At 53.8% G+C, this 230,686-nt stretch carries 195 protein-coding genes and 2 tRNA genes (2 of these 197 running past the window's edge); 104 read left to right on the top strand and 93 right to left on the bottom strand.

The genetic code is table 11. The annotated features are described in order from the left end of the window. The 7 genes from ACR3ZL_RS21405 to ACR3ZL_RS21375 form a co-directional block, all read right to left on the bottom strand. Positions 1–980: the 5' portion of an ABC transporter substrate-binding protein gene (locus ACR3ZL_RS21405; RefSeq protein WP_473651054.1), read on the bottom strand. Its footprint begins 223 nt before the window's first position; 980 of the gene's 1,203 nt are visible here — the first part of the coding sequence; the start codon lies at positions 978–980; its stop codon lies beyond the left edge, outside the window. 41 nt (positions 981–1,021) lie between these two features. After that, positions 1,022–3,463 (bottom strand): CHASE domain-containing protein, encoded by a 2,442-nt coding sequence (locus tag ACR3ZL_RS21400; RefSeq protein WP_473651055.1) that lies wholly within the window; start codon positions 3,461–3,463, stop codon positions 1,022–1,024. Then, positions 3,451–4,572 carry a hypothetical protein gene (locus ACR3ZL_RS21395; protein ID WP_486172951.1) on the bottom strand — a complete coding sequence of 374 codons (1,122 nt, stop codon included), beginning with the start codon at positions 4,570–4,572 and terminating at the stop codon, positions 3,451–3,453. Before ACR3ZL_RS21395 ends, ACR3ZL_RS21400 begins: the two co-directional genes overlap by 13 nt. 434 nt (positions 4,573–5,006) lie before the next feature. Beyond that, entirely contained in the window at positions 5,007–5,477 is a 471-nt protein-coding gene (locus tag ACR3ZL_RS21390) for a PA2169 family four-helix-bundle protein (protein ID WP_473651057.1), read from the bottom strand. Between the two features lie 49 nt (positions 5,478–5,526). Then, positions 5,527–5,694, bottom strand: coding sequence for a DUF1328 domain-containing protein (locus ACR3ZL_RS21385; RefSeq protein ID WP_473651058.1), 168 nt, complete (start codon positions 5,692–5,694; stop codon positions 5,527–5,529). Positions 5,695–5,923: 229 nt separating this feature from the next. Further along, positions 5,924–6,589: a GTP cyclohydrolase I FolE gene (gene folE / locus ACR3ZL_RS21380; protein ID WP_473651059.1), complete on the bottom strand. Its 666-nt coding sequence runs from the start codon at positions 6,587–6,589 to the stop codon at positions 5,924–5,926. 110 nt (positions 6,590–6,699) lie between these two features. Continuing rightward, positions 6,700–7,341 (bottom strand): hypothetical protein, encoded by a 642-nt coding sequence (locus ACR3ZL_RS21375; RefSeq protein ID WP_473651060.1) that lies wholly within the window; start codon positions 7,339–7,341, stop codon positions 6,700–6,702. Between the two features lie 82 nt (positions 7,342–7,423). Here ACR3ZL_RS21375 and ACR3ZL_RS21370 point away from each other — a divergent pair, with 82 nt between their 5' ends. Continuing rightward, entirely contained in the window at positions 7,424–7,963 is a 540-nt protein-coding gene (locus ACR3ZL_RS21370) for a hypothetical protein (protein ID WP_473651061.1), read from the top strand. On the opposite strand, the gene ACR3ZL_RS21365 is transcribed toward ACR3ZL_RS21370, so the two are convergent. Both ACR3ZL_RS21365 and ACR3ZL_RS21360 read right to left on the bottom strand, forming a co-directional pair. After that, positions 7,960–8,985, bottom strand: coding sequence for a type II secretion system F family protein (locus tag ACR3ZL_RS21365; protein ID WP_473651062.1), 1,026 nt, complete (start codon positions 8,983–8,985; stop codon positions 7,960–7,962). The genes ACR3ZL_RS21370 and ACR3ZL_RS21365 overlap by 4 nt on opposite strands. 11 nt (positions 8,986–8,996) lie before the next feature. After that, positions 8,997–9,809 (bottom strand): hypothetical protein, encoded by an 813-nt coding sequence (locus tag ACR3ZL_RS21360; protein WP_473651063.1) that lies wholly within the window; start codon positions 9,807–9,809, stop codon positions 8,997–8,999. 143 nt (positions 9,810–9,952) lie between these two features. Here ACR3ZL_RS21360 and ACR3ZL_RS21355 point away from each other — a divergent pair, with 143 nt between their 5' ends. The 3 genes from ACR3ZL_RS21355 to csrA all read left to right on the top strand — a co-directional run bounded on the left by ACR3ZL_RS21355 (position 9,953) and on the right by csrA (position 11,784). Then, positions 9,953–10,417, top strand: a complete 465-nt coding sequence (locus tag ACR3ZL_RS21355) for an FKBP-type peptidyl-prolyl cis-trans isomerase (protein WP_473651064.1) — start codon at positions 9,953–9,955, stop codon at positions 10,415–10,417. A gap of 220 nt (positions 10,418–10,637) precedes the next feature. Continuing rightward, positions 10,638–11,102, top strand: a complete 465-nt coding sequence (fliW, locus tag ACR3ZL_RS21350) for a flagellar assembly protein FliW (RefSeq protein ID WP_473651065.1) — start codon at positions 10,638–10,640, stop codon at positions 11,100–11,102. Positions 11,103–11,559: 457 nt separating this feature from the next. Beyond that, positions 11,560–11,784: a carbon storage regulator CsrA gene (gene csrA / locus ACR3ZL_RS21345; protein WP_007325270.1), complete on the top strand. Its 225-nt coding sequence runs from the start codon at positions 11,560–11,562 to the stop codon at positions 11,782–11,784. A gap of 159 nt (positions 11,785–11,943) precedes the next feature. On the opposite strand, the gene ACR3ZL_RS21340 is transcribed toward csrA, so the two are convergent. Then, entirely contained in the window at positions 11,944–15,114 is a 3,171-nt protein-coding gene (locus ACR3ZL_RS21340; protein WP_473653497.1) for an FAD-binding and (Fe-S)-binding domain-containing protein, read from the bottom strand. A gap of 75 nt (positions 15,115–15,189) precedes the next feature. Further along, entirely contained in the window at positions 15,190–17,040 is a 1,851-nt protein-coding gene (locus ACR3ZL_RS21335; protein WP_473651066.1) for a UDP-N-acetylmuramoyl-L-alanyl-D-glutamate--2,6-diaminopimelate ligase, read from the bottom strand. A 303-nt stretch (positions 17,041–17,343) separates the two neighbouring features. On the opposite strand from ACR3ZL_RS21335, the gene ACR3ZL_RS21330 reads away from it, so the two are divergent. Both ACR3ZL_RS21330 and ACR3ZL_RS21325 read left to right on the top strand, forming a co-directional pair. Continuing rightward, the gene (locus tag ACR3ZL_RS21330) at positions 17,344–17,853 is read left to right on the top strand and encodes a hemerythrin domain-containing protein (RefSeq protein ID WP_473651067.1); all 510 of its coding nucleotides are present in this window, start codon (positions 17,344–17,346) and stop codon (positions 17,851–17,853) included. 284 nt (positions 17,854–18,137) lie between these two features. Further along, on the top strand, positions 18,138–19,961 hold the full coding sequence (locus ACR3ZL_RS21325; protein WP_486172950.1) for a peptidylprolyl isomerase: 1,824 nt from the start codon (positions 18,138–18,140) through the stop codon (positions 19,959–19,961). A gap of 89 nt (positions 19,962–20,050) precedes the next feature. Here ACR3ZL_RS21325 and ACR3ZL_RS21320 read toward each other — a convergent pair whose 3' ends face one another. Together ACR3ZL_RS21320 and ACR3ZL_RS21315 are read right to left on the bottom strand one after the other, a co-directional pair. Further along, entirely contained in the window at positions 20,051–21,475 is a 1,425-nt protein-coding gene (locus tag ACR3ZL_RS21320) for a hypothetical protein (RefSeq protein ID WP_486172949.1), read from the bottom strand. A 45-nt stretch (positions 21,476–21,520) separates the two neighbouring features. Beyond that, positions 21,521–21,985, bottom strand: coding sequence for a DUF6384 family protein (locus tag ACR3ZL_RS21315; protein ID WP_473651071.1), 465 nt, complete (start codon positions 21,983–21,985; stop codon positions 21,521–21,523). A gap of 166 nt (positions 21,986–22,151) precedes the next feature. Between ACR3ZL_RS21315 and ACR3ZL_RS21310 the strand changes: the two genes are divergently transcribed. Beyond that, a complete protein-coding gene (locus tag ACR3ZL_RS21310) occupies positions 22,152–23,399 on the top strand; it encodes a cell surface protein (protein ID WP_486172948.1) in 1,248 nt (415 codons plus the stop codon). Positions 23,400–23,583: 184 nt separating this feature from the next. Here the strand turns inward: ACR3ZL_RS21310 and ACR3ZL_RS21305 are convergent, their stop codons facing one another. Beyond that, positions 23,584–24,294, bottom strand: coding sequence for a FadR/GntR family transcriptional regulator (locus tag ACR3ZL_RS21305; RefSeq protein WP_473651073.1), 711 nt, complete (start codon positions 24,292–24,294; stop codon positions 23,584–23,586). Positions 24,295–24,615: 321 nt separating this feature from the next. Here ACR3ZL_RS21305 and ACR3ZL_RS21300 point away from each other — a divergent pair, with 321 nt between their 5' ends. The 12 genes from ACR3ZL_RS21300 (at position 24,616) to ACR3ZL_RS21245 (ending at position 43,081) form a co-directional block, all read left to right on the top strand. Further along, the gene (locus ACR3ZL_RS21300; RefSeq protein WP_473651074.1) at positions 24,616–25,905 is read left to right on the top strand and encodes a DUF1559 family PulG-like putative transporter; all 1,290 of its coding nucleotides are present in this window, start codon (positions 24,616–24,618) and stop codon (positions 25,903–25,905) included. A gap of 436 nt (positions 25,906–26,341) precedes the next feature. Further along, entirely contained in the window at positions 26,342–27,694 is a 1,353-nt protein-coding gene (locus ACR3ZL_RS21295; RefSeq protein ID WP_473651075.1) for a mandelate racemase/muconate lactonizing enzyme family protein, read from the top strand. 100 nt (positions 27,695–27,794) lie between these two features. Then, positions 27,795–29,246, top strand: a complete 1,452-nt coding sequence (locus ACR3ZL_RS21290; protein WP_473651076.1) for an aldehyde dehydrogenase family protein — start codon at positions 27,795–27,797, stop codon at positions 29,244–29,246. Positions 29,247–29,445: 199 nt separating this feature from the next. Beyond that, positions 29,446–30,096 carry a bifunctional 4-hydroxy-2-oxoglutarate aldolase/2-dehydro-3-deoxy-phosphogluconate aldolase gene (locus ACR3ZL_RS21285; RefSeq protein WP_473651077.1) on the top strand — a complete coding sequence of 217 codons (651 nt, stop codon included), beginning with the start codon at positions 29,446–29,448 and terminating at the stop codon, positions 30,094–30,096. Positions 30,097–30,098: 2 nt separating this feature from the next. Continuing rightward, positions 30,099–31,190 (top strand): sugar kinase, encoded by a 1,092-nt coding sequence (locus ACR3ZL_RS21280; RefSeq protein WP_473651078.1) that lies wholly within the window; start codon positions 30,099–30,101, stop codon positions 31,188–31,190. Between the two features lie 175 nt (positions 31,191–31,365). After that, positions 31,366–32,826, top strand: a complete 1,461-nt coding sequence (locus ACR3ZL_RS21275) for a sulfatase-like hydrolase/transferase (RefSeq protein ID WP_486172947.1) — start codon at positions 31,366–31,368, stop codon at positions 32,824–32,826. 69 nt (positions 32,827–32,895) lie between these two features. Further along, on the top strand, positions 32,896–34,350 hold the full coding sequence (locus ACR3ZL_RS21270; protein WP_486172946.1) for a family 16 glycosylhydrolase: 1,455 nt from the start codon (positions 32,896–32,898) through the stop codon (positions 34,348–34,350). Between the two features lie 39 nt (positions 34,351–34,389). Beyond that, the gene (locus ACR3ZL_RS21265; RefSeq protein ID WP_473651082.1) at positions 34,390–35,604 is read left to right on the top strand and encodes a kappa-carrageenase; all 1,215 of its coding nucleotides are present in this window, start codon (positions 34,390–34,392) and stop codon (positions 35,602–35,604) included. Between the two features lie 83 nt (positions 35,605–35,687). Beyond that, positions 35,688–37,328: an MFS transporter gene (locus tag ACR3ZL_RS21260; RefSeq protein ID WP_473651083.1), complete on the top strand. Its 1,641-nt coding sequence runs from the start codon at positions 35,688–35,690 to the stop codon at positions 37,326–37,328. A 95-nt stretch (positions 37,329–37,423) separates the two neighbouring features. Continuing rightward, positions 37,424–39,376 carry a glycoside hydrolase family 127 protein gene (locus ACR3ZL_RS21255; protein ID WP_486172945.1) on the top strand — a complete coding sequence of 651 codons (1,953 nt, stop codon included), beginning with the start codon at positions 37,424–37,426 and terminating at the stop codon, positions 39,374–39,376. Positions 39,377–39,460: 84 nt separating this feature from the next. Then, positions 39,461–41,188, top strand: coding sequence for a sulfatase-like hydrolase/transferase (locus ACR3ZL_RS21250; RefSeq protein ID WP_486172944.1), 1,728 nt, complete (start codon positions 39,461–39,463; stop codon positions 41,186–41,188). A 261-nt stretch (positions 41,189–41,449) separates the two neighbouring features. Beyond that, positions 41,450–43,081: a sulfatase gene (locus tag ACR3ZL_RS21245; RefSeq protein ID WP_473651087.1), complete on the top strand. Its 1,632-nt coding sequence runs from the start codon at positions 41,450–41,452 to the stop codon at positions 43,079–43,081. A 184-nt stretch (positions 43,082–43,265) separates the two neighbouring features. Here ACR3ZL_RS21245 and ACR3ZL_RS21240 read toward each other — a convergent pair whose 3' ends face one another. From ACR3ZL_RS21240 to ACR3ZL_RS21230, 3 genes are all read right to left on the bottom strand, one after another. Then, positions 43,266–43,841 (bottom strand): YdeI/OmpD-associated family protein, encoded by a 576-nt coding sequence (locus ACR3ZL_RS21240; RefSeq protein ID WP_473651088.1) that lies wholly within the window; start codon positions 43,839–43,841, stop codon positions 43,266–43,268. Between the two features lie 77 nt (positions 43,842–43,918). Then, positions 43,919–45,076, bottom strand: coding sequence for an FG-GAP repeat domain-containing protein (locus ACR3ZL_RS21235; protein WP_473651089.1), 1,158 nt, complete (start codon positions 45,074–45,076; stop codon positions 43,919–43,921). A 331-nt stretch (positions 45,077–45,407) separates the two neighbouring features. Next, positions 45,408–45,977 carry an alpha-ketoglutarate-dependent dioxygenase AlkB family protein gene (locus ACR3ZL_RS21230; protein WP_473651090.1) on the bottom strand — a complete coding sequence of 190 codons (570 nt, stop codon included), beginning with the start codon at positions 45,975–45,977 and terminating at the stop codon, positions 45,408–45,410. 356 nt (positions 45,978–46,333) lie between these two features. On the opposite strand from ACR3ZL_RS21230, the gene ACR3ZL_RS21225 reads away from it, so the two are divergent. Further along, on the top strand, positions 46,334–47,332 hold the full coding sequence (locus ACR3ZL_RS21225) for a hypothetical protein (RefSeq protein ID WP_473651091.1): 999 nt from the start codon (positions 46,334–46,336) through the stop codon (positions 47,330–47,332). A gap of 99 nt (positions 47,333–47,431) precedes the next feature. Next, positions 47,432–48,649, top strand: coding sequence for a purple acid phosphatase family protein (locus ACR3ZL_RS21220; protein WP_473651092.1), 1,218 nt, complete (start codon positions 47,432–47,434; stop codon positions 48,647–48,649). 57 nt (positions 48,650–48,706) lie between these two features. Here ACR3ZL_RS21220 and ACR3ZL_RS21215 read toward each other — a convergent pair whose 3' ends face one another. The 3 genes from ACR3ZL_RS21215 to ACR3ZL_RS21205 all read right to left on the bottom strand — a co-directional run bounded on the left by ACR3ZL_RS21215 (position 48,707) and on the right by ACR3ZL_RS21205 (position 53,637). After that, positions 48,707–49,009 (bottom strand): zinc ribbon domain-containing protein, encoded by a 303-nt coding sequence (locus ACR3ZL_RS21215; RefSeq protein ID WP_473651093.1) that lies wholly within the window; start codon positions 49,007–49,009, stop codon positions 48,707–48,709. Between the two features lie 251 nt (positions 49,010–49,260). After that, complete coding sequence (locus tag ACR3ZL_RS21210; protein WP_473651094.1) at positions 49,261–50,835, bottom strand: proprotein convertase P-domain-containing protein; 1,575 nt, start codon at positions 50,833–50,835, stop codon at positions 49,261–49,263. 3 nt (positions 50,836–50,838) lie between these two features. After that, positions 50,839–53,637 carry a secretin N-terminal domain-containing protein gene (locus tag ACR3ZL_RS21205; protein WP_486172943.1) on the bottom strand — a complete coding sequence of 933 codons (2,799 nt, stop codon included), beginning with the start codon at positions 53,635–53,637 and terminating at the stop codon, positions 50,839–50,841. Positions 53,638–54,131: 494 nt separating this feature from the next. On the opposite strand from ACR3ZL_RS21205, the gene ACR3ZL_RS21200 reads away from it, so the two are divergent. Next, complete coding sequence (locus tag ACR3ZL_RS21200; protein WP_473651099.1) at positions 54,132–54,500, top strand: DUF2513 domain-containing protein; 369 nt, start codon at positions 54,132–54,134, stop codon at positions 54,498–54,500. 220 nt (positions 54,501–54,720) lie between these two features. Beyond that, positions 54,721–55,548, top strand: a complete 828-nt coding sequence (locus ACR3ZL_RS21195) for a CvfB family protein (RefSeq protein WP_473651100.1) — start codon at positions 54,721–54,723, stop codon at positions 55,546–55,548. Positions 55,549–55,768: 220 nt separating this feature from the next. Here ACR3ZL_RS21195 and ACR3ZL_RS21190 read toward each other — a convergent pair whose 3' ends face one another. Next, positions 55,769–56,941, bottom strand: coding sequence for a zinc-dependent alcohol dehydrogenase (locus ACR3ZL_RS21190; protein WP_473651101.1), 1,173 nt, complete (start codon positions 56,939–56,941; stop codon positions 55,769–55,771). A gap of 274 nt (positions 56,942–57,215) precedes the next feature. On the opposite strand from ACR3ZL_RS21190, the gene ACR3ZL_RS21185 reads away from it, so the two are divergent. Together ACR3ZL_RS21185 and ACR3ZL_RS21180 are read left to right on the top strand one after the other, a co-directional pair. Further along, complete coding sequence (locus tag ACR3ZL_RS21185; protein ID WP_473651102.1) at positions 57,216–57,557, top strand: hypothetical protein; 342 nt, start codon at positions 57,216–57,218, stop codon at positions 57,555–57,557. Between the two features lie 331 nt (positions 57,558–57,888). Beyond that, on the top strand, positions 57,889–58,911 hold the full coding sequence (locus tag ACR3ZL_RS21180; RefSeq protein ID WP_473651103.1) for an acyl-CoA desaturase: 1,023 nt from the start codon (positions 57,889–57,891) through the stop codon (positions 58,909–58,911). Between the two features lie 62 nt (positions 58,912–58,973). Here the strand turns inward: ACR3ZL_RS21180 and ACR3ZL_RS21175 are convergent, their stop codons facing one another. From ACR3ZL_RS21175 to ACR3ZL_RS21160, 4 genes are all read right to left on the bottom strand, one after another. Next, complete coding sequence (locus ACR3ZL_RS21175; protein ID WP_473651104.1) at positions 58,974–60,059, bottom strand: NHL repeat-containing protein; 1,086 nt, start codon at positions 60,057–60,059, stop codon at positions 58,974–58,976. A gap of 298 nt (positions 60,060–60,357) precedes the next feature. Beyond that, positions 60,358–61,119, bottom strand: a complete 762-nt coding sequence (locus tag ACR3ZL_RS21170; RefSeq protein WP_486172942.1) for an AraC family transcriptional regulator — start codon at positions 61,117–61,119, stop codon at positions 60,358–60,360. A 603-nt stretch (positions 61,120–61,722) separates the two neighbouring features. Then, entirely contained in the window at positions 61,723–63,618 is a 1,896-nt protein-coding gene (locus ACR3ZL_RS21165; protein WP_473651106.1) for a Xaa-Pro dipeptidyl-peptidase, read from the bottom strand. Positions 63,619–64,253: 635 nt separating this feature from the next. Beyond that, positions 64,254–65,369 carry a cis-3-hydroxy-L-proline dehydratase gene (locus ACR3ZL_RS21160; RefSeq protein WP_473651107.1) on the bottom strand — a complete coding sequence of 372 codons (1,116 nt, stop codon included), beginning with the start codon at positions 65,367–65,369 and terminating at the stop codon, positions 64,254–64,256. A 427-nt stretch (positions 65,370–65,796) separates the two neighbouring features. Here ACR3ZL_RS21160 and ACR3ZL_RS21155 point away from each other — a divergent pair, with 427 nt between their 5' ends. Continuing rightward, positions 65,797–66,984, top strand: coding sequence for a sialidase family protein (locus ACR3ZL_RS21155; protein WP_473651108.1), 1,188 nt, complete (start codon positions 65,797–65,799; stop codon positions 66,982–66,984). An 88-nt stretch (positions 66,985–67,072) separates the two neighbouring features. Here the strand turns inward: ACR3ZL_RS21155 and ACR3ZL_RS21150 are convergent, their stop codons facing one another. Continuing rightward, positions 67,073–68,041 carry a hypothetical protein gene (locus tag ACR3ZL_RS21150; RefSeq protein ID WP_473651109.1) on the bottom strand — a complete coding sequence of 323 codons (969 nt, stop codon included), beginning with the start codon at positions 68,039–68,041 and terminating at the stop codon, positions 67,073–67,075. Positions 68,042–68,152: 111 nt separating this feature from the next. After that, positions 68,153–68,608, bottom strand: coding sequence for a MarR family winged helix-turn-helix transcriptional regulator (locus ACR3ZL_RS21145; protein ID WP_473651110.1), 456 nt, complete (start codon positions 68,606–68,608; stop codon positions 68,153–68,155). 120 nt (positions 68,609–68,728) lie between these two features. Between ACR3ZL_RS21145 and ACR3ZL_RS21140 the strand changes: the two genes are divergently transcribed. After that, the gene (locus tag ACR3ZL_RS21140) at positions 68,729–69,295 is read left to right on the top strand and encodes an OsmC-related (seleno)protein (protein WP_473651111.1); all 567 of its coding nucleotides are present in this window, start codon (positions 68,729–68,731) and stop codon (positions 69,293–69,295) included. Between the two features lie 85 nt (positions 69,296–69,380). On the opposite strand, the gene ACR3ZL_RS21135 is transcribed toward ACR3ZL_RS21140, so the two are convergent. Together ACR3ZL_RS21135 and ACR3ZL_RS21130 are read right to left on the bottom strand one after the other, a co-directional pair. Continuing rightward, on the bottom strand, positions 69,381–70,802 hold the full coding sequence (locus ACR3ZL_RS21135) for a sulfatase-like hydrolase/transferase (RefSeq protein ID WP_486172941.1): 1,422 nt from the start codon (positions 70,800–70,802) through the stop codon (positions 69,381–69,383). Between the two features lie 42 nt (positions 70,803–70,844). After that, the gene (locus ACR3ZL_RS21130) at positions 70,845–71,978 is read right to left on the bottom strand and encodes an NHL repeat-containing protein (protein ID WP_473651114.1); all 1,134 of its coding nucleotides are present in this window, start codon (positions 71,976–71,978) and stop codon (positions 70,845–70,847) included. A 385-nt stretch (positions 71,979–72,363) separates the two neighbouring features. On the opposite strand from ACR3ZL_RS21130, the gene ACR3ZL_RS21125 reads away from it, so the two are divergent. From ACR3ZL_RS21125 to ACR3ZL_RS21115, 3 genes are all read left to right on the top strand, one after another. Further along, positions 72,364–73,755 (top strand): ATP-binding protein, encoded by a 1,392-nt coding sequence (locus tag ACR3ZL_RS21125; protein ID WP_473651115.1) that lies wholly within the window; start codon positions 72,364–72,366, stop codon positions 73,753–73,755. Next, positions 73,752–74,150, top strand: coding sequence for a response regulator (locus ACR3ZL_RS21120; RefSeq protein ID WP_473651116.1), 399 nt, complete (start codon positions 73,752–73,754; stop codon positions 74,148–74,150). The genes ACR3ZL_RS21125 and ACR3ZL_RS21120 overlap by 4 nt, the downstream gene beginning before the upstream one ends. Before the next feature lie 142 nt (positions 74,151–74,292). Continuing rightward, positions 74,293–75,207 (top strand): metallophosphoesterase, encoded by a 915-nt coding sequence (locus ACR3ZL_RS21115; RefSeq protein ID WP_473651117.1) that lies wholly within the window; start codon positions 74,293–74,295, stop codon positions 75,205–75,207. Positions 75,208–75,362: 155 nt separating this feature from the next. On the opposite strand, the gene ACR3ZL_RS21110 is transcribed toward ACR3ZL_RS21115, so the two are convergent. After that, positions 75,363–76,181 (bottom strand): hypothetical protein, encoded by an 819-nt coding sequence (locus tag ACR3ZL_RS21110; RefSeq protein WP_473651118.1) that lies wholly within the window; start codon positions 76,179–76,181, stop codon positions 75,363–75,365. 597 nt (positions 76,182–76,778) lie between these two features. Between ACR3ZL_RS21110 and ACR3ZL_RS21105 the strand changes: the two genes are divergently transcribed. The 8 genes from ACR3ZL_RS21105 to ACR3ZL_RS21070 all read left to right on the top strand — a co-directional run bounded on the left by ACR3ZL_RS21105 (position 76,779) and on the right by ACR3ZL_RS21070 (position 87,948). After that, on the top strand, positions 76,779–78,068 hold the full coding sequence (locus ACR3ZL_RS21105) for a DUF1559 family PulG-like putative transporter (RefSeq protein ID WP_473651119.1): 1,290 nt from the start codon (positions 76,779–76,781) through the stop codon (positions 78,066–78,068). A gap of 81 nt (positions 78,069–78,149) precedes the next feature. Continuing rightward, positions 78,150–78,329, top strand: a complete 180-nt coding sequence (locus tag ACR3ZL_RS21100; protein ID WP_473651120.1) for a hypothetical protein — start codon at positions 78,150–78,152, stop codon at positions 78,327–78,329. 288 nt (positions 78,330–78,617) lie between these two features. After that, positions 78,618–79,352, top strand: coding sequence for a PEP-CTERM sorting domain-containing protein (locus ACR3ZL_RS21095; protein ID WP_473651121.1), 735 nt, complete (start codon positions 78,618–78,620; stop codon positions 79,350–79,352). A gap of 356 nt (positions 79,353–79,708) precedes the next feature. Further along, positions 79,709–80,437: a tetratricopeptide repeat protein gene (locus ACR3ZL_RS21090; protein ID WP_473651122.1), complete on the top strand. Its 729-nt coding sequence runs from the start codon at positions 79,709–79,711 to the stop codon at positions 80,435–80,437. A 384-nt stretch (positions 80,438–80,821) separates the two neighbouring features. Continuing rightward, positions 80,822–81,859, top strand: a complete 1,038-nt coding sequence (locus tag ACR3ZL_RS21085) for a glycoside hydrolase family protein (protein ID WP_473651123.1) — start codon at positions 80,822–80,824, stop codon at positions 81,857–81,859. Between the two features lie 30 nt (positions 81,860–81,889). Beyond that, positions 81,890–82,531 (top strand): hypothetical protein, encoded by a 642-nt coding sequence (locus tag ACR3ZL_RS21080; protein WP_473651124.1) that lies wholly within the window; start codon positions 81,890–81,892, stop codon positions 82,529–82,531. Positions 82,532–83,369: 838 nt separating this feature from the next. Then, on the top strand, positions 83,370–86,312 hold the full coding sequence (locus tag ACR3ZL_RS21075; protein ID WP_486172940.1) for a DUF1592 domain-containing protein: 2,943 nt from the start codon (positions 83,370–83,372) through the stop codon (positions 86,310–86,312). A 178-nt stretch (positions 86,313–86,490) separates the two neighbouring features. After that, on the top strand, positions 86,491–87,948 hold the full coding sequence (locus ACR3ZL_RS21070; RefSeq protein WP_473651126.1) for a DUF1552 domain-containing protein: 1,458 nt from the start codon (positions 86,491–86,493) through the stop codon (positions 87,946–87,948). 294 nt (positions 87,949–88,242) lie between these two features. Here the strand turns inward: ACR3ZL_RS21070 and ACR3ZL_RS21065 are convergent, their stop codons facing one another. Continuing rightward, positions 88,243–89,259 carry a TlpA family protein disulfide reductase gene (locus ACR3ZL_RS21065; RefSeq protein WP_473651127.1) on the bottom strand — a complete coding sequence of 339 codons (1,017 nt, stop codon included), beginning with the start codon at positions 89,257–89,259 and terminating at the stop codon, positions 88,243–88,245. A gap of 837 nt (positions 89,260–90,096) precedes the next feature. On the opposite strand from ACR3ZL_RS21065, the gene ACR3ZL_RS21060 reads away from it, so the two are divergent. Next, complete coding sequence (locus tag ACR3ZL_RS21060) at positions 90,097–90,795, top strand: AIM24 family protein (RefSeq protein ID WP_473651128.1); 699 nt, start codon at positions 90,097–90,099, stop codon at positions 90,793–90,795. 76 nt (positions 90,796–90,871) lie between these two features. On the opposite strand, the gene ACR3ZL_RS21055 is transcribed toward ACR3ZL_RS21060, so the two are convergent. Continuing rightward, complete coding sequence (locus ACR3ZL_RS21055) at positions 90,872–91,039, bottom strand: DUF2256 domain-containing protein (RefSeq protein WP_473651129.1); 168 nt, start codon at positions 91,037–91,039, stop codon at positions 90,872–90,874. Between the two features lie 521 nt (positions 91,040–91,560). Between ACR3ZL_RS21055 and ACR3ZL_RS21050 the strand changes: the two genes are divergently transcribed. Further along, positions 91,561–92,070 (top strand): hypothetical protein, encoded by a 510-nt coding sequence (locus ACR3ZL_RS21050; protein WP_486172939.1) that lies wholly within the window; start codon positions 91,561–91,563, stop codon positions 92,068–92,070. A gap of 899 nt (positions 92,071–92,969) precedes the next feature. Next, positions 92,970–94,136, top strand: coding sequence for an aldo/keto reductase (locus ACR3ZL_RS21045; protein ID WP_473651131.1), 1,167 nt, complete (start codon positions 92,970–92,972; stop codon positions 94,134–94,136). A 777-nt stretch (positions 94,137–94,913) separates the two neighbouring features. On the opposite strand, the gene ACR3ZL_RS21040 is transcribed toward ACR3ZL_RS21045, so the two are convergent. Next, positions 94,914–94,987 (bottom strand) — tRNA-Arg (locus ACR3ZL_RS21040). Between the two features lie 127 nt (positions 94,988–95,114). Here ACR3ZL_RS21040 and ACR3ZL_RS21035 point away from each other — a divergent pair. After that, positions 95,115–96,431, top strand: a complete 1,317-nt coding sequence (locus ACR3ZL_RS21035; protein ID WP_473651132.1) for a lipid-A-disaccharide synthase — start codon at positions 95,115–95,117, stop codon at positions 96,429–96,431. A gap of 44 nt (positions 96,432–96,475) precedes the next feature. Continuing rightward, complete coding sequence (locus ACR3ZL_RS21030; protein ID WP_473651133.1) at positions 96,476–97,303, top strand: hypothetical protein; 828 nt, start codon at positions 96,476–96,478, stop codon at positions 97,301–97,303. 123 nt (positions 97,304–97,426) lie between these two features. Here the strand turns inward: ACR3ZL_RS21030 and ACR3ZL_RS21025 are convergent, their stop codons facing one another. Continuing rightward, positions 97,427–98,464 (bottom strand): galactitol-1-phosphate 5-dehydrogenase, encoded by a 1,038-nt coding sequence (locus ACR3ZL_RS21025; RefSeq protein ID WP_473651134.1) that lies wholly within the window; start codon positions 98,462–98,464, stop codon positions 97,427–97,429. A gap of 667 nt (positions 98,465–99,131) precedes the next feature. Between ACR3ZL_RS21025 and dnaG the strand changes: the two genes are divergently transcribed. The 3 genes from dnaG (at position 99,132) to ACR3ZL_RS21010 (ending at position 104,067) form a co-directional block, all read left to right on the top strand. Further along, positions 99,132–101,336, top strand: coding sequence for a DNA primase (gene dnaG, locus ACR3ZL_RS21020; protein WP_473651135.1), 2,205 nt, complete (start codon positions 99,132–99,134; stop codon positions 101,334–101,336). Between the two features lie 177 nt (positions 101,337–101,513). Then, positions 101,514–103,277 (top strand): sigma-70 family RNA polymerase sigma factor, encoded by a 1,764-nt coding sequence (locus tag ACR3ZL_RS21015; RefSeq protein WP_473651136.1) that lies wholly within the window; start codon positions 101,514–101,516, stop codon positions 103,275–103,277. Between the two features lie 717 nt (positions 103,278–103,994). After that, a tRNA-Gly gene (locus tag ACR3ZL_RS21010) sits at positions 103,995–104,067 on the top strand. A gap of 250 nt (positions 104,068–104,317) precedes the next feature. Here the strand turns inward: ACR3ZL_RS21010 and ACR3ZL_RS21005 are convergent. Continuing rightward, positions 104,318–104,899 carry an anthranilate synthase component II gene (locus ACR3ZL_RS21005; RefSeq protein ID WP_473651137.1) on the bottom strand — a complete coding sequence of 194 codons (582 nt, stop codon included), beginning with the start codon at positions 104,897–104,899 and terminating at the stop codon, positions 104,318–104,320. A gap of 332 nt (positions 104,900–105,231) precedes the next feature. On the opposite strand from ACR3ZL_RS21005, the gene ACR3ZL_RS21000 reads away from it, so the two are divergent. From ACR3ZL_RS21000 to ACR3ZL_RS20970, 7 genes are all read left to right on the top strand, one after another. Beyond that, a complete protein-coding gene (locus ACR3ZL_RS21000) occupies positions 105,232–105,771 on the top strand; it encodes a DUF2617 family protein (protein ID WP_473651138.1) in 540 nt (179 codons plus the stop codon). A gap of 13 nt (positions 105,772–105,784) precedes the next feature. Beyond that, positions 105,785–106,630, top strand: coding sequence for a HisA/HisF-related TIM barrel protein (locus ACR3ZL_RS20995; protein WP_473651139.1), 846 nt, complete (start codon positions 105,785–105,787; stop codon positions 106,628–106,630). A gap of 279 nt (positions 106,631–106,909) precedes the next feature. Next, positions 106,910–107,245 (top strand): prepilin-type N-terminal cleavage/methylation domain-containing protein, encoded by a 336-nt coding sequence (locus tag ACR3ZL_RS20990; RefSeq protein WP_473651140.1) that lies wholly within the window; start codon positions 106,910–106,912, stop codon positions 107,243–107,245. 210 nt (positions 107,246–107,455) lie between these two features. Beyond that, the gene (locus ACR3ZL_RS20985) at positions 107,456–107,938 is read left to right on the top strand and encodes a GspH/FimT family pseudopilin (RefSeq protein WP_473651141.1); all 483 of its coding nucleotides are present in this window, start codon (positions 107,456–107,458) and stop codon (positions 107,936–107,938) included. Next, entirely contained in the window at positions 107,935–108,384 is a 450-nt protein-coding gene (locus ACR3ZL_RS20980) for a hypothetical protein (RefSeq protein WP_473651142.1), read from the top strand. Before ACR3ZL_RS20985 ends, ACR3ZL_RS20980 begins: the two co-directional genes overlap by 4 nt. Before the next feature lie 23 nt (positions 108,385–108,407). Further along, positions 108,408–108,965 (top strand): type II secretion system protein, encoded by a 558-nt coding sequence (locus ACR3ZL_RS20975; RefSeq protein ID WP_486172938.1) that lies wholly within the window; start codon positions 108,408–108,410, stop codon positions 108,963–108,965. Beyond that, on the top strand, positions 108,962–109,390 hold the full coding sequence (locus ACR3ZL_RS20970; RefSeq protein WP_473651144.1) for a hypothetical protein: 429 nt from the start codon (positions 108,962–108,964) through the stop codon (positions 109,388–109,390). The genes ACR3ZL_RS20975 and ACR3ZL_RS20970 overlap by 4 nt, the downstream gene beginning before the upstream one ends. 274 nt (positions 109,391–109,664) lie before the next feature. Here the strand turns inward: ACR3ZL_RS20970 and ACR3ZL_RS20965 are convergent, their stop codons facing one another. Continuing rightward, positions 109,665–112,796: a CHAT domain-containing protein gene (locus ACR3ZL_RS20965; protein ID WP_486172937.1), complete on the bottom strand. Its 3,132-nt coding sequence runs from the start codon at positions 112,794–112,796 to the stop codon at positions 109,665–109,667. A 333-nt stretch (positions 112,797–113,129) separates the two neighbouring features. Here ACR3ZL_RS20965 and ACR3ZL_RS20960 point away from each other — a divergent pair, with 333 nt between their 5' ends. Further along, entirely contained in the window at positions 113,130–113,645 is a 516-nt protein-coding gene (locus ACR3ZL_RS20960) for a hypothetical protein (RefSeq protein WP_486172936.1), read from the top strand. Then, positions 113,642–115,156 carry a sodium/glutamate symporter gene (locus ACR3ZL_RS20955; RefSeq protein ID WP_473651147.1) on the top strand — a complete coding sequence of 505 codons (1,515 nt, stop codon included), beginning with the start codon at positions 113,642–113,644 and terminating at the stop codon, positions 115,154–115,156. Before ACR3ZL_RS20960 ends, ACR3ZL_RS20955 begins: the two co-directional genes overlap by 4 nt. Positions 115,157–115,217: 61 nt before the next feature. On the opposite strand, the gene ACR3ZL_RS20950 is transcribed toward ACR3ZL_RS20955, so the two are convergent. From ACR3ZL_RS20950 to ACR3ZL_RS20920, 7 genes are all read right to left on the bottom strand, one after another. Continuing rightward, the gene (locus ACR3ZL_RS20950; protein WP_486172935.1) at positions 115,218–116,708 is read right to left on the bottom strand and encodes a GMC family oxidoreductase; all 1,491 of its coding nucleotides are present in this window, start codon (positions 116,706–116,708) and stop codon (positions 115,218–115,220) included. Between the two features lie 17 nt (positions 116,709–116,725). Further along, positions 116,726–117,529 carry an MBL fold metallo-hydrolase gene (locus ACR3ZL_RS20945; RefSeq protein WP_473651149.1) on the bottom strand — a complete coding sequence of 268 codons (804 nt, stop codon included), beginning with the start codon at positions 117,527–117,529 and terminating at the stop codon, positions 116,726–116,728. 91 nt (positions 117,530–117,620) lie between these two features. Beyond that, the gene (gene mqnC, locus ACR3ZL_RS20940; protein WP_473651150.1) at positions 117,621–118,778 is read right to left on the bottom strand and encodes a cyclic dehypoxanthinyl futalosine synthase; all 1,158 of its coding nucleotides are present in this window, start codon (positions 118,776–118,778) and stop codon (positions 117,621–117,623) included. Next, positions 118,775–119,614: a menaquinone biosynthetic enzyme MqnA/MqnD family protein gene (locus ACR3ZL_RS20935; protein ID WP_486172934.1), complete on the bottom strand. Its 840-nt coding sequence runs from the start codon at positions 119,612–119,614 to the stop codon at positions 118,775–118,777. The genes mqnC and ACR3ZL_RS20935 overlap by 4 nt, the downstream gene beginning before the upstream one ends. A 174-nt stretch (positions 119,615–119,788) precedes the next feature. Beyond that, positions 119,789–120,487: a class I SAM-dependent methyltransferase gene (locus ACR3ZL_RS20930; protein ID WP_473651153.1), complete on the bottom strand. Its 699-nt coding sequence runs from the start codon at positions 120,485–120,487 to the stop codon at positions 119,789–119,791. Positions 120,488–120,554: 67 nt separating this feature from the next. Further along, positions 120,555–122,054, bottom strand: a complete 1,500-nt coding sequence (locus tag ACR3ZL_RS20925) for an undecaprenyl-phosphate glucose phosphotransferase (protein ID WP_473651154.1) — start codon at positions 122,052–122,054, stop codon at positions 120,555–120,557. Between the two features lie 260 nt (positions 122,055–122,314). Next, entirely contained in the window at positions 122,315–123,232 is a 918-nt protein-coding gene (locus tag ACR3ZL_RS20920) for a nicotinate-nucleotide diphosphorylase (RefSeq protein WP_473653500.1), read from the bottom strand. A gap of 131 nt (positions 123,233–123,363) precedes the next feature. Between ACR3ZL_RS20920 and ACR3ZL_RS20915 the strand changes: the two genes are divergently transcribed. The 5 genes from ACR3ZL_RS20915 to ispF all read left to right on the top strand — a co-directional run bounded on the left by ACR3ZL_RS20915 (position 123,364) and on the right by ispF (position 126,669). Beyond that, the gene (locus tag ACR3ZL_RS20915) at positions 123,364–123,903 is read left to right on the top strand and encodes a hypothetical protein (protein WP_473651155.1); all 540 of its coding nucleotides are present in this window, start codon (positions 123,364–123,366) and stop codon (positions 123,901–123,903) included. A 157-nt stretch (positions 123,904–124,060) separates the two neighbouring features. Continuing rightward, a complete protein-coding gene (locus ACR3ZL_RS20910) occupies positions 124,061–125,083 on the top strand; it encodes a hypothetical protein (protein ID WP_473653501.1) in 1,023 nt (340 codons plus the stop codon). Positions 125,084–125,615: 532 nt separating this feature from the next. Beyond that, positions 125,616–125,843, top strand: a complete 228-nt coding sequence (locus tag ACR3ZL_RS20905; RefSeq protein ID WP_473651156.1) for a Sec-independent protein translocase subunit TatA/TatB — start codon at positions 125,616–125,618, stop codon at positions 125,841–125,843. A gap of 2 nt (positions 125,844–125,845) precedes the next feature. After that, a complete protein-coding gene (locus ACR3ZL_RS20900; RefSeq protein ID WP_486172933.1) occupies positions 125,846–126,121 on the top strand; it encodes a Sec-independent protein translocase subunit TatA/TatB in 276 nt (91 codons plus the stop codon). Positions 126,122–126,165: 44 nt separating this feature from the next. Then, entirely contained in the window at positions 126,166–126,669 is a 504-nt protein-coding gene (ispF, locus tag ACR3ZL_RS20895; RefSeq protein ID WP_473651159.1) for a 2-C-methyl-D-erythritol 2,4-cyclodiphosphate synthase, read from the top strand. Here the strand turns inward: ispF and ACR3ZL_RS20890 are convergent. After that, a complete protein-coding gene (locus tag ACR3ZL_RS20890) occupies positions 126,666–127,103 on the bottom strand; it encodes an RrF2 family transcriptional regulator (protein WP_473651160.1) in 438 nt (145 codons plus the stop codon). The two genes, ispF and ACR3ZL_RS20890, sit on opposite strands and share 4 nt — an antisense overlap. A gap of 268 nt (positions 127,104–127,371) precedes the next feature. Between ACR3ZL_RS20890 and ACR3ZL_RS20885 the strand changes: the two genes are divergently transcribed. Both ACR3ZL_RS20885 and ACR3ZL_RS20880 read left to right on the top strand, forming a co-directional pair. Continuing rightward, positions 127,372–127,779, top strand: coding sequence for a Flp family type IVb pilin (locus tag ACR3ZL_RS20885; protein ID WP_473651161.1), 408 nt, complete (start codon positions 127,372–127,374; stop codon positions 127,777–127,779). A 53-nt stretch (positions 127,780–127,832) separates the two neighbouring features. Beyond that, positions 127,833–128,375 carry a hypothetical protein gene (locus ACR3ZL_RS20880; RefSeq protein ID WP_473651162.1) on the top strand — a complete coding sequence of 181 codons (543 nt, stop codon included), beginning with the start codon at positions 127,833–127,835 and terminating at the stop codon, positions 128,373–128,375. A 167-nt stretch (positions 128,376–128,542) separates the two neighbouring features. On the opposite strand, the gene ACR3ZL_RS20875 is transcribed toward ACR3ZL_RS20880, so the two are convergent. Further along, positions 128,543–130,273, bottom strand: coding sequence for a ferredoxin (locus tag ACR3ZL_RS20875; protein WP_473653502.1), 1,731 nt, complete (start codon positions 130,271–130,273; stop codon positions 128,543–128,545). Positions 130,274–130,897: 624 nt separating this feature from the next. On the opposite strand from ACR3ZL_RS20875, the gene ACR3ZL_RS20870 reads away from it, so the two are divergent. Next, a complete protein-coding gene (locus ACR3ZL_RS20870; RefSeq protein WP_473651163.1) occupies positions 130,898–132,169 on the top strand; it encodes a tetratricopeptide repeat protein in 1,272 nt (423 codons plus the stop codon). Between the two features lie 203 nt (positions 132,170–132,372). On the opposite strand, the gene ACR3ZL_RS20865 is transcribed toward ACR3ZL_RS20870, so the two are convergent. From ACR3ZL_RS20865 to ACR3ZL_RS20850, 4 genes are all read right to left on the bottom strand, one after another. Next, a complete protein-coding gene (locus ACR3ZL_RS20865) occupies positions 132,373–134,394 on the bottom strand; it encodes an ATP-dependent helicase (protein WP_473651164.1) in 2,022 nt (673 codons plus the stop codon). A 156-nt stretch (positions 134,395–134,550) separates the two neighbouring features. After that, complete coding sequence (rpmA, locus tag ACR3ZL_RS20860) at positions 134,551–134,796, bottom strand: 50S ribosomal protein L27 (RefSeq protein ID WP_473651165.1); 246 nt, start codon at positions 134,794–134,796, stop codon at positions 134,551–134,553. Between the two features lie 85 nt (positions 134,797–134,881). Continuing rightward, the gene (locus ACR3ZL_RS20855; protein WP_473651166.1) at positions 134,882–135,943 is read right to left on the bottom strand and encodes a hypothetical protein; all 1,062 of its coding nucleotides are present in this window, start codon (positions 135,941–135,943) and stop codon (positions 134,882–134,884) included. 192 nt (positions 135,944–136,135) lie between these two features. Beyond that, entirely contained in the window at positions 136,136–137,713 is a 1,578-nt protein-coding gene (locus ACR3ZL_RS20850) for a hypothetical protein (RefSeq protein ID WP_473651167.1), read from the bottom strand. An 823-nt stretch (positions 137,714–138,536) separates the two neighbouring features. On the opposite strand from ACR3ZL_RS20850, the gene ACR3ZL_RS20845 reads away from it, so the two are divergent. Continuing rightward, positions 138,537–140,210, top strand: coding sequence for a sigma-70 family RNA polymerase sigma factor (locus ACR3ZL_RS20845; RefSeq protein ID WP_473651168.1), 1,674 nt, complete (start codon positions 138,537–138,539; stop codon positions 140,208–140,210). 203 nt (positions 140,211–140,413) lie between these two features. Here ACR3ZL_RS20845 and ACR3ZL_RS20840 read toward each other — a convergent pair whose 3' ends face one another. Genes ACR3ZL_RS20840 through ACR3ZL_RS20825 form a run of 4 tightly spaced genes read right to left on the bottom strand, consistent with a single transcriptional unit; the run spans position 140,414 to position 144,832 of the window. Beyond that, on the bottom strand, positions 140,414–141,097 hold the full coding sequence (locus ACR3ZL_RS20840; RefSeq protein WP_473651169.1) for a GNAT family N-acetyltransferase: 684 nt from the start codon (positions 141,095–141,097) through the stop codon (positions 140,414–140,416). A 2-nt stretch (positions 141,098–141,099) separates the two neighbouring features. Continuing rightward, entirely contained in the window at positions 141,100–142,242 is a 1,143-nt protein-coding gene (locus tag ACR3ZL_RS20835) for a lysylphosphatidylglycerol synthase transmembrane domain-containing protein (RefSeq protein ID WP_473651170.1), read from the bottom strand. A 9-nt stretch (positions 142,243–142,251) separates the two neighbouring features. Then, on the bottom strand, positions 142,252–142,911 hold the full coding sequence (locus tag ACR3ZL_RS20830; RefSeq protein ID WP_473651171.1) for a hypothetical protein: 660 nt from the start codon (positions 142,909–142,911) through the stop codon (positions 142,252–142,254). Further along, positions 142,904–144,832: a cation:proton antiporter gene (locus ACR3ZL_RS20825; protein WP_486172932.1), complete on the bottom strand. Its 1,929-nt coding sequence runs from the start codon at positions 144,830–144,832 to the stop codon at positions 142,904–142,906. Before ACR3ZL_RS20825 ends, ACR3ZL_RS20830 begins: the two co-directional genes overlap by 8 nt. 329 nt (positions 144,833–145,161) lie before the next feature. Between ACR3ZL_RS20825 and ACR3ZL_RS20820 the strand changes: the two genes are divergently transcribed. From ACR3ZL_RS20820 to ACR3ZL_RS20805, 4 genes are all read left to right on the top strand, one after another. Then, a complete protein-coding gene (locus ACR3ZL_RS20820) occupies positions 145,162–146,253 on the top strand; it encodes a DUF1559 family PulG-like putative transporter (RefSeq protein ID WP_473651174.1) in 1,092 nt (363 codons plus the stop codon). Positions 146,254–146,452: 199 nt separating this feature from the next. Then, positions 146,453–146,953, top strand: a complete 501-nt coding sequence (locus ACR3ZL_RS20815; RefSeq protein ID WP_473651175.1) for a hypothetical protein — start codon at positions 146,453–146,455, stop codon at positions 146,951–146,953. A gap of 184 nt (positions 146,954–147,137) precedes the next feature. Further along, positions 147,138–148,460, top strand: a complete 1,323-nt coding sequence (locus tag ACR3ZL_RS20810; RefSeq protein WP_486172931.1) for a glycoside hydrolase family 117 protein — start codon at positions 147,138–147,140, stop codon at positions 148,458–148,460. Positions 148,461–148,513: 53 nt separating this feature from the next. Then, positions 148,514–149,158, top strand: a complete 645-nt coding sequence (locus tag ACR3ZL_RS20805; RefSeq protein ID WP_473651177.1) for a response regulator — start codon at positions 148,514–148,516, stop codon at positions 149,156–149,158. Between the two features lie 37 nt (positions 149,159–149,195). Here the strand turns inward: ACR3ZL_RS20805 and ACR3ZL_RS20800 are convergent, their stop codons facing one another. Further along, the gene (locus tag ACR3ZL_RS20800; protein ID WP_473651178.1) at positions 149,196–151,181 is read right to left on the bottom strand and encodes a beta-agarase; all 1,986 of its coding nucleotides are present in this window, start codon (positions 151,179–151,181) and stop codon (positions 149,196–149,198) included. A gap of 929 nt (positions 151,182–152,110) precedes the next feature. Here ACR3ZL_RS20800 and ACR3ZL_RS20795 point away from each other — a divergent pair. From ACR3ZL_RS20795 to ACR3ZL_RS20780, 4 genes are all read left to right on the top strand, one after another. Next, positions 152,111–152,581, top strand: coding sequence for a MarR family winged helix-turn-helix transcriptional regulator (locus ACR3ZL_RS20795; protein ID WP_473651179.1), 471 nt, complete (start codon positions 152,111–152,113; stop codon positions 152,579–152,581). Between the two features lie 146 nt (positions 152,582–152,727). Further along, positions 152,728–153,351 carry an FMN-dependent NADH-azoreductase gene (locus tag ACR3ZL_RS20790; protein WP_473651180.1) on the top strand — a complete coding sequence of 208 codons (624 nt, stop codon included), beginning with the start codon at positions 152,728–152,730 and terminating at the stop codon, positions 153,349–153,351. A gap of 199 nt (positions 153,352–153,550) precedes the next feature. Further along, positions 153,551–154,249, top strand: a complete 699-nt coding sequence (locus tag ACR3ZL_RS20785; protein WP_473651181.1) for a pirin family protein — start codon at positions 153,551–153,553, stop codon at positions 154,247–154,249. 135 nt (positions 154,250–154,384) lie between these two features. Then, positions 154,385–155,080, top strand: coding sequence for a DUF1003 domain-containing protein (locus tag ACR3ZL_RS20780; protein ID WP_473651182.1), 696 nt, complete (start codon positions 154,385–154,387; stop codon positions 155,078–155,080). Between the two features lie 150 nt (positions 155,081–155,230). Here ACR3ZL_RS20780 and ACR3ZL_RS20775 read toward each other — a convergent pair whose 3' ends face one another. Next, positions 155,231–155,515 carry a hypothetical protein gene (locus ACR3ZL_RS20775; RefSeq protein ID WP_486172930.1) on the bottom strand — a complete coding sequence of 95 codons (285 nt, stop codon included), beginning with the start codon at positions 155,513–155,515 and terminating at the stop codon, positions 155,231–155,233. A 513-nt stretch (positions 155,516–156,028) separates the two neighbouring features. Between ACR3ZL_RS20775 and pta the strand changes: the two genes are divergently transcribed. Both pta and ACR3ZL_RS20765 read left to right on the top strand, forming a co-directional pair. After that, complete coding sequence (gene pta / locus ACR3ZL_RS20770; protein ID WP_473651184.1) at positions 156,029–158,233, top strand: phosphate acetyltransferase; 2,205 nt, start codon at positions 156,029–156,031, stop codon at positions 158,231–158,233. Beyond that, the gene (locus tag ACR3ZL_RS20765) at positions 158,230–159,393 is read left to right on the top strand and encodes an acetate/propionate family kinase (protein ID WP_486172929.1); all 1,164 of its coding nucleotides are present in this window, start codon (positions 158,230–158,232) and stop codon (positions 159,391–159,393) included. Before pta ends, ACR3ZL_RS20765 begins: the two co-directional genes overlap by 4 nt. 38 nt (positions 159,394–159,431) lie before the next feature. Here ACR3ZL_RS20765 and ACR3ZL_RS20760 read toward each other — a convergent pair whose 3' ends face one another. After that, the gene (locus ACR3ZL_RS20760) at positions 159,432–160,217 is read right to left on the bottom strand and encodes a methyltransferase (protein WP_473651186.1); all 786 of its coding nucleotides are present in this window, start codon (positions 160,215–160,217) and stop codon (positions 159,432–159,434) included. Positions 160,218–160,616: 399 nt separating this feature from the next. Here ACR3ZL_RS20760 and ACR3ZL_RS20755 point away from each other — a divergent pair, with 399 nt between their 5' ends. Then, a complete protein-coding gene (locus tag ACR3ZL_RS20755; RefSeq protein WP_473651187.1) occupies positions 160,617–161,549 on the top strand; it encodes a hypothetical protein in 933 nt (310 codons plus the stop codon). A 45-nt stretch (positions 161,550–161,594) separates the two neighbouring features. Here ACR3ZL_RS20755 and ACR3ZL_RS20750 read toward each other — a convergent pair whose 3' ends face one another. Next, positions 161,595–162,824, bottom strand: a complete 1,230-nt coding sequence (locus ACR3ZL_RS20750; RefSeq protein WP_473651188.1) for an N-acetylglucosamine-6-phosphate deacetylase — start codon at positions 162,822–162,824, stop codon at positions 161,595–161,597. A gap of 566 nt (positions 162,825–163,390) precedes the next feature. Here ACR3ZL_RS20750 and ACR3ZL_RS20745 point away from each other — a divergent pair. Next, positions 163,391–165,946 carry an alpha/beta hydrolase-fold protein gene (locus ACR3ZL_RS20745; RefSeq protein WP_473651189.1) on the top strand — a complete coding sequence of 852 codons (2,556 nt, stop codon included), beginning with the start codon at positions 163,391–163,393 and terminating at the stop codon, positions 165,944–165,946. Positions 165,947–166,124: 178 nt separating this feature from the next. Then, positions 166,125–166,994 carry an MYG1 family protein gene (locus ACR3ZL_RS20740; protein WP_473651190.1) on the top strand — a complete coding sequence of 290 codons (870 nt, stop codon included), beginning with the start codon at positions 166,125–166,127 and terminating at the stop codon, positions 166,992–166,994. A gap of 25 nt (positions 166,995–167,019) precedes the next feature. Here the strand turns inward: ACR3ZL_RS20740 and ACR3ZL_RS20735 are convergent, their stop codons facing one another. After that, complete coding sequence (locus tag ACR3ZL_RS20735) at positions 167,020–167,571, bottom strand: REP-associated tyrosine transposase (protein ID WP_473651191.1); 552 nt, start codon at positions 167,569–167,571, stop codon at positions 167,020–167,022. Between the two features lie 157 nt (positions 167,572–167,728). Beyond that, positions 167,729–168,454: an FkbM family methyltransferase gene (locus tag ACR3ZL_RS20730; protein WP_473651192.1), complete on the bottom strand. Its 726-nt coding sequence runs from the start codon at positions 168,452–168,454 to the stop codon at positions 167,729–167,731. Between the two features lie 332 nt (positions 168,455–168,786). Between ACR3ZL_RS20730 and ACR3ZL_RS20725 the strand changes: the two genes are divergently transcribed. The 5 genes from ACR3ZL_RS20725 (at position 168,787) to ACR3ZL_RS20705 (ending at position 173,459) form a co-directional block, all read left to right on the top strand. Then, complete coding sequence (locus ACR3ZL_RS20725; protein WP_486172928.1) at positions 168,787–170,028, top strand: PQQ-binding-like beta-propeller repeat protein; 1,242 nt, start codon at positions 168,787–168,789, stop codon at positions 170,026–170,028. Positions 170,029–170,273: 245 nt separating this feature from the next. Beyond that, positions 170,274–170,612: a CsbD family protein gene (locus tag ACR3ZL_RS20720; protein ID WP_473651194.1), complete on the top strand. Its 339-nt coding sequence runs from the start codon at positions 170,274–170,276 to the stop codon at positions 170,610–170,612. A 121-nt stretch (positions 170,613–170,733) separates the two neighbouring features. Then, complete coding sequence (locus ACR3ZL_RS20715; RefSeq protein ID WP_473651195.1) at positions 170,734–171,312, top strand: PRC-barrel domain-containing protein; 579 nt, start codon at positions 170,734–170,736, stop codon at positions 171,310–171,312. Between the two features lie 291 nt (positions 171,313–171,603). Next, entirely contained in the window at positions 171,604–172,116 is a 513-nt protein-coding gene (locus ACR3ZL_RS20710; protein ID WP_473651196.1) for a carboxymuconolactone decarboxylase family protein, read from the top strand. Then, on the top strand, positions 172,113–173,459 hold the full coding sequence (locus ACR3ZL_RS20705) for a dihydrolipoyl dehydrogenase family protein (protein ID WP_473651197.1): 1,347 nt from the start codon (positions 172,113–172,115) through the stop codon (positions 173,457–173,459). The genes ACR3ZL_RS20710 and ACR3ZL_RS20705 overlap by 4 nt, the downstream gene beginning before the upstream one ends. 282 nt (positions 173,460–173,741) lie before the next feature. Here ACR3ZL_RS20705 and ACR3ZL_RS20700 read toward each other — a convergent pair whose 3' ends face one another. The 7 genes from ACR3ZL_RS20700 to ACR3ZL_RS20670 form a co-directional block, all read right to left on the bottom strand. Next, a complete protein-coding gene (locus ACR3ZL_RS20700; protein WP_473651198.1) occupies positions 173,742–174,323 on the bottom strand; it encodes a DUF1990 domain-containing protein in 582 nt (193 codons plus the stop codon). A 3-nt stretch (positions 174,324–174,326) separates the two neighbouring features. Next, positions 174,327–175,511 carry a c-type cytochrome gene (locus tag ACR3ZL_RS20695; RefSeq protein WP_473651199.1) on the bottom strand — a complete coding sequence of 395 codons (1,185 nt, stop codon included), beginning with the start codon at positions 175,509–175,511 and terminating at the stop codon, positions 174,327–174,329. Next, positions 175,508–176,188: a cytochrome c oxidase assembly protein gene (locus ACR3ZL_RS20690; protein WP_486173601.1), complete on the bottom strand. Its 681-nt coding sequence runs from the start codon at positions 176,186–176,188 to the stop codon at positions 175,508–175,510. The genes ACR3ZL_RS20695 and ACR3ZL_RS20690 overlap by 4 nt, the downstream gene beginning before the upstream one ends. After that, a complete protein-coding gene (locus ACR3ZL_RS20685; protein ID WP_473651200.1) occupies positions 176,188–176,628 on the bottom strand; it encodes a transmembrane prediction in 441 nt (146 codons plus the stop codon). Before ACR3ZL_RS20685 ends, ACR3ZL_RS20690 begins: the two co-directional genes overlap by 1 nt. Positions 176,629–176,633: 5 nt before the next feature. Continuing rightward, complete coding sequence (gene ctaD, locus ACR3ZL_RS20680; protein WP_473651201.1) at positions 176,634–179,117, bottom strand: cytochrome c oxidase subunit I; 2,484 nt, start codon at positions 179,115–179,117, stop codon at positions 176,634–176,636. 82 nt (positions 179,118–179,199) lie between these two features. Then, a complete protein-coding gene (coxB, locus tag ACR3ZL_RS20675) occupies positions 179,200–180,174 on the bottom strand; it encodes a cytochrome c oxidase subunit II (RefSeq protein ID WP_473651202.1) in 975 nt (324 codons plus the stop codon). Positions 180,175–180,304: 130 nt separating this feature from the next. Next, entirely contained in the window at positions 180,305–180,514 is a 210-nt protein-coding gene (locus ACR3ZL_RS20670) for a hypothetical protein (protein ID WP_473651203.1), read from the bottom strand. 309 nt (positions 180,515–180,823) lie between these two features. Here ACR3ZL_RS20670 and ACR3ZL_RS20665 point away from each other — a divergent pair, with 309 nt between their 5' ends. The 5 genes from ACR3ZL_RS20665 to ACR3ZL_RS20645 all read left to right on the top strand — a co-directional run bounded on the left by ACR3ZL_RS20665 (position 180,824) and on the right by ACR3ZL_RS20645 (position 185,344). Further along, positions 180,824–181,885, top strand: a complete 1,062-nt coding sequence (locus tag ACR3ZL_RS20665) for a sodium:calcium antiporter (RefSeq protein WP_473651204.1) — start codon at positions 180,824–180,826, stop codon at positions 181,883–181,885. A 163-nt stretch (positions 181,886–182,048) separates the two neighbouring features. Further along, on the top strand, positions 182,049–183,107 hold the full coding sequence (locus ACR3ZL_RS20660; RefSeq protein WP_473651205.1) for an NAD-dependent epimerase/dehydratase family protein: 1,059 nt from the start codon (positions 182,049–182,051) through the stop codon (positions 183,105–183,107). Then, entirely contained in the window at positions 183,104–183,715 is a 612-nt protein-coding gene (locus ACR3ZL_RS20655) for a vitamin K epoxide reductase family protein (RefSeq protein WP_473651206.1), read from the top strand. Before ACR3ZL_RS20660 ends, ACR3ZL_RS20655 begins: the two co-directional genes overlap by 4 nt. Then, positions 183,715–184,068: an SPW repeat protein gene (locus ACR3ZL_RS20650; RefSeq protein WP_473653503.1), complete on the top strand. Its 354-nt coding sequence runs from the start codon at positions 183,715–183,717 to the stop codon at positions 184,066–184,068. Before ACR3ZL_RS20655 ends, ACR3ZL_RS20650 begins: the two co-directional genes overlap by 1 nt. Before the next feature lie 64 nt (positions 184,069–184,132). Then, positions 184,133–185,344, top strand: a complete 1,212-nt coding sequence (locus tag ACR3ZL_RS20645) for a hypothetical protein (protein WP_486172927.1) — start codon at positions 184,133–184,135, stop codon at positions 185,342–185,344. A gap of 197 nt (positions 185,345–185,541) precedes the next feature. Here ACR3ZL_RS20645 and ACR3ZL_RS20640 read toward each other — a convergent pair whose 3' ends face one another. The 5 genes from ACR3ZL_RS20640 to ACR3ZL_RS20620 all read right to left on the bottom strand — a co-directional run bounded on the left by ACR3ZL_RS20640 (position 185,542) and on the right by ACR3ZL_RS20620 (position 189,758). After that, positions 185,542–186,957 carry a PDZ domain-containing protein gene (locus tag ACR3ZL_RS20640; protein ID WP_473651208.1) on the bottom strand — a complete coding sequence of 472 codons (1,416 nt, stop codon included), beginning with the start codon at positions 186,955–186,957 and terminating at the stop codon, positions 185,542–185,544. 438 nt (positions 186,958–187,395) lie between these two features. After that, on the bottom strand, positions 187,396–188,460 hold the full coding sequence (locus ACR3ZL_RS20635) for an endonuclease/exonuclease/phosphatase family protein (RefSeq protein WP_473651209.1): 1,065 nt from the start codon (positions 188,458–188,460) through the stop codon (positions 187,396–187,398). Between the two features lie 182 nt (positions 188,461–188,642). Beyond that, the gene (locus tag ACR3ZL_RS20630) at positions 188,643–188,825 is read right to left on the bottom strand and encodes a YqaE/Pmp3 family membrane protein (RefSeq protein ID WP_473651210.1); all 183 of its coding nucleotides are present in this window, start codon (positions 188,823–188,825) and stop codon (positions 188,643–188,645) included. A gap of 69 nt (positions 188,826–188,894) precedes the next feature. Continuing rightward, positions 188,895–189,392, bottom strand: a complete 498-nt coding sequence (locus tag ACR3ZL_RS20625; protein ID WP_473651211.1) for a DUF1269 domain-containing protein — start codon at positions 189,390–189,392, stop codon at positions 188,895–188,897. 15 nt (positions 189,393–189,407) lie between these two features. Then, complete coding sequence (locus ACR3ZL_RS20620; protein ID WP_473651212.1) at positions 189,408–189,758, bottom strand: hypothetical protein; 351 nt, start codon at positions 189,756–189,758, stop codon at positions 189,408–189,410. Positions 189,759–190,205: 447 nt separating this feature from the next. On the opposite strand from ACR3ZL_RS20620, the gene ACR3ZL_RS20615 reads away from it, so the two are divergent. Both ACR3ZL_RS20615 and ACR3ZL_RS20610 read left to right on the top strand, forming a co-directional pair. Next, positions 190,206–190,811, top strand: coding sequence for a DedA family protein (locus ACR3ZL_RS20615; RefSeq protein WP_473651213.1), 606 nt, complete (start codon positions 190,206–190,208; stop codon positions 190,809–190,811). Positions 190,812–190,965: 154 nt separating this feature from the next. Next, entirely contained in the window at positions 190,966–191,937 is a 972-nt protein-coding gene (locus tag ACR3ZL_RS20610) for an SHD1 domain-containing protein (RefSeq protein ID WP_473651214.1), read from the top strand. Positions 191,938–192,335: 398 nt separating this feature from the next. Here ACR3ZL_RS20610 and ACR3ZL_RS20605 read toward each other — a convergent pair whose 3' ends face one another. Beyond that, positions 192,336–193,655 (bottom strand): hypothetical protein, encoded by a 1,320-nt coding sequence (locus ACR3ZL_RS20605; protein WP_473651215.1) that lies wholly within the window; start codon positions 193,653–193,655, stop codon positions 192,336–192,338. Between the two features lie 329 nt (positions 193,656–193,984). On the opposite strand from ACR3ZL_RS20605, the gene ACR3ZL_RS20600 reads away from it, so the two are divergent. The 5 genes from ACR3ZL_RS20600 (at position 193,985) to ACR3ZL_RS20580 (ending at position 197,077) form a co-directional block, all read left to right on the top strand. After that, positions 193,985–194,176, top strand: coding sequence for a hypothetical protein (locus tag ACR3ZL_RS20600; RefSeq protein ID WP_473651216.1), 192 nt, complete (start codon positions 193,985–193,987; stop codon positions 194,174–194,176). A 52-nt stretch (positions 194,177–194,228) separates the two neighbouring features. Next, positions 194,229–194,480, top strand: coding sequence for an addiction module protein (locus tag ACR3ZL_RS20595; RefSeq protein ID WP_473651217.1), 252 nt, complete (start codon positions 194,229–194,231; stop codon positions 194,478–194,480). Continuing rightward, complete coding sequence (locus ACR3ZL_RS20590; RefSeq protein WP_473651218.1) at positions 194,455–194,640, top strand: hypothetical protein; 186 nt, start codon at positions 194,455–194,457, stop codon at positions 194,638–194,640. The genes ACR3ZL_RS20595 and ACR3ZL_RS20590 overlap by 26 nt, the downstream gene beginning before the upstream one ends. Positions 194,641–195,021: 381 nt before the next feature. Continuing rightward, positions 195,022–195,363, top strand: coding sequence for a hypothetical protein (locus tag ACR3ZL_RS20585; RefSeq protein WP_473651219.1), 342 nt, complete (start codon positions 195,022–195,024; stop codon positions 195,361–195,363). A 178-nt stretch (positions 195,364–195,541) separates the two neighbouring features. Beyond that, a complete protein-coding gene (locus tag ACR3ZL_RS20580) occupies positions 195,542–197,077 on the top strand; it encodes a hypothetical protein (protein ID WP_473651220.1) in 1,536 nt (511 codons plus the stop codon). Positions 197,078–197,199: 122 nt separating this feature from the next. On the opposite strand, the gene ACR3ZL_RS20575 is transcribed toward ACR3ZL_RS20580, so the two are convergent. From ACR3ZL_RS20575 to ACR3ZL_RS20550, 6 genes are all read right to left on the bottom strand, one after another. Further along, entirely contained in the window at positions 197,200–197,388 is a 189-nt protein-coding gene (locus ACR3ZL_RS20575; protein WP_473651221.1) for a hypothetical protein, read from the bottom strand. 20 nt (positions 197,389–197,408) lie between these two features. Then, a complete protein-coding gene (locus tag ACR3ZL_RS20570) occupies positions 197,409–198,398 on the bottom strand; it encodes a transposase (RefSeq protein ID WP_473651222.1) in 990 nt (329 codons plus the stop codon). A 329-nt stretch (positions 198,399–198,727) separates the two neighbouring features. Further along, positions 198,728–199,459 (bottom strand): DUF459 domain-containing protein, encoded by a 732-nt coding sequence (locus tag ACR3ZL_RS20565; protein WP_473651223.1) that lies wholly within the window; start codon positions 199,457–199,459, stop codon positions 198,728–198,730. Between the two features lie 31 nt (positions 199,460–199,490). Further along, positions 199,491–199,841, bottom strand: a complete 351-nt coding sequence (locus ACR3ZL_RS20560) for a hypothetical protein (RefSeq protein ID WP_473651224.1) — start codon at positions 199,839–199,841, stop codon at positions 199,491–199,493. A 342-nt stretch (positions 199,842–200,183) separates the two neighbouring features. Further along, positions 200,184–200,381, bottom strand: a complete 198-nt coding sequence (locus ACR3ZL_RS20555) for a hypothetical protein (RefSeq protein ID WP_473651225.1) — start codon at positions 200,379–200,381, stop codon at positions 200,184–200,186. Positions 200,382–201,267: 886 nt separating this feature from the next. After that, positions 201,268–201,513, bottom strand: a complete 246-nt coding sequence (locus ACR3ZL_RS20550) for a hypothetical protein (protein WP_473651226.1) — start codon at positions 201,511–201,513, stop codon at positions 201,268–201,270. A gap of 288 nt (positions 201,514–201,801) precedes the next feature. Between ACR3ZL_RS20550 and ACR3ZL_RS20545 the strand changes: the two genes are divergently transcribed. Continuing rightward, on the top strand, positions 201,802–202,026 hold the full coding sequence (locus tag ACR3ZL_RS20545; RefSeq protein WP_473651227.1) for a hypothetical protein: 225 nt from the start codon (positions 201,802–201,804) through the stop codon (positions 202,024–202,026). 492 nt (positions 202,027–202,518) lie between these two features. Here the strand turns inward: ACR3ZL_RS20545 and ACR3ZL_RS20540 are convergent, their stop codons facing one another. The 15 genes from ACR3ZL_RS20540 to ACR3ZL_RS20470 all read right to left on the bottom strand — a co-directional run bounded on the left by ACR3ZL_RS20540 (position 202,519) and on the right by ACR3ZL_RS20470 (position 223,758). Next, a complete protein-coding gene (locus tag ACR3ZL_RS20540) occupies positions 202,519–202,983 on the bottom strand; it encodes a hypothetical protein (RefSeq protein ID WP_473651228.1) in 465 nt (154 codons plus the stop codon). Beyond that, positions 202,968–203,276 (bottom strand): hypothetical protein, encoded by a 309-nt coding sequence (locus ACR3ZL_RS20535; protein WP_473651229.1) that lies wholly within the window; start codon positions 203,274–203,276, stop codon positions 202,968–202,970. Before ACR3ZL_RS20535 ends, ACR3ZL_RS20540 begins: the two co-directional genes overlap by 16 nt. Beyond that, entirely contained in the window at positions 203,276–204,244 is a 969-nt protein-coding gene (locus ACR3ZL_RS20530) for a hypothetical protein (RefSeq protein ID WP_473651230.1), read from the bottom strand. Before ACR3ZL_RS20530 ends, ACR3ZL_RS20535 begins: the two co-directional genes overlap by 1 nt. Before the next feature lie 134 nt (positions 204,245–204,378). Continuing rightward, positions 204,379–204,837 (bottom strand): membrane or secreted protein, encoded by a 459-nt coding sequence (locus ACR3ZL_RS20525; RefSeq protein WP_473651231.1) that lies wholly within the window; start codon positions 204,835–204,837, stop codon positions 204,379–204,381. Positions 204,838–205,068: 231 nt separating this feature from the next. Next, complete coding sequence (locus ACR3ZL_RS20520; protein WP_486172926.1) at positions 205,069–206,550, bottom strand: AAA family ATPase; 1,482 nt, start codon at positions 206,548–206,550, stop codon at positions 205,069–205,071. A gap of 83 nt (positions 206,551–206,633) precedes the next feature. Continuing rightward, positions 206,634–206,822, bottom strand: coding sequence for a DUF2997 domain-containing protein (locus ACR3ZL_RS20515; protein WP_473651232.1), 189 nt, complete (start codon positions 206,820–206,822; stop codon positions 206,634–206,636). Continuing rightward, a complete protein-coding gene (locus ACR3ZL_RS20510) occupies positions 206,819–207,187 on the bottom strand; it encodes a hypothetical protein (protein WP_473651233.1) in 369 nt (122 codons plus the stop codon). Before ACR3ZL_RS20510 ends, ACR3ZL_RS20515 begins: the two co-directional genes overlap by 4 nt. A 1,196-nt stretch (positions 207,188–208,383) precedes the next feature. Then, positions 208,384–209,349: an endonuclease VII domain-containing protein gene (locus ACR3ZL_RS20505; protein WP_473651234.1), complete on the bottom strand. Its 966-nt coding sequence runs from the start codon at positions 209,347–209,349 to the stop codon at positions 208,384–208,386. 56 nt (positions 209,350–209,405) lie between these two features. After that, the gene (gene brxL, locus ACR3ZL_RS20500; RefSeq protein ID WP_473651235.1) at positions 209,406–211,457 is read right to left on the bottom strand and encodes a protease Lon-related BREX system protein BrxL; all 2,052 of its coding nucleotides are present in this window, start codon (positions 211,455–211,457) and stop codon (positions 209,406–209,408) included. A gap of 16 nt (positions 211,458–211,473) precedes the next feature. Continuing rightward, positions 211,474–214,020 (bottom strand): PglZ domain-containing protein, encoded by a 2,547-nt coding sequence (locus tag ACR3ZL_RS20495; RefSeq protein WP_473651236.1) that lies wholly within the window; start codon positions 214,018–214,020, stop codon positions 211,474–211,476. Next, positions 214,020–218,270 carry an Eco57I restriction-modification methylase domain-containing protein gene (locus ACR3ZL_RS20490; protein WP_473651237.1) on the bottom strand — a complete coding sequence of 1,417 codons (4,251 nt, stop codon included), beginning with the start codon at positions 218,268–218,270 and terminating at the stop codon, positions 214,020–214,022. Before ACR3ZL_RS20490 ends, ACR3ZL_RS20495 begins: the two co-directional genes overlap by 1 nt. Positions 218,271–218,301: 31 nt before the next feature. Next, the gene (brxC, locus tag ACR3ZL_RS20485; RefSeq protein ID WP_473651238.1) at positions 218,302–221,844 is read right to left on the bottom strand and encodes a BREX system P-loop protein BrxC; all 3,543 of its coding nucleotides are present in this window, start codon (positions 221,842–221,844) and stop codon (positions 218,302–218,304) included. 14 nt (positions 221,845–221,858) lie between these two features. Next, the gene (locus ACR3ZL_RS20480) at positions 221,859–222,446 is read right to left on the bottom strand and encodes a BREX protein BrxB domain-containing protein (protein WP_486172925.1); all 588 of its coding nucleotides are present in this window, start codon (positions 222,444–222,446) and stop codon (positions 221,859–221,861) included. Continuing rightward, positions 222,443–223,219, bottom strand: a complete 777-nt coding sequence (locus ACR3ZL_RS20475) for a BrxA family protein (RefSeq protein ID WP_473651240.1) — start codon at positions 223,217–223,219, stop codon at positions 222,443–222,445. Before ACR3ZL_RS20475 ends, ACR3ZL_RS20480 begins: the two co-directional genes overlap by 4 nt. After that, positions 223,216–223,758, bottom strand: a complete 543-nt coding sequence (locus ACR3ZL_RS20470; protein WP_486173600.1) for a BrxE family protein — start codon at positions 223,756–223,758, stop codon at positions 223,216–223,218. The genes ACR3ZL_RS20475 and ACR3ZL_RS20470 overlap by 4 nt, the downstream gene beginning before the upstream one ends. 219 nt (positions 223,759–223,977) lie before the next feature. Here ACR3ZL_RS20470 and ACR3ZL_RS20465 point away from each other — a divergent pair, with 219 nt between their 5' ends. From ACR3ZL_RS20465 to ACR3ZL_RS20425, 9 genes are all read left to right on the top strand, one after another. Beyond that, complete coding sequence (locus ACR3ZL_RS20465) at positions 223,978–224,307, top strand: helix-turn-helix domain-containing protein (RefSeq protein WP_473651242.1); 330 nt, start codon at positions 223,978–223,980, stop codon at positions 224,305–224,307. 8 nt (positions 224,308–224,315) lie between these two features. Continuing rightward, positions 224,316–225,248 (top strand): nuclease-related domain-containing protein, encoded by a 933-nt coding sequence (locus ACR3ZL_RS20460; RefSeq protein WP_473651243.1) that lies wholly within the window; start codon positions 224,316–224,318, stop codon positions 225,246–225,248. Positions 225,249–225,258: 10 nt separating this feature from the next. Then, the gene (locus ACR3ZL_RS20455; RefSeq protein ID WP_473651244.1) at positions 225,259–225,573 is read left to right on the top strand and encodes a DUF6361 family protein; all 315 of its coding nucleotides are present in this window, start codon (positions 225,259–225,261) and stop codon (positions 225,571–225,573) included. A gap of 24 nt (positions 225,574–225,597) precedes the next feature. Continuing rightward, positions 225,598–226,110, top strand: coding sequence for a hypothetical protein (locus tag ACR3ZL_RS20450; RefSeq protein ID WP_473651245.1), 513 nt, complete (start codon positions 225,598–225,600; stop codon positions 226,108–226,110). 663 nt (positions 226,111–226,773) lie between these two features. Further along, a complete protein-coding gene (locus tag ACR3ZL_RS20445; protein ID WP_473651246.1) occupies positions 226,774–227,472 on the top strand; it encodes a hypothetical protein in 699 nt (232 codons plus the stop codon). Between the two features lie 669 nt (positions 227,473–228,141). Then, positions 228,142–228,399, top strand: a complete 258-nt coding sequence (locus ACR3ZL_RS20440; RefSeq protein WP_473651247.1) for a helix-turn-helix transcriptional regulator — start codon at positions 228,142–228,144, stop codon at positions 228,397–228,399. Between the two features lie 96 nt (positions 228,400–228,495). Beyond that, positions 228,496–228,942: a hypothetical protein gene (locus tag ACR3ZL_RS20435; RefSeq protein WP_473651248.1), complete on the top strand. Its 447-nt coding sequence runs from the start codon at positions 228,496–228,498 to the stop codon at positions 228,940–228,942. 210 nt (positions 228,943–229,152) lie between these two features. Continuing rightward, positions 229,153–230,211 carry a primase/helicase family protein gene (locus ACR3ZL_RS20430; protein ID WP_473651249.1) on the top strand — a complete coding sequence of 353 codons (1,059 nt, stop codon included), beginning with the start codon at positions 229,153–229,155 and terminating at the stop codon, positions 230,209–230,211. Continuing rightward, on the top strand, positions 230,208–230,686 hold the start of the coding sequence (locus ACR3ZL_RS20425; protein WP_473651250.1) for a hypothetical protein. 1,204 nt of this gene lie beyond the right edge of the window; the window shows 479 of its 1,683 coding nt (coding positions 1–479); it begins with the start codon at positions 230,208–230,210; its stop codon lies off the right edge, out of view. Before ACR3ZL_RS20430 ends, ACR3ZL_RS20425 begins: the two co-directional genes overlap by 4 nt.

The raw sequence follows: 230,686 nt of genomic DNA, 5'->3' as shown, positions 1-230,686 counted from the left end.
ACACGAGCGGCGATGTAGCCTTCCAAGGATCCAAAGCTGTGTTCGTTTTGTCCCCCGTCGTGTCGATCCATTGCTTGCCGGTATTGGATCGCAATAGGGACCGATGAATCTGGATGCGGTACGACCTGAGTGACGATCACCCCGGCGGAATCGGCACCGAGTGCTTTGGCAAGAGACAGCGATCCGACAAAAGAGACATTCAAAAACAAACCGTCATAATCCAATGCTCTGGCCAATCGAATGAACTTGGCACACGGCGCGTAGGTCCCCACCATGATGATGGCTTTGGGCTGCACCTCGTGTAACAGAATCTCGGCAAGTCCAATTTCGACAGACGATGTGTTTCGTTCGTAACGTCCGTGTGCGATTTCGTTGGTACTCTTGATTCCATGTGCTTTCAACGCTTCGACGCCGCCCATGAAACCGGCATCTCCATAGCCATCGCGTTGGGTAAAGAATGCGACTTCGGTTGGTTTTATCTTGGCATGTTCCATCAAAGCGTTCACCATTGCCGCGGTTTCTTCCGCGTAGCTAGCGCGATAGTTGATGACGTACCGGTCTGGTGGACTGCGCCGTAGTATGCCAGCACCGGTATAGGCACCGATGAAAGGGATGCGTGTTTCGTTGGCGATCGGGACTGCAGCGATCGCTGTGGGCGTTCCAACGTTCCCGATGATGCCGAGCACATCGTCTTGCTCAATCAATTGACGCATGTTGACGATCGTTTGACTTGGTTCGTATCCATCGTCACGAGCAACCAGACGGATGGGTCTTCCATGGATACCGCCATTTTGGTTGGCATCTTTGAAAGCAACTTCAATGCCGATTTTCATGTTAGTGCCAAGGTCGGCCGCTGGTCCTGAAAGCGCCGTGGACATGCCCATGACGATGTCAGACGTGTTTTCGGGTGGCTTCGCGATCGCTTGCTTTGAACCGACGGCGATTAGCGTGGCTAACAACGCGATAAGACAATAACGCATTGAAGGTCTTATTAGATAAATATGCATCAAACCATTTCCTTCTAAACGTGTTCCGGTTGATGATCAGCAAGTGATGACGTCGTGACTTGCGGGAACGCATTGTCGTTGACAGGCGGGCTGGGCGGAATCGTCATAGGTAGAACCAGCGAGAAGCATGCACCTATGCCTGACGAGTTGTTTTCGATACGTAGTTCGCCGCCGAGCGATCGAGCGGCGATTCCGCTGGAATGCAGTCCAAATCCGTGACCGTCGCTCTTCGTAGTGAATCCGAACTCCTGGATTCGCGGCAACACTTCGGGAGCGATCCCCGGTCCGTTGTCGCTGACGATAAAGTGAGTATTGTCGTCGGTTTGTTCGATCGAAAGTCGAACTGTCCGAGCCACCGTAGTCACCTCGCGAACCGCATCTTGAGCATTGCCGATTAGATTAACCAAGATCTGGAGAACCTTGGTGCGATCCGTCATGATCGGCGATGTGGTGTTGAAGTTCCTTTCGATCGCGATGTCGTATTCGGAGTGTCGTCCTAAATTGATGAGAGCCGCTTGGTTCATCAGTTCAGACGCTGATTCGTTCGAGATCACGATTGACGAGCTTGCTTGGTCTTGTTGGGAGCGGATGATATCGTTGGTGTGACGGATATGATCGCGAAGGTGATCCGTTTCTTCAGCGAGCTTCTCGTTGCTTTCCACCAATGCGGTCGCGACTTCGCTCATGAATTCGGGAAGTCGTTGCCCACGTTCGTCATGAGTTAAGTAGTTGCTAAGGTTTTCTCGGTGTTGGTTCATCATTCCGACTGCCCTGGACAACAGTGGGACTGGGCTGTCGCTCAACATTTCCGCAATCAAGTTGGACGATGTGTTAATTCCATTTAGGGAATTGCCAACGTTATGAAGCACACCAGAAGCCAGTTCAGCCATACCGGCTTTGTGAGAAGCGCTGACAAGTTGTCGATTCGTTTCGGCGAGTTCGTTTTCGAACGCGAGTCGTGATGTTTCGTCGCGAGCGATGACGATGAACCCATCATTGCCATCAACGGCGCCGATCGACATGCGACACGGGAATCGTGTTCCATCACTTCGGCGACAACGCAGCGAAATTTCGTCTGTATCGATCTGGGTTGGTTCGTCAGTTTGCTCTGCTGGATTCACAATCTCGGGGAAGGTAAGGTTGTCCAGGAACTGTTCCAAAGATACCCCGTGCAATGATTGGTTGTCGGTTGTCGTATCGGACGTCAGGAACATTCGGCTTGCAGCTTCGTTCGCCGCGATGACCTCGCCATCCGGAGTGACTGACAAAATGGCGTCGGTTGCGTTTTCCAGGATCGAACGAATACGTGATTCGCTTTCCTGAAACTCTTTGGTCATCTTCCGGGCCAAATCAAGGGCCGAAGACCGCTGACGGCCGATCGAAGAGATCACTACGAATAGCAAGACGTCGATGAGCAATCCAACCATGGCAACGGTGGGGCTGATCGATGAATCAACAGCGCTAAAGAACTCGGGTGTGGTGGCGAATCGAATCGTCCAGTCGCGCCCGGACACCGACAATTGACGTTGTGCGGTGAAGGCCGCTGTGTCATTGGTGTTCGCCTCTCGCTGGCTTCCATTACTGTCGTAGAGAATCGCTTCTTCGGAAGGTTCAGCCGTATCGAAAATTTGGAATGAGATATCAGAGATGCCATCGCCCAGAATGCCTGTCATCAGGTCTTCTAGTCGGAATGCGGCGTAGACCCACCCCTGCAAAGCATCAAGTCGGGATTGTTCGTCAAGAACTGGTTCACTGGTTTCGTAAAAAGGCAAATAGCAAAGCACCCCAGCCTGGACATCCTGATCTGTCTCTTGAACCAAAGTGATCTTTCCCGAAACCGTGGGCAGTCCAGTCCGCGCGGCACGGGTCATGGCTTCACGACGGGTCGCTTCGGAAAACATGTCGTATCCGAATGCCCGCTGATTACGCCAATCGAATGGTTCGATATAGACGATTGCGCTATAGAAATCGCGGTCGCCCTCGGGGTGGATGCGATAGTCGGGAAACCCTTCCAGTCGAATGGCATCTTCGTGCATTTGGATCTGTTCCTTAGGAACAACCCGCGATACTGCCGCCGCTTGAATCCCTGGGAAACGTTCTTGGATTTCGCAACGCTGCACGAACTGGTTCCACTCTTTGCGGCTGACGTTTTCACTTGCAGCAAAGAATGCCGTTCCGTCTCGAAGGACTTGTTCGTACTTCAGCATTCGTTCTTGAATATGGTTCTGTACCTCGGCGGTACGAAACTCAAACCTATCTCGATCGCGCCGCTCGACGTGACGGTTGGTCAGGTACCAAGCTAATCCAGTCAGTAGCAGCGAAATGCCCAAGATTCCCCAAGCCGTAGCCCGGTTGTGGAACAACTCGACACATCGGTCCAGCGTTGACGGACCTTCGGATTGAGAACTGCAATCTGATTGCGGATTTTTATCCGCCTTTTGCGTTACGCGTCGCATAGATCAGGCTCTTTGGGAAGGGACGCGGTGTCGCCCAGTTGGCAAATGGTTTTGATAGTTCGGTGGATCACTTCTAATTCACTCTGACGCGTTTTGTGTTCACTTAGTAGTTTTCGAGCAAGGTCATTCAGCATGTCTGGGAAATGTCGGCCTCGACGATCTTTAGTAAAAAAGTCGGCGAGATTGTTTTCGTGTTCGGCGAGCGTTTCGGCCGCTTTGACCAGGACACCAACTCGACTCTTGTTTGATTCTTGATGCAGCAGCGAAACCGAAATGCTGACCTGGTTAAGTAGTTCGCCTAGGTCGCCACTTATCTCGCACTGAGCGGAAAGCGTATCGGCGGCGAAAGTCGGTTCGTCGAGAACGGGGGCATCAAAGACGTCGCTGCCACGAGCAGATCGCCAATGTTGACGCGTGGTAGAGACATAAGAAGCCGACTGGGCCTTTGCGGTCCGCAGATCACTTTCCGCGGCGAAGAGTCTTTCTAAGTCTCGGCGTCCGGTCAGGCTTGTCATGGAGAAGAAGCCAGTTGCAATCACCAGCCAATTCAAGTGCTCAAGCCACTGATAAGGCAGAACAGTGCTCTGTCCGTACAGAGATTGCGGCCACACGAAGCTGCGTACCAGATAGTCAACGCCTGCGATTACGCTAGCGGTTAGCAAGACCTTGTAGTCTCGATAGAGCGATAGCAACGCCAGAGACGCAAAAATGCAAGCGTGGGCCACCGTGGCACCGCCGGAAAGGTGCACTAGCGTTGCAGCCCAAATGACTTGGGCTACCGCGAAGGTGTGCCGGATCTTTGCCTGACCCGCACTGCGAAACACAAGAAGCGTTGGAATGCAGAAAAACAAAACGCCAAAAATGAACGCACACCAAAGTGTGACGTTCAGTGTTCCGCTGCTACCCAGCCAAGTGTTTGGCGTAATGAACATCGCAACCACGACGATGCTTAACGCCTGGAATGCGGAAATGGCACAGAAAGCTCGATCAACTTTTGCGTAGATCCGTGACAACGACGCTGGGGTGTGCCCTAGCGGTTGGTTCTGCGGTTTCGTTTGAACTTTGTTATCGCGATCTGCCCATATGACCGGCTGACTTTCCATAGTCATGATTTGCCCCCAAATCGTTTGACTCATGCTTGTGGGCAAACTTTGCCCAGCCCCAATGAAACGTACATCACGAATAGTGGACAGGCTGAGAATATGCGGGCAGTTAAGCCATTAAGAAACGTCATGAAACATTGAGTGTCATGATGATGGTGCGCAAACGCCTAAGATGAACTAACCTACTGTCATCATTTGATCACACTTGCGTTATCAAACGTGAATTGCTTGAAAGGTTGTCCACCATCAAGCAAGGAAACTAGGTCAATTCCTACAATAAATGTCTGTGTTTGCGCTTTTGCGAAAAATTAGATGCGCGCACAAAAAAAGGCAGGTATCCGAAAGTGGATAACTGCCTTGAGATACTATTGATGGCCGTTTTCTCAAGCCAGCTAAGCTTTAGCTGACTGAAACGAAACCATCTTAGTATGTCGTAGGATCTACTTCTTGGCATACGCATCGCGCAGGTCACGGACCTTATCGTGCCCAGCTTTCACACGAGCATACTGTGCGGTCAGTACATCATTCATTGCGCTGCCAGCGGTGTCCTTGAGGACTTCTTCGTAGGCTTCCTTGATGTGGTCCTCGCCACGTTCGGCTTCAATAAGGATGACGTATGGGTCGCCACCGTTTAGTTTGCCGCGGATGTTAATCCAAATGCGGTGCGTTTTCGCCGCGACGCTTCCATCGTCCTCCGCTTCTTCGCCATTGAACTCAACGAATTGTTGAAGCTCGCTTGCCATTGCGGAACGCTCGTCACCGATTGCACGGAACAGCGTCGATAGCTTCGTGTCGTCCAACTCTTCGGCTGATTCATGAAACCCATTATAGGAATCGATGTTTGCACGAATTAGCTTTTGCAGCTTATTGATGGTTTCGGCGTTGAGATCGGTTTTTGTTTCAAGACTCATGATTGTCTCCCTTGTATTATTGATAGTTTAATTTTCGGAGATCGGCCAACTAGGCGATCGGTCCACGGCGTCCAAGTACGAGTCCGATAACGAACAGAACGAGGAACACGACGAACAAGATCTTGGCGATACTTGCAGCAGTACCGGCGATAACACCGAACCCGAGTACACCAGCGATCAACGCGATGACTAAAAACGTTAAAGCCCAACCCAGCATGGCAATCTCCTAAGTAGAAAAGTGGTTCGCGTAGTAGTGAACTTCACTTCTCACGCTCAAAGGAGAGGTATCGCAAGCGGTGTGCCAACTTGCAGAAACCGGACTGAATTGCTGCGGTAAACCGTGGATTACTGATCTGGAGACGAAACCAGTCGATCGGTTGAGCGTTCAACGTGCAGCATGGGCGTTTGCGAAGCAAACGCGGTAGCGTAATTCAGTTTGATATGAACTATGACGATTCTCGGTTGATTAGGCCCAAGACCTCGGCGCGGGATTTCGGGTCGGTCTTGAACGCTCCACGCATCGCGCTGGTCAGACAAAGGCTGCCGGGTTTGCGAATACCCCGCATCGTCATGCAACTGTGGGTCGACTCGACAACAACTGCCACACCGCGAGCGGACAATCGCTCCTCAATTAAGTTGGCGACGGTGTGGGTTAGGCGTTCTTGAACTTGGGGACGGCGAGCGACTTCTTCAACAACGCGGGCTAATTTGCTAAGGCCAACTACTTTGCCGCTAGGAAGATAAGCGATGTGTGCCTTGCCGGTGAAAGGCAATAGGTGATGTTCACACATGCTGCAAAAGCTAATGTCGCGGACCAGGACGATCTCGTCGTAATCCTCTTCGAAAACCTTGGCTAAGTGACGTCCCGGATCGGATTTGAGTCCGGCGAACATCTCTGCGTACATGCGAGCAACCCGCGCAGGTGTCTCCAGTAACCCGTCGCGTTGTGGATCCTCACCGACTGCTTTCAGGATCACCTTTACGGCCGATTCGATCGCTGCGAAGTCGACCGCATCGTTCTTAGGCTCGTTTTTGTCAACGAAAAAAGGCGTGGGAAGAGTCGCGGAACCTTCATTCGATGTGGCGTCAGCTTCTTTCGACGAAACAGTCATTCAATCATTTTCCTGGGATACTCGTGGGGTGAGTCCGCATTATAGGAGGCGGTCACGTTTTAGGGCATGCCTGAGGATCGTTACGTTTGGTCACCCCCCCCGCTAGCTGTCTATGTCAATAGTGGCAGGAGGAGTCCCAACAGGATTGATAAGACGACGATGGAGCCAAAGACAATCGCGATTGTCCAGACGAGCCAGTGCGTTTTGTATTTGATGTGGGGCGTAGCACGGACGACTTGCCGGTACGGTTCGGAGCAAACGTAGGCTCCTTTTTCCGAAAACAGAACTGATAGGAAGTAGCCATGAATGATCGTGCCGATTGGAAATCCAAGCAGCCCAAAGATGCTCAACACACCCGCCGTAATTCTCGCGCCATTGTTCAGCCGCCTCAACCCTCGTCCAAGCAACAGAAAGCCCGCCGTGAACGATCCGTATATTAGAAGCATCATGAGTGCTGCTCCGGTGGTGAGTTCGTCGTCTTTACCAAACAAAGCAGCTATGAAAACAGCGAAGGAGACAGCCAAGCCGAGCATGAATATGGAACAGCCAAAGTAATACAGCATACCCAGGGACCGCACCGTTGTTTCATGGCCGAGGTGTTGGTGGCGAATTTGATCTGGGCTTCCTGAAACGGTTGAGCCTGCATTGTAGGCTGACGCCGGGTTGCTATACCCAGTGGTTGGAGAATGGTAGGGATTAGTGGGCATCGCCGCGGCGGGCGCTGCTGCGTAGGGATTGGCCAGTGGCGCCATCGGTCGAACGGCGGGAGACGCGGCCGGACCAGTCGTGTTCACTTGGGGGAGATCATCAAAGTCAAAGTTGTTGTCGAGTCCCGTGCCCAGATCGGCTCCGAACCCGGAAGTCGCTGAATTGGAAGCGGTTGGCCGAGCTGAAGCGGGGCGTGGGTTGGATGGGCCGGCTGATTTCCCCGGTACTCGTAACTTTTGTTTGCATTCCGGACAGGATACTGTCCCACCAGCGGATGACTTTCGGACCGATAGCGTTCGGCCACAGGGGCAACGCATCTTCAGTACGTCTGGATTCGCGTTGGCTGCAGGACTGGTTGCCGGTCTTCTCGCCGCTGCGGAGGCGGTCGGTTTGGGAACGTTCGCGTTAGGTTGTGAACCCGAGTTTGCACCTGATCCCGATCGGGGTTGGGATGCAGCGGAATTGGGGGCCGCCGTTGTCCCGGGGACACGCAAGACAGTCGAGCAACTTGGGCACTTCACCTTCTTGCCGGCGGAAGACTTCATCACCGCCAATTCTTTCCCACAGCGACAGCGCAATCGCATCTTTTCAGAATTCAAAATCAATCCCCTGTCCGTTCTTGCCCCAATCTTGGCTTACTTATATTGCAGCCCTGAGATGAATTAGATGCCTTGCAGTGCATCATTGTACACACCGGCGATGTTCATCACGATGCGGAAGATGATGAAGATCAACGCGCCTGCGACACCCAGCCAAATTGTTCCAGTCGCGATGCCCGCGATCGTCTTCAATGCGGATTTAGCTCGTTGGTCATAATCGCGAGCCACGAAATCGATGGACTCCGCATCGGTCCCGGAAACTTCGGCGACCCCGACTTGGGTGAGGAATTCATCAGGAAATAGCGAGGTTGCGTGCAAGGCTTCGGTCAATGTGCCGCCAGCGCGAATGCTTTCTTCGGCGTCCTTGGCTCCGCTGCGATAGAAGTCACTGTCGGTGGCATCCAAGGCAAGTTTGATCCCAGCGATCGGGTTCAGTCCTGCGTCTAAGGCCAACGCCAGTGTCCATGTGAAACGAGACAGGGTGATCGTTTGAATGGCGGTGCCCAAGACGGGGATCTTGTAGAACACCGGAATCATGTTTTGGATGCCCCCAACGTTCTTCTGAAACGCAACGACGGCAGCGGTCAGCATCGCGAAGAACCCCGCGATGTACGCCCAGAAAATCAGCACACCCTGGGATCCTCGCAACCCCAGACCAAGCATGTCGGCCATTTCGCCGCCGGCTGATGGAGTGACGTTGCCCATGATCCAGATGAACAGCGATATGACGCCAATGCCGATAAACAACTGGATGCTGGGCCAAGTGATTGCGCGAAGGAAATCGTTCTTGAGGATCACTTGTTGTTCATAGTGCTCGGCCAACTTGAGCATGGTTCGTTCCAGTCGCCCGGTGACCTCGCCCACCCTCACCATGGATCGCATCAAAGGTGGAAAGAACTTGCTTTGTTGGTTCATTCCGTCAGCCAGCGAGGTACCTCGAGCGGCTTCCTCTCGTAGAAGTCTCATCGCCTCTCGCTGCTTGGGCGACCCGTGCTTGGCTTCGCTGTCGAGCAAACGCAATAGATCCGCGCCGGCTTGGTGTCCAATGCCGAACCGACGACAGAAATCACGAGCCGATTTCAAATTCATTCGACGACCGATCAACGGCGCGTCCTCGAACCGGAGGCAGGAAACGCAGCCTGGCCGTGTTGACGATCCAGCGTCGCAGCATCAGCAAGAGGTGGCACCTTATTGGAGCTCATTGCCGCGTGACGCGTTGCTGCGTGGACGGAATTCGGTTTGGCAGTCGGGAACCGGTGCGTGTATTCGCGAACGGCGTAGTCCAGCATGTTGTTAATACGTTGATGGTTGCTGTGTTGATAGACTGAAGTACTGGCTGGCTCGGAGCTCGAAGGCCGCTGCGATCGAAGGGATCGTTTCAGTTCCTCCAGACGTGCAATCGCAAGTTCGTAGGTAGCTTGGGCGGTCGAGGTCTTACCGGCTTCGAAGAGCGAGCGAGCATTGCGAACCAGCGAAATCACTTCTTGCGTCGGATCGATCGCCTTGCTGTCGTTGCCACGGGCACGATCCAGGCGTTCCGATCGAATCTTGTTACCGAGCGTGCGAGGGTCTTCACCCAGTATTTGGCGATCCATCTCATCCAAATCTAGGATCGTGACGGTGACCGAAGCGCCACCCGCGGTGGAAGTCCATCCTTGTCTGCTGCCAGGGGCGGACGGCAATCCAGGAATTCGTCTCGAGCTCGATCCGCTCGCATAGCTGGAGTTGCCGCCCAGAGACGCTGTGCCACGATCAGGAACCAAAACTCCACCGCGATACGAAAATTGGCGAACACTAGGCAACTGAACCACTTGGGCCCAACCCACCGTTCCGCACGCGACCAAAGATGCAAATGCCATCGCCGCTAAAAGGCTTGGCACGCGTCGATTCAGCGAGACGGGAAAAGTTTTCATCTGGCGTAGTCTATCCTATCTGGTTTGCGGTTACCATTTCCTGAGGTCAATTCCCTTTTCGGAAAACCGTTTCCATTTCACCACTCCTCACCCTCGAACGCTTCGCCGACCAGTTCGGATCCGGAGCACGAAAGGATTGATTGATGCAACGCTTGTTTGCCCAGACTGTTTTGTCCCTTTCCTTTTTACTTTGTCTTGGCAATCTAGGTTGTTCGCCGGCGGGGCGTAGCGGCGGACCGGGACCGGAAGATCCAGATGCACCGAAAGAGTTTACGACGACCGATTCGGGGTTGAAGTACCGAATTTTGAGACGAGGTAGCGGTGACGCGCCAAAACCGCAAAGCTTCGTTACCGTCGATTACGAGGGATGGCTGGACAGTGGTGCGGAGTTCGATAGTTCGTACAACCGCCGCCAGCCAACGAAGTTCAATCTTCAGAGCGTCGTTCCCGGTTGGACCGAAGGTTTGCAATTGGTCAAAGAGGGTGGCATGATCGAATTGGAAGTGCCGCCGGAATTGGGCTACGGTGCGATGGGAGCTCCTGGGTCGATCCCGCCCAACGCGACGCTGCATTTCAAAGTTGAGTTGCACGAAGTGCGTGGTGGCTGAGCGTGTTGGTGGCTCCGTTGGGCGCGGTCTGGTTCCTTATTGCAGGCGTCAGGTAAGTTTTTCCGATTATCCCGAACATTCGATTATCTCGGTCGCACGGATTATCCGATAACGAGGATGGCGAATCGGTCGAACGACTGAGCCTGCGTCAACTCGCATCATTTGCGGGCCCCGCGAACTAACCTTGACTGCCACGTTCATCGCGAATCGGAATCTAGCCATGCGAATCGATACCCATCGCTTCGGCACTTTGGAACTCAATGCCGACCAACTATTCCTGTTCCCACAGGGACTTGTCGGCATGGAAACGCTGCACCAATGGGCCTTGATTCCTGATCCTGACAACGAATCGGTCGCTTGGCTGCAATCGGCCGCACGGGGTGATCGCGCGTTGGCGGTGATCTGCCCACGAGCGTTTTTTCCCGACTATCGCGTTCACATCGGTCGTCGTGATCTGGCCAGTTTGCACCTGTCCAGCGGCGCGGAAGTCTACATCATGACGACTGTAGCCGGGCACGTTGGCAAATTAACCACGAACCTGCGAGCTCCTTTGTTGGTCAATCTTGACCGACGGCTAGGGTGTCAGGTCATCACCAACGATGATCGGCCTTTGCGACAACCGTTGCCAACGATCGTCGGTTCGGTCAAACAAGACATGCCAGTTTCACAAGTTCGCGCTGCTTAAGACTATGCGGTAGGCTTAAGACCACGCGGCAGGCTTCAGATCAGGCAGCGGGCTTGAAGATTTGGCTGCGGATTGCAGTGCTCTCTGTCTCTGCATGACTTTCCGTAACTGCAAAGGTTTCCGCGACTGCATTGTGTTTAGAAGCGGTGACATGGGTGGACAACCAGTCACCGACGGGCTCTTTCCCCGGCGACACACGATAAATCGTTCCACGGTGGCGAATCCGCACGACCGGTAAGTGCGGACCTTATGATCCCGGCTTGGATATATCCAGGCGCATGGTCGATCAATCTTCTTAGCGAGGCGAAACAACGGGTGTTGTTTCCAAAGCCAGACCTCGCATGATCGTTGCGATGGAATGCAAATCACGGCAAGGATTGCCGGCCCGATAGCATCAAGATTCCAACCAATTTGGTCCTAAAGATCTTCCCTCCTGATATACGAAGCCGAGGACATCATGCTCGTCCTATCCCGACACCGTGACGAAAGCATCATGATTGGTGATGACGTGGTGGTGACCATAGTGGACATACGCGGAGACAAAGTACGTCTCGGCATCGAAGCGCCCCAGGCGATTCCGGTTCACCGCCAAGAAGTCTACGATGCGATTCAGCGAGAAAATCGCCGTGCATCTCAGACCGGGGCTGGTGCGACCAAAGACGTCCGGCCGCCCCGCGATTGAATCCGCAATCGGTTCGAGTACGAGCGTATTGTTGAGCGTATCGCTTGCGAAAGATGGACTAGCCCAAGGCTGACCGTTCAACTCGCAAGCGTGTGAATTCGCGTGCCAGGTAAGATATCGGCACATGGGTTTGCCATCGCTTAGTTTAGCAATCGTTCGTTAGGTCCGCTCGCGTAATTCGGGGTGAGGCAATCGGCCATAAGCATGGGCCAGCAATTTCAGCGGATGGATCGCGTCGTAATCTCCACCATGCTGCATTTGCAATTTGCAGGCACTGCATTCGGTCGTCGGCGTAGCGTGGGTCGCTTTCCGAACGGCTGAAATCATGGGCCAACCGATTCGTAGGCTATTGCGATAGTTCTTTCGCTGCAGCCCCCATGTCCCAGCCATCCCGCTGCAACCTTTGTTGAGCACCTCGACTTCCATTTCGGGGATCAGACTCATCAATTTCGCAGCCGACATTTCCGAGTCCAGCACACGGCTGTGACAGGGTTGGTGGTAGAGCATGCGGTGTTTGATCGGCTCGAATTCCAGTGCCAAGCGTTTCTCGCGATGCAGCGACCACAGGTATTCACACGCTTCGTGCGAATGCTTGGCGACTAGGTGTGCATCCTCGTTGTCAAGCAAGTTGGGGTATTCGTGTTGCAAGCACAATGCCGCCGCCGGTTCAGTCGCTAACACGGTGTAGCCTTGGCGAACCGCATCGGCCAGGATCCGCACGTTTCGCTTTGCTACCCGTCGAGCTCCCTTTAGATCGCCAGCGGTGATCCGTGCCATCCCACTGAGAGCTTGTCCGGTGGGAACGTAAAATCCGATCCGGTTGTGTAGCAGGATTTCGGCCAACGCACGTCCGATTTCGGGGTCGTGGTAATTGGCAAAGTGATCGACGAAGTACACCACCTTCAGTCCACCGTGCGGTGATGCTTTGTGCCAACGTCGTCGCGTCGCGTATCGAACAAACGACTCGCTCGCCAATGCCGGCACCTGTCTTGCCGATGAGAACCCAAACAGCTTCTCGCCGAGCCAACGGACCACGCTGCGTCGCAACAAAAAGTTCGATAGCCAAGCGACGCGTGAAGCGACCGCTGCAACCACGTCGATTCGGCCGATCAACCAATCTGATAATGGCAAGCCATTGGTGGCAACGTATTGCGCCTTGATCTCGCCGACGACTTTGGGGATGTCGACCGACGCCGGACATTCCACTCGACAGGAATGACAATTGAAGCACAGGTCGGCGACCGCTTTGGCGCGTTCACCGGTCAATTCATCAACGGGCAACTCCCCGCTCAAGACGCCCCGCAACAGGTTGGCCTTGGCACGCGGTGAAGCTTCTTCGGCTGCACTGATGCGAAACATCGGGCACTGCCGCTCGCCTGGATTGTGTGAGCGGCACCGCGCGCAACCGTTGCAAGCTCGAGTTGCCTTTGTAATCGGGGCGCTACCAGGCCACTGTTGCAATACTTCCAATTGGGGCATTGGTTCGTGAGGCAATAGCGAAGACACCAATCGAGTCGTTCTCGGGGGTGTCGGTTCCACTGTCGCCGGCGCCGCTGTTGCTTGGTCCGCTTCGGCTGAATTGCTGGTCGGATCGACGTTTGGCGCGTTAAGATTTTGCTGGTTGTCGTCGGCCGCTGGAAGAATAGGATTGCTGGGCGAGGAGCCTTCGGAACGTCGCATCGGCAGCACGCTTCGGCCCGCGGCCACGATATCAATTGTTTGGTGGATTGGCCGCAGGTTCTCATCGGGCTTCTGGAAAATCGCACCGAACAGTTTGCCTGCGTTGAAGCGATGCTGTGGATCAAACAGTCGCTTGACTTGGCCCATCGCCGGCCACAAGTCACCAAACTGCAGCGGCATTAAATACGAGCGGCTTAAGCCAGCGGCGTGTTCGACACCGATTTGCCCACCTTGTTTCCAAACCACGTCGGCGATCGCTTCGCTGATCGGTCGAATCTTTTGACGATCGGTGATCTCACCCAGGTCCAACATCGGTCGGATGTGTAATTGTCCATGCCCCGCATGAGCGAAAACGGTGGCGGTGGTTTGAAAACGCTTTAACACGTCTTGAACCGCGACCAACATTTGCGGAAGCAACTCCGGGGGCGAGTATATGTCTTCCACGAACGGCAGCGGCAATGCTTGTCCGCGGACGCGATATTGCCGCTGAATCACTCGTCGAAACAATGCCCAAAATAGGTCTCGCTCGTCGTTGCGAATCGTATCGCGTGAAACAAAGGCTGCGTCGGGGCCGGTCGCCAGCGTTTGACGCATGATGCCCAAGCGGTGGTACAGATCGCCGAGAGATTCGCCTTGAATTTCGACCAACATGCCGGCTTCGGCTTCGCGAGGCACTAAGTCAGCAAATTGCCGCTCGCCTTCTCGTGCGATTTGCAGCATCCGGCGATCCATCACATCACACGCGATCGGACCGTGGCTTAGCGCGGACACCGCCGAACGCATCGCTGAATCCAAACGGTGGAAGAACAGCAGCACCACGCCGCGATGTGCCGGGATCATCTCGGTCCGCAACGTTGCGTCGACCATCACACCCAGAGTGCCCTGAGTTCCAGCGAAAAATTTCGCCAAATCGACCGTGCCGTCATCGCTGACGAAATCGTCTAACCGGTATCCGTTGCTGGCGGGTGATCGAAAAGGGGAAGATTCAAGCTGGCTGCTAAATTGACTGCGGATTTCCGTCAGGCCGCGAGCCACGCGATTTAGGAATTCACCGTCCTGGGCCGTTGTGGTGCCATCCGACTGAATCATGTATTCATCGGCCGCGTGCTGACTTAGTTCAGCCAACTGGCCACTCGCGTTAACGATACGAACCGATTCGATCGTATCCCGCGCCGATCCACTTCGTAGGTAATGGCTTCCCGACGCGTTCGTCGCGATGACACCCCCCATCGTTGTAATTGCTCGCGTCGCCGGATCGGGGCCGTACCAACGGCCATATTGGGCGAGCATCCGATTCACACTGGCGAGCGTCGCACCGCTCTGCACAACAACTCGAGTGCCCTCATCCAGCACCGTGACGCGACGCATGTGCGTTGACATGTCCAGCACGATCCCCGGCCCGAGCGACTCGCCCGCTACTCCACTGCCACTACCGCGTGGATGGACCGTCAGGTCTTGGTCGTTTGCGTAGGATACCGTCGCGGCAACATCCGCCGGTGAACGAGGACGCACGACCACTAATGGGCGAATCTGGTAGATGCTGGCGTCGGACGCGTACAACTGCAGTGATGTATTGTCACAAAGTACCTCTCCGTCGACTAAGCCGCGGAGGTCATCGTGCAATCGTTGCCGGTCGATTTCAGTTCGCATATGAGCCATTACGACTCAGGTAGCTACCTTTCGTCAAGACCAGGCATGCTTTGCAGACGTCGCTGGATGCTTTCCCTAAGCGTCGGGGTGGAAAAGCTTCAAGCTGGGTGCGGCGTCTTTCGTCGCTGCGGGTGGACTGACTTCTGTCGAAGGAATGCCACACATGGCTTCCTTCAGGCGTGCCAGATCGTTGCGTTGGGATTGGGGTGATGTGCGGTCCACTGCACCGACCACGACGACCGTGTCGTTAGCTCCGGCACCCTGGACCGCCCACTGAATGGCCCGCTCTTGGTCGGCGACCAGTCGCATTGCGGCACAATCCTGAACTCCATCCAGCACGCCGTGGCTGAGCGAAAGAAATTGTTCTTTCGACGCAGGGTGACAAGTCAGGACACAATGATCGGGCATCGTTTCAAGCAAGCGACCGTAAAGCATCAATGTCTCGGCGGTGTCATTCGCGTCCACCGCAAGGACACACCACAGTTTTGATTTGCGGTTGGTTTTGGGCTGGGTGCCCTTTGGCGTGAATGCCAGAATCGGCATCGCAGCCTCCGAACGTGCACCGGTTTGTTCGCGAATCGAACGCAATAGGAACGCGAGACGTTCCGGCGTTCCGGCAACATCCAAGATCATGTCAGGCTGCCGTTGCGAGGTATCCCAATCCGGGTTGGAAAACCGTTCGCATCGTCCAGGCACCTCGCGAAGTTGGCTAAGGGATTCGGCGATCTGCACAAGTGGATTGTGGGTAATCACGCCTACCGCTGCTGCAGCGGCTAGTGAAGTGGTGAACAGCCCTTGGCCCAGCATGGATTCCAGCAAAGCGGAGTTCATCTCGTGCGAAATCATTGCGGTCAAGCAGCCATCTTCATTGCTGACGGTTTGCAAGGACAAATCGGCAGGTGAGTTGACATCGTAGGTGAAAACATTCAATCCAGCTTCTTGTGCCGCTCGATTGACGGCTTCATCGCTAGCGGGAATCACCATGACTCCCTTTCGCGAGACACGCTCGATGGCGGCCTCCAGCGAAGTGGGACCAAAGTCATTGCGTCGTTCTGCTCGACCGACGACCACCAAAACATCAAATTGCACCGAATCGTAGCCACCGCTACGCAGTGCTTGATCGTTCAATTCAATGATCGAAACGGCGGCGCCCGCATCGGCAGCCTCTGTAAGTCGAACCAATAACGCTGCACCACTTGGACAAGCGTCTGGCGAAACTTCGGTACCGATCCCATCGCTATGCGCAAGGTCGGTTTCATAGGCGACGCGGCAGGGTGAGTCCCGCAGCACGGTTGCCATGCATAAAGCGGTAGTGGATTTACCGCTATCGCCAACGATGCCAACCATGATGAGCCGTTGGTCAGGGCGAGCTCCATGCTCGTCGGCAAGTTGGTTAGCGGTGATCTCTGCCAATGCGTGGTCGGTGTCGCCCACAATGCACTGTGGAAGCGGAGCCGGCAGGATTTGTTCCGTCAGAATTCCGGCCGCACCACGGGCGAGGGCCTGGGAGATCAACTCGTCTGGGCAATCTAGGCCGATTCGGTAGACCACGAGCTGGCCCGGAGTGCACGACTCAACCGATTCAGCGATCGATGAAAAAACGACGTTGTCGCCACCAAAGAAACGAGCTTTGGGAAGCAGTTCTTGCAGCGAGTGTTCCGACGTGTTTTCGGCGGCGTCGACCTCATCCGCCGCACTAATAGGCGTGTTGGGTGCGTTTGCTGGAAATGACGGCGTCGCTTTGGACGCTAGGGTGACCGCGTTAGTGTCATCCGATGAAGTGCCTTTGGGCAACCAAGCATTTCCGCCATCGGAAATCGTCGAGAACGAGGGATGACGAGTTCGCTGAGATTTTGCGAGGCAAAACGCCTCAGCGAAAAATTTCGAACTTGAAAATTCAACCGACCGACTGATGGGGTGGTGCATCTCGTCGCCTCCTTGCTGACGAAAAATGAAATATTGCCTAACCCACCCCGTCATCATTAGCGAACAATGAAATTGTTCGAGCTTGGGGCAATGGTTATGCGTTCACGGAAAATCCTTTCCCGTGGCAAAAACGCTTTCGCGAATTCGATAAGCGAATTGTTCCCATCTCAGCAAATGCGTCAAGGTCGAAAAGTGAGGGATCTTGCAATCCGATCGGACTTCGGCCCCACTGGCACTACGTTGGCGATCCAATTCAGCTATAATCACATAGTGACTCAACCACTCCACGGTAGGAACCATTCGATGTCTAGTTCACCCTCAACCACGGCTCGACTGACTGTCAACGCGGCCTTCTTGAAAGACATCAAGGACGATAACCGAGACTTGAAGATTTTGATGGATCGGCTGCGTCTGTTGACCAATCCGCGAGAAGCGGCCGCCAATCACTGGGCGGAATTGATCCAGTTGTTTGCTGATCTGCGTGACCAACTCGCTTTGCACTTCGGATTGGAAGAAGCTTACGGCTATCTGGATTTGTCGATCGACAACGACGCTCATCTTTCCGTTTGTGCGGAGACATTGCGGTCCGAGCATGCTGTTTTGTTCGAAGATGCAAGACACCTAGCCGAGGCTGCTGCGGATGCTTGTACGGGTGACCCGCCAATCGAAGGTGTCACGCCAGAAGTCACCACGGCGCAAGAAAAGGTGCTGGTTCGGCTAGACGCGTTCACCCGTCGTTTCAATGAGCATGAAGAAGCCGAATTGAAGCTGATTTTGGATGCCCTGGACGAAGATCTTGGTGTGGGCGATTGAAATAAGCAGGCGATCGACCTGTAAGGCGGTCATCCCAGCACGAGTGTGTTTGTACCTTCTCTTCGTACGAAATCGCGGGTTGCGGCTGAACGAATCCCATCGTCGCGATAGGTTCGAATCGGCACGCCGGCACACTGTGTCGGCACATGCGAATATTCGACTTGAGACAAACTTTCAATTTCCCTAGTGTTTGTCTCAGGTGACTCACCGCAAAGGATCGCGGTCGGTTTTTGCCCTCGCACCGCATCGGATTTCGCACCGCTCGGATAATGGAGTGTCCGCTCATGTCAGATACTGTTTCCCGCACAATTCAATCCCGCTGTCAGCCCACTTTCGTAGCGAATCGCTATCGAGTGCGTCAGACGCTGGTGTTTCTCGCCGCTCTTGCCGCCATCTCGATGGGGCTTTCGCAACTACAGGTCAGTGCGGCGGAATCTTCCGTCGTCGCGGTCGTTAACGCGGATCCAATTAGCCGCGACGCTCTCGCAGATGCTGTTTTGCAGCGGTATGGCACCGACGTGCTAGACAATCTTGTGAATCAACATTTGATTATGCAGGAGTGCAAGAAGAACGGCATCGACATCACGGCGGAAGAAGTTCGCGCCGAAGTGCTTCGCGTTGCTAAGAAGTTCGGCTTATCGCTGGAAAGCTATCTGCAATTGTTGCAGGAAGAACGCGATATCACTCCAGACCAATACAGCCGCGAAATCATCTGGCCCATGTTGGCTCTGCGAGCTCTCGTTGCCGATCAAGTGGAAGTCACTCAAGATGAGTTCAACCGAGCATTCCTTTCGCAGTTTGGTGAAGCGATCAAATGCCGGATGATCATGGTCAGTGACCCGTCCCAAGCCAACCAACTTCAATCGCAAGCTCAAGCCGATCCCAATAGCTTTGTTCGATTGGCAAAAGAATTCAGTGAAGACGAAACAAGTGCCAGCGTTGGCGGTTTGATTCCACCTATTCGTCGTTACATGGGCGATTCACGTTTGGAAGACGCTGCTTTTGCATTGAAAGACGGTGATGTTTCACCGGTGTTGCAAATCGGTGATCAGTGGATCTTCTTGCAAGCGGTTCGTCGTTTGCCAGCAAGTCACCCTAGCCCGCAAGCGTTGCCAGCGATCAAAGAACAGATCGCCGACCGAATTCGTGATGAGAAAATGAAGGTTGCCGCTGGTGAACTTTTCGAGAAGCTTCAAAAGCAATCCAAGGTCGTCAAGGTTCTTGGTGACGCAGAAGCGTCGCGACAATATCCAGGCGTTGCCGCTATTATCAATGGCCAGCAAATCTCAATTGCGTCCGTTGCTGACAAATGTATCAAGCGTCACGGCGAAGAAGTGCTCGAAGGCGAGATCAATCGCAAGCTGCTCAATCAAGCATTGAAGATGACTGGCAAAACGGTTAGCCAAGCTGACGTCGATCAAGAAATTACGCGTGCCGCCGTTAGCTATGGATACGTCCGCAGCGATGGTAAAGCGGACACCGAAGCTTGGATGGAAACCATTGTTTCGCAAGGCAAGTCGACCAAAGAGGTTTACATTCAGGATGCTGTTTGGCCCAGCGTTGCATTGAAGAAGCTTGTCGAGGATACCGTGCAGCTTAGCCAAGACGATTTACAAAAGGGTTTCGCGTCAGCGTTTGGCCCGCGAGCGGAAGTGTTGGCGATCGTTTTGTCTGATCAACGTACCGCCCAAAAGGTATGGGAGATGGCCCGCGACAACGCAAGTGAGGCGTTCTTTGGGCAACTCGCCGAGCAATACAGTATCGAACCGACTTCATCAAGCAACTTCGGTAAGGTGCCTCCGATCCGACAATATGGTGGTCAGCCCGCGATTGAAAAAGAAGCATTTGCTATGAAGCCAGGTGAACTGAGCGGCATTATCGCAACGGGCGACAAGTACATCGTCTTGCGTTGCCAAGGATTCACCGAACCGATCGTTTCTGACTTTGAAGCGGTTCGTGAAGAATTGGAGCGAGACCTGATCGAAAAGAAGATGAACCTCGCGATGGGCGTCAAATTCGACGAACTGAAACGCTCTGCTGAAATCGATAACTTCTTCTCGGCTAGCAAAGCCACTCCACGCGTCGCGACTCGGCCCGGCGGTCGCTAGGTTTGGAATATGGAACGCCGAGCAAGTTAAGCATTCGGCGCTCCATTCAAGACGCCGGGAAGTCAGCCGTTATTAAGCAAGGTTTGGGTTTACCAGCGTCGACGTGAACGCGTGCGGCCTCCCGCACGCCTAGCATGTTCACTCAAGGCTCCCGCCGCGGCGTGGGCCATTGCGTTGATCATCACCTGGGTCATCGGGTGAGTGGCCACTTGAGTGATGCGGTCCATGGTTGTTGGTCCCCAATTTTGGGCGCGCCGAATGGATTGCCAAAGATCGTCAACGTCCGCTGGGCTATGTGCTCGGTCCAGGTAGCCGGCGATATCCAAAGTATCCGAGAATTGGCTGTTGGCGCGGTCAAAGCCCGACGCACGAAAACGCTGAACAAGTCGGCCGATGGCTTCGTGGACCTGCTGCCCCATTTGAAGTTGATCTTGTTGGCGGGATGACGCCAACTCGGCCTGATCCATTTGCGATTCAACGCCTCGAAGAGAGGCAACGATTTGGTCGTCGGTGATTTCCGGCGTTCGGCGTGCTTCCTGTCGAAGTTGTTCGGATTCGGTCCGCGATAACATTCCGCGAAAGACGCTGATCGCTTCCCGGTAATAGTCGCATTGCGGATTTTCGAATTCGTTCAATTCGCTCTGGATGCTTTCGCACTTTTGCCCCGTCGCCGCCAACTGAATCAACGCTGACTTGCGTTCGTCATGCATCGCTTCGACTGCACGGATTTGGGCGAGCAAGCCAAACCGGTCGGACGCTTCATCCCGGTGTCGTTGCAGTTCGTCGAGGACGGTATCCAGCGCGAGACGATCTTCGGCGATGATCTTTCGCATCGTCTCAGGAGTGTTGGTCAGATAATCGTAGCTTCGCTTTGCTTCGCGGTAGTTAACCAGTTTCGCGATCCAGCGGTCCATGCTGCGGTTCAGGCCGCGATGCTTGTATTGCGACGTGTTGAACTTACGATCTTTTAGATAGGTAAAGAGCTTGTCTTCGTTGTACGCAGGTAGCTTTCGGGCGGCGTCTTGGCTGACTTCATCCAGGTTTGACTCCGCCCTTTCAAGTGCAACTTCCGCCATCGAGGCTCGCTGGGACAGGTCGACGAATTCGGCGTTTTCTTGCAGGTGCGTTTCGACCTGCTTAGCCACCTCGGCTTGCCGTTGTTCCGCTTCGTCCAATCGTTCGTTAAGTCGGTCGAGGTCCGCTTCCTGTCCGTGACGTATCGTGTTTTGGTCTTTCAGTTCCTCTTCGAGTTCATGGACCCGATGCTCTTTGCGAAGCAAAATTTCTCGCATTGTCGGACGGATCTCGGCCCAAGTCCGCTGGATCGACTCCGGTGTTAAGTCTGGTAGATAGTACTTCGCTAGTTTGGTTAGCGTATCACTGCGATCATCTTCCAGTCGTTCTCGTTGCGCGGCGACTTGGCTCAATTGAGCCCGCACCGATTCCAGCCGAGCGGCGGCCTGTTCGTACGCGGAAATGAGTTGTCGGTGAACATGAGGACCAGGAATCGGCATCGTCGCGACCAGAGAAGTACAGAAACAAGAATCAGCATCAAGAAACTAAAACAACATCCACGAACAAGCCGCGCCCACTGCGACGGCGGCCGCAGCTATGCGGTAACGATAAATCCAGCAATGTGCCATGAAGGTCTGGAAGCCTCGCTTGGGTGGATGATAGGTGTGCAGCCCTGCGAGGTATTGGTCGATCGCCGCATCGATCTCGGCTTCGGTTACGCGGTCGCCCGAAAGCTGGGCGGTTCGCATCAGCTTTTCACGCAGCCGAACACGCACCTCGTCGTGCCGAAACATTTCTTCCGCACTCTCACGTTGTTCTCGCATTTCGCGAGCGACGTCCATGACCCGCAAGGTTTCCGCGATCGTCATTTCCTCGCCCGGCATCTTCGTCTCCGAACGCCGACGACGGAGCTCGGCCGGTGATGCTGCCACCGGGGCCGATTGACCGGCGTTGGTCGGCGAGGGGGCTTGAGCGTGAGCGTTTGCCGAACCTGTCATCATTTGGATCATTAAGAAGAGTGTCGAACGAGGCGAGTTTCGCCGGTGAACCTCTTCAAAGATAACCGCCGATCGCCCGATATTCGATAGCCCCGCCTGATTGCTCGACCGAGGCCAAAGGCTTAACTTGATGAGTGTCCGTTTACGCGTCTTTTCACGTTTTCACGAGTTTTAGGCCATGAGCCAGCAAGCACAAGCCAACGCACCGGGTCCCGAGGAGTCGGCAAAGCAGTCCGCCCCGCCAAAACAACTTGATACGCGTTCGACCTCGATGCGAGACTACCTCGATCGGGCTCTCGATACACTGAAGAAGTTTGGGGGCGATAAGAATCAAGCCCCGCAAGAACTAATCACGTTGTTAGAAGACGTGAAGTATCTTGACGAAGGCAAAGTGCTGGCGATCGCCGAAGTGATCAAGCACATGAGTTCTTTCAACGCATTGGTCCGAGAGAACATCGAAAGTGTCCAGATTGGCAATCGCTACATGGACATCACCCAGATGTTTGATTCCATTCGCGAAGACAGCAAACGGCTGATCGCTCAACTCGATGATGGCAAAATCAGCGGTACCGAAAAGGTGGCTAACTGGTGGATGAAGATGCGCAGGGGAACACCAAGTGACCGGTTTGACGAGATCATTCAGGTTTACGGTTCGGTCGCGAAGGACACCAAGGACGCGCTCAAAACGGAAGAGCTGATTATGGACGCGTACATCGACTTTCGATTCGCGTTGAAGGAAGCCGAAGTCCTTGCCCGTGAATTGCTAGACACTCACTTGCCAATCTTGGAAGCAGCTAAAGATGGTTTGGCTGACGCGCAAAAAGCGTTGGATGATTATCAAGGCACGGACGAAGGCGGTAAGAGCCAACTGGAACTGCGACGCGATGAAGCTCGGCATAAGTTCGAGGAAGAGGACAAGACCTATCAACTGCTGAAGGACATCGCTGAAAATCTTGAGATTGGCTACGATGTCGGCGAAACGTTGATCACCAAGTTGAAACAAACTCACGATGTGAAAGAACGCGTTTTCCGCCGCGCCGTTACGTTCTTCACAACCAACGAGCACGTCTTCACAATCTTGGGCACGGTTTACACCAGCCAGCATGGTTTGCACGAAGTCACCCAGGCCACCGAGGCGATGAAAGAAGGTGTCAACAAGGGACTCGAAGACGTGGCAAGCCTAGGGCGTGAACTCGAACGAGCCGCTTTGAAGGCTGGTTACGGAAGCACGATCGATCCCGAGTCGGTGCAAAAATTGGTCGATTCCATCAGTGGCTTCCAAATCGAGTCGCTGCAGATGATCGCAGAACTTCGCAAGGAAAGCGAAGAAAGTACCAAGGCGATTCGTAAGAGTGTCGAAGAGGGCAAGAAGAAGTACCAAGAGACCCTTGGTCGCTACGCTCGCGGCGACTCCTTAGTTGGCTAAACGAAGCCATTCCTTCAACGACAACGATCAACGTTTATTGCAACGGCCAAATCATGTTCTCGATTGAACTGGTTTGGCCGTTTGCGTTTCAATTCGATCCTTGGCCATGTACTGGCAATGTACTGGACCTGGTAACAACTTCGCGTCCGCTTTCGCACAATCGCTGGTCGCTGTGATTCCCACGCTACTTTCGGTTAACCGCCTTCTGCACCCGGTCGGCCGCATCAGCGAGTAGCTCTACCATTGCGGACCTCGCCTGATTTGATTTTCGAGAACAGATCGCTTTGACTACCTTCTCGTGAGGCGGAAGCGAAGTTCGGTTATCAGCCGGCTGGCGGTTGGTCACCCGCAGGCTTGATTCCAGTGAAACGCTGATCACGTTAGCGACGGGAGAGAAGAACGGGTTCGCCGTTGCATGCAGGATCTCGGTGTGAAACTTCAAATCAGCATGCAAGAACGCCTCAACATTATCGGTGTTGTCAGCCATCTCTTGCCAAGCGTTCTGTATTTTCTGCAGGTCTTCATCGGATCCACGTTCAGCAGCCAACGCAGCGGCAGATGGTTCGATCGTTTTGCGAAATTCGGTCAAATAGAACAGCAGTTGTCCGTTGTCATCGGCTTGAGTTTGCCACTCAAGGACCTCGGGATCAAGGTAATTCCATGATCGTGCAGGCAGGACAATGGTGCCGCGTTTGGCTCGAGATTGGACCAAGCCTTTCGCGGCCAGAGACTTGATTGCCTCGCGAATGACGGTACGGCTGACACCCATTTTGTCGCAAAGAGCGACCTCCTGAGGCAGGGGGTCTCCAGGACTCCATTCACCGGCAAGAATCTTACATCCCAAATCGTAAACGACCTGACCGCAAAGGTTTCGCCGGGATCTCGTGTTTTCCATCGTATGACTATCGCATCAGGTGTGATTTTTGAGCGTTGCCCCGCGTTTTCTGGGGAGCGATGAGTAGACCGGTTTTCGCAACGCGCGGCAACCTTTCGACCCGACTTAGCGGCGATACGCTGCCGCTAGGCCTTTTCAGTGCCACTTAACTGAACGTTGTTGACATGTCCTCCAAAAGTAATATAATACTACCAAAAGAGGATTTGGCGGTGTTCGCTTTCTAGCGGGACTAAACAGACGCCTTTGGCAGAGTTTTGCCCTGCAGCCAAGTTCGACGCATTTACATGTTCGACGTGTGGAATTCTTGAAACGGGAGTTGATATGAAAGGTCTTTTTGAAAATGTTGACCGCGATAGTCGTCGTGGTTTCACTTTGGTCGAGCTTTTGGTCGTGATCGCGATCATCGGCGTGCTGGTTGGATTGTTGCTGCCGGCTGTTCAAGCAGCCCGTGAGGCGGCTCGCCGAATGAGTTGCAGTAACAACTTCAAGCAGATTGGTTTGTCGATCCACAATTACCACAGTGCGTACAAGCAATTGCCGACGCATAAGTCCGGTACCAGTGGATTTAATAGTGCGAAGGGGACCGCTGGGCCGGGAGCTTATGACTGGACCGATACTTCGCAAGGCACGGGGCCCAATGGCAACAATCAAGAGGAATTAAGTTTTCTGGTGGGGCTGACTCCGTTCTTGGAAGGTCAAGCATTGTGGGAGCAGATTTCCAATCCGAACGCTCCTGATAGCGATGGAAGCACGGGAACATGGCCCGCGATGGGCCCCACTCCATCGGATTCCGGTTCAGGCAATGGTGACTACGGTCCGTGGGCAACCGAAATTCCCACACTTCGTTGCCCCAGTGATCCCGGTGTAGGGCTTCCGGCATTTGGACGCACAAACTACGCCGCGTGTTTGGGGGACAGTCCCGCACGTGCATCATCGGGCGGAACACTGATCACGCTAGAACGCAACAGCAACGCAGCACAGTTCACTCGTGCGGGGCAACGTGGTGCTTTCGTACCTCGTCAAAAGATGGCCTTTCGGGACATTCTGGACGGACTCGCCAATACGATTGTGGCTGGCGAAATCGCTACGGATCTGGGCGACAATGATACTCGTACAAACCCGAAAACAGGTATGGGGACCGCAAAGCTTCCAAGTGAGGTTTCCAATGGAAATGATGCTACTCGTCCTCAGTTCTGGAACACTTCGGCGGTTAGCTTGGGATTGCCATCTGCGGAGCGACGTGGCTATCGCTGGGCCGATGGTAACCCGGTCTTTACGACAGTGGTTACGGTACTTCCACCCAACTCGGCATGTGGTCTTTGGGCCGCAACCGCTACGACCTCAGGGAACTACTACCTCGGCAGTCAAGAAAACTTTCAGTCACCGGGTTATCTGGCCCCGAGCAGCCGTCACCAAGGTGGGTGCCATGTGTTGATGGGGGATGGAGCGGTGAAGTTTGTTACCGACTCCATCGAAGCGGGCGAGTCCGGTCAACTGCCGGTGCAAAAGAACGGCAGTGGGAAACAAGCCCCGGGTGCGAAGAGTCCTTATGGGCTTTGGGGGGCACTCGGAACTCGTGGATCTAAAGAAGTGATTCAAGAAGAGTTGTAGCCTTGCAGGTCGCTTCAATGGCTGAGACTGCCGGCGGCAGGGTTTCTGCTATTTCAATTTTGGTGAAGTAGTAGCACCGTACGGTAGTCCCTTGTCTGAATGCTAAGAGGTCGGGCTTCTCTTCAAAAGCCCGGGTTCGTCCGCGACGGGGTGACTTCGGTGCAGTGTTTGGTTGCGATTTGATTGCCGGTGACAGTCGAAGATTGCGCTGGCGGGTAAGGATTCCGCTAGGGAGGTGAGACTCGAGCGAAGTGCTCAGGCCTGGTTGGTCAACTTGGCTGGCGAATTGTGCCGCTGCGATGTTCTCGCGGGCCTTGCACCGGTATCAGAAGCATGATCTTGCAAACGGTTCTTTTTGTATTACAATACGACCGCTTGGTGCGGGAATAATCGCGTCTGGCAGGTGGCTTATTGCAACTCTTTTCTAGGGTCCATCGTGGAAAACCAAAATCAGGATTTGTCAGCAACGCAGTTGCCGCTTTCCGTGGTCACGCCTCCGCGGGACGCTCGTTCGCTGGACCCGGTCCATGCTGTTGAGTCGCGGGTTGCCGGCAAATCAGGTCCACGTAGTGAGGCGAGTTCTCGTCATGCATCGAACTCTCCGCTGGCGTCGAGTTCAGTGAGCCCATCGGGATTGAAGATCCAGTGCATTCGAACGCATCACCTTCGGGATTATCTCGATGTCCCGTTCGGTTTTTCGCAATGGTACTACGACACACGCAATACGCTTTGGGTTGAGGTCGTTGCCGAAGATGGGACGACGGGATGGGGTGAATGCTACGGTCCATCGGAAGTTTATCAAGCAGCGATCAATAGCTTTTATGGACCGCGGTTATTGGGCGAAAATGCATTGCAAACTGACGTGGTGTGGCACCGCATGTGGCGAGCTTCGTTGGACTTTGCTCGTGGTGGCGTAATGATGGGGGCCATGTCGGGAATCGATATGGCATTGTGGGATCTCCGCGGCAAATCGCTTGGGCAATCGGTTTCCGAGTTGATGGGCGGTCGCTACGTGGATCAGGTCCCTTGTTACGCGACAGGCATGTACTTCAAGGAGATGCCCGAGTCCGATCTGATTGCGTCGATCGTTGAAGAGGCATCCAGTTACCAGGATCAGGGCTTTTCCGCTTTGAAGATCAAGGTTGGTAAGAACCCATCATTTGATGTGCGACAGGTTGAAGCGATCCGGAAGGCGTTGCCTGGCATGACGATGATGGCAGACTCCAATCATGCATATGATCTTCCCGAAGCGATCCGCATGGGACATGTACTCAGCGAGCATGATTTCCGCTGGTTTGAAGAGCCGCTGTCGCCAGAGTTCGTGGGGCAATTCCGGCAGTTGCAGGATAAAGTTGATTTACCGATCGCTACGGGGGAATGTGAGCAAACTCGATACGGGTACCAGCGGTTATTGGCATCCGGTGGAGTCCAGATTGCTCAGCCTGATTTGGCATATTGCGGTGGTCCGTCGGAAGCTCTGAAAATCCGCAACCTTGCATCATCAATGGGAATCAACGTGGTTCCACATTGCTGGGGCACGATGCTCAATCTTGCTGCGGCAACCCACTTTCTCGCTTCGGGTTATTTGGAACCAGGACGCAAGGAAGTCGCACCCGCGCTGCTAGAATACGACCGAACGCCAAATGCTTTGCGAGACAAGCTGTTTGATGTTCCAGTGTCAGTAAAGAATGGCGTCGCCGACGTGCCCACTGGTCCGGGACTGGGGGTCGTTGTTAATCGAGATGCCATGCAAGAGTATGTCGTTCAACAAACTGAAGTGAAGGCTTAGGTGAGTTTGCAGCAGTTGAACTTGCCCTCGGATTGCGGCTTCACCGCCTTGGTTGATCCACTCGAAATGCTTACCTCACTGCCGCGAGATACCGATTTTGATGACCGAAAGAAGCTTTTCCATGTTGATCAATGGCAAGTTGGTCCAGTCGCAGAAGTCGTTTGCGGTGACCAATCCGGCGACGGGTGAAGTCATCGCGGAAGTTCCCGAAATCGATGAGGCTTCCGTCGCACTGGCACTCGTGGCAGCTCGCGATGCTTTCACGACTTGGTCCAAAATGCCATTGTCTGAGCGTCAGCCAATCATTCTCCGGTATGCTGAATTGCTAGAAGAACACCGTGATGAGATCATCGATCTGTTGATCGCCGAGACCGGCAAGCCACTGGACAACGCCGAGTATGACTTCGGAATGTTGACAACTTGTTTGCGTTATTTTTGTGAGGAAGCTGCTCGGATTGACCAGCAAGTTATTCCTGATCCTGATGGCAAGTTTCTTAACTACACATTGCGTCAGCCATTGGGTGTTGTGGTCGGCTATCTAGCTTGGAACTTTCCGCTCTTGAACTTGGGTTATAAGCTTGGCCCAGTTCTGGCGTCGGGCTGCACTGCGATCGTTAAGCCTTCCCAATTGACTCCCTTGGCATCTTTGCGGTGTGCGGAATTACTTTCCGAGGCTGGGGTGCCTGACGGCGTGATCAATGTCTTTAGTGGAACGGACTACGATGTCACTGAACCGTTTTTAACCAGCGACATACCGGCTCTGTTCACCATGATCGGGTCAACGCGATCCGGTGTTGCTGCGATGAAGTCAGCTTGCACAACGGTGAAGCACTTTTCGGTCGAGCTAGGTGGAAACGCTCCCGTCGTGGTTTACGACGACGCCGATGTGAATGCAGCAGCGATAAGCGTCGTCGATCTTAAATTCGCCAACTCGGGGCAAGTTTGCGTTTCGCCAAACCGCTGTTTCGTTCACGAATCGGTCTATGAGCAGTTCCTGGAAGCGGCGACAAAGCATGCCGCCGGGATCGCACTGGGAGCCGGCCGGGGTGAAGGCCGTCGGATGGGGCCGGTACTAACCGAGGCTGCGCGTGACCGGATGTTGAATTTGGTTCAGTCCGCCGTCGACAGCGGAGCATCCGTTGTTTGTGGTGGGAAGATCCCAGTGGCTCATGAATTACCCGCGGCCCAGGCGAAAGGGTTCTTCTTGCAGCCCACAATTCTTCGTGACGTTGATCGCAAGATGGAGTTGTCGTGCGACGAGATTTTCGGTCCGATCTTGCCGGTTATCAAGTTCACCGATCGCGACGATGAAATCTCGCTTGCGAATGATACCGAATATGGACTGGCGGCTTACGTCTTTACGTCGAACCTCAGTCGTGGCTTGCGTGCCGCCGCGGATATTGAAGCTGGAAGCGTTTGTGTCAACGGAGTGCATTACGGCGTGCAGTTACCACACGGTGGACTGAAACAGAGCGGCGTAGGGAAGGATTGTTCCAAGTACAGCTTGCAAGAATATTTGACGCTCAAGCGAGTGTCCGTGGCGATGCAATAAAGGTTAAAATACGGGCGATCCCAGCCCCAGCGGTTCAAACTGGATTGTGTTTGCAGACATCCGGGTTTGTTTACCATCCTTGGGTGTCAGTGACGTCCGCATTGCCAGTTTGCATTTGCAGTTTGCATTGCCAGTTACATCGGCTGTCATATCTAAATTCCTTTGTCTTATTCGTTTTCATCCAAACGTGGAACGCACCATGTCTTTCCCTAGCGACATTCTTGACCGCCTTCGCAAAGCCGGAGTGGTCGCTGGTTTTTCTGTCGAGAAGGTAGAGCACGCTGTGCCTCTAGCCCAGGCTTTATTGAAGGGCGGCTTCGATACGATTGAGCTGATGCTTCGAACGCCAGCAGGAATGGACGCGGTCAAGGCGATTGTTGCTGACGTACCTGAAATGCTTGTGGGTGTGGGCACGATCCTGGATGCCGAAACGGTTAAAGAAGTGAGAGCGGCCGGAGCCGATTTCGGCGTCTCGCCGGGGCTCAACCCAAGTGTGGTTCGTGCTGCGCAGCAGGCTGGATTGCCGTTCGCACCCGGCATCGCAACACCATCGGACTTGGAATCCGCGATCGAGTTAGGTTGTCGGTTTGTTAAGTTCTTCCCCGCCGAAGCGTTGGGCGGCATCAAGTATTTGCGTAGCATGGCCGCTCCCTACCAGCACCTCAGTATCGAGTATTTTCCGTTGGGCGGCGTCAACGCAGAGAACATGCGGGCATATCTTGCTGAACCGAACGTGCCCACTGTAGGCGGTTCTTGGATCGTCGATCAAAAACTTGTCAACGCAGAAGATTGGGCCGGCATCACTTGCCGCGCTGCGGAAGTCATCACCCAACTGAAAGAGAATGATTGACCATGAGTGGAATCGTCGTCACGTTCGGAGAGATCATGGGCCGAATTGCGGCGCCGGAACACCTTCGTCTTCGCCAGTCTCGCCACTTTGATGTGACTTACGCTGGGGCGGAGGCTAGCGTTGCAGCATCGATCTGCAACTTTGGTGGGCAAGCTCGCTACGTCACCGCCCTTCCTAAGCACGCACTCGGCGATGCGACGATGGATTCCATTCGTGCGGTCGGGATCGATGCCCGGTACGTGTTGCGAACCGATCAGGGAAGGTTGGGGCTTTACTTTTTGGAAACGGGGGCCAACCAACGTCCAAGCAATGTGATCTACGATCGTGAAGATTCCGCGATCGCGATCACGACGGCTGACCGATACGACTGGAGTGGCATTTTTGACGGTGCCCAGTGGTTGCATCTCAGCGGGATCACGCCGGCTCTTTCGCGTAACGCCGCCGAGGCAACTCGTGTGGCGGCTCAGAAAGCGAAGGACGCTGGCGCGACAGTTTCGATCGACCTCAATTTCCGAGGGAAACTGTGGAAGTGGGATTCCTCCAAAACGGCTCGAGAACTTGCTCGAGCAACGATGAAGGAAATTTTGCCGCTGGTCGATGTCGTGATCGCAAACGAAGAAGATTGCCACGATGTTCTCGGCATCCAGGCTGGCGACACGGATGTTCATTCAGGGGCACTGGATACTTCACGCTATCCCGATGTCGCTAGGCAGGTCGTCAAGCAGTTCCCCAATGTCAGTAAGGTGGCGATCACGCTTCGTGAGAGTTTGTCGGCGTCCCACAACAATTGGGGAGCGATGCTTTATGACGCTGCATCGGACGCGCCTGTGATGGCGCCGCTGGGCGAAGATGGGAGTTACCAGCCCTACGAAATCAAGAATATCGTTGACCGGGTTGGTGGTGGTGACTCGTTCGCTGGTGGACTGATCTATGCATTGATCACGCCTGAGTTATGCGAGCCGCAAGCCGCGGTGAAATACGCCGTGGCAGCCTCCTGTCTAAAACATTCCATCAAGGGCGATTTCAATTACTCCACTCGTGGTGAAGTCGAGGCTCTCGTGGGCGGTTCTGCATCGGGACGGGTTGTCCGATAAGTGACAAGCGTTGCGGTTCCAGGTGCCGTAGACTGAACGGGAGAAAGGACGCCAGAGAAAATGATCATTGCGTCGATACTCAACCATTGACACCGGGTAGTCGTATTGTATGATGAATGGAAAGTGGGGGTTAGTTTACCCTGCGACAAGGCCGATCTACTCGAGGGTTTAAGCCGTGCGGTCCATTCGATTGTTAACCGTTGCAATTGGTTTACTGACCATCTCCGGCATCGTGGCTCCTTGGTGTATTCCAAGTTCGGTGGGCCCTTTGCATATTGCCGCGGCGGAAAAGCCAAACGTCGTGCTGTTGTTCGCTGATGACGCTGGCTACGGCGATTTCGGTTTTCATGGAAGTCATCACTTCCGAACGCCGCACTTGGATGCTTTGGCCGAATCAGGGGTTCGCCTTTCTCAGTTCTATGTAACGGGTGCAACTTGTGGCCCCTCGCGAGCAGGCATGCTGTCGGGCAAGTACCAGCAACGTTTCGGTTACGAAGAAATCAACGTGCCTGGAATTATGAGCGAGCATAGTAAGCTCCTTGGTGACGAGATGGGATTGCCAACGGACTTGCCAACCATGGGGGGCTATCTGAAGCAGCAAGGGTATCGCACTGCAATCTTTGGCAAATGGCACATGGGAGTCGCCGATCGTTATCATCCGCTCAAGCGTGGCTTTGATGAGTTCTACGGATTTCGGGGCGGAGCCAGGAATTTCTTTGCTTATGCAAATCCAAAGTCGACACCTCATGAAAACTGGATTGAGCGAAACTTTGAGCAATACCAAGAACACTCCGGTTACTTGACAAACGCTCTCGCTGACGAGGCATGCAGCTTCATCGAACGCAACAAAGAAGCTCCGTTCTTCGCTTATGTTTCATTCAATGCCGTGCACACACCAATGCAGGCTGACCCTCAAGACAAGGACACCTTCCCTGAGTTGGAAGGTGATCGGCGTACGGCCGCGCAGATGATGCTTTCAATGGATCGTGCATGCGGCCAAATCATCGACAAGCTTAGCGAGCTCGGATTGAGCGACAAAACAATCGTCGTCTTCACCAATGACAATGGTGGGCCGATGGATAAGAACGGTTCCAGTAACTATCCCTTCTCGGGCGTGAAGGGAACGCAACTGGAAGGCGGTCTGCGTGTTCCTGGCTTGATTGCTTGGCCCGGGAAGTTGCCGGCTGGGGCTGTCTACGATGAACCACTCAGTACTCTTGATCTGATTCCCACCTTCGTCGCTGCTGCCGGTGGCGATCCAACGGGTATCGAAGGGCTCGATGGCGTCGATCTGTTGCCATTTTTGCAGCGTGATCACAGAGACGATCTAAACAAAACGTTGCCACATCCCACTTTGCACTGGAAGATGGAAACTCGCGGTGCCATTCGGGATGGTGATTGGAAGCTGATTCGTTATCCCGATCGTCCGGCCGAATTGTTCGACATGTCACAAGACCCTGGCGAACAAAATGATTTGGCCGCTGCCAATCCAGAGGTTGTGAAGCGGTTGTTTCGAAAGCAATTCGAGTGGGAGCTGGAGTTGCAGCGTCCCCTATTCATGTTGCGGCGAGCGGAAGAAGGCTGGTCAGCTCGTCGTGCCGATCAGTTTCGCCAACCACCGGCGGCAGACTATTGAAGCCGTGATCGCCTGATTCGCTGTCTTGCAAATTGTTTCCAACGCTATCCCCTCAATTTCATCGCCGTAATGAACAGTCCGAATCGATATCTGATTGCCGCAATTGTTGTGGTTTTCTCGGTGCCATCTGAGATTGCATTTGCCGATAATTCCCAGACGTCCGGCAGTCCATCGCCCCCTGTCTACCCAGCGTCAGACCCGTCCAATTCGGGCGGCTGGGTTCTGCGGAATGATATCAGCGACGAGTTTGAAGGGAACAAAATTGACTCGTCCAAGTGGTTTGTCGAGGGCGAGAATGGTGAGTACTACATCTGGAAGGGGCGGGCGCCATCGCAATTTGCTCCGCACAACGTGATTGTCGAAGACGGCAAGTTGAAGATCCGATCCCAATGGGAACCCGACTTTGTATTCGCCAACGACGAGGGCCATGAGGGGAATACGTACCGTACTCATGATGGGAAAGACGTTCCTGTTACAACCGGCGCTGTCGTCAGTCGCAAGCGGTTCCTCAATGGCTACATGGAAGTCAAGTCAAAGGTAGGAGATTCGGCGATGACTGCCGCGTTTTGGGCTATCGGCTATGAATCGGAACTCGACATCTACGAACAGATGGGCAACCCCAAGGATGGCAATGACATCCAAGCCGATAGCACCAAGATGAGCGTACATGACTGGCAACCGCCGGCCCAACGCCCAACACGAAAGTTCGGGTACAAAAAGAAGCTTCCTTATCGCCTTGCTGACGACTTTCACATCTTCGGATGTGAATGGGGCGAGGACTATTTGAAATGCTTCATCGATGGTGAGCTTGTTTACGAAACCACCCAGGAAGCCGAGGGACGCAATTGGGTGTTAACCAATCCACTGGAAATTTGGTTCGACTCCGAAATCTTCGTTTGGCTTGGACTGCCGTCCAAGGAAGAACTGCCCACTGATTTCGAAATCGAATACATGCGAGTGTGGCAGAAGCCGCAAACCAACCTGCTCGATCGTGCCTTTTTCGGCTTCGAAGGGCCCATCTTGTTTCAGGAAAATGAACGCCCACTAAACTTGGTTCCTGAAAATTCGAAGGGAAACCAATACCAAAAATTTTGGCAGATCGATGAAGCCTCGGCGAAGCATTTCGCAATCGTTCGTCATGAGAAATTCGCTTCCGGGACACGCAGTCTGAGGTTCAGTTCTGAAGGTGAGCTCTCAACGGATGTTGCTTCGATTCAAGGTCCTGACGGTTCGATTGATTTAGCACCAGGTGACTATGAATTGAGCGTCAAAATTTGGATCGAACCCAACAGCACGCTGCGAAGCATACGGCTCTCACTCGCCGATCCATCGATTCATCTTCCGGACATCGACTTGACCGAGTGTGTGACAGGGAGGTGGGTATCGGTGACGCGCCAAATCAATCTGCCGAAAGGAACCGGCGACCAAGGTCGGTTGGCCGTGTCCATTGAGCATGATGATGAACTTGGTGGAAGCAGTCTTGTTTATCTCGATGACATCTCGATTTCCGAATCTGGTCTTTAACTGATGACTACTCCATAACCTTAGGATCTGCACACCTCAATGAAACACATCCTCACATTCGTTGCCCTCGTGGCATTTTCGCTTGTTCTATCGAACCCCACCTCGTTCGCCGCGGATCCTCAGCCCGTCGGGAATCTATTCGAACAAAGTCCGGGTGACTGGGAATTTGTGGCTGACCAATCCGATGAGTTCAACGTTGATCAGGTAGACACTAAAAAATGGAATGTCGACACCGAAGATTGGGGCACATGGAGTTGGGAACCCGAGAACACGTTTGCAAAAGAGGGAGCGTTGCATTTGCGGATGGTTCAAGAGGATCATCAACGCGGCAATACCAAGTTGGCGTATAAGTCCGGGATCGCCCGCCAGTATTTAACTGCCGTTTATGGGTACTTTGAAGCACGTGTGAAGGGCTGTGATTTGTTTCCGGGAGCTTCGCCTGCGTTCTGGTTGCACAGCAAAGGTCCCGAGAATCGGTATTCAGCCCGGGACGGTGAAACGGTGGCCTATTCCGAAATCGACATCATCGAACTTCAGCAATGCGAGTTCAATAAGGAAACGCAACAGCGCAATGGCGTCGACGTCATCGATTGCAACCTTCACGCAGTCCTAATTCGAGATGGCCAGCGGCAGTGGATCCGTCCGGGAACACATCCGGAAACCAATAAGAACGAATACCATGCTCCGTTCGATCCTCGGAAGGACTATCACGTATACGGGGTCGAAAACAATAAAGACTTTGTCGTCTGGTATGTCGATGGCAAAGAGGTCGCTCGTAAGCCAAATTTGTATTGGCATTTGCCTATGCACGTGACCCTGTCATTGGGATTGCGGTACCCATTTGAGACGTATCGAAATGGTGGCCGAGAAGCGGTTTTGGAAAAGACGACTCAAGAAGGATTTCCTACCGAGATGTTGGTCGACTACGTACGGGTTTGGCGCAACAACGACGTTATCGAAGAAACCAAGGCGACCACCGCGGGCAAGGCCGATTCCGGAGCGAAGAAGAAGCCTGGCGGCGTTGCAAAACCGGCGAAAAACAATGTAGCGGCGGGCGGTGGGAAGGCTGTTAATGGAATGAGCAAGGCCGAATTCGTCGCGATGGAAAAGGCGAAGTGGGAAAAGAATGGTTGGCCGTGGAATCAAGAAAAGGTGGAGTCCAATTTCAGCGAAATGGATGCTGACAATGACGGCGTCGCCTCGGGACAAGAACGTCAGAAATGGTTCCAGAAGAAGAAAGCGTCTTTGAATTAACCCATAGGATTCAAACCAGCTAAATTGAATTGAATTTGAAGTCGGTCTTCCGATAACGCCTCGTACCTATTCGTCAACTTGCCATGAAATCCTATCAGACGAACGCTTTGATTTACTCGACGATTGTCGCGATGGGAGGCTTTCTGTTTGGCTTGGATGCGGCGTTGATTTCCGGAACGATCGATTATCTGACCGCCGAGTTTCGTTTGACTCCCGAGCAGTTGGGTACGGTTGTTAGTGCACCCGCTTTGGGTGTGCTCGTTGCTTTGCCGTTTGCCGGATATATCTGCAATCAATTCGGTCGAAAAAAGGCGATTCTGTTGATCGCAGTACTTTATTTAGTCTCTGCGATCTGTTCGGCACTCGCCCCCAGTTACTGGATGCTCGTGTCGGCTCGTTTCTTGGGTGGTTTGGCATTCAGTTCGATTTCATTGGCGTCGATGTACATTGGTGAAATCGCACCACCGAAACTGCGAGGCAAGCTTGTTTCGATGACCCAGATCAATATCGTGATTGGATTGTCGGGGGCCTACTTCGTTAACTACCTGATCAATCACTGGGCGACATCAGAGGCGCCGTGGGTTGTCAATATGGGACTGGATACCCACACCTGGCGATGGATGTTGGGATCGGAAGTTCCTTTTGCGGTGATCTGGTTTGGTTTGTTGCTGTTCATTCCCGAAAGCCCATCTTGGTTGGTCTACAGGAATCGCGATAACGACGCCAAAAAAACATTGCTTAAGCTGATGCCGGCAGACGAAATCGATTCGCATGTCCAGGAAGTGCGAGAAAGCATTCACAAGAGTACTGATGACCATTCCATCATCGCTCAATTGCGAGAGATTTTTAGCAAACCGATGCGGCTGACATTTGTGATCGCGTTGACCATCGCAATCGCACAACAATCCACCGGCATCAATGCGGTTTTGTTTTATGCTCAAACGATTTTCAAGCAGTTGGGAATCGGATCCGATGCTGCTTTTGTGCAAGCGATTTGGGTCGGGCTGACGAGTATTGTCTTCACGGTCATGGGGTTGCTTCTAGTAGACCGTCTCGGACGACGACCGCTGATTATTTGGGGCATGGTTTGGATTATTGCCAGCCTTGGCATTTGTGCTTATGCGTTTAACAACGCTCGTTACGTTGTCAGCGATCACACTATCGCTGTGATGACTGAGTTAGATCAAGAGAACGCGGGAGATGATGCACCCAGCCAATCAAACGCCGACCCCAAAAGCCCCAATCATATTAGCCAGCTTGGTCCGTTGGTCGGTGTGCAACACACCAGTGATATCGAATTTAAAAACGCGATTCGGGATGCGTTAGGTCCCGAGGAAGCCAATAAACAAATGGGAGCCATTTTGGATGCCTCCATTCAAATCAATGCGAAGCTGGTTTTGTTCGGCATACTTAGCTTCATCGCTGCCTTTCACTTCTCGGTAGGCCCAGTAATGTGGGTTTTGTTCAGCGAGATATTCCCGGTCTCGGTTCGCGGTATCGCGATCCCGTTCTTCACGATCGTCACCAGTTTGACAAGCTGGCTGGTGCAATTCTTCTTTCCGCGACAACTCGAAAGCATGGGGATGACGGCGCTCTTCCTGTTCTATGCCGCCACCGTGTTGATCGGACTGGTGATTTTGTTCTTTGCGTTGAAGGAGACTAAGAATATGAGCATTGAGGAGATTCAAGTGGCGATGCGTACCAAAGAATCGCCCAGGACCTAAACACGCAGTCGCTCGCAAGAACTCAATCTGAAAACAGAATTCCTTTGTGCGTGCGAAGGATTCGACTCACCTGCATCCCTTTCACTCGCACCATCATGATTGACACCTCTCACAGTCCGCATGTCAAGCTAAAGAGTATTGGCATTGGCGATTGCACGTGGACGCAGGGCTTCTGGGCAGACAAGTTCAAACAATGCGAAGCGGTGATGGTGCCCCACATGGGCACACTGTTGAAAGGCGACATTGGCCACGGTTACAACAATTTTAAAATTGTCGCCGGTATGAAGACGGGCCAGCATGAGGGTTTCGCATGGCATGATGGAGACTTTTTCAAATGGATGGAGGCGGCTGTCTATGTCTATGCTGTCAATAAGGATCCCAAGATTGTGGATGAGCTAGATGAAATCATCGAGGTCATCGCTAAGGCACAAGAGGACGACGGGTATCTGCACACCCATATCCAAATCAATGGAATCGCTCACTTTTCCAATCGCAAATATCACGAAATGTATAATTGCGGGCACCTTTACACGGCGGCCTGCGTTCATCATCGCGCTACTGGCAATCAGAACTTCCTAGCGATCGCCATTAAAAACGCGGACTTGCTCTACAAGCTGTTTCAGCCTCAACCTAAAGAACTATGTCGGTTTGGATTCAACCAATCCCAGATCATGGGTTTGACCGAACTCTATCGCACTACCCGGGACCCACGTTATCTCGAGCTCGCTGAGATATTTATCAACAACCGTGGCAAGTCCGAAGTCGTTGAAGATGCTAGCACCGAAGGCTATCCGATCGGCGATATGGTCCAGGAACGGGTTCCACTACGCGAAGAAACAGAAGCCGTCGGCCATGCGGTGTTGGCGCTCTATTACTACGCCGGAGCGGCAGACGTGTACGCCGAAACCGGAGAGCAAGCGTTGTTGGATGCTCTTGAACGCTTATGGGACAATGTCGCTAATAAGAAGATGTACGTGACTGGCGCTGTCGGTCAGGCTCACTTTGGCGCTTCAACGCGTCGCGATAAAATCGAAGAAGGTTTTTTAGATGCGTATTTAATGCCGAATTCGACGGCCTATAACGAAACCTGCGCGAATATTGCCAATGCGATGTTCAACTATCGGTTGTTGGGAATCAAAGGGGATTCCAAGTACGCCGATATCATGGAATTGGTGGTTTTCAACAGTGCGTTGGTCGGCATTAGTGACGATGGGAAGCATTACTTCTATGCGAACCCATTGCGTTACAACCGTGGCCAGCGTGAGTATCAAGATAACCGCGACTGCACCGAATCGGCCAATCGCGAAGCCTACATCGAGTGTTTCTGTTGTCCGCCTAATCTGGTTCGGACGATTGCAAAATTGTCGGGTTGGGCATATTGCCGGACTGACAATGGAATCGCCGTCAACTTGTATGGTGGGAATCGTCTTGAAACGCAATTAGCTGACGGGTCGAGGATTGAGCTACGGCAAGAGTCTGGCTATCCGTGGGAGGGTGACGTCAAAATTATATTCGAATCTTGCAAGCAACAACCGTTCGAAGTTCTGTTGCGAATTCCTGGATGGGCCGATCGATGTTCCTTGTTGGTTAACGGTAAGGATGCGGATGTGGAAGCAAAACCAGGAGAGTTTGCATGCATTGAACGATCTTGGAATGCTGGGGACACGATCGAGCTTCAGTTTCCCATGGAGGCAAAGCTGATCCAGGGGCATCCTTTGATAGAAGAAGTACGTAACCAGACCGCGATCAAAGTGGGCCCTTTGGTTTACTGCATCGAGACTCCCGACCTTCCTGACGGCATTTCCACATTAGACGTCTACGTGGCAAGTGACATTCAGTTTCAAAAACAGAGCGACGCCGCGATTTTGGGTGGCGCTACGACACTTGTTGGAAACGCATTGGTGAAGGCTGACGAACGGACATCAATGTACAGTCCGCTGGTGCACCCCAAGTGGAAAGATATCCCGGTTCGATTCGTTCCTTATTATGCGTGGTCTAACCGAGGCGACGCTGAGATGACGGTTTGGTTACCGATCGTTTGGAAATAGTTGCCACCCGATTGCCCTGTGTAAAACAATCGTCGTGGTTCATCGCGACGTGTAGTCAAATTCCCCACAGAGACGGTTCATGTCATGAAAAGATCCTGGGTTACTGTATGCATGGTCGCGGCCGTGATCTCGACGATGGCCTGGCCAGCATTCGCTGAACCATCCGGTCGGCCCAATATTGTCGTCATCATGTGTGACGATCTGGGGTATTCCGATGTCGGATTCAGCGGTGCGCCGGACATCCGGACGCCACAATTGGATTCGCTTGCCAATGCCGGCACCATTTGCACATCGGGTTACGTCGCACATCCGTTTTGCGGCCCCAGTCGTATGGGCTTGATGTCGGGACGTTACCCGCACGCTTTCGGGGGTCAGTATAACTTGCCACCCGTTCATGCGGGGCTAGACGAATACAACAAGCTCGGTGTTCCTACGTCAGAAACATTGATTAGCACGGTCCTGCAAAAGGCAGGGTACTACACCGGGGCGATCGGAAAGTGGCATCTTGGTGAGGAAGCGGAATACCATCCCAACAAGCGTGGCTTTGATGATTTTTACGGATTCCTTGGCGGTGGGCACAACTACTTTCCTGAACAGTATGCCCCGGCATATGAACGTCAAGTGAAAGCCGGTAAGAAGCGAATCCAAGACTACCTGTTACCCCTGCAGCACAATGGCAAGGCGACCACAGAGGACGAATATTTGACCGACGCGTTGTCAAAGCAGGCCGTCCGTTTTATTGACGAAGCGACTGAGAAGGCGAAGCCATTTTTTCTCTACCTCGCCTATAACGCGCCGCACTCACCGATGGAAGCAAAACAAGAGGATCTGGATTCGTATTCGAATATCAAGAACAAGAAACGTCGCAATGTCGCTGGAATGGTTGCCGCAGTAGATCGTGGTGTTGGCTTGGTGACGGATTCGCTTAGAAAGAATGGGCATTTCGAAAACACGCTTGTCGCATTTTTGAGTGACAACGGCGGCAAGTCGGTGTTTGGCTCTTCCAATGCCCCGTTCCGTGGAGTGAAGGGCGATACCTGGGAAGGCGGTTTCCGCGTTCCGATGTTCTTCCATTGGCCCAATCACATTCCGGCGCAAAGGTATGACTATCCAGTGTCCGCGTTGGATTTCTATCCCACGTTTGCTGCGATGGCCGGTGCGGACATCCCAGCAGCGAAAAAGTTGGACGGCAAGAATGTTCTTCCAAGCCTTGCCGAGGGCTCTAATGCGAGGCAGAGCGACATGATCTATTCGATGCGGCACCGTGGCGGCTACACCGATGTCAGCGTTCGACAGGATGATTGGAAAGCGGTTCGATACGGTAACCAACCTTGGCGTCTTTTTAAGATTGTCGACGATTTGGGCGAATTGAATGACTTGGCTTTAAGCAATCCAGAACGGCTTGCGGAACTCGTCAAGTCGGCAGAGAAATGGAGCCAGACTCACCAGACGCCCCTGTTTTTCGATTCGGTCGGAGCACGCGATAAATGGAACGAAGCGAACATGCCCAACTTTGACCAGACGTTCGAAATCGTAACCGGTGCCCCCAAACTTCAGCCGTCCACTTTCATCACCGACAACGACGCCGCTGAAGTGGTTCCAGTCGCCATTCCCCAATCTGCTCCTCCAGGTATTCGATTGAAAAAGGGAGATAGCACGTTGGAGCATTTCGTGGAAATGGAGAAAGCCAAGTGGGCAAAGAATGGCTGGACCTGGGATCGAGCAAAGGTGGAAGCGTTATTCTCGAAAATCGACGTTGACCGCGATGGCATCGCTTCGGGGAAGGAAAAGAAGGCTCACTGGGCTAAGTAAAACGCCGGGAAAAGAAACTGTCAGGGTAAGTAGACTGATGCTTGCAAACCGTCGGAGCGAATGTCTGTTCTCAAAAGCGTTTGGCGGTTTGTTTCTTTGTCGCAATCACACTGCATAATTTTGAAGCCGTCTGACATTTGCGTTTTGAGGATTTCCGATGATGCCGACACTTCGGATTTCCGACGGGGCGACGTTGAGGAATGATGGCGATCCCCGCTCGCATGAATACCCATACACTGCATTTTTGAAGGATGAATGTTAATGAGATTGATTCCGCTCGTATGTGTCTTGTTTTTATTTGGGGCTTCAGCCAGTCAGGCTGCTGATCGGCCCAATATTTTATTCCTTGCAATCGATGACCTTCGCCCCGAACTGGGGTGTTACGGTTCCGAAATCGCAATCACACCCAATCTCGATAAGCTGGCATCCGACGGGCTGCTATTCAATCGAGCGTATTGCCAACAAGCGATCTGCAGTCCGTCGCGTGCGAGTTTGATGACCGGAGCGAGACCGGACTCAATCGGCGTCGTGGAAAATTATGCGAAGTTTCGGGAATTGAATCCTGACATCGTGACGCTGCCACAGCACTTCATCGCGAATGGTTATGAAGCGGTTTACAGTGGGAAGATTTTTCACAACAAGGCTTCTGCAGATGAGGGAATGTCTTGGAGTCGCCAACCAACCCGACCGAAGGTCAAACGGATTAAAACGGCTGGCGGTTATGCATTGCCAGAAAACCAGGAAACCTGGCGGCAGAACAAAACACTTCTTGAAGCGAAGTATGGTTCGGCGATCGCAGGAAGTGGTCTTGTGCACGGCCCCGCGTATGAATCCGCTGATGTTCCGGATAACACCTACGAAGACGGCTACAACACCGACATTACTATCGCGACGCTAAAAGAGCTAGTGGCTGACGACGACAAGCCTTTCTTTCTGGGGCTTGGTATGAAAAAGCCGCACCTGGATTTCATTGCCCCCAAACGCTATTGGGATCTTTACGATCCGAACGACATTTCTTTGGCGACCCAAACCACACCGCCAAAACATGGGGCCGCGATGGCGCTGCATCCTTCGTTCGAATTACGGGTGCGGGACGGCATTCCTAAAAGTGGTCCCATTGGCCCCGAGCTATCGCGAACGTTAAAGCATGCCTACTTGGCTTGTGTGAGCTACGTCGATGTGCAGATTGGACGAATGATCGATGCGCTCGATGAAGCTGGTGTGCGAGACAACACAATTATCATCTTGTGGGGTGACCATGGTTGGCACCTCGGGGATATGGGCGTTTGGGGAAAAGCGACTAACTACGAGATCGCAACTCGGGTGCCGCTGATGATCTGGACGCCGGATATGCCGGAGTCCGTCCGCGGATCCAAGACGGATGCCTTGGTGGAACTGGTGGACATGTACCCGACGCTTTGTGAACTGGCCGGCATTTCAAAGCCTGAGCACCTGGAAGGTCACAGTTTTCAGCCGTTGACGCAAAACCCGCAACAGCCGTGGAAGTTGGCGGCGTTCAGTCAATTCCCCAATCCCGCACTACGTGAATGGGCTGCCAACCCGCTTTCCCCTGGGATGCGAGAAACGTTCTTTGGGCCACTGATTCAGGAGGTCGAACAGCGGATCATCACGCAACAGGGTGGCAAGTGGAATCGAGAATTGTTCGAACAACATTTGATGGGATATACGATGCGTACCGACCGCTATCGGCTGGTTGTTTGGCAAGATTATCGAGACCCAAACGCGGATCCGATTGATGTGGAGTTGTTCGATCACGAAGCTGATCCTGCGGAAACCGTCAATATTGCGGATGGTGAACCGGAGCTCGTTGCGAAATTGCTACGCCAATTCAAGGCGGGCTGGAAGGCACAGTTGCAAGTTGCGACGCAGTAGCGTTTTTTTGCTTTAACGCTTGCCTATGCCCCACTTCGTCGTGAGTCCTGGTCAGGGATAGAGCTATCGTGCGTTTGGACCTGTTTCGCAATTTCGAACGGTGAACTCAATACGCATTGCCAGAACAGGAATTGGCGTCCAACCGCTCAAGTAATTCGACTAAAGGCAGTTTGCGAAGCATTGATCAGTGAAACTTTTCCCCAGCATCGAGCATCGCGAGGATCTTGTCGAAGCGACGTTGGCGTGTCTCAGGTTTTTTCGCTGTTGTCAGTTGAAGATAGATTGCAAAGAGATTTGACTTGTTCAGTTCAGTAAACAAACGCTTTGCGTTAGGACGACTTTCCAGTGCTTCCAAAAAATCATCTGGAATCGTCATTTCGCTGGACGGAGCGTAGGCGGCTTCCCAGCGTCCATCGGATTGCGCGGCCTTCATATGGCGAAGACCTGGTTCCTGCATTCTGCCCTCTTGAATCAATCGTTCGACATGCTCACGATTTCGTTTGGACCAATTACTGCCTTTCCGTCGAGGCGTGAATCGTTGTAAGTAGGCCGATTCATCCAACGATTTCTTTTGGCCATCGATCCAACCCCAGCACAACGCTTCGATCACGGCACCCTGCCAATCGATTGATTCTTGTCCCGAACTTTTCTTGTAGATCTTCAGCCAAAGCTCAGTTTCGGTTTGGTGGTGATCTCTTAGCCAATCGCGGAATTTGGCCGCTGAAGTGAAAGATCGGAAGCGATTATTGTCGGACATCATGGATGAAATAGGTTCACCGAACCATCTCCTTCTTTTTCAATGTCGATTCTTCGAAGTCCATGATGTTTGGGTAGCTTCTATCGCTTCAGTTGGTTAAACAAGATTTGGGTGCCGTCTTTGCCTGCGACGACAATGTCGGTGTCGCCATCGGCATCGATGTCGGCAGTACGAATCTGCAAACCGGTACCGACATCGCCACTGTTGATGGTATGCCCTTGGTAGGCACCCGATTTCGTATCCCACACGTAATATCGCATGATAGGCGGTTCGGTCCCGCCTGGGTCACGGCCGTTGTGGGCGCGAACGCGTTTGCCGGTCACGATCTCTGGTTGGCCATCACCATCCAGGTCAGCGAGATGTAAGCAGTGAGCTTGAGAGAAGCTTTCATCGATCAACGTTTTCTCAAATTGTTGTTCGCCATCATCATCTTTGCCCACCCCTCGCCACAAGTGAATGCCAAAGTCATGAGCGTTACTGACGATGACATCATTGACTCCGTCGTCGTCCACGTCGTGAATGATCATCGGGCAGGCTCCTTGGATGTCCCATGCTTGGTGGAACTTCCATCGCTGGTTCAGTTCGTCCTCTTGAGGACACTCGTACCATCCTGTTCCAACCAGGATGTCAGCCCGTCCATCATTGTTCAGGTCGCCGAATCCGATCCCATGTCCGGTAGACGACCCGACAAGGTGGCCTGTCATTATCGGAGTCTTATCTTCGGCGCCTAACGACCAAATCATCAGCGGATTTGTTTTATTCCATTGATCGGAAACCCATTCCGGTTGGGCGTCGCCTGCAATGTCGATCAAGTAGCTGGCTTCGTTGGTTCCGTACCCTGTGTCGGCAAGTAGCTTTTTTGACCAGAGCAGTCCTTGGGCTAAGCCTTCGGGGCCGGGATTCTTGTACCAGTAGACGCCGCCCTCGAAAAAGTCCATCGAAATCACATCGGTGTGGCCGTCTTTATCAACGTCATACGCCCATTCGCCATTGGATCGCACATAGCCCGAACGATCTTCGATCAATCGTACGGGACGAGGTGTCCAGTCACCGTTACGGAACCAGTTGCGTCCGGCAACAACATCGAGTTTGCCATCGCCATCGAAATCAGCGACGTCGCAACCTTCATTGCTGTCTACGGCCAGAAGTTTGATGTCGAACGATATCGGGTGTTGAGCGAGGACGGGCAGTGCCAGCAGGGATGACAACAAAAAAGTTAATGGAATCAGTTTCGACATGAATATCGCTTGCATGGAATTTGGATGCCCGAGGGGAGGGAGGATGTGGACAACGAGGTAGGTCGACGCTGGATAGGCCAATGTTTCGGCCGGGTCGAGGTCGATGTGGAGAGGGGCCGGGAGTGTGAAAATCTTGTTAAAGATCAGGTCGTTGGCGGGGGGCATGCGATAGCCGGGACACTGTGCAAAGAATGGAAGTCCCGTGCGTTGTACTGAAGCATTTCATATTCTACTGAGTTGTCAGACCCTGTGTGACGAAACGGCAGCGGGTGTTGTTGACGCCATGATTGCGTTCAGGATTCGATGGCAATGTTCGTGCTGACGGCTCAAGTCAGCGTCTCATTTGGATGTGGCGGAACGTCAGGTTGATCCGTTCGCCTACTTTCATCACTGTCTTAGGGATGTGATGTTTCCAGAACTGTTGCATCGTTCCTGCCATTAAGATCAGCGTGCCATGACCAGCGGCAAAGGTCATCGTTTCTTTGGTTTGATTGTGTCGGATTCGAAACTTTCGCGTGGCACCGAAAGAAAGCGAACCAATCACGTTGCCCATTTCCGGTTCGTCGTCTGCGTGCCATCCCATGCTGTCGGCGCCGTCGCGATAACGATTTAACAAACAATAGTTGTATTTGCCTTGTACCGTCTCAAGTCGCTTTTTGATCTGAAGCATCGTTGGAGTCCACGGCAATGCCACGTTATCCAAGCCAGAGTATCGATACACGATTCCCTCGTCGCCGTAAGAGGCGGTCAAACGAGGCTGCATGTGACCAAATAGAGCGGGTTTTTGCTCCCAATGACATTCGTCTCGCAAGGCGACAAAGTACTGATCCGCTAGATCGGATGGAATGAATGCTTGTTCGTACAGTAAGATTCCGCCATCGGCTAATTTGATTGTTTCCATTACAAGTTCATGACCGTAGACGATTGACTCGATAGCGAACACGGCGAAGTGCTGGCCGGCATGCATTTGAATTGATTGTTATGCTCTCGATCAGGATAAAGGATCTTCGGTCATACAGGAAACCGAGGGGGCGGCTAATCCCCTTCTTGCCAGCAACTCGGTTTGTTTGGCGAGGTTGGCACTGAGTCACTTTTTGACTTCGAGCGATTGCAAAGCGTTGTACCGAGAACGCCCGGCCTTGCCTTTGCGATTGGGCGAAGAGTTTTGCCGATCTTTACAGCAACTTAACAATCGAGATCAGACATTTCGTCGGCCCGATGCCCAGGCAGCTTTTTCTTGAGTATCATGCCGCTCCCATGAACACACCGACACAACCCGCATCAAACGAAATCCCGGCGTCTCCGCGGTTGCCGCGAGGTCTGTATGCGTTTGTGTTGCGGATCGTCGTCGTGATCCAGTGCTTCGGTCTGGGTGGACGCTATCTCTTTTCGGAAATGGAGACGGAAAGTGATATCTATGGTTGGCTGTATTTTGATTGCCAATGGTCTGAATCGCTTGCTCAGTCGATCGACAATGCGGGCGCGTTGATGACGTTGGTCGCCGGTGGGCTGCTGTGCCTAACTGGATGGCGATTGGCAAATCAGTCCAAAGAATCGGCCCGGTACCCAATCTTTCGCCGGCTTGACCGAGCGGCCACATGGTGGGTCGCAGTTTGGATGTTCTTGAATGCAGCGGCCCACATGATGCGAGCGGCGGTGTTCGCCGAGTTATCGCTGGCCGAACACGCTGTGCGTTACGCCGCTCCAATAGCGTTGACGTTATTCAGTAGTGCTGGTGATCGCGTTCGCAATGACAACAGTTGCGACGACGATTCACGTTCCCAGGCAAAACTCGGCAGTGTTGCCGCGAGCCGTAACGATGATGTGACAACGTTCAAGCAAGCTTGTGGGATGCCAATTGCGATCCATGTTTTAGTGGTGGCGGCGGCTTCCACATTTGCAGCACATGGTTACAAAGCGTACGAGTGTTACGCGCCGTTTATCGATCTGATTCTCTTGTCAGACATGCAGTGGACCGATATAGGTTTTGCGCAAGCAACGGCTGAACGCTTGCTGGTCGTGATCGGTGTTGTTGACATCATCGTCGCGTTGGCTTTGTTACTGCTTCGTTCACGACTAGCCGCATTTTATATGGTCGTGTGGGGCTTCGTGACGGCAGCGAGTAGAATGACTGCGTTCGGTTTCGATGCTTGGCCAGAGACACTGATCCGAGTTGCCAACGGCGGTGTTCCGCTGGCAATCTTGATTTACTGGGTGACGATCCGAAAGCCTACCGATCCCACACCCACCGTTTAGAACCTAACGTCGACTCGATCCCAACTTTCCCTCCCGGGTCTCTGCACCTCGCAGCAACCCACCCAATCCTACCTGCAATCCCACTGGACTCGCTTAGCGATGACACGACTTAATATGAAACCGGTGTTGGCTCTCGCCATTTTCTCTGCATCGTTTTTAGCAAACGTTGCAACGGAGGCCGCCGCTCCACTGAAAGGCACACAACCTGCGCAGTGGAGGGTGGTCTGGACCGATGATCCTGCTACCACCGCGACGATCTCCTGGAGCACCGCAGCGGCAGGCAAGTCGCACACCGTTCGCTTTCGTGTCAAAGAAGGCGATGGCGTCGCGTCCGCACAGTTGGCTGATTCTGGACGCTACACCGGAGGTAAGACTGAGTTGTACTATCACCATGCGAAATTGACTGGTTTGCAACCGGGAACCGCGTATGAAGTCCAAATGATCAGCGACGCAGACGAGTCACCCGTATTCTATTTCGTAACAGCTCCCTCGACCGATCGCGACTTTAGTATCTTGCATGGCGGCGATTCGCGTTCGGACCATAAAGTCCGCCGCCGGGTCAACAAAATGATCGCTGATCTGGTTACTTCGTCCTTTGACAACGATGATTTGTCTGACGATATATTGGCCTTCGCCCACGGTGGCGATTACGTCGTTACAGGTACCAAGATGGATCTTTGGTCCGCGTGGTTGTCCGACCACGAACTGACCACCGGTCCGGATGGGCGATTGCTTCCGATCATCCCCGCTCGCGGGAACCATGACAAAGGCAAGCCCTTCAACGAAGTCTTCGGTTTCCCCGAAGGCGACCTGAATTACTACGGTATTAGCATCAGCCCTCAGGTTCGCTTCACGACGTTAAATTCGGAAACCAGCACAGCGGGCGATCAGGCGAAGTGGTTGAAGTCGGAGTTGAAGGAATCGCGAGCGAGTCATCGCTGGTTGCTGACGCAGTACCATCGTCCCGTCTATCCGGCCGTGAAGACACCAGGGCCTGGTTTGAAAAGTTGGGTTCCGCTTTTCGAAAAATACAACGTTGACTTAGTTTGCGAGGCTGATGGGCACAACATCAAACGTACCGTTCCGATCCGTGACGGTAAGCATGATGAAACTGGTGTTGTCTATATCGGCGAAGGAGGTTTGGGGGTTCCGCAGCGAACTCCTAAGCCAGATCGATGGTTCCTGAACTCGCCCGGTATGGCCGACAAGGGGCACCATGTTTTCGTCTTGAAGTTTACCAAGGAAACCATCCACGGAACCTGCGTTTTAGAAGACGGCAAGATTCGCGACGAATTCACGCGGACGGTACGCCGGTAGGTTCGTGATCGTTTGTATTCGAGTCCGAGATCGCCAGTTGGCGATCTCGGATTCATGTTAGTACCGGTCTTGTTCGGGTTCAGCACGAACGACGATGCGATCATCGATTACGTCGACATGGATCACACTCGGACAACAACATACCGGGCAATCTTCGACGTAGGTCTGTTCGCTACCCGCGGCAAGGTCGATTGGGATCACAATGTCCTCGCCGCAGTTGTCGCAAACATAACTGGCGTCATCATCGACGTCGGCGAGTGACGACTCGTCAGGATCGTCCTCCTCGAAGTCAAAAGAGATCTCATCCCAGGTCATCGATTGATTCTTGTCTAAGGGGCGTGAGCCGCGTCGCAACCGCATTCACTCAAGACGCTTCGAACGTCTGGCAATAGCGAAGTCGAGAGTCGGCCAGAATCTTAGATTCTATCCGCCTGCTCCTGTGATGGAAATGCATCCGATCGTCCTCTCCTTGTGCGGATGCGGTGCAGCTTTGAAATGCGTCCTGCGATTTTTAACGACCCGGTTGTGTCGTTCACCAAGCAGGAGGTACTAAGTATCGGTTTTCAGAGGAGGCTGCTACTGATCATTGCCCGACGAATACATGATCGACTTTAATCTTCGATCGGGCGAGCCTGTAGGCTCCAACTATGCAGCATGCCAAAGCGTTCACTGCGGGTGCCTCGAATCACCAACTGCCAAACTCCTTTGATCGATTTCCCGTTGAAAGCGGACAAACCCGGTTGTCTTTTCACCAAACCTTCAGGAAGGAAGCTGCCTTCGAATGGAGGTCGGCCTTTAACGATCGGTGTGCTCGCTTGGTCATCAAAAATGGTCTCGTCGAAGTTGTCGTCCGATCCGCCAACTTCAGTAAATAGCTCGATGCGTTCACCTTCCGGACCGGTTAAGTAAGCGTCTAAGCAGCCAACATACGAATGAGTGATCGAGATTTGTACATTCAGATCAGCGACCAAGAAGTCTTCTTCCACTTCGATTTCGGAAATGACGGTCCGTCCGGGAGGCAGCGGTATTCCTTCTTCGCTTCGGAAGGTTCCGCCGATTGCTGCTCGTAATCCCGCCAGTTCTGGCTTCGTGATCAAACCGTCATCATTCGCGTCCCAAGAGATAAACTCGGCGACCATTTCGGGAGTCGGTTCAGGAGCAAATTCAGCCAGCGAAACTTGATTGTCTCGATTGATATCGCGTTCATAAAACCAGCCCGGGATTCCTTCACCAAGTCCGCCCGCTTCCTCTTGAACTTGTTCCAAGTGGTGGTGAAGTTCTTCTCGCGAAATTTCGCCATTGCGATCCAGATCGATTTCAGCGACTGGCATTCCGAGTTTGGTCGATTCGTTACGGTCCAGCTTTCCGTCTCGATTTTGATCGAACCGTCCCATCACGCTGGATGACAACCAATAAGTGCTCCCACCACGTCGCCGTCGATCGCGAGAGTCGTCTCGTCGCGGGCTAACCTTCGATGGTTCAATTCCGTTACCAGTCCGTCGAGCTTTTTGGATCAACTCGCTTGAATCGCTCGATAGCATGCGGCGGCGAGCGTAACGCTGCGCAAGTTCCAAGCGGCTCAAACGATCATCTTTGTTTAAGTCGTTTGCGAACGGATCACGGTGCGTCCAATCCACTCGTCGTGCCTCTTCGCGATCAAGCGTTCCATCTTTATTGCGATCGTATCGACGGATCGTGCGTTCGGCTTCTTCGACATCCGCTTCGGTGTATGGGTACTTCACATCACCAATCCCGAATTCAGGGATCATCGGTTCATGTCGAGTCATACCAAAGGGGCGCAATTGACCAACGCGTTCCGGTTTGACTTCTTCGCGAGTGACACCGTTTTGTTTCGCGAAATAGATCCGAGCGGCTTCTTGCAGTTTGTCGATCGGGTTGGGACGCGTGAGCGATAATCGTCGGGATTCAGCGATGCGTTCAAGATACGGACGTGACAGCGGTGTGATCTCGTTTGGGTCAATCTCGCCGTTGCCATTCGTATCGAGGCGTTCGAGCGATTCACGCAGCCCGGCTTGTGCAAATACGTTTTGCCCGACGCAGCTGAGTAGAGCGGCAGCGATAATAGCCAAGGCGACTCGCCTGGAGATCTGGTTAGCAACGCGAAGCACGATCGCTAATGTCTTTGGATGATGTAGGTGGCAAACAGGAAGAGGCAGGGCATTCATTCGTTACCGCCCTGTTTTCGATCGAGGCTTGGTCGCCGAGGGACGGCTTCGCGAAGTTTCAATCATCAGTCCTTGCAACGCTTCCTCGACCACCAACACATTGCTTGGCACGACCACTTCGATTGATTGAACACCGCGTGAATCGATCAAACTGACCAAATCCTGCACCTCCTTGAGGAGACTGTCCGGTGCGGTGATTACCAGCGAATTGCTCGCTTCGTGCACTGCGACAGTCATTTTGGGGGCGAGGTCCTTGGGTTGCGACGCTGCCTTTGCCATCGCGGCCAGTTTTTGAGCTGCATCCGCCTTACTGGTCCGTGGATCTGGCGCCGCTTTCCGATCTGCTTGTCCACTTCCTGATTCCTTTTCGTTGGAAACAACCCGGTTGCCGAACGCTTGTCGGATCACTTCAGCCGCTTCGGTTGCGCGGATGTTGACTAGCTCAACCACCTGCGGTCTTCCGTTGGTCAATACATCGGTAATGCCTTCCGGCTTGTCGATGATCTTCAAATAGTATTCCATCCTCTCGATCTCGTCGGTCGCCCCTTGAGCGATCAGGCGATTCAATCGAGTGTCCGCGACGACTGTCATTGAGTCGCTGGTCAACGTCAACGTTCCCTCCGATGTCGATAGGTAGCTGCTCGATAGAAACGATGATTGCGCCGACATGTAGCCGTTCACAAGTGTCCCCATGTCGGCTTCTTTTGCGGACTCGCCGCCATCGAGTAGCTTGGCCAGCATTCGCAACGCGTCGTCCGCTTTGGTGTATTGCATGTAAAACACGATCGGTTTGGACGTGGCGGTGTCGGTTGGACCCACAATCACGCGGACCAACTCTTCGAATTGATCAAGTGCTTCCGTATCCCGAGACTGAAGCAACAAACCACGCGGGGTCACCTGACATCGAATCGGTGCGTCCTCGCTGACGAAGGTTGGACCTACCTTTCCGACCAGTGCGGTTTGCCGCGTGACATCGGTGAATGATCCGTCATGGCGTGGCGATCGAGAAGGACGATCCGAATGTGGGGTGTCGTCATCGCGTGGGTTCACATCGGATGGTGAGTTTTCGTTGGGTGAAGGATTCGCTTCAGTCAGCGGTGTGTTTTGAGTTGGGGAGTCTTGGGAAGGAACCCGTTCGGACGGAGCGGAATTCCAAGCGTCCGAAGAAATTCGAGAGATGGGATTATCGCCTTGCCAAAACTGAATGGCCGTTTGCAAGATGCGTTCGGATTGCGCGCCCGGCATCGGCAGCACTCGCATGTCCTTGCCGGTACTGGTTGATTCGCTCGCTTCGAGATCTGCAATGATTTTCTTGATCTGTTCGATTTGTGGTTTTTTCGCACGAACGAACAATCGTCGGTTCCCAGCGTCGGCATCGATCTTGGGAAGGTCTTGACTGATCTCGTCGTCATCGTCGAGCGTTGATGTCGGAAGGTCGAGCATTTGTTCGAGCAGGCTGATCGCGTAGTATGCATCGATCGTTTTGAGTTGGATCACCTCAAAGTCGGCGTCGGATGCCTCCAATTGCTCGACTGTCATTTCGATCTCATGCTGCGTTTGTATATCAGCGAGTGCCACAATACTGCCGGCCGTCTCATCGATCGATAATCGTACGGGTTTGCCCGCCAACAGCGTTTGCAACACGTCATAGACCATTCGCACGTTGCCACCCGCGACGAGGTGCGATTTCAGGATCGAGTCTCTTTGAACCGCCATGGCATCCGGATCAGGTTGGTCGATTGCGTTGACCAATCCCTCGATAACCTTGATTTTGTCTTCGACGCCCGTAACGAACAGATGTTTGCCCAACACGTCAGACGACAAACTTACGTCGATGCCAATCATTTCGCCGGTTGCCAATCCCAGATGGGGCCGGGCCACTTCCAACACATCTTCGGCATTGACATGCTGAAGATGAAAGCTCTTAACCATTGTGCCGTTCTTCAAGGCGGCAGGCTCAAACGAATCGAGAATCGCCTGGACGCTTTGTAGCTTTGCCACCGTGTCAGTGATCATCAATTGGTTGGTCACCCCTAGTACCGATGGGGGCGTCATCAGTTGCAGTGATGACAGTTCCTTCACCGCATCTTCCGCATCAAGTTCATTCAATCGAAACAAACATTTCACGACTTCTTGGCCGTTCCGTGTCGATAGATCTTCAGGGGTGACCATCTCGGCGATGGCGTCGAGTTGAGCAAGGCTTCGGGGATCGGTCAGATTGACGACCGCCAATAGATTGCCAGAACGCACGATGGCGAAACCTTCAGGGATCAAGAACAGGTTGACTCGATTGATCGCCTCTTCCGGGGTGAATGTTCCGTTGTCGCTGTATGTGAAGCTACCGGTCGGCAATTCGCCAAACTGCAGAGCAAGCCCCGCTTCATCGGCGACCCACTCGATGACATCTCGCCATGGAGCCGCATTGAAGGAAAATCGGAGTTCGGAATCCAGTCGCAGTTGTGCCGGATCAGAAGAGGTTTTTGCGGGTGTCGCAGGCTCCGAAGGAACAGCTTCTGGTGACTCAGCTTGCTCCGTTGTGGGTTGCTTGCTCTCGCTTCGCATCAGACCTGCCGGATCCGTTTCGATGGCAGAGGTTTCTGATTCCGAAGAGGCTGGTAGCGGAGTGGCTTGCGGTTGACCTGGGATTGGATCGGCCGGGACGACTTTGGTTTGCTCGAGCGTGGACTCTGGGGGCTGCGCGATCGCTGGCAAAGCACCTAGGAAGATCGTCGGGGCACATAGCAAATAGGCCACGTAATCACGGAATAACCTAAGAAAACTGGGGGAATCGAATCGGATCATGGGATTCACTCAGGTCTTGCCATCGTATTTTCACCGCAATTCACAATGGTCAGTGAAGGCGGCAACGGCAAAATGGCGGTGGGAACGCGTGAAAGCCTGAACTTTCGTGCGTGGAGGGTGGGATGTCGTGTGGGTAGTCAAACTCCCACGGCAGGAGACTATAGGGTAATCGACAGACACCTTACGTGGCAAATGTATTTCACGCCTCCGTTCAGGGCCTGTCTCTTGAAAATAGGACTTTAGGCGGAATTCTTTGCTAGCTTTTTAGGCCGTTTCATTCTGAGTATCAGCAGATGGCTACTAGATGCCGGCCTTTGTTGGTGCAGGCCTCATCGGGCTGGAAGTGATTCCAGGCACCGAATGATGCGATTCTTTGGCTCGCTTGGCTGGTAGCCTGTTTGGCGATTGACGTTGTGATTCATTGCCGTTTGTGCTTCGCTGCTCGCGTGATGTCCCGAAAACAGCCTCAGTGAGCGACGATAATGATACGCGACATGGATTTGATTCGAGCTATTGTGCTTGCGATTCGCAATCATGAGGCACGCCCGTCGGCTAGTGAAATACAGGGGCAGATCGGCAATGTCGACGATGGGGTATTTGTCTATCACATCGAGTTATTGACTCAAAGTGCGATGATGATCGGTATCGATACGGGAGTGAGGAAGGATCGATACGGCAAGGCAAATTTGTCTCTGAGCTGGGCAGGTCAGGAGTTTGCCGACAACGTCATTGATGATCGAATTTGGGTGGGGGCCAAACAGACTTTGGATGCTGCAGAGCTGAAGTCCGCTTCGTTTGAAGTGTGGTCGCAAATTGCATTGGCAAAGATCAAAGAATTGTGTGCCGCTGGTTCTGGCCGTTGAAACGATTGCTCGCATAGATCCTCTTGGGCGACTCCTGAATGTTGCCCGCTGGCGGAGTTCGACTCAACAGATCGTCAGAAGCCACTTTGAATGATAAGCTAGCTATCCTGTTTTGGGGCGAGTCGATGAACAACTAACTTAGCGAGGCCAGGCTGCCTCCTTTTTTCTCTGAAACCCCGACTAACCACTTCGATCCAGTATCAGTCAAAGCACTGAAGCCATGATTCAAATCGGTAGAACTTACGATTTACAGGTGCTCAAACAAACCGATTTTGGGTTCTATTTGGACGCTGAAGATCTAGGTGAGATCTTGTTGCCTAGCAAGCATGCTCCAGATGACTTGGAAATCGATGATCTTATCGAAGTCTTTCTGTATCTGGATTCTGAAGATCGCCCCGTCGCTACCACACAATCGCCTGAGGCGGAGGTCGGCGAATTTGCGTATTTGAGGGTGAAGGATAACACCCCCGTTGGTGCCTTTTTGGATTGGGGATTGGATAAGGATATTTTGGTCCCGTTTGCAGAACAACACCGTCCTATGAATGTGGGCGATTCCTATCTAGTGTTCTTGTATCTCGATAACCAAGGACGGATTACCGCGACATCGAAGATTGACAAGGTCGTACTCGATGATGACGAGCACAATTTTCATCCGCAGCAGATGGTTGACTTGATCATTGCGAACAGCACGGACTTAGGATTCAAAGCGATCGTGAATCACAGTCATTGGGGTTTGCTTTACAAAGACGAAGTTGATCAACGTCTTAGCTTTGGCCAAAGCATCCAAGGCTATGTGAAGCGAGTTCGTGAGGATGGGAAGATTGATTTGAGTCTGAAAAGTAGCTGGGAAATCCGCGACAGTCACAGTCAAGTGATCCAAGACTTCTTGCGAGATAATGATGGATTCGCACCGATCCATGACAAGTCTCCGCCGGCCGAGATTTTCGATTTGCTTGGTATGAGCAAAGGCCAGTTTAAAAAGACGATTGGATCGTTGTACAAACAGCGAATTATCACAATCGAGAAGGATGGCATCCGATTGGTCTGATCGCTCTTTCGGCGAGAAACCGTGTAAACAAACGACCATCTCTAAGGCAAACTGCCGTTTTTAGGCAAGGCAAAATTCGCTCGTCGTTGTTGAACGACTGAGCAAAAAAGTGTCACCAGTTTCGAAGCCTCATGCCACCGGCCGAACCTGAAACGTTCAAAGCAATCGGCTGTAACCAAAACCAATTGCTGAACTGGGAAACCTAAAAGTTTGAAAGTGTTTAGGGATTCAGAACGACCTTGATGCAACTGTCGCTGCGTTGCTCAAAGGTTTTGTATAGGTCAGGTGCTTGATCGAGCGTGCCCCGATGGGTTATCACGAACGAAGGATCGATGTCGCCTTCAATGATCTTCTGTAGCAACGGCGTTAAATATCGCTGGACGTGAGTTTGTCCCATTTTGAACGTTAGGCCTTTGTTCATTGCGGGGCCCATCGGTATACCATCGACCGTACTCGTGTAGACGCCGGGAATTGAGATGGTTCCGCCTTTGCGGCAGCACTTGATTGCCTCGGTAAGGACGTAGGGATGGTTTGCCGGCACATGAGCTGCCTCTTTCACGTCGTCAATTACTTCGCGAATTCCGCCCGCCGCATGAGCTTCCGCACCGACGGCATCGATACATCGGTCGGGGCCACGGCCCTTCGTCATCTCCATCAAACGGTCGTACACATCTTCTTTCTCGAAGTGAATGGTCTCGGCTTTGCCGTGGTTGCGAGCCATCTCCAATCGTTCCGGTTCGCGATCGATGGCGATCACCCGTCCCGCGCCTAGCATCCAGGCACTTTGAATTGCGAATTGGGCAACCGGTCCGCAGCCCCAAACTGCAACGGTGTCGCCCGGTTCGATACCGCAGTTCTCCGCAGCCATATAACCTGTCGGGAAAATATCGGAAAGAAATAGCACCTGATCATCAGGGATTCCGTCGGGAATTTTGATCGGACCGATGTCTGCATAGGGAACCCGTAGGTATTCCGCTTGGCCACCTGCGAACCCTCCAAGCATGTGCGAGAAGCCGAGCAATCCCGCTGGCGACTGTCCCATCACTTTCGCCGCCTGTTCCGCATTAGGATTGGATTCGTCGCATAGTGAGTACTCCATTCGTTCGCAGAAGAAACAATGCCCACAAGACAGGGTAAATGGTACGACGACTCGGTCGCCTTTGCTCAACTTGGTGACTGCGTTGCCTACTTCAACGACGACACCCATAGGCTCGTGCCCGATCACGTCGCCTTCCTGCATCGTCGGCATGTATCCGTTGTAGAGATGTAGGTCGCTGCCACAAATAGCCGTCGAGGTGATTTTGATGATGACATCGCCGGGATCCAAAATTTTAGGATCCTCAACGTTGTCTACCCGCATGTCCTGACGCCCGTGCCAACAAACCGCTTTCATCGTTCATTCCTTTTACGTGTGATTGAAGATTCGATGAGAGTCGAACAAGCACTTCCTGTGCCAGCGACAAAACGGGAGCCAATTGACTGTTAAACGTATTGGTAGCGGCAATAGGATCGACTATTGGGAACGCTACGTGCTCAAACGTTTGCAGCGACTGAATTTCGGACAGTGGGGCAAGGCAAATTCACATCGCGGTCACCGGGAGGCAAATCGTTCAGGTTGGTCGCTGCCAAGCCGCTTATGCAAATTCGTCGTAAAGTCTCCAACCACCATGAAATATCCGAAAACCCCCGATGGTCGCTACTTCGTGCATCGAGAAAGGTTGTGGCGGTGCAGCAACCCCGCGCTGAGCGAGCAGGTCCGACAAGAGCTCGTGAATCAGTTGATGGAAGCGCGTCGCGACGTCCGGCGAAGCAAACAACTACAGAACACAAGCTCGCTGGCGGATGCCCGTCGCCGAGTGGATGCGGCTAAAGTTGCTCTTGGTGAAAGAGGAGAAACGTGGTGGGACGATGATCTCGACTTCAATCGACACATGATTCAGAACACCCCGTACGCCGAGTGGTGGATCGACTCAGCCAATGGAGAGGCCAGCTCGAAGGGTGAACGATAATCGGTAACCACGCAGGTGCACACGAGAACTTAAGAGTGCGTGATTTCGCACGCAGTTGCCTTTAGGAGTTGGGTCTACATGGGTGACCCCTTTATCAGGGCAATCTGGTTTCTTGGAGGCATGGCAATTAGAAGCAGACTGAGATCGTTTCGACTGCACTGGTGAGTACGCCGCGCGGAAAAGGCCTATTTGATCCGTCTAGGTAGTTTTGAGTTGGGGAGAAACTTGCTTGGTTTGGCTCGATTTGCATTTCACCCCTGCCGTGGAGTGGGGGGCGAGGTGTATGTTTGCAGGTTCGTTGATTCAAGTGTTACGCCTACAAAGAACTTTGATGCCAACTGTGACACGTCCTCGTCAAAAAGATGCGGCCATATCGAACACGCGTAGTGAACGCTCAAGTTCGCTCGACAACTCCGATTTGCCCGCGGAAGTGGATGGCCCTAAGCTGACTCCCGATGGACATACGATGTCAGCGATTCGCAAGGACTACTTGATTTTCTTTGTTGCGTTGCATTCACTCGCGTTGCTTGCTTTATTGCCCTACTTTTTCTCCTGGGCGGGCGTGGTGGCATTCTTGGCGGGTGTCGTTGTATTCGGTCAGATGGCGATCCCGATTGGTTACCACCGTTTGTTATCACACCGAAGTTTCAAGTCGCCGAAATGGTTCGAACGGTCGTTGGTGACCTTGGCGATGTGTACCGCTCAGGAAACTCCTGCACACTGGGTCGCTTGGCACCGCATGCATCATTCGCATTCAGATCACCAGGAAGACCCGCATTCGCCACGGATTAGTTTCTTGTGGGCTCATGTGCAGTGGCTGGTTCACGAGACCCGGACGCCGCTGGCCACATACTCGATGTACGAAAAATATGCTCGAGATATCTTGGCGGACCCGTATTACCGTTGGCTTGAAAAGCTACCGATCGCCGCGGGGATATTCTATTTTGCACACGCCGGCATTTACGCGATTATCGCCAATCTCGCCTGTGTTGCGATCTACGGGAATACGTACGAAGCCTATCGGATGGCAGCCAGCATCTTTGTATGGGGCGTGATCGTGCGAACGGTTTGGGTGTGGCACATCACTTGGGCGGTGAACTCATTGACGCACGTGTTTGGTTATCGCAATTACGACACTACCGATGACAGCCGCAACAATTGGTTTGTCACGCTGTTGACTGCCGGCGAAGGTTGGCACAACAACCATCACGCCGACCCCGCGAGTGCTTCGGTGCAACACAGGTGGTGGGAAATCGATCTCAATTACTACGCAATACGACTTTTTGGCGTGCTGGGATTGGCCACGGACATTATCAAACCGAGGCATCTTCGTCAGAACGCCAATCGCGGATAGTGCCGCTTCCCGCCTGCTTCCGAGCAAGCGGCGTTAAAGTGGCATGCTGTCGATTTTGTGAGTTATTTTCGCCACACTCGTACGCGGTGGTTTTCGCTGTCCCCGATGTAGATCGATCCGTCGGCGTCCACAAACACACCATGCGGACGTGCTAGCCGGCAAGAAAGTGGATCTTCGCCGTCAGGGCCATCGCCTTTGTGGCCGTTTCCTACAAGCACTTCGATGGTGCCATTTTGGACATCGAGATAGCGAACCGAATGTGATTCCGTATCAGCGAGATACACATTGCCGTCGGCATCAAGGCTAACGCATTTCGGTCCCGAAAGCGTCGCTTTCAACGCCGGTCCCCCATTTCCTGTGAACCCTTTCTTCCCTGTTCCAGCGACTCGGTGAAGGGTATCGGCTTCGGGATCGAGTAGCAGCAATGCATTGCCTTCGCGTAGGGCAAGGTAACATTTGCCGTCTGCTCCGAAAGCGAGTGCCCGAGGGCCGTTGAGGGATGATCCAGTGATAGCAGAGCCATCGGGAGCAGTCGTTCGTTCACCGGTTCCGCTCCAGGTTGAAATAATTCCGGTCTGCATGTCAATCTTGCGTATTCGATGATTCAAAATATCACAAACGTAGAGATCACCGGATGAATCGAAGGCAATGCTGTGCGGTTGATTGAAGGTTGCCTGAGTCGCGGGGCCACCATCGCCGCCAAAGCCAGGTTCGCCTGTGCCGGCAATGGTTGTGATGATGCGTGTCTTCGCATCTACTCGGCGTATGTCATGGTTGCCTAGTTCGACGATGAATAGATTTCCTGCTCGGTCCCAGGCTAGTTCGTACGGCATGTTCAGTGATGCCTGTTCAGCACGACCACCATCACCGTGATGTCCCTGTTTTTGGTTGCCGGCGTAAGTCTCGATGACGCCGTCGTGCCTTATTCGGCGAACGCGATGGTTGTCGACATCGCAAAGGTAGAGCATGCCATCAGGCCCGCGGGCAACTGCAAAAACATTGTTCAGTTCAGCTTCGATCGCCTGTCCCCCATCGCCGGAAAACCCTTTTTGCCCCGTGCCCGCAAACGTTGTCACGGTCGCAGAAAATCCGGTGCTGGCGTGCAATAAATTTATTGCCAGTACAAGCAAAATTGAAAGGTTCTTCATCTGTTTTTGTTGCCTTGCGAAGGTGTGGGTTCGATCGACATGCCAAGCCGAGGCGATGGCTTGCCGCGTCTCTAGATGTTTCGCTCGCCAATATACTCCAGCGGTCGGGCCCGATGGCTTCCGTCGGGGTTTAGGATTGTTCAGCCCATGGGGTGGACAAAATGTCGTCAAATATCCGCATATTCGTACGACAATTAACGCAATAGAAACCGCAATGAGAGACGGTGTTGGTTAACAAGGGCTTGCGCGAGACAGTGAAGCGCATTGCCGAGATCGGCAATCGTTCAGTACTGCACTATCATTCCGAATGCTGAGCTTGTTTGCGATATTCGGTTGGGGTCACCCCCGTCGCAATTCGAAACGCTCGAGTGAAGGCGCTCTGGTCATAGAAGCCGCTGTTCAACGCGATTTCGGAGATTGAGAGTTTCGTTTCGCACAACATTCGAGTGGCGACCGCGATCCGCGTCTTGCTGATAAACTGAGTTGGTGTCAAACCGAACAATCGCTTGGTCAGGCGGGCCAGTCGTTGCAGCGACATTTCTGATCTCTCAGCAAACGCTGATGGCGAGCTGAACTCCGATAGGTTCTGTTCAAACTGATCCAGCGTAATTGCGAACTCCTCAGGGATCTCGTGGTTTTCCACCGGGACTCGGACGTCACGAGAAAAGCCAACGATCCCGACCACTTGCCCATCTTCGTCCACGATTGGAAGTTTGGTAGTCAGACACCAGACAGGTTCGTTAGGCAGGTGCCACTGCATCTCGAGGTGGTCGATCAGTGGTTTTCCTGTTCGCAGGACTTTGGAATCTTGGTCGGTGGGAACCAAGCCGAAGCGTCCAACACAGATTTCCGCTGGGCGTTTTCCAATTGCATCCTCGCAGCGTTTGAGCCCGTGGCGATGGGCCAGCGATTTATTAACCGCGAGATAACGCCCATTGGCGTCTTTGACAAAAAAAGCAACGTCAGGTGCCCGTTCGAAAAGCTGGGTGAGCAGATCGATGTCGATTGACCGTACCTTTTGCGCCGTGCCGATGGACGCGGGATTGGATGAGCTCGTCATGCGATTCGTTCTAGATTGTTTATGCGAACTGCGAATAGTGGTTCATCAACGATCAAGTGTTGATTGAGTTAAAGCCTCAAGTGAAGCAAGAATCTTACGTGTACGACCTATTGGCGAGTGTTCGCTGTGATACTTGTGTGTCACTAAGCGGCCCAATCGATTGCAAGGCTCGGTAGTCCGTCGGAATTGTCTTCCTTTCGATAACAGCACTGACCGGACAGGCTATGTGATATCTCGCCTCATGTGGGGTTTGGGCAAATCGTGTCTCTAATATCTTAGCTTTGTCCAGTGATGTGTCGCGGTACGGTACTATGTGATTTTTACACCCCACTCGGTATTTGAACCAGTTCGAATGGGTTTTGCTGCAATAGCCTTTGTGACTTCGACTACCCCACTCTTATCAATGACTGCTTCGGCTTTAGACCCGTAGTGTGTTGTTGTAACCGGAGCATTTTCATAGTAAGTGACGCTTAAGTTCCCTTGTCATGAAATTAAGGGCCAAGCTCCTGAACACGCCAAACGAACAAGACGCAGGGTGTGGTGGCAGGCTCCTTTGGTCGCTGTGCATGTGTGGGGGGCTGTTTTTCATTCAAATAGTTGGTGTCATTCTTCATTGGCCGGTTCGGCAATGGCGGCTTCGAACGCAGCCTCGCCTCCGACAACAGGAATTGAAATCGTCGTGGCCGAAAGATCAACGGTCAATTGAGTCCCCGGCGACGGATGAAGCGTGAAGTCGCGGTCACTCGAAAAGATCATTAATCCGATCTGTTGCCCCTTCGCGATAACTTGGTCATCTGGCTGGAGATCGAATGACACATCATAAAACCGACCGGGCTCCAAAGGCTCGCCTTGCGTTAGTGACTTGTGGTTTTGTGGGTCAGCCCAGCCACGCGTGATCACGTTGTCGGTGATCTTCGCTTCCTTACCCTTGGTCCAAGGAAGCGAAACCAGCCACACGGAAAGATTAGCGGCAGGGCGATCGCAAGCGAGGCGGATAGAAATCTCAGGTGTGCCGGATAGATGAATAGGCTCGTTCAAAGTTGGAGACACATACATCAGACGATGTTGCGTCCATTCTGCCTGAGCTAATGCGGCACCGTCAAACGAGAAGTTATCGACGAGTGTTTCCTTAGCAGGGGCAGTTGGCTTTTCGAGGGTAAGTGTTCCCTGTTGAGGAGCATTGCCAACAAGATGGAATTGGACTTGTTTCGCTTCTGGGTGAGGGTAGTCCGCGTAGGCGGTTGGTTCATCTTGCTTGTCGTCTTCGCGTACAATCCAAGCGTGCGGGTCGTCTTCAACTCCATTTTGAACATCGTGAAGGAAACGCGTGAACCAACGGTTCATTTGCTTGATCGGCGGAGGGCCGCCATGGCCTCCTTGATGAAAGAACACTTGTGTCGTGACGCCATTGGCTTTCAACGCTTCGTAGATTCGCACGCTATGTTCGGGGACTACGTTCCAGTCATTGAAGGCATGCGACATCAGCACGGCAGCCTTCACTGGTTTGATGTCGTTCAGGTAATCGCGTCCGGCCCAAAACGGATTGTAGTCGCCGCTGACGCGATCGAACTGCTTCAGCATTTCTTCGTCGCGAACGTTGCAGTCGCAATATTCACGTTGTTCTTCTGGGCCGCTGTGGACATAGTCGTACAGGTAATCGATGTCCTCGCCTAAGTAGCCGTAAGGATGTCGGATGAGTCCGTTGGACCGGTAGTAGTGGTAGTACGATGTGTTTGGGGCGACCGGAATGATCACCTCAAGTCCCTCAACGCCGGTCGATGCCGCTGCGAGCGATAGCGTGCCGTTGAATGAGGTTCCGGTCATGCCAACCTTGCCCGTGCACCAGTCCGCAAAGACTTGTTCAGTGCCATCGACGGACGTGAAACCCTTGGCTCTGCCGCATAGCCAATCAACCACCGCTTTGGGAGCCAGTGATTCGTTGTCGCCTCCAATTGTGGGGCAACCTTGAGACAAGCCCGTGCCGGGAGAAGACGAATGGACGACCGCGAATCCGCGCGGTACCCAATCCTTGGTGTGACGTTTGGAAATGATCGGCCGGCTTCCTGTGCGTTCCACTGGCGGCATCGGCTTGCGTTGATTCGGCTCCGATTCCAATTCTTGGCGTACGTCCCAGAAGTACTCATCGCCTTTCGGGCCTGTGCCAGCAAAATAAGGACTGCTAATGTAAACCGCAGGAAGCTTCAAGCCTTCGGTTTGAGTTTGTCGTGGACGTGTGACACTGACATGCATGCGATCCAATTTGCCGTCACCATCGCTATTGAATTCGGTTTCGACCCAGAGGTCCTCTCGGATCCAGTAATCCGGATCCTCGAACGCCTTCACGACTTGAGACTCCCCATCCTTGAAAGTGGGCACTGCGGAGTCGGAAGTGTCTTCGGCGGCTAACGTTGGTTCGGCTATGTTCGAAAGAAGGAACACGATGACAAACGCCAGTTGCCGGAAAGGACCGCGATGCAGTGTGGTGTAGGTCAAGGTCATGCGAGGAAGTTCCTAGATGGTTGTTACACGTTGAGTGATCGAAAGATTGGTCTTGCTATGAGCCTAGTCTGTCGCTGATTTAACGTTGCATCAAATGCCTGCGACAAGTTGCACTTTTCAAGCTAGACCCGTGATAGAGATAGGTTGATATGAAAATACACTTCTATATCGCCAGCATATCTTCTAGAAGTGTATGTAATGCTGAATGCAACGCTTGACCAAGTTCATCGGATGTAGGGGCGTTTCATTAAGCAGTCCCAGGTTGTTATGGCAGGATGGTTGGCCACAAAAAGTTGCGTGTGGTCAACGAACCCGCTACTCGGGGCTATCGTATTATTGGTCGCAAATGCATTAGAGTGGCAGGTGACATGGTATGAGGTTTAGCCAAACCGCATATGCGATGGTCGTTGCGTCGGTGCGAATCCGCTGTCGCACCTAGTCTCTTTTGACATGGCGCCTGCTCTACGATATTCGCTCCATTAGGTATGCAACATTACCGATGCAGCCTCGTGAGGGTTGGGACGTTATCGATTGCCGGTATATCCGACGGGCCAGCGTTTGCGTCGGGCCAGCATATCCGTCGAGCTAACGAGGGCGACCTCGCTATCGGATGGCTATGTGGGCTCCGTGACTTGTTACGAAGCTGATTTGTCGCTCGACCAGACCGGATCGCCAAGCACGTCTTGTTTGGGTTCGATTCCCAGCCCAGGTTGCGTAGAGGCTGACATTCGTCCGTTGACACGCTGTGGTGCACCATCCGCGATCGAAGTCGTCACGTAACTGTTAAAATCAGTCGACGTGAATTGGAATTCTCGTGGAGTGCCTTGAGACAAGTGGGAGATAGCGGCAGTCACAATATCACCGCCCCAGCTGTCTTCCAGTGTCATTGCGATGCCCAGTGAAACGCACAGGTCTCTTGCTTGCTTCGCTCTCGTCAGGCCACCGAACTTACTAATTTTAATGTTCACAACATCCATTGCCCCGTCCGCAGCACCTTGCAGAATCGCGGCGGTGGAATCAATGACCTCGTCCAGTACGAAAGGCAACGTTGTGTTTCGTCGGATGCTGAGGCATTCCTTGTACGAGGGACAGGGCTGTTCGATGTAGACATCAATGTCTTTCACAGCATTGACGACTCGCATTGCTTCGTGCATTTTCCAGCCCGTATTCGCGTCGGCAACCAACTTGTCACCTGGTTGAAGCACTTCGGCCACAGCACGAATGCGAGCAATATCCTCATCCGGGTTTCCGCCTACCTTCAGTTGGAAACGACGGTATCCTTCCGCTCGGTAGTCAGCAACATTCGTGGCCATTTCCTCAGCGGGGCGTTGAGAGATAGCTCGGTAAAGAATGACGTCTTCTTCGTAACGACCACCCATCAGCTCGCATACGGGAAGTTCAGCCAACTTTCCGAGAATGTCCCAACAAGCCATGTCGATGGCTGACTTCACATAGGGATGGCCCTTCAATTCGCGATCCATCTTGTCATTGATAACCAACAGCAACCGTGGGTCATCACCGATCAACGCCGGAGCCAATTCTTCGACACCGGCTCGAACGCCTCGTGCGTAAGCAGGAAGGTATACCGGTCCGAGGGGGCAAACCTCACCATAACCAGTGATACCGGCATCCGTTTCAACTTTGACCACGGTGGAGTCGAAGACGTCGACGCTTTTGCCTTCCGACCAACTGTATCTGCCTTCAAGTAAAGGCAGGTCTACTTGGTAAACACTGATGCGAACGATTTTCACGATGCGACTTCCGGTTGTATGTGGTGTTGTCTTGCGGCAGTTACCAATTGAATGCCGTCCAGTACCGATCCGCCCATGACAACTTATCTGTTGTTGAGCACTTGCGACAAGGTGATGCTCAATCTTTGAGAAGTCAAAATCGGTCATGTTGGAGGCAAAGTAACATTTTAATCTGCGGGCGCCTTTAGCTCGTCTAATGGGTGGTTGCGCTGCCTGCTAGGGCGAACAAGTTCATGTGCAGTGGGAGCAAGATTGACGTCGAGTCGATCTCCCGCAGCCATGGTGCAACTTCAGTCGGCGAGATGGTGGAATGTTTCGAATCGGGGCAATTGTATTCACCGCAGGTGCTACGACTCTGATGATACCAGTCGGGTACAATTGTTTAAGAAGTTCCCGCCTGCACTGAAATTCCCTCCCCACAGTGAAAATGAAGCAAATGACAATCATCAAGTTGCACGCAAAACGTTGCGTGTTTCTGATCGCCGTTTCGATAATTGGTTTGAATCTTGATTCGGCTGAAGGAAACGAAGTCGGCGATCATGGTCAGCCAACTGAAAGAATCTCGATTCCAACGATTGATATTTCGGGCGAGTCGTCACGCCATTCGATCGTTGCTCAGGGCACGCCGCAAATATATCAAGGTCACCCGTGCACCGTCTTGCTTCCTGACGGTAAGACGATGTTCTGTGTATGGTCTATCGACCATGCTGGGCATCTTGGTCCGCTCGCACGGAGCGATGATGGTGGTAAGACTTGGACGGGGCTGTTGGACGTTCCTGAGAACTGGAAGGACGTGACTCATACGACGCCTACGATTCACTATTTGGTTGATCCAGAGGGTATGGGGCGTGTCTTCGTGTTCGGTGGTCAGGACTTTCCAGGGCGACTTCGACAAGCGTATTCCGAAGACGGTGGTGTGACGTGGACTCCGATGAAAGACACTGGATTGACGGCCGAGTGCGCACCCAAAACGATTATGTCGTTCGACAATGGGAAGCGGTTGGTCATGTGGTGCGACCGTCGTGGTCCCTTTGCAGCCAATCAACCGCATGCAAATCCTTATGTTTGGGAAGCCGAATCGTTCGACGGCGGGTTAACTTGGTCTCCGGAACGTCCGGTCGTTCGTACTGAGTCGCGCTGGGCCCAACCTGCGGTCATCAGGTCGCCCAATGGGAAGCAGCTTTTGATGGTGCTTCGTAATGAAAACGCCCACTCGCTGTTTTCCGTAAGCGACGACGAGGGGAAGAACTGGAGCGAGGTTCAGCCACTCCCAGCCGCGTTAACAGGGCACCGACCTAAAATGCGTTACGCATCCGATGGACGCCTAGTGATGGTGATGCGAGATACCGCGAAAGCATCGAAGACCTTTGGTCATTTCGTCGCCTGGGTTGGCACGTACCAGGACATTGTGTCAAACCGGCAGGGACAATACCGGATCAAGTTGTTGCACAGTCATGCAGGCTGGGATTGTGGCTATTCCGGTTTAGAGTTACTTCCCGATGACACTTTCGTCGCCACCACTTACATCAAATATCGGCCAGGCAAAGACAAACACTCTGTCGTGACCACGCGGTTTAGGCTTGACGATCTTGATCAAAAAGAACCGATGCAATAACCAAAATCAATGCATCTCAAATCTTTGGCTATTGAGGTGCTGGCTTGTTTCAGGCCGCTGGCGGTTTGCTGTGAAACGTGTATTGGCGTTATCGACTCGTTCCGCCTAATTCTTGGTTGTCGATGACGCCGTCGTTGTTTTTATCGAGGCGACCGAACATTTGCGTCGGGCCACGGAACTCAGCTTGAGTGATCTTGCCGTCATTGTTGGCGTCGTGGCGGCGTGCTCGCGCCGCCAAGTTTCTACCTTCGTTGCCACGTGATCTTCCACGCGATGATGTAATGGTGGGCGGCGTTTTGATCGCTTGTTTCATTTCAGTTTCGCTCCACAGCGGGACGTCCTTCCCGCATAGCGTCAGCAAATTTACGAACCAATAATGTGCCATCACTTCGGCTCCCATGCCGTTGGGATGAACCTTGTCAGTCTGAAATGCCTGCGGCCAGATCTTGCTGGTGGGCGTCCAGACATCTGGTCCTTCGAACACTGCGTCGGGTTTGGACTGGATGAAGGCGGACAACGCCAGTCGCTCATTGCCGATCTCGGGTTCCATTGCATGCTTGTATATATGCGTCGCGATTACAACCGCATCCGCTCCGTCGGCTTTCAATCTATCCGTATACGCCTTGATGACGTTGATGCCTTGTCGGATGTGGACGATGTCGTTCTCGTCGCGAATGCCTTCCGCTCGATCGCCAAAGGCCCATTGTAGTGATTGTTGTGCCAGCACGATCGTTGGTTGTGTTTGGTCTTGAAGCATTGGACGTAGTTTCGACGTCCACGGTTGCAGCGGCTGGCCCGTTTGGACATTCATCCACTTCGCGATAGGCGTCGATCCTTGAGTCGCTGACTTCACTTCGATCACTCGTTTGCCATCGAAATATCGGTCGAGTTTTCTCTGTAGCATCGCTGGCCAGTGAAATGATGTGGAATAGCCGTTGACGATGAATGTTCGAGACTCGCCATCGAACCAATCAGGGGCAGGTTCGTTTCCAAGCAAAGAAGTCGTGTTGCTCAAGGCGAACATGCAAATCAGCAACGCAATTGAAAAGTTTCTCATGTCAATTCTTCCTCGTTCAGGGAGATGGAGTGGTCTTGGTCACCAACAAGCTGGCTGTTGCTGTCGAATGTATTGAGAAACATGTCCTTGCGGATCACGTAACAGTTTTGGTTAGTCTTCGCTGGAATCCGAGATGTCAACGGTTTGAGGGGCAACCGCATCCACGATCCGATTTAGCGACGTATGAAGCGTTTGGCGTCGGGCGGGTGTTATCGCGTTTTCGATCGACGAGCGGAGTGCTTCTGTGCTGCGGCTAAGTTTGGTCGAAAGTCGTCTTCCCGAGGGGGTGAGATGCACTCGACGTGCGCGACCATCTGTCTTACAACGCACGCGACGGATGTATTTGCGTTGTTCCAGCAGCTTAAGCATCGCTGTCACTGTGTTACCGTCCGAAGACATGCGGCTACCAAGTTGCGACTGCGTTATTCCATCTTCTTCGGCGAGCAGTGACAGCATCACGAATTGATCGGCCGTTACGCCGAATTGTGAAAAGTGCGTTTGTGCAACCCGATGGATTGTTAAATAGGCTCGCCGCAGACGCATCGGGATGGATTCTTCGAAGGTCATTGCGTTCGGCTTCTGTATGGATCGTGTCGTTTAGAATTCTACTTGAAAGAATACTACGTTTGCGTAATAGTTGCAATGAAATAGATTGATCGTTCCTCGAATTGAATTGGAAGCGAGTTCATGGCGTCGCACGAATTGCCCACACCCATCGTTCGCAAGGTCGAAGAAGTATCCGGGGCTGTTGAGCACGGTTCCAGTCTGCAGCCCGTCCAAAAGCGGGAAGTCTTGTTGCGATTGGAGGCTGAATCCCTGGGCAATATGCGTAAACGGGCAACGGTTCGGGTCGAACAGCCCAAGGGCAGTACATTCGAGATTATTTGCGACGAGGGCCCGTATTTAGACGGTGATGACTCCGCGCCGCCACCGCTGGCGTATTACAGTGCGAGTATCGCGTTTTGTCTGCTAACTCAGCTTTCTCGTTATGCGAAGATCAAGAAGCTGAGCATCAGCAGCATGAAGTTGACGCAAGAAACCCGATTCGCGATGGAAGGTTCTGTCATTCAAGGAACGCTCGCTGGTCGCGGCGTGGAAGTAATTACTCATCTTGATATTGAATCCGACGAACCCGAATCGGTGATTCAAAAGATGATTGAAGTTGGCAAAAACAGTTGTTTCATTCACCAATCGATCATGCATCCGGTCCCCTCGACGATTCAGGCGAAAGTGAACGGCCAACTTCTGGAATGACCGTTCGGCAAGGAGGCTACCGCCTTCGTCTCGCTTCGGACTACGTGGCGTATCGGTTGTCCTGCACAGCGGTGCGTTTGAACTGCTACTTCACTGGATAATCGTCCCCGGACCAACTGCGAAGAACGGAGCGTTGCCAGGCTTCAAGGGAAGTCTTCATTGTGAAAGCCCGACCAGGGTATTGTTCACTTAGGTCGTTGGTCTCCATTGGGTCGTCGCCGAGATGATAAAGTTCCAGTTTAACCTGATTATTCTTGTCGATGCGATGAAGTTTCCAGGGCCAAGCGTTCCATGCGGCATGCCCATGCAAGTCATCGGGGTCCAGAGCAACAAATTCATTCACATTTTTTAAACGTCGTTGGGGGTAAGGATTAGGCTCCCCATTTCGCTTCGCGTCTATCATTGCTTTGATGGTGCGGTCGTTCCAGGTCGCCTCTCCGCTTTCGAAGTCGTGCCAAAATCCCATCGGCGGGCGAGAGTTCACCATGCCCTGCATCATATCAGTTAGGTCAACTCCGTCGAGAACGGGCTGTTGGGCTACAGTTGCACCCGAGATCGACAAGAGTGTTGGATACAAGTCAGAGATAAATGCTGGGGTGTTGATTTCCCTAGGTTCAAACCTTGCTGGCCAACGCAACACTGCGGGGACGCGAAGCCCACCTTCGTAAACGCTACCCTTTTTATTGCGTCCCCCTGAAGACTCAGCAACTAATCCACCATTGTCGCTGCAGTACAAGAAGAAGGTGTTGTCTTGGATTTTCAGTTCACGTAGGCATTCCGTTAGTCGTCCTATCTGTTGGTCAAGCAGTGTGATCTCCCGGAAGTAGCCGGGCTTTGATGTTTGCTGGTCGTCATAAAGCGTGGCAGAACCAGCGATATCATCGGGGATCTCTTGGTGTGGGTCGTGAGGCGATGGAAGCCAGGTCACAGAGAACATCGGTTTGTCGCCGTGTACGTGTTTCTGCAAGAACGCGATGGTTGCGTCCATACAGATCACCGTTCCTTTGCCTTGGATCTGTTCAAATTCGCCGTTGTGCGCCAGGTAAGGATCGTTGTCGAAAAAGTTGAGTCCTGAAACCCACTCATCAAATCCCGCTCCGCCCGGGTTTGTGGGGCTTTTGGGTTGTATGGAACCGATGTGCCATTTTCCAAAATGACCGGTGACGTAGCCGGAGTCTCTAACCGCCTCGGCGATCGTTTGTTCATGAGGTCGCATGTAGTGACCATGATTTGGCACATTCGTGCGAAACGGATGGCGTCCGGTCATGAAACTCGCACGTGTTGGAGAGCACACGGGAGCACTGGCATAAAATCGATTGAAGACAACACCACCGTCCGCCATCGCATCAAGATTCGGTGTTTGCACGAAGGGGTGTCCGGTGAATCCGGAGTCGCCGTAGCCATGATCGTCTGCCATCACTAGAACGATGTGGGGGCGATCATTGGCGGAGGCCCAGCCAGCGAGGCAGGTCAAACATGCGAAAGCGACGGGAATCCGATTCAGCATCTGTTCAATGTCCGGCGTTAAAGGGCTGCGAATCTTCCGAGTCTAAACCCGCTCGAGTTTCACCGGAGCGGTGCGTTCGCCGTTCCACTGGCACACGTAGACGTTTTCGTCTTCGTCAATGCAGACATCGTGCCCGTGGTAAAAGGTCTTGGCTTTGTCTTGTTGGACGGTTTGCAGAACCCCGTCCTTGTAGATCGGTTGCTCGCCACCAGGGCACGAAATCACTCGGTCGTCCTGGTCCATCACCATGGTGAAGCCAGATTGGTAGAGCCAGGGTTTCGGTACGTTGACTTCGCCGAATCGATGGCTCCAGCAAACGCCAGCATAGACATGGTCTCCGTGAATCACGGGGCGACATATCTGCAGGTTGGCTAGGTGCACCGTTTTGATCCAAGAGCCGTCCAGCGTGAAGTACTTAAAAGCTCGCTGTCCACGACTGGTTACAATCAGCCTTGGGTTGGCTGGATCTCGACTATCCAAAGCGATGCCATGAGCATTGGCCAAGTTGTAGTTTGGGTCTTCATTGTTGCGGCCACCAAACTTCTGGATGAACTTTCCATTTTGGTCATACCGCAAGATGTAATCCGATCCGTAACCATCGGCGACGTAGATATCACCGTTCGGTGCAACGGCCGTCTCGGTAGGTTGAAACAGCATCTCTGGCGTATAGGCTCCGACCGTCATCGGATGGCTGATGGTGAACAGCATTTTCCCATCGATTGTCATCTTAGCGACGTATCCGGTTTGGCGGACCATCGTTTCGCCGTCTTTCAGACTGCGTGCCCAGCCACTTTCGCTGACGTAAAGCATGTCTTCGCCACCTTCGTCGACTAGGGTCAATCCATGACCGCCGGGCCAATAGGTGCCCCAGCTATCAAGGACTTTGCCTGATTTGTCAAAGATGAGGATATTGTTTCGCGGGTCGTCTCCTATCATCACCAATCGCCCCTTGGAGTCCTGCACCATCTCATGACAGTTGTCGATATAAGTGTTGGAAGGATCGATCGTTGCCCAGTCCTTGTGGACGCGATAACGAAAGTCACCATGTCCAATCAGGCCGTCTGTATTGGGGTCACCGCCGTCCGCAGCGTTGGTGGTTGAAACAGATTGAGAGAACGCGGCAGTCGCCGCAGAAGCAGCCAAACTGACTTTGAGAAATGATCTTCGATCGGACATGTTGTAGTGGTAACAGTGGGGAAAGCTGACTGGTCGGCGAACACATTTGTTATTGCGAATTCGGTAATATACCATGGTCGCATTGCTGGATTTCCATGGACGCGTGAAAGTTGGAATCCTCGTGCAGGGGGTGGCTTTCCTCGCTGAATCGTTCTCAATGCTGTACCCGGGCTTGGCCGATTTTTGCGAGGAGAAGCCGCGTCAGGCAAATGTGAGTGCTTTGCGGCATGTCAGCTGGTAATTCTGAGCGAGTTCGTGTTTGAGCCGACGCTCAGGCTCCACCGATGGACCATCCTGGATCGACTGTTATCTTTTACTCCCTGTTACGTCCATCCGCATGACGACATCGGTGTCCGGCCGGCGCCATCATTAAACAGGAAATCTCATGTCGCCAATCGACGAAGCGACGATTACACGCCGCGGCCTGACTGCCAGTTATGCGGTCGCTTTGCTAATCGTTGCCAGTATGCTGCTGTTGGCGTTTCTAACGTTGTCCTACCAGCTTGGGAAAAACCAAGACGATGCGAGACTGATTAACGTTAGTGGCCGACAGCGAATGTTGTCCCAGCGTATCGCTCTATTGGCATCGAAGCTCTTGGATCCAAAGATTGATCAGAACAGAGATGCGATTCGGGATGACCTGCAAGGTTCAGTCGAATTGATGCGAAAGAGCCAAGACTGGTTAATCGGCGTGGCGGATGGGAAAGCGAATTCCAAGGGGCAAATGAGTGCTCAGCTACAGAAATTGTACTTTGGCGACGATGGAGTGGCGCCACTCGTGGAGGCCTATTTGGCCGATGCCACTCGATTGGACATGCTGGCGCATTCTACTGAGTCGTTTGCGGAAGCCGGGTTGTTGGCTGACGCAATTAGCCAACGAACCATCTCCGGTGGTCTGCTTGGGAAACTGGATCGTGTCGTTCAACAGTATGAGATAGAAGCGGAATCCAAACTCCGACGATTTTGGTGGTTTGAATTTGCTTTTTTGCTGGTAGGTCTGGGGACGCTGGCTGGCGAAGCAGTTTTTATTTTTCGGCCGATGGTGGGGGCCGTGATTCGAAGCGTCACAGCATTGAGGTCCGCCAACGAAGAGTTAGTGGAGTTCGCCTATCGCATTTCGCATGATTTGCGGGCTCCCATTCTATCTTCGATCGGAATCGCGGAACTCGCAACCGATGCGTTGAACGAAAATGATGTTGGTGAGGCGAAGAGGTCGCTGAGTCACATTCATGATGCACTGAATCGCGTGTCGGTCACATCCGATGATATTGTGCAATTAGCTAAGCTTCGGATGATGGATGTCGATAAAGAGAGTTTTCGGCTAAAAGAAGTGATTGACGAGTCGCTGGCGGCTTTAAGACGCATGCCAGGGTATGGCGACATTACAATCAGCATTGAAGCGGCAGATTGTGAACCAATTTGGGCTAAACGGTTGTTTGTTAAGCAGTCAATCGAAGCTCTCGTTTCCAATGCGATCAAGTACCGTGATCCCGTTGTGGATCGTCCATTTGTCGAAATAACGGCGACGGTCGAAAACGGTATTTGCGTTATTTCGGTCACTGATAACGGATTGGGAATTGCCGCGGAATGTCGACCCAAAATATTTTTAATGTTCCAGCGTTTCCATCCGAAGGTATCCTTTGGTAGTGGATTGGGGCTGTACTTAGTCAAGCAAAACGCAACTGCTCTTCAAGGGGATGTGAGCTACCACCCCTGCGATAACGGATCGCGTTTTGTAATTTCGTTTCCGGTGCGTGAAGGGGTAATGGAAAATTGAATACCGTTTTGTTGATCGATGATGACGAAGTTGATCAGTATCTTTGCGAGCGAGTGTTTAAACGCAGCGGTTCTCTGTTGACGTTGCTGACGGCCAGTGATGGAGTCGAAGCATTGGAACTGCTGAAGGAGGCGGATCCATTGCCGGACTTGATTCTGCTGGACATCAACATGCCGCGAATGAATGGGCATGAATTTCTTGCTGAATACAGCAAGTTAGAGCATCGTGATATTCCAGTGATCGTCATGCTGACGAGTTCTGACCAAGAACGCGACCGCGAGGCGGCCATGAAGTATCCAGCCGTTCGGGACTACCTTTTAAAACCGCTTCGCAAAGAAATGATTGATCAGCTAGCAGCCTTGGTTAAATCGGCTAAGGCGGCTGGTGAAGCCTAGGTACAAGAATAGGCCGCTTAGCTGAGAAGCCAATAGATTAATGGCCGGTGGCGTTTTATCGCTTCCTGATGACACTGATATTTCGCTACGTTATGCGCACCAATCGGGTCGGTGCCATGTAGGAGTCCCAAAAGATTGAATCATGAATCAGACCAACCTCGCTGGCATCGAACGACGGCAATTTCTCAAGAATGGGACAGTCGTGCTGGCTGCAGGTGCTTTGGCTGCGCCTTGTTCATGGGGCGAAGGAGGTTCATCGAGCGAAGGAATTCTAACGCCACTGCGTGTAGGGTTGGTCACGGATTTGCACTATGCCGATAAGCCTCCCGCTAGCACACGTCATTATCGGGAATCGCTAGCCAAGCTTGAGGAAGCTGCAAAACAGTTTGAAAAGGACGTCCCAACTTTTTTGGTCGAAATGGGGGATTTGATCGATGCTGCCGACTCTGTCGAGGTGGAGCAGCGATACTTGAAGACGATCGATAAGGCCTTCTCTGCGATCTGTGACGATCGGCACTATGTGCTAGGGAATCACTGTGTCGACACGTTGACGAAGAGCGAGTTTCTCGGCAGCGTCGGCCAAGAAGAGTCGTATTACTCTTTCGACCGAGGTGGGGTCCACTTCGTCGTTCTGGATGCTTGTTTCCGAAGCGATGGGGAGCCGTACGGGCGGAAGAATTTTAATTGGACTGATGCCAACATTCCTGCGTATGAACTTGAGTGGTTGAAGGCTGATCTTGGGGGGGCGGACAAGCCAGTCATCGTATTCGCCCATCAACGTTTGGACGTCACTCACAACCACAGTGTGAAGAACTGTGCTGAAGTGCGAGCGATTTTCGAAGCGTCGGGCCGAGTCATGGCTGTGTTTCAAGGGCATAGCCATAAAAATGAGTTGCAGGACATCGGCGGTATCCACTATTGCACGCTCGTCGCGATGGTTGAGGGATCGGGGCCAGACAGCAACGGTTACTCACTGCTGGAAATCAAGCCCGATCTCACGATGCATCTGACTGGGTTTCGGAAGCAGCCGTCCCACGAGTGGATACCACAACGATAGCTTCGCTGCGTGATAAATAGGCTGCGTGATAATCAAGCTGCGTTGTGAACGATTCGCTCGCGATAGCCTAGCTAGCTAAGGCAGTACTCCAAGGCTCGATGAAGCAGTGCCAATTGATGCACCGACCGTGACTTTTTGTCGGACTTTGGTTGGCGTTAGAACGTGACGCCACATGTCAGGAACCAACCGAATAGACCCGTGTCTTCGGAGTCGTCGTCCACAACGCCTTCGTGTTGTTGAGCTTCGACTCCGCCACGGAAGAACGTATTGCAACCACTGATATCGGTTTGGAATTGCCCACCTAGTTGGACTTCCGTCCAGCCCAATATCAACCCATCGCTCTCTGCTGCTGGGTCGTCGCCGAATAGCATTGAGTATTGCGTCCAGCCGAAGAGGCTAAACTTGCGTCCGATATCTCGCTGCAGTGTCACGCCGAGTGTGATGCCATCGCCTTCGAAGTCGGCATAGAGATCACTCTCGTAAACTTCCACCAAACTCCCGTGCCGATAGCCGGCTGATAGGATGCCTTGAAACTTACTTAGGCGAAATCGGTCAGTGATTTCGAAGTCGAAGTAGTCGGCTTTTAGTCCGCCAAGCCCATCTGGGAAACTCTGCACGGAGTCGTAATCGAAGTACCGAAACCTTGCACCGAGTCCTTCGCTCGTTTCGTATCCAACATTGAAGCGGAAGCCATTGTCTGCTCCGGGAACACCAAAGTCTGAATAGGTGTCTCCTTCGGAAGCATGTGCGGTCAGACGCAAGAATTGGAAGTCGGCAAAATAGCCACCGCATTTAGGTTGGTTGCAACAATCTTGAACATGCGGAGCTATGTCGCAATACGTGTCAACGCAATCGGGGGTATCGCAATAGCCGCCAGCGATCGATCCCTCTTGAGCCGATGCGGATATGCCGAAAGCGAGTACGACTAAATGAGTGGCAAAGACTCTAATGCCGCTGCTTTTGATTCGATCCATCACTCTGCCCCGAGTTTTTGATAATTGAGTAAGGCTTCCTTGCGACGCTGCTTCTACGCCCATTACCGAAAAAGCAAAACGTGACGATTCTTCGGACGGTGCGAGTGCGCGATAAGGCGTGTTATCGAGAGGGGTCTTGTAAACGGTGAGCCGAACAACAGATCTGCCGGTCATTCCGGTTGTGGAAGATAATCTCAACTTTGGCTTTCGCGAGTTATTTGCCGTCCGTTGCCACCGCCTCACTTATCGGCTTCGCCATTCTCTGGACGTTTTCAAGTTCCTGTACTGGCGACGACGACACGTTGTCTTGACCCTCAATCGAATTCATCGCTAGTCGAGCGAATGATTTGTTCTAGTTGAATCAGGCTGAATCGGGGCATTGGTGGACAAAGCGTTGCATTGTCGGGGTAGCGATCGGGGTGGTCGCTTCGTTTTTCGTAGCCACAAAGGATGATCGCTGGCTTAGACGCTCAAGGTGGCAAATTGAACGGTTTGAACGCAGTTGCCGATAATGTATGATTGTTAACACCGGTTGTGTTTCCTTTGTAGGCTCACAGCGGTCGCTTCTTCTTCTCTAAGCCAGTTGGGGTATCTTTTATGTCAAGGTCATCAATCAAACGAGGCCGCGGCTTCACACTCGTGGAGTTGCTCGTGGTCATCGCAATCATCGGCGTGTTGGTCGGTTTGCTTCTGCCGGCTGTTCAAGCCGCACGGGAAGCAGCGCGGCGAATGAGTTGCAGCAATAACTTCAAGCAGATTGGCTTGGGACTGCACAACTACCATTCCGCCTACAAGCAATTGCCAATGCACATGGGTGGGACTCGCTCGCCAACCAATGGGCAGTGGTATTCTGGCGGCAACGGTGCTCAAGCCGCTAACGCGAGCTCACTAAGTATGCTGGTTGGTTTGCTTCCATTCATCGAACAGCAAGCTTTGTGGGAACAGATCGCAAACCCGAACGATACCTACTGGAACGGTTCGAAGGTGGTTAGCCCGATGCCAACCAGTCCTTGGAACTCAATGGGACCATCACCTCACGAATCACGATATGTTCCGTGGCGAACTCAAGTGCCTTCGTTTCGCTGCCCAAGTGATCCTGGCCAAGGTGAGCCCTCCTATGGGCGTACAAACTATGCCGCATGTTTGGGCGATGGAATTAGCTACTCGTCGACCGGCGTAGGTTCTTACAGTTCGTCGGGATGGTTGGATGAAGTGTCGACGGGTACCAAGCTGTGGCAAACTCCTGAAGGGCGAGCTCAGTACACTCGTGCAGGTTGTCGTGGCGTGTTCGTTCCCCGACAAAGCAGCAAGTTCCGCGACATTCTCGACGGTCTTGCTAACACGATCATGGGCGGCGAAATCGCTACCGATCTGGGTGACCTGGACAAGCGAACCATTCCGATGCGAACCGGCAGCCACAATAGCAAGACGACCGGTCCACTGCGTGAGCCGGACGCATGTACCGACCTTGGATATGTCGATGCGGAGCGTCCTCAGTTTTGGGAAGGATCGCGAGCGTATTCTGGCACGAGTTCACCAACCAATGGTATGGCGGAACGACCTCAGTTTGGTCGTGGCTATCGTTGGGCCGTTGGCTCGCCAACGATGACTGGGATGATGACGATTCTGCCCCCGAACCGTGAGCTATGCAACGCTTACAACCACGATGGGGAATCAACTGCTACGGCCAGTAGTCGTCACCAAGGTGGATGTCACATCCTAATGGCTGATGGTGCGGTCAAGTTTGTGACCGATTCAATCGAAGCTGGGAATTCCAGTGCAGACGGAATTTTTCTTAGCAACCAACCCGGTGCTGAAAGCCCCTACGGACTTTGGGGAGCACTGGGGTCGCGTGCAGCTAAGGAAGTCATCGACGAGAGTTTCTAGCGGAAGTTGTTTCGTTGCTCTATCACCGGATGTCTGTCGCGGCATCCGGTGTTTCACCTCTTCTATCTAAATGGAATTGAAATGATGTTAGTTCGCTTTGCAGTCTTGGCTTTGTTAGCAATGCCTCTCTCTAGTTTGGTCGGTTGCGGCGACAGTAACGAACCGCAACTTATCGAAGGTCCTGTCATGGAAAACGGTGGGATGTCGGAGGCGGAGTTGAACTACGAGGCCCCCGCCGAAGAAACATCAGGTGCCTACTGAGTATTGCCAGTACCCCGTAGGTTCTCAGGCACCGGAAGACGACCAAAATCGATGCGCGTAACAAGTTTGCACGCATCGATTTTTCGTGTCCACGCTGAATACAACTCGAATTTATATCGCTGGTATCCATCTGCTTGGCGAACTCAAATTCGCCAAAGGCACAGCACTTCGATGCAACCGATACCGCTTCATTTTTCGCGGGGGTTGTCAATTGGCTCGACGGGAGGGGCGTTCGTTAAGTTTTCATGGAGAGAACTCGTTTTGTCACTCAGAGGGCTAGATAGTGACATGAAAGAACCTACCATTGATGCCAACCAGATAGTTATCGATCGAACAGGACCCCTGACGATGAAACATCTTCTTTGCGGAATATTTGCCGTTGCCATGTTGTTGCCGGGCTCGGCTAATGGCGCACTTGTGATCACGGGTGTGATTGACGGTCCACTTTCCGGAGGCGTTCCGAAGGCGGTCGAGTTCTATGCGACAACAGACATTACTGATCTTTCCATATACGGTTTTGGCTCGGCGAACAATGGCGGAGGCACTGATGGCGAGGAGTTCACGTTTTCCACTGGCCCCGCCTCAGCTGGTGATTTCCTCTACGTAGCCAGCGAACTTACTGGCTTTACCAATTTTTTTGGCTTCGCACCTTCGGCTACAGGTTCGACTGCAAACATAAATGGTGACGATGCAATCGAGCTCTTTGAGAATGGCGTTGTTATCGACGTCTTTGGCGACATTGGTACCGATGGCACAGGGCAGCCTTGGGAATATTTGGATGGTTGGGTCTATCGAAAAAGCGGCACTGGTCCCGACGGTTCAACTTTCACGATTTCGAACTGGATGCTTTCTGGTACCAATGCTCTTGTTGGCGAGACTGCGAATGCAAACGCAGATAGTCCATTTCCAATTGGTACGTACTCAGCGAGCGCGGTTCCTGAACCTTCATCGATTCTAGCATTAGCAGGTTTGGGGTTTGCCGGATTTTGTAGAAGGCAACGCCGAAATACTGCGGCTGATTGAAATGGTGAGATTGGTTTAGGAGTTAAGGAGGGGTTCTAGCCCCCTGGTGACACTGACGGTCGTGCTTCATTTGCCCTGCTTTTTATTGCTGCTCCTGTTTTATTTGAGCCTAAAGTCGAGGCGAAGGCGTAGTTGCTTCCGTCGTGGTCTCACGCAAAGTCGCCAAGCCGCGAATTGAAAATTCCGCCAAATCCTAAGCTTCGCGGCTTTGCGCCTCCGCGTGATATTGTCCGCCTTCTCCTCCACTAGGTTTGTCGGTAGGTATCAGTGCGTTTGCATGAGAAGTACGCGGGCTGCCAGTGAGCGAGTCGTGCTATGCTACGGTTTTCGAATTTACTTTTTCGCGGAATCTATGCATGCGGTTGTTTTCGGTTGCTCTCGCTATTTTCGTTGCGTCCTGTTGCTTGGAAGCTGGTTGCAGTGAAGTCCCACCTGCCGCGGTTAGCGAGGACGCTACTCAGGCCCAATCCAGTCAGGAGGATGGGGGCGAGGCCGTCGTCGAGACTTCTGCTCAGCACTGGTTCGGCCTCGGTGACACTCAGCTTCGCGCTGGTCGGTGCAAGGGCGCGGTAAAAAGCTTTGAAGAGGGTTTGAAGCGAACGCCCGCAACGGAACCTTATCTTTGGCAGTATGGAATTGCGTTGTTCTTCGTGGGGCGTTTCGACGATGCACAGGCTTTGTTCGAAAAGCATCGCAAGGTAAATCCGAACGACGTTGAAAACGCAGCGTGGCATTATCTCTGTGTTGCGAAGGCGACCAGCGTTGACCAAGCCAGGAAGATCCTGCTGCCCGCGCCAGATGACCGTCGGCCACCGATGGCTCAAATCCTGGCTCGGCTTTCAGGGGGCGATTTCAAATCAATTGAGGAAGCTGTAGATCGTCTTGAAGATTCACCCGCGTACGAGTCCGCTAGGTTCTACGGTGATCTCTACATCGGCTTGATCGCGGATGCCGAAGGTGACCCCGCGATCGCCACGGCGTTCATGGAAAAAGCCGCTAGCACCAGCCAAACTCATTACATGGCCGATGTCGCTCGTGTCTATCACCAGCATCTCGGGGCAAGTAACGTCTCTGTCAAAGACTGACATCAGGTGAGGGACGTCTCGACTCACGCCAAGATTCGTTCGTTGTGAGAATCACGAAGAGGGTTGAGTGTCAGTCGAACCATCGCGTACCTAATGACACAGATTGATTGGTGGAGCGATTAAACCGAACACTGAATCGCAGATTGCTGTTCGCCTCTTTCGGTAGGAACGTTGTGGGAAGTTCGCTTGTCGGTGTCCACCTGTTTTGTGTCACGATCCTCGTTAATTGGCGTCGGATTGAGTAGGCTGCTAGCTGCCACCTATTTGCCTCGCCTTTCGTACTTGTCGTCAACGCTATTGCCATAGGGTTCGTCATAGGGGCTTTAACGCTTTCAATATTGCAACCGTTTTCGCCGACTCGAGATTTATCCAGTGACCGCTCGAATGATCTGCTTCGTTGTTTCTCTCTGCATTAGCACGGGTTCCATTGTTCTCGCCTCGGCCGAGGATTCACTGCTCGCAGATCGGCTTGTGTATCGAGGCGTGGCGGTCAACGATCCGGCCATGACGACTTGGGGGGCTAGCCCGTTGAAAGACGATCAAGGCGTTTACCACTTGTTTGTCGCACGATGGCCGAGTTCGTTGAAAGTGAATCCGGGCTGGAGATCCCATTCCGAGATTGCCCACTTTTCAGGGCCATCACCAACGGGACCGTTTGAGTTCCAGGAAGTCGCGTTAGCAGGGACGCACAAAGAAGGTAATTGGGAAAAGTTCGCTCCCCATAATCCGCTGATCAAGAAGTTCGGTGATACCTACGCGCTGGTCTACATCGCTCGAACGAACCCCAGGGTGAACAGCACGCAACGAATTGGGTTGGCCACTTCATCGTCGTTGTCCGGCCCGTGGCATCGGCGTGACAAACCCATACTCTCGCCGTCGGTTGTGGACGGTGAGAATTGGACGTTTGGATCCGGCGTTGGGGTTAACAATCCGGCGATGTTGCAAATGCCGGATGGTCGTTTCTTTCTTTACTTCAAGGCTCAAAAAAAGTCGGGTGGCGCAGCGAAGATGGGGCTCGCCATCGCGGAGCAATTGGAAGGTCCCTACGTGATACAGAAGGATCCGGTCACTAATAACAAAGCCAGTGTGGAAGACGGCTATGTTTTCTTAGGGGCGGACCAGAAAGTGCATTTCGTAACCACTGACAACCACGGTATCTTGCAAAAAGGTGGCGGGTTGCACTGGGTATCGGATGATGGGCTGAAGTTCGGATCGCCTACCCAGGCGTATTACCCACTGGATCACTACATTCAAAAGTTGGACTACCCCAACGCGAAAACGATTTACGGCCCAGGAATTTGGAAATGCGAACGTCCGCAGATTCTCGTTGAGAATGGCGAGCCGAAATGGCTCTATGCTCCGTCAGGGATATCGCTAGATGGTGATCCGGCTACGGAATCGCACGTCTTTGAGATCAAGTAGCAAGAAGGGCAGAAAGTGGTAGGTAATCAGATGATTGAAGTGAGCCGGTTTTTGCGACAGCGTGTTTGTTCGGTGTGCTGGCTCAAACGCGGTGCATCAGGCAATGATGTTTCAAAAACAAAGGTAGCCGCCATGAAGCAGGCGATCACAGTTCTGCAAGTCGCTTTGATTTCGCTCGTTTTTTTGACAAGCGGTACGGCTTCCGAATTGGTTACACCCGAGTTCTCGATCGCAACGAAGCGAGACAGCGATAAGATCGAAGTGTCTGTAAGAGACAGCATGACGATCGTCTCGATCCATAGTCCGTTCGGCATCAGCGACGCGATCATCAAACGCACGAGCCAGCAATGGCCGGATAGCGTGGTGTTGAACTTGCACTTGAAGGGTTTAGAAAACTTTCAAGTTGCGAATGGAAAAGTAATGCTCGTAGCCGCCGTTTCCGGCTTTGCCGAGAAGATGCAGGTCCGGCAGTGGAAAGCAAATGAGGAAGATGCGCTATTGAATCCACGCAGCCCGTATTGGATGAAGATTCGCAGGATAGGTAGTGACGGTAGGCCCGTTTCCGCCAATCCGCTGAAAACTGGCTACTTCGAGATAACGTTGCCGAAGCAGCTTCTTGAAGACAACCCAAAGTCAATCAAGGTCAACTGGATTGATTTCTATCGAGGCTGATAGGAGCGATTCGATTGCGTTCGTCTTCGATCGCTGCGAATTTCGCCTTTTGAAATTTTGGCGAGATCGGAAAATTGGAAACAATCCGGTAATCTGCAACGGACATTCCATCGTCACTGTCGCGAAAGGTATCGCTAGGTCAGACGCCTGTAACAAGCAACTGCCTGTAGCGAGCAACTGAGCGAGAAAACGCTAGCGGATTGGTCCGCGATCGCACGTGGTTTGGTTGCCGAATGGACTGCGGGGGGGGGGCGTCGCAACGTTCTGGCACAAGTATTGGTGCGCATCGAGAATGGAATGAGTGTTGGATCTTTTGCGTAATCCAGTTGGCTGCTTCGCCCACCGCTCAGGAAGGTTTTCCGTTAGTGACCGTTCAGGTCAGGGGCCGATGCAAGACCGGTCGTCAATCGAAGCTGGGACTCCGTTTTTCCCAGTGGGAAGACGCGAGCCGACCGGTCCCGAACGCATTGTGTAGTTCGTTTGGGATAGTTCGTTTCGGATCGCAAACAAACAACGCCGAATCACATGCGATTGGCCCTGGGGGACATATGGTACTCCCTGGCATCGTGAGCATGGACGGCTCACCCAAGACGTGGTACGCATCGAGTTGCGTCAAGAAGAGCTACCCCATTTGGCTTTTCCTAAGGTTGGTTTTTGCTCGACAGGCCATGGTTGCGCTGGGCTGCTGACCGTAGGCGAGGTTCGCCCGATTCCAACAACCTAATTCACTTATAAAGCTTGTTGATTTCTTGTATAGATTTAGACTGTGAACAAATGAAGGGCTCGGCGCTGACGGGCCAATTGCAAGTAAGGCGGCAATTCAAAAGGTTGGTTCTCGATGCGGTCACCCTGTCGCCCTCCAAAACTTCCGCATGTTTTCTGTGCACTCGCTGTTCTTGCTTTATGGGCGATCGGTGCCATCTTTGCGGAAGGGGGGCTCGAAGTCGCCTTTGCTGCAGATCTGAAGACGGTTGAAGTGAGTGGGGGCGAACTCACAACGGCGAATTCGGATCGAGGAAGTGTTGGAAAACGAGCCTCCAATTCCGTTTTACCCAGCGCACCGTCGTTAACCGAATTGAAAGTATTGGGGGCGAAGAAGTCGTCCTATCTCAAACCATCAAGAGCTGCTGTTAATCAGCATTCGCAACGTGATGGCTCGGTGTTTGATCAAACGATCAAACCGATTCTGGATGAGGCCTGCATTGACTGCCACGGTCCCTATGGCGCCGAAGCTAGCTTTGACATCACCGCAATCGATCCCGACATGATCGATGGCGGAGATGCCGAATGGTGGCAAGAGGTGTTAGCGGCGTTGAGCAAAGGTGAGATGCCGCCGCCTGATGAGATGGAGATGGAGGATGAAGATCGGGCGACGGTCGTCGAATGGTTGAGCGATGAAATTCATTTCGCATCCATTGCGCGTCGGGCACGTGACTCTCACTCGTCGTTCCGCCGGCTAACGAAGTACGAATACAATTACGCCTTGCAGGATCTGCTCGGCGAGCCATGGGACTTCGCCAAAGACCTGCCACCGGAATCGGTCTCCGAGGACGGTTTCCAAAACAGTTCCGACTCGCTCCATCTTTCGGTATCCCAGTTCGAAACCTACCGGCAGCTCGCACGACGTGCGTTGGATCGAGTTACCGTGCGTGGCCCACGCCCGGACATTGTTCGCTGGCGACATAGCATGTCGGATGCGGCCGCGATCGAGCAGCGAATGTATCAAGCAAAAGTCAAGCGGCTGGAAAAGCGATTCGAAGACGACGCCGAGAAACGTGAAAAACAAATCGAGACGGTGACGAGGTTGTATCGAAATCCAGGGACCGGGCCGTACTACCTGAACGTCGCAACAGGAGAAAAGGCGCGTGCGAAATGGGAATACAACGGGGCCGTGTATGCGATCGAACCCTTCGATACCGCCAAAGCGGCACAGGACGACCAGGAAGCATCTGCCTCGTCAGTCACACCCGTTGTCGAAGCGGCGACGCATGTCGCGGTGCTGCCAACGGGTAAACGATCCTATCTGACGATCGAACTGGGGAACCAAATTCCTGATGAAGGTTTGATGCGTGTTCGTGTCCGCGCGTCGCGTGGTCCTAACCAAATGCGAATCCCCAGCATGCAGTTGGTTTTCGGCTGGCGTGCGACCAATGAGGGGCGTGCCGACGTGCGAGTCAGCAAGCGAGATACTCCGGTGACCGCCACCGCGGGAGCAGCGGAGACGTACGAATGGTTGATTCCGCTCGGTGAAATCGATCCGCGAAATGCCGAACGCAAGACATCGACTATGGGGCGATTTCCCAGTCCATCGGAATACATTCGTGTGGTCAACAGTTCGGTGTCAAAGGATAGCGACCAGCCCGCCGATATCGTGATCGAGTCGGTCGAGGTTGACGCGCCGATCTACGCCGAGTGGCCGCCCCAATCGCATCAGCTCATCTTTGCTGACCGAGAGCCCAACGGGGAGTTGTCACGCCAGGAAGAAGTCGACTACGCGCGCAGTATCCTGACGCGGTTCATGCCACGCGCATGGCGAACGTCGGTGGATCCCGCCGCCGTGGAAAACAAAGTCGCTCTCTTTCAAGCGATGCGTGATGGAAGTGAGGATTTTCAGGATGCGATGTTAGAGGTTCTAGCCACCGTACTGACGTCTCCCAAGTTCCTGTACTTCGCTCCCAGGGCGATCACATCGACGGAAGTTTCAGTTCCGCCGGACGCGCAGGTTTCGTCTCGTCAGCAGGTTTCGGCGGCCTCGACGCCGCACAATCGCCAACTGTCCGCTGAAGACCTCGCGACTCGGCTGTCCCTGTTTTTGTGGTGCAGCGTACCGGACGAGCGATTGTTGGAATTGGCCGCGTCGGGAACGCTGCATCAACCAAAGGTGCTGCTCGCGGAAGTGGACCGGATGCTCGCCGATCCGCGTCACGAACGTTTTGTCCAGCATTTTGTGGGGCAGTGGCTCGACCTCCGAGCACTGTCGTACTTGGCGGTCGATAAGAGCTTCTCGCAATTCGATCCGTCCTTGAAAGAGGCGATGCAACAAGAGCCTCGTGCCTTTTTCGCAGAACTGCTACGCACCGACGCGAGTGTTCTGGACATCGTCCATGCCGACTACGCTGTGGTGAACGAACGGTTGGCGGTCCATTACGGAATCAGGGGTGTGGAGGGCAATGAGTTTCGACGTGTTTCGATAGATGACGATGCGGCACGTGGCGGTATTCTGACCCAAGCGGGATTGTTGGCGATGAATTCCGACGGTGAACACTCGCACCCACTCAAGCGAGGCGTCTGGATACTGAAGTGTTTGCTGAATGATCCGCCACCCCCGCCACCAGCAGCTGTCCCGGAGATCGATTTAGCAGATCCGGAAATTATGAAATTGACGCTGAAACAACGCATCGAGGACCATCGCAATCAGCCGGCCTGCATGTCGTGCCATCAAAAGATCGATCCGTGGGGAATCGCGTTTGAGAACTACGATGCGATCGGTCAATGGCGAGATGAGATCAAAGGGACACCGGTCGATGCCAGTTCCGCGTTGTACAACGAGCAAGTCTTGGATGGCGTTGAAGGGCTCAAACGCTATTTGTTGAACAGCCGTCAGGATCAAATCGTTCATGCGATGGTCGAAAAACTCGCCGTCTTTGCCCTAGGGCGTCCGTTGGCCTTCAGTGATAGTGCGGCGGTCGACGAGGTGACACGGGCTGTGCGCCAAGACGGTGATGGATTGAAGACTTTGGTGCAGCGGCTTGTTACCAGTGATCTGTTCTTGTCGCCGTAGATATTGTCTCCGTAAGTGGTAACGCTGACACGATGATGCAGAACCTTGTTTTGCAATGACTGATGATTGTTTCTGATACTCAAGACTTTTGCTCGCCCAATCCTGTTCACACACCTCCACAACGACTTGATTCGCAGCCGCGTTCAACACTCGCCCCGCCTTTTGTAGGAACGACACGATGAAACTGAATCTGGACTCATTGGACCGCCGACGTTTTCTACGTGGCGCTGGTGTGGCTCTTGCCTTGCCCGTGTTCGGCTCTACATCGAATTGGACTGCCGCCGCTTCGACCGGTGCATCCGCCGGGGGTCCGGAAACGTCCGGGCAGTCAGGTGCCGACGGTGATTCGCCGCGAGACGTGAAGCGATTGGCGTGTTTCTATTTTCCCGACGGGGTGCCGATGCCGTTGGCTGAGGACCCGGCCTATCAGGATTGGTCTTGGTTTCCTCATGGAAATGGCACCGACTTCACCTTCACGAAGTGCATGGAGGTCTTTCAACCGCTGAGGGATCAGATCACGGTGTTGTCAGGGTTTTCTCATCCGGACGTGCGGCAGGTTCACGGTCACTCGAATGCGGATCAGTTTTTGACGGCGGCTGCCACGGGATCGGATGGGCCTTACAAAAACTCGATCTCCCTGGATCAGGTTTACGCGAACCACGTCGGTGATCAGACGCGGTTCTCATCCTTGGTGCTGTCGACCGATGGAGGAACGGGGACACCGCGTGGCACGCACACGATGTCGTTCTCCCGTACGGGGCGTGCGATCCCCGCCGAGCATCGGCCCAAGCGAGTCTTTGACATGTTGTTTGTCAAGCGTGATGCCGATGCCGCGCGGCGTTTAGCGTTGAGTAAAAGTGCGTTGGATGACTTGCTCGCCGATGCCAAGAGTCTGCGACGTGACTTGAGTGGCGATGACCGCGAGCGTTTGGACGAATATCTCGATTCGGTCCGGCAAGCCGAACAACGTGTTGAAAAAGCGAAACGTTGGATCAACACTCCGTTGCCGAATGTGGAGACTGGGGACCTGGATTTGGACGTGTCGCCGGAGGACCCGCAACGTTATGTCCAGACGATGTTTGAATTGATCTACTTGGCATTTCGCACCGATTCGACGCGGGTGGCGACTTACCAGATCGGTCGCGAGAACGCGTTTGGCATCAGCGACCGTTTGGCTCGCGCGGTCGGATTCAATTTGGCTCACGCGTTGTCGCACGAAACCAAGCAACCCGGTGGCTGGGAACGGTTTTCGACCTATTGTGGATTCCTCAACCGAGAGTTCTATCGGTTTGCGTCGCGGCTTCAAGAGACTCCCGAACCGGCTGGCGAAGGCACGATGCTGGACAACACCCTGTTGCTGCTCGGCTCCGCATCCAGCGCGTTCCACCTGTCGCAAAACTATCCGGTCGTCCTGGCCGGTGGCAAGGCAATGGGCTTCAAGCACGGTCAGTTCCTCAACTACGCCGGTTCCGGTGCCGTCGGCGGTTTATTTGACGGGGTGCCTGAGCCTTGGATGAATGAACCAGCCAAGGACGATCAACCGCTGACGAAGGTTTTCGTCACAATGTTGCAGCAGTTGGGATTGGAGACAGAGAGTTTCGCCGGTCGCACCGGCGGGCTGTCGGAATTGGTTTAGTTGGTGAAGCCAGCGATCTCAAGTCTCTCAACGCCGCAAAGTGTTTTGGGGTAGGAAGAAATTTGTTTTCTTCGCCCCCATTTGGCGTCGTGGCGTTTGGATGTTGTTACCGTATCCGTAGGTGCGCTGTGCGACCTACGGCTATTGTCTTCGATCCCTTCGGGATACTTGAGTCAGTTGTGGGTAAGCGATCGCTCCGAAGAAATTTTTGCTCACCTATGTTTGTATACGCCGAAGGCGTTTCAGGAATTAGCCGGCAGTCGAACGCAGCCAACACTGCCGGATCGATCGGTTTCAGTTTGTTTTGGGGTGAGCTTCCAGGGCGGTCTTGACTGCTTCACGCAGCGATTCGCCGCGGAGGTCGCGGGCTACGATTTTGCCGTCGGGGCTGATGAGCCAGATCGATGGGATTGATTGGATGCCGTAGGCTTCGAAGATTGTTTTGTGCCGTTCGGTGTCGCCTATCCATCCCTGTCGATAGATCGACGGGGTTTCTTCAAGCAAGGCTTTCGGTGAATCGATTGATTCATCAACGCTCAGGCCAATCATTTCGAGACGCTCGCCCCCGAAATCTTCGTAAACCGCTTCGAGGTTGGGGAACTCGGCTCGGCAGGGGCCACACCACGTCGCCCAGAAATCGACCAGCACAAACTTCCCACGGAAGTCAGACAGTTTGAACTCACTGTCGTCGTATGCGGTCGCTGTCCAGTCCGTTGTCATGTCGCCTGGCGTCGGTACATTTTTGAGCTTCAGCGTCATGTTGGCGCGGAACGGCTTGTCCACGTCTTTGATAATGAACTGCCGCATCGCATGTGCACGAGCGAGGTGCAGTGTACGCTCGCCTTTCGCATACGGATGCATGATGGTTGCCGTCAATTGGTACCACGCCGGTTTGATGTTCTCGAATGAATAGGTGCCATCCGCAGCCAGTTTGGTCTGGTGAGTTTCTCGCTTCGCACGGGCCTCGTCCGCTTTGCGAAGATAGTCTTGGTACTCTTCCGATTTCATAAAGGCATCGAGCCACTCGGATCGTTCTTCCTTTTCCATCGAACTCCACTCAGGAGGATACGGCCTTCGTGGGTGTTTGTAGTTGCCTTCCAGTGTCACCACGACTTGGTCGAGCGACAGACCATTCGTGTTGATGCCCTCGGACACTTCTTCGGGCATCGAGACTGATCCTTGCACCGAACACGTGACGACCTCAGTCGGTTCCGGTTTTGTGATTGAGGCTTCTTCGGAATCGCTTTGACCGTAGGCCTCGAGCGAAAACGTCAGCGCGAGCATCAACGAGAGAATCGACTTCGTGTTCATGGGAGAACTCCAGGGAAGCTTCATGTTTGAAATAGTGCGTTTGCTATACCAAAACCTTGGTTGGCTTGAACCCGTGATAACGCTGGCTGCTGAGATCGTTGTATCACATGAGCCGTGAATCGAATTGTGATAGCTATGGCTCCAAAAGGCTATGCCCTCGCTATTCAGTAATCATCATTGGCTCAGTGAATCGAAGTCCCGCTCATGTCTTACCTCTGCCAGGTGAAGAGCAACGGCTCAAGCGGGCAGTGGGCTCATTGGAGGTCCGTATTCCCGTTGTCTCAGTATCAGCCCGTGGCCTGCGTGAGTGGGCTGAAGAGATCCCTTGCTGACTCCGTGACTCATCGATCGAAGGCTTGGCGTCGTCCGGTCTTATTTCCCAAATTTAGTTTTGATGAAGCAATAAAATAAACACTGTTGAACTAATCCGCCGTGAAGCCAGTTTAGTGGATGTGTTGATCGATGTCAGTGAGCCGATAAGACGTTTGGTCAAATCGGTAAGTATCGGGTTTGAGAATTTGGCTGCGAGCTAACGTGGGGGTGCGGTGTCGTTGAACGTACTTAGGGTTATGCGTCGCGTTGCGACTGTTTGTGTTTGTCAAAAGATTTAGGAAGTTTCCGCCTCTTTGAATGTGGTGAAGTCCGGTGCAGAAGGTTGTAAACAGGTTGGCTCAGCGCGAGCCTCGCCCTCCCGGGACTTTGTTGGGAGGGGATAGGCTCTTCGCTGATTGAATTGCGATTCGGCGGCGGAGTCACGAGGCGGTCATGCGTGTTCTTACGTGGTACACTGCGAAGACGTTGTCCGTTTTAAGCTGTTCTTTGCATAGGTGTTGACCGATGTCCGATAACCGTTTTTCGTTGCAGGCCTTTGTTGAGAAGACTCGTGATCGAGATCTTGAACAGGGGCTCTTCGAGCTTGAGACCGAGCGGATGCTTGATATCAACCTGAACGGAGAGGTCTGGACTAAGCTGGGTGCAATGGTTGCCTACACGGGCAACGTCAAGTTCGAACGAGAAGGGATCCTTTCACGTGGAATCGGGAACTTGCTCAAGAAGGCGGTATCGGGTGAAGGTTCGTCCCTGACCAAGGTGAGTGGGCGCGGTTCCGTGTTCTGTGCCGATGCCGGGAAGAAGATCACCATCTTGAAGCTGGACAATGAAGCAATTTGTGTCAATGGAAACGATCTTCTCGCGTTTGAAACATCGCTGACTTACAACATTAAGATGATGAAGCGGATGACCGCAGTGCTGGCCGGCGGACTTTTCAATGTCCGGCTCGAGGGCACCGGTATGGTCGCGATCACCAGCCACTACGATCCGGTAACTCTGCCGGTTACGCCCAGCGAACCCGTGGTCACCGATCCGAACGCGACCGTGTTGTGGTCAGGAAATCTAGAGCCCGAACTGAAGACCGACTTGCAATTGAAAACGTTCCTGGGACGCGGCTCAGGCGAATCCGTGCAGCTCCTCTTTCGCGGTCACGGTTTCGTCGTCGTTCAGCCCTACGAAGAGGTCTACTTCCAACACGGCCAGTAGGCGATTAGGCGATTAGGAGAGCGATCATTCCTTGGAACGCAGATTGCCCAGGGCGAGGATAGGGTTGTGCATCGGCTCACGGTGTTCGTGACTGTGGAAGCGTCTTGGCATCGCGGTTCTTGCGGCACCGGTCACTGCAGTACTTCACTTGGTCCCAAACCTTTTTCCATTTCTTTCGCCACCGGAACGGACGTCCGCAGACCACGCAAAGCTTCTCCGGCAAGTTCGGCTTCGCGTGGGGCATGAAGATTACCGGATGGAAGGTTGAACTCGGAATCGTGGAAAGCAACCGCAGCAAAGGCAGGTTGCCGTGCGCGAGAGCACCATCGCGAACCAGCTTCAAAACCAAATCTAGAAAGCGTCATGTAAATCAAAATCTCGTTTAGAAGCTCTGCTAAACGCGAACCTTGTTTAGAGATGTTAGAAGGTCGCCAATCGGGTACTGGCAGTGGGCACACAGAAAAAGTCAGAAGCCATGATGGCGCGGGCTTTATATAGACAGCAGAGGGTTCGAACCTCGAAGCGATTTACCTGGATCGACCGCCGCCATGTTTTTATTGCCACTCGTTATCAAACCTCGGTTCGAGTGGTTGGATAGGGCAGCCATCACTAGGCTTCTGCGGTCGGACTACTAGCGGGTTTGACTCGCGACTCGTGTTGATTTTGCGATACACTGATACTGTCCGATCGTAGCATTGTCAGTCAGAAACTACCTTTACGGATGGGGGAATCATGAGAAGGCGAGTGTTTATTCAGAAGTGTGGGGTGCTTCCACTTCTAGCCATGACCGGCGTTTCAGGCGAAGCAAGCACATTGGATCGTTGTCGAGCGATTGGCGACTACTGCTATGATGGCACGTTCGCCGAGTTTGAACTCGTCCTCGGCTACGATCTTTCTCAATGCCTTTTGGAGTCGACGCAACTTCTCGCTTCGTTCGTGCAGAATGTCGAAAGGGAGCGAAAGCTATTTCGAGAAGGGGGTTGGCAGATGCCGGGGCTGTCCATTCAGCATCCGGGAGATTTTCCGCTTAGGAGTGTTGCTTCGCGAGAGTATCGAATTGTCGTTCTTGGTGTAGAAGTCTATTCCAACATTGTGTCATCTGATTTTCCACTAGCTTCACAACACCGCCCGCAAGCCGCTCGCCGCCAACTGGAACAGGTCTACCACGAAGTCTTGCGGGTGAACGAGAGTCACCAGAAAGTTTGGTATGCACTCAATCCGCCAAGTATTCCCGAGCACGATCCCATCACAGGAAAGAGGGTCTTCCGAAACTAGCCAGCTATCCGTCACTTGAAAACTGCGAATTGACGAATCCGGCAAACAGCAAAATCCTTTCCTTGGTGGCGAAAATCACCTGTCGCGATTCCGTCATGCGTGGACACCGCAGTAACCGCTGGCCGCTTGGCCGTTTCCCGTGATGCAATGGATGCATGAAGTGCGAAATTGATCTGCCTGCCGATATCCAGCGTTGACTTACCGCTCGTACCAACGAGGCCGGGCGAGACCTTACGTTTCTGCTTCGATTCGCTGTGCGTGATTTTTTTCGGAAGAAGTGATTGCGAACTTCGGTCAATCGCGGTCTCCCGTTTGGAGACTAGGTCTGGACTGAGGAAATCGCCGAACGGAACGGACTGTGGTACACGATGTGTTCTGTCGGGCGTCCCCGAAAGAAGCCGTCACCACCAAAATAAACAAAGCCCCTCCCGATATTCCCCCCGTCACCTTTTCCTGGCCATCGGGCACGTGAGCCGCATGGCGTTGGCCACGGTTCCCGAACCTAACCCCTATGTAGGCACTCTTCCATGATGCATGCAAAAAGGTGGCCGCGTCCGCAGGAAGCGATCTGCGCTGGTGCTTTGGCTGACACTCGTGGCAATAAAATCCGGCTTCTCGCGACAGGTCGGTGACTCGGTTCAGCGGACACAATCGACCGTTAGGCAACCATAGCGGCAGTGTCGCTTCCAACGTGAACGATGTCACCTCTCTGGCGACTCGGCAAACGCTCTTGGACGTGCCTCGTGTGGCACTTTAAATGGCGGTAACCAACGGATGCTCGCCATTGAAACAGTATGCCAACAATCGATAGGCGACGCCCGAGCACTCCGGAAGCATTTGTGATTTCACGATCCGAGCTGTGAGTTCGCGTCCACCCATTCATCCTTCACGGAAACCTCATGCTCACCCGAAGAAATCTGTTGCAAGCCAGCGCGGCCATTGGCGTTGGCTCGGTGATCAGCCGTCCCGCCTCTGCTCAAGCCTTGAAGGTTCAAATGTCCACAGGCGAAGTCATGAAGACCAGGGGGTTGGTGGATACCAATGAGGCCTTGCCCAGCAATTCCAAGATTGACGGACAACGCTATCGCCCCACATCCCGAATGGGACTGGGCGGACTTGCCGCCGGAAATGGATTCAACACCATTTCTGATGACGAAGAAATCCTCGCCATGCTGAACCAGGCCTGGGATTCTGGGATCCGATATTTTGACACCGCACCGTTCTACGGGCTGAGCCTGAGCGAACGGCGATTCGGGGATTTGCTGCGTAACAAGAAACGCGAAGATTATGTTCTTTCGTCGAAGGTCGGACGGTTGCTCACGCCGTCCGCTGAACCGTTGCCCAAACGTTGGCATTGGGCGAATCACTCACCTTTTCACTACCACTACGACTACACGGCAGAGGGAACGCGACGTTCGGTCGAAGACAGCCTGCAACGCATCGGTGTCTCCTCGCTCGACATCGTCTTCATTCACGACCTCTCACCGCAAAACAGTGACTTTGGTGCGGACTGGCTCAAGCACTTTGACGAAGCCGCCAAGGGGGCCATGCCCGAACTGACCAAGATGCGTGAGGAAGGCATTATCAAAGCCTGGGGATTTGGGATCAATTCTCCGCATGCGATTTACAAAGCGGTGGAGATCGCTGATCCAGACATCTGTTTGTTAGCGCTTCAGTATTCGATTCTCGAACACCAGGAAGCCCTGGAGAAAACGTTCCCGCTTCTGGATAAACATGGTATTTCCGTCGTGGTCGGCGCCCCGCTCAACGGCGGCTACTTAGCCGGACGAAACCGTTTCAACTATTCCAGTTTGATCCCCGATGCAATGAAGCAAAAATTTGCGGCGATCAATGAGGTTGCACAAAGGCACGGGATCGACATCAAAACCGCAGCTTTGCAGTTCGCAGAGGCTCCATCGACAGTTTCGGCCATCATTCCTGGGGCTCGTACCTCTCAACAGGTCCAGGAAAATGTCGCCGCGATGAAAGTGGCCATTCCGGAAGCCTTCTGGGATGAGCTGAAATCGAGAAAGCTCATCGCCCAGAACGCTCCCGTCAAAGCGTAAGGCCTCGGTCTACTCCTCGATGATTTTGATCGGTGCCATGGATCGGTGCCACGCACTCAACATGCGCACTCAACATGTCTAACTGGATCTGAGCGCCATTGAGGCTTAACCGTGATGGCACTCCACCGATTTCTGGAGGAACTGAATTGTCGGTCATCTCCATGGTACTGGTGATCGGCTCCACTAACGTGAGCTCATGGCCCATATCCGTTGGTTGACTCTGGAAGACTGTTGGGCCCCTGGCCTCTCAATATGTGTCACCCAAAAAGCCAGCCCATCGACGGCAAAGAACCCCAACCGGTCGCAAATCCAGGCCTGCCGTTACTGGTGCGAGCCGCCCATAAAGAAAGGAAAGGTTCCAGGCCGCCAAATAACGAGGCCCGCATGAGTGCCCACCCGATGTCTAGGCACCGTAAGCCGATGAAACTGGGCAGGCCTCTTAGCCCGAGCGGTTTTGCTCGCTGGCAAGCACTTAGGGTTGTCTACTTAGAATCGTCGGAACACTAAGTGGCGGCATCGGGATTGTCGCTCGGCTCTCCGAGCCGAAAGCGGTTGCTTCTACGCATTCGGTTCGGAGAACTGAGCGACAGTTGTTCCGACGATTGGTACCTGTAGCTATCGCAGGCCCGGCTGGGCGGCACTTTTTCACGCAGCCGATCAAAGTGCTTGGGCCAGCTCACCAAAAAGACGAGTGATATTGACTTGCTGCCAGCGCAGAAAAAAAGTGTACCCAAAAAATCTGGGCACACTTCAAATGGAGAATCGACGTAAGTCGAGTACACCCCAGAGGATTCGAACCTCTAACCTTCGGTTCCGTAGACCGATGCTCTATCCAATTGAGCTAGGGGTGCTGGCGTGAGATGCAGAAAGTATAGATTTTCTCGAACCGTTGCAAGGGGTTGCGGCCACAGTTTCCTTTTCGGTAGCGTTCGCTAAGTTCAGCTCGCTATCGACGTTCAGCACGCTATCGGATCAGGGATGATTTCCGTGACGACTCAAACCCTCTTTTTTTCTGTCGGTGAGCCTAGTGGCGATCAGCATGCCGCTCGGCTGATTACGCAGTTGCGTGGCCAGACGGGATCTGGTGAGCTGCGAATTCGGGGCTTTGGCGGCCCGGAAATGCAGCAGGCTGGGTGCGACTTGGATCTGGATCTGACTCGGCACGCAGTCGTGGGACTCGTGGAAGTGCTGCCCAAAATTCGAGAATTTTTTCGGTTCGCTGATCAGGCCGAGCAAACCTTCGCGGCGGGGAATGTCGATGGCGTGGTGCTGGTAGATTTTCCTGGGTTCAATTGGCACATCGCCAAACGAGCAAAAAAATACGGCATCCCGGTCTACTACTATTGCCCACCCCAATTGTGGGCTTGGGGCGGCTGGCGGGTGAAGAAGATGCGTCGGACGGTGGATCATGTGATGACGGTGTTACCGGTCGAAACGGAGTTCTTCGGTCGCCACCAAATTCCAGTTACGTTCGTGGGACACCCGTTTTTCGACGCGGTCGCAAAAAAGAAGCTCGATAGCGATACGATGCGGCAGTTGCAGGCGATCCAAAACGGTGGAACACCAGATAATTCAGGGGCAACGCTTGCACCGGGAACCGATTCGAACGCACCGACTCGCGTGGTCGCGGTCTTGCCGGGATCGCGTGATCATGAAGTGGAACGCAATTTTCCGGTGATGTTGGAAACGATTCGCCGCCTCGATCGAGACGGTGTGGGTAATCGCAGCGATCAGTCGAACGTGCGATATGCCGTGGCGGCGTATCGCGATCGGCATTGTTTGTGGTGTCGACAGCAACTTTCAGATGCCGATCAAGATTTGCCGATCGATTTTTACGTCGATCGGACGTCGGAGATCATCGAGGCGGCTCACTGCGCGATGATGGTCAGCGGATCGGTGAGTCTGGAGCTGATGGCTCGTGGAACACCGGCGGCCGTCATTTATCGGGTCGGCCGGTTGTTGCACGCGGTCGGCAAACGTGTGCTGAAGGTGCATAGCGTGACGCTGCCGAACTTGATGGCTGGACGGAAAGTTTTTCCGGAGTTCATTTCGGTGGGTGACAGCGAGCCGGCGATCGACTTTTTGCACGAAACCACGCGGGCGATGCTGTGCGACGAGTTCTATTACAACCGCGTTCGCTTAGAAATGGAGCAATTGCGACTCGCTTACGGGCAGCCCGGGGCGTCAGAGCGAGCGGCTGAGTTCCTTTGCAAACAGCTCGGATTGGAACGAATCGGCGGGAAAGACGGCTCGAGATCGGAACAGGGGCAAACCATTCACCGACGAGCTGCGTAGCGTCAGGCGTTATTCATGTCCCTGCATCCGATTCCGCCATCATCATGACCGACTCAGCTAATTCCGAATCAGACCAAGCCACCGGGCGTTCTCCGGAAGCCGGAAATTCCCCGAATCAGCGAGAAACGCTCGGTTCGCTGCATACTCCCGCGATCCCGCGAATGGGCGCCGAAGAGGGGTATCAACTGATCGGCGAAGAGGACATTCCGCCGCTGCGAGCGAGCGGGATTGTGTGTTTGATCTTGGGGCTGTTGAGTTTCTGGGCCACAGTGGCTTGGCAAATGCTAATTGTGCCCATCGCGGCGATCATTTTCGGGATCATCGCGATGCGAAAATGGGGCAAAGTGCGTCCAGCCGGAACCACAGCGGCGGTCGTGGGATTGGTCCTTGCGTCGGCATTCGGCGCTGCCGGTGTGGTGATTCCAACGATGAAGCAACGCACGCTGGGCAAACAGGCGGAGTACTTCGCTCGCGAATTCCTGGAAATCGTCGGCGACGGCGAGGTCGAATTGGCGTTGGAGCTTCAGAAGCACGCTCGAAACCGCCAGTTGGGAACGATGGACCTCAAAAAGGCCTATGCCGAAGACGCGGTTGCGAGCGAGCAACGCGAAAATGCTTCCGAGGGCATGGTGAGCACGATTGGCGAGCTTGGCCCCGATATTGATTGGCAGCTCGCCGAACCGGTGCGAGTTTTCTTCAAGTACGGTATCGAAAAGGCGGATACGTACTGGGTTGATCCCAGCGGTAACGAAGAACGCAAAGTGCAGGTTTTGCTGGAATGGCATCCTGACGAAACGAATCAAACCGGGCAGTGGCATGTGTCGCTGTTCCAGTATCACCGAGAGCTGATTGTGGCTCCGACGGTACTGTAAGCAACAGCTTGTTAGGACTGAGCGGAAAATAAGTGGCATAGGCTTCCAGCCTGTGATTGCGTGGAACACAGGCTGGAAGCCTATGCCACCATTTCAGTCCGACATTTATTCTTCGCTCGTTGCTTAAGCTCCGGGGCAGATCACGACTTTCATTTGATCGGGGTCGCCGGCGTGGAGTCGATCGAACCAGGCGGGGCCATCGGCCAGTGAAATCTTGGCGGTGATGAGGGGCGCGACGTCGATCACGCCACGATTCATCAAGTCGATGCACTGAGGGTATTCCCCGTTGCAGCCGCAGGTGCCTTGCAAGCGGATTTCGCGGGTCACGATGGATTGCAGTGGTAATTCAATCGTGGGTGATACGTTGCCGATCAGCGTGACTGAGCCGCCTTTGCGAACGGACTCGATAGCGGTCTTGATCGTAGGCGTGGCGCCAACGACTTCAAATGCAACGTCGGCCCCGCGACCGCTGGTCATCGCGGCGATTGCGGCGGGCACATCGGTTTGGTCAGCCCGCAGGGTTTCAGTCGCGCCAAGCGATTTGGCTACGGCAAGTCGTTTGTCATTCAAGTCCACCGCGATGATTTGCGTCGCGCCAGCGGCACGGGCGGCTTGAATCGCGAGCAGGCCAATCATTCCGGCGCCGACGACGACCGCGGTGTCACCCAGTTTGATGGGGGTGACGGCAGCGGCGTGAACGGCGACGCTGACTGCTTCGACCAGCGCAGCGTGTTCGAAGGGCAAACCGTCGGGCAGTTGGTAAACGATTCGGCGAGGAACCGAGATTCGTTGTGCGAACGCTCCGTGCCGACGGTAGTCACCACAAGAAACACCTAGAACCATTCGGTTGTCGCATAGATTTTGATGGCCATCTCGGCAAAAGTGGCAACTGCCGCAGGACACCATCGAATCGAATGTAACGCGGGTTCCCTCAGGCATGTCGGTGACATTGCTTCCGCTGGCAACGACGATACCGGCGGCTTCATGGCCCATCACCAACGGCGGGATTCGCCGGCCGGTGCTGCCGTCGTAACCATGGATATCACTGCCACAGATCCCGCAAGCTTCGACCTGGATCAAAACGTCGTCGGCACCCATTTCGGGCTCGTCGACTTCGGTGAGCTCCATTTTTTTGTATTCGGTCAACAGCAGAGCTTGCATGGTGGTGGGGCTTCGTTGGAGTGGATACGGGCGGGGGTGAGTGGATATCGTAGCGTAGTTTGCTGCCGATTTCGCCATCGTGTCACGCGTCGATTTTTGATCGTGTTATGGCGATGGGACGCTTTGCAAAAGCCAGCGAGTGGCGACATGTCGCCGTCCTAAATCGCCGTTTTCGCTGCGTTTTGTCGCGGAATATCGGGAAAGTTGCCTCGTAAAGAATTTTTGCAAATCGGCGTTCGCGGATCGAGTTTCCCGACGATTGGTATTGACGGGTTTCCCGGATCGCACCAAACTTTCGGCTTGCTTGTATCGAAGCGGACGGCTGGCGACGGGGAAGACCACCCCAGCGGCTGAGACTCTACGCTACAGGGACGTACCGGATCGAAAGTTGCCTCGGCATTACGGATCGAACTGGATAGCAATGGAAGGCTTGGGAAAGACAAGCATGTTCCGGCGATATCGGTTTGGCCCCGCCGGTCACTCAGGATGAGTGATGAAACAGCGCAGTTGCGCATGACGGGTTGACCGATCCAATCACGGCATCCGCTTCGGGATTTTGGCCGACCGAGTTTGACTTTGTCAGTGGACTGATCGCAGTCCGCCAACGAGAACGCTCAGGGTCCGCACAATCTTTCGTGGTGACTGCCAACCGCAATCGCCAACCGGCATGGGTTTTCGTTTGTCATTCCAAACGGATTTCGACATTAAAGAACAGGTGCGCAATGCGTCCGACATCGTAGATGTCATAGGACGTGATCTTGAGTTGCGCCCTCAGGGACGAAACTTCGTCGCCCGTTGCCCATTCCATAACGACAAACGTCCGTCGATGACCGTTAACCAGGATCGGCAATCCTGGAAGTGTTGGGTTTGTGACGTTGGCGGCGACGTATTCAGTTTTGTGATGCAGCGAGAAGGCTTGGACTTTCCGGCTGCGTTACGGTTGCTTGCTGAACGCGCCAACATTGAGATTCCTGACAAACGACAAGGCCCCAAGACTCAGCCTGGTAGCCCCAATGACAAGCCGACTTTGCTAGCGGCGATTCATGATGTGGCACAGGCGTACTATGAACAACTGGATGCTCGCAAGTCCGATGATGCCAAGATGGCTTGGGACTATTTAAACTCACGCGGCATCGATGACGAAAATCGCAAACGGTTCCAAATTGGCTTCGCTCCGGACTCATGGGACTTCGCAGTTAACCTGTTGAAGCAAAAGAATTTTTCCGAGCAGGTGGCGATTGCTTGCGGTGTCGCGAAGCCGCGTAACCAATCAGGAAATCGATCGTCGGACCAGAACGGTTGTTACGATTTCTTTCGTGGTCGGTTGATGTTCCCGATTAACAACACGCAAGGGAAAGTCATCTCGCTGGGTGGTCGTATTATTCCCGCGATTGCCGAACGCACCGTTGCGGCGTCGGGTGGAAAAGCGACAGCAGGCGCGAAGTATTTCAATGGTCCAGAGACACTGCTTTATCGCAAGTCGTCTGAATTGTATGGACTCGACCTGGCCCGCGACGCGATTCGTGGTGCGGGTGAAGTGTTGGTGATGGAAGGTTACACCGATGTCGTGGCGACACGGATGGCGGGGATCGAAAACGCAGTCGCGGTGCTGGGAACAGCGTTAACCGAACAGCACATTAAGATGCTCAACCGGTTTGCTTCACGTGTCGTGTTGGTCCTTGATGGCGACGAAGCTGGCCGGCGGCGAGCTGAAGAGGTGTTGGAGTTGTTCGTCAAGGCGGACGCGGATTTGCGAATCCTGACTTTGCCCGACAATGCTGATCCAGCCGACTTCTTGGCCAGTCATCCGGCATCGGATTTGTTGAGCATGGCGTCGTCCGCGCCGGATGCTATCGACCATAAGCTTTCGCGGTTGACCGACGGCGTCGACATCACTCGTGATACTCACCGCGTGACCAGTGCGATCGAAACCCTATTGGGTTTGTTTGTGAAGGTGCCCCAGAATGATGATCGGGCATCGTTAAAGGTTGACCAGCTATTGATGCGGGTGAGCCGCACATTTGAGTTGCCGTTGGAAAGCCTGTCGCGCCGCTTAGAAGCTCTTCGCGAAGTCCATCGCGAGCGTGAAGCCAAGCAAGAACGCTATCGACAAAATGCTAGCAAAGCTGCTGCGAAATCATCGTCACTCAATGAGTCGGCAGCGTCGTTCAGATCGGCTGATCGGAATCAATCCACTGCACCGAATCAATCCAACGCGTCAGGCCAGTCTTCTGCACAAGACTATTCCGGTGCACCGGTAGAGTTTGGTGGTGGTGATCCGTTCGCGGATGCCGCATTCGAAGATGCGTCGATGGGCGGCATGGACGATCCATCAATGATGGGAGGTTTTTCAGGCGGATATGATTCAGGCGATAGCGGCTTTCGACCAAGTGTCCAGTCCCGACGCCAGTCCGACTCGCATTCATCCGAAGTCGCGTTGACGGGTGTTGACCGAGAACTTTTTGAAACACTGATCGCCAGCCCGGAAGTGGCAGCGATGGCAGTGGAGGCGATTGACCCTGATTGGCTCGAGTCCGTTACTGCAAAAATGTTGTTGTCGGCGTATCAAGAACTCGACCTTGCGGGTCGGGATTTGGACGCAGCATCGCTGTTAACGTTGATTGAAAACGACTTCTTAAAGAACCAAGTCATCACGCTTCAGACGCGAGTTGAAAGCCTTGGTGATCGTATGATCGATCAACCTGAAGATCGTTATTTAACGATCTTGACACGCTTTCGAGAACGTGAATTCGAGCTCGAAAAATCACGCCAAATCAAAAAGTTGGAATCTGCATCCTTGCCCGAAGATGAGGAACTCGCGATGCTCCAGCAACTGATTGCGGCCGAGCGATTGCGGCACAGTCCGCGATAACCGTTCGGCAACCATAACCACTCAACTAACCGTTTAGATTCTTCCTCCCAACTCACACGAACTGAAGAAAGGCTCAACCTCCCAACGTCCCGTTTTGTGTTCCCGCAAACACGATACTCGCCGACCCGTTTACCGTCCCATGAAGGGACGTGACCCTTTTAACACGAAGTTAGAACCATGCAATTGATGGACCAAGATCTCTCGCAACTCATCGCCCGCGGTGCCAAGGACGGCTACCTGACCTACGATGAAGTCAACGCCTATCTGCCTGACGAAGACGTCAACCCAGAAAAGTTGAACACGCTGCTTTTGGCCCTTGAACGACGCGGCATCGCGTTGATTGAGTCGACCGAAAAACAAGCACGCGTCCAAGAGATTCAAAAGCGTCGAACACCTCAGCCGAATGTGGCGGGACTTCGCAGTGAAAGCGAACTTTCGGGCGAAGGCTCCACCGGCGATGCCGATTTTGCAGCGGACGATGATGACAGCCCAGCGTCGATGGGATTGTCGGGTATCGAAGATTCCAGCGGCCCCATCTTGGGAACCGCAGCCGATCTTCCCAAGGCGAGTGAAGATCCAATCCGGATGTACTTGAGCCAAATGGCCGAGATCCCGTTGCTGACTCGTGAGCAAGAGATTTCGCTGGCGAAGAAGATCGAGATCACTCGTAAGCAGTACCGCCGTGCGTTGCTGGAAACTGATTACGCGATGCGTGCGACGGTTGATGTGTTGAAGAAGGTCCACAGCGGCGAACTTCCATTCGACCGCACCATCAAGGTCTCGTTGACCGAGCGATTGACCAAAGAACAAATTTCGCAGCGGATGCCGCACAACCTGCGAACGCTCGAGCCGATGTTAGAGCTGAATCAAGCTGACTTTGAAATCTTAGTTCGCAAGAGCGTGTCGCCTCGTCTGAAAGCGGAAATCCGCAAGCGGTTCCTGCGTCGCCGTCGCAAATGCCTTGAGTTGGTCGAAGAGCTAAGCCTGCGTAGTCGCCGCGTGACACCGCTGTTGCACCAACTTGAAAAAATCTCTGAGCGAATGAATTTCATTCGTGATCGTTTGAGCACTCTCGGACGCGATGCGATCAGCCGCGACGAAGCAGCCGACCTTCGTCAAGAACTTCGCGAGTTGATGCTGGTGACTCAAGAAAGCCCGCGTAGCCTCCACAACCGTATGGCACGCACACGAAAATTCTTTGATCAGTACGAGTCGACCAAGCGGGAGCTCAGTGCCGGTAACCTTCGTTTGGTTGTGTCGATCGCCAAGAAGTACCGTAACCGCGGTCTGTCGTTCTTGGACTTGATTCAAGAGGGCAACACCGGACTGATGCGTGCGGTGGATAAGTACGAATATCGTCGCGGATTTAAGTTCAGCACCTACGCGACTTGGTGGATTCGCCAAGCGATCACTCGTGCGATCGCCGACCAGGCTCGTACGATTCGGATTCCTGTGCACATGATCGACGTGTTGAGCAAGTTGCGTCAGGCTCAAAAGCGTCTAACCCAAACGCTTCGCCGCGAACCGACTTACGAAGAAATCGCCGAAGCGACCGAAATTGCGATCGAAGAAGTCCGTCGCGTCATGGACGTTGGCCGCCATCCGGTCAGCTTGGATCGCCCGGTTGGGGAGGGGGAAGACAGTAGCTTTGGCGAGTTCATCCAGGACAACGAAAACGACAATCCAGTGCGAGTCGCCGCCAGCGGCATGCTTCGTGGAAAAATTGACGAATTGCTGAAGACACTGACGTTCCGTGAGCGTGAAATCATTCGTTTGCGTTACGGCTTGGTCGACGGATACAGCTACACTCTCGAAGAATGTGGCAGAATCTTTAAAGTTACGCGTGAACGGGTTCGTCAAATCGAAGCCAAGGCCGTTGCAAAGCTGCAAAGTCCTTCGCGAGCGGACCGCTTATCGTCGTACTTGAAGCCTGCTGCTTAGGTGGATCGCGATCCAGTACATCAAACAGCTTGAGACTGTGGCCCCCGAGATATCCGGAAAGCTGGAAATCCCAGCGAAGAGCGGGCGGTGTGCCGGATCGATGGTTTATCTTGCGAATGGGAATACGACGCCTCGCCTGAACCGGTGGAGGTGCTCGAATAATGGTCGTGGCGCGACGAGGTGTTCGGCGCTACGGATTGAGCCCTAGAGATCAGGGCATGGGATTTCGCGGTCAATGCAACTTGATTCGGCGAAATCGAGAATCGCGATTTCAGAAATGAATCGCGAATTTAAGAATGCAGTTTAAAAAAACGGCGGGTACGACATGCCCATACGTCGCCCCGCCGTTTCTTTATCAACTGCGAGAAGTTTTCGATTCGATGGATCTGCCGCAATCCCACACCGCGACATTTCTCGAAACGACCACTTCAGTTTACGGCGTCGGGTCCTCCACTTGGTTGACCACGCCGGCTATTCGAAAGTGTTCGGCATAATCAGACCACCTGGTATATCCGAACTGGGATAGAAACCCTGTTTCGTTGCTGATGGGGGTTAAACCTTACCGGTTAGAGGGTGCAGACCGGTCATTCGGGCTCCTTCCGGAGCAACAAATCAAGGTTTGAAAAAAAGTTGCGTAGGCGGTCTTGTCACTGCCGACTTCGAACTTATACTCTGTGCTCACTCGACGGGAACAACGCTTCCCTCGAGGCCTGCCAAGCGGCTGTAGCTCAGTTGGCAGAGCATCACGTTGCCAACGTGATTGTCGTCGGTTCGAATCCGATCAGCCGCTCTTGAAAAAAGCCACATTCGATCAATCGAATGTGGCTTTTTTTGTGTCTTCGCTGAAGTGACACGCATGAACGGACGGGGGAGGTTGGCGGCGAGCTTCGCAGACGTTCCACTGCTCAAAAAAATTAGGGGCCGGCGCCCGCCAGCGAAAAAAATTCTGGCGATAAGGCCCGGCTGGGTCTCCCGTCGATCACAGTGCTGGATTAAGGCGTGGATGCTAGTCGGACCCAAATGCTAGACCGACCTGAATGCTAGCTCCAGTTCAAGAACCGGGTCAGCAATTCGATTCCCGGTTGGGTCAGGAAACTTTCAGGGTGAAACTGCCATCCTTCCATCAGAAATTCACGGTGGCGGACACCCATGATTTGACGTGTGCCGCCGGTATCGGTCCAAGCGGTCACGGCAAGTTCGGCGGGCAGCGTGGGTGGATCGATTACCAATGAGTGATAGCGTGTTGCCACAAACGGACTGTTCAGTCCAGTAAACAATCCCGTGTTGTCGTGATGGATCTCGTCGGTTTTCCCGTGCATCAATTGGGGAGCGCGGACGATGGTCCCGCCGTACGCCTGTCCAATGGATTGATGGCCGAGGCAAACACCTAAGATCGGAATCTTTCCGGCGAAGTGTTTGACGCACTCGACGCTGACCCCGGCCTCGTTCGGTGTGCAGGGTCCGGGCGAAATTAGCAGGCGATTTGGTTCAAGATCGCGGATTTCGTCCAGTGAAAAATCATCATTGCGAATGACCTTTAAGTCGACGTTCGGATCGATTTCACCCAACCGCTGGACGAGGTTGTACGTGAATGAGTCGTAGTTATCGATGACCACCAGCATGGGAAAACGCAATCGAGAAAGGAGGGAGTGTCAAGTCAAATTTTGCGGGGAAGGTAAGAAAGGATATTCTTCGTCGATCATCCCGTAAACGCTCTTTAGTCTCAGACATTAGCAAGCGTATAATCAAAGAGCCGAACAGCCACTAAACCTTTCGCGTGGTTTCGCTCACTCGGCATCGAGAGTTGAAACCCAACGATCATCAAAGATACCGGCGTTGGCTGTTCGGTGGTATCGCGGATGCTTCGCCTCGACACTTCGGATTCGGACTAACACAGATCGAATTTTGATGACGCGACGACATTCGATTCCTTCCACCTATTGGATTCATCGACGTGATTTCGGTTCGCCCAAAAGTCGCTGAACTTGCTTTTCATCTTTTTAGTCGACCTATCCACCCCGAATTGATCGTGGTGCAGCAGTCGCGAAAGATCGAGCGGGGTCAGTACAGCGCAAAAGTAGACATCACCAATTGTGGGCACGTGGTGACCTTCAATGCCGGCAAGGCGACCTTGTGTGAAGTCGCGACCAGTGCGAGCCAGCCCTTACCGGCTAGGCGCTGCTTGATCCATCAATCGCTCAAGGGTAGCCGCACGGAAGAAGCGACTTGTCAGGGCGGATTGGAGTACCGCACTCATTTCCAACTCGAAACAGTCGGCGCGGAAATGTTCTGGATGGTCGGTCAGCAACTCGGAAAAGGCCCGACCGAAGGTCTGTTGCATCGATTCGATGCAAGTGTTCGCATGGCGTTGGGCGCGATTAGCTACGTGAACATTGAAACCCGCCATCGTTCGATGTTGGTTCAAGCGATTCACACGTTCCCCGACGATTATGCGATCGTCAAAGTGGAATCCATTTTCACATTGCCTAAGTAGGCTGCCGGTCACGATGCCTTGGGACGCCGTCGCGGCAAGTTTGGTCGGCGTCATCGATTTGCAGCAAGGCACGGCGGTCCATGCGATCGCAGGCCATCGCAATCAGTACCGTCCGGTTGCGTTGGCGCATCTGCCAATACCAAGGTCCCCGGCACAGCCGTATCGTCCAAGTGGCATGCATGATTCTTTGCAGAACGGGAACGCGGCTGATTTAGCAGAGCACTATCGTCGGCTTGGAGTTCGTCAATTTTATGTGGCCGACTTGGATGCCTTGGAAGGCGGTCAAGCACAATGTGAGTCACTTTCAAGTCTCTTGAAACAGGCCAGGCCCGGCGAACGCTGGATTTTGGATCTTGGCTTGAACGCAAAAGTCGCACGTACCCAACTTGAATGGATGCGAACTTGGCAGCGCCGATCGAATAGCGTTGCTAGTGAAATAGAGAACGCTGCACAGTCAGTACAGGTGCAATGGGTCGTTGCGAGCGAAACAGCAGTCGAATCACAGACGCCCTCGATTTGGGCTCGAAACCTGGGGGGCGAGTCGCTGGTTTTGGGTGTTGATTTTCGGGACGGTGTCTTTGTAGGGCCAGTAGACCGGGATAGCTCGGCTCGCGACGGATTCCATGCTTGGTTGGACGCAGGGCAGCTTGCCGGAATAGAAGCGGCTTTGATTCTGGATGTGGGCACCGTGGGCACAGGGGCAGGTCCAGGTACAGTCGCAATGTGCCAGTACATCGGTAGACGCCATCCCGATTGGCATTTGATATCGGGCGGTGGATGTCGTGATGCCGGCGATGTTGCGGCGCTGCTTGAGGCCGGTTGTAGCGATTGTATGGTGGCGACGGCACTGTTGCGTTAGTCGATCCTGACCGCGAGCGAACTTCAGGAAACGACACTCTTTGGTAACAAATGGGCCTTATTACTGTGTTTAAGGCTAAGGCTTGATGCGCCGTTTCTTGGATCGGGAAGGGTAAGGGGCGCCATTCGTACACGAATTTGTCGACCTCCTCGAAATTCCTGACCTAGTGTTTATGTAGTCCGGTAGCCGAAGTCGGTTGCCATTGCTTTTAAGCCACTTGGGTTAGAAGCAAGGTTCCATTGCCTGCACGTTACACACCTCTGAGCAGAAACTTTTACTATGAAACGTAATCAAACCAAAAAGAAGGGCTTCTCACTTCTCGAAGTGATCGCCGCAGTTGTCATCCTTGCCGTTGTTGCCGCTGCTACGGTTGCTACCGTTGCTCCAATGCGTGCCAAGAGTGAAGAAAAGCTAGCCATCCAGGACGTCGCTTCGTTGAACGCGATGGCACAAACCTACTATCTCGAAAAGGGTTCCTACCCGCCAAACGTGGCTTACTTGGTACGTGAAGGCTACATCGCCAACACCACCGATGCAGAAAAGGTGCGTTACGCGAAGCTTCGTTCGTACCCATACAACCGGGCTGAGGGTCGCTTCAGCGAAGTAAGCAACTAGTAATCCGCTAGTTGGAATACTGATATAGCCGCATCCGTTAATCGGACGTGGTTCTTGTGCACCGGTGGTTTTCGAATCACCGGTTTTTTTACAAATCATTGTACGGGTCATCGGATTAATTTCGTGACAATTATTGAGTCCTCATTTGCAGCGTGTTCTACATGCCGTCTTAGGCGAAAGCGACGTGGTACGTCGTTATTGGAAGTGTTCATGGTTTTGATGATCTTGACCGGTTCACTGACGCTGATGGGTGTGACGGGAGTGTTTGAATCTCGCACGGGTGTGCAGCAGGATGCACGCGAGGTGCTTAGCTGCCTTCGTTTAGCCCGTGAAACTGCGGTGTTGAGTCAGTGCAATGTTTCAATACGGGTAGCGAAGTTGAGCGATCCCGATACTGGCGATACTCGGCTCGGTTTGGACCTTCAGGTTGAAGCCAACGCGTATAGCCCGGAGGCGGATGCTGCGGGAGTCGGTTATTTCGGAAAGCAGTCCACCACCGGAAGGCAATCCATGCACGCTCCTATTTTCTTCGCTCCGTCCACTTCAGTCGATTTCAATATTGATGAAGTGATCTTCAAACCCACCGGTCAAGCGTCCCAGGATGCTAAGTGGCGGATCAGCAACGGAAACGAATCCATCACAGTAGGCGTTGAAGCCTTGACGGGAAACATCATTGGCAAAGGCACCCTATGAACCAGCCACAATTATCTCGCAGCTTTAAGAAGCATGCCGGTGCAAAACGCATCGGTGCGTCGCTAATCGATGTTGCCGCTGGCGCTGCGGTATTGTCGTTGTTGTTGATCCCCGCGATGCAGTTGATGGGGCATTCCGCACAGCGAGTTTCGACGTTGGCGGTCCAGGATGCACTGCTTTTCGAAGGCGAACGAGCGATCGAAACAAGATTGATTCAGTTGAGCGATGTCAGTGCGTTCGATCGTGCGGTGACGTCAGTTGATAGTGCGGTTAAGGACAATCCTTCAAAACAATTTCGCACGCGTATGACGTTGGCAAAGGATCCGCAGATCGCGGATTTAATGACCATTGAGTGTGTCGCGTATCAAGACAGCAATGGGAACGGCAAGCTTGATGTCGACGAAATCCACCAAACCCTAACGACCCAATGGTGTCGCCCAAGATGATCCGCACCACTTCTCTTTCAAGTATGAATGTTCGCCGTCGTAGCTTTCGGCACGGCGTTAGTTTGCGGCATGGCATTAGTTTGCTCGAAACGGTGGCTTGCGTTGCCATCGTCGCTACGATGTCGACCGCTATTGTTGGTGTGATGCAAAACTCGGCTCGCGTCGCTTCGGCGTCGCGTAGCACGCTTGGTGCGCCAGCACAGGCTCGGCAATCATTGCGCCAAATATCCGATCAATTTCGCCAATGGGATCAAGCGAGCGGAATCCAATTGATCAGTGGGCAAACCATTGTGTCGGGAACACAGAAATACCGCTATTCGAAAAAGGCCTCCTCGACCACTAAAGGCGGTTTCGATTTGATCTTGGAAGATGGTAGCGGCAACACCACGGTTTGCGTCCAAGGAACCCTAGTCGATTTCTCGATCAAGCCGATTCCCAGTAGCGCTGTTCCGCTTGGAATAGAGATGCGATTGCGTCTCAAGCTGAACGATGACTTAGCGGAACAATTGCGGCCGGACGAATTGCAAGCTGATGTGCGAACCCAAGTTTGCTTCCCAACCCAATTGCGAGTCAAACCATGAAAACCTTAACTATGAAACGCACATCGAACCGACGAAATGGTTCTGCCATCATTCTTTCGATCATGGCGATCGCTGTGATCTCGCTGGCCAGCCTTGCCGTCGTACGATCTCATAAGCGGATGAACTATAAGCAGTCCGCGATACAAGCTCGCACGGAAGGGCGGTTGATTGCCGATGGTTTAGTCCATCGCGAAATCGCCTATTGGCGATCGGTGACGGATGTCAAGACGAGTCTACTTGCCAATGCAACCAGCCCGCCTGACAAAACGCTGAAGGATTCAGTGCGGTTCAGCAAAGCTACTATCGCAAAGCGAGTAGTCGATCCGACTCGTCTAACGCTCGATCTTGCCGTCGTGTTGCATGATAAAGCGACAGTGCCGGCAAGCGAACGATCCAGTGTGGATATCGCTCCGCTGCTTCCCTAACCCGTTCGCAAGATTGAATCTTCGAGTAGTGAACGAGGTTGCAAGTCCATCGAGCTTAAGCAGAGTGGATGGACTCGTTGCCTTATCCAGTTAGGTTAGATCCTGGGTAATTGCAGTTGCTTAATCGGTAGTGGACGAGGATTACGAATCCGTTAAGCATGAGTTGCGGGGACGGACTCGTAACCTCGTCCATTACGGATAGACCCTGGTCGCGAACGAAGGCTAGGATTTTGCTTGGCGAATCGAATAGCGGGCATGCTTCTGTGCTTGGTACCTACTTCTTGGTCATCGGCGGCGGAAGTTCCATGGAGCTTGTGTTGAAGTACGTTGCCCAGAACAGCGGTTGATCGCCGGTCAGGTCGGTCACTTCCTCGTCTGCTTTACCAAGCAGTGGTTCTCGCGATGCAGCAAGGTCGCTGGATCGCAGCATCATCACACCTCGCCGAGAGGCTTCCGCTAACGACGTGTGTGGTAGTTCGGCTACGACCTCGGTTAGCATCGTGGCCGCCGATTGTCCGCCCGTAGGCCAGCGGCTGAACATGACTTCTTTGACGCCGGATGCGTGCAGGGCAGCCGCCGGAATGAATAGCTCCGAACCGTCACCGATCTTCGCCGACGAGGCGGCGGTGCGTAGTCCTGCCAGGACAACCGATTGAGGACCACCAGCGGGTAGCCGAACCCAATCCATGAGGCGGTTCCCATCCGTACCTCCACCGGAGCGTGCACCTGAACTTTCGCCCGGTATTAACTGACTTGACATCAGGTCGGCGGGTTTGGGGGTAACTGGTGCGGCCACGACGAGGTGTCCGATTTCCAATCCAAGCAATTCGGTAGGCGGGACTTGTGCAGGCGACATCAACACCGCGTCTTCGGTGGCGACCATGACCTCATCAACCATCGATTGATTTAACGCCGCGTCGCGAACGGCAAAGAAACTACTGGCGACCATGGCGATTCGGTCAGCGGTGGTGGATGCCGCGACGCTACGAAGAGCGAAGCCTGGCGTTGGTGCTAATTGGATGTCCAGGCCATCAGCCCATAGTGGCGCGTCCTTGTCATCGACTTGGGGCTGGTCATCACGTGGATTCGATTTGGTGCCCACGGCGGGAAGCAGATCAAAAGGCAGGTACCACAACGGTCCGTCGGGAACGATGATGATTTTCGCCAAGCCTTTTTCGGTCCAGCCGGAGCTTTCAGGTAGCAAGTACGAACGCAGCTTTAAAGCATCGGCTCGCCAGGCTTCTTGGTTTTCGGGAAGACGTTTCCCGCGATTGCGGTTGGCACCAATGTCTTGCAAAAGCCTTCCAATCATTGCGGGCAACCGCGTGGCCGCTGGCACGACCCAGGTGCGGGTGGTTCCGTCGCGGGTGCAGGTAGCATGAATCTTCCCGTTGTCGATGGCGAAAGTCAGTAGTGCCACTCCGTCGGGGATCAGTGCGACATCGGTAGCGGCGACTGCGGGAGGATTGATATCCGGAACCGCCATGCGGCTGAGTGCCAGTTCACTGATCACGGCTTCCATGACTAAGGATTCCGGTTGTGACCGGAGCGTAATATTGGGTTTGGCTTTCGCGGCTGCCCCTCCATCGGCCAGCGGGGGCGCGGCCGGAGCTAGCAATGATTGTTGTGTTTGATTACGAAGACGGCTAAGTAGTTCAGGCGGGTCGGCAAGGATTAGACGGGCGGGCTCCCAGAGCGTGTTCGCTGGTGAGGTTGCCAAGGTTCGTAACTGCAGCAAGCGACCTTGCAGCGGCAATTGTCGCGTGAATTGCTTAGCCAACACGCGGTCGGTTTGACGCAAAACTTCCTCGCCATTGTTTTCCATTGCCGCGATATTCAACAACGCTCGGTGCAGTGGCGAATCGTCGAAATAGACCGCTGCCATCGCGTCTAGTGGATCCAAACGCCAGAGCGAAATACCGACATCACCCGCATAACCCTCCAGCACTCGCTTGATCGACTGGTTGCCGACGTTGCCGCCCAGGCTGCCTAGGACTCGTTCGGCTTGATACAAAAACGGCATTGAAACGACCGGGCGTTTTCGATCGCGTTGGTTTAGGATGAAGTCGGACATGGACTTGAGCGCTTCGGGCATTGCACCGGAGCTACCTACGCCGATCGGTTGACCTTTTTGGGCGGCAAGTCGGGCCGCAACGTAGGCGCCGTAGGCTTGCAAGCGGGGCCACCGAACATCGCGCCGCGACGCCAGTGAAACCGCAGCCTGAAGATGCTCGTTGGCGGCGTCGATGCGGTTTGCGGAAATTGCCGCATCCGCCGCTACCAGGTAGTTGTGCAGCGAAGCCAGTCGGGATTCGCGAACCAGGGTGCGGGCTGCCAGTGCGGCGGATTGCTCGACCCGCGGCAACTGGGCTGGGGCAGCCACACCGGCGGCGACTTGCAATGCTTCACCGATGAATTCGTATTGTTCCAATGCGGCTGCTGAGTTTGCAATTTGTTGAGCGGTGGAGACCAAAGATTGACGGCTTTCGGCACTCAGGTTCCCGGCATCGTCGCCCCCTGCACCTGCCTTTAGGCCGCATAGCAGCAGGATCGGCGTTATGGGGTGCACGCTGCCATCCAGCACGGCATATTTCGCTGTTCGGTCAAATACCGTCTTGTCTTCAAGAATCGAGAAGTATTCGCTTCCGCGCATGGCGTGGATGAGGCTGCGGCCGAGCGGATGGTTCATCCCAGCGGGTTGCTTGGTTGCCTCAACAACCTCGCGGGCGAGGGCATCGTCACCCGATAGCGGTCCCAACAATACGCGTCGTCGGTGCGACATCACGGCGAGGCAACGCATGACTTCGATCGCGTCGACACTTTTGATCGTCGGGGTTTCGATCACGCCGCCAGCGGCTAGGCTTTGTTCGGTTAACGCTTGGCCCGATTGAAATGGCATCTTGCTGGGAAGCGGCATGCGGCGAACCGCGGCGACTTCCGGCCATAAGTTGCTTTTGGGCGAACTGACGGTCCCACCACGCGATAAAACTGAAAAGTCGAGTTGACCGAGCCAGCCGCGATTCCGGACTGCAATGCGGGCGGCTTCATCCAAATGCACTCGGCAGGCCGGTAGATGACCCAAATGCCAATAGCATTCAGCCAGCATCACGCGGCCAGGAATCGCGTCAATCCACTTGCCGTTGACGTCGGTTCGGGTGGACCGCAACGCCATCTCGAAACCGCGGACGGCGTTCTCCAGATCACCGTCCCGGTAAACTTTCAGGGCGTCATAATAGGTTTGCGAAGGGTACTGGCCGCCTGGTTCTGGAAGCCCGAAACCGCCGCCGGGAACCTGTGCTTTCGCTGGTCCTGCGTTTCCCAATAGAAACGCCGCAATGAACGCGATAAACGCCAAAATCCCTGGGGAGGGTTGCGTCCGATAGCGACGTTGGGTGAACATAATCATCGGATAAGCCAGTAGCTTGTAGAGACGAAAAGACGGCATGAGGCACGGAGTGCGATTTCGGGGCTGAATACTCAGTCTAACCGTGACACCGCCGGGTTTCGAATGTTCACGCCTATCCCGATGATGTCCAACGCGGGTTCACGTCCGCTTTGGGTGGGTGTAGGGGTTATGATGCTACAGCGGCCAACTTGATTCCCAAATGCGTGCACCGTGCTGGCAAACTTGGTTGGGGCGGTAGATCCTGTTGGTTTACCTTGGTAATCCGTGGGCAGCGACTTTTGCTAGCCTTTGCTTTGTCATTCACTTTTCTTCATTCGTTATTTCGACGCGAATATGCCTGTCATCCAATGCCCCGTCTGTAAGCGTTCGCTGAACCTAAAACAAATGCCGACCGCCCCGCGGATTAAATGCCCGGGGTGTTCCAATCCTATCACCATTTCGGAAGCGGCTGTGCAATCCAAGCCGGCTCAGCCGAGTGGGCGCGGACCGCTGACGCCGGAAGACGAGGGGTTCAATTTTGGACAAATTCAGTTTCCTGCTGCGGGGCCGGTCGCTGTTTCCACGTTTCAAACCGGGAATCAGCCGTTGAATGTCTACCAAGGTCCTATCCCTGGCGACCCGTTAGGCGATCAAGTGGGCGGCGAGGAAGAGGAGATTGTCACGGAAGGAAAAGCTGGCGGTGCATCGAAGGGAAAAGGCAAGCTCAGTCGGACAGCACTCGTTGCCATCCTAGGTGGAACGGCAACTTTGTTAGTGGTGGCCATTGTGGTGGGGACCCTGATCGCAGGCGGCGGTGCTGTGGATCCTGCGGCAAGCGGTAGCGGAGGCGGGGAGCAGGTCTCAGAGTGATTGCCGCCATCACAGTCGCGTCTGTATTGTTGCTTGCTGGGTTGGTTGTTCGCCAGTCGATGACCTGGTTCGCATCGGCTCGGATTCCAGTTTCGCTGATTGCGGGAGCCATCGGTTTAGTCCTTTGGCAACTATGTCAGTTCGCTTTCCCCGATCATGGATGGGTCGAGGCTTTTCAGGCAGGCCCCGTGGCGGCGTTGCGGCAATGGCCGGGTTGGTTGATCGCTGTGGTGTTCGCCGGGATGTTGTTGGCGAAGACCAACGGCGGACAATCAACAGCTCATTCGAAAGAGAAAGACGCAAGTGGCTTCAGCCCGGTCGCCCGCGAGGGGGTGATGGTTTGGATTATTGTCGTCGGCCAAACCACGGTCGGCTTGTGGGTGACATGGTTGTTCATTCAGCCTTGGTTTGAACTGCCCAATTCAACGGCTATGTTGATTGAAACCGGGTTCGCCGGCGGACATGGTACCGCCGCTGCAATGGGGACGGTTTTGGAGAGCAGTTCGATTGGGCTTACCGAAGGTCTGGACCTGGGTATCCTCATGGCGACGGCGGGTTTGGTATATGGACTTATTGCGGGGATGGTCTGCATCCACATCGGTATTCGGGCGGGTTGGACTAGTCAGACCAGTTGGGAAAGTCGGGCGGGTTTAAGTGCGAGCACGCAGGTCACCGGTCAACCAAGCCATGAACTGGAAACCTCTCAGCCAGCAACCACATCGATGGGGCAGGCTCGTGTTAACGGAGACGCGATCGATCCGCTGTTGTTACAGGTTGTCTGGCTCGCTTTGGCTTTCGCGATCGGCGTTGGCTTGCAATCCGCAGTGGGAGGTGCAGCCAGTTTGATGGAAACTTGGGGCCCGTTTGCGTCCGAGGCTGTTTCAAACGACGCTAGTGAGGACGTTCTGCGTGGGCGGATGAGCCTGTCTAGTATCGTTGGTTCGTTTCCGCTGTTCATCTACACGTTGTTCGGTGGTGCGATCGTTCGCGGGTTGGTTGTTCGTATCGCGGGCGCACACTGGATTGATTCTGATTCCATTGCTCGATTGTCTGGCACGAGCATGGACCTGTTGGTTGTTGCTGCGGTAGCGACATTGAATCTACAGGCGGTCGCCTCGTTGTGGTTGCCGTTGTTAATCTTGTTGACCGCGGGTGTGGTCTGGTCCACGTTTTGTTTATTGGTGTTGGCTCGCCGGATCTTGCCCCGTGGTCATTGGTTCGAGCTGGGGCTGATCAATTTTGGGATGTCGACGGGAACGACCGCGACCGGGTTTGTCTTGTTAAGGGTGATCGATCCCGATTTGCGAACCAAGGCGGCGGAGCACTATGCATTGGCGGCGCCGCTATCGGCGCCGTTTATTGGTGGTGGCATGCTGACGGTGGGCTTGCCATTGTTGTTGCTTGAGCGAGTCCCTATTGCGGCCTCAACGATTGGTTTTACTGGGGTTCTGATCGTTCTGGTCGGGCTAGCGATCCGGTGGAAAAACCGCGTGGATGCGGAAGCGGCGTAGGTCAGCAACGGCGACATCAGTAGTGACGTTGTTATCTAGTGACTGCGCCGAAAAATCTGCTCTACCGTGATTCCCATAAAATGCGGGCGGCGTAGCAGGTCAGCATGGCGAGTACACCCGTTGGGTTGCCGAAAGTGGGGTCGGGCAACAAGGACGCATCAACGATTCGCAAGTTTTGATGCCCACATGCGACGAAGTTCGCATCAACGACGCTGCCCAGTGAACACGTACCACCGGGGTGATATAGCGTTTGCGTGTAGCGGCCAATGGCTGCTTCCAATTGGGAATCGCTTTGTCGTTTGGGGCCAGGCGTTGTTTCTTTGGATAGCCACCCGGACTGATCAAGCGACTCGGCCAACCGGCGAGCCCAGTGAATGGCTTTGATCAAGTCATCTACGTCGCTGCGGTCGGACAAATAGCCAGTTTCGATCCGAAGTTGTTGCGAGGAATGCTTTGAGTCATCGTTTGATAGTGTCAAACGCCCACGAGATTGTGGTCGCGTTAAACTGACCGCCAAGGTCATCGCCGAATCGTCGGCGCGAACCGGGTATCGCAGATAATCCGTTGGCGTGACGTGCAATTGGAAACGCAGCGAGGGATCGAAGCCGCCGCATTCCGCAATGTTTGATGTAAGCGGTCCGGTCCCGCCGTGTTGCCAGGCGGAGAGTTGGCTCATGGTTGGACCGCCGGCCAAGAATGGCTTCCCGCGGTGCCGATAAATGATCGGCATGATGAGATGGTCGTGAAGATTGGCACCTAATTCCGGATGTTGGATACCGCTTCGCATCATCAGTTCCGGCGTGCCCAAGGCTCCGGCACAACTGATCGCGTTGGCGTTTGAGGGAATCGCGAGAGTGCGGATCAGCGCACCGCGGCGTACGTCTATGGCATCGACTTGATTCTGATGAACCGAAAGCTGGTTGACGCTGGCCTCTATCACCTGAATGCGATTTGCTGCATCAGGGCTGCTTTGCTCAAGTTCATTCAACAGGTGTTCGGTGGTCCAGCGGCGTCCGAACCGATTGATCCGCTGGTAGGCGGCAAAGGTGCCGAGTTGCTCATCCTTGCCCACATTTGCCAGGAAGCGTTCGGACGATTCGCTTAGGTATCGTGGCGACTCGGTTGGAATCAGTTGCTGGGAATCGTATTCAGCTCGTTCCAAGATGCTCCGGTCCAAGCCAACATTCACTAGCGATTGCAGGTCGGATGAATGGGGCGGTAACCAGATCATAGCGTTGATTCTTCCGCTTCCACCCAAACCACGTCCACGTGGCCAGGTGAGTTGGCGACCGGCAAGTGCTTCGTTGGGCAGCGTTGAAAACGCGTAGTCGTCGGACGAGCCGAGTAGGTGCAGCCACCGCGCTGGTCGAGAACGGTTGAAGCTGTTTTCGCTTTGCTCACCACCGGCTTCGATAATCCAAACGGGGCGATCCGATTGAGTGGCGAGTTGCCGAGCGAGCAGACAGCCACACACGCCACCACCGATGATGACATAGCCGCTGAGGGCAGTCGGCGCGTCTTGGAGCGAGATCTTTCGCCGCGTGATCGTCATGAAATCAAGTCGCGGTTTTAGGCGGTCGGCGGGGTCAAGCCTTCAGGAAGAATTCCTTGAGAGACCTCATCGTCCCACTCGTCCATCAACGGCCAATCTTCGGCGAGGGTGCCAAAATCGGCCATGTGCAGATAGCCTTCCACGCGACCGATCACGCGATCCAGCATCGAGACGTCCTTGGCGAAGATCGGGCCATGGCTGGGGGCGAGCCACTTGACGTCGCTATCTCGAATTCGCGTCAACGACTTAAGGAACGCTTTGATGTCGCTGCCGTGGTGGGCATCGATCGCACCAATGCAGCCATCGCGATAGAGGTTATCACCGGACAACAGAACGTCGCCGATGCGGAATGCAAGTTGGCTATCGGTGTGACCGGGAGTGTGCCAAACCTCAATTTCAATGTTGCCGACCTTGATAATGTCACCGTCGTTGACTTCATGTTCAATTTCGACCGGTGGCATGTCAAGTTTTAAATTTTGTGCTTCGATCTCGGCGAGTGTTTTCAGTGTGTCGCCAGTGCGTAGCGGTTCGACAGCATTTGGGTGCGCCGTAACGGTTGTCTTAAGAGCTTGTTTCGCCTTGGCCAGACCTTGAATGTGATCCACGTCGGCGTGGGTAGCGATCAGGGATTTGCAGCGGGACAGCGGGAAGTCGAGTTCGCGAATGATATTGATGTAGTCATCGACCGTTTCTTCATAACCAATGTCAATCAGCACCCATTCGTCTTGATCATAGACGAGGTACAGATTGCAGCCCAAGACTTCACCGGCTTGAAAGTTCAGTTCGATAATGCCAGGGAAAATCGGCTTGCGAGTAATCATAACCGTGTCGAGCTGAGGTGAACGAGGAGATCGGAAAAGGGGCACAGTATAGGGCGAACGCGTCGATTTCGTTAGTCTGCAAATGCGACGACTACAGAGTGACCAATTCTTGCGTGGAAACCAATTCTCGAGCACTAGCGTCGGCGTTTGCTTGGATTGCTTTTTGTTCGAGTTGTTCGTCGACAAGGTTGTAGAACACATCGCGTTGGCGAGGCTCGTATCCGAACTCTTGGATCGCTTCGCGGATTTGTTTGAGGGACAAGTAATGGACCGTTCCAGCTTCGGCGACCACGTTTTCCTCGATCATCAAACTGCCCATGTCGTTGGCGCCAAACATCAACGCCATTTGGCCGATCTTCAAACCTTGAGTCACCCAGCTACTTTGCAGGTTGGGGATGTTGTCGAGGTAGAGTCGCGATATCGCGAGCATTTTCAGGTACTCGAACGAGCCCGTTTTGGGCACATCGCTCATTTCGGTGTTTTCAGGCTGGAACGTCCAGCAGATGAACGCGGTAAAGCCATTGGTTTGGTCCTGCACTTCTCGAAGACGACGAAGGTGTTCGATTCGCTCGGCGAGTGTTTCGACGTGGCCGAACATCATCGTTGCCGAACTAATGCCACCAAGTTCATGCCAAGCCTGCATGACCCCCAACCAATCGTCGGTCATGACCTTGCCGCGTGTGATCTCATTTCGCACTCGGTCGGTCAGGATTTCTGCTCCGCCGCCAGGCACGCTTCCCAGACCGGCGTTCTTCAAGCGGCTTAGGACTTCCTTGATGGGAAGGTTGTTTACTTTGGTGAAGTGATGAAGTTCGGGTGGCGAAAAGCCGTGGATATTGACTTCTGGGAACTTCGTTTTGATGTCGCTCAGCATCTCTTCGTACCAGTCGAGCTTGTACTTGGGATGCAGACCGCCTTGAAGCAGAATCTGGTTTCCCCCGAGGTCCACCGTTTCCTCGATCTTCTTCAATAGGACTTCACGTGGCAGCACGTAGCCTTCATCGCTTTTCGGGCCGCGATAGAACGCACAAAAGTCACACACCGCGGTGCATACATTGGTGTAGTTGATGTTCCGATCGATGTTGTAGGTTCGATACGGCTCCGGATGCATTCGGCGAGAAACCTGATCGGCGGCGGAGCCGATGGCGGCCAGGTCATGGCTCTTGAGCAACGTCAGCGCGTCGTCATCATTCAAACGCTCGCCGTCGATGGTGCGGTCCAAAATCTCGCGAACTTCTTTAGCAGTCATGAGGGGCGTTGCGTTGGTGTGGAAGGAGGATGTTGGTCAATAGTATCGGGTTTCGGCGTTGCGATTAATCCAATCGCATTTGCTTTTTCACGGAAGGCGTCTAAGCCGGCGCGTTCGCCAGCACCCAAGTGGAAATGCAGGTTTTCGGCAAAGTATCGGTGTAAATCGTCGTTCGTCAAACCTTGTGCCGCCGCTTCTCGCCGGGCAATGGTCTCAAAACACTGGATGCCTTCATCGCGACTGTCGTTGAGGGCTTGTTCGATTCGTGCGGCGGTTTCTGGATCTTCCAAACACTTGCGCCGAGCGACCCACATGGCAAAGACGAACGGCAGTTCGGTCCAGCGGCACCAGCGATCACCCAGGTCCCAGATTTCGCGATAGGTTTCGCGGGGCGGGTGCATCGCCCGATCGCCGATCATTAACAAGGCGTCGGCGTCAATTTGGTCCGCTTCGGCACCGATTGGGAAGGGAACCAATTGCGGGCGAACGCCGTGCATTTCGGACAGAAGCACTTGCGACATGGCCGCACTGGTACGACTGCCCTCGTCGAGAGCGAGCGTTTTGATTTGTTCCATCGGCACGCGGCTGAGTACGCGGACGCTCCACACCGGGCCGCGGCAAGCGATCGCGGCTGTGGACACGATTTGATAATTCGCCTGATTGCGAAAATACTCAACGCTGGGGATCAGCGCGACGTCCAGATCGCCGCTGGACAAATCACGAGCCAATCGCGATGGCAGATCCAATCGCAGCGTCCCCCAGCCTTCGAGGTGCCCGGCGAGCGTCTCGATCAGCGGTTTGGTGTTGAGGTACGAAACGGCTCCAAAACGAAGCATAAGCTTTTAGGGAAAAGGATCGAAATGAAAACCAAAAACAACGGCGTCGAAAACACGTGCCATCGACTCAGACACGGTATCGGCGAGTAAACCGTTCGCGTGGGGACGCGACAACCCCGGTTTCGAACGCGAAAAGGCGTTGGATCAACAGACCATCGTGGCTTGGTTGGAATCTTAGCCCAATCGTCGCCAAGCCCGGGTGTCGTTCGGGCCGGCAAACTGAACTAGGATCGCACCGGTCGCGGCGTGTTCGGCGAACACCGACTCGTGGAACTCATCTTCGCCCGGCCAGGGGTAGCTGTACACCACGGCAAAATCATCTAAATCCAGGCCGATCGCCCGATACGCTGGTGGAACTTGGTGACCCAAACTAGGCAGGGTCGGATCGTCGGCTAGATCGTCCGCTCCAAAGGGCAGAAAGTTCCCCCGAAACAGTTCCGGCGGGGCATTCCGACTCGCTAGGTGCGGGCTTACCTCGCGATCGGTGGTCGCGCCGCTGGGCTGATCTTTGGTCGCGTCTTGGATGGGCTGCCACCAATCGGCAATGGTTTTCTGACCTTGTTCGATCAAGGTGGCTTCCGACTCGATGCCAATGGCTTCGAACCCGAGCATGTCTGCAATCAGTGTCACGGTGGCAAAGCCGCAGCCCCATTCGACAAACCGATTGCCGATCAGCAGTTGGCTTTCCCGAATCCAGTCCAAGGTTTGATAGACAAGTTCGTAATCGGCCGCAACAAATTGCTCAACTTGCGGTACATCCCAGCGATCCTGGAAAGCTTCGATTCGTTGGTGCAGATCGTGGATCATGCCGCGAAGCGAATCGGGCACCGGTCGTTCGTTCAACCGACCGGGGAGTTCAATTCGCTGCAGCATGTTTCAGTTAGAAAAGAAGTGGAACGACGCCTGTGATCGCGTTTCGTTGCGATAGAGCGACATAATGTTAATACGCTTCGGGCTGTTTCCAAACCACGAATAGCGTTCGCACCAAGATTCGCAGGTCCAAGGCCAGCGACCATGTGCGAATGTATTGGTGATCGAATTCGACACGCTTTTGCATCTTGTCGAGTGTTTCGGTTTCACCCCGGCATCCGCTGACTTGGGCCAGACCGGTGATTCCGGGTTTGACTTTGTGACGCATCATATAGCCGCGGATCAAACCACGATACTGTTCGTTGTGGGCGTTGGCGTGCGGTCGTGGACCGACCAAGCTCATCGAGCCTTCGATGACGTTGAATAGTTGCGGCAATTCATCCAGGCTGGTTTTTCGCAGAATGCTGCCGACTCGCGTGATGCGAGGATCGTCCTGGGTGGCTTGCTTGACGACGGGACCGTCATCGCATGCTCGCATCGAACGGAATTTCCAGACTCGAATCTCTTGTCCATCGAGACCGTAACGTCGTTGGCGAAAGAACACGGGGCCCGGCGAGGTGACTTTGACCGCGATCGCAATCAGTGCCATCGGAATCGAGATCGCGATTAACCCGGTGATCGCGATGGTGAGGTCGGCGAAGCGTTTGGCGGTTCCGTCGATACCAAAGAGTGGGTTTTCAAAAACGCTGACCGCGGGAAGTCCACCGACTTGCGTCCAACGGGAATGCAACAGCTCGAAAACAAAGAAGTCCGGCACGATATAAACGGAAGCCGTTGTGTCGCTGAGTTCATCTAGCAAGCTGCGGATTCGTTTTTCAGCTCGCATCGGCAGTGTGACCAGAACGGTTTCCACTTCGCCAGCACGGGCTGCCGCGATAAGTTCTTTGAGCGAGCCATTTAGTACGGGGACCGACTCGCCGGAGGTTCCATCGGCGACATCAACGTGCAGTTCCTTGTCGTCTTCTTCGGAAAGCTCAGCTTGCAATCGACCGATGCTGCGGTCGTCATAAAACCCGGCAAAGGTGAAGCCGAGGGATGGTTCGTTTTCGATGTTCAATCGGGTTCGCTGTCCGAGTGGATTCCAACCGGCGATGGCGACCTTCCGCGTCCCGATGCCGCGGCGTAGCAACCCAACTTGTACTATTCGCAAGCACATGCGTGTTAAGCCGATTAATGCGGGGCTCATCGCAACCCATGCAAACATCACGCTTCGCGCGAACAGATCGCCGTATCGAGTCGCGAACGCAAACAAAGCCAGGACCAAAACGGTCAACGACCAAGTCGTTACTAAGCTGATGATTTCGTTGTCGACGCCGTACCGCCGATCGCGACCTTGCAGCCCGGTAAGTTGTGAGCAAAGGAAGAAGACGATGACCGCGATCAATCCCATCGCCCAGGCAGCTTCATCGACATGCCCGCGTGCAAATAGCTTGACTGCGACCAGCGAAGCCATGATGGATGCACCGTCCAAACAAGGTTGAACGAAGTCGTACCAATGCCGGTCTCCGAAGATCGAAGCGGGTTGGTTGATGCGGTTGAGGTTGGAAGAACCGGAAGTGGACGGCGACATCGGCGTTGAATTGCGAGACGGGAAGGAGGTGAATGCCTGTCCAACCCTAGGTCGCGATCCGCAAACGAGTGCTTCACGTTTGATGAATTTTTTCCGTCCACAAAACGACGACAGGTGCGTTTGCGACCTATCTTTGGGCTCGTTTTGAGCTCACATTCTTCCTGTCTGTTCCGTGTACAAGTCCTGTCTGTATAGAAGTCCTGTGTGCAATAGAAACTGCAATAGAAACTGCAATAGAAACACTGTGTGCTAGTTCAAAGCTAGGCCGACCAATCCATTCCCAGGTCCAACCATGTTGCTTGGTGGGTCAACGCCCCGCTGCTGATGCGATCGACGCCGGTGGCAGCGACGCTAGCGATTGTGTCGATATTGACGTTTCCAGACGCTTCCAATTCCACGTTAACGGATGCCGCATCGCGCCGGGCGACGGCGGTTTTTAAATCGTCCAGTGAGAAATTGTCTAGCAAGATAATGTCGATACCGGTTTGGATGACCTGGTCGAATTGTTCCAAACTATCCACTTCGATCTCCACCATCGCGGGGGCGACCAATTGGTTCAGTGCGCCGCCTCGCATCGCGACGGCTCGTCGAGCCGCTTCGCCCGCGGTCAACTTGCCTGCCGTGTCGGTGGAGCTCGCCGTTTCTTTGGAACGACCCAGCGCCAAGTGATTGTCTTTAATTAGAAATCCGTCATACAGCCCGGTTCGGTGATTGTGTCCGCCACCGCACGCGACCGCGTACTTTTCCAGGCGTCGCCAACCGGGAGTCGTTTTGCGGGTGTCGTACAGACGCGCCGAGGTGCCTTGGATCTGTTTCACGTATTGTTGCGTCAATGTTGCGACACCGCATAAACGCGACAGCAAGTTCAGGGTTACTCGCTCGCTGGTTAATAAATCTCGAGCCGATCCCGACAGTCGAACCAGCGGCGTGCCAGGAGAAAACGTTTCGCCCTCGCCGATCAGAACTTCGACTTCCAGGTCGGCATCGAACTCGTCGATGATCCAAGGCGTCAACGCGATCCCAGCCGAAATTCCATGATCGCGTGAAACAATTTGACAGGCGCCGCGGCGTTCCGCGTCGATCATTGCTACCGTGGTCCAGTCCAACGAGACATCCAGGTCTTCGGCGATGGCAAGACGTACCAGTTGCCGCAGATCGTTTTCGAGGGATTGATCCATCGTGACGCGAGCATAATCGAGACGACTTGCCTCGGAGTTCCCTGTTAAGCTATTCCCGGGTGAGCGATTCAACGGTTAGGTTCCTGAAAATGCGTTGTTTTGATCCAATGACCTGATGAGTTCAGTGGCACATGATAGGCGAATACAAGATCAACCGAACCACCCGCCGTTGCAGTGTGGCCGATCGGCCGCTGGAACCGGGGGAATATTATTACAGTGTTGTATCGGAACACGACGAAGAATTCCGTCGCGTTGACATCGCTGCCGATTCCTGGACAGGGCCGCCTGAGGGCTGTATTGGGCACTGGAAAAACCGCGTGCCTCTGCCGGAGGAAAAGAAGCGAGAGTTGGCACCCCCCGAGGTTCTGATCGATATTTTGCGTTCGATGGCCGATCAACCTCAATTGGTCAAAGCAAGGTATTTGTTGGCTTTGATGCTATTGCGGAAGCGGCACCTGAAGCCAGTTGAGTCCGCAACGCTGATTTCATCGGCACCCAGCGACGCGGATGAGCAGGCTGAAAGCGAACCGGCGGCTGATCCGAACGTGTGGGAATTGGAATCCAGCCTGGACGGAACGACGATCGAGGTCGAAATAGCTGACATTGCCGCCGGCGAGGCAGAAAGCCTACAAACGCAGCTCGTCGATTTGCTCTATCGCGAAGTCGAGTGAATTGCCGGCCTAGTGAATTGCCGGTCCATATGAATTGCCCGCCCAATTGATCGCACCCTACGATTCGGGAAGGATCCCCATTTTCGTATCACGCCAGACCTTGCCGAACCTGCCCACTGGAATTTCCGTGATTGTAGGAACCCATGCGCCAGCGGGAATGTTCGCGTTTGGATTGGGTGTGTGCGCGGTCATCTTCAGTGTCATTGGTTGTGCCCGACCGGTCACCGTTGCCGATGTCCCGCCGCCACCCGCTATTTTTGATTCGACGCCGGACATTGTTGCGTTGGCCGCGGCGGTTAATCGGACCGACGCGATTCGCGAACTGTCGACCAATTCGGCTTCCGTCGACGTGCTGAGCATGACTGCGGTTCCGAAATTGTCGGCCAACATGCATTTGCAGCGGGACCGTAACTTCCGCTTGAAAGCCAGCATCCCGATCATCATGGGCAGCGGCATCGATTTGGGAAGTAATGCCCAGGAGTTCTGGTTTGAAGTCCCCGAGGGCATGACGCAAACGCTCTATCACGCTAATCACAGCCAGTACGCCGCTCACCTGGATCGAGCAATCTTGCCGGTGGATCCAAGTTGGATGATCGATGCCATTGGATTGGCACGTTTGGATCCCACGACTGTTTTGGCTGGTCCGGTTACTCGCACCGATGGCATGATCGAAGTTCGTAACGCGGTTTCGACGCCGGCGGGAACGTACCAACGGGTTTGCTTTATCGAACCCAAGGCCGGTTACATCACCCACTTGTTCCTGTACTCGCCTCGCGGCCGGTTGGTGGCCAAGAGTTTTGCTTCGGCCCACCAGTATTACGACAGCGTGGACAGTGTCCTGCCTCATCGAGTGAAGATGGAACTGTTTCCGTCGAGCGGTCCACCTTTGGCGATGCAGTTGGATGTGGCGTCCTATTCGGTCAACCAATTGTTGTCCGGCGATCCACAACTGTTCGCTATGCCAGCGACTCGTAACAAAGTCGATTTGTTGCAAATGAGCGGTCTGGCATCTTCGTCGGCCGCCATGCCCGGCTCCGGATCACTGGCGGGATCGATGGCGTCGGGCACACCCGGAAGCTCCGCTTGGTCGCAACCGGTGACAACCGCGGCAGGAGTACCCACTGCCTATACCGCCAGCGGCCCCACTGGGCCACCGCTGCGTGGAATCCGGTACGAGTGACAGTCCGCGACAGCGACATTTCATCGACCAGATACGCTTCACTACGCCAAAATGCCGTCGCTGGTCACTACGGGCGTCCTTTACCGTTTGACGAATCAAAACGGGTGGCTAGAATAACTTTCGCTTCGGTTCCGGAGATGACTGTTGAGACGCGGCCCTGCTGAAAGGCGGTTAGTCGTTTTTCTCGCACTCGATCTACCCGCTTTCGCCGAATCGTCCGCTTAAAATGATCCATTTTGACGATCACCACGTCTTACCGTGGACTTGTGCCATCCCAATGGCTGCGGACAAATATTCAAAATCAGTGTATCGGCAATGAAACCGATGTCGCCGATCTTGAGCCCCTAGCCTGGATGCGGTTAAGCATGTGCTCCGTTCATGCCATCGATCGTTTCACGCTGTTGCAATCCAATTGCTGTGCGAATCCCTGATCGCAGAGTGATCCATCGTTAGTTCGTTACCTTCCCACCGTTTTCAAGCTGCCACGTCGTTTTCAACCGCGCGGCTCCCCACCTTTCAACAGGATATTGAGATGTTGACCCTGACTTTTTCGTCGATGACATTGTTGGGCATGTTCGGATTTCCGGGTGCTCCTGAATTGATGATTGTGCTGTTGATTGCACTCGTCCTGTTCGGTGGCGCGAAGCTTCCTAGCCTGATGCGGAACCTGGGCAAAAGTGCCAACGAATTCAAGCGTGGCATGGCGGAAACCGGCGATGACGCTGACGAATCAGCGGACAAGCCATCAGAAAAGGTCTAAGGATGTTTGGCCTTAGTCCATTTGAATTGTCAGTGATCGGCGTGATCGCTGTCGTCCTGTTTGGCGGGAATCTTCCTGAGGTGGCGCGCAAGTTCGGTTCCACGTACGCTCAATTGCGGCGTAGTCTGACCGATGTGCAGCAACAATTTCGCGAAGCCCAAGCCGAAGCGAGTCGGGCGATGACGATCGAGGATAGCTCGCCGACAAAGCCGAGCTACGACGACGAGCCCGAAGAGGCCTCGGAACCGACCGCTCCTAAGTTCAAACCACCCCGCTGAATCATACTGGCGATCTCGCCAGTTAACTCAATCGAAATCCGCTCATGCAACCGCCATATCGAATCGGCTTGGGGTACGACTCACACCGGCTTGGTCCGGGCGGTCCATTGCGGATCGGTGGGATTGATATTGGCGGTGGCGGGGCCGAGCTGAGCGGTGTGCATGCCATCGGGCATAGTGACGCCGACGTGTTATTGCATGCGATTACCGACGCCTTGCTCGGTGCGATCGCTCAGGGAGATATCGGGCGGTTGTTCCCGAATGATCAGGAAGTCAATCGAGATCGAGATAGCGCAGATTTCGTCTACAAGGCGATCGATAAGGTGACTGCGTTGGGTTACCAGATCAACAACTTGGATGCCGTGATTCTCGCCGAGCGTCCTAAGATGGCACCTCATATTGATGCCATGCGAGAGCGAATCAGCCAGCTATTGTCATGCCAGCTCGATTGTGTCGGGCTGAAGGCCAAGACGGGTGAAGGCGTTGATGCCGTCGGCCGGGGCGAAGCGATCGCCGCTCGTGTGGTCGTTATGCTGACCCAGGTTTAAGCCGAGTCTTCGGTTCCAGAGCCGCACAGAGGCAGAATACCGGTGGACGAGTCCAGGACTTCTTGAATGGTGACTCCCGCGAAGGCGGCCTCGGTTGCCGCGTACGCGCGATCCAGTTCGGTATGCAAGGGGCAAAGCGAGGTGTGCGACTTAAGACCGAGCGGACACTGAGTGATCCGCTGGATCGGTGCGACGGAATTGACAACCTCTAAAATGGTCATTTCCGATGCTTCCCGGTTCAGTTCGTACCCACCGCCCGGCCCAGGCCGTGATCGGACCAATCCGGCCGCTGCGAGATCCTGAAGGACGCGTGTCAGGTAACGACGTGGCACTTTGGTTTGAGTGGCTAACACGTCTGCCGACGCAGGCACGCCAGGCTGGTTGCCCATGCAGGCAATCGTGCGCAGTGCGTATTCAGCGGTTTTCGAAAGCATGGAATCTCGAATTTCGAAGCGGACGTGGCAACAAGGCAATCGACGCAATATCTCGGATGCCAATCCCTCTGATGCAACACCTTAGCTTCGCATGAGGGTCTGTTCAACGTGCATAATCGGGGCGAATTCCCACTGCGATCGGTGCAACCGTCACAATCGCCAAAGGGGGCGGCGATTCCTGTTGGGACTACATTCCAGCTCAATTCGAGCGTGTGTTGCCGGGATTTCGAGAGCTAAGGTTGATTGAATACCACTCACTCCGGACGCAATGCGTACCGAAATTCCACCCAACGCCAATCGCAAGATCATGTTCACGTCGGCCGAATCCCAACACCGCTCGGACAGCCCGAACGAGGGACGTTATCAGATCTCAATGAAACGATATCTGGTTCGCACGCTTTCGAATAACAGTTGCGTCAAGATGGCTGAAAAACCGGTTGGAAAACATTTTCTACGCGTCCCTTCCTTGGATGAAAAGATGGATCCTAACGACCCACCTACCCGTCGCTTTCGACGTGGCTTTGTAGCTTGGCTTCGTGATGAAGATGGCACAACAGCGGTTGAGTATGCCGTAATGGTTGCGCTAATTGCCGTCACGTGCATCGTCAGCGTGAATCTAATGACTAACGCCGCCAAAGAAAGCTTTCAAAGTTCTGCCGTCGCGATTGGTGAGTAGCTAGTCCCTTTCATCCGTGTTGCATGTGCCCCCATCGCAAACGAGTCACCTAGATGTCCAAACGACCTACCCGCCAACAGTTACTTGTTGAGCACGACGTGCAAGTGAGTCTCACTGTACGATCGTTGCTCTACGGCGCTGCCGCCATGACCTATTTCACGGTCATCCAATTCTTCACTCAGTCCATGAATTTTCCTGGAATGAGTGTCTGGGATACCATTCTGTCGCTAGCCGATGAAGCGATCTTTTGGGTCCCCGGGTTTTTCCTGTTGGGACCGCTGATGGTTTACGACATGTTGCGAATCACCAATCGCGTTGCAGGACCAATCTTCGCTATGCGTCGCCAGCTCGAAGCCCTGCGTGCGGGTGATGATGGTCGTGCCCTGAAGTTCCGCAACGATGATTATTGGGACCAATTGGCTGGCGAATTCAACGCCGTTCGCCAAGAAGTTCTGGACCTGCGAGCCGAAAACGCAACGTTGATCGAAGAGATTGCCGCCAAAGCATTGGCGGCCAAAACGCCGGCGCCAGCCGCCCCGGCACCTGTCGGCGCGGCCGGGATGGATGCGGTCGTGGCACAAGAAGTCTTCAGTTAGGTCAGCTTGCAACCATCAACGAAAAAACGCCGTTGTCTAAAAAAGGACAACGACGTTTAGGAATTTGAAACTTGCGATGGCTGCCGATTGGCCGCCGCTAGGTGAAAGAGAGTTCTGTCACGCTAGCGTGCAATCGCTGGCAATCGGTCCTTCGCTAGCAGGGCGTCTTAGCAGCCGGTGCAAGGCGAGGCACTCACGGGAGCACCACATCCGCCGCAACCACTAATGGCGGCAGGAGCGCTCATCATGACAGGTGCACCGCAACCCCCAACGCTTCCACATCCGCCACCTTGGATGACCGATGGGCCGGCACCAATGGTACCGCCGTTGATGATGCCCATTGCGGGAGCAACCGAAGCACATGGATTGATGGTTTCTTCGACCAAGGTTGGCACCATTTTGCAAACCTGAACGGATTGCAATTCGGTGTCGGTGTAAGGAACGCTAACGCTGTACTCTTCGACCTGTTCTTCAGCAACTCGCTCGTAGCGGGTTGTTTGGTAAGGCTCGACGGTGTACTCAGGAACGTTGTACGTGTAGCTAACTTCCTTGGTACGTTCTTCGGTTGTGTAAGTGACGTAAGGGATGGTTTCTGTTTTGGAAACGGTCTTGTACGTCAAAGTCTTACGCATGCGAGTGCGTGGCTCTTCGTTGTACTGAACTTGCTTACGCATGCGAGTACGAGTTTCGTCTACATAGTCGACAACTTTCTTGGTGCCGGTGCGAGTTTCCGCACGGTATTCAAGCGTGGTGCACTGGTAAGGCACTTGAGTCGCTTGTTGTTCGAAAACGGTGTACGAGACAACCTTGGTTTCTTGTGAGCTTGTTGTCACAGGAATTGTTTCGGTTTGCACGTTAGGAACCCAAACGCGTTTGGTTTGAGTGGTCACAGCACTGCCACAACCAGAGCCAGCGGCAACCGCTGGTGCAGCGTAGCTGACGCCGCCGCCACATCCGCCGTAGCTTGAGCTACCACATCCGCTGCAAGCCGAAGCACATCGACCACAATTGCTGCGGCAACCGCCACAAGACGATCCACAACCGCTGCTGTAGCTGGCGCTTGAGCATCCGCATCCGGTGCTGGCATAGCCGGTGTTGCTGCTGCAACCGTTGCTGTAAACGACATTGGTTACTGCTGGAGCAGCAACTTCGACGATTTGTTCTTCCCAGTGTCCGTAGTCCTTGGTGACAGTTTGCATTTCTGTCTTAGGAACGTAGACCGAGATCGTGCGATTCTTGGTGACAGGAACCGCGTTGGTAACGGTGCGAGTCTTTTCAGTCACAACGGGGTAAGGAACGTTCACGGTGTAAGTGAAGGTTTCGTCACGAAGCTTTGGCACCTTCACGGTGTACTCTTCAGGAACGTCGACGAGGGTTGGAACTCGCACGGTGTAGGTTTCAGGTTCTTCCGACCATTCCGGCACGGTTTCGGTCAGTTCAACAGTCTTTTCGCTGCGAACAGGAACCAAAACGGTGTAGGTCACGGACTTGGTGTCAGTCTTAGGAACGTTGACGACCTTGGTGCGGTAGTTCTCTTCGGTAACTGGAACCGTGTTGTAGACCGTCTTGGTGCGATAACGAGTTTCGGTGCGGGTGCGTTGAACGGCAACGGCACGCGACTCGGTAACGTAGGTTGGCTTCATGACGACGCGATACGAAGTCATGGGCTCGCAAATGGTCTCTGAAGCAGGAACGCTGCTAACCGAAACGCTGTTGGCATAGCTGCTGACCATAGGCTCGCTATAGGTCGCGCCGCTGGAGACGACATAACCTTGGCCACAACCAACTGCTCCACCGCAACCACTGCTGACGACGGTCGGTGAGCTACCACAAGGGTCGGAGCAACCGCCGCAAGGGACGCACTGCGCCGAGGCGGTAATTGCATAGGTAGCGAGAATCGCCGAAGCGACACTCAAGAAACGGGAAACTAGCTTCACTGGGATGTTCCTTCTAGAGAGTACTGTTTTTGCCAACGATGACGCGGTGAGCGCAGGCCGGATCCGGGCGGTACGAATCGATCCCCCCGTCCACGTTTCATGCAAGATTAGACTGAACAGACGTATTAACAATGATACAACTGCTTTTTTTGCCCGATATCTCGCAATCGTTAATATCTTCCCCATTTGCCTAACCCTCGCAATCCGATCGCGGCGATATTTCCACCAAAAAGCGAACATCAGTGCAGCGATTGGAATGAGGCGTATTTTTCGGGTGTTATCAGCGGGAAATCATTCGCGAAAACGTTCCGTGAATCGACGCGTTCCCGATTTCGGCGCAGCGTCGAACCCATCGAACTGTGCTAAATTGCGGCAGCACATTTTGGTCGTTTTTTGCCCTCGAATCGCTCGGAAGCCCCTCGGATGTTTGTTTTCTCGTCCTCCCAGACCCGCTTAGATGCCCATTCACATTTGAGGAAAACTCGCAGCCGGATCCGACTTCGGGCGGCCTTCGGAGCGGTTTTTTCGTTGGGAAGTGTGGCTTTTTGTGCACTGACGCATGCCGCCAACCCAGGGCAACCCGTCGTGGCGCGAGTTGAAATGCGATTTGCAACCGAGGACGAAGTCGTCGACGTGATCTCGAAAGGGGATCTGTTGACCGTCGTCGAAGACCGCGGCGAAGACTACGTCATCGTGACTCACGAAGGGACTCGCGGAGCAGTCGATAAGGTCAACGCAGTCGAGTTGGCTGAATCCACCGATATTTACACAGATCTGATTAAAGAGAATCCAGACGAAGGTCGTTTCTACACCCTCCGGGCATCGGCATGGTGGGCGTTGGGGAAGCAAGACGAAGCGATGGACGACTTCAACACCGCCATCGAAAAGGGTTACGAAGAGGCCCATGCTTACAGCAGTCGCGGTTTGTTTTTCGCCGCTCGTGGAGATCATGCTGCCGCGATCAAGGATTATGACAAGGCACTGGAGCTAGATCCGGATGACGTCACGCCCATCATCAACCGCGCCGCGGTCCACATGGGACAAGGCCAGTTCCAAGAGGCGATCGACGACTACACCGCGGCCCTGAAGGTTCGGGAAGATAATGCCGGATTGTTGCGGCAGCGGGCGATCGCATTCAAGGCTGCTGGCAAACTCGACCAGGCGGTCGAAGACTTTGACCGGATCGTCGATAAGAATCCGGAAGATGTTGCCGCTGTGATGGGCCGCGGGTACATCCGTTTTCAACAACGTGAGTATGCGGCAGCGGCTTCTGACTTTTCAGCCGCGTTGGAATTGAACGACAAGGACCCGGTGGCTTGGAATAATCGTGGCTACAACCGATACCAACTCGGTAAAATCGAATCGGCGTTGAAGGATTACGATCAAGCAATCAAGCTTGCGCCTAACTACGCACTGGCGCACCAGAACCGAGCATGGTTGTTAGCGACCTCCGATGATGAGTCGCTACGAGACGCGGACGAAGCGGTGAAGGCAGCGGAGAAAGCTTGCGAGATCAACGCCTACGGCAATATTGGTGACCTCTCGGCATTGGCGGCCGCATTGGCCGCGCAAGGGAAGTTCAAAGACGCCGTTGGCTGGCAAGAGAAAGTGGTTGAAGTCGCGCCAGAGGATGTCAAAACGTTCGCTGAAAAAATGCTAGCTCGTTACCGCAACGAACAGCTCTACGTTGCCGATCCAGTGGCCGCCGAAAAAGCCGAACGGGAAGCGGCTGAGGCGGAAGCGAAATCCAACGCAGAAGAGAAGAACCAAGCAGCTATCGAAGCGGCGGCGAAGAAGTTGGAAGCGGCTGAACGCGATAAGGCGAAAGCCACCGGTGCTGAACTGCTTAACGACTAAGTGCTCAGGCTACTGATTGTGGCTACCGGCTAAGGCTTGGGCTGAGCCTACTGGTTTAGCGTTCAAACAAGTTGGAGCGGTTTCTTTGCCGAAACGCTCCTTGGTCTCGATGCTCTCTCGCGGAGCCGAAGCGATCGATAGCAGTCGTCGCTTTGGCTCGTTGGCTCGTTTAGTGTTCAACGCTGTTTAGAGTTTGGCACTGTTTAGCGTTTAGCGCCAGGCCGACTGCCCTTTTTGCGGTACTTGTTTGGGTTGTCCGCCTGGCCAGTGATCTCATACAGGAATCGGCTGGGGTTGGTTGGTCGCGGTTTACCCCACTTTCGCCGAGTCAACGCTAGCGACATCGTCAATGTGACTTGAGCACGCGTGATTCCGACATAGCAAAGCCGTCGCTCTTCGGCGATGTCGTCTTCGTTACCGCTCTTCACGCTGCGGCTATGCGGAAGGATTCCGTCTTCCATGCCGACGATGTAAACAACTGGAAACTCGAGGCCTTTCGCGGCGTGCATGGTTAGTAGCCAAACGGCATTTTTCATCGCCAGTTTGTCTTTCTCGCTACCCATCTCACGGCCGGCCAAGGCGATGTCGCTCAAGAAGCCGGCCAAGTCCGGCTCTTCATTCTTGTCTTCGTATGCGGCGATCGCATTGGCAACTTCGCCAAGGGACGCCATCCGAGATTCTCGTTCATCGGGCTGGTCGTAAAGCCTGGCGATTTCGTCGCCGTAAGCAGTTCGTTCCAGCAGCGTTTTCATCGCCTCGCTCAGCGAGTCGCTCTCGGCCCGCTGCTGCACGTCCGCACAAAGCTGTTTTAGTCCAGCGATCCCGCGTTTGGCGGCTGGTGAAAGATCTTCGATCGCGGACTGGTCTTGCATCACTTGCCAAACCGGAACGCCGCGCTGCACTGCACGCTCAATCAACGTGCGCGTGGCCTTGTTGCTGAGACCACGAGCCGGTGTGTTGATGATCCGCAGCAGCGCGACTTCATCGTCGGGCTGGTTGATCCACTTCAAGTACGCCACCAAGTCGCGAACCTCGCGGCGATCAAAGAACGACTGGCTTCCCAGCATCACGTAAGGAACGTCAGCTTTACGAAGTTCGGTTTCAAACAGCCGAGGCTGCTCGTTGGTGCGAAATAGAATCGCAATGTGCTTGGGTTGGACGTGTTCGTTGTCGATCAGGTGTCTGATCTCTCGCACCACCGTTTCCGCTTCGGTCGCTTCGTCTTTGTGCTGAACGATCCGCGGCCGTTTGCCGACCGGCAGGTCAGCCTTGAGAATCTTGTCGTGGCGTTCGGTATTAAACGCGATCAGTGTGTTGGCCATTTCAAGAATGGCCCCGGTGCTACGGTAGTTGTCTTCCAGCCACACGATCTTGGCATCCGGCCATTCGTTGGAAAAGCTCAGGATGTGACTCACGTCGGCACCTCGCCAAGCGTAAATCGATTGGTCATCGTCACCAACGACGCACAAGTTTCGGTGCTCTTGGACAAGGGCCTTCGTGATGCGGTACTGGCTACCGTTGGTGTCTTGGTATTCGTCGACCAGGACATGGTCGTACTTAGCCGCTTCGGCTTTGCGAACATCTTCGTGCTGCGTCAGCAAGGCTTCCGTATGTAGCAGCAAGTCATCGAAGTCCATCGCACCGCGGGCCCTCAGGGCGTTTTGGTAGCGGCGGTAGCCGGACGCGGCGAAGTGTTCTTTGTCCGTACTGGCAATGGCACCCGCTTCTTCTGGAAGAACCGACGCACTCTTCCAACCGCTGATAATGTTCAGCATGTCGGACGGTTTCAGTGCCGCGGTGGGCAAGCGCAGTTCACGCAAGATGCCGCGAGCGATTGATTCTTGGTCGCTGCGATCGTAGATCGAGAACTTCTTAGGGAAGCCCAATGCGGGTGCGTGTTCACGCAACATCCGCACGCATTGCGAGTGGAACGTGCTGACGACTGGCTTGGGGACCTTGGGAGCGCCTCGTTTGCGACGGGGTTGATCCTTGTGGCCTAGCAATTCGCCGACGCGATCTTGCATCTCGCCAGCGGCTTTATTGGTAAACGTGACCGCCAAGATCCGCTGCGGCTCAATCCCATGCTTGATGAGATTAGCGATGCGGAAGGTCACGACCCGAGTCTTACCGGTGCCCGCACCGGCGAGAACCAATAGCGGTCCAGACAAAGTCGTTACCGCTTCGGCTTGCGGAGGGTTCAATCCCTCAACGCTGAATCCGTTCAAATGCCAAATCCGCTAAGTAAAAAGAAACTTAGTGTGTTGTCTCAACAAAGAATTTTGGCTCGTCCAATTAGCTGCACGGCGTCAGCCCCGTCTACTTGAAGCAGACGGCGGCTAAGACCAGACTAGCAAACCCCAGAACCAAGCTGGGACGATGCACTAGGCGACGTCGATGTTGATTCGGCGACCTTCACGGTCGAAACGAACCTTGCCGTCAACCAACGCGAAAAGCGTGTAGTCGTTGCCCATGCCGACACCCTTGCCGGGATGGAACTTCGTACCCACCTGGCGAATCAGGATGTTTCCGGCTTGGACAGCTTCACCGCCGAACTTTTTGACTCCACGGCGTTGTGCGTTACTGTCGCGACCGTTGCGGCTACTGCCCTGACCCTTTTTGTGTGCCATCGAATTGTTTTACGTGATCGAGTGAAATGTGCGGATGGGAAATGTTTTTGCGGATGCACCCTGGTTCGGGCACAGTCGCGAGAGATTAGCGGAAGGACCAGCGGTAATCAAGCCGTTCACGCAGCCCGTATTTCTCTAATAGGTATGCTTGTTCAGCGGGATCGTCGTAAGCCGGCACGCCAAAACGCACGCGGTCGGACGTCGGATCCATCGAATCGCCTGGGCGAAAGAAGTTCAAAACCAGAGCTTTGCGGCGATAAGGAGCGTCTTTGCCTTCGCCATCTTGTTCAAATGCGTTCGTCAAACCGAACACATTGACCGAGAAAAAGTCGAGATTTGGGTCTACATCCACCCAGGTCGCAACGCCCCACACGCCCGGAGCATCTTCGTCCTTTGTGCGAGGAATTTTGACGGTGGAAATATCGACACTGTTGTACAGACGGGTTGAAATTTGCTCGCGAATCGCGATTCGCTTCATCGCTGTTGGCAAAATCCGGTCGGTGAATTTCTTGCCCGTTTCGTGATCTTCGAGCACCATCATGGGGAAGAAACGTCGTGAATTGTAGCTGACCGATTCGATTCGCCGGTAAATTGGGGTGTTCAAATCATCCGCGGCCGGACGCAAATCACCACCGCGATATCGAACGCGATAGACCATGTAATGCACCAGCTTTCGCTGCATGCGACCGTCGGGCCGAGGAATATCCAGATAGATTTGGCGAAGCGGCTTGAATGAGAACTCCAGGCAGAAGATCTCGCGACGCAGCACAACCTGTTTCAGCATTTCCTGTAACGTCCGCGACCGTGGGTCAAAATGCGGTGCGTTGTCAGGATGGTCGCCCGTGTTCCAACTGATCTCGGGGTGGGCATCAATGATGGACTGCAGCGTCAGCGGTCCGTCGAAGGTTTCCTTGGGATCCGGTGCCGGCGGAATCACCGTCACAACGCCAGGTGCAAATTGGGTTTGCACTTCCGTTGACCTGTCGGCCCGATCGGGACCAGCTTCTTGAGCGGATACTGCACTGACCGAGACGCTCGCGATCGTCAAAAAGGTCGCCCCCGCCCAGATGGCGGCAAGTTTCCACCCGTTGTGTGCCAAGGCGATGCGAGGAGTTTTCTGGGCGAACATGCGGTAGATTGCTGACATCAAAGGGATGGCTTGGCTGGTTGACTGCGTGGATGAGTTTCGCGAATGCGCTTCATGGAAATACGTCCGACTCGACGATTCGGTGCAAATAAGCACCGAAAAACATCAAGGCCCGCATACGACTTCACGCCGCCCAAATTGCCGTCAGGGCCTGGTGAAACCACTGTGAATCCACTGCAAACGCTTCCTCGGTTACCGAGTGAACCCGTCGCTGGGTGACCGAACCGAAGCGGTCGATTCTACTTGCGATGTCCCATTGTTTGATAGTTTTTCCTTCAAAACACCCTGTTTTTCAGTTCCTTCGCCCTGTTGAGTGTCGGCGCCAGCGACGTTGCCTTTGGGACTCGTCAATTGCAAAGATGCCGCTAGCTGAATGTCAGACCCGCCCAATTGAGCCACACTGTCGCCGTCCATCGTCAATGTGGCGACGATGCGTCGTTGTTCGTCGTCGCTGAAATGCATCATGATCCACTGAATCGGCACGCCCTGCACGTTGCCGGCGGCGACCACGCGTAGCATCCGCAAACCGCCGTCCGTCACGCCTTCGTGACTTTGAATCATATCGGTGAAGCGATCTCCCAGCGTTCGTTTGACGTCCTGCTCGAACGCTTCCAAAGTCCACTGCTCGCCTTCGCCCAGTCGGGGCAGAGGCCGTAGGTTCAATTGAGCGATTGAGTTGTCGTTTTCGATCATTCGCATGATCGATTCGCCCGGCGCGTCTTTCATGATTCGCCATCGGCGGTCCATCAGTGCCGAAACCCCGGCATGACTGCAGTTCATCGCCATCAGCATGCGGTCCGCTGGTGGGGCATTGTTGAAGTCCACCTTCGCTGGCCGTTGAGCCAATTTTTTCGGTTGATCGATCGGTTTGCGGATCATGCGAATGGTCGCTGTGACGTCGAAGCCAGGTTCCGCCTTACCGATTTCGCGGGTTTCGTGAATCGCGATTGCTGCCCAGCTAACGGTGTTCGTTTTTCGATCAAGGGTCAGTTTGCCGAGCACCCGAAGTTGCGTCGGCACGCCGGAGACAGACCCGTCCAGCTTACCTTGCATTTGCAGTTTGGCTTGCGCACCGTCGACAGAAACCAGTTCCATTTGCACGTCGCTGGCCGCCACGTTGGAAAGGTTCAGTACCGAAGCCAATACGCTGGGATCGATGTCCGCCTTTTCGCCAGCAAGTAGGGCTTGCTCGGGAACCAATCGGTCAATTGCGACGCTGGACACGGGCGTCCGTAGCAATTCGATCTCCGCCGCCGTCAAATAGTCGGCGGTGGAATAGATCGATTCTGGCAAATGCTCGCGGCGAGCGATGACGGATCCAATTGCCGGACGCAGTTCCGTTTCCTGTTCAGTGCGATTGAGCCGGCTTTGGCCTGACGCTTCATAATAGTGACGTTCTGCCGCGATCACTTCGGAGTCAGCCGCGACGCCGCTGGGCTGCAGATAGCGTTCTTCGTAATCCAGCTTCATCTTTGCTGTGATGGGCAACACCTGTTTGGGGCTGTCCGGGATCATTGGATCTTTGGCTAGGTGAACGTTGCCTTTGATATCCATTTCCATTCGGACACGGAACAAGTCTTGGTCCGTCGCCGTCTTCAGTCGGATAGGTCGATCAGCGGCCCAGGCGGATTGTCCCGTAGGTAGTCCTGAAAGAGCGACTAGCCCCGAAAGTAGTGCAGGTCCTGTTACGAGAGTCGATCCAGAAAGCAGGGTCGAGGCCAGGAATTGACGGCGAGAGGGGCGGCTGGCAACAGGTTTACGTTGGCTCATCACAGACATCGTGGGCGACAGGAAAACAGATACAGGCCGATAAAAATCGAATCCAATTCGTCATTTAGGTGACGGTGTTTCGGTAAATTCGGCATACGCCCACCAGCCGGTTGAACGGTTGTTGAAGAATGAGGCACATTCTCGTTCTGAGACACCCAAAATTGCAAAGTGGTTGTAAATGTGACAATTCACACGTACCCGAGGCGACACTTGGCTGAGGTCGTGAAAATTTCCTAGGGCCTAAAATGCCGGTTTTTCCGGGACACTTCGGAAGTCAATCCATAAATCTGTTGCTGGCCAGGTCCGTTTGGCGCGGAAGTTTCATTGTCTACCATCGTCCAAAGCGGACCTGCCAACTTCGTAGGCAAGTCGGAAGCTGCTTCGGTTCAAACGGCACCACGACAAATTTCGCTTTAACGCGACAGTTTGGTAAGCCGGGCAAACCGGGGACTCTTCAGCTTGTTTTTTACTGAATTTTCGTCATTTCGATGAACATTTCTGCGTCGCAGGCGGTCTGTTAAGGACAAGGAAGATTAGGGAGTGATGGAGTTTTGTGAACGCTTTGTTTTTAACCGGAATGGTGCCTCAAAGCCGCGCACACCTTCACGACCTGGTATTCTGAATCGTATGGCATGGAGTCGTACGAGACGCTTGGTAAGTAAAGGGATGGAACTGACATCAGTCGGATGCCATTTACGAACCGAACCCATTTGTCGCCTTATGGATTAGGCGATCCCCGGGCAAATCAGATTGATGTGTCTGCGACCCGCCGGGGTTGCAAGGAAATCAGGACACGAGCGATCAGCACTGGGAGTTTGCAGCTATGCATACTGGATATCGTCACATCGGATTGATGGAACTTCGCGACCAATTGACACGGTTCGCACCTCGTAACAAAAAAATCGAACAAGGCGAACTGGCTGAGAAGTTGCTCAGCGAGATCGTCGATGGTCGCGACTATTTCGTGGATTACGTCTGCTTGCGGATCACGAACTATCGTCCCGACACGAAGCCTCGCCAAACTGTGGCCGCAGCGGATCTGCGTCACGATTTGCGTTTACTAATCGAGGACCTCTCGGATGCTGCGGATTTGGATTCCGAAGCCGCTGGTCAACGTGTTTTGACCGTCAACGATTTGGCAAAGCAATTCCGTGTCTCTACCAAGACGATCAGCCGCTGGCGTGATGCTGGGTTGGTCAGCCGTAAGTTCTTGTTCGGCAAGCGAAAACGCGTCGGCTTCCTGCAATCCAGCGTGGACCAGTTTCAGCAAACTCACCGTGATAAAGTTCGTCGTGGGGAACGCTTTAGCCAACTCAGCGACGATGAAAAAACGGAGATGATCGAACGGGCCCGGCAATTGTCCGAAGGCGGTGCGAGTTTGTCCGAAGTGACTCACCAGCTTTCCAAGCACATGAACCGCTCACCTGAAACGATTCGGTACACGCTCAAGAACTTTGATGCGCAGAACCAAAAGCTGGCGATCTTCCCGCATCACCGCGAACTGTTGACCGAAGAAGACAAGCGTGTCATCGCTCAATTGCATGTTCACGGTGCGACGATTCCACAACTTTGCAAACGTTTCAAGCGTACTCGCTCGAGTATTCGCCGTATCTTGGATGAAGTCCGTCTGCAGCAATTGGCTGAATTGCCGCTGGATCACATCTACAACGAAGATTTCGAAGACGTGTCGCGTGAGGCAGAGTACCTCGCCGATATGCCTGAAAACGAATCAGCTCGTAAAATGCGTGCTCCTTCGGATCTGCCTAGCTACTTGGCCGCCTTGTACGACGTGGCGTTGTTGAATCGCGAGCAAGAAGGACATCTGTTCCGCAAGATGAACTATCTCAAGCACCGTGCCGGTGTGTTGCGTGATGAGATGTTGGCCAGTGGCCAAGCTCAAAGCGAAACGATGGATCGGATTCAGTCGCTCTACGAAGAGGCTGTGCGAACGAAGAATAAGATCGTTCAAGCAAACTTGCGGTTGGTGGTTTCGATCGCCAAGCGGCACGTCGCTTCAGCAGAAGATTTCTTCTCGTTGATTAGCGACGGGAACATGTCTTTGATCCGTGCGGTTGAAAAGTTTGATTACTCACGTGGCAACAAGTTCAGCACCTACGCTACTTGGGCGATCATGAAGAACTTTGCTCGTACGATTCCGAAGGAGTTCAAGCACCGTGATCGTTTCCGTACCAGTGGTGAGGAGATGTTCGTTGCTCATCAAGACGAACGCCTTGATCCATACGCGGAAGAAACCGTTCAGTTGCAGCGTCAGCGTGAACTCGCACGTATCCTTGATCGGCTGGACGAGCGTGAGCAAAAGATCATCACAGCTCGGTTCGGTTTGAAGCGAGGCGTTGAGCCGCTTACTTTGAAGGAAGTTGGCGTGGAGATGGGCGTCACTAAAGAACGTGTTCGCCAGCTCGAAGCTCGTGCACTGAGCAAATTGCGTGACGCAGCACGTGACGCCAAGATCGATGTCGAGCTTGGTGCTAGCTGATCCAATTTAGTTGTCTGTCCGCATATCCGGCGGGCGGACACCGTAGCCACTGAAGCTCAGCCAATTTGGCTGGGCTTTTTTTATTGGCATTGGTGGCTCGAAGTCCGCTGGCAATGGATCGAGACGTTTTTATGGAGTGTCTGGGTTTTGCTGACGCTGCATTCGGCTCTCGAAAGACGCGACTTGGTGTCGCCCACTTGGTCCTACCGGATTTTGAAAATTACTGGAGATTCATAAGGTCGCGTGGTCCAAGTCTTATCCTTGGATAATCCACCAGATCCGAAGACGCCGCATAGTCGCAGGATTCGAATGACGACGATCCGGCCCACCTTGTGGTGACTGTGTTTTCGGTGCACGTGCATGGAAGCCTTGTTCCATGGTTGGATCACGACTAGCAGCCGATCACACCCGTGCTGGTGTGCATCGTTCGCTGCAAATGCGAGCAGTCGTTGGTAAGCTCCCATGCCCCGCAGCGATTCGCTGACATAGGCACAGTAAATCCAGCCCTGGTTTTCTTCCAGCGCGATACGGAAGCCCAGGTTGTTTTCGGCAAAGCTTTGGCGACCACACCAAACTCCACCCACAATCGTTTTGGCATCATCGGATGTCGTGATCGCGTAGCCGAGATCGTTGAGCGTTGTTTCTTCAGGCACTGAGTTCCACGTCACTGCACGCAAGTGAGCCCGCATGACGGGATCGGTCACGCGTGTGAATTGCAGCGTGTCTTGAGCAGCTTGGGAATGCTTGTCGCGAAGGCCGTCTACGTCTAGCTCAAGAACATCACCAACCGAAAACCGAAACAACCAAGCTGGCACCACTCGATTGAACAGAATCTCGAATACATTCAAGACTCCACGTTGTCGAATTTTTTGAACTAAGGAAGGCAACTTTAGGCATCCAGTTTGGGCGACTCTGCAGGCGTTCGTATGACGTCATCAGGCTTCGTGGCGGAGTCAATCTCGCCACCATCGTCAACGTTCACACTAGGGCTATCGGTGATCGACTCCGTGGGACTTGTGTGCGTTTCGGCGTACTCCAGGCTTTCCTGGACGTCTTTTCCTGCCGTCCAATAAAACAATGTCCCGATTGCCGCTAAGGCAACTTTCACCAGTTCAAAGACCAACGCCACGATCGTGCCTGATGCATCGGTCGCTTTCGCGGGGACCAAGTGGTACAGCGTTTCAATCGTCGCTTCTAACACGCCCAGGCCCGACGGTGTGATGGGCAGCGCGGATGCGAGCATTCCGATTGGAACGATAACGAAGTGTTCCATTAACGTGGGTGGTAGCTCGTACATCGACACGGCAATCAAGTACATGCTGACCACCAAAAGGCCTTGCACACCGACGCTCATTAAGATGGATAGTGCGAACGCCCAGGGATGGTGATGGAACATCCGCAATGGCGGACCAATTTTTGCAACCAAGGGGCCTATAACGGCGACCTTTGAAAATTGGTTAATTAATCGATCGACGAACTTGCCACCAAAGACCAGCAGCATCAAAACAGCGGTACCGATGCTCAGTAAACCGCCGACAATCCATTTGATATCGTTGATCCCAATTCCGTTGAACTCAAAGGAATCCGACGATTCCCGGCACATCAGGCCCATCGCGACCAGTACCAACAAACCGTACAAACCGCTGCCCCGGTCAACGATCACCGACGCGACAGCTGCGATCTGTTTACCCGGCGCTCGCCTTGCCAAGAAAACCGCCTTAAACAGGTCGCCGCCGACACTGCCGGGGGCGACGAAGCTCAATAGAAAGCAGATCGAACCCAGTCGCAACGCTTCGACCAAGCCAAGTGCAATGCCTTGGCATCGAACCAAAATCCACCAACGTACGAACGACAGGCTGATCGCGGCTAAGGCCACGCCGAGAGCCGCGATCAAGATTGGATAAGAAATCTGGCGTTCGGCCAGCGATTCCCAATGACTCGGTTCCATTCGCCACAACAAGAATCCGATGATGGCGACGGGGACCAGGAACTTGGTGAGCGTGATCGCGATATTTTTGGCGGGAAGCGGCATAACGAGGTTTTATCGCACCAGCCAATCACGGAAACCGTCTACCAGCAATTGAGGCTGATCCGAAACGTATTCGACCAACCACGCCGTGATTAGGATTGCGAACCCCAACGCTGCCCAACCTCGTCGCGGTTGTGGGGCCGCGATCTCTGATATCTCGCGGCGAAGGTGCACCGATAGCGTGCTCCAGAACGCGGCGGTTAGCAACGGTTCGAAAGCCACCAGCTTGACGCAGTCATGCATGGGGGCGGAATCAAGACGTAAGTGGACGCCTGCATTCGGGAGATGAAACTGAAGCGTTTCCAGATCGCCCGTTGCGGTCGCATCAACGCTTTGAGCTGCTTTCAAAACGGCCGGAAAAAGTTGTTCGCTTGTGCGGCCGTAGATGACCAAAGACGATCGGCTATTAATGATCCACAAGCAGCCGAACAAGAAGTACAGAAATAGCAACGGAATCCAGACCCAAGCCCCTAGCAGATACGCCGTTGCTTTAGGAAAGAACAGTTCCATAGGTCCAACGACAACCAAACCAGAAATCGCCATCAGTAGCGCTGCGGTATCGGCCGCACCGGACCAAACCAGCGTTCGTCCGCTGACACGGCACAACGCCAAGACGAACAGGTAAATTATTAGTGGAGTGAAAGCAACAAGCGCGGCGAACGGTTCAAACATGATCAGCCGCCTTGTTGTCAGTACCCTTGTGATTCGGTGCGGAAGAACTGGCTCCAGGACTGATGCCGGAATCATGCGCGTGAGCGGCATGCTTTTTGTCGATCGGGGTCGCGTTGACCATCGCTAAGATGGTTTGCCCCGCGGCCGGAATGAGCGGGCTATCGATCGTGTTCATTTTCAAGCTCCCGTCGCTCTCCAGTGCGCACATCACCACGGATTGCTCACCGTATTTCTCTAAAAAGTCTTCGAATGTGTAAGCGGATGTTAACTTCGTTGCCTTGAAAGTTGCGCCGACCGAATGCATCTCGCGAAACCGCGTGTAGGTCAGGCCTTCACCAAACAATTCGCGTCCCATCAAGTTCTTCGTCAATCCGCGACGCCCGGCATTGTTTTTTGACTTGAAGGTCAACTGATACAGTCGTGACGAATCGAACAACGTCTTGCATTCACGAAGCGCCAATGAGTTGACTTCGTCGTTGGGAGTCATGGCCATGAACCGCCCGATTCCCGCTAAGTCCAATTCTTCGCGAACGTGCTCATTCAGGATGTTAACGCATTCCCCGTGGATGCCATCCATCTTCGCTTTGGAAATTTTGTTGTAGTTCGTGTCGACCATCAAGACACGGATTCCGGTTCTTGCCAACTCAGCAGCAAAATCTCGGACCCACGGGTCGGCTCCCGCGATCAGCACCCCGTTGCTGGTTTCGTCGGCCAACCGCAAAAACTTTGCCAGTGGGCCTGCGGCCATCCCGTAAACCGCGACGGTGCCGATGATCACTAGGAATGTCACTGTGGCAAGTTGTTCCGATCCTGGGATCTGCAGGTCGCTTCGGCTTTCCATTCCCAAGGCGAACACGCTGCTAACCGCCGCCGCCACAATCCCTCGCGGTGCCAAGCCAGCGATGAAGGTTTGTTCGCGGTAGTTCAGCGGGCTTCCTAGTAACGATAGGTAAACCGAAACCGGGCGGACAATCAAAACCAACGCCAGGACTAAACCCACGCCCGGTAAACCGATCGCCCCGATGTCCGCTAGGTTCACTCGGGAACCCAATACAATAAACAGGCAGCCGATCAACAGCGTTCGCAGGTTTTCTTTCAGTTCAATGATGTGCTCAACATCGAAGTGCTTTTGGTTGGTGAGCCAGATCCCGAGTACGGTGACCGTGATCAACCCCGATTCGTGTGCCAGCATGTCGCTGATCGCAAACAGTAGAAGTGCCAGCGAGAGAGCCGTCACACCGTGCAGGTGATCCGGTACCCAATATCGTCGCAATGCTTGTGTCAGGATTGCCCCGCCGCCACAGCCCAATACTAAGCCGACGGTTGCGGTCCATGCCAGCGAGGTAATCACTGACGAGAATTCAGGGGTCGAGTGTTGTAACAGCACTTCTTCAAAGACCAGCACGGCCAAGACTGCACCGATCGGGTCGATCACGATGCCTTCCCATTTAAGTGCCGCCGCCACTCGCCGGCTCGGCCGGACCTGTCGCAACAGTGGTCCGATGACCGTTGGCCCGGTGACGACCAGAATCGCCCCCAGCAGTGCGCTGAGTTGCCAGCCAAACTGCAAAATATAGTGGGCAGCGATCGTGTTACCGAAGAACGACAACAGGGCACCGATTGTGACTAACCGCAGCGATGCAGAGCCTGATTCGGTCAGCTCGCTGATCTTGAGGCTCAATCCGCCCTCGAACATGATCACGGCAACTGACAACGCTACCCAAGGGAACAGCAGATTGGGGCCAGCCGTTTGGTCACCATCGGTCAGTTGTGCCAAAAATGCGTCAGGCTGAACGAAATATCCCAGCGTGACCCCGAACAACAGCAGCACCAAAATGCTCGGGAATCCGGTCCGCCATGCGAGCCATTGAGCGGTGACGCCGAGGGCCGGCACCATCGCAAGGTAAAGCAAGAATTCCATGCGGGACGCGTTATTTAGAGGAAATTAGCTGTCGAACGAGAACGTCTGAAAGAATAAGGCGCCGCCAGTAACTTTCCCATCCCTGCAACACGTGTCGCCAATCGACGGTGCGTGTGGATACCGTAATCTCAGACGGGGGGCTCATTATTCGCGTCTTTCTATTGAGATCGATTCGCATTACCTTTTTGGCTCGATCAGCTAGCCAGCCTCACTTCGGTGGCGGAATCTCCGGGACCAGCCCTCCGCAGGGCTGATCCCTGCGGACTCCGTGTCGGATGCCAGCCACGCTTTTCCTTTACACCCAATTCCGCGTGTTTCAGGATAGGCCCATGCGCATTTTGCACCGACCTTCGAGTGTTCCGTCGCTCTCTCATTCTCGCTTCGACGTCGTTCATCTTAACCGGAAGTCATTCCGGATCGGCTTTACTCTGGTCGAACTGCTGGTGGTGATCGCAATCATCGGGATTCTGGTTGGTCTGTTGCTGCCCGCCGTGCAATCCGCTCGTGAGGCCGCCCGGCGAATGAGTTGCAGCAACAACCTCAAACAGGTTGGTTTGGCAGTTCACAATTACGAATCTGCTTACAAAAAACTGCCACCGGCATGGACCGATCCAGGCGGAACGGATGGTTTGGGAAGTGGCTGGTCGATGCAAGCCCGGATCTTGCCCTTCGTTGAACAAGACGGGTTGGCTGATGGCGTGGATTTTTCAGTCGATTACAGCAATGCATTTTTAACTGTTGATGGCGAACCGGTCGCTATTTCAGAATTTCGTGTTGCCACTTACCAGTGCCCTAGCGATCCACTAGACGAGCCTCGAATCAGCTCACCAAACAACTACTACAAACTCAATTATGCGGTGAACCAAGGGGTTTGGTTTGTCTACGATCCCAACGACAAGACTGTCGGCGACGGCATGTTTTGCACCGGTCGGTACATGGGATTCCGCGATTGCTTGGATGGATTGAGTAACACACTTGCACTGGCTGAAGTGAAGGGCTGGAATCCCTACCTGCGAGACGCCGCACACGCTGGGGACCTCGCTATTCCTGTTGAACCCGCCGAAATCTGTGCTCTGCTGGGATCGCTGAAAACCAATAGCGGCCATACCGAATGGATTGATGGTCGTGTTCACCAAGCGGGGTTCACAACGACGTTCACACCTAACCGAAAGATCCTTTGTGAGGATTCATCGGGAGTGGAATACGACGTGGATTGGACCAACCAACGCGAAGGAAAGGTTGCAGGTTCAGGGACCGATCCCCTCACCTACGCTGCGGTCACCTCTCGCAGTTACCATACCGGTGGCGTGATGGTTGGCGTGCTGGATGGGTCCGTGCGGTTCGTCACCGATTCAGTGGATGGCAAGTTGTGGCAAGATCTCTCGACCCGAATGGGACGAGAAGTGATCGAATGGCCGTAACCGTTACAATCGGAAACGTTTGACAAGCTTTCAAGTCGCTGCACCGAAAACTTTTTCTTCCGGTCAGCTTCAGTGGCCTACGTGACCTATCTATTTCATTGCACAGTACTCCGTCGCAGCAATTTTCCGTTGCGAATCAGGCAAGCGTACGGTGCAATGTCGACGGTGGGGGCCGCTCTTCTTGTTCAAAAGTTTGCAGATGACCCAATCAACCAAATGCGACGAATACTTCCGGTGCGCACTTCCTGTCGAGAATGGCTCGGCGAAGATTCGCATTGGTCGCCAAACCCTCGAAGCCCAAGTGCAAGAAGCTTCCATTGATGGCTTCACGGTATTAGTCGATGCGTCCAACGCGACGAAGCTCGCCTTGGGGCGATCCTGGATTTTGCTTCATGATCAATCCAAGCTGGAAGTTCACGCTCAGTGGTTCTTTCATGCCGAAGATGGCAACGTCCAGGTAGGCTTGCGTCGAATTCGTGATTTGACTCGCCCGCCAGTCATCGGTGGCTGGATCCCTTCGTTCACGAGTGGTCAACGCGGTACCGAGTCAACGGGCGGATCGTTGATGTTCATCAGCGCTGTGATGATCGCGTTCGTTAGCTTGGCACTACCGGGGATCGGCGATCTCTTGGGCACGTCGGGACGCATCCAACAAGGTATCGCGTCGCTCGCAGGCGGGATCCGTAGCTTCCTTCCTTAGTTTATGTCGCCGGTAATCTTGCCAGTTGGGGCCGTTGGTAATGCCAGTTGGTTCGATCGGCCAGGTTTGTGCTACTCCCAACGACATGATGTAGGTTCCCCGCGAGCTTGCATACTTTTGTGTAGCTGGATCGTTATAATGGGCGTTTGTTTGCCCCGCGTCGACGATTTTTTTGCTTACCAAGATGAGATTCATGTTGTTGATTAGCCGATTTCGATTTTGCCTAGTCTTGCTCGGTATGCCTTCGGCGTTTTGCGCAGCGGAGTCGCCGGTATTTCCGCACCGAATGCCGGCGGAGAAGCCGGACATGGAACTCAGCGCATCTGTTGATCGAATGTTCGATTACCCCGCACCTCGGGTTCAAGACAATGAGCTGTTTTCACAGTTCAAGTACACGCCGTTGAAAGGTCTCGACAACCGTAGTGGCGATGGAACCATCACACGCCGTGATCCTTCCCGACCCATTTTGGTCGATGGTCAATATCATGTCTGGTACACCAAGCGAGACACGGCAACGCCACCGATCGGAGCCAGTCGAGCTGCCGAAGCGACTGACACCATTCCGTCGACCGACTGGGATTTATGTGAGATTTGGCACGCGACCAGCAAAGACGGATTCACGTGGCATGAACAAGGCGTCGCGGTTACTCGGCCACCGCAGCCTATTCCCGGTTGGCGGTCTGTTGCAACGCCCGAAATCTTGGTTTGGAAGAGTCGGTACTATCTCTATTACCAAGCCTTCGTTCAGCCCAGTGGCTTGAAAGGCGATTGGTGTGCGGTCTCGATGTCGTCCGCTGATTCCCCGGATGGTCCCTGGGCTCCTACAAACAAGACCATCATCCATACCGGTGAAAAAGGCGATTGGGACCAAGATGCGGTTCACGATCCTTTCCCGGTCGTCTACCGCGGTCGCATCCATGTGTACTACAAAGCCGCGTACAACAAATGGCCTGATATCCGCGACAAGTACGCCGTTGGTCATGGCCTTGCGATCGCCGATGATCCACATGGCCCATATGAAAAACACCGCTTGAATCCCGTGATGGCTTCCGGGCATGAGACGATGTATTTCCCTTTCAAGGAAGGCATGGCCGCATTCGCGATCAAGGATGGCAATGAACGTGACACCATTCAATATGCCGAGGACGGCGTGAATTTTAAGATCGCTTCGGTCGTTTCATTCCCGCCTACCGCCGCCGGCGCTTTCACGCCAGATGCTTTCACCGATAGCGGTGACGGGCGCGGTATCACGTGGGGGCTGTGTCACTTCACCAATGCCGGATCACCGGGTAAGTCGCATTCGATCTTGGCTCGTTTTGATTGCGACCTGAGTCTTGATGTCGACGACCCCGCACTGAAGCAAAGCGGGCTATGGCTTCGTCCGGAAGTTTATTTTCAGCAGCGACTCAGTAATGCACAGCGGCAGCGAATTGACCAAGCAAATGAGGAAATGATCTCGGTTGGCGAGACGACCGTAGGTGGCGACGCAGTCGATAGCAAAGAGTAGCTTGTAGGGCCGAACGCTATATCAAGAATCTTTCCCTACCATGGTCTAACAAAGTGCTGAAGTTCTGGATCGTCGAAGACAACTCAAGGTACCGGCACGCTACCGTCCGTGGACTGAGCGTGCTGGCTGACGATGTGCAGCCTCGGGAGTTTGATAATTGCGAAGATGCGATTGCAGCGATCGATGCAGGGCATGCACCGGATGTTTTTCTAATGGACATCGATTTACCCGGCATGGACGGGATCGAGGGTATTGGTGAAATCAAACAGCGTCTGCCCGATGCATCCGTGTTGATCCTGACTGTGTTCGAGGACGACGAAAAGATCTTCCGCGCACTCAAGGCAGGAGCTTCCGGCTATTGCTTGAAGTCCGATTCCATCACGAAGGTGCGCGAAGCAGTGCAGCAAGTTTTGGAAGGTGCCGCACCGATTCACCCTCGCATCGCCGGACGTGTCCTGAAAATGTTTGCCCAGCTTGCACCGGAGCAAACGGATTACGGGCTAAACGAACGGGAACAAGCTGTCCTGGAGGCGATGACCCGCGGGTTGGTGCGAAAACAAGTTGCTGGTGAACTGGATCTGAACCTTCACACGCTCGATTACGTGACCCGCTGTATCTACCGCAAGCTTCACGTCAATGGTGCAACCGCAGCGGTCGCTCTCGCCATTCGTGAACGACTGGTCGAACCACCTGAGTAAGTGTCCGGAGCCATTCTATAGGGCTCCAAACGCACGGCTACTTGTCCGCATCGCGAGCGATCCGAAGGACGACACTGCCAATCGCTCCGTCGGCCCCGTCCTCGAATTCGATTGTGACGGTATTCTTGGATTTCAAGTCCGCCGGGTCTACTGGTATTAGCTTGGTGCTCGCATATTCGAGGTCAGTCAGTCGATCCGAGCAAAGCTCGTTTGGAACATCGAGACGTTTACCGTTCAGCTTTACGATCGGCTCACGGTCGGCGTCGGGGGATCGGGTCAGTCCGATTCGTAATTGAGCATAGTCGATCGTTTGGTCCAGCGGCACGGTGATGTCAAATGACGCGTTCTGCATTGGCTGTATAATCTTGTCACCGTAGCAGGCAATTTCGTTTATCTGACGGGCGGTTGGAATCGGCGTTCCAAAGTCCGCTTCAATGACGATCGATTGTCGCCCGTGAACGAGTAGCTCTTGCGGAGTGACGAACGTCTCTTCGGAATATGCCGTGGTGTAATCTGCATTGCGGCCAAGTTGACGGATCGAGATTTGGGGCGAGGTCAGTCCCGCCAATTGGACGGGGATGTCGGTGTTGCTGAGGTTGTTAATCACCAGCCAAGTTTTGCTGCCGTCGACGAATGCACGCGTTTGCAGGTCAGGCGTGTCGCAGATCGCCTTCACGCGTCGTCCATCCACCCCGCGGAACAACTTGAAAAACTTGGTCATGTCCGTTTCGACCCAGCGTTCTTTGTCGGTGTATTGATACGGCACAAACATCTGGGCATAATATTTCGGGCCCCAGTTCCACGTATTGACCTGAGTAAAGCAAACCGACTTCTGGACGGTATGCGGATGGTCCATGAACGCAAGCGTGTTGGCAACAAAGCTGCTGATGCAGCCAAAGTTGACGATGGACCGTTTTCGCATTTCGTATTGCCAAGTCGTCGGGTCGGCATCCGGATCGACCAGCGACAAAATCTCGGTCGAAACCAAATCTCCGTCGTAGTCGCCTTTGGGTTGGCTACCGATGTAGCCGCCCTGTTCGCTGACCACGACATCCATGGTGCGTCCATATTCATTGACGGCATGGTTTTGAAATAGATCCAGCGTGCCTTCCAGCGGAAGTCCCGACTGCATTCGTCCCTTAAATTGATTGTTTTGCCAGCGATGGTAGTCGTAGACATGGAACGAATAGAAGTCGAGCTTGCCATCGGTCATCGTCATGAAGTTCTTCAGTCCGTCGAAGCTGCGGTAGCGGTTGCGATAGAAATAGCAGGTCGGTAAGCATGGACCGCCTACTTGGACATTGGGCAACGATCGTTCGAAGTGATCGTGCATCGCAACATGCCAATCAGCCAGTTCTTGGGTTTTTACCAGTGACCAATGGGGTTCGTTGATGGGTTCGAAATATCGCGGACGATTGAAGTCGGAGTACCGTTCTTGGAAGACGGTGGCAGCAAGGTCTGCGGAAGCGGCTGTGTTTTCGGAGATAAACTGAGGATGCTTGGGATCGCTGGCGGACTCTTTCGTTTCGAACTTGCCCATGTATGCGGGATACGCACCCGGTGAACCGTGAGCTGCCACATCGAGGCCATTGGGGAAATCGTTTTGAAATTTTTGAGATGCTGGGGGTGTGGAGTCCTTTGCCAAAGTAGATAGGTCAGCGTATCCCGGGCGGCCTGTATCGGGCTTGACCGTTCCAGACCAGCGTTTGATGGGCCCGAGTCGTCGTCCGAAATTGACTTGTAGTTCGTCAACCAAATATCGATATCGTTCTTCGCTGCCGAGTCGCTGCTCAAAGCCTGTGCCATCGTCGCAAATTGTGAAGTATCGATGCCGTTCGAGTTCAGCGATGCCCTCGATCGCTCGAGTCGTCGTCGGCTCAACGGTGATAATCGCAGCTGGAATGATTGCTGTCGTGAGATTCGCGGAGCGGTCGTCGTCTGTGTGCGATGTGTCTGCGGGAACGGAGTTCACGAAGACACTCAATGTCAGTGGCAGGGCCAAGACCGCTAGATAGTTTTTCATGTTCATTGCCTGACTTGTTGAAGCTTGCGGTACTTCTTGATAGGAGCGTGACTTGCGGATACCGACCGAAAACGGAATGGTTGCTGCACGTGTCGGTTTTGGGAAGCTGGGGGTATCTGTAATCGAAAGTTCACGTTTTGGGGACAGTTGTGTTAGCTCCCGGACATGGCCAGTTTTAAAGAACTGATCGCAGTCCGTGTTGTACAACCGGTAGTTTGCTTCGACTTACCTTGTTCGATTCATTTCTTTCACCTGCATCTTCGGGCTCGAGAATTGAATCGTTCCGAAGCATACGGTCTGTCTCTTCGATCTTTGCAGCGATCAGCTGAAAGGCTTGACCGCCGTAAGCCTTCGCCGTCACGTCAAAACAGGAAGTTGTAGGGTGGCGAGAATATTTTGCATGGGAAAATAGTTGTTGGTCCTTTGCCATCGTGTTTTCCTGCGGATCATCCTTCACGAATGCCTGCCACCGAGGCTTTTGTGGCGAAGGCCAATGGCGAGGAAAAACAGCACGGCCAAATGTCGTTTGGAAAGCGAATCCACTGGGATGCTGCAAGACTTTGGTTTCAATTTCTCTCTCTCGTTATCAGATGCAATGGGGGCTCAGTAGGTTTCTCATACTACGGATCGACCTTTGAGACGACCGTAGGTTCCTCTTAGACGTATGCTAGGGGCCGGTGTCTCTGTCGTTACCGGAGAAACTGTCTTGCTCGGTTTAGCGATTCTTCAAAGTGAGTCGCTTTCATATCAAGGGTCTTCGCACGTGTTGCTAATCGCAGTCTTTTCGGTTCCGTCAACATAAAACGAAGTTGAAACTGAAGCGAGGTAAGTCATCCGCAGGATGCTTGGTCTTGACTTGCAGATGGTTTACATGTAATGTTATTGCGTGAGACGGGAATGAATTGGGCTGGTTATAAATTGAGGGAACGATGGCATCGAGTTTGCAAGATGAACTGAAAAAACGCGGTCCATTCGATTCCGTTGAGCAGGAGGCGACCTTGGCCGTTATGCGGACCAGCGACTTGCTCGAAAATCGATTTGCGCGTCTCCTTCGTGAGTATGGTTTGACGCCGACCCAGTACAACGTACTGCGTATTCTTCGAGGTGAAGGCGCTCCCCTGCCCTGCCTCGAAATTGCCGAGCGGATGATTCAGGTCGCACCTGCAATCACGCGTGTGGTGGATCAACTGCTTAAGCTAGAACTGGTCACGAAGACGCAATCGAAAAGCGATCGACGGGTGTTCGAGATCAATCTAACGTCGGCTGCTAAGCGGTTGTTGAAGAAACTGGACGTACCGGTCTTAGATCTTCACGCTTCATTGCTTTCTAATGTGTCCAAAACCGATCTGAAAACGCTGGTTCTAATTCTTCAGTCTGTCAGGTCTGGTATCGGCGAGTGATTTCTGCTTTTAAATAGTTTACATGTAAGATTGTGGCCGGTGTTAGGTATACCTGATATCGACCATTGCTAAGGCGTTTAGCCTCGCACATCGATCTTTCAACCGTGTCTCGTTTCGTTTTCGTGTTTCAATAAAGGAACTTCAAGATGGCCAAATTGCTCTACATCGAATCCTCGCCTCGCAAGGCTCGCTCAAAATCGATAAACGTTGCTAACGCATTCGTTGATACCTATAAAACGGCAAATCCTGACGACGAAGTCGCCACGATCGATCTTTGGCAAAGGGCTCTTCCCGAATTTGATGGATACACCATTGATGCCAAGTATCAAGTTCTGCATGGCGAAGGTTTCGATGCCGATCAGGCAAAGGCATGGCAAGCGGTTGTGGACGTTTGCGACGAATTCAAGTCCGCCGATAAGTACTTGTTGAGCGTTCCGATGTGGAATTTTGGCATTCCCTATAAGCTAAAGCACTACATCGATGTTATCGCTCAACCGGGGCAGACGTTTAGCTTTGATCCAGCGAGCGGGTACAGCGGTTTGGTAACCGGAAAACCAGCTTCCGTTGTGTTTGCACGCGGCGGTGCCTATGGCCCCGACGGGTCGGGGATGGACCACCAAAAGCCATACATCGAACAGATTCTAGCCTTTTTCGGTTTTAGCGAAATTTTCTCCGTGGTCGTTGAACCGACTTTGGCTGCACCCGGCGAAGTGGCGGCGACTGAAGCCTCAGCGATCGAGCAAGCTCAGCAAATTGCGTCGGCGTTTTAGTCCCGTCAATCTTTGACCGTTTGCTAATGGTCAAAAACTTAACCATCGCAACTTAAATCCAAATAGCCCGAAGCGTTCGCGGTTGGTCTCGGTGAGGGACGCGGTGCCACGCGAAGCCATTCATAGCGCGACTGCTATGCCGCTGACTACTTTTTTTATCCATTTAGTTTACATGTAGACAAGACTGAGGCGAGAAATCATGATCTCTATCCGAAGATCCAGCGAACGAGGCCATGCTGATCACGGTTGGCTCAATTCCTACCACACGTTTTCTTTCGCAAGCTACCAAGACCCTCAACACATGGGGTTTCGATCGCTCCGTGTTATGAACGAAGACCGTGTTGCGGCAGGCCAAGGTTTCGGTACCCATGCCCATCGTGACATGGAAATTGTGTCCTATGTGCTCGATGGAAAGCTTCAGCACAAAGATTCCATGGGCAACGGTGAAGTCCTGCAGCCTGGCGAGTTTCAGCGGATCAGCGCTGGCAGCGGCATCACTCATAGCGAATTCAATCCCGCGGCAGATAAGCCAGCTCACTTTTATCAAATTTGGTTGCTACCGGAGCGTAAGGGGATCGATCCCAGCTATGAGCAAAAGAAGTTTGATTCAGCCGGACGCCAGAATCAGTTTCAGCTCGTTGCTTCGCGTCAAGCGAACGATGGTTCATTGCTGATCCACCAAGACGCGAGCATCTTTCTTGCTGATTTGGAACCTAGCCATCAGTTGACCTATGAAATTCCCGTCGACCGGCACATATGGCTGCAAGTGCTTCGTGGATCAGTCAATGTGAATGGCCAAAACTTGGAAACAAGTGACGCCGTTGCAATGAGCGATGAAGGTTTGTTGTCGTTAGAAACCAATAGCCACGCTGAACTGATGCTGTTCGACTTAGCGTAGGCGGTTTAGTGGCGGCGAAATTGAATCGACATCCGATTGCCCGCACGCTAGTGCCCTGCCCCAAAAGCGACGAGACTGTATGCGATGCTGATTTCGCTATGCAAAACCTTCTTTTGACGCCCCTGCGAGAATGAAATGCCCCACGATCAAGTCAACTGCGTTGTTTGCGGCAAGCCGTTTTCGCTGTCGGACTTAACACCGGGCCGATTTGTTCGTCCGCTTGTGGCGGAACGGATTGCGACTGAGCATCCTGAGTGGAGCGCGGACGCGTACATTTGTCATGGGGATCTGAATCACTACCGCAGTCTGTACGTCCAGAATGTCATGGAACAAGAACGTGGTGAGCTGTCGACTTTGGAACGCGACGTGATCGCCAGTTTGCGTGAACACGATGTGATGACGCAAAATCTAAATGATGCCGTCGATGTCACCATGACCGTTGGTCAGCGTTTGGCGGATAAGGTCGCAAGTTTTGGTGGCAGTTGGCCATTCATTTTGATCTTTGCCGGCGTATTGATCGTTTGGATATGCATCAATTCAGTCGCCTTGTTTGCCAAGCCGTTCGATCCCTATCCGTTTATTTTGTTGAACCTCGTGTTGTCATGCTTGGCTGCGGTTCAAGCACCGATCATCATGATGAGCCAGAATCGACAGAACGAGAAAGACCGACTGAATGCCGACAACGATTACCGAGTGAATTTGAAAGCGGAACTGGAAATTCGTCACTTGCATTCCAAGATGGATTTGTTGTTGACTCACCAATGGCAACGCTTGTTGGAAATACAACAAGTCCAAACGGACCTGTTGGAAGAGATGAGCAACAAGCAATGAGGTAGCATTGATGGATGCAATTTTTGTTAGGTTGCAAAGATCGATGTCGCTTGTTCGTTGCATCAACTTACGGCACATTTGCATTGTTTGTGCTGCCCTGACAGCGACACGGTTTCATAAGCCAATGTGCAACGCGTCGTTCCTGCCATGTCATTTGAGAAGCGCAAGGAAGGTTTGGTGGCGGGACAGCGTGACTGGTTGATCATTGGTTAGCTCTTCCGTTTGTGCTGGTCTTGTAGTGTTGGTTCGAGTTCGACGAACCGAAACTGACGCCCCTTCGTCCATTAACCGCTTAGGAATCAGGTAGCGTCCATAGAGCGCCAACTCTGGATCGGTACGCATCAACAGCGGCGCACCGATTCGGACCATCCACTCCCTTGCAGGCAGTCCGAGTTCAAAAGTCAGCAAATCCGGTGGTCGCAAAAACGAAAGCATGCTTGGGTTGCTGTTGGGGGCATCGGTTGCATTTGGTTAGGGGCCGTCAGCAATCCGAAATGCAATCGTTTGTCGTCCGGTTGTTGAGGCAGGACTAGGATGACGATGGGGGGCTTTCGTATGGACCACTGCCCTGCCCTGCTAGAAAAGATTCGCGTCGATTATTTCCGCGATGTGGTTTGTCGCTAACGAAGCGTTTCCTCTGGAAATTCCAAAAGCCGGCCTCACTGTCTGATACCGCTAAGCTTGCATGACGCAACGCCGAGACAAAATCGAATATTGCAGCAAATGTGCATTTCGATGTATAGAGTATGGTTTTGGTCACAGATTGCTGTGCGACATTTGTTCCTGATGTCGGCTACGACCACATGAATTCAGCGAAAACCCACTGCTGCCAAGGGAAGTGATCGACTTGGTCCCACCCCCAACCTTTGCGGCAAGCCGTTGTAAGCCAGAGCAGCAATTACGACGGCACCTACGAATTGGATTCCCCTTCAATGACGCGATCTCAACATGCCCGATAGCCTCTATTTAGCAACCAACGAGAACGCGACAGGTAAGCGGATGGTTGCCCTTGGCGTGATGGAACTCGCGATGCGTCGCTTTGATCGCGTTGCCTTCTTTCGGCCAGTGGTGCGAGATTCTGCTGACCAGGATCAAAGTATTTGCTTAATGCGATCACGCTATCAACTAGCGGTATCGCCTCAACAGATGTTTGGTGTGACCCGCAAGGAAGCACGCCAGATGCTCGCCGAGGATCGTTATGACTCGTTGATTCAGCGGATTCAGCAGAAGTTCAAATCGCTGCAGGAGAAGGCCGATTTCGCAATCGTCGAAGGCACCAGCTTTCAGGGACTCGCGACTGAAATCGAGTTTGAGCTGAACGCCGACATCGCAGTCAATCTTGGCTGCGCGATCATGTCGGTCTATTCCGCCGCCGGGCAATCGGTGGAAGAGAGCGTGCAGTCGATCCGGATTGGCAACGATTCACTGACCGATCACGGCGGCCAGCTACTTGCGACGGTCGTCAACCAAGTGTCACCGGAACAGCGGAACGCACTGGACGCGGCATACAAGTCCGCCGGCTTGGCGGGTACCGCACCGATCTACATGCTGCCTGAAGAACCGCTGTTGCGGCAACCGACCGTCCGCGAGATCCAAGTGGGACTTGGGGCCTCGGTCCTTGGCGGGGACGAATCGACGTTTGATCGTGAGGTAGCCCGACTGAAGGTTGCCGCGATGTTGTTGCCGGATTTTCTTGAACGCATGCAAGCGGGGAGTCTGGTCATCACACCAGGAGATCGAAGCGACATTGTTATCGGATGCGCATTGGCAAGTCTACATGCTGACAGCCCTTCGCCAGCCGGGATCGTGCTAACCGGAGGTCTGTTGCCACCACTTGCAGTTCGACGGATGGTCAATCCGACCAGTGGTTTACCGATCCTGACAACCAAGGTTGATACTTTCACCGCCGCGACGATGGCATCGAAAGTGCGAGCGGAAATTGGTGAGCACTCGCCTCGGAAGATCGAGTCGGCACTTGGTGTGTTTGAACGCAGCATCGATACGGACGACCTTGCTCGACGACTCGAGGCACCTGGTGTGCAACGCATTACACCGATGTTGTTCGAGCACTCATTGATCCAGCGGGCTCGTGAAAAACGCGTCCGAATCGTTTTGCCGGAAGGAAATGACCCGCGTATTCTGCAGGCCGTCGACGTGCTTCGTCGCCGCGATGTGGCTGACATCGTGTTACTGGGCGACCCCGCTGAAATTCGTAGTGCGGCAAGCCAAGTCGGCGTGATGTTGCCCGAACTCGATCAATTGGGATCCGGCGACTTCACCGATGACCGCGATTGGGAAAACGTGGGGCCGCCTACGGTCCAGATCATTCACCCGCCGTCGAGCCCGTTGTTGCCTTCGTTCGTTGAAGAGTACTACCAATTGCGGCGGCAAAAAGGGCTAACCCGAGACGTTGCTCGTGACCTTATGCAAGAGGTTAGCTATTTCGGCACAATGATGGTGCGTCGTGGTCTCGCCGCTGGCATGGTGTCCGGTGCCATGCACACCACCGCCGCAACCATCCGGCCCGCGTTCGAGTTCATCAAGACGCGTCCCGGGATCGGCTGCGTCAGTAGCGTGTTCTTGATGTGTTTGAAAAGTGGCGTCTTGGTTTACGGTGATTGTGCGGTCATTCCAAATCCCACGGCAGAACAACTTGCCGAAATCGCCAGTTGCAGTGCCGACACGGCTACCCAGTTTGGGATTGAGCCGCGTGTTGCGATGCTTTCCTATTCAACCGGCGAGAGTGGGCAGGGTGAAGATGTAGAACGGGTAAGAGCGGCCACGGCAATGTTGAAAAAGGCTCGCCCCGAAGTGCTGGTCGAAGGGCCTTTGCAGTACGACGCAGCGATCGACCCCAGCGTTGCCGCGACCAAGTTACCAGGCAGCCAAGTTGCTGGTCGGGCGACGGTGTTTGTTTTTCCTGATCTCAATACGGGCAATAACACTTACAAGGCGGTGCAGCGATCGGCTAACGCACTGGCGATCGGTCCTGTTCTGCAAGGGCTCCGACGACCAGTCAATGATCTATCGCGAGGCTGTACCGTGGCCGATATCGTCAACACGGTTGCGATTACCGCGGTACAGGCCCAGGCTTCGCAGTCCATCCCGCTGGATCCGGTTCCGAATCACGATGACGAAGGTTTCGATTCATGAACATTCTCGTCTTCAACGTCGGGTCAACCACACTGAAGTTTGCATGTATTGATGTTTCGACTGGCATGCGTCTCTACGAGGGCTTGGTCGACCGCATCGGTCAGGTTGGTGGGGACTCGCCCGATCATCTATCCGCCGCTCGGTGTGTGCTGGAACAGGCCGGATTGTTGGCCCGTTCTGAACCTGCGTTACCTTCGAATGCACCAAAGTTGGCCGCGATTGCCCACCGCATTGTTCAGGGCGGCGATAGCTACCCCGAGCCCACGGTGGTCGATGCTGGCGTTTTGAAACACTTGAAATCGCTTGACGAATTGGCTCCTTTGCACAACCCGTCCGCCCGATCGGTTGTTGCGGCGATTGATCGTCTCGACCTCCCCTTGCCACAGGTTCTGGTCTTCGACACTGCCTATTTCAGCACATTGCAGCCAGCCGCTTATCGGTATGCGATCCCGGAACCCGTCTACCGAGCCCATGGCATCCGGAAGTACGGTTTCCACGGGACATCTCACCGCTTCGTAACACGGCGCGCAATCGATCGGCTAGGCCTCAAGTCTCCGGTTCGGATTGTCTCGCTTCATCTCGGCGGCGGTGCTAGTGCCGCTGCGTCTATTGATGGAGTGGCGGTCGACACGTCCATGGGCATGACGCCGCTAGAGGGACTCGTGATGGCAACTCGCTGTGGCGACATCGATCCGTCCGTGCCGTTGCACCTGATTCGATCGGCTGGGATGTCCGCCGATGCTGTCGACCACTTGTTAAACAAAGCGAGTGGTTTACTGGGCCTTTGTGGCGAAGCGGACATGCGAGAAATCTTGGTGCGACGTGAATCAGGTGATTCGGCGGCGTCTCTTGCGATTGATATTTACGTCCGACGAATTCAGAAGATGATTGGTAGCTACTTAGCAATTCTCGGCGGTTTGGACGCCTTGATATTCACCGCGGGCGTAGGAGAACACTCAAGTGAAATTCGCAAGCTTGTGGCTGCTCCGCTAGCGCACCTTGGCATCGTCGTTGATCCAGCCGCCAATGACTCGCCTGAGCTAGTCGATTGTGTGGCGGATATCAGCGACCCGTCGGCCGCGGTTCGCACGCTAGTCGTTGCTACAAACGAAGAGCTCGCGATCGCCAGAGAGTCCGCGCACTTGATCGCGGGAAAATAGCCCGCTATTGAAAAGTAGGGTACGTTCTAGCCCGCACCCTACCCAGGTAATGGATCAGCCATACTATCAGCGTCCTTCAACGGTCGCCCGATCAAGACCCGGTTCATCTCCGTGATTTGCGGGGATATATAGTCCCAGCGAACATGATAGCCCGCTGCATGCATCTGGTAGGTGCGATCGACGTCGATCGCAATGTCGGCACCGAAAACATTCTTCAGACACTCCGGTGACGGGTGCAAGCGATGTCGCCGGCAGCATGGTAGTAATGCTACCGTACTGCGAAGTGTAATCGCGTGCTCGATGCATTGATCAGTCCGTGTGCCACAAGCATGGACGCCGAGAATCGCGGTCCCCCATTCGATGTGATCGAGAGTCCGCTTCAGCGGAGCTTCCACGTACGTGATCTTATCGCTGGTCCAAGGGGCGACCGCTTGTGCAGCGGCAAGTACCAGATCGAAACTCTTGGGGCGGACTTTGTCCAAAAGGCAAACGTGTTCGATGTCTCGTTCGAACATCGCAAACAGAACCCCAACCAGGCCGTGGCCGCAACACAAATCAGCGACCGATGGGCAGCGAATGTGTTTTCGCACACAAGCGAAAAACTCAAAGCTCTCCAAGACTTCCTTAAACGGGATTGCTTGGCGTTCGCACAATTCCCGAGCGAAAACGGAAGACAGGTATTCGCCTGGAAACCATCGCGTATCCGATTGCCGCAGTCGATCTCGACAGGATGTTTTCTTTGCAAACTCTTCCGAGTTGAACTGTTTTAAAAAGCGAAACGGTTGATCGGCTTGAGCAAGTGGGATGCTCGATGATTCTGGCATAGGATTGCGGATACGAGAAAAATGGACTGCGGATCGTCGAAAACGCTTCCGGCTGCCGTGATCGATCTAAAGGGCTGGACGTACTTCGTTGACGTCGTTGCTAAACGAATATTGAATCGACGTTTTGCAAGGTCGAGGCTAAATCGTAGCCTCAGTCGCACTTTTTGACACTGACACCTTCACATTGCGACCGCCCTGCCCTCCCCCGCATGAGATGCTCAGCCTTGCCGCCGGGTCATGGGTGAATGGAAGTGACGCCCGCTAATTCTGAATCCCCCGCTTCGATGGTGGAAAAACGAGATGCTCAAAAGGACGCCGGTTATCAGTTCGTGAGCAAAAGTTTTAAGAAACGTCTCACTTTGCCACTTCTGCCGTTGCGCGTCGGTCGATGAGAAAACCATGGGCAACAAGCGTAAACGAAAGACTCACATTGTGCCGTTTTCGCTAATGCGATGTTTGCTGCTCGTCGTGTTGTGCGTTCAACAAATCGAGGCGGCGGATCCTGACTTTGGACTCGGCAGCTTGCTGGTAACGGATTCGATTCTGGATCGGCACCAGTCTCCGTCAACCGGTGATAACTTCGATCCGCCCTCAATGCAGCCCAGTTTCAGCGAGCTGATCAGCAGTGAGACTTATCGGGAACTTGAGAAAAAGCCTACGCCGTTAACGATCAGGAAGCCCGAATCGAATACAGGTTTCCTTGATTTCAATTTGTATCCGTACACGTCAGTCGATTCCGATAATTCGCTGACGATCAACGCGCTCGCCAATCTGCCGCACGGGTTCCAGTACTTCAGCCTTTCCAACTTCGGACGTGATCCGTCCCGCAAGGAACTTGAAGAGACGGCCAGTCTGTTGACGGAACAAAATCTGCGTTGGACACCGGACTGGGAACTCCCATTGGCGTTCGCGGCTCAGGCACTACTTCGTACTTCCAGTGGCAATGATGCTTTGCGATTCGGTCCTCGTTGGGCGGCTCACGACACTCCACTGATCAACGCGCCGCTAAAGAGTCTCGGCATCCGATACTGGATCGCGTTCTACGGAGCCCAGTTCGATCACAGCGTAGGCACGCAGTGGCAGATCGAGCACGTGTTGATTTGGAAAGTCTTTCCCGAGCTGCTCGATGACCGCGTTTACGTAAGTGGGTTTGCCGATCACAACATTGACCATCACGGTGCAACCCAAAGCACCTGGGTTGAAGAAATGCAGCTGGGCGTGCGAGTGGTCGATGAGTGGTATGTCGTGGCGGAACAACGTTACAACGGCTTCCGTGTCGGGGACGAATCCAGCTTGGGGCTTGGGGTCGAATATGTGATCCGCTTCCAATAGTGGTTCGTTGCGTTTTAACGCAATGTTCGGGCTTGACCCTTATCGTCATGACGGGATTGGCGCCGCAGCAGAGCAGCGTTTGCCGTTGATGTAGACCTGTTTTACTTTTAACGATTTGCTTAACAGGACGATGTCGGCTTGCTTGCCCTTGGATAAACTTCCGACTTCTTTGTCGATGCCTGTTCGTTCGGCAGGCGTCAATGTTGCCATGCGAATGGCTTCGTGAAGCGGAACGGCCCCCTGTTTGTGCATCGTTCGAATCATGTGGTCCATGCCCATTACGGCGCTGGCCAGTGAGCCCTGCGAGTCTTTCGAACCAAGGGACGCCCAACCGACTTTGCCATCGCTCGTGAACCAGGAACCGTCGGATCGAGGGCCGAATCGGTATCGGCCTGGTGGCATATCCAACGCGCGATTGCAATCGGTTACCAGGCACAATCGCTCGCTACCCTTCATTCGCCAAGCAGAGTTCAGCAATTCAGGCGACAGGTGCATTCCATCGGCGATCACCTCAGTGCTCATTTCGGGATTGGACAAAACGTACTCCAACATACTGCCTTGCATCGGAACACCCAGTCGCTTGCGAACTGACGACACGCTACTCATCGCACACCAAAAATGATCGACGTGCCGCATACCGTTCGCAAATCCAGCATCCATTTCATTCCAACTCGCATTGGAATGCCCACAGGTCACCAAGCAGCCAAGTTTTGTCGCATAGCGATAGAAGGCACCGGCGCCTGGGAGTTCCGCAGCGCAGGTCGCCACTCGCACAATGCCCGTTCTGAAATAACTGCGAAACTCGGCTGCCTTAGGGACACGACAAACCGACTGGTTATGACAGCCTACTTTGTCTTTGGCAAAGTAGGGACCGTAAAGGTGCACGCCGCCGATTTTGCTACCCGAATCGACACACCATTCATCGCGAACCTCGCTGCACGCAGCCAGCATTGCGTGAATCTGATCATCCGTCCCCGTACTGGTTGTCGGAAAGCACGTCGTCGTTCCGTGCGCAGCATGAGACTGACATACGGTGGTGACCGCTTCTTTGGTGCCATCCATTACATCGGCGCCACCACCACCATGAATGTGAATGTCAATGAAGCCGGGGCAGATGAATCCGCCTTTCGCATCAATGATCTCCGCTGACGCGGGAATACGAGAGCGGGCCGTACCGACGTAGGAGATGTGATCATCACGGCAAACGACTAACGCGTCGTGAAGTAACCGGTCTGGCAGAACCACGGTACCATTGATGATGCAAAGATTGGGCAAGAGTGATGCTTCCTAGGAAGGTGGGCGATGTCGTAGCGACGAGTATACCCTTGCGATGACAGCATGGTCGCCACGATTTTGCCTTCCAAGTTTCGATCAGACTTAATAAAAAGCTTGAGCTTCGGTGGCGTTAATGAATAGACAAACGCTCAGTGGATTCGCAATCCAAAATCAAATGGACCGAAGCGGAGGGCGTCGAATCTGTATTTTCATAAGACTCTCCAAGATCGAGCAGCGATATGCGCCCCTTTTCTAGCGGCCGCGACGCCCAGAGTTGCACCGCACACCTCTGAGTTGGGTTTTGGTTAAGATACCGGGGTTCCTTACCGGTTCTCAATTCTGAAGTAGCGTAAAAACGTCGACGAATTCACGACGTCTCTCCCCCGACGTCAGCTCGGATTCCTGGCCGCGTCAAAAGGCTCTGCTTCCGGTCACCGGTCACCATCGGTGCGGTGACCTGTGTCGTGATACCTCCCCCTTCCATCCCCAGGCGACAACTTTCGATGATACGAACTTTGCATTTGCTTCTACTTAACTCCTTCGCTTGGGGTGCATTCATCCTTCTAATGGGATTCTCCCAACGCTGTTCAGCTCAGGAATCTGTCGCCGGAAAGAGTGATCGCGAGGTGCGAAGGGGTGTTCCCGTTGGCAAGCTAACTAAAGGCGTGTTTGAGCAGAGCAAGCTGTTTCCTGGTACGCGACGAGATTTCCAGGTTTATGTGCCGGCGCAATACAGCCCCGATCAGCCGGCCAACTTGATGGTGTTCATGGATGGCATGAACTATGCCAAACCCAATGGTTCGTTTCGTGTTCCCATTGTCTTTGACAATCTAATCCATCAGAAGCAGATGCCGGTCACGGTGGCCGTGTTCGTGAATCCCGGTACGATTCCTGCAACGCAAAAAGACGCCGCGAATCGAAGCAACCGTTCGTTTGAATACGATTCGCTAGGTGACCGATACGCAAACTTTCTCGTTGACGAGTTCTTACCGGTGGCACTTGAGGGAATCAACGTTTCCGACGAACCGGCCGACCGCGCCGTGTGCGGGATCTCGTCAGGCGGCATTTGTGCTTTCACGGTCGCTTGGGAGAAACCGGGACAATTCGGCAAGGTTCTCAGTCATATCGGCAGCTTCACCAACATCCGTGGCGGTTGGGCGTATCCCGGCTTGGTTCGTAAAACGAAAGAGAGCCCGAAACCGATCAAGGTTTATTTGCAAGAAGGTAAAGACGATCTCAGTAACCTGCATGGCAATTGGCCACTAGGAAATCGCTCGCTCGCCGCGGCTCTTCAGTATGCAGGTTATACCTACAAACTGGTGATGACCGATGGCGGTCATAGTGGCAAGTGGGGCGGCCTGGAATTGCCAAGTGCATTGCGTTGGTTGTGGGATGATAACGCCGAGTCGACTAATCTCCCTTCCACAGCAACCAAGCCGGCATGGGAGCCGCACCCGGATGCTGTTGCACGTGATGATGTGCCTCACGGAACTGTCGAGGTCATGAAGCCTTGGGAATCCAAGATATTCCACGACACGATTCGTGACTGGGCTATTTATGTTCCCGCTCAATACGACAAAACCACGCCCGCCGCGTTGATGGTTTTCCAAGATGGTGAGCGATTACGGGACGTGAAGGGACGCTGGCGAATTCCAATCGTGTTTGACAATCTAATCGCACGCGGCGATATGCCGCCTACGATTGCTGTTTTCTTGAATCCCGGCCATCACAAGTCGAAGCCACGCAAAGGTAACAAGTCGTCCAACCGTAGCTACGAATACGACAGCTTGGGGGACCGCTATGCGAACTTCCTGCTCAGTGAAATTCTTCCGGAAGTGGAGGCTCGCTACAACATTTCCAAAGATCCCCAGATGCGTGCGATCGGTGGATCCAGCTCCGGGGCAATCTGTGCTTTCACGGTCGCTTGGGAACGAACCGATCAATTCCAAAAGGTTTACTCCAGCGTGGGTAGCTTCACAAATCTACGTGGCGGTGATGCCTACGCGGGACTGGTTCGCAAGACGGAGCCGAAACCTATCCGTGTCTACATGGCTGATACGAGCGGCGATATCGATAACGCGTTCGGAAGCTGGCCGATCGCGAACCAACAAATGGCATCGTCGCTGAACTACATGGGCTATGACGCCCGCTTCGACTGGGCTGAAGGCTATATGCACAATGCCGATTTCGGTAGTTCTCGTTTTCCTGACGCGATGAAGTGGTTGTGGCGTCACCAACCTCACGTTCCAAAGATCGATACAAGCGACGACCTTCGCGGTGATCTCACCTTGTTGAATCTATTGGTGCCGGGCGAGTCATGGGAGGTTGTGGCCCGAGACCTTGGCTTTGCGGATGCTCCATGCAGCGACGAGGAAGGCAACTTCTTCTTTTGTGACATGAGAGCACCGGCGGTTTACCGCATCGACGCGATCAGCGGCGAGAAATCGGTGATTGCGAAGGAAGCCGTTAGCGGTTTGGAGTTCGGTCCGGATGGTCTGCTATACGCCTGCCAAGGAAGTCAACAACGTGTGATCAACATTGACGTCACCAATGGCGATGTGAAGGTCGTTGCTTCTGATGTCCAACCCAACGACATGGCGATCTCTCGAGATGGCTTCATCTTTATCACCGAGACAAAAGCGAAGCAGGTTACAAGAATCGATATCAAGACGGGAAAAGTCTCCGTCGTTGACACGGGGATCACGCGTCCTAACGGCATTGCGCTGTCCAATGATGGCGGAACGCTTGCCGTTTCGGATCACGGTGGTCCGTACACGTGGACCTTCCGCGTCAACGCGGGTGGCGAATTGGATGCCAAGCTACCAACCATGCCCATGCGTCTTCCGATCGACTCAAAGGGTGAGTTCAGTTTCAACGAACCACCCCCTTACAACTCCGTTTCCCGCGGCGATGGGATGAATGTCGATAAAGCGGGCCGGTACTATGTCACCAGCGACCTTGGTGTCCAAATATTTGATCCCACCGGACGTCCGTGCGGCTTGCTTCCCAAACCTGACAAGTCCAAACCGCTAACCAGTTGTGCGTTAGCTGGCAAAAATCTTGACATCCTCTTCATCACTAACGGTTCAGCGGTCTACCAGCGGCAACTGAAGATTCCGTAGTGCAGTACAGCCGTCTCGAATAGGCTGGGACTAAACAGCAGGGGTAAGCGGAAAGCGTCATTCCTAGCCATTTCAACTCTGTATGGAGTGTGCCATAGGTTCCAGCGAACCTATTTGCGGTTATGTTTTTGTGCTGAATGATTTCAAATCCAAATCCCAATCTGAATACCGGCACTCCATGACCGTGCAGCTGATCGTGACCCATCCGGGCGGAGCCCATAAGGATGATTTTCTTGCCTGTAGTCTGCTGGCGCACATGCATGGGGTTCCGATCCGGCGTCGCGAGCCAACGGAAGATGACTTAGCCAACCCAGCAATTTGCGTTGTAGACGTCGGTGGTGTTCACGATGCTGAATTCAACAATTATGACCATCATCAATTCCCACGTGATGCGCCGCCGCTTTGTGCCTTATCGCTGGTGCTGCAAAGCATGGGGCTTTACGAAGACGCGTTGTCGTTTTGTGCTTGGCTCCGTCCCGCGGAATGGCTCGATTCTTTAGGCCCCAACGAAGCCGCTCGCTTGATGGGAATTCCTCGTACGGCCTTAGGGGCTCTGAACTCGCCGGTTGACATCACCTTGCTGAACCGGTTTGCAAACCAAACCGAACTCGATCCTAGTAGTGCGATCTATCAAGTCATGTGCATGGTGGGCGAAGACATTGTTAGCTACTTGAAGACGCTTCGCAAACGACTGGATTATCTAAAAACGCATGGCCAGTACTGGATGATCGAAACTGACGGCGAGCCTATTCAGGCTCTGTTTTTGGAGAAGGACAACACGATTTCCGATGACCCTTCGTTCGGAGTTTACGCGTTCATCGAGAGCGAAGGGAAGGAGAATGAGGTCCATGCGATGGTCTATCCCGATCGCCGTGGAAATGGTTATGGATTGTCGCGTTACAACGACAGTCAGCGATTGGACTTCTCGCAGATCGAATCAAACGACGAAGTATTGTTCGCACACAAACGCGGCTTCGTTGCCAAGGTCTCTGCCACCGATCCGGCGCGTCTGAAAGAACTCTTGAGACTCGCTGTAGTGAAAAGCTAAAGTAGGGTGCGTGCTAGCACGCACCCTACCCAAACTTTTTGAATTCGTCGCCAAACCAATCGGATCCGTCTCCCCATCCAGGTTGGTAGTAGCCTTCGGCGAGCCAGCGGTGGAAACTAGACCAAGGCCAATCGATCACCCGTTTAACGCAGCGGTGTTTAACCGGGTTGACGTGAATATAGTCAGCACAACGATGAAAGTCTTTCTCGTCTCGAACGAAGTGTTCGTAGAACCGCCGCTGCCAAATACTGTGTTCGGAACGGCTCGTGCGACTTGCGGAAAGATTTTGCTGGGTGTTCCGTGTTTGTGCCAGTCGCCGTGTGAACAACGTTTTGAACTGACGAATGCGGACGGAATAATCCGAGTCCTTCTCCGGCAGTTGCATTAAAAAATGGAAGTGGTCCGGCAACAGTACGATCGCCGGGATCTCGAATGGTCGCCGATGTTTCACATCGATCATCGATTCGCGGAGAAATTGTCGGGCTACCTGTTCGGCGAACAGTGGTTTTCGTTCGTGCGTGACGATCGTAAAGAAGAATATCCCGCCGGCGACCCGCCATCTCCGGTACTCGCTCATTGACCGCCCCCATCTAAGTAGAGTGCGTGCTAGCACGCACGACCTCAAATCAAAACCTGTTCGTCTTTCAATACTTGAACATACACAATTTGCTGTCGTGGGCGTATCGTCAGTTGTTTTGATTTCGTAGGGTGCGTGCTAGCACGCACCCTACCGCCTACCGCCAGCAAAGAAGTTGGGTCAATACAGCGTTCGCCTCCTGACGCCAATCATCGAGAGATTCTGGTAGCGCGTGTTCGCTGTACCGAGGTTCTTTTTCGATGGTGAACCCAGCGTCGGCTAGCATCGTTTCGATGACGACTAGCGAGTTCACATCCAGACTCGCGTCCGTTTCATGCACCTCGACATAGAGGGCTTCCACTCGATCCAGACAATGAGCGATTTCACTCAACACGCGTTGTTCCGCACCTTCGATGTCAAGCTTTAGAAAGCTAACGTCTCGGTCGGCGATGTAGGGTGAAAGTCGCGTGCAGCGAACGCTTGTTTGCGAACTGCCGTCCCGATCGGCCCACGCCGCTTCCAATGAATTTCCACGAGCGTCGGCCGTGGGCGATAGATCGCCATAGAACTCGACCGTGCCGTCGCAGTCCGACACTGCCGCATGGACACATTGAATGCCAGCGATATCGTTCCGATCGATGTTCATTTGCAAAATCTTGCTTGCAAACGGATCAGGTTCGAAGCAGATAATCTCAGCTTGAGGCCAGCGAGACTTCCATTCCAACGCCGAGACACCGATGTTGGCCCCGCAGTCCACGATCAGCGGTCGGTCTCCCTTAGGCGTAAAGAACGACGGGAACTCGTCGATCTGTCGAACCATGGATTCGGCGGCGCCCTGATTGTTGTGAAACAAATCAAAACCGCGGAACTTCATACTTTTCATCCGGATTCAATTCGCTCTAAAAGGGAGTCGGTGCTAACGGTTTTGGCTGGAGTCACACCGATTAAAGTGACTCTCAACCGGCGTTTTCTAAACGGAACCAGAATGCGTGGCAACTGGGGCGACGATGGAGCGTTTAGGCAACCTGTCGCCAGCAACCCATTAAACAAAGTATTCGATCGGAACCGGCAGTTGATAGTGCGACCGACTGCTACGAAAACGTGGCGTTTGATGGGACGCCTCACCTTGTCGTCCGCTGCAAGCCCATGTGTGATCGAATTGCGCTATGATAGGGATCTGACTATCCATTTCGTTTGTTCCGGACGAGACACAACATGCGTTCATTCAACCTGCGGGTTCTTGGCACCGTCGTCATCACTTGGGCATGCTGCTCGTTCGCTTTAGCTGATTGGCCCCAGTTTCTTGGTCAGAATCGTGATGGCACGTCGGTTGAGACCGGTTTGTTGGATGCCTTTCCTGACAACGGTCCGCGAGTTGTCTGGCGAGCGCCTGCTGGAGTAGGAATGTCCGCCGTTACGATTGCGGATTCTCTGGCAATCACAACGTGCAATAAAGCAGGCAAGCAAATGCTTGTGGCCTTGGATGCGAAAACCGGCAAACTCGTTTGGGAGACCGCTTTGGCTCGGCAGTACAACAACGGCCAGGGCGATGGTCCGCGAGCAACCGCGGCGGTAGCCGCCGGTAAGGTGTATGCATTCACAGGCGATGGGATCTTGGCGGCTGTGAATCTGAAAACGGGCGAACTGTCGTGGCAGACCGATACACTTGAGCAATGCGGAGCCAGTGAATCCGAATATGGGATGTCGTCTTCGCCGCTAGTGGTCAACGATTTAGTCATCGTGCACGTGGGTGGACGAGGCACTGCGGTGGCCGCATTTAACGCGGAAGATGGGCATCTCCAATGGTCCTCCGGCAACGGTCCGGCGGGATATTCATCGCCAGTGTTGTTGGAAGTTGCGGGCGCAGAACAAATCGTCAGTGTGACGGGGAACGAAGTGTTGGGCATCAAACCTAGAGACGGTACCGTATTGTGGAGTTATCCCTTCAAGACACCCTACGCGTGCAACACCGCCAATCCGGTTGTGGTTAGTGGAGACGTCTTTGTCTCCGCAGGCGAAAATCATGGTTGCGTTTTGATTGATGTCGAGCAATCTGGTGGCAAGTACGTTGCAAACGAACGGTGGGAAAGTGTCTACACCAAAAGCGTGATGCGTAACGAGTGGCAAACGTCCGTGCGAGCAGGCAGCTTTCTTTACGGGTTCGATAACGTTGGAGCGGCCGGTCCGACTACGCACTTAACCTGCATTGAAGCGACCACCGGCGAACTTGTCTGGCGAAAGACTCGATTCGGTAAGGGCAATCTCGTTTTGGCGGACGGTAAGCTCTGGATTACTACGATGACAGGGGAGCTGATCTTGGTAAAAGCCACGCCAGACGGATATCAAGAATTAGGCCGCACTAAGCTATTTGGCAAAACACGCCAATCGCTATCGATCGCGGACGGATTGGGGTACATCCGCGATGATCAAGAAGTGCTGTGCATCGAACTACGTTAGCCAAGTGACGCTCGCTCCCGACTGATACGCCAGTTGGTAATCGTTCTAACGCTGTAACCGGAAGTTCGCTGGAACGGTTGCCGAAATGCATCGGCGTCGGCAGTAGCCGAGAAATGCGTGGGTGATGCCAATCATCCGTCGTCTTATCGCTGAGGTGGACGAATAGCGTTCACCTGACCCGAGAGCGACCAGCTATTTGGTCCGTCAAGTTGGCTGTCTTCTATTCGAGCCAACAATTGCGGTTGATGCTGCAAACAAAACGGCGTTTTGGCTCACATCCGTGTTACTCGCGGCTCGGTCGTCGATCTTCGGTCCGCGACTTGCTCGGTGATTGGTTCTGGATACAGAACCCTTCCTTACTAGATACGTGGAGCGAACAAGTGAATTGGGATCAAATTCAAGGCAAGTGGAAACAGGTCAAAGGGCAAGCCCAGCAAAAGTGGGGCGATTTGACCGACGATGACCTCGACGTCGTCGATGGCAAACGAGAAGAACTCGTCGGCAAAGTTCAAGAGCGTTATGGCATCGCTAAAGAAGAAGCCGAAAAGCAAGTTCAGGACTTTCAAAGTTCATGCAATTGCTAACCCGTTCAACTTAGCAAACACGAGAAAAATTCGGCTAGCCGGAACGGTGGCAGGGCCGATCGAGTCAGCAGAAAATGTTGGCAAATCCATTTCACCAATTCCCCCATTTTGGAGAGAAACCATGAAACGTCTATTTAAAACTTTACTCGCAACCACGGCCATCGCCTGCCTTACGCTCAGTTCCGTGAATGCGCAGGACGATGTCACTCAGGATCGAGTTAACGCTCGGAGCCGAGGTGCTGACGCTGGCAAGCTGGATTCGAAGACCCAGGGTGCGAACATCCGCGTCAGCCAGTTGATGGGATTCAATATCCAAAACTCGGCCGGCGAGAGCGTCGGTGAGATTCATGATATCGTGATGGATTCACGGACCGGTAAGGTCAATTACGTCGCCGTCACGTATGGCGGATTCCTTGGGTTGGGCGATAAGTTGTTTGCCGTTCCGTTTGACGCACTCAAGGTTCAGGTGGATCCCGACGAAGTTGGTGACGATGACATCGATTCAGACGACTATGTATTGGTCTTAGATGTCACTCAAGAACAACTTGAAGGCCAACAAGGTTTTGATGACGACAACTGGCCCAATATGGCCGACCGAAAGTGGCGTGCCGACCTCGACAAGCGGTACGGTGTCCAACGCAGAATGGATGCTCAAAATAGACCAAGCCGGGCTAACCGCGATCGTGTTAATCAGCAATAGCCCCTGCTGACAGGAGGCCGCACGGCAACCGCTGTGCGGCCTGTGTCAGGCTAAATCACGCGGGACAGCGCCGTTCCATGAAGTGCTGTCCAAAACGCGTGATGCTTGAGTTGCTGAATCATGCCGAATTTCGCTACCTGCGAAGCCCGTGTTCTGCAGCACTTCAGGCGCTCCTTCCGGATCGTAAATGTGCAACCAAGGTTTCAGGAAGGACCAACACGAGACGAAGTCTCGATCACGCCGGGACCCCAGACGGTCCCTGATTGCATCACCATATATAGGAATAACAGCATGCCCTACGCAAAACCTTTAACTATCGACGAAGCCCCCGAAGATTCGAAGCCGTTGCTTAAAGCGATCGAGGAAAAGTTTGGTAGGTCGCTGAACCTCTTCAGTACTCTCGCTCATCAACCGGACGTGCTGGGTGGCGTCACGCAGATCAACGATGGTTTGGAGAACGATTTACCGGCCAAGTATCGCGAACTCGCCTATTACAAGGCATCGCAACTCAACGAGTGCGACTATTGTTCGCACTATCATCGTCAAGCTGCGAAGAAGGCAGGATTGAGCGATGAGCAACTCGATTCGATGAGTGCGGATGCGACTGACTTGTTTGACGAGAAAGAGCGGAGTGTCCTGAAATACGCGGAGCAACTGACGAATCAGGCTAACGTGGATTCAGGAACGGTTGAGGACGTCAAGGCATTTCTCGACGATCGCCAATTGGTCACGCTCGCCGCTGCTGTCGCGTTGGCAAACTTCACCAACCGCGTCAATCACGGGCTAGGCATCGAATTGCCATGAGCAATCGATCTTTTGATCTAATCGTATTGGGGACTGGGCCCTCCGGTGGCACGGTGGCTTCGAATGCTGCCCAAGCAGGCCATCGTGTCGCGATCATCGAATCGCGAGAATTTGGTGGGACCTGCGCATTGCGTGGTTGTAATCCCAAAAAGGTTTATACCAACGCAGGCGCATTGGTTGATCGTGTTCGCCGATCAACAGGACAGCTTGTTGCCGAGGGTAGTGTTTCGATTGATTGGCGAAGCTTGAATGCCTTTAAGAATGAGTTTACGCAGCCAGTCGCTGAGAAAAGCCGGGAATCTTTCGAGGACGACGGTATCGCAACTCTACTCGGCAAGGCCCGGTTTACGGGACCGACTCAGCTTGAAATCAATGGTGAAACGCTCACCGGAAAGCGGATCTGCGTTGCCACCGGTGGAAAGCCCGCTCCGCTCTCTATCGAAGGTGCCGAATTCGTTACTCGCAGTGATGCATTCCTTGACCTGGAGTGCGTTCCCGACCGGGTTGTGTTTGTTGGCGGTGGTTATATCTCAATGGAGTTCGCACACGTCGTTGCGAGAAGTGGGAGGCAAGTGACGGTGGTGCAAAGCGAAGATCGGGTGTTGACCGGCTTCGACCCGGATCTAGTCGAGATTCTGACGCAGTACTCTCGGGACTGTGGTATTGAGTTTTGCCTGGGTAAGGAAGTGAAGGCAGTTGAGAGAAACGATGGCTTAACGGTAATGCTTGATGACGACTCCAAAATTGGCTGTGATCTAGTTGTCCACGGTGCGGGTCGAGTTCCAAATCTGGACGATCTGCAACTCGATGCCGCTAACATCGAGAAGACACAGAAGGGAGTTCGTGTTAATCGGTTTATGCAAAGTGTCAGCAACGAAGCGGTCTTTGCAACTGGCGATTGTGCTGATAGTGGGATGCCACGACTCACACCCGTCGCAAACGAGGAAGCCCGCATTGTTGCCAAAAACCTATTCGCTAAGCGGCCTGAGCGAACGCCTGACTACGGTGATGTTCCAAAAGTGGTGTTCACTACGCCATGCTTGGCATCGGTCGGAATGTCTGAAATAGAAGCAAGCGAATCCGGGCGGCGCATCGACGTGCGGTTTGACGATACTTCGACATGGGGCAGCGTTCGCAAGACGGGCAAAACGGTAGCTGGCTATAAGGTTATCGTCGACTCGGAAAACGACGCCATTCTTGGCGCACATCTGCTTGGACCCGCAGCCGAAGAGACTATCAACCTATTTGCATTAGCGATGAAGCATGGCCTGACCGCGACGGATATGAAATCGACCCTCTTCGCGTTTCCGACATTCGCCTCAGACGTTCGCCGTATGGTTTGATGGTAGAGACGGTGCAGTAAGACTGCTAATGATTGCGGCGCTGTACCTGAGTCTGACGTGACGGACGAGACAACAAGTCCGAATCACTTGAATTTTGTGGACTCGATACGTTCATTTAACTCGGTTGGTTGTTCCGTTCGCTTCAAGCAGATTATAGGCGAGACGTAGTCACCGTCGCCGTGTATACCTTATGAATTCTTGGTGGAGCCTTTTATAAAGATGCAGGCGGTCGACTGTGTTTTAATTGCGTCAAACTCGTGGGCTTTCTATCACGAGTTCTACTTAGGTTGAGTCCTGGATTTCTCGACGTAGTGCAGCGATTGACTGGCGGCGAAACTGATTGAAACGATGCCGCAAGTAAGGCCAGGCAACTCTTACAGATAGGGAATTGGCACGGAAAAACGCAGTGATGCGGTAAGTGACAATGCCGTCAGCGTTGCAAACGATCTCGAAACGTTCTTCGCCTTGTTCGGGGTGTCCAGGGAGCGTACCGAACGAGTACCCAAAGCGTTTTTCAGTTACTTCATCTTTGTCGACGACATCAATGATACGGCAGGCTGCTAACGCCCAGATTCCAAAGATGTGAGCGCGGATGGCAATCGTGTTGCCTTCGCTGATTGGTGTCGTCGTCGGCATTGCAGTTGCCCAACCAACGTCAACATGTTTCCAAGATCGCAAGGCATTCTTCGCTACTTGGAAATCGTTCACACCACGACCAATTACTTCCTCAACGCGGTTGTGATCATAGCCGCTCGGTAACTCGCGGGCAGTCGAGCCGACGTCGGGATACGTTAAGTCCAGAGTTGCTTGTCGACTAAGAAAAGATACAATTTCATCAGCGTTGGGTTTCGTGAGCGATAGCATGGCTTATTTCTTGTCGTTGTTACGGAGGGACGCGTAGTACGCCGACAATGAGAGTCGTTGTGTCTCGTTGAGTTTACTGGCGATCGGGTGCATCAACGATGCATTGTCGCTTCCGCCTCGTTTTCGTTCTGCGAACAGCTCAAGTTGTCGTTTTAGATAACGAGCAGGTTGGCCAGCCAGCTTGGGGTATTCTTCGCTCCGCATGATGTCTCCTGGTCCATGGCAGTCAACACATGATGGGATCTTCGCGGACAGGTCACCTTCATTGGCAAGCGTGCGCCCCCTTTCGATCAACGCATCGTGCGTCAAATCGTTCTTGAGCATTCTCGCATGATTAGCAGTGCGGCGCAAATCGTCGGATTTTGCATCACCCAAGTGATCGTCCTTTTCCACATCATCAGGATCAGAATATGGTTGTCCGGAGAAATAGCTAGCCAACCCATCTATTTGATCTTCTGTCATTCGATTCGCAATCGGCATCATCACGCCACTGAATCGGTTTCCGGTTTGATAAGCGGTCAATGATCTCTTCAGGTACGCCTCGCTTTGGGACGCTAGGACGGGCGTACGGTTGCTAGGTGGTTCGTTGCCGGTGATTCCATGGCAAGCGGCACATAGAGTTGCAGTTTGGTGGGCGATGGGTGCTGTCGCTGGATTGGTGACGCGGTCTTCGTTCAAGAGATTGCGAGGCCGAGTTAAATTCAAATATTCGTTCGCATCCGTGTTTGGCAACTCTCGCAGGAAAGCAACGACGGGCCAGATTTCATCATCACGATTCTGGTCTGGCCAAGCAGGCATGCCAGTGAACTTGATACCGTGTTTAACGATGTAAAACAGCTCGGCGTCGTCCCATTGGCTCACGGCGTCGGTCAGGTCGGGCGGATGAGGCGTCATCTGTGCTGCGACAGGCGGATGAGGAAAACCGGGGGCACCGTGACACCAACGACAATTGCTATCGAAGGTCGCGGCTCCAAGCTGCACCATACCAGGTTCGTCCAGCGGCGGAACGTCGATACCAGTGCTGTGTAAGCCAACGGAGCGATCGCTGGCGAAGTCCAGAGTCCACCGCGTGATCTGCCAGTGCCCGCTACTCGCCTTGATCGGAACGATTCCCGAGACGAGAACGATCACGCCGAGAATGCCGAGCGCAGTGAGCAGAATTGCCAATTCCTTCAGTCGTCGCATCATTGGGTCACCTCGTGGCGTAAGCTTCCAGCTTGCGATGACGTCACCACCGACTTGTCCGCGAGTTGGAAGCTCGCCCCACGGACCAAATCTCTCGTCAACCAAAGCCCCCCGGCCAAATACGCGATTCCGCCGACGACCAACATGACCGCACCTCCGAGATACTGATCCAACAACGGCGTCAGCCCCGAGCCCGCATGTTGGTGTTGGTACAACAGGCGTGGCGACAACGCCAACAGTGCCCCTAAGAAAGTCATGTGCATCGATGTCAACAGAAGTCCGATCACGCCCGCGCCCGCTCGCCCACGACTTCGCGGTTGACTTCCACCGAATGCGGACAGCCACACCCACACCCCAGCCGCCAGGAACATTCCCTGCTCAATGACGAGTCCCAGCAAGTGATGACGTGCCCAGTGATGCAATCCCGGAGCGTGCCAAGCCCACACGATCAACAACTCGCCCACCGACGCGGGGATGGGTGAAAACAGAATCGGAACCTTTCTCACCGGATCGTAACGCAGCCCCGCGACGGCGATCGACAGGAGCGGTGCAACCACCGCAACGATCAACATATGCAACGTCATGTGCGCCGCAAACGAACTCTCTGCCAATCGCGGTAGTGGTCCCAACCACGCGACTCCGAGTAAAAACCAACCGAGATTCCAAGTCGCCAATCGCATCAGTGACATGTCTCCAAAATCACGAAGACCAGTGACGTGTACAACGTCGCAATACCACTGAGCAGTGATAGCAGCAAAGTCGCAAACCCGATAAGACGTTGCTCATCGCGAGGCGTGTCGTCGTCATGTGGCAATGTTGCCTGTCCCATCCGGTGCACTCGCAAACCCGACCGTCCGATCCACGCAATCAGCGTCAGTGCAACGACGGTGAAAACAGCAACTACAATCCGAACAGGCAACGCGTCACCATCGGGTGGATCAAACTTCGCGCAATAAATCGCCGTCGTCAAATAGCTCGCCATAAAATGAACCGCCCAACAGAGCGGCGCGAACGTCAGCCACCAAAGACTAACGGGATGACGCCATGCCCTCGCTTTCCCGGAACCGGCAGTCTTACCGTCTTCGGTCTCAAATTCATCTGGTGATTGATTATCGTTCATGCGAGTCACGCCACCAGCGGAAACAGAGCGATGGTCAGTCCTGTGATCCCCGCCGTCAGCATCAAAAAATGCCAATACAACGTCACGTTGACAACGTCGGCGTCAAAGCGGTGCGTCATCTTTCCCGCAGCACGTCTCGCGATGCAATACAACTGCATCACCATTCCGACCGCCAAATGGACCACGGTCCATAAAACCAAAACACAAACAGACGCTTGATAAACATGGTGGGTCGGATCCATGGCGTGCAGCCAAGGCCCAGCCAGCAACGATCCGCCTGCGATAAACGCCAACGCAAAGGAAGCGACCGTGCAGACGTAAAATCTGATACCCCAAACGCGTCGATTGAGCTTTCGCGACAGCAACATCAACGCCCAAGCCCCCAAGGCTGCCAACACCGAATTCATGGGCCACAAAACACCGGGGCCTTCGACCTCCGGTGGTGGGAAATCTTCGTGAATCGTCCAATAGAAGAAATAGCCAAACACCAGCGACATGAACGCGGTCATGTCGCCCAGCATCGTGATGAACATGGCCCACCATCCGACCGCGTCTGGCCCCGAAACGTAAGTCGGCAACGTCAGTCCCAACCCGACGTCCTTCTCGGTCTTTTCGGGAATGATCGCGGTGCCCGTCCAGAGCCATGCCAAGATCGTCAAGAATGCGAGAACGCCGCTGACAATGGACGCAACGTACCAATGGAACGTCCCAAAAATGAACACTCCCCCGGTGAAGACCGCGGCCCACAAAGTCAAAAACGTCGGACCGGGAACTCGCAAGCATTGAATCGGAGTCGCTTCCACGGTCGATGTTACCAACGTTTCACGCAAACCCTCTTCGGCGTCGGGAAGGTAAAACTTTCCCTCGTCGACATCACGAACAAAATTCTCCTGATCCCACAGCGGATATCGAGACTTGATGACTGGAATGCTGCGGATGCCCCACGGTTTGTCCGGAACCTCGGCCAACCACTCAAGCGTGCCAGCGTTCCACACGTTTCTCGGTGCCGCAGGTTGCCTCCCCTTCGGTCGCAGGACGTCCCACAAGAAGACCGCGAATCCACCCGCCAACACGAACGCTCCGATCGATGAGATCAAATTCAGGTTGTCGAATCCCATCCCCGCCGGATAGGTGTAGACGCGTCGTGGCATCCCGATCAATCCCGTGATGTGCATCGGGAAAAAACTGACATTGAATCCGATCATCATCAGCCAAAACGCGAGCGTGCCGAGACGCTCGGATAGCAACTTCCCCGTGACGAGCGGATAGAAGTAATAGAAGCCTGCAACAATCGGGAAGATCGTTCCGCCGACCAAGACGTAATGCAGATGCCCGACAATGAAATACGTGTCATGAGCTTGGTAGTCAAAAGGTGCGACCGCAACCATCACTCCGGTCAAACCGCCGATGATGAACGTCGCGAGTCCCGCCAACACAAATAGCAGACAGACGGATTTGGTGACACGGCCCACCAGCAACGTGGCGATGAAGCAAAAGATCTGCACGCCCGTGGGAATCGCCACCGCTTCGGAAGCCGCCGAAAAAATGCCAATCGTGATTCCCGGCAATCCGGTGGTGAACATGTGGTGAACCCACAACCCGAAACTGAGGAATCCCGTGCCGACGGCCGCCAACACGATCCATCCGTAACCGACCATCGGAGTACGAGCGAACGTGGGCACAATCATCGCCACCAACGCGATCGACGGCAGGAACACAATGTAAACTTCAGGGTGTCCAAAGATCCAAAACAGATGTTGCCACAACATCGGATCGCCACCGCGTGACGCATCAAAGAACGGCCAATCGAGCGTCCGTTCCAATTCCATCAACAAGTCACCCGCAATCAACGGCGGGAAAGCAAACAGAATCATTGCCGCGACCACCAAGATGTACCATGCGTACAACGGGATCAGGTTCAATCGCATTCCAGGCGGACGGCATTTTAAAACGCCGACGATCAGTTCGACCGCGGCGGCGATGGACGCAATTTCAATGAACGAGAGACCCAACAGCCAGATATCGACTCCGACATCGGTTTGATACTGAGTCGTCATCGGCGGATACATGAACCATCCGCCGCGTGGTCCGGCACCAAAGAACAGCGACCCGCAAACGAATACGCCACCAATCAGGAACGACCAAAACCCATACGCCGACAATCGCGGGAACGGCAGGTCTCTCGCTCCCATCATTTGAGGCAGCAACAAGATCGAGATCGCTTCTAGAATCGGCACCGCGAACAAGAACATCATCACGCTGCCGTGCATCGTGAAGACTTGGTTGTATTGCTCGGCGGTAAGAAAATCGTTTTCAGGTAACGCGAGTTGAATTCGCATCACGAGTGCGAGAAGACCACCGAACAACAAAAACGCAAACGCGGTGATCGTGTACCAAAGTCCAACTTCGGAATTATTGACGGCGGACCAATACCGCCACCCCTTGGGCGTCCGCCACGCGTCGAGTAACCGCTGGGCCTGTACGTTCATCGGAAATTGATCCCTCTGTGCCGCAAACTTCGAAATTGCAGCCTAAATGCTTGGTAGACCGAAACCGTTAATCGCGCACCGTTCATTTCAGTGCTCCCAAAAACTCGACGAGCGATTCGATCTCATCTTCGCTAAGCGATTGGAACTCGGGCATCTCCACACCGGGCTTCACACCATGCGTGTCTACCAACCATCGCGTCAAATTCTCAGGCGTGTTGTCCATCACGCCCGCGGCGATGGAGAGTCGCGAACCAAAGTGAGTCAGATCGGGCCCCACAACACCATCGGCTCGCGTCCCACGAATCGCATGACAAGCGGAACAGCCACGCGAGAAAAACGTGGTTTCACCATCGAGCATATTTGCCGCTAGACGTGATCCATCCGGCTCCGCATCACCGGACGACTCACCCCGCACCGCCATGTTTTGCGTTTGATTAACAAGCCATTCGTCGAACGTCTTCTGATCGGTAACAACGACGCGAAAACGCATTTGCGCGTGAGCCGTCCCACAGTACTCAGCACACACGCCGCTGAAGACTCCCTCGCGTGTCGGGTGAAGTTTCAGACGATTGGTACGTCCCGGCATCATGTCGACTTTTCCTCCGAGCGAGGGAATCCAAAACGAGTGAATCACGTCTTCGCTGGTTAGTTTGAACTCAACCGGTTGATCGACCGGCAGGTAGATCTCGTTCGCGGTCTCGATACGCTCGCCGGCCTCGTCGGTGTAAGTCACCCGCCACCACCATCGAACCCCGGCAACTTCAATCGTCAAACTTCCCTCGGGCGCCGGACGATGCAACTCAGGCAGCATCGCGAGCCCATAAGTCAGCAACACCGTAAGAACAATCGTTGGCACGACGGCACCGCCGCCGATCACCAACCACCCTGTCGTGCGAACCGGATGTTCACGTCGCGACCACATCGCATAGATCGCCAAACCGATCACCACGATCCAGATCAACGTTGCTCCGCCCGTCATCCAGTAGAAAAGTTCGGCGATTCGATCAGCGCCCTTCCCCGCCGAATCAAGCGCTGACTGCGATGCCGAACTGTTCATGGCGTTGTTCAATTTCCGTTCGGGTTGGTGCGTAAGCCGCCAGCGGTGATGCGAGGCAGTACGTCGTGGGCCGTTCGGTGTCGCAGACGGGAAGCCTTAGAACCTGACGCTACGACTCCTCACTTGGCTTTCATGAATCGCCATCCACCGGAGTGTCGATATCAACATCGCCATCCGTTGCAGGATTGAAGTCGAGAGGTTCATCGCCGATCTCGACCTTTGGGACTTCGACCTCTAATCGAGTGGAGTCATCAGTAACATCTGCCGAGCCATCGCAGCCGACCATCGTGGCGCTGGCAATACAGATTGAAGCAATAGCGATTTGATGTAACGTTCTCATCGTTTTCTCAACTTGGGAAGGAGGACATAATTGAACCGCGCTAGCCGTCTGGCTGCAGAGCGTGTACCTCAACCACGAAGGACGATTCGCGACGTAGCTGTGCAGTTCACAAATGCGGTTCGCAAATGCTGTGCCACGTGGCACGCTGATTGCTTAAGTCGTCTTAGTCGGCTTTCGGTGAAAGGGCGGAGGTCGTTTTGGTGAGATGATCAAAAACGATGCAATAAGTACCGGAGGACTTAGGTCCAGTCGCTCCGCCAATATTCGTAGCGGTTTGACGCCCGTCGTCCGGTAATGGGAGCAAAATCAATGCTCATGAACTTTGCCGAGCAATCGATACCGTTCAATGCAGTCACCTTCGCGGTCGCTGCCGTTGTCGTTTGGTTCGCGGGAACCAAGCTAAGCAGCTACGTGGATATCTACGCTGATCGCACGGGTCTGGGGGAAGCTTTCGCTGGCGCATTGATATTGGGTGGCGCCACCAGTTTGCCGGAACTGGCGACAACGCTAACAGCTTCTTATTCGGGCGCAGCAAAGCTGGCGGGTACCAATCTGCTGGGTGGCGTGGTGATGCAGATCGCGGTGCTGGCATTGATCGATGCGTGTGTACTGCGAGGTAAACCACTCACTTTGTTCTCGCCACAATCGTCGTTATTGATGATTGGTGTGATGTTGATCGGAATGATCGCACTAGCATCCGCGGCTGTTGCAAGCGGCGAATTGTTCAGCTTTGGTGGAATTGGCGTTTGGCCGGTATTTTTGTTTGTCGCGTACGTTTCTTCGTTGTGGGTGATCTATCGCTACGAGGGTCATCCACGTTGGGAACCGACTGGCGAGATTGCTCAGCCACCGGAGTCGGCTCGAGATTTAAAGGATGCGCATCATGACAAATACTCCAGTTTTTCTACCAAAGCGATTGTCGGTCTGTTTGGGTTAGCCTCGTTCGCGGTGTTGGTGGGAGGTTTCTTTGTTGCCAAAACGGGAGAAGCGATGGCTGAGCAGACCGGAATCGGGCAGAACTTCTTTGGTGCAACTCTGGTAGCGCTGGCGACCAGTTTGCCGGAAGTCAGCACAACGTATTCGGCGGTCCGATTTGGAGCGTATAGCATGGCGGCGGCGAACATTCTGGGAACTAACAGTCTTGAGATCGCACTTTTCCTGCCCGCTGAAATCGCTTATCGCGACGGAGCAATCTTTGACGCGTTGGACCCATCGACTGGTTTCCTCGCAGCATTAGGTATTGTCGTCACTAGCCTCTACCTATGGGGAATTCTTGAGCGTCGCGACAAAACCGTATTGGGAATGGGCGTCGATTCGCTATGTGTGTTGGTGGTGTATGCCGTGAGCTTAGGCGTCTTTTATACGCTGTAAGATTGATTGCTCTAGCGACACAACGCGGGCCCACCTGTTTGCACGGTACGTCTCGAACAAGCAAATGGTCGCCTGGCAAACGGCTCGTTTCGTCGGATAACCGATGGCATAAAACTTGCATGACTTCGCGACACGTCAACTTGTCGAAACGTGTGAGAAAATGATGTCTGCTACAAGACCCGCTGTAATCGTCACCGGCAGCTCTGGCCTGCTCGGGCGTCCCATCTGCACCCGATTGGCTGAACTGGGCTACCAGGTCTTTGGCTTCGATCGTGTTGGATGGCCGGAACCGCCCAAGGATCACGAGCATGTTCGTGACATTGAGTGCGACGTATCTGACTCTGTTTCTGTCCGAGCGGCGATGGAAAAGGTTCGTCGGTTGACGGAAGGGAAGCTGGCGAGCGTCGTTCATATGGCGGCTTACTACGATTTCTCCGGTGAAGACAGTGATCTGTACGAAAAGGTTACGATCAATGGCACCGATCGACTGCTCAATGAACTGGAAGATTTCGAGCTAGAGCAATTTGTTTTTACGAGTACGACGCTGGTCCATGCACCGTGCGACGTCGGGGATTACATCAGCGAAGAGGATCCGCTGGATGCAAAATGGCCTTATCCACAAAGCAAAATCGAAACAGAGCGTTTGATCCGAGACGGACACCCCAACGTGCGGTCGGTGTTTCTGCGCATTGCAGGAATCTACACCGACTACGGTCGGCAACCGACACTCGTCCAGCAGGTTAAGCGTATCTACGAGAAGGATTTTCAAGGGCATTTTTTTCCCGGTGACACCGATGCTGGTCAATCTTCAGTTCACATCGACGATGCGGTAGACGCCATCGTTCGCACCGTCCAGCGACGCGATTCTATTGAGTCGAAGACTTCGATTTTGATCGGTGAAGCGGAACCGGTTTCCTATGAAGATCTACAAAATCTGATCGGGGAACAATTGCTTGGGCAAGAGTGGTCGACTCTTTACGTTCCCAAGCCTATTGCGAAGGTCGGCGCGGCGGTCACCGACAAGCTTTCTGGTGGCGATGCATTCATTAAGCCGTACATGGTGAATATGGCAGACGATCACTACGCTTTCGATATCTCTCGCGCAAAGGAACTTCTCGGTTGGAAGCCAACGCATGAACTCCGCACGATGGTGTCTAAGATCACGCAATCATTAAAAGACGATCCTGACCAGTGGTATCGAATGAACGGGCTGTTGACGTGAACGACCTCGATGCACATGTTCCGCCTTACAATCACAATCCGTCGGCGTGGAGTCAGCGGATTCCGATTTGCCTGCTCGCATTCGTTGCAGCGGCGATCTCGACGCATCTATCGATGTACCAGTGGGGACTGATCGAAAGTTCCTGGGACCCTGTCTTCGGCGAGGGTAGCAACCGCGTGCTGAAGTCCGATACAGCCAAAACGATGTACAGTATCTTGGGAATTCACGATGCGGCACTCGGTGTGATCGCTTACCTCGGCGACGCAATTCTCGGTTTTGCCGGTTCAACTCGTCGCTGGCAATATCGCCCCTGGCTCGTGATTTTGTTCGGCATTGATGTGATTCCGCTTGGCATTGTGAGTGTGATTTTGGTCGTGTGCCAAGCGTTTGTCGTTGGCGATTGGTGCTTCCTGTGTTTGGTCACCGCCGCTATTTCGTTGATCTTGGTGTACTGGGCCTGGGATGAAGTGCGAGCCTCCCTGACCTACTTGAAACTCGTGTGGACCCAAGATCACGACAAGCGTTTGTTGTGGCGTGCGTTTTGGGGTTATCGTGACGAGGCATTTGAGCGAGCGGCGGAGACTCTATTGTCACGGGAGGTGGCATGATGTGGGGACGAGTTGTCGAAATCATGACTGCGGTCTGGCTTGCGGTGAGCCCGTGGATTTTCCACGCGGCTTCGGATCGCTCGCTCGTGTGGGGCGATTTGAGTGTTGCCTTGCTAGTCGCGGTGCTTGCTGGGTTATCGTACTGGCGTCCCACGCGACACGCTCACCTGTTGATTTTGTTGGTAGCCAGCGGCTTGATTGCTTGGGGGCGACTCGCTGGAACGCCTCCTCCGTATGTGCACCAGAACCATATTGTCGTCGGGCTTTTCCTGCTGATGATCGCGTTGATCCCAAACGACGCGTCGAACCCGCCTACAACGTGGCGAAAACGCTCGTCGTGTGACACGACCTAGCGGAATGACGCCAATCGTCCAGTGTTAGTGCTGGACCAGAGGGCTCTCGCCCATCTGTTTTTTTATGAAATTGAATATGCAACCTAACCAACCGCTTATCGAAATCGGCATCATCGTTGCTGGGTTGCTCGATAAGGTCGACGAGAGGGCAACCAGTCTCGCCACAAAGACTTCCAAAGAGTTTTTAGGAAAACACTTTCCTGACTTCGAGTTTGATTTGTTCATCATCCGCAGACCGGAGTTGGTTGATGGGAGCGTGGTTGAGCCAAGCATTTTATTGCAACGCGCAGTCGAAGAACGTGATTCACGGCACTGGGACTATTCCATTGTGCTGACCGCGGCAGATCTTGATAGTTATTACACGTCTCATTGTCTGGCTGCATTGAGTCGTCCACTCGACGCCGCAGCAATCTCACTTTCGCTCATCGATCCGATTGCAGTGGGTGAGGCAACTGATGAGGCGACTCGAGTGCAGCGGGTGGCACATCGTCTGAGCCGGTTGATGCTCCACTCCCTTTCACATCTATCCGGATTGAGTGCGAGCGATGATCCTGGCAATCTCATGTTGCGGCCCGCCGACGCCGAAGGGCTGGATGCGATGGAAACCCTCACGGCAGACCAGATCTCGCAGCAACGGACTTCGTTGAGTGAAGTGGCCGATCAACGACTGGAAGAAGTCAGTGGCCGCCAACTCAATGCATTGATGTTCGCAATCCGTGCCGGGTGGATCAATCGCCGCGAGATTTCCGAAGCCATGGTCGCCGCACGTCCCTGGCAATTCCCGCGTCGCCTGAGCGGATTGACGCTTGCATCTGTGTCAACCGCTGCCGTGTTGCTGATGACGGCGGAAGCGTGGGATTTAGCACTGTCGCAAACCTGGACGAGTTCGGCACTTCTGACAATCGCTGCCTGGTTATTAACGACAACTTATGTAATTGTTCGGCAGCAACTGCTCGTGCATCACGGACGACGCCGCAGCGAGCAAGCAGTTGTTACGGCCAGTTCAGCAATCGGAATCGTATGGGTCGGTATGGTCGTTACTTGGCTATGGTTATGCCTGATCGGAGTGTTGGTGAGCGGTTCGCTGTTTGGAGATAGTCTCATCGCTTCATGGGCGGCGTCGTCTCAATTGTCACCGGTTGGGATTACCGTGTTCTTAAAGATCAAGATGAGTCTCTTCATCGCTTCCATTGGCATCATTATCGGAGCACTCGGGACTAGTTTCGAGTCGCAGCATTACTTCCGACACATTATCTTCGTCGATGAAGAAGTTTGAAGCTCGCTCGTTAGAGCAGGACGCTAGGCAAATCACTTCATTGCCGAGCGTCCTTTTATTCGTATCGTGGTCCCTGGTCCCTGGTCTCTGGTCTCTGGTCTCTGGTCTCTGGTCTCTGGTCTCTGGTTCCTGGTCCCTGGTTCCGCCATGTAGCGACACATGGCGGAATGGCAATTGCTAGCTTGCCAAATCGTTGGTTACCACCAGACTCCGTAGTTGGGCCTGACTTGGATACCGCCACGGAAGCCGTACGGATAACCACCGCTGTAGTAATAGGGACGTCCGCCGTAGTTGTAATACCGATACGGATTGTTTCGATATCCCCTGTTTAAGTAGGGGGAATACGAACGGTATCCACTGCGATATCGATAGTCGCCACGATTTCGATCTCGGTCCCGGTCTCGATTCTGATAGTTTGGGTTGTTGTAACGCGATCGGGTCCAGTCATTGCTGATGTTCGGTGGTAATTCACGCGTGCCATCGTACTGGGCCAAGAACAGACGTTGTGACGCGACGTCTTCCAGAGTCGATAGATCTTCCTGGTTTGATTTTGGTGCAGGAGCTTCCTCGGCACCTTCCAGTGAGCTATCAACGGGAGGAGCGGTGGGACGTTTCAGTTCATCAACCTGCTTTTGCAGCGAACGAATTTGTGCCCGCATATCGTCGATCACCTCATCCACTAAACCAGCCTCGGGTGACAGTGGCATTGGGAAGGTAGAATCATCCATTGGCATCCGAAACGATTGTCGAAACCACTGTAGCGGGGCATCGCTAACTTGTCCCAGTGTCACGTCGATCGTTTGTTCGTCGTCGTTACGCCGGACCGATAGATCGAGCTTTTCGCCAGGTTCGAAATCTTGAACTTGAGTGACGAACGAATCAATGGACTCGATCGCCTCTCCATTAAGTTTGGTGATGACATCGCCAGACCTCAGACCGGCTCGCATTGCCGGACTGCGCGGGTGAACATCCTGGATGTGAACACCTTTGTCTCCGTCGGTGCCTGCAGACAACTGGACGCCCAGCCACCCGCGGTGACTACCAGGTAGCTCTTTGGCTTCGCTTGCTAAAGTCACCTGTTTGACCATTGTCTGGCCCTGTCGCCAAACACTCACGGCGACTTGATCGTTGGTGTTCAGTTCACTGATTCGTTGCTTTAGGTCTCTTGGGGTTGAGACCGATTGATCGTTGATGGCCAAGATATAGTCGCCTGGTTCAATGCCTGCCCGGGTCGCTGGGCTGCCCCGGACGATATCGAGGACGCAAACACCTTCACCGGGACATGAGCCGACCATCACGCCGAGTGCCGGCGAGTCATCATCAGCATGATCTTGTTGGCTAGTCTGCTTAGGGGCGTTGGAGGCAACTGATTCGGGGTTTGGTGCTTCGGACCTAGACGTTTCAGAGCTAGGGGGTTCGGGGCTAGACGTTTCAGAGGTTGGTGACTCGGAACGAGAGGATTCGATGTTGGGTGACGTGTTGGTCGCTTCGACCGGCGACTCAGACAAGGTGGCATCCTGAGCGACTGATGTACGAACGCTGCCTGCTGTGAATGGCAGTCCAAAAGTGGCAACCGCAGCGACGATTACAATTTTTCGCTGTGTGATTTTCATGTGGGGAATCTCCCAGTGAAGGGGCAAGGAGTTTAGTGAACTGCCTAGAGTCGCAGCAAACTCTGTTCCGATTGCAGCGATCGGATGCCAGCCCCCAGGGAGAGGAATTCAGCTAATCACCATGCAGGATTCGCAGCATCTGGTTCACTTTCGACCGTTGCTTCATTGAGAGACAGCAATAAGTCTGATTCCTCAGAGTGGCCGTAGGCTTGCTTACTTGCAGGAAAGGAGTTCAACAGAAAGCGACTGCACCGGGTTCCTAGCCAATCGCGATTGCCCGAATTGCTGCACTCTCTTCCTCCAGTGTGTTCGCTAATGAACCATCGGTTATCGATTGCGACAGCAGAATTGATAGCTGGCCAATTTTTCCGAACTGTTCGGCGGAATTAGCACATCGAGCGTTCCCGCAAACCACACTGCTGAGTTGGATGCCATCCACTAATCTGCTGCCTCGACAGCGTCCTCCGCGTCTTCGCGATCACCGGCATCAAGATCTGATGCAGCCTGCGTATCGCTCGCTTTCGGCTCGTGGCTGAGTTGGATCCAGAGAGGAAAATGGTCCGACCCGATCGACGGCAAAACTTCCAGTTCTGCGACACGAAAGTCGTCGCTGTGAAATACGTAGTCGAGAGGGTATCGCATGACCCAGGACGTGGCATCAAAGGTCGCGTAGAACCCTCTTCCAACTCGCGGATCTAGAAGTTGGCTCATCTCACGGAATAAATTGCTCGTCCTCGACCAACCGACGTCGTTCAAATCGCCTAGTACGATCACGCTAGAATCGTTGCGGACTTCACGGCCGACCAACACCAATTCTGCATCTCGTTTAGTGGTATCCGTTCCCGGATGTGGCGGCTTAGGATGAACCGCAAAAACACGAACTACCTGACCATTTCGCAAGACGACATCGGCGTCGATTGATGGAACTGCTTCGCGAACGATTTCCCGCAATTCGCACCGCGGCATTTCGAGTTGGCTGTACAGTGCGATGCCGTAGCCATTTTCCTGTGGATGCACCAAGTGAGTTGCAAATTGGTCCTTCAACGACTCGATGTCCTTGGACCAACGCTCGTTAACTTCACAAAGTACCAGCAAGTCTGGGTTGCGTTCGGCAACGAGTTTTAACAAGGCGGCAGCATTTTGGTTCGTTTCCAATACGTTCGCTGCCATCACCCGCAGTTGCTTGTCAGGTGCATCGCTTCGGGCCGTTTCAACTTGCGGAGTCGCCAGCGGCAGATATGAATGAATCCAGTAGACTTGAACAAGGCAGGCGATGAGTAGCCCCGACGCTGCGACGCCAACACCCATTTTCCGATGACGAAAGAACCACAACATCGGAAGTGCAACAAGATAGGTGATTAAAAGCTGCAATCGTGGAAAGTCGCCGACCCGAATCCACCACTGGTCGACAGGTAGCAAAGGCAGAAATGCAGTTGCAAGTAATGCCCCGACGATTGCTAACATTAGCCACCACAGCATTCGGCGAATCGGTCGGTCAATCATGATCCCTCCTTATGGTAAGGCTCACTTTGCCGAGCACGCCTGAGAATACGTTAACGTTTGGCGAGTTAATTCCAGCTTCGCTAGGATCCCTTGTTACCCACAATATGGGACGATCGCAGCAAGTCGCCGACTTTACGCCGTGAGTGCACCGATTTGCAGCAAGCATGAGTTACAGCGAAGAATTATTCCAACTTTGCCAGTCCCGGTGGTCGTGAAGCCATGATGTAGATGGCGTGCAACATCCCTGGTACTAATCCTAGCAACGTTAACAAGCAATTGATCCAAAAATGTTTGCTGACCCCAAACTGCATGTAGACAGAAAGTGGCGGCAGGATAAACGCGATTAGCAGTCGGATGAAGCTCATGATGGGACTCCCTGATTGAAAGCTTGCGGCACAAACAGTGGTTTACATGCCTGTTGTCGTCTCAATTGGTTATGTGTGTCGTTCGAGTGATTTCGGGCTGGTTGTTTTTAGAGAGGCTTCGGCATCACTAAGCTGAAAATCGTCTGCGTCGTGAACGACAACCAGCACCGAACCGGACTTGACCCGTTGTTCGTAGTCAGCGCTGACATCGTGGGTGACGCCCCAGCTTTCCATTCCCAGTAGACTGCCGACTGCAGCACCGATTGCCATCCCAACCAGTGGCCCCGCGATGATGAAGGGTCCAATCAACGTCCCTGCAGCGATAGGTGCAGCGACCGTGCCGCCAATCAGCATCCCCAATGAAGTGTTACGACCCTCTGGGGCGGAAGCGGTTGACTTCCCGCTTTCTGGATCATCGTGCAGTTCATGAATGTGTCGGGCCGCGGGATCATCGGCACTGGAAACAACGGAAACGTGACTCAGTGTAAAGCCACTCTTCTCCAAAACTTCCAAGCCAATCTTCGCAGCGGCGTTCGTCTCGTATTCAGCGATTAAGCATTTCGACATGATTTTGCTCCTGCATCACGCATCGGTTGCGGAGCTAATGTTTGCCGCTTTAGCTGGAGACTGATCCTGTGGATGCTCCGATTCCCACTGGACGAGTTTATCGAGCTTTTGTTGCAGCTTTCCAGTGATCGCCGACAGTGCACCACCACGGTGCATGGCGGGTTCTGGGCATAGGCTCTTTACTCGGCTTTCTAAGTCGGCAGTGATATCTTGCCCAGTCTTGCGGACATAGCCACTCATCAACAGTGATTTCAGCAAGGCGTCGCTGCGATCGACCATACCCGAATCGTCACCTTTGAGAGTCTCGCAACAGATCTGCGTCAGAGCGTCAAGCTGCTCTTCAATTTCCGGATTCGTGTCGCTCATTCTCTCTCTCCAAACCTATTCAGCGGACCAGCACGGACCAGCGGCCTGTGCTATCGAAGGATTGGCCTCCGACTACGGTAGCTATTTGCAAATGACGTGCCGTCCGGGGAGGTCTTTGCTTGTCGGGAGAAGTTTCGTTAATGGATGCCTACACGCTTCAGCTAGTTCTTTCGCCGTGCCTACTAGCTAATTTTCCCTGCTAGCTCTTTTTCTCTGTGAGCCAAACTCCCTGTTTATCGACGATCGCCTTTGTTGCGGATCGCTGCAGTGCAACTAAAGGTATCACTGGTCCAGCCAATCAGTTCGTGATTCAGCGAATCCCTCAGTGTCGGAAATAAACCGAAGCGGGACCCTGCAGAGAGTTCTGGTCTTTCAGTCCGGCAGATCCGTTTAGGTGGTACACAGCTTGCAGCGTCGTTGTTGTCAATCCTCCGCGAGGCTAACACGATGGAACAATGGATCAAAACATTTCTGGAGCAGTTCGGCGCACTGGGTGTTGGTGCGCTGATGTTGTTCGAAAACATCTTTCCGCCGATCCCGTCAGAGATCGTTATGCCGTGGGCAGGGTATTCGGTGAGTCAGGGGCATGACTCATTCCTGGCCGTCGTCGCTGCCGGCAGTGCCGGATCATTTGTCGGTGCAATGCTTTGGTACTTCGTTGGTCGCTGGATCGGTAAAGAAAAGTTGTCGAGCTGGATTGAAGGGCACGGTGCATGGTTGACCATCACGCCGAATGACTTGGATCGTGTCGATGATTGGTTCGATCAATGGGGAGCAGTCACCGTGCTCGTTTGCCGAATGATTCCGGGACTAAGGACGCTGATCAGTGTGCCGGCCGGATTCGCTGCGATGCCATTGTGGAGGTTCAGCATTTTTACCGCGATTGGCACAATTCTGTGGACTGTACTGCTGGCGGGAATCGGGTATTGGTTAGGCGACAACTACGCCGACCTCGCCGGGCCGCTCGGATGGGTAAGCACTGGGGTGGTCCTAGCGATGTTCGCCTGGTGGCTTTGGCGTTTGCGAAAGCAGCAACGGCACTCCGACACGTAATGCAATCATGCGATCGCTTGGCACCCAGTCGCTTGGCACCCAGTCGCTTGGCACCCAGTCGCTTGGCACCCAGTCGCTTGGCACCCAGTCGCTTGGCACGCGAAATGCGTGACCGCTTTATGTGAAGTTTCCTTATTTACGCAAACGGTGACCAATGCGATTTCCAACGATCTATTCAATGATTTTCTTAGCCAGCGTTTTCTCGCTGGCATTCCCGACCACGACCGCTGCGAACGATATGCGGCGTTGGACTGACGCAAGCGGGAATTACACTGTCGAGGCGGAGTTGCTAACCGTCAACAAGCAGCTCGTCGTTCTAGAACGCCAGGACGGTGAATTGATTGCCCTGCGTCGTGACGAGCTTTCTGATTCGGATACGGATTTCGTTCGAAACCATGAGCTTGCCAATCAAGAAGATGAAAACCTTGATGGTGACTTCATTTGGAAACTCCGTGACGGCGAGGAGATTGCTGGCAGGTTGGTCGGTTTCGGTCGGCAAGAATTGATCGTCAAACGTGAGCGAGGAAGGATCTGGGTGAACGATCGTCAATTGGACGAACTGCCCAAGGCCTACCGCAAGATTTTGCCCAACGTGGTTTCCGCGATTGATGAAGCGAAAATCACCTCGGTATCGGAACTTGAGATGCACCTCGCTGATCTCGGCGCTGGCCCCTTCAAGTACACGGTCGAGGGCGTGCAGCTTGATCTTAGGGAACGTGGGATGATCACGATTCCGCTGTCGCTGTTGACGCTCCAAGAGAGCCAGCAGATCGCGCCAGGTTTTATGCGTTGGCAAGCGTCGCAAGAGGCAGAGGTTAGCGAAGACGATCGTTACGAAACTGAAAGCCGGGAACGTTTGGCCCTTGATAGCCGGCTTAGGCAAAGAGCACGAGCACGCTATCAGTCCACCGGCCAATTGCAACAGATGAAAATGATGGAGCTAGGTTTGCTGGCTGTGCAGGCCGGAGTCACTGACGTATGGGAAGTTGCGATACGTCCGATGAATCGCTACGGCTACGGACGCACCGTCATGGTCAGTGCGCAGAACAGTATCATCGCGAGGCAGAAAGTCGCTCAAAGATATCCCGGTTGGGAAATCGGAGCGATTGCAAAACGGAGTTACTAGTAGACGTTGAAACATGAGGTTGTTTCCCGGCTCAGCAGGAAACAACGCCCATGACGTTAGTCGCCCCATGCGATGAATGGGGCAGTCACGCTCGCCCGTAACCGATGTGGGGCGAACTCACGAGTCTAACTCGAGTCCAACATCGGTCACTGCGGCAGAGATTTTCGAAAACAGCTGCATGCAGCTATCCAGTCTTCGGCAGTTTCTGCTGGCAAAATAATTGACGCTCCATTCAAGGACGAAGCTGCTTTCGACAAGTCGTCGAGCAGCCTTGCAGCCACGCGACCACCAACCAACGTCGTGGTCTTCCCGTGGTTCGCATTTGCTGTGGCCCAACATGCTACTCGCGGGTAACGACGTGCAATTGAGTTGATCGCCGCTTTACCAAGAACGCGAGACTAGTTCGTAACGCCAGCCCCGGGCGTCTTGGGATGTGCGTTCTGCGGGAAGTCGAAGGTCAACACAAGTGGTTCCGATCCTGTGTTCTCGATTTCAACGCCACCGTTGGCAAGAGCGGCCTGCGTGATGAACCCGATTTCGGGATAGACCTCGCCGAGAACCATATCTTGGTGATATCGCACTTCGAGTTTTCCAACGCGGCCGCTTCCGCCGTTGGTGTGGAACAACGTGGGGCTTTCTGGGCAAAATTGAGTCTTACCGCCAGGCTGAACAGTCAGTCGCAGGATTGAGCACTTTTGATCGCCAAGGAAGTCGCAGTAGACGATCCACTTGGCGTCGACGCCATCGCCTGAAAACTCTTCAGCGGTGATTGCCGGACGCCGATTCTTCTGAACGAAATCGGGATCCTGGTTGGCGGCGAAGTCGAACTTTTCCACCAGGTAATCCCAGTCTTCGTGACGATCCTTCGGATAGTCCTCTTCCCTGCATGCGTAAAACGCATCCGCTGCTCCGATTTTTCCATCCAGCGTCAGGTCTTCGGCCAAGAAGTGCTCGTCCATCGTGACGTGCAATTCGTGAGTGCAAAGGTCCGTTGGCGAGTGCAGTACACCGTTGGGCATCACAAAGCCGTTATCAATATGCATCATCGTGTGAGGCGACAAATGGCGGACTCCGTTGTACTCGCCCTGTCCGAATCGCTTCATGCAGGCCAGAAACTCATCCTTGGTCACGAACGGGTACAGCCCCATTGCCGTGGTGTGGTAATGCGATGGACTGACTCCGGGATTGTCGTACGAGTTGATGTCGTAGACTTCCCACTTGGACCAGTGAAGGTGATGTGGGATCGGGTTCAGATTGTCAAATTTCTTGGAAACGATCGGCCAAGTCGGCGTTCCGTAAAGTGATTTCGCAAACGCCGTTACCTTCTCACCCATGACCGCTTCTGGATTGGCAGCGATCAGATCCTGCAACGAGATGAACTGCCCGTTCGGAGTCAGGACGTGCGCTTCACCTTCACGAAACGGTGCTTTGTTCGTGCGAGTATCGATGACACCCGTCACGATCGGCACGGTGCAGCACATCCACAGTTCATCGAGCCCCGTCCCGTTCATGTAGTCCGGGTAATACGATTTTTCATCAAGGCGAAGCCGTTTACCCGGCGAACAAAATGTCCGGCCAGCGTAGCGGTGTGTTAGCTGCAAAACCCCATCGTTCTCATTAAGGCAGTCATCGAGAATCGAATCCGGTCCTCCGCCGGTTCCGTCGATCACATCTTGTTGGGGATACTCGTGCAGTTTGTCAGCGAGAATGGACACCATGGGTAATGAACCTCAATGAATCGAAAGAAGCGTGTCGGTTCCAAAAAATGATTTTTTGGAGGGAGGGTGGGGAACTTCGTTTGCTAAACCGCAACGAGACAGACGAAGAATCGAATGGTCCGCGGTGATAGCAGAGCGGTGCAGTGTACGAAAAGTGGGCCAAAGGAATCAGGGGGCTGCGGTGCGACGTTGTGTCCGTTTTGGGAGTTGAATGAAGGCATTGGCAGCCTCGAACAAATTGTCGTCACGCCCAAAATTGTAGTCCCCCAGGGTCGCACGCAGGTCGTTTGCCCACGCCACGATGCAAAATTACCCTGCCTTCGGCAGGAATGGCACAACCTCGCAGAACGCCGGGTAAACAGGAGGTTCGCCTAGGTGGTGGTGCGATTTTCGGTGCAGTGGGCTCATTGGCAATCGAAGATTCCGCACGACGCACGCTCGTGCAGTCCTGGTCTACGCTGGACCAAGCCACCAAGGACATCATCCAAACCATCGTCGAAAGTCGGTCTTCGACTGGATGATGTCGGCTTGATATACTGGGACCGGCGTCATCGTTCACCCAATGATCCACTCATGTCCGAATCCACCCATCAACTCATCACATCTGCGTTGCAACTTGCTCCGGCTGATCGAGCGGTGGTTGCGAACGCCATTCTTGCCAGCTTGGAAAGCGAAACGGACGACCACGAATCGCAAGAGATTCGCGAGGCGTGGTCTGACGAGATTAGCAATCGCATCGCCGATATTGACAGTGGACGAGTGAAGACGATTCCGTCATCCGAAGCATGGAAGATGATTGATGGCGAAATTGAGCTACGAGATTGAGTTCCACCCCGATGCCATCCGCGAGATTCGCGAAGCAGTCCAGTGGTATCGTGAGCGAAGCGAAGAAGCGGCCACCGAGTTTCGGACGCTTGTGAAGTCCGCCGAAGAACTCGTCGAGCGTTCGCCCGAGTCTTGGTCAGCGTATCTTTTGGAAACGTGAGGCTTTCGTTTCGCAAAGTTCCCGTTTGTTTTCGTCTACGTCATTCGTGGCAGGAGAGTCTTCGTTGTGGCGTGGGCTCACACGAAGCGAAAGCCAGGCTACTGGAGAGAGCGACTTGCGTAGCCGCACCTTCCCCCGGCAGGAATAGCACGACCAGCGAAAACACGGTTGAAACGGATGTTTCCGAAGCGGTGGGTGCAGTCTTGGGTGCAGCCAATAAAGCGACGATTTGCTTCGCGAATTGATCGAGATTTGGGACGGCGTTTCGCCCGAAATTCAACAGGCGATTCTTACAATCGCTCGTCAGTGCAAGGCGAGTCCAATCAAGAGAAGTTAGACTTACGACCTTCGACCGATGAATGCCCACTGAAGTTTGAGACAATGCGAGACTTACCTGAACGACTCCGAATCGAAGACTGTAAAAACGGTTGGCTTTACCGAGTCTATTCTCGAAACTTGAACCTTGGTGTTTACAGAAACGAAGATCATGGATTCATCGGTATCAGGCATAAGATGGGGCGTCGCTTCCTGTTTGTCGAGTTTCATTGGGACATTGGACCGCCATTCGGCACGGTGAATCCGCTCGAACCAATTGTCCGTTGTCCCATAGAATCCCTCTGCGAACGTGTGAGCGAAGGTGCTGAACCTCAAGCCAATGCCGCTCTGATGGCGTGGATAGAGGAACAGGGGCTGCGTCTGGGAATCACCCCGGAAAGCTGCTAAGCGTCGCCAGTCGCGTTGCAGTGGAGTCCACTGACCAAAACGATGTCTTCCTTGCATTGCCTCGAAAATGCCACAAACACTAAAAATATATGATTCTGTCCAGAACGGACTCACCCGAGAACAGAACTCGCGTGATCGTTCATTGCTTCTCGACGTCTTTCCTCAGTTGCAATCATGCTTGACTCCAAATTTCCTAAGTCTTCGTCCTTATCTGTACTCGCGACCTCATCGATTTTTTGACGAATCAGACTTTCAGTCTCTCTACGCTTGGCTCGATACACGGGCAACGACTCACGATGTGGAGCTCAAAAGCTATCTCAAGGATCACGACGGAGAGATCAATCGAGCTTTGCTTTTTCTCGGGGAGTTGAACAGAGAAGCGTGGACGGACCTGAAACTAGATTTAGAAAATGAAATTGAGATCTTTCGATTCGTCGACAAGTTCTTTCATCCAGGGTATCTGCGTCTGATCGAGGCAGTGCTTACGCCAATTGCTCGTGTCGTTGCCCACTTCTCGAGACTTGATCGCGGGAAGGGAACTGATGGTCTCGACACTTACTCCATCGCGGAAGAGTTAAAAGGGACAACGCACGGGAGTTTCGTTCGGCACTATCAAAACACGGTGCGAAACGGAATTGGACATGGCGGAATTACTCTTCGTCAGAGTGAAATTTGCTACCGCGACAAGAAAGGAAACGAGGAAACCATCAGCATTCGGTCGTTTGTCAGATTAGTAGATGATCTACTAGACACCTGCAACGGTATGGCCGCCGCGATCAAAGTGTTCTTTCTCGTGCGTGAAGAATCTGGATTCGTCCCCCCACGGCAATTGCTGGTCGAAGAATTGAAGGAAGAGACTGCCGCTTCTTGGTGGAGCGTTGAGGGATGCGTGGAATCCGAAATAAACGGTTGCTCGCAATTGATTGTCTACGCAAAACCTACAACACGTCACTACGCCAAGGTCCACTTTTCGGCCATTCAAACGGGAATTCTTGCCGAGGTCTTTGCGCAGGGATACGACCGCTACTTCTTGTCACTTTCTTCACGTCTTTCGGCAGGTTGGGCTGCGTTTGACGGAGAGAAGTTGAAGTCACTTCGGGAGTCAAACACTGACGACATAGCTAGCTACGCGGGCGTGCTGGAGAACGACTTAGTGTTTTTCGCACCGAGACCTGCGATGCCTGCCCTTCTAGGCAAACTCGATACTCTGATAAAAGCTTTTCAACTTTCGGTCCCAGCGACGCTGCAGAAACTACGAGATGATCGAGGTATCCCTGACATTGTTTGCCGAGATTCTGAAATCCATCGAAATGCATGGGGTGCAGTTGTAAGTGGAAGTGTTGTCATCGAGTCGTGCGTCGAGACTGATCTACGTAATGCCATCACCCTCCACAAACGGCGGATCCTGAAAGCTGCGACAAGACATGCTCGCAAGACCCACCGCAGTAGTCTCGCGTCCTATTTACCAATCGCGTTTGCGCAGATCTCTGTTTACCGAAAAGACTACCGCCGCCGTAGGTTGATTGGATTTGGCCTGGGAGAGGATTTGATCTGCACTATTCGCCTCCAGCGATTGAGACGCATTAGGTCACCCGACATTGGGGGAGCCACAGTGGAGACAGACGGCAAGTGGCGAGTCGCCTGGAACAAAAATTGGCTTGACGCTCCTGGTTATAGAGCGATCGAATGCATCTCGGCGGATGAAAACAAGTAAGGCGGGCTAAACATCGGACGAGTTGCGCATCAAGAAAACAAGCCAGTCACCCAAAGGTGACTGGCTTGCTCCGCTGTCGACTCTTACAGGAAATGATCCGCAATAGGAAACGCTTCGCGGGGTCAGGCTAGGTTTTCGGTTTCCAGGTCTAGATTGTACTCGATTTCTTGGATCGCTTTGCGGTAGGACTTCGACTCCGTCTCTCGCTTCTTGGCACGGCGAACAAGGTTCGATGCGCTATCGGGATGAGACAGTCCGAAGCGTTCGGATAGTTTAGAAAGTGGCTCGCCAGTCCAACGACGACATAACAATGAGGAAACGCTTCGCGGGGTCAGGCTAGGTTTTCGGTTTCCAGGTCTAGATTGTACTCGATTTCTTGGATCGCTTTGCGGTAGGACTTCGACTCCGTCTCTCGCTTCTTGGCACGGCGAACAAGGTTCGATGCGCTATCGGGATGAGACAGTCCGAAGCGTTCGGATAGTTTAGAAAGTGGCTCGCCAGTCCAACGACGACATAACAATGCCGCGATATCACGCCCCGCGGCGGCACTGCGAAAACCGATGTAATCTGCTTCGTTGACATGATAGTAGGCAGCGGTTTCTTTCATGATTTCTTCGCAGGTGACGGCCTTCAAACGGCGAGTAGTGCGCTGCCGTTCCTGAGTATCGCTGGACTGAGCCATCGTGATGGCCTTCTTGAGAAACGCTTCGCTACCAAGAACCCAGCCGCAGAGTGCTTGGGAAAGCGGATTTTCCGGCAATTCCAGCCCATCGCTGACGTACTGCCGGTAGGCCCTTGCCGCGTCTTTTCCTCCATTTGCGGCCACCCAGTATTGGTGCAGTTCGTCATAAACGATCCAATCCACTCGGCTAGTCTTGCGAGCGTATCCGCCGTAGCTGCTGTGTTCCCAAGCGTCAGGAGTGATTGCCAAAGGACGAGTACCTGAGCAAGGATTCAAATGAATGTACCGACTGAGTGACCAGAAGTAACCAGCGTCTTCAACAAGGAATGCCTTATAGCGTCCCTGGAAAAGGTGACCGACGCGTTGATTTCGCTTGGCGTACCAATTGGCATATCCCGAGAGCCAGTGCTGCATTCCTCGAGCGAGGTTGGGTTCGGGGGTTTGCAACAACAAATGGATGTGATTGGGCATCCAGCAAAACGCCAGAATTTTCCAGCCTGATCGAGTGACTTCTTCTTTGAGGCCTTTGGTCATCCGATCATAGTGGCCATCGTCATGAAAAAGCGGACGTCGTCCATCACCACGCGTGACAATGTGATAAATCGCACCAGGAAACTGTACTCGAAGTTGCCTCGCCATCAGTCCGCGCTTCCGGTCAGAACTTCAGAAGTAAAAGGCCAATATTCTATGACATTGAAAATCGAAAACCTAGCCTGACCCCCGCGAAGCGTTCCTCGGCGTCGGCTTGTCCGACGGTGCTTTCCAAAAATCAAGGACGTGCCGCTCATGCGCCCCGTAACGAATGCCGGACAGAGTGGTGGTCGGAACTGAAGCCGCGTAACCAGGGGACTTTTTGACCCGCCTGGCCGCTTGCGAAGGCGTTGCATCCTGGGCAAACGTTGCCGTTTCATTGGCAAACAGCCTGACGAGGCAGCAGGTTAATGTGGTTAGTAGATGTCGTGTTCCCATCATTTATTCTCCCATTGCGGAATGGAAGCGGCGACGGTTTTGGCGATGATGCCTGCCCCGTCAGGGCCGGGATGAATCCCATCGGGAAACAGGTCCGGTTGATTGACCAGAACGGTATTGAGGTCGATCACCTTGACGCCCGCCTTTTGAGAAACCGCTTCCACCAGCGGGAGTATTTCGTTTTTGAGCACCGAATTGGTCATCCCTTTGTGTTCCGTATAAATGGGAACAGAATAGGAAATCCACACCGTCGGCTTACTTTCCAGGCTTTGGAAACGGTGGATCAATTCCACATAGTTTGGAACAAACTCCGCCTTGTGTTTACCAATATTCTGAGGCCGGGTGTCATTAGTTCCCAGCATGATGACCACCACATCCGGCTTAAATTTAAGCGCTGCTTTATATTGAGGTGTCTTCCAGTATGGGGCGTGGCCTTTTTTCAAAACGGTGGCGCCGTTCTTTCCGAAATTGCCGACCTTGTATCGATCGCCCAGCAACGCCTGGAGCTGCGCGGGATAGCTGTCCTTCGCTGGGTTCCTGAGACCGAACCCATAGGTGATGCTGTCGCCGATACAGGCGACGCGGATTGGAGCGGATCGAGAAGCGACCGCGCCGGCGACCGGCGTAACCTTTTTCGGTGATCCGGAAACGATATCCGCCGTTGCCCTTTCAAAGGCAAGCAGGCTGACGAAGCAGCAGGTAGCGGTGATGAGCAGATGTTGCATTTTCATGGGGCGTCCCTAGGCGATCGCTTCGCGGGAATCAGGCTAGGTTTTCGGTTTCCAGGTCTAGATTGTACTCGATTTCTTGGATCGCTTTGCGGTAGGACTTCGACTCCGTCTCTCGCTTCTTGGCACGGCGAACAAGGTTCGATGCGCTATCGGGATGAGACAGTCCGAAGCGTTCCGATAGTTTCGAAAGTGGCTCGCCCGTCCAACGACGACATAACAATGCCGCGATATCACGCCCCGCGGCGGCACTGCGAAAACCGATGTAATCTGCTTCGTTGACATCATAGTAGGCAGCGGTTTCTTTCATGATTTCTTCGCAGGTGACGGCCTTCAGACGGCGAGTCGTGCGTTGTCGTTTCTGAGTATCGCTGGACTGAGCCATCGTGATAGCCTTCTTGAGGATGCAATCTAAGGGGTCAGGCTTCTTAGATGTAAATCCGACGTGGTTTTTCTAAAATTCACTCAATTCAGAGTGCAACGTTCCCCTCGTTCGATGATCTCATCTCCACCGAATGTCACTCAGGACTCAACAGAGAGGCCTGACCCCTCAGAAGCCCTTAGAAGACCCTGTGAAGAGAGACCTCAATGTCCGCGTCTTTCGTGCTGCGTGGAGCCGCGTATGCGTTGACTGAGAAGGGACCCACGAGGATGAACGGCAGGTGCAGGTCGTTGAGCGACGCCACCATTCGTGCAAGCACTTCCTCTGCATGACCATACGAGAGGGTCATGAAGGTTTGACGGGGCGATAGACATCCTTCTCGGCTCGTCGTCTCGACATGTCATTGCGACGTCGGAGCTCGTCACGTACCTGGCTTGAAGACCAATCCGGATGCTGAGCGGCGATCAGTGATCGGGCCATCGCCATCGCTGAGTCGGCCAAGCGACAGGTCTCGATGATTCGATCGGCCATCGTTTGTCGCATGGCTCTGATTAGACGGGAACGTTCCAGCCCGCCGGGATCGTCGTTGCGGGGTGGTTTCCGGTCAGGCATTTGAACACCCGTCATTTGTGCCGGATAAGACGAGTCACCCGAAGGCAAACAACACGCACAAAAAAAGCCGCGAATTGCGGCTATCGGCAACCCGATTTCTCTGGTTGCCACTCGAAAGCTCCCCCGGCAGGACTTCCCCGACACGGGAATTGCGGGGTTTTTAGAAGGCGACGGCGAAAACACCACAAAATCCACCACTCCGGCCGCGATCTTCGCTGAGTGCATACGGATGCATTTGAGTGAGGCACAACGAGACGAACTGATTGGAGAATTTACGGAGCGTTCGCTCGGTCACAAAACTAGGCGCGGGGCCACCGAGACAGGTTGAGCTATTTCATTGGCTTATATCGGTGGCTACTTCCGACGCATTGCGGGGGCGGTCTTCGGCGGCGACGTCTACACATCCGCTCGGAAGTCTCGCCGTCACAATCTGCGATGGTTTTCTGGGCGAGGACGACAGCGGTAGCTGGTCTCCACTTCGGTGTCGGGCGGTCCAATAGATTTCGACTTGTTGCGTGGACCGCAAATTTTGCGTTCACGCAACTCCCATCACACTGGACTCAAACACGCAACAACCGAGTTACGTCCCTAGGCAGTTAGCTGCCGCGGTGGCTTCGGCCGTCCCAGCGTGTGTGTCTTGAACTACCAGCAACTTCTTGAAAGGCAACAATCCATGTTTAGCACGAAGCCAGAAATCGAACTGCGCCACGACATCCCTGAGGAAAGTGATGTAATCTTCGCTAGGGAGCCAGTGCTCTCGGGCGTCCACCCCGTCTGCGATGAGCTTCCTCCTTTGGAGCCTATCGAATTCGAATATCTAGTCGAGCGAATTGTTAGAAATCCGACTGGATACCACATCGGTGTTGACGAAGAAGGGCTTGTCATCCTCGGCCTGGACATCTTGTTCGCAGCACATGTAGCGAAGGCCGACATTTTCATAGAGCGGGTTCCGCAGGAAGACCTCACGCTCGATGAAGCAAGGCAGTGCAACATTGATTGTCGAGAGGAGTTGAAGTCGCACTGCAGGGAATGCCTCAGGGATTTCAGGAGATCTAGACTGCATCTCGATAGGATCGGGCCGAGCAAGCTGCCCGTCCAGTATTCGATGGAGGAAGTCTTCGACGCAGTCAGAAAGTTGCGGTATGTGGAGGCTCGTGACGCGGAATGGAGTGACAAGCAGGCTAGGCTTTCCGCGGATGAACGCCTCAGAAGCTTCCTCGCTTCTTGCAAGCAACGCGGTCGCGAATATCGTCCCAACTTTCATCCCTACCCTTCGATGCGACAACTCGCGTTGTATTGCGGATGCAACGTCTCAACAATCTCACGACTAGAGTCTGGCGAACAAAAGTCGATGAAGACGCTCGTTCTGGATATTCTGTTCGCGGTAGCATGTATCACACCTCCGCCGGTGGCAATCAGTCGGTGGGAGCGTGTCGCCGAACGTAAAGCTCGAATCGCGGACGCCGATCGCTGCATCCTGCAAGGAAGAGCGACGCCGGAGATGGTACGCGAAGCGATCTTCAAAGGCATTTCGGCTCGTGTCGCGTCCCGCAACAACAGCCAGCTTGTTGCGTAAGCTGCCCTTCCCGACTGAAGTTGAAAAGGGCAGAAACTACTGTCATACATACAGTGTCAAATGCCCCCTCCGAAGAGCCGAAAACAATCGATTGTAAACGAATGTCCAGTGGAAAAGGTGGTTTTCCGGATTGCAGGGCGTTAACCTGTTGCGTTTTGCGATTGTGCCTGACAGTAGTGAAACCGACCTCCACATGAGGAACACCGTAAATTGCCGAACGAATCGGGTTTTACGAATCGAATATTGCCGGCAAAGACGCAACAACTCCGTTGGGATGCAAATTGACGTTAAAACGGTTGGAACCGGTTCCGTTTCGGCATATTACGGCTAAATGGAAATGATCCGCCCTACTCGCGAAAGTTACGACTTATGCGAGGGGCGTCTTGTTGCGGTGTCAGCAACAGCTTAGATCGTGGGGAGCTAAAAAAAGAAGCCGCGAGAGCGGAACGATTCCACTCTCGATGCGGCTCTCTGACGACCCTGTCGAACGGGTCAATCTGTCGGCAGCAAGCTCTTCAGCTTTTCGATCATCTCGCTGGCTTGAGTGATCGTTAGACTGGTTGGCGTTGGCACTCCGAACTCACCGTCGAGTTCACTAGCAAGACGAACGTTTGCCTTCGATGCGATCGCGTGCATCGCACGGATCTGTGCTTCCGTTGCCGGGCGGACTCTTGAGTTCGATGTGGCTGATCGCCGAGAGTCACCGCTCGGTTGCGGCGAGCTTCCGTTGACACGTCCATGCACAGTCACATGACTCTCCCTATTACCGGACAGCTCATGTTCCACTTCCCTGCGACACAGATCGAACGTCCGTCGGATCCGTTCACTGATGGCATCAGGATGGCCTGCTAACAGCGTGTCATCGAGCTCGAGTTCGATCTGGCACGTCGCACTGGCACTGCTGAAGTTGGGTTGGCCGATCTTACGGGCCACACCGACACTCAGTCGTGTAGACATGGTGGGTCTCCTTCATTTGCGTTGGGTTGAGATTGAAAACTTCCACTGGGTAACCAGTGCCGCCGAAGCCAATCGACCTCGGCGCTGATCGCAACACTGCGATGTTCAAACGGTCCCAGCACCGGACCACCGACCGGGGAAAGGTCGGCGGTCCACTGGCCGCTGGCTGTCGGCTCCACGTATGAGCCACGCCGGACCGACGCAACGCCAAGCGAGCGTCCGTCCAGCATCTCGTTGTAGATCATCCGCGCGTCACCACTTGGAAGAACGACAACGTCGATTTCGCGATCCATCACTTCGATCGTCTCAGAATGCTGCGGCGCGGACGGTCCGTCATCCAGCCTTCGAGCGAAGCTTCCACCCGCGAAAGTTCGCTTGCCACACGCCGGCGGACGCCAGACTCGTCACGCAGTTGTTGCGGCTGAACGCCACTGACGATCCCCCGAGCATCCGCAACAAGCCGATCGAGTTGATCGTCGGAACGAATATTGAGACGCTGAAACCGATCGAAGAACTCCAGCAAGTTGCTGACCGCCGAGTCCCGAAACACCTTAGGGGATCCATCCTCGTCGCCGCTGAGCCGTTCGGCCAGGTGACTAACCAGTTGCTCCAGCTCATCTGCGAAGGCCTGTTCGGCCAGCTTCACTGCCTCATCAAACCGGCGCTGCACACGGGCACACTCGCTGTAGTACAAGCTTGGACTGACCTGCAACAGGTAAGCCGGGGGCTCACAACTAGGGTAGTCCCATTCGATCCCGAACAGCCGACGCAGGTTGACGTCGTAATCCGACGGATCGAACAGGTCCCCCAGCCGCCCGCGAGCCTGATCAATAAGCTCGTCATAGTGGATCTCCAGTTGCTCGACCGCAGAATCCAGCTCCGCCCGCACCGAGGTCATGAACACGTCGAACGACGCGACATCCCCGCGGCGAATGAGCCGCATCCCGGGTTCGGTGTATGGCAACGTGTTGCCTTTCCAGTAGTCAGCGGCCTGCTTGCGAACCGCGGTCGCCGCCCGGAAGGTCGGGTGGCTGGTGTCGATCAGCTTCTTGGTCGCCGACACCGACTTTGAATCGGCATCGAACGTCCCGGCTGCCTGGCGCCGTTGGTCACTGCTAAGCGTCTTGCGGACGCTCGGCCAGTGAATCTGCAGACGCACAGCGGTCGTTTCAGTCTGCAACCGTTCGCCGACACTGGCCAGCGGGTTGTCGATCGTGGTCGACTCACGGCCAGCGGCGGAATCTTTCAACGTAGTAATCATCAAATTCTTCCTTCAGGTTCTAAGTGGATAGACAAACGAAAAACGCCCCACTGGCTGAAATAGCCGGCGGGGCGTTGAGTAAAAACAAAACGATTGGTCTTCAAGCTTCAAACACACGGTCACGCCGGGTGTCATCACTCGTCAGCGACGAGGCGTCGATTGCTCCCAGCAGGTGGAAGTCTAGTAGGCGATGAGCCATCATCCGGCTGGCGGCGTGGCGTCATCTCGTCCAGGATCACCTCGCATGCAGCTTCCGCTTCCGACTCTTGCCGGCGAGGTAAGAGCAAAAAGGCGATCAGAAGCAAAGGCGAGATGCAGGCGAGCAGCAGGACCGACGAGGTGATTGCAGCGGCCAGGATCGGTTCGCCGCGTTCACGCTCATCCCACTTTCGCCGGTCGGCTTCCAGTTGATCTCGCTGATAAGCGAGCGTAGTTCGTTCGGACTGTAGGTCTTGATGCAGCCCCACGAACTGCGCGTCGGTCAATTGACGACCAGAACACCCGACACCGATCAGCATCATCGACAACACAAAGATGAGAATTGGCGTCGGACAACGGTTAGTCGGCCACATCGCGAGGCTCGGACTCGGCATGATAGAACTCCTTCTGCAATAGACGATGAAGAAGTGCCTGAAGAGCTCGCTGCTTGCGCCGACAATGCCAGAGTGAACAGGCTGCTATCGTCAAACACAATGAGAGGATCAGACACACGATCAGTAAAGGTGACAAGACTTACTCCTTGGTTAGGGTTCGTTGATGAGTAAACAAAGACCTGCCGAGGGACGTCCCTCGGCGCGCACCTCGGCAAAAATTCAGACCTGTCCTCAGTTCATTGACGGTGAACTGCTGACTTGTCGACGCTTGGCCCGGCGATTGGCGCCCCGGTACAAGCCCGGAGCATCCGCAGACAGGCAACGACCATCTGCCCATTGGCGAAGACGCTCAATGGGCTCCGAAGAGGTCACCGCCACCGGGACGATATTCTCGGCGGCCTGACCAAGTGGCATATCCAGCAGTGCCGCCAAGCGACAACACGACTTGATCTCCGCCCCGGTCCACTGTTCGTCATTGGGTCGAGGATCGGCCGGATCGATTGAGAACACGCCACGGTACAGACTCCAGATCTCATCCTTCTGAACGCGTCCAGGAAGATCAACGAAGAACACGCCGTCGAAGCGTTCCGCTCGACTGAACTCGGGCGGCAACCGCTGCACATCGTTCGCAGTGCAGACGACGAACACATCAGTCTCATGATCGTTCAGCCAGGTCAGAAACGTGCCCATCATCCGGGACGACACGCCGCTGTCGTTCGCTCCGCCACCGGACGCTCCCGCGAACGCTTTCTCGACCTCGTCGATCATGAGCACACACGGCGCCATAGCATCCACTACGGCCAAAGCCTGACGGGTTCGTTCTTCGGACTGTCCGACGAGCGATCCCATCAAGCTACCGATGTCGAGCATCACCACCGGACGCCCGACCTCATTGCCCAGGCACTTGCAGAACGCGGACTTGCCGCACCCCGGGGGTGACAACAACATCACCCCGCGGGCGTTCAAATTCGCGTCTCCCCGACGCAGCATCGCGCGGCGCGAGAACGTCTTTAACGCTTCGAGACCGCCGAGCGAATCAAAGGTTTCGTGGCCACGATGGATCTTCAGCAAGCCCGACTTCTCGACCGCCTGAGTCTTGAGCTCCCAGATCGATTCAGGGGTTAACCGACCGTCGCGAACTAGCGACAGACTGAACGCCCCTTCGGCCTCATACCTGGTCAAGCCTGCCGCCGCATCCAAGACGGCGTCAAGCTGATGGCCTTCAGGCATCTCACTGTCCTCCGTTGCAATGCCCGCAGCCACCTCAAGCAATTGCTCTCGACTGGGTAGTGTGTGCTTCACCGTGACAAACAGCTTTTCAAGCTCCACGGGTAACTGCACGACAGGACTCAGGATCACGGCGAAGCCTCGTCGCTGCTTGCCCTCATCGATCGCGCGAGCAATCGCCTGAACGATCTCGGCCGACTGCATGAACCGGTGGAAGTTCTGCAGCACGACAATCGAAGGAGTGTCTCCGTCGGCCAGCGAAGCGATCGCCCGCACCGCGGATAGCGGATCGTTGGCTTCAACTTCCAGTGGCGAACCACTCGCACCACGCAGCCCTCGTTCGATATCCCACGTAACGAGTCGCCAGCCTTCTTCGTTACAGAGCGATGCCAGCTCGGCGATCGCGTCTTGATGCTCGTGAGACTCGATCCAGATTCCTGCAAAGCAGGCCCGGACAAGTTCACTTAGACGTTGATTCAGTGTCATGGACTGTTCTCCATTAGTTTTTGAATAGCTAAAAAGGCTTGTGAATAGACAAAAGAAAAGCCCAGTCAGTGATCGGTGAAGGATCACTGCCGGGCTTGTTGTTGGGCTTCCGTGGTTGCCTGATGGAACTCAGGCTTCAAGCGTTCGCTTGATCGCGAGCCAAGAGCGTGTTCGACAAACTCGCTCGCTTGTCGGCAATCCGATCCTGCGAAACCGTTCGTCTCGACCCGCGAAGATCCGTCGGGGCTGACGATGACTTCGATGGTTTTCATCCTGCCGCTCCGACGGTGAGGGCAAGCTTGATCGATCCGTCCTCAAGCGGTTGCTCAACAACGGAGTAGCATTGACGCCGGGCTTCGATCTTCGTCTTCTCGACCGCATAGGCCTGCAGGAACTCGTCGAGACGTTCCTGCTTTCCCCAATGCCCTTGGTAGTTGTCGAATCGCGACTGCCCCGAAGCCAAGTCAAAGACAATCGGATACCGCCAATCGCGAAGCTGCACCGCAAGCCCGGACACCGTCTTGCTAAACAGCTTCACTTCGCCTTCGACCGGCTCATCGAGTCCTAGCCGAACGCACCCAGCCCGCACCGCCTTAGCATCGCGAACCTGAGTCTCAATCTGCACCACATGCGACATCGCCGCACCTCCGTTCCTTCAAACGAGAAATAGGTAGTCGCGGTAGCTACATCGCCACCGTCACCTTTATGTAGCGCAACTAGGCGGGGGATTTAGCGATTAGGAATGCATTCGAAGCGAATTGCCAAACAAAATGTGTTGAGGCATCTCAGATGAGCTAGCGGGATCCCCCTTTAGATCCTGGCTATTCGACTCTCACATCTTGCTTGCTCAACTGCATACGAATGGCAATCTCTCTGCTCAGGTCCGTGAGCAAGCAGGCCATCAGTTGATCATCCGTGCTTCTTGGCATGGGGATCGGGGCGTGGTTTGGTAGCACGATTGGTCTGACCGAGTAGCTTTTCCCCTCGCCCTTGGGTTTCATGCGAAATCGACCTCGACTGCGTATAACGGTCACCTGCTTTCGAACCCCGAGGCCTTTTCGAAACCCCTGGTAGATGACCTCCCATTTTAAACCGTCGTCAAGTTCATAGACAGCACCGGGAGAGATCCAATCCAGTCTGTTGTCCACGAACGTGTAATCAGCTCACGCATAGTTTCCTCGAATTCAAACTCTAGAGAAATAGTTGGAAACGGCTTTCCTCAGCATTGGTGCGTCGGCAAATCACAGTTCGTGTTCCTACGCGAACCACTCCGGTTCCTGAAATCAGCGTATCCGTTTCGCTTGGCGACTCAATATGAAGTGCTGCATTTGCTATCGCTCCGAACGCGCGATATTCAGTTGCGAGATGTCTGACACTTTTGAGTTCATAACCTACCTACCAGTCTCGGATGCGACCACGTTTCGCTAGGAGTCGTTGGCGTCGCTCGCGATCCTGATTTCTCAAAACTTTTAGTTTGGTGCGAAACCTCAGGACACCATCGCGTCTATCTCTCCGAACGCACAAGTCACATTCACAGACGAGCGAGTAAAGAGCTTTCCAATGTTATCAAGAACCCAATCCAGTCGACTCGAGCAGATACACGAAGGCAATGTCTTCGGCGGGCAACCGCTTAACGGTCCCCTGCTAGAATAAGAGGACGCGTGGCCCCCAAAACCCAGGCCACCTCAGTGGAAACGCCGAAGGTCTTCGAGCCGGAGTGTCGAACCCCACTGCAAATGCGGTGGGCAAACGGATTCTGTAGATATCGCAAGCTTGCAAAAGCTCTAACGTAATGCACGGATTATCCTGGTAGCACGCCAGCGTCGTGCACGCCTACCGCATGTAGAGCAAGACCCGCTCCAATGCATCTTTTGTGTCGCCAAGCGTTCCGAGTGCTGCATTGCACGGGTAGCATAAGCCGCCCCGTATCTCTTTGGTTTCGTGATCGTGATCGACACAGAACTTACCGCGACCCTTTGGGTCCGTTGTGCCGCAGATAGCACAATGTCCGTTCTGCGAATCCATCATTTGCTCAAACTCTCGAATTCCGATTCCGTACAATCGCAGATATTGTTTGTTTCGATAGTACTGTGTCGTTCCGCTGCTAAAATCGGATAGTCTGCTTCTGTTGTGAATGTTCGGGTACCTTCGGGCATCCAAGTATTCGATCACTCGCTCGATGCCGCTCACGTTATCTCCGAAATGTCCTAATGCCCAATTACATCTCGCGCAAAGGATTCCGCGCACTGCGTCAGTATCGTGATCGTGATCAACGGCAAAGTTTTCGTTGCCCGCACCCGGGTCATCAGAACCGCACAATTTGCAGACCCCGCCCTGGTTGTGAAGTATCTGCTCATAGTCTTCCGGCTCCAAACCTAGAGCGCGAAGTGCTTTATTCCGGTCATATCGCTTGACTTTTTCAGGATTGGCCTTGGCGAACGCGATCGAACGCTGGTCGGTGCAGACCTTACAGTGTGAATGGAGTTTTCTCGTTCGGCGATTTCGCACATAAAACTCGGTCTTTGGCTTTTTCTGCTCACAGCTTGGGCAGACCTTGGTGGTGTCCTTCGTACAACAGTCGTTGCACCAGGGGTGAACACCTTTTCGGTCGCTGTGAGGCCATCGCGGGCCGTACTCCGACTTGTGCTTGGTCTCACCACACCTACCGCATAGCTTCGTAGATTTTGCATTTGTGCATTTCTTGCACTTGTTCCGGTGGTATTTCCCTTTCAGGAGTCCAAAACGAGATAGCGGAAGCCGCTTCCCACACGTGTTGCAAATCTTAGATTCTTCGGTCATTTATATGTCCAGTCGCTTTCCCATTTTTTCGGTCCTCAAGCTACGGCGGAAATATCTCAGTTCATTCCGAGTGCCTTGAACGCGGCGGCTTTAGGGTCGCCGTAGAAGACGGGGTCGACGTGTTCCATGATGTCGCCACTGACCTCGAGGAACTGACGTTTATTGGCGATCGGTACCAAGGCGCGTTTAACGCCATTGTCCATTGCCAGTTGGAGTGGCTCGGTGAGCGATCTGACTTCTTTGATATTGCCTTGGATGCTCATATCCCCCAGGACCAGCGTGGCCGCCGTGACAGGTGTACTACGCAACGCTGAGAAGGCGGCAACGAAAAATGCGGTGCCAATCTCGCCTGCCACACCGTTGTTTAGCAAGTCGATCGATTCGACGTGGAAATCCGAGGTGTCGATGTCCTTGCCCATTCCGAACTCGACTTTCTTCGACGCCAGGTAGCTAAATGCTCGGTTGATCGATTCCTTCATTGATCCGCGGACTCCACCGGCCACCTTGAGTTTGCCTGTGCCAGAAGTCAGCGTGATCTCCAGACGGAAAAGCCCAACGGTTCCGTCCGCGCCAACCGTTCCAGCATAAACCGATCCGGGTGCCAGAGGATCCGCCGCAACTAAGTCTCGTCCACCCTGTTCAGGAACACCTACGAATTTCTCTTCGCCAGTTTCTTTGTCACCATAACTGAATGAAGTCTGGTGATACTCGAAAGAGCCCATCTTCTTGAGTTGCTCTTTGACGCGGCGACGGCCCTCGACGGCGAATTCCACCAATTCTCCAAGCTCTTCTTTGGAAACGTCTCCGTGCGGGTAGATCACCTTCATCAAGCCAGACACTGTCTTACGGACTGCTTTCTGGTCCCGCGTGTTCAGGTGACTGCCGAGTGTGAAGTGCTTGTCCAGCGTCTCGGTGAAGTTGTGCTTTCGCAGTGCCCGGAGAGCTTCGGCGAAGTAATCGACGACGAACCCGTAATGGCTGGTGAACAGGTCCGGACGCATCTTGGGAACTTCCCAGCCGGGCAGGTAGTAGTGCAGCCGGTCGATGAACGCCATGTCATCACGGATGACGTCCGGCATGGGTTCGAACAGATGGCCCCGTTGGACCATGACGTCAATCGGCTGGTTGGTGTTGCCAAACATCGCGATACTGGCGTCACCGGTATCGGCTTCTTTGCCTCGTTGAAACTGGCCCGATTCGCAGTAAGTCTTCATCGTCGTGATGACTTCCTTGGGCATCTTCTGCAGATCGGCCACTTCGTCGAAGGCGACCACATCCCAGATCGTCACCATCCCCTTCTGCTTACCCGACATGTGGCCGAACATATTGGCGACAGTCGTCGGGCCGGTAAGTAACGCGCCATACGGTGAGAGTTCCTGAACTGCGTAGCTTTTACCGGTTCCTCGCGGTCCGAGCTCCACCAAGTTGAAATTTCGTTCGGTGAGCGGAATCAGACGCGTCAGAAAGAGCATCTTCAGGCGACGCTCCATCACATCAGGTTCGTAGCCCATCGTCCGCAACACGACGTCAACCCACTCCTCCGATGAAAAGGCGGCACGACCCGTACGGTATTCATCCATATCGAACGATGCGATTTGAATCGGCTGGAGTTTGCTGATCCAAAACGGATTCTTGCCCTTGGTTTCCTCGTCGTATTCGTGTCGCATATCGACCTGGGACCAAACGCCACCAGTCAGCAGCCGGTCATAGTCCCGTACATACTGTGGCGAGATATGGACGAATCTGTGATTAAAGTTATTAAGCTCCGCCCAATACTCCGAGTCGGCGAGTCGAACCTTGACCTTGTCGATGAATGTGTGCGTGCCGCCCTGAAGCTGTTCAACCTTGGACTGAGCCTTCATGAACTCATCGGGACGGATGTAGTTTTCCGCCAATGTGTCGTTCACGACCTTCAGGCCCATTTGGATGGCCATCTCGTCGGAGGAAGCACAGTATTTACCGAGCAAGAACTCCAGCACGAAGACCGGGACGTTCGCACCCACCTTCACTTTTCGGACGAGGTCCTTACGCACGACTTTGCCGTCGAAGGCTTGAGTCAGCTTTTGGTCCAGGCCGTCCTGGCCGATCGATGTTTCTTCGGATGTCATATTTCTGTTTATCCCCTCAGATTCCAAGCTTGACTGGAATCTTGTTTGATTTCGCGAGTATCCGGTCCGTCTCTGGATCAAGAACCACGATCTCGACGCTATCGACATCGTCCCGAAGAAGCTGCACGCCGACGGTGCAGGATGTCCCTGGTTTCATTCGCACGGTCTGCGTGGAGGCCTCGTGTTCAGCATCCAGCACCATGCCGACGTGTCCCACATGCTGCCCGTTGTGGAGCAGCACAGGACGCACTGAGAAGCTGTCTTCGGAAAACAGTGAGTTCTCGGCCACGACACCGAACGTCACGATGCGATTCGCAATCTTCTCCGGCACTTTCGTCAATGTGATGTTTATGTCTAATGACTGAGCTTCGACTTGAGCGGGCATCCGAATCGAGAGGACCGGCACCAGCAATTCCTGCAGGCTCAGGCCTCCGTGGTAATAAGCGAGATCGCCACCGGCTTTGAACACGGAATTATTTGTCGGAAAGACGAAGTCCAGATCTGAGGCATACCCCAACTGCGAAGCGGAAATCCGCACGGTGGATGGCGGCGTGGAGCCACCTCGGCCTGCCCAGCAGCGGCGGTGAAGGGAAACCTGTTCTCCACCCGGCTTTTCGATTCGCTCGGATTCGTCCCGTTCGTGGATGAATAGGTGTCCGTGGTCGGCTGCGACCACGAACTTGGCGATTCCCATTCCGGCGAGACGCTTGATCGCCCTGGCAACGTTGTTGATGGCGGTGTCCATCACTTGTCGGGCAAGGAACGTGTTTCCGCCTTCACCCATTGCGTCGATCTCAACACTACGGACGAGAAGCAATGGAGCACCGGCGATTCTCTTTTGAAGTTGCGAATTGGAATGGCTCAGCACCTTGTCCAGTTCCAGGTCGACAACGTCGGGGACTTTGCCTTTCCAGACTTTGCGTCGATCATTCAGCGAGCCTGCGACCGACGTGTTGATTTTCGCTCCGATGTCCTTACCACATTCGACGACGGAGAAAGACTCTTCCGCGTCCGGCATTAAAGCGGCCATGCCAATGGGCGTGATTGTGGGAATCGCCCCGATGGCGGGTTGAACGCTCAGTTGCTCGGCGTTCTCCAACAGGCTCATCAGCTCGACGCCCATTTCATAGCGCAGGGCATCGACAAGGATGAAGCAGACAGTCTCGCTGGGGCTGTGAACTTCCTTGCTGTAGATTTGAGTTTGCTGCAGGACACCCGGAATCGACCAGCCGGACTCCTTGAACGCCGATACGAACCCAGTGGTCATTTTGTCGACGAGCGATTCGTAGTCTTTTCGGACTCGATGCACAACCCTCTCGGAAGCGATCGTGTCCGTCATGGCGGCGAGCGTTGATTCCAATTGTCGATGCAGTCGGTCAATGCGATGCCAGCCGTTTTCGGCAACGTAGCCCTCGGTCCAATTGACAACGGTTTTCTTTGAGTCCGGCAACTGCTTGGTGACTTCGGCGACAGCCATGCTCAACTGTGCGGCCAATCCGTAGGCTTGCCATTGCTCCTGACGTTCAAGTTGGTGCAGGGCCCAAAAGCTGAGTCGTCGATGTTTGACCACATCGTGCGCATCGGCAAACTTGCCAGCGACGATCAGGTTGCCGACGTGCTCCAGCAGGACCTGTTCCTCAAACCGAAACGTGTCGATGGTTCCAAGTTTCTCGGGAGCGATGCCAAGCGAGTCCAGATGCAGTTCCTGTTGAATATCATCTGCAATCTTGACGTAGTATTTCGCGTGAGTTTCCCGAACGGACTTGGCAACCTCCAGCACCAATTCCAGCTGCTTAGTGGCCGGTTGGCTCACCATATTCAGGGACGCAGGAGGATCGCCTTTCAAGTCTTTGCGGAATTCGCCGAGAAGCACGTATCGACATACCTTCTTGCGAGCATCTTCCAGTTCGGCATCTGCTGGTAACTCAAGGCCCAAACGGGATTTAATCAGCTGAAAGAGTTCCTGTTTCGCTCCTTTGTCGACAATGTCCGCATCTCGATGCGTTCCAGCGAGCCATGCAGCTAAAACAGCCGCATTACTTCCCTTGGCTTCACTGTAGATGACTTCGAGCAACGATCCCGAAGCATGCTCGTTACCGCCGCCTTCCAGCAGTCCGACGATGTCCTGGTAGGTGACATTTGGTGAACCGAGCATCTGGTCGATCTGGCCATCACCGAATCGTTTCTTCAGGACGCGGCGAGCTTCGCGTTTCAGTTGCGGTTCCCAGCGGTCTCCGCCCGCTTCGAGCTCCATCAGGATAGCCGAGTCGTCGTGGCGATCTTTGCCCGGAATGTAGATCAGCAACGGATCGGGATGATCACCCGCAACGCACGTCTCTGCGGCAAACTTGGCCTCGAAGAAAGACTCCTGCATCACGCAAAGGCTTGTACTTTTCCCCGAAACTTCGATTGAATCGATCTTGCACGTTTCCGGGGCGGCTCCACCCGCCAATTCAGCAATGAAGGTAGTGAACTCGCGGCGAGGATCGTACCACGTCACCACATGACGCTTTTTCAAACGTTCGGCAAGGCTCTGCATCAAGTGTTCGTGTAGGTCGTTCATTATGTGGTTGCCTTCCGCCGTCTGGACTTGCTGTTTCCAGCCGGGGCTGGTGCGGTGAGCAGACTCTCCAAGGCAGCCTTGACCGCGGGACTGGTTCGTTCATCAACCAGCTTCTTGACGACCGGATCCCACCCGCCTTCCGGTTCCTCTTTCGGCTGAAAGCGATCTCTGTCGTCCTGAACCCAGAAGATTTCCTCTAAACCGTGAGCGATGGCGAGACTGGAGTCGGTGACGCACTTGGGGACAACGCGTTCGGGCCAGAGATGCATGGCGAGGTGGGCCCAGTCATATTCCCCCTTAACTAACTTGTCCCAAACCTTCTTGCATTCCTTTTGCCACGACTTGTTCTGCGGGACGAGACGCCAGAGCGGGGCGAAGTTGATAATCACGCCGTCATTGAGGTCAGGATTCGACAAGGGGGCGATCCGCTCGACCTCTTCGACCATGGTTGAAAGTTCAGCGACGAACTTTTCCTGGTTTTCGATCGCCTTCCGCTGCGATCGAGTTGGCTCAGCACCGGCTTCACTTCGCAATCGTTCGAGCTTCTGCCGTTCATGGTCGAGCTTAGGTCTGACGTACTCATTAAGCACTTGGAAAAGTGTGTCTCGCGTGAATCGGTGGTAGTACAGCCAGACCGAGTAGGAAGCCGATGGAGACGCAAGCTGCCAGTAGATCGGGGCTTTGCGACGGCTCTTTGAATATCGAGCGATATGATCAACAAAAAACGACTTTCGATAGTAATCCCGAACTGACTTCGTCTTCAACAAAGTGGCGAGTTCTTGGTAAACTTCGTCAACCTGTCGCGAGTGCTCCTCTAGATTGCGGGACACTCTTTCGATTACATCGCGCGGATGGCCTGAGTCGTCGACCAAAATATCCAACACCTCACTGTCAATCTCATTCAATAGACTGCTCAAGGATTGGCCCTGCTCTTCTGGTAACACTCCCGCTTCCGGTCGCCAGAAGAGCATCCGTTTAAATGCTGAAGCGAAACCTTGCGAAGCTATTTCTTTGGCGCGAGCTTCGTAGATCTCCTTCGGAAACCACTTGCTTTGTTTCCTGATATGGGCAACATGACTGAACCCAAGCTGCAGGTCAGATGCGGCTTTCTCGTAACTCTTGTCGACCAGGAAACACAGCTTTGTGTCACCGCGACTCTGGGACGCATCTTCCTCGTCTGATCCCGCACCTGAACCCTGAAGAATTTCTACGACTGCTTTATGATCCGTCGATGCTAGCTCCCGACTCTCTCCCCAATCTCTACCCAACATGCCACACAATTCTTTTCGCTCTGTGGCGGAGAGTCCGTATGCGAGCTTCACTTCCTCGTCTACCGCCGACAACAACTTAAGTGAGTCAACGACCGCACCTTCGTAGGCGAGGTAGATGCGTTCAGCGTCCTCGACGATCGTTCCCGATACGAACGGTTCCAGACGCGCGAACGGCGCTTCCTCTCCGAAACGGAAGCTTTCAAGTCTGTCATAAGCCAGCTTGACGCGTTCGGCGATTTCATGCTGCAAGTCATCAAACTTCTCTGGAACGGGCATGCGTTCAATAAAAGTCGGTGAAAAATCGCGGGCTGCCGTTCCTGGTGCTGACGTATCGCCACCCCCAACGAATAGCTCCAGATAGAAAGCGGTTACGGATGAGTTAAGAATCCCAAGGAGTCCCCAGAGGTTTCCCGTTTTCGCTGGATAGATTCCGGGACCCTTTGGACTAATTATCGCGTCTGACGGAAGTAAGCGGGCGGCAAAATTACTCGTCGTCCTCTCCGTATAAGTCAATCCCACCCTGCCGTATAAATCGCTGTTTGATGTTCGCCGGGCGTTAGCCAATATACGCCAGTCGAACACCAAATAAATGTTCGAGTGCAAAGGACGGTATGGACCGCCTTTGCTGTACAAGGTCCATTGGCGGAAACTTGCCAAAGAGTTGTGAGGCACCTCCCAGAAGAGCCTCAGCATTTGAAAATCGTCGCCTGTCTCAAGGCCTTTCTTAGCAACAACGCCAAAGTCGGATACCGATTTCCAACTCTCCACGCGTCTCAGCCAACCATCAGAGCACCAGTAAGCGACGATCTGAGCTGGCAAGTTCAAAAAGCCACAGAGACTATGTGTAAAACAATTTGCAGCCTCAGTTCCTTCCCTTACGTGGCTCACCGACCTCAATAGCGATTCCGATTTTGTATCTGTGTGTAAAACCGAAATGAAGTCGGCAGAGGCATCGTCAAGGCAACTCGACTCACTAACATATGCCGCCGCTTCAACAACTGCACCATCAAGTACTCCATATCCAAGGTCAGCTGCAACTCGAAGGTGAGTGATGCCGCCTAATAACACTTGCTTGCGCCAGTCTTTGAGCAGGTCTTTAAACAAAGCAAGACGACTCGATAACACTCCAACGCGTCCCCCGTGTGACAATCTGCTAGCGAATCGCTCGACGAATGCCGCAAATATATCTTGAGTTGAGCTGCGTAAGCATTGATAAAGATACTTCCGAGACGGTATCGTCGGCTCACCGAATGGCGGATTCATGATCGCCACGTCGTATCGAGTCCGGCAAAGATCAATGAAGGCGAAACCTCGTGCCGCATCGGCAGTAAATAGGCTGCGTTGATAACCGATTCCCTCGGCTCTTTCTGCATACCGACCGAGCGCATCGTAGATCCTAGTCTCAGCTTCGTCCCAAAATGACTCATCCGTAATACCGAGGGTCAAGTCGAGCTGCTGTTGAACGGTCTTCGGACTGGCGTCGAACAAAGTTTGCTGGTTGAACTCCGGGCGTTTCAACCACTGCTTCTTGGCTTTCGCGACTTCCTCGGCTATGTCTTCTTCGATCATCAGCAGCGATCCGGCTTCGCCCGCCAGCTTCATCACCTCGAAGACTTTCCGCACTAGACTCGCCAAGAACCGGCCTTCGGCATCGTCCGACAGGTGCTCGGCGATGAACTCATCCAGAAACGCCGCTTCGCCCGGCATCGGCTCGGCACAGACGATATTCGACCGCGAAATCGGTTGTCGTTGTTCTCGCGCGATCTGAAACTCATTGAAGGCCCGTTGACCACGCATCCACAGCGCCAATGCAGCGATCTGAGCCGCACGTGGGTCGATGTCAATTCCATGTAAATTGTGAGCCAGTAACAGCCCTGGTAACGCCGCGTGAAGCTGCTGAAGGTCGATATAGTCGTCTCGCAGACGCCGCCCGGTGACTTCCGACTTCGGACTTGCTTCGTCGTGCCAGGCTTCGTCGTAAATCGAGATCAACAAGTCGAATGCGTACAACAGAAAGTGCCCGCTGCCACAGGCCGGGTCAAGTATCTTGAGCTCTCGCGGGTCTTTCTTCGGTCGGTGCGGGATGTAGGCCGTCTTCTTGAGCAGTTCTTCTTGGCTGAAATCTTGCTCGGCGTCGTCGGACGGCGCTTCCTGGCCTTCATTCAGAAATACTTCGCTTGGACGGCGAACCAAATACTGGCACTTATCGTCCAACCGCGTTTCACCTTTTCGCATCTCGTACCAGATTCGGCCCAGCGTGTTGTCGGTCAGGAATTCGACAACGTAGCGAGGTGTAAAGAACTGGTTGCGTACGGCTAGTTCACGACTGTTGCGCGGAGCCTGCGACTCCTCACGCATCTTCTTCCGCTCTTCGCCGCTGTTGAAGTACTGGTAAACCCAGCCAATCGTTTCGTCTTCACTCCAAACGTCCGCCAGGTCGGTTTGGCCCAGAATGTCCAGCAATTCGGTCAGTGCACCCCGCCGCGGCCACATCAGACTGGCTGGATCTCTCCGATCAAATAATACTTTGACTTCAACGGTTAGCTCATCAAACAAGCATTCCAGATACAGCCGGTAACCCCCGTCGTCCAAACTCGATAATCCCGGAGCAAGCCCGCAGAATTCTTTGAAACCGCCTGAAGCGTCCCCTTTAGAGACACACTCCTGCAGCATTCCTCGCGATTCCAACATTCGCAGCGCAACAAACCGATTGAGGAATGTGAAAGCTGCTTCGCGGGTATATTCTTCAACAGCCTGTTGTGGCGTTTTCCCATGTGCTTTGATGTGCTCAATCGCGTCGACCAGCTTTTGCCGAGTCAGTCGCTGCCGCGCATCGAGGTGCTTTCCCGGCTCAGGCAAAATCTTGCCATCGGGGAGCACATCGAACGTACCTTCCAACTGCTCGGCAAATTCCTCTTCCAGAATTCGCCGAACCTGTTGAGTGGCTCGCTGCAGTTTGTTGCGTGTATCTTGATCCATGCTTGTCTTGTATTCCCAAATGCCGACGCAATTACTGAATCAGCACGCGTTTGTTTTTTCCAATGTGATGCAGACACTCGTCGCGAAGACTGCTGAGGGCCGTATCCAGTTGTTCTTCCGTGTCGATCCCGCCTTTGAAGTGGCCGCCCACTTTCACCTGCACAATCCGGTCGCCTTCAATTAAGCGGTGCACTTCGGCCACAGCATCCGCGAGTCGCTTGTCGCACGCATCAACATCGGCTCGCAGTTGTGGAATCGGTGTTGTGCCGGGAACATCGCTCGAAGTACGACTGGAAAGCGGATCACCAATCCGCTGTTGCACGTCTTCATCCAGTTGGTCCCAGCCTGTGGTCGATTTCAATTGCTCAATGGCAGACGTGTAACAATCCGACCGAGCCTGAACAGCCGCCTTGAACGTGGCGTCATACAGACCTTCCAATCGTCCGGCATGTTGATCGATGCTTGGAAGCTCCTTGTAGAACGTTTCCTTCTGCATTAGATCGGATAGCTGTTCGGCACATTCCCGATCTTCTTCAGTCGTGTCGGCTTCCTGCGACAGAAACGGCCAATGATGTTTCAGCACGCGACGTGCTCGACTGAGTGCCTGTAACTGCGGCTCGGCAATCGTGGACTGAATGTCGGCTGCCCTGGCCAAGGCGTCCTTGAGTTCGGCGTGACCGCTGGCGAAACCCAGAATTGTCTCTTCCTCGCCCGCCGTGGAGATCTGCTCCATCTGACTGATCCCGGAAGTGAACAAATCGGTGCCCGGTAACTGGTGCCGCTCCAACATCGCTTGCACTTCACGCAACTCCCGTTGCCGACTGATCGCCTTTTCGCGAATTGCCTTAGCAACTTCGTCCTGGGTCAGCTGCTTGATCTCTTCGCCAAATGTGCTCTTGAACGCGTCGGCCGCTTTGACGACCTCCGCAAAGTCCAACACCTTCTTTGGACGGAAAGTCGCCGAACGGAACTTCGTATTGTTGGTGAAGACGTCACTGGCACCGAAGTCTTCCACGGCATTGATTGAAAGCCCCTGGCTGGTCGCTGTAATTTGCCCCGCTCGCAGCAGGCACAATGTGAAAAGCTTGACGACGTCGACATCCCAGCCGTAAGGCGAGCTACCGAATTCCGCCTCCAGAGCTTTCCCTTGGGGATTGATGCCGTAGTCGCTTTTGTTGCTGACCCAAGTGAGCATTTCGCCAAGCGGACCGGAGTCGGTTTCGACAACCAACGTCCCGCCTTCGTTGCGAAGCAGTTTGAGAGTGGAGAAGACTGAGGGAAGTCCTCGCAAGTCCTCACTCTCCAGCATGGCCGTGAGATCTTTCTTGGCAACGCGGGCTGCTCCATCGGAAAACCGATCAAAGACATCGGGTAGCGAATGAGCCAAAATGCTCTCAGCGGCTTTCACAACCGTGACGTCATTCTCATCCGGGCTGCGATCGTTGCCACGGAAATAGACCATTGACGAAAGAGCAGCTTGTTCCAGCAGCCTTCGTACTTCGCCACGATGCGTATCGCGGCGGCGGCCCTCCTCAGAGAGCAACCGTGTTTCCGCTGACGTTTGGGCTCCGCGTTCTTTCTTGGTGATCATCTCTTTCGAACGAAAGACTTCGGTGACTTCCTTGTCGATTTTTTCATCGACCGGAATGACCCAGAAGACCGTTTCACGTTCAGCCTGACTTTGGCGACGTGATTCATCACACAGTCGTTCATAGTCGGCTTTGTCTTCAGCGAGGCGAACCTGAAACTGAATGTCGCCCTTGATTCTTTCGCGACCGTCGAGCCACAAGCTGCCTTTGAACACTCGTGTGCTGAGCAGTGTGTGACTGGGCTGGGGCTGCCAAAGCCGTTCCATCGTTTCGCGAAGGATCTGATTGGTGTCGGCTCGCTTTGGCTTGAGGGCAGCTCGCTGAGTTTCCCAATCGTCTTCGGTCGGTGTCGGAATGCGATAACCATCGTCGCCAAGCCGGATCTTATGAGCCGCAACCAGCGCCTGCAGAGCTTGATCCACGCTGGCCCGAACTGAATCGCCGCCTACCTTCGGGTAGAGAGCAGCTGCGATGTTCTCAGCATTACGGTGGATGCTTTTGACGAATTGCAACAGACAGATGGTTTTCGCCACTCTCTGTGCGAAAGGATGCTCCACTTCGGCTTCCAGGCGATCGATCTTGTCGCGAATCGTACTGTCGATGTTGTCGCGAACGAGATCGTAGATGTGCTCGACGGTTACCAGTTGTCCGACTTCACAGTCTCCCAGTCCGGTCTTCGGGTGTGCGAGCAACTGCTGTGCAAGTTTGATGACCGTTCGATTCGCACCGCCCACATGACGACTTGCTCCGCCCTGCGTTCGCAGGCCAGAAACCACGTGAATCACGAAGTCGACCTGATACGGGACCATCGGGTAGAGTTCGATAAAACTCTCGCGGTTGATCTGCGGCAACTTGATGTCGGCTGATAATGCCGCATTGGCCGCGAGGCTCCCACGATTCGCTTCAAAGAGGGCTGCCAGCATTTTTTCTGAGTCAGCGGTCTTCGCCAAAACTCGCTTGCTTGTGACTTCGGAAATGTCGCTTGGCTCCAGATGGACTTGCAAAGGGAAGCGATCCATGAGTCGCGCCAGCTCGACACGAGAATCGTCGAGGCCACCGACAAGTTCGTTCAGCTTCTCCTGCGAAGTCACCACAACCCAAAACTGCCCCTGGCCGACTCGTCCGAGAGCCTGCACAATGCCCTGCAGGTCAAGCATTTTGTTGACGGTGCGAGCGACGAATTGACCGACTTCGTCGATAACGAAAACCAAGTTTCGATTCTCGCCGCGACGGGCCGTCAGTTCTTTGCAGCGCTGGGCTAAATGGTTAGGGCTAACGTCAGCTCTCTCTCGTGCGCCCTTTACCCATGAGTCGGGTGAGGAATATGTATCCGGCTCCAGTTCGTGCAGGACACGACTGGCTTCGTTCATGGCAAAGGCGACGAGGTTCTTGGCCTTGTCCCAATCTTTCTTCGGGAAGAGCCTTTGGTAGGTTTCCTTGAATTCCTCGAGGCGTCCCTCTCCTTCAAGTGTGATTTCGAGCTCAGCGAGATCAAGGTCACTGGCGTACCCAAGATGTTCCAGAAGCTGCCGGTACATGATCTCGGTTAACATCTGGTTGCCGTGCATCACACCACGCTCGGTGGCAACGTCGAAGATCACCGCTTCGGTAGGGATCTTCTCGACGACGGTCTTGATAAGGACCTGAACCTTGTGATCGCCAATGTGTGTCGCGAGTAAGTTACTGGTCGTATCGGTCCCAAGCTGACGGTTAGCCAGAGCTAGGCCCAGCAGTTTCGCAAAGCTCGATTTACCGGAACCGAAGAAACCAGAGACCCACACCGCCATCCGATCGCTCGGTTTGTTCGGCGACTCGCTATAGGCTTCAAGAATCTCGACGAAGTTGCTCAGGATCGTTTTGGTGACGATGTATTCGCTGATCTCGGCGCGGATCACATCTTCATCGGCCTGGTCGACCTTGATGACTTCGCGAATATCTCGATGAATATCGCGAGCGAATATTTCTTTGATGTGTTGTGGTGCCATCAATTGATTTCCTGTCAAAGAAGCTTTGCTCGGTAGTTGTGCTCAGCATCGTGCACGCCCATGAAGCTCAATCCGGCTGGCGGAATGAGCTCGCCGGGGTAGAACAGAACACCGGGAATCTCCAGCTTCGCCTGAAAGTGTTCGACCAAGGTGGATGTGCGGTAGCACGGGTACAGAGCTCCGGCACGTGTGATCCACAGAATGTCTCGATGGGGATCGGCATCTTCCGGGACCTTACTCAGAACCAATTGGTCCAGCGGTGAGTACTCGCTGAGCACTTGGTGAATCGTCTGTGCAACCGTTTGATGCCCGTTGTGTCCGAGCATGACTTCGTTTTCGACGAGCTCCTCAGGTGAAACCCCCGCGTTGGTGAGCGCCTCTATCAAGCAATCCATGAGCGAGACGCGAACAATGCGTTTGCCTTTCTGCTCGAGCCTTGTCTGAAGCAGTGAAAGCTCCTGACGCAGTTCGAACTCTGCCGCCGGGTCATACAAAAAAATGCACAATGGCATGTCCTTGTAGGCACTGATGTCAGGACGCGGATCTTGCTTGGACAGGCTCGGCTCGAGCGTATCGCGGAGTCGTGAATTCCAATCATTCATAGGGCCACGCTCCTGACGTATTCGTCGGTGTTCTTGTACGGCAGTGTCAGTTCCAGAAAACTGCCCGCGCGCTCAAACCGCAGTTTTCCGTATTGGTGAAGCCGTAGGAGTTCTTCCTCAACCTCGTTTGCCTTCATCAAGAATACCCGCCAATCTTCCGCCTCGATGACTCTACGTGTGTTGTTCTCGCGTTCCATCAAGACGTGAAGTAGGTACATCAGGCTGCGTTCAGGAAGTCGATAGGCGTCGAATTCCTTTCGAACACGGCCACGGATCAAATGGAACTCGCCAGCAATTCGTAACAGGCCGGTTGCTGTTCTCCTACGAGTGCTTTCGCTCCACTGGTCCAGTAGGGCAGCTTCTTTCGCAACGGCGGTCACAAAGTCGGTCGCGTTGTCAATTGTGACAACGACGATTCCGTTCTCGCGCTGCACAAACAACCACTCGGAAAAGAATCGCCACAGCAACAGGTCATGGTGACACGCGTGCCACAAATAGATTGGTTGCCAGTCCTCGATATGCCAACCACGTTGCACGAGATCGATGAGGATCGCGTCGGTCCCCGTGAGATCGAGTCTGCGATTAAGCGTTTTTGTAAACTGCCGCAGCCACCCAGCGGACGGCGCCCCAACCGCATTTTCCTCTACGATCAGCCGCTTGTTTTCGGCAAGGGTCGATTCCGCTCTCCACGTACCTAAAGCACGGTACGTCGTCTCTACGAAAAGCCCTTTCGCAGCCAAGAATGAACTCAGCCTGACGTTATCAACGATCATTTCGGGAAGTCCGCTTCCCGAATAAACGGCACCGCCAGCTTGCCCGGCTCACTGCTTCCATGTGCAACTGCCAGCAGTTCGATAGCCTCGATAATACTTTCGCTCTCAATTCTCAGAGGAACCGATTTCAAGTCGTCTGCACGCCGGAGCCCCTTCGCACGACTAGCAGATTTCTCTGAAACAAGCCCTAGGGCTACCAAGACAGTGACAAAGTCACTGCTCGCCACTTCGTCAATCGTCACAAGCAGATCCTTCCATTCATCAGGGCTCTCCAGCCAGCCGGCCCAGGCATCGTCCAACTGATCCTCGATCTCGGCGGGCAGACGCCATAACGTGCACGAGTCCGGCGGATCGAAGACTTCTTCGGAGCGGGATGCTGCTACTGCAAATGCAGCCCTCGACCGAGCGAACACATGACTCTTCGGGAAGCCTCGCGAGAGTGCGAGTTCACCAACTCGGCTCAGCAGCCCTTTCGTATTCCACCACTTGGAACGATCCATCTCACCTTGTCTCGCAACAGCTAGGCGGAGCGAAACCACTTTCCTTGTAAAGGGGTCAGCATCCGCAGTGAATGGAGCTAGCTGGGTTTCAGTCACGACTACTCTACTTTACGTATTGACTTGGTTTGTTTTTAGCCTCGAACTATCGCGTCTCGCGTCAACTGCTTCCGACATGCGCCGAGGCAATCTTCTTGACCTAAAAGTGCAGGTAGCATACGCTCTCCCGGGGGCCTTCACAATCACAGGAGCGCTGGTGTCATGCAGTTTGGTGAAAAGGTGCGAATACTACGCGCCCAACAAGCAATGACTCAGCAAGACCTCGCAGATCGCATGGATGTGAGCGTGTCATACATCAGCAAGGTCGAGAACGGCAAGTTGCACTTCGGCGATTACCCTTCGGAGAAGTTCATCCACAAGTTGGCGGGTGAGTTGAGAGCTGACGAAGACGAGCTACTTCTTCTAGCGAACAAAGTGCCTGCGTCGATCCGGAAACGAATTCTTCAACGTCCAGAGCTGTTTCGGAAGTTGGCAGCGATGGATAACCAGTCGCTGGACGCGTTGGAGTCGTCGATCGGAATAGGGGGATAGCAACATTGATGGCAATTGTGGGCTGGCTTGCTGTTTTTCTCGGCACGGTTTTGGCTTTCGTGCTGGGCATGTTGCCGTTGGTGGTGTGTGTTGCCTATTGGCGTCGGCTGCAGTCGCAAAAGACTCGCCAGAACCCTCTGACGCGGACACTGCTACGAAGCCCTGGTCATTCACTGCGTAAAAAGATCGATGATCTCGATATCGAAGTGGACTCGATACTTACCGCATGGATGTTGCTCCCTGCGATTATCTGCCTAGCACACGTATCGGATTCATATTTTCGCGGAACACCCGAAAGCACCGGACGAGTCGTTGCTGGTTTTGTCGCTGCCATTGGCCTCTCGCTCGTGATCGGTCGCACGCTTATCAAAAGACTCGAAGAGCTTCGCAAGTTCAAGCTTGGGCTGGAAGGTGAACTGGCGACTGGCCAAGAACTTGACCAACTGATGCTGGAAGGATGTCGTGTTTTTCATGACATCCCGTTTCCGTACGGCAACATTGACCATGTCGTGGTCAGCCGCAGCGGCGTATTTACGGTCAATACGAAGATGCGAGGCAAACCGAAGGAAGGCGAGGGTAAGGCGGAGATCGTTGTGGATCACGAAAAAGACGAGATTCGATTCCCTGACTTCAAATGGCGAATTCCCAACAAGCAGTTAGAGACCGAATCCCGATGGCTCTCGCAACACCTGTCTGCAGCGATGGGTGAGACCATTGAAGCTGAGCCGATCCTGACGCTTCCCGGTTGGTTTGTTTCCCGGAGAATCGGTCGCGGGAAAATTTGCGTCATCAACCCGGTGAAGCCGAAGCGGTTCTTCGTCCATTCGAAGCAAGTGTTTTCGGACACGCGAATCGTTCAATTGGCCCACCATTTGGAGCAATTGTGCCGCGACGTGCAACCGTCGTTCCGTGAGGATCCAAGCTGGGATAAGCAAAACTAAGAGATTGCCCATGACATCAACGTTTACGTGGCTTGATTATTCCGAACACGAACGTCGTAAGATGCTCGATGTGATCGATCTGTTTGGTGAGAAAACGACTCGCGACGAATTGGGACTGGGCGGCGTGCGTGATGCATTTGCGGGATTGCTGTTTCCTGGGACGCCCACGATCCAAACCAGAGCGAAGTACTTTCTGTTTGTGCCCTGGATGTATTTGGATCTAGAGCGGAAGAAGGTGACGTCGTCCAAGATTCGTGGACGCGCCCGCGACTCTGAAATCTGGTTGGCAAAGCAACTTGGCGATGCAGATGGTGTTGTCGGCTAGGTTGCCAAGGAGTCGCTGAAGCGATTGCCGAGCAGCGTGTATTGGCAGGGATTGTCGGCATGGGGCATCCGGCGGTATCCGAACTCGCAGAGTGAGTATCACCGCTCGCTCGATCTGTTTTACGCCCGTCATAAAGGACACGCTTTCCGAAAGAACATTGCAAGCTGCTTCGCCGACGCTGCGATCTCGCCTAGCGAGAACGATCCGTGGGAAGCAATGTTCCGTTGCGCAAAACAAGATCGAGACGTTTCGGACAATGACCTTACGCAGTTTTGGCTTTTCCCCAGCGGTGAGGCGAAGATTGAACGCCACGTTCCCGCGTTGCCTCATAGTCGCGAGATTGAGCAGCAAGCGAATCTACAACGATCACTCGTACTTTACCGAATGGAGTTCGGTCAAAATCGACAAGAAGATTTGATCGCGTATTTACGAGGTCGATTTTCGGATGACGAAATCGCAAAAATGATCGAGGATTGTCGCATCGACTTGCCACCGCAGATCTCCGCGAGCTCTGCCGCGCCCAGTCCGATAAACTGAGCCAAAATTAGATGCTTGCCAGGATGAATTCTTCTTGGGAGCGACGTTCTAGACACATCATTCTCGTTGACGGCGACGTACAGAGACTTTTCGCGGCCGAGGTGATAAACTGGTCCAGTTCGGTTGTCTACCATCTACAAGATATTGTAGTAAATGCCATCAAATGATGACGTAGCTGACGATTTGAAATAGCAAACACTCTGAAAGAGCATCTTGGAACACTTTTCCTGAGATCAAACTGCGATGCCATCTCCATTGCGTAACGAAAGCGAGTTGTCGAAACTGGAACGTCGTCAGATTGACATAATCCGCGAGACAACATCGCAAATTGAATGGTGCGTGATTCTGGGGGTCGAAGGAGGATACACGGGGAATGACGAATATCCTTCCCAGTTGTGTGAAGATGCGGTTATTGAGATGCGTAAGTTTTGCATCCGCCTTCAGTACCCCCAGGATGCACCCAGCTCTTGTGTCCTACGGGAGTGCGAGCACATCCATACGAGAAAGTTTGTCAATAACCGGGGTTTTTTTGCATACAATGCTTTCGTTTTTGGTAGCGCCGGTGCAGCCAAAATCTGGAACGCTCTGGAGCTGTCTTCCAATGACGCCGGGACAAAGCTTCTGATACCTCGCCGAATTAGAAGTGGTATATCAGACGACAATATGTTGGTTATGACTCGTTACGCGTTTCGAACGCAGTACCCCTCAACGCCAGGAGATCAAAACGAAATAGACATAGATGAAGACGACCAAGACGACCAAGACGACCAAGATGATCCATGGGTGCCCGAAAGGGTGCTTCGGGTTGGCGGAATCGATCAACCACTTCGAACCGGGCCTGTCCCAACCATAAAAGAGATTGATCCAGATTCCTATGATGATCTGCAATCTCATGTTAACTGGTTGTTCGATATTCACTGCATCGACTTCGCTACTGCCGCCATCCACGCAATCATGGCTTCCCGGTCGAATCCATTGTCTGACTTCAAAGAGGAGTGGCGGAAATGGATGGAGGAAGTATGGGAAACGTGCAAGACGGAACGCGGAAACCTTAAAACGATGCCTGTTTGGGATGACGAGCCCAGGGAAGCTCTCGACTCGATGTTTGCGGACAAGGCGACCGAAGTAACGCTTGAGCAAGCTCGTTGGCTGTACTGGAATTGGGAACGGATTACACCTCGTTGGAAGCTCGCTGTGGAATTCAATTCCGTTTGGTCTATTGGCAGTCGTGAAGTGGGCTCCGTCGCAAAGCAAGAAAAAGCGTTGCAAAACAATGCAGTTAACACGTGCAGGGGCTGGCTGAAAGTTTACCAGGAGGGATGCGACCTCGCAGATCCGAGAGCCGATCCGCCCTCGCAGTAAGCCGTCATCAAATTGCACCTGAAAGGTTTTTCGGTGCTACCGATATCACTGCCATCGCTCGCAATCGCATTCACGGATCGAGGGCGACTGGACCGACTGGAAACGGACCGTCCACAATTTGCAAATCTTAGAGGACAAGGTCTATCAAGACTTGATCGAGCTGGACACTTGGGTGTGGCTTTCTGCTCGAACCGTCGGCAACTGAAAGCTGGTGCCTGCGGCACCAAATACAGCCGTTTGATAAGGGCGAATCGAAAATCTCGCACCTTCCATTGTGAGCGTTTTGTTCGTTTTGGCACGTCTTGAATGGTGCTGGGACACGGCTTTCCATCGCATTCCAATGGAATTCTAAATTTTTTCAGGACGCCATGTGTGCGCCGGCTAGGCGATGTCTATGCCGCGAGCTGGGGAGCTTATCGGCTCATCGCTGCGTAGGTCACCATTCGGTGGGACAGCGGTGCAACGGAAGTGTTTTGCCGTTCTGGCAAGCTGTTTTGTGCCGCTTGACGCTTCGCTTTTTGATGAGGTTTGAAGGCGAATCCTACAGAAACCAAGTCGCATGTCTTCTAGCTTTCCAATGGAAAGTCGGGTTAACGGAGGCAAACTCAGAGCTTGAGGACTAGGGAGGCTCTCCTAAAATTTTCCAGTGCAGCCAATGGTGGACTGCACATGGCTCCACATTCAAGAAACCGCCAAGAGGTGACAGAATTGTTTGACAACAGTGAATCAGTACAGGCAGTACATGAGTGCTACGACGAGGTCGACATCGGCCGGATCCTAAGATGCTCGACCCGCACCGTGCGTCGACGGGTGCATGCGGGCGAGATCATCGCACCAATGAAAATCGGTCGACTCTCACGGTGGCCCCGCTCCACGTTCGACCAATGGCTCTTTCAGGAAGGGGGGAAGACGAGTCAGCCCCGCTAACACGAATTAAACAGCCAACCGGCCGCCGCGACGGTGAGACAGAGCGGACGGCCGATTGGCAGATGTCACGACTTAACCCATTCAAAAGGAAAACACATGACTGAAGTAGTGTACTCGCCTAACGTGCCTGCATCAAATGAACCCGGTGGCATCGCCACCGCGAAGTCGGTGATGGTGCCTCGCTGGATGCCTGAGATGATTTGCGACATCGCCGATCGCTACAGCGGACAGGAGACTCTGAGCTGGGAGGAGTTGCGAGGTATTCAGGTGCCAAGGCTGCTCGTTCGAGAGCTTGGCCCTCCTGTAGAGCGACCAGAGGGAGTGCCGCTCACTGAGGTGCTGTGGCGAGCGGTTGAACTCTTGCGCATCGAATCAGAAGTCGATGAGCGACTACTGGGGCGATCAGATCAGCATAGCCTTTGCCAAGCGGTGATCGCTGCAGTCAACGCGACATGGGCAGCTGACGATGCCTCTGACTCAGTAGAACTGCTGCGGATCGAGCAACAGCTTGGCTTTTACTACCCCTTCGGCTTAGGAAGCTAGTGGCATAGCTGGTGCAGACGCAACTCGCCGTCGGCACCACCGAATCACGTCTCATTTAGCGCCGCCACCGGTTTCGATCGGTGGCGGCTGTCGCCGTAGCATTTGCGGCAATCTTGGGCAGGTATTGAGTCGCATCTGCCCCTGTTCACGTTGTTATTTATTCGCCCTGCCTCCATTCCTGGTGGCTGATGCGTTCTTTGGAAACAATATATGAGTAAGAAGCACAAGTATCGTAATTGTCGACCGGTAGATGAACTGAAGGATGCTGCCTTTGGTCAGTGGATAGAGATACTGGGTGCGGCAGGTATCCCTAGCCATTTACTTGATGGTCGTGGACACCCGTGCCCCAGGTGTGGCGACGGAAAGAATCGGTTCGCTGCGTTTCGAGATGTTCGTAATCGAGGTGCGGTGCACTGCCGTCACTGCTTTACAACCGGCAGCGTCATCAGGCCGGGTGATGGACTTGCTACGTTGCAGTGGTTCATGGAGATTGATTTTCTCTCTGCTTGTCGGTGGCTGGCTGACTGGCTGGGCATGCTTGATCAGAGTCCGAAGGCAGCGTTCAAACCCAGGGATATCGTCAGCATCCTGAAGATCGGAGCCGCTCAGCCTCGAATAAGTAGCAGCCAACAATCCGACATCATGAATGTCGCATTGGAGTCGCACGCAGCCATGACACCACGTAGCTGGAAATCGTTTTCCGATCACCTCGGATTGCCGATTGAGTGTCTTAAGCTGTTGAAGGTCGGATGGTCGTCGCGGCACCAAGCCATGACGTGGCCAATGGAGGACGCAATGGGGAACATTGTTGGTGTCCGCCTTAGATCCCTCGCCAATGATAGGAAGTGGGCTGTACGAGGTGGATGTACAGGCGTGTTCGTGCCCACCGGATTGACTGCTCCGTTGGATCGACTCTATGTCGCCGAGGGGCCGACAGACACCGCCTCGCTACTGTCGCTCGGACTGCAAGCGATCGGGAGGTCATCCGCGTCCAGTTCGCTGGGCGTTGAAATGGGAAAGGTGCGTTGTCTCTTTGTCTCGGAGTGTGTGATTGTTGCGGACCGAGACAGCGTTGGCATTGCGAGTGCTAACCGACTGGCAGATTCACTGTTGACAATGTGTCGATCCGTACGCGTCTTGATTCCGCCGGATGGCTTTAAGGATGCACGGGAATGGGTGCAGTCCGGTGTTACTAAGGAAGTGATCGATGTTGCGGCTGATCGAGTGCCGACACGCAGCCTGAAGATTTCATCGGAGGTGACACTATGAGCGTTGACAAACCAACCGAGATCACAGTGGAGCAATCGTCTCCGAATTTAGCTTTGGTGGCAAACGCTAATGGTCGCAACGGCTCTGCCGACGTGATTTGCCGACTTGGCGAGGATACAGTTCATCGAGACCGGGTTACGCCCGCTAAGGCGTCGGACCGACGCAAGTATGTCGCTGCGGTAATGGAAAAGCTCGGCGATCAAAGTGCAGTTACTGAGGACTCGCTAAATGCAGAATTCCTTCGAATCGCCGATCGGCTCGATCAGCAATCGTTTAGTGACGATTCCGGACGTGTCGCCGATGACGATGGTGGGAGTGAACTACCGACGACCGCAGTGGTACGACCAGAATTGATTATCCGCGAAGATATTTCTGCTATCGCGATTCCGGTGCAGCGTCAATCGGGTTCCGGTATTGTCGGGTCATGGAAACACTACCTACGGTCGCCGGAAGGTCGGCGATGCGAGCCGCTGTC

The organism is Rhodopirellula sp. J20-39 (assembly GCF_057365095.1).
Note: the sequence above shows the minus strand (reverse complement) of the source record. Positions and strands in the feature narration are given on the sequence as shown.

Bases quoted from the DNA above. Each gene is read 5' to 3' on its own strand.
- ACR3ZL_RS21400 (WP_473651055.1), bottom strand. From the start codon at position 3,463: ATGCGACGCGTAACGCAAAAGGCGGATAAAAATCCGCAATCAGATTGC.
- ACR3ZL_RS21395 (WP_486172951.1), bottom strand. From the start codon at position 4,572: ATGACTATGGAAAGTCAGCCGGTCATATGGGCAGATCGCGATAACAAA.
- ACR3ZL_RS21390 (WP_473651057.1), bottom strand. From the start codon at position 5,477: ATGAGTCTTGAAACAAAAACCGATCTCAACGCCGAAACCATCAATAAG.
- ACR3ZL_RS21385 (WP_473651058.1), bottom strand. From the start codon at position 5,694: ATGCTGGGTTGGGCTTTAACGTTTTTAGTCATCGCGTTGATCGCTGGT.
- folE (WP_473651059.1), bottom strand. From the start codon at position 6,589: ATGACTGTTTCGTCGAAAGAAGCTGACGCCACATCGAATGAAGGTTCC.
- ACR3ZL_RS21375 (WP_473651060.1), bottom strand. From the start codon at position 7,341: ATGGCGCCACTGGCCAATCCCTACGCAGCAGCGCCCGCCGCGGCGATG.
- ACR3ZL_RS21365 (WP_473651062.1), bottom strand. From the start codon at position 8,985: ATGAATTTGAAATCGGCTCGTGATTTCTGTCGTCGGTTCGGCATTGGA.
- ACR3ZL_RS21360 (WP_473651063.1), bottom strand. From the start codon at position 9,809: ATGAAAACTTTTCCCGTCTCGCTGAATCGACGCGTGCCAAGCCTTTTA.
- ACR3ZL_RS21355 (WP_473651064.1), top strand. From the start codon at position 9,953: ATGCAACGCTTGTTTGCCCAGACTGTTTTGTCCCTTTCCTTTTTACTT.
- fliW (WP_473651065.1), top strand. From the start codon at position 10,638: ATGCGAATCGATACCCATCGCTTCGGCACTTTGGAACTCAATGCCGAC.
- csrA (WP_007325270.1), top strand. From the start codon at position 11,560: ATGCTCGTCCTATCCCGACACCGTGACGAAAGCATCATGATTGGTGAT.
- ACR3ZL_RS21340 (WP_473653497.1), bottom strand. From the start codon at position 15,114: ATGCGAACTGAAATCGACCGGCAACGATTGCACGATGACCTCCGCGGC.
- ACR3ZL_RS21335 (WP_473651066.1), bottom strand. From the start codon at position 17,040: ATGCACCACCCCATCAGTCGGTCGGTTGAATTTTCAAGTTCGAAATTT.
- ACR3ZL_RS21330 (WP_473651067.1), top strand. From the start codon at position 17,344: ATGTCTAGTTCACCCTCAACCACGGCTCGACTGACTGTCAACGCGGCC.
- ACR3ZL_RS21325 (WP_486172950.1), top strand. From the start codon at position 18,138: ATGTCAGATACTGTTTCCCGCACAATTCAATCCCGCTGTCAGCCCACT.
- ACR3ZL_RS21320 (WP_486172949.1), bottom strand. From the start codon at position 21,475: ATGCCGATTCCTGGTCCTCATGTTCACCGACAACTCATTTCCGCGTAC.
- ACR3ZL_RS21315 (WP_473651071.1), bottom strand. From the start codon at position 21,985: ATGATCCAAATGATGACAGGTTCGGCAAACGCTCACGCTCAAGCCCCC.
- ACR3ZL_RS21310 (WP_486172948.1), top strand. From the start codon at position 22,152: ATGAGCCAGCAAGCACAAGCCAACGCACCGGGTCCCGAGGAGTCGGCA.
- ACR3ZL_RS21305 (WP_473651073.1), bottom strand. From the start codon at position 24,294: ATGGAAAACACGAGATCCCGGCGAAACCTTTGCGGTCAGGTCGTTTAC.
- ACR3ZL_RS21300 (WP_473651074.1), top strand. From the start codon at position 24,616: ATGAAAGGTCTTTTTGAAAATGTTGACCGCGATAGTCGTCGTGGTTTC.
- ACR3ZL_RS21290 (WP_473651076.1), top strand. From the start codon at position 27,795: ATGACCGAAAGAAGCTTTTCCATGTTGATCAATGGCAAGTTGGTCCAG.
- ACR3ZL_RS21285 (WP_473651077.1), top strand. From the start codon at position 29,446: ATGTCTTTCCCTAGCGACATTCTTGACCGCCTTCGCAAAGCCGGAGTG.
- ACR3ZL_RS21280 (WP_473651078.1), top strand. From the start codon at position 30,099: ATGAGTGGAATCGTCGTCACGTTCGGAGAGATCATGGGCCGAATTGCG.
- ACR3ZL_RS21270 (WP_486172946.1), top strand. From the start codon at position 32,896: ATGAACAGTCCGAATCGATATCTGATTGCCGCAATTGTTGTGGTTTTC.
- ACR3ZL_RS21265 (WP_473651082.1), top strand. From the start codon at position 34,390: ATGAAACACATCCTCACATTCGTTGCCCTCGTGGCATTTTCGCTTGTT.
- ACR3ZL_RS21260 (WP_473651083.1), top strand. From the start codon at position 35,688: ATGAAATCCTATCAGACGAACGCTTTGATTTACTCGACGATTGTCGCG.
- ACR3ZL_RS21255 (WP_486172945.1), top strand. From the start codon at position 37,424: ATGATTGACACCTCTCACAGTCCGCATGTCAAGCTAAAGAGTATTGGC.
- ACR3ZL_RS21250 (WP_486172944.1), top strand. From the start codon at position 39,461: ATGAAAAGATCCTGGGTTACTGTATGCATGGTCGCGGCCGTGATCTCG.
- ACR3ZL_RS21245 (WP_473651087.1), top strand. From the start codon at position 41,450: ATGAGATTGATTCCGCTCGTATGTGTCTTGTTTTTATTTGGGGCTTCA.
- ACR3ZL_RS21240 (WP_473651088.1), bottom strand. From the start codon at position 43,841: ATGATGTCCGACAATAATCGCTTCCGATCTTTCACTTCAGCGGCCAAA.
- ACR3ZL_RS21235 (WP_473651089.1), bottom strand. From the start codon at position 45,076: ATGTCGAAACTGATTCCATTAACTTTTTTGTTGTCATCCCTGCTGGCA.
- ACR3ZL_RS21230 (WP_473651090.1), bottom strand. From the start codon at position 45,977: ATGGAAACAATCAAATTAGCCGATGGCGGAATCTTACTGTACGAACAA.
- ACR3ZL_RS21225 (WP_473651091.1), top strand. From the start codon at position 46,334: ATGAACACACCGACACAACCCGCATCAAACGAAATCCCGGCGTCTCCG.
- ACR3ZL_RS21220 (WP_473651092.1), top strand. From the start codon at position 47,432: ATGACACGACTTAATATGAAACCGGTGTTGGCTCTCGCCATTTTCTCT.
- ACR3ZL_RS21215 (WP_473651093.1), bottom strand. From the start codon at position 49,009: ATGCGGTTGCGACGCGGCTCACGCCCCTTAGACAAGAATCAATCGATG.
- ACR3ZL_RS21210 (WP_473651094.1), bottom strand. From the start codon at position 50,835: ATGAATGCCCTGCCTCTTCCTGTTTGCCACCTACATCATCCAAAGACA.
- ACR3ZL_RS21205 (WP_486172943.1), bottom strand. From the start codon at position 53,637: ATGATCCGATTCGATTCCCCCAGTTTTCTTAGGTTATTCCGTGATTAC.
- ACR3ZL_RS21200 (WP_473651099.1), top strand. From the start codon at position 54,132: ATGGATTTGATTCGAGCTATTGTGCTTGCGATTCGCAATCATGAGGCA.
- ACR3ZL_RS21195 (WP_473651100.1), top strand. From the start codon at position 54,721: ATGATTCAAATCGGTAGAACTTACGATTTACAGGTGCTCAAACAAACC.
- ACR3ZL_RS21190 (WP_473651101.1), bottom strand. From the start codon at position 56,941: ATGAAAGCGGTTTGTTGGCACGGGCGTCAGGACATGCGGGTAGACAAC.
- ACR3ZL_RS21185 (WP_473651102.1), top strand. From the start codon at position 57,216: ATGAAATATCCGAAAACCCCCGATGGTCGCTACTTCGTGCATCGAGAA.
- ACR3ZL_RS21180 (WP_473651103.1), top strand. From the start codon at position 57,889: ATGCCAACTGTGACACGTCCTCGTCAAAAAGATGCGGCCATATCGAAC.
- ACR3ZL_RS21175 (WP_473651104.1), bottom strand. From the start codon at position 60,059: ATGAAGAACCTTTCAATTTTGCTTGTACTGGCAATAAATTTATTGCAC.
- ACR3ZL_RS21170 (WP_486172942.1), bottom strand. From the start codon at position 61,119: ATGACGAGCTCATCCAATCCCGCGTCCATCGGCACGGCGCAAAAGGTA.
- ACR3ZL_RS21165 (WP_473651106.1), bottom strand. From the start codon at position 63,618: ATGACCTTGACCTACACCACACTGCATCGCGGTCCTTTCCGGCAACTG.
- ACR3ZL_RS21155 (WP_473651108.1), top strand. From the start codon at position 65,797: ATGAAGCAAATGACAATCATCAAGTTGCACGCAAAACGTTGCGTGTTT.
- ACR3ZL_RS21150 (WP_473651109.1), bottom strand. From the start codon at position 68,041: ATGAGAAACTTTTCAATTGCGTTGCTGATTTGCATGTTCGCCTTGAGC.
- ACR3ZL_RS21145 (WP_473651110.1), bottom strand. From the start codon at position 68,608: ATGACCTTCGAAGAATCCATCCCGATGCGTCTGCGGCGAGCCTATTTA.
- ACR3ZL_RS21140 (WP_473651111.1), top strand. From the start codon at position 68,729: ATGGCGTCGCACGAATTGCCCACACCCATCGTTCGCAAGGTCGAAGAA.
- ACR3ZL_RS21135 (WP_486172941.1), bottom strand. From the start codon at position 70,802: ATGCTGAATCGGATTCCCGTCGCTTTCGCATGTTTGACCTGCCTCGCT.
- ACR3ZL_RS21130 (WP_473651114.1), bottom strand. From the start codon at position 71,978: ATGTCCGATCGAAGATCATTTCTCAAAGTCAGTTTGGCTGCTTCTGCG.
- ACR3ZL_RS21125 (WP_473651115.1), top strand. From the start codon at position 72,364: ATGTCGCCAATCGACGAAGCGACGATTACACGCCGCGGCCTGACTGCC.
- ACR3ZL_RS21115 (WP_473651117.1), top strand. From the start codon at position 74,293: ATGAATCAGACCAACCTCGCTGGCATCGAACGACGGCAATTTCTCAAG.
- ACR3ZL_RS21110 (WP_473651118.1), bottom strand. From the start codon at position 76,181: ATGGATCGAATCAAAAGCAGCGGCATTAGAGTCTTTGCCACTCATTTA.
- ACR3ZL_RS21105 (WP_473651119.1), top strand. From the start codon at position 76,779: ATGTCAAGGTCATCAATCAAACGAGGCCGCGGCTTCACACTCGTGGAG.
- ACR3ZL_RS21100 (WP_473651120.1), top strand. From the start codon at position 78,150: ATGATGTTAGTTCGCTTTGCAGTCTTGGCTTTGTTAGCAATGCCTCTC.
- ACR3ZL_RS21095 (WP_473651121.1), top strand. From the start codon at position 78,618: ATGAAAGAACCTACCATTGATGCCAACCAGATAGTTATCGATCGAACA.
- ACR3ZL_RS21090 (WP_473651122.1), top strand. From the start codon at position 79,709: ATGCGGTTGTTTTCGGTTGCTCTCGCTATTTTCGTTGCGTCCTGTTGC.
- ACR3ZL_RS21085 (WP_473651123.1), top strand. From the start codon at position 80,822: ATGATCTGCTTCGTTGTTTCTCTCTGCATTAGCACGGGTTCCATTGTT.
- ACR3ZL_RS21080 (WP_473651124.1), top strand. From the start codon at position 81,890: ATGATTGAAGTGAGCCGGTTTTTGCGACAGCGTGTTTGTTCGGTGTGC.
- ACR3ZL_RS21075 (WP_486172940.1), top strand. From the start codon at position 83,370: ATGCGGTCACCCTGTCGCCCTCCAAAACTTCCGCATGTTTTCTGTGCA.
- ACR3ZL_RS21070 (WP_473651126.1), top strand. From the start codon at position 86,491: ATGAAACTGAATCTGGACTCATTGGACCGCCGACGTTTTCTACGTGGC.
- ACR3ZL_RS21065 (WP_473651127.1), bottom strand. From the start codon at position 89,259: ATGAACACGAAGTCGATTCTCTCGTTGATGCTCGCGCTGACGTTTTCG.
- ACR3ZL_RS21060 (WP_473651128.1), top strand. From the start codon at position 90,097: ATGTCCGATAACCGTTTTTCGTTGCAGGCCTTTGTTGAGAAGACTCGT.
- ACR3ZL_RS21055 (WP_473651129.1), bottom strand. From the start codon at position 91,039: ATGCCCCACGCGAAGCCGAACTTGCCGGAGAAGCTTTGCGTGGTCTGC.
- ACR3ZL_RS21045 (WP_473651131.1), top strand. From the start codon at position 92,970: ATGCTCACCCGAAGAAATCTGTTGCAAGCCAGCGCGGCCATTGGCGTT.
- ACR3ZL_RS21035 (WP_473651132.1), top strand. From the start codon at position 95,115: ATGATTTCCGTGACGACTCAAACCCTCTTTTTTTCTGTCGGTGAGCCT.
- ACR3ZL_RS21030 (WP_473651133.1), top strand. From the start codon at position 96,476: ATGACCGACTCAGCTAATTCCGAATCAGACCAAGCCACCGGGCGTTCT.
- ACR3ZL_RS21025 (WP_473651134.1), bottom strand. From the start codon at position 98,464: ATGCAAGCTCTGCTGTTGACCGAATACAAAAAAATGGAGCTCACCGAA.
- dnaG (WP_473651135.1), top strand. From the start codon at position 99,132: ATGGGTTTTCGTTTGTCATTCCAAACGGATTTCGACATTAAAGAACAG.
- ACR3ZL_RS21015 (WP_473651136.1), top strand. From the start codon at position 101,514: ATGCAATTGATGGACCAAGATCTCTCGCAACTCATCGCCCGCGGTGCC.
- ACR3ZL_RS21005 (WP_473651137.1), bottom strand. From the start codon at position 104,899: ATGCTGGTGGTCATCGATAACTACGACTCATTCACGTACAACCTCGTC.
- ACR3ZL_RS20995 (WP_473651139.1), top strand. From the start codon at position 105,785: ATGCCTTGGGACGCCGTCGCGGCAAGTTTGGTCGGCGTCATCGATTTG.
- ACR3ZL_RS20990 (WP_473651140.1), top strand. From the start codon at position 106,910: ATGAAACGTAATCAAACCAAAAAGAAGGGCTTCTCACTTCTCGAAGTG.
- ACR3ZL_RS20985 (WP_473651141.1), top strand. From the start codon at position 107,456: ATGGTTTTGATGATCTTGACCGGTTCACTGACGCTGATGGGTGTGACG.
- ACR3ZL_RS20980 (WP_473651142.1), top strand. From the start codon at position 107,935: ATGAACCAGCCACAATTATCTCGCAGCTTTAAGAAGCATGCCGGTGCA.
- ACR3ZL_RS20975 (WP_486172938.1), top strand. From the start codon at position 108,408: ATGAATGTTCGCCGTCGTAGCTTTCGGCACGGCGTTAGTTTGCGGCAT.
- ACR3ZL_RS20970 (WP_473651144.1), top strand. From the start codon at position 108,962: ATGAAAACCTTAACTATGAAACGCACATCGAACCGACGAAATGGTTCT.
- ACR3ZL_RS20965 (WP_486172937.1), bottom strand. From the start codon at position 112,796: ATGATTATGTTCACCCAACGTCGCTATCGGACGCAACCCTCCCCAGGG.
- ACR3ZL_RS20960 (WP_486172936.1), top strand. From the start codon at position 113,130: ATGCCTGTCATCCAATGCCCCGTCTGTAAGCGTTCGCTGAACCTAAAA.
- ACR3ZL_RS20950 (WP_486172935.1), bottom strand. From the start codon at position 116,708: ATGACGATCACGCGGCGAAAGATCTCGCTCCAAGACGCGCCGACTGCC.
- ACR3ZL_RS20945 (WP_473651149.1), bottom strand. From the start codon at position 117,529: ATGATTACTCGCAAGCCGATTTTCCCTGGCATTATCGAACTGAACTTT.
- mqnC (WP_473651150.1), bottom strand. From the start codon at position 118,778: ATGACTGCTAAAGAAGTTCGCGAGATTTTGGACCGCACCATCGACGGC.
- ACR3ZL_RS20935 (WP_486172934.1), bottom strand. From the start codon at position 119,614: ATGCTTCGTTTTGGAGCCGTTTCGTACCTCAACACCAAACCGCTGATC.
- ACR3ZL_RS20930 (WP_473651153.1), bottom strand. From the start codon at position 120,487: ATGCTGCAGCGAATTGAACTCCCCGGTCGGTTGAACGAACGACCGGTG.
- ACR3ZL_RS20925 (WP_473651154.1), bottom strand. From the start codon at position 122,054: ATGTCGCCGTCCACTTCCGGTTCTTCCAACCTCAACCGCATCAACCAA.
- ACR3ZL_RS20920 (WP_473653500.1), bottom strand. From the start codon at position 123,232: ATGGATCAATCCCTCGAAAACGATCTGCGGCAACTGGTACGTCTTGCC.
- ACR3ZL_RS20915 (WP_473651155.1), top strand. From the start codon at position 123,364: ATGATAGGCGAATACAAGATCAACCGAACCACCCGCCGTTGCAGTGTG.
- ACR3ZL_RS20910 (WP_473653501.1), top strand. From the start codon at position 124,061: ATGTTCGCGTTTGGATTGGGTGTGTGCGCGGTCATCTTCAGTGTCATT.
- ACR3ZL_RS20905 (WP_473651156.1), top strand. From the start codon at position 125,616: ATGTTGACCCTGACTTTTTCGTCGATGACATTGTTGGGCATGTTCGGA.
- ACR3ZL_RS20900 (WP_486172933.1), top strand. From the start codon at position 125,846: ATGTTTGGCCTTAGTCCATTTGAATTGTCAGTGATCGGCGTGATCGCT.
- ispF (WP_473651159.1), top strand. From the start codon at position 126,166: ATGCAACCGCCATATCGAATCGGCTTGGGGTACGACTCACACCGGCTT.
- ACR3ZL_RS20890 (WP_473651160.1), bottom strand. From the start codon at position 127,103: ATGCTTTCGAAAACCGCTGAATACGCACTGCGCACGATTGCCTGCATG.
- ACR3ZL_RS20885 (WP_473651161.1), top strand. From the start codon at position 127,372: ATGCGTACCGAAATTCCACCCAACGCCAATCGCAAGATCATGTTCACG.
- ACR3ZL_RS20880 (WP_473651162.1), top strand. From the start codon at position 127,833: ATGTCCAAACGACCTACCCGCCAACAGTTACTTGTTGAGCACGACGTG.
- rpmA (WP_473651165.1), bottom strand. From the start codon at position 134,796: ATGGCACACAAAAAGGGTCAGGGCAGTAGCCGCAACGGTCGCGACAGT.
- ACR3ZL_RS20855 (WP_473651166.1), bottom strand. From the start codon at position 135,943: ATGTCAGCAATCTACCGCATGTTCGCCCAGAAAACTCCTCGCATCGCC.
- ACR3ZL_RS20850 (WP_473651167.1), bottom strand. From the start codon at position 137,713: ATGAGCCAACGTAAACCTGTTGCCAGCCGCCCCTCTCGCCGTCAATTC.
- ACR3ZL_RS20845 (WP_473651168.1), top strand. From the start codon at position 138,537: ATGCATACTGGATATCGTCACATCGGATTGATGGAACTTCGCGACCAA.
- ACR3ZL_RS20835 (WP_473651170.1), bottom strand. From the start codon at position 142,242: ATGCCGCTTCCCGCCAAAAATATCGCGATCACGCTCACCAAGTTCCTG.
- ACR3ZL_RS20830 (WP_473651171.1), bottom strand. From the start codon at position 142,911: ATGTTTGAACCGTTCGCCGCGCTTGTTGCTTTCACTCCACTAATAATT.
- ACR3ZL_RS20825 (WP_486172932.1), bottom strand. From the start codon at position 144,832: ATGGAATTCTTGCTTTACCTTGCGATGGTGCCGGCCCTCGGCGTCACC.
- ACR3ZL_RS20820 (WP_473651174.1), top strand. From the start codon at position 145,162: ATGCGCATTTTGCACCGACCTTCGAGTGTTCCGTCGCTCTCTCATTCT.
- ACR3ZL_RS20815 (WP_473651175.1), top strand. From the start codon at position 146,453: ATGACCCAATCAACCAAATGCGACGAATACTTCCGGTGCGCACTTCCT.
- ACR3ZL_RS20810 (WP_486172931.1), top strand. From the start codon at position 147,138: ATGAGATTCATGTTGTTGATTAGCCGATTTCGATTTTGCCTAGTCTTG.
- ACR3ZL_RS20800 (WP_473651178.1), bottom strand. From the start codon at position 151,181: ATGAAAAACTATCTAGCGGTCTTGGCCCTGCCACTGACATTGAGTGTC.
- ACR3ZL_RS20795 (WP_473651179.1), top strand. From the start codon at position 152,111: ATGGCATCGAGTTTGCAAGATGAACTGAAAAAACGCGGTCCATTCGAT.
- ACR3ZL_RS20790 (WP_473651180.1), top strand. From the start codon at position 152,728: ATGGCCAAATTGCTCTACATCGAATCCTCGCCTCGCAAGGCTCGCTCA.
- ACR3ZL_RS20785 (WP_473651181.1), top strand. From the start codon at position 153,551: ATGATCTCTATCCGAAGATCCAGCGAACGAGGCCATGCTGATCACGGT.
- ACR3ZL_RS20780 (WP_473651182.1), top strand. From the start codon at position 154,385: ATGCCCCACGATCAAGTCAACTGCGTTGTTTGCGGCAAGCCGTTTTCG.
- ACR3ZL_RS20775 (WP_486172930.1), bottom strand. From the start codon at position 155,515: ATGCTTTCGTTTTTGCGACCACCGGATTTGCTGACTTTTGAACTCGGA.
- pta (WP_473651184.1), top strand. From the start codon at position 156,029: ATGCCCGATAGCCTCTATTTAGCAACCAACGAGAACGCGACAGGTAAG.
- ACR3ZL_RS20765 (WP_486172929.1), top strand. From the start codon at position 158,230: ATGAACATTCTCGTCTTCAACGTCGGGTCAACCACACTGAAGTTTGCA.
- ACR3ZL_RS20760 (WP_473651186.1), bottom strand. From the start codon at position 160,217: ATGCCAGAATCATCGAGCATCCCACTTGCTCAAGCCGATCAACCGTTT.
- ACR3ZL_RS20755 (WP_473651187.1), top strand. From the start codon at position 160,617: ATGGGCAACAAGCGTAAACGAAAGACTCACATTGTGCCGTTTTCGCTA.
- ACR3ZL_RS20745 (WP_473651189.1), top strand. From the start codon at position 163,391: ATGGGATTCTCCCAACGCTGTTCAGCTCAGGAATCTGTCGCCGGAAAG.
- ACR3ZL_RS20740 (WP_473651190.1), top strand. From the start codon at position 166,125: ATGACCGTGCAGCTGATCGTGACCCATCCGGGCGGAGCCCATAAGGAT.
- ACR3ZL_RS20735 (WP_473651191.1), bottom strand. From the start codon at position 167,571: ATGAGCGAGTACCGGAGATGGCGGGTCGCCGGCGGGATATTCTTCTTT.
- ACR3ZL_RS20730 (WP_473651192.1), bottom strand. From the start codon at position 168,454: ATGAAAAGTATGAAGTTCCGCGGTTTTGATTTGTTTCACAACAATCAG.
- ACR3ZL_RS20725 (WP_486172928.1), top strand. From the start codon at position 168,787: ATGCGTTCATTCAACCTGCGGGTTCTTGGCACCGTCGTCATCACTTGG.
- ACR3ZL_RS20720 (WP_473651194.1), top strand. From the start codon at position 170,274: ATGCTGCAAACAAAACGGCGTTTTGGCTCACATCCGTGTTACTCGCGG.
- ACR3ZL_RS20715 (WP_473651195.1), top strand. From the start codon at position 170,734: ATGAAACGTCTATTTAAAACTTTACTCGCAACCACGGCCATCGCCTGC.
- ACR3ZL_RS20710 (WP_473651196.1), top strand. From the start codon at position 171,604: ATGCCCTACGCAAAACCTTTAACTATCGACGAAGCCCCCGAAGATTCG.
- ACR3ZL_RS20705 (WP_473651197.1), top strand. From the start codon at position 172,113: ATGAGCAATCGATCTTTTGATCTAATCGTATTGGGGACTGGGCCCTCC.
- ACR3ZL_RS20700 (WP_473651198.1), bottom strand. From the start codon at position 174,323: ATGCTATCGCTCACGAAACCCAACGCTGATGAAATTGTATCTTTTCTT.
- ACR3ZL_RS20695 (WP_473651199.1), bottom strand. From the start codon at position 175,511: ATGATGCGACGACTGAAGGAATTGGCAATTCTGCTCACTGCGCTCGGC.
- ACR3ZL_RS20690 (WP_486173601.1), bottom strand. From the start codon at position 176,188: ATGCGATTGGCGACTTGGAATCTCGGTTGGTTTTTACTCGGAGTCGCG.
- ACR3ZL_RS20685 (WP_473651200.1), bottom strand. From the start codon at position 176,628: ATGAACGATAATCAATCACCAGATGAATTTGAGACCGAAGACGGTAAG.
- ctaD (WP_473651201.1), bottom strand. From the start codon at position 179,117: ATGAACGTACAGGCCCAGCGGTTACTCGACGCGTGGCGGACGCCCAAG.
- coxB (WP_473651202.1), bottom strand. From the start codon at position 180,174: ATGAACAGTTCGGCATCGCAGTCAGCGCTTGATTCGGCGGGGAAGGGC.
- ACR3ZL_RS20670 (WP_473651203.1), bottom strand. From the start codon at position 180,514: ATGAGAACGTTACATCAAATCGCTATTGCTTCAATCTGTATTGCCAGC.
- ACR3ZL_RS20665 (WP_473651204.1), top strand. From the start codon at position 180,824: ATGCTCATGAACTTTGCCGAGCAATCGATACCGTTCAATGCAGTCACC.
- ACR3ZL_RS20660 (WP_473651205.1), top strand. From the start codon at position 182,049: ATGTCTGCTACAAGACCCGCTGTAATCGTCACCGGCAGCTCTGGCCTG.
- ACR3ZL_RS20650 (WP_473653503.1), top strand. From the start codon at position 183,715: ATGTGGGGACGAGTTGTCGAAATCATGACTGCGGTCTGGCTTGCGGTG.
- ACR3ZL_RS20645 (WP_486172927.1), top strand. From the start codon at position 184,133: ATGAAATTGAATATGCAACCTAACCAACCGCTTATCGAAATCGGCATC.
- ACR3ZL_RS20640 (WP_473651208.1), bottom strand. From the start codon at position 186,957: ATGAAAATCACACAGCGAAAAATTGTAATCGTCGCTGCGGTTGCCACT.
- ACR3ZL_RS20635 (WP_473651209.1), bottom strand. From the start codon at position 188,460: ATGATTGACCGACCGATTCGCCGAATGCTGTGGTGGCTAATGTTAGCA.
- ACR3ZL_RS20630 (WP_473651210.1), bottom strand. From the start codon at position 188,825: ATGAGCTTCATCCGACTGCTAATCGCGTTTATCCTGCCGCCACTTTCT.
- ACR3ZL_RS20625 (WP_473651211.1), bottom strand. From the start codon at position 189,392: ATGTCGAAATGCTTAATCGCTGAATACGAGACGAACGCCGCTGCGAAG.
- ACR3ZL_RS20620 (WP_473651212.1), bottom strand. From the start codon at position 189,758: ATGAGCGACACGAATCCGGAAATTGAAGAGCAGCTTGACGCTCTGACG.
- ACR3ZL_RS20615 (WP_473651213.1), top strand. From the start codon at position 190,206: ATGGAACAATGGATCAAAACATTTCTGGAGCAGTTCGGCGCACTGGGT.
- ACR3ZL_RS20610 (WP_473651214.1), top strand. From the start codon at position 190,966: ATGCGATTTCCAACGATCTATTCAATGATTTTCTTAGCCAGCGTTTTC.
- ACR3ZL_RS20605 (WP_473651215.1), bottom strand. From the start codon at position 193,655: ATGGTGTCCATTCTCGCTGACAAACTGCACGAGTATCCCCAACAAGAT.
- ACR3ZL_RS20600 (WP_473651216.1), top strand. From the start codon at position 193,985: ATGGCACAACCTCGCAGAACGCCGGGTAAACAGGAGGTTCGCCTAGGT.
- ACR3ZL_RS20595 (WP_473651217.1), top strand. From the start codon at position 194,229: ATGTCCGAATCCACCCATCAACTCATCACATCTGCGTTGCAACTTGCT.
- ACR3ZL_RS20590 (WP_473651218.1), top strand. From the start codon at position 194,455: ATGGCGAAATTGAGCTACGAGATTGAGTTCCACCCCGATGCCATCCGC.
- ACR3ZL_RS20585 (WP_473651219.1), top strand. From the start codon at position 195,022: ATGCGAGACTTACCTGAACGACTCCGAATCGAAGACTGTAAAAACGGT.
- ACR3ZL_RS20570 (WP_473651222.1), bottom strand. From the start codon at position 198,398: ATGGCGAGGCAACTTCGAGTACAGTTTCCTGGTGCGATTTATCACATT.
- ACR3ZL_RS20565 (WP_473651223.1), bottom strand. From the start codon at position 199,459: ATGAAAATGCAACATCTGCTCATCACCGCTACCTGCTGCTTCGTCAGC.
- ACR3ZL_RS20560 (WP_473651224.1), bottom strand. From the start codon at position 199,841: ATGGCTCAGTCCAGCGATACTCAGAAACGACAACGCACGACTCGCCGT.
- ACR3ZL_RS20555 (WP_473651225.1), bottom strand. From the start codon at position 200,381: ATGCGACAAACGATGGCCGATCGAATCATCGAGACCTGTCGCTTGGCC.
- ACR3ZL_RS20550 (WP_473651226.1), bottom strand. From the start codon at position 201,513: ATGCAGTCTAGATCTCCTGAAATCCCTGAGGCATTCCCTGCAGTGCGA.
- ACR3ZL_RS20545 (WP_473651227.1), top strand. From the start codon at position 201,802: ATGAAGACGCTCGTTCTGGATATTCTGTTCGCGGTAGCATGTATCACA.
- ACR3ZL_RS20540 (WP_473651228.1), bottom strand. From the start codon at position 202,983: ATGTCTACACGACTGAGTGTCGGTGTGGCCCGTAAGATCGGCCAACCC.
- ACR3ZL_RS20535 (WP_473651229.1), bottom strand. From the start codon at position 203,276: ATGGATCGCGAAATCGACGTTGTCGTTCTTCCAAGTGGTGACGCGCGG.
- ACR3ZL_RS20530 (WP_473651230.1), bottom strand. From the start codon at position 204,244: ATGATTACTACGTTGAAAGATTCCGCCGCTGGCCGTGAGTCGACCACG.
- ACR3ZL_RS20525 (WP_473651231.1), bottom strand. From the start codon at position 204,837: ATGCCGAGTCCGAGCCTCGCGATGTGGCCGACTAACCGTTGTCCGACG.
- ACR3ZL_RS20520 (WP_486172926.1), bottom strand. From the start codon at position 206,550: ATGACACTGAATCAACGTCTAAGTGAACTTGTCCGGGCCTGCTTTGCA.
- ACR3ZL_RS20515 (WP_473651232.1), bottom strand. From the start codon at position 206,822: ATGAAAACCATCGAAGTCATCGTCAGCCCCGACGGATCTTCGCGGGTC.
- ACR3ZL_RS20510 (WP_473651233.1), bottom strand. From the start codon at position 207,187: ATGTCGCATGTGGTGCAGATTGAGACTCAGGTTCGCGATGCTAAGGCG.
- ACR3ZL_RS20505 (WP_473651234.1), bottom strand. From the start codon at position 209,349: ATGACCGAAGAATCTAAGATTTGCAACACGTGTGGGAAGCGGCTTCCG.
- brxL (WP_473651235.1), bottom strand. From the start codon at position 211,457: ATGACATCCGAAGAAACATCGATCGGCCAGGACGGCCTGGACCAAAAG.
- ACR3ZL_RS20495 (WP_473651236.1), bottom strand. From the start codon at position 214,020: ATGAACGACCTACACGAACACTTGATGCAGAGCCTTGCCGAACGTTTG.
- ACR3ZL_RS20490 (WP_473651237.1), bottom strand. From the start codon at position 218,270: ATGGATCAAGATACACGCAACAAACTGCAGCGAGCCACTCAACAGGTT.
- brxC (WP_473651238.1), bottom strand. From the start codon at position 221,844: ATGGCACCACAACACATCAAAGAAATATTCGCTCGCGATATTCATCGA.
- ACR3ZL_RS20480 (WP_486172925.1), bottom strand. From the start codon at position 222,446: ATGAATGATTGGAATTCACGACTCCGCGATACGCTCGAGCCGAGCCTG.
- ACR3ZL_RS20475 (WP_473651240.1), bottom strand. From the start codon at position 223,219: ATGATCGTTGATAACGTCAGGCTGAGTTCATTCTTGGCTGCGAAAGGG.
- ACR3ZL_RS20465 (WP_473651242.1), top strand. From the start codon at position 223,978: ATGCAGTTTGGTGAAAAGGTGCGAATACTACGCGCCCAACAAGCAATG.
- ACR3ZL_RS20460 (WP_473651243.1), top strand. From the start codon at position 224,316: ATGGCAATTGTGGGCTGGCTTGCTGTTTTTCTCGGCACGGTTTTGGCT.
- ACR3ZL_RS20455 (WP_473651244.1), top strand. From the start codon at position 225,259: ATGACATCAACGTTTACGTGGCTTGATTATTCCGAACACGAACGTCGT.
- ACR3ZL_RS20445 (WP_473651246.1), top strand. From the start codon at position 226,774: ATGTTGGTTATGACTCGTTACGCGTTTCGAACGCAGTACCCCTCAACG.
- ACR3ZL_RS20440 (WP_473651247.1), top strand. From the start codon at position 228,142: ATGGCTCCACATTCAAGAAACCGCCAAGAGGTGACAGAATTGTTTGAC.
- ACR3ZL_RS20435 (WP_473651248.1), top strand. From the start codon at position 228,496: ATGACTGAAGTAGTGTACTCGCCTAACGTGCCTGCATCAAATGAACCC.
- ACR3ZL_RS20430 (WP_473651249.1), top strand. From the start codon at position 229,153: ATGAGTAAGAAGCACAAGTATCGTAATTGTCGACCGGTAGATGAACTG.